The sequence below is a fragment of the Kushneria pakistanensis genome (genome assembly GCF_014652795.1).
GTDB classification, from domain to species: domain Bacteria; phylum Pseudomonadota; class Gammaproteobacteria; order Pseudomonadales; family Halomonadaceae; genus Kushneria; species Kushneria pakistanensis.
In genome coordinates, this window is record NZ_BMZM01000001.1 from 286175 (window position 1) to 516860 (window position 230686).

A 230686-nucleotide genomic window follows, 5' to 3' on the forward strand; every position below is an offset into this window, starting at 1 on the left:
GGGCAGTGACTTTCATTATCCGGGAGGGGCGCTTGCGCCGGGCACCCTGAGCGCTGCCCCGCGCAGTCAGCTCCTGCCCATCTGGCAGCACCCGCGACTGGCGCCCGCCTTTGAACGGCCTTGAGCGCCATTTCTCGTCAGACTCAGGAGATATCCCATGAGCCAGTTTTTTTCCCTGCATCCGGAAACTCCACAAAAGCGCCTGCTCACGCAGACGCGTGAGATCCTTGAAAAGGGTGGGGTCATTGCCTATCCCACCGACTCCGGCTATGCGCTGGGCTGCCTGCCGGGCAACAAGAAAGGGGTAGAGCGGATCAAGCGTCTGCGCGGGCTTGATGACAAGCACAACTTCACCCTGATGTTTCCCGACCTCAACGAGATCGGCACCTACGCCCGCATGGACAGCCCCATCTTTCGGGTGCTCAAGGCCCATACGCCGGGCGCTTATACCTTCATTCTCGATGCCACCAATGAAGTGCCCAGGCTGTTGCTGCATCCCAAGCGACGTACCATCGGCATTCGCGTGCCGGATCATCGCATTACCCGGGACATTCTGGAGACTGTTGGCGCGCCGCTGATGAGTGTGACCTTCATCGCGCCGGATGACACGCTGCCCATGACGGATGCCGAAGAGATTCGCGACCGCTTTGGTTCCCAGCTGGATGCCATCATCGACGGTGGTGCCTGTCCGATGGAGCCGACCACGGTGCTGGACATGCGCACGCTGCCGCCTGAAGTACTTCGACAGGGCCGTGGTGATACCAGCGCCTTTGGCTGACCGAGGGTCGCATCCGGTCGGAGAATATATCGAGCGGCATAAAAAAACCTGCAGGCAGACCTGCAGGTTTTTTTAATTGTCGCGCTGGGCCGGGCTATCGCTGATCCGACGGTGTGTCATTCGGTGGCGAATCCGGACTGTCGCGCTTGTCATGCACGTCCTGACTGTCACTGCCGTCATGGGAGGGCGGGGTGCCGTCGCGCTCCTGCTCCAGTCGCCTGGTTTCCTCGTCCAGAGCTTCGCGCTGCTGCTGTAGCTCCTCGATTTCGGCATCGAGCTCCTTGCGTCTGGGGTCATCGGCTTCTTCGTTGAGCCAGGTGCCACAGCGCCGACAGTATTTGGCATCGCGCTCGTGGCCTTCGTGACCACAGCCCGGGCAGGCCTCATCGGAATAGTGATTGCGGTGAATCGAGCGCATTACCTCGGCCGAAAACACGCCGGTAGGCACCGCCAGGATCGAATAACCCAGAATCATCATCATCGCCGAGATGAACTGCCCCACGGGTGTGATGGGTGAAATATCGCCATAGCCCACCGTGGTCAGTGTCACCACGGCCCAGTAGATGGACTTGGGGATGCTGGTATAACCGGCCTCGACCGGCTCGATCAGATAGACCAGCGCGCCGAACACGATGACCAGTGACATGACGGTCATCAGAAACATCAAAATCTTCTGACGGCTGCGCTCCAGGGCTTCAAGCAGCAGGTTGCCTTCGCCGACAAACTCCATCAGACGCAACACCCGGAAAAGACGCATGATACGCAGCACCCTGATCACCAGCAGCGCCTGGGTGCCGGGGAATATCAGGCTCAGCCAGGAGGGGAGCAGACTGAGCAGGTCGATGATGCCGTAGGTGCTTCGGGCATAACGCAGTGGGCGATCCAGACAGTAAAGACGCAGCGCATACTCGATGGTGAAAATCACCGTAAAGATCCACTCGGCGATCACGAACGCGTCCCCGTAGCGCGCCTTCAGACTGACGACACTGTCGAGCAGAATAATGATCACGCTTACCACGATCATGATGATCAGGGCGATATCAAAGCCCTTGGCGGCCGGGGTATCCGATTCAAAAATGATCTGAAAGATACGATCGCGAAGCGTCATTTTCTTTTCGTGGGATTCGCTGCTCACCTTCGCTCCGACATCCTGGGTGGGTAGATAGGGTCCGGGCCCATCGGGGTAACGCCAAAAAATCATGCCATGGCGCTTCAGCAAACGCAGCCCTCGCCGTTAAACACAGCAATACGCTCGACCGTTATCGCATGTCATGCCCGGGGGCCATTTGTCAAAGGCGCGCACGGATAGTGCACGATACGGTCTGTCGCCAGCCAGCAACAACATTTACGGGGTGCGCCATGAGTCGTACGGTGCAGACATTATGTCACGATATTCGCTATCTGGCCGATGAGCTGGCGGCAGTGTCGGGCTCGCACGACGAGAAAGGACTGGCTCACCTGTCGACGTGTTGCGCCACTCTGCTTGAGCTGCTTCAGGCTGCCCCGGCGTACGATGATCCCCGACCGGCGCCGGACCATATGGCGCTGTCCCGGTATGAGCGCACATTACTGTGTGAGCATGATGTGATCTGGCACTGGCAGACAGGCAGTGACGCCCTGACGCTTTCCTCGCGCTGGAAGACGCTTTATCACAATGATCCCGCACCCTCTCTCACGCAGTGGTGTCAGGCGCTGCATCCTGATGATCGTGAACGGGTACTGGCGCTGTGCCACGAGGCGGCCACCACCTCAGGGGTTTCGCGCATCGAATGCCGCCTTCGCGATGGCAGGGGGCAGTGGCGCTTCGTGCGGCTTCGCAGCGTGGACAATCATGATGCGGACACCCCGGGCCGGACCGGCGTGCTCAGCGATATCACCCATGAGCGCTATCGCGACCCGGTGACCGGACTGGGAAATTCCGATCTGCTCGACCAGCTTCTGGAAGATGCCCTGCAAAAGCCTCATGGCACACGTCATGCGCTGGTCAAGATCACCATGGTCAATGCCACGCTGCTGAGCGAATCCGAGCATTTCAACAATACCCGCGAACTTGAAACCCGCCTTGCCGCTCTGCTGGGCGAGCTGCTGCCTGCCGATCGGCTGATTGCGTTGCCCGGTTTTAGCTATGCCCTGGTGGTGCCCTTTGAAGATCAACAGGCGCTGCAGGGCTTTCTGGCTCCCCTGCAACAAATGCTGGGCATGCCACTGGAAACCCCGACAGGGCGCGTATGGTTGTCGTATGTCGTGGGCGTGGTGCCCTTTGACGCCAGCAGTGACATGCAGGTGGAAACACTGAGAAAGCAGGCGCGCCTGACCGTCAATAACGCGTCCTGCACGGGCGTGGGCGGCATCCACTACTACAGCGATGAACTACAGGAGCGTGCCCGTCGGGCCAGCCGGGGAGAGCAGCTGATTCGCGATGCGCTTGCCTGCAATGGTGTGCTTTGTTATCTGCAACCCATCGTGAGCGTCAGGGAAGGCGGGCGGGTCGTCGCCTTTGAGGCCTTGATGCGCCTGCGTGATGGCGAGGAAGGAATCGCCATGCCGGGGGCGTTCATTGAGGCGGCCGAGTCTACCGGACTGATCCACCAGCTCAGCCAGCAGCTGATCGACAAGGCGCTGTATATTCTGGTTGATCCGGCCTTTACCGCCCGTTTTGGTCAGGAGTTCGTGATCAACATCAACCTGTCGCGTCATCAGCTCAAGGACGCGATGCTGGTCGATGACATGCTGAGACTGATCAACAAGCATGGTGCCGACCCGCGGCGGGTCAATCTGGAGATTACCGAATCGGCCGTGCTGGCAGAGCCGGCCCTGGCGCTGCGCAACCTGGTGCGCCTGCGCGAACACGGTATCTCCATTGCGCTGGACGACTTTGGCAGCGGCTACTCCTCGCTGTCCCAGCTGTGCGAACTGCCGCTGGACTGCATCAAGATCGATCGCCGCTTTGTCATGGATCTGGAGCACGAGCCCCGCAAGCGCCACGTGATGACCTCGGTAATCGATCTGTGTCGGCGCCTGGAGTTTCGCGTGGTCGTGGAAGGTGTCGAGGAGAGCGCCACGCTCAAGACGGTCTGTGACATGGGGGCCGAACAGATTCAGGGCTTCATCTATGCCCGGCCCATGGCGTGTCAGGACGTGCCGGACCGGCTCAATGCCACGCTCCTGCCGTTATCAAAACAGCCTGCCTAGGTCCGGCCCTTGTCCGTCCGGGCCTGCATTGGCGGCCCGGACCTCCTGCGGCGGATCATGAGCGATAAAGGCGCTGCATCAACAGCAGCCACTGCTGACCAAAACGCACGTCCAGCCAGTCAGCGCGTGACAGCGATTCAGCGAGTCGGCCGGCCAGGGTGGCCACTTCCGGGTCGTCATGACGGGTCAGGTTGGTCAGCGCCTTGCGTGAGGCATAAAGAAATTCCTGCTGCCGGCTGTCCTGCCAGGCATCAAGGGCCAGAATCGCCCGCTCCAGGCACTGTTCCGGCAGGTCAAGTGCGCAGGGTGGCAGCTGCCACTGCTGGTGGCGCAGGGACGCGGCACGGGCTGCCTTGCTGGCATTGGCCGGACGCAGGGCACAGTGTTGGGCCAGCTGGTCGGCCAGCGACCAGAGGGTATCCTGCCCGCCACCCTTGAGCTCGAGCTCGACTTCATGAATGGCCACCCGATGCTCGCCCACGATAATCTCACCGATATCAAGCGCCAGCTCGATGTGGCTGCCGTCGTGTTCCAGCAGCCACTGGGTGCGCTGAAAGTCGGTACGATAGACCCCTTGCAGCGCGCGTCGGATCTCGCTGTCTTCAAAGGGCGCAACGCCAAGCCCGGCCAGCCAGTCCATGTCCAGGCTTTCTTCATCGCGTGGCGTTTCCCATTCCCCTCGGGTATGCAGCCCGCCCTGGCCGTTGCCGGCAGTCTTGACCGTCTGGATAAAGCGCTGGCCGTCACCACGCAGGCGCAGGGCGACACGGTGGGCTTCCAGGGCAAGTTCTGGCGTATCGTAATAGACATTGGCCAGACGATGGATGTCGGGCGAGGTGGCCTGCAGCAGTGGATGGGCCATCAGGGCGTCGACGCTGTCCTGGCCCAGAGCCAGCTTGAGCTCCACTTCCTGCGGGGTCCCTGACGTATCAGCGGCCTTGTCGTCGTTGTGTGTGCTCTGATTCATGTGTTGATTCGCTCTAACCAGGTCCAAACGTTAAATTTTCATGACGCAGACAGACCAGATAAATATACTGGTCTCGCCATTTTCATTGCAGTGAAACCACCATGGTGTCATCCAATCCCTTTTCAGCACTGTTCGGCCGCTCGCCGTTTCAGCCGCTGCTTGAACATATCGACAAGACCGTCGAGTGCGCCGATCTGCTGCCGGTTTTCTTTCAGGCAACGCTTGAGCAGGACTGGGAGCGTGCCGGCGAGATCCGCAATCACATCAGCGCAGGCGAGCATGAAGCCGATGAGCTGAAAACCTATATCCGCATGAATCTGCCCAACAGCATTTTCCTGCCGGTATCGCGTTCCGACCTGCTCGAGCTGATCAGTGTACAGGACAAGATAGCCAACAAGATCAAGGATATCGCGGGCATCATGCTTGGGCGTCGCATGCGTATTCCCGAGGCGATGGACGATATCTTCCTGGAATATGTGCGTATTGCGGTGGCCACGGTGCACCAGGCGCGCCAGGCGCTGGCCAAGCTGGATGATCTGCTGGAGTCGGGATTCGGGCGCAATGTTTCCGACCTGCTCGATGATCAGATCCGCACACTCCATGAGCTCGAACACCAGGCCGACGATCAGCAGGTCATGATCCGGCGCCGCCTTTTTGAGCTGGAACGGGAGCTGCCGCCGATCGATGTCATGTTTCTGTATCAGATCATTGACTGGATCGGTGAGGTTTCCGACCGCTCTGAACGCGTAGGCAGCCGCCTGCAAATCCTTTTGGCCCGATAGGTGCACGTCACCATCGGGTGCTGAAGTTCGGATAACGATATTTCCTATGACCATCATCGCACAGCATGGCGAGCTCTTTATTATTCTCGCCTGCGTTTTCGGCTTTTTCATGGCCTGGGGCGTTGGCGCCAATGATGTGGCCAATGCCATGGGCACCTCGGTCGGCTCCAAGGCCATTACCATTCGTCAGGCGATCGTTATCGCCATCATCTTCGAGTTTCTGGGGGCCTGGCTTGCCGGGGGTGAGGTCACCTCTACCATTCGCAATGGCATCATTGATCCCACCCTTTTAAGTGAAACGCCGCAGTATCTGGTCTATGGCATGCTCTCATCGCTGCTGTCGGCGGCCATCTGGCTGATGATTGCCTCGAAAAAGGGCTGGCCGGTATCGACCACCCATTCCATCGTGGGCGCGATTGTCGGTTTTGCCGTAGCAGGTCTGGGGCCCGCCTCCGTGCAGTGGAGCGCCATCGGCCAGATCGTCTCGAGCTGGGTGACGTCGCCCGTGCTTGCCGGCGTCATCGCCTTTTTGCTGTTCCGCTCGATTCAGACCCTTATCTTTGAAAACAGTGATCCGCTGGCAGCGGCGCGTCGCTACGTGCCGGGCTACATGTTTCTGGTCGGTTTTATCGTGTCGATGGTGACGCTGCTCAAGGGTCTGAGCCATGTCGGCCTCAACCTGAGCTTCACCGATGCACTGCTCTGGGCCATGGGCGTTGGTGCGATCATCACGCTGCTGGGCATTCTGCTGGAGCGTCGTATCGGCCATGAACCGCGCAAGGATGATCGCTTCAGCTTCTCGGGCGTGGAACGCATCTTCGGGGTCTTGATGATGTTTACCGCCTGCGCCATGGCATTTGCGCACGGCTCCAACGATGTGGCCAATGCCGTGGGGCCGCTGGCGGCCGTGGTCAGCGTCGTGCAGACTAATGGCCAGATTGGTGGCAATGCGGCGCTGCCCTGGTGGATTCTGATTCTGGGCGGCGGCGGTATCGTCTTTGGCCTTCTGACCTATGGCCATCGCGTGATTGCCACCGTTGGTACCGGGATTACCGAGCTGACGCCTTCGCGTGGCTTTGCCGCCACGCTTGCCGCCGCCACGACCGTGGTCATTGCCTCCGGTACGGGCCTGCCGATCTCGACCACGCACACGCTGGTGGGTGCAGTACTGGGTGTCGGTCTTGCTCGTGGCATGCGCGCGTTGAACCTGCGTGTGCTGGGCACCATCGTGATCTCCTGGCTGGTCACGCTGCCGGCCGGTGCGGCGCTGTCGATCATCTTCTTTTTCATGCTCAAGGGCATGTTCGGCTAGACAGCCCGAGAGGGTTGCGTCATGCCAGGCCGCCGTGATTTACGGCGGCCTTTTCGTATCCGGTATTCGGCAATGTCACCGGAGCCTGCACCCTGGCGCCGGCTGCTTTAAGATGAGAAGCCTTAAGATGGGGGAGCCTTCACACCCGTGAGGCCCTACTGATGCCCGTTTGATCCTGGAGCCGCCTTGGACATCTCATTTCCCTTTGCCGACTGGTTTCGAAACTCATCGACCTATATCGATGCCCACCGGGGACGTACCTTTGTGGTACTGATCGAAGGAGAGGGGCTGACGCCCGAGCGTCGTGCACCGCTGATTCAGGATCTGGCCCTGCTGCATACCCTGGGGGTGCGGCTGGTGCTGGTCTTTGGCGTGCGCGCCCAGGTGCGCGAGGCACTGCAGAAGGCAAAGCTGACGCCGCTGCGTCATCAGGGGCGATTCGTGGTCGATGAAGCCTGCATGACGCTGATTGAACGCGAAGTCTCGACCCTGCGTCTGGCCATTGAAGCCAGGCTCTCACCGGGGCTTTCCAATACGCCGCTGCATGGGGTCGAGATCAATGCCATCAGCGGTAATCTGGTCATGGCCAAGCCGCTGGGCATCCGGGAGGGGGTCGACTTTCAGCGGGCGGGCGAGGTGCGCCGCGTGCGCAGGGACGCCATTCGGACCCTGCTGGACCAGCGTTCGCTGGTGGTGCTGCCGCCGCTGGGGTACTCCAGCACCGGAGAGGTCTTTGATCTGGATGCGGCCGATATCGCTCGTCATGCCGCCATTGCCCTTAATGCCGACAAGCTGATCATCGTGGGGCGTGCCGGCGGGCTGCATAACGCCCAGGGGCGTCTCATGCGCCAGCCGAACCTGCAGGAGGCGCAGTCACTGGTCCGTGAGCATGACGATGCCGAGCTTGCCGAGCATGTGCATATTGCCTGCGATGCGGCGCGTCAGGGCGTGGGCCGTACCCACCTGGTGTCCTGGCAGGACCGCGATGCGTTGCTGGCAGAGCTTTTTACCCGCGACGGGGTTGGCACCATGATTACCCGCGAGCGCTATGAGCAGCTCAGGGGGGCGCGCATTGATGATATCGGCGGCCTGCTGGAGCTGCTGCGGCCGCTGGAAGAGCGCGGCATGCTGGTCGCGCGTTCACGCGAGCGGCTGGAACAGGAAATCGATGACTATGTGGTCATCGAGCGTGACGGCATGGTGATCGGCTGTGCAGCACTTCACCCCTATCCGGAAGCGGGTAGCGGCGAGCTGGCCTGCGTTGCCGTGCATACCAGCTATCGCGGTGGCGAGCGGGGTGATCTGCTGCTTGATGGTATCGAACAGCGTGCCCGTGAGCAGGGGCTGACCACGTTGTTTGCCCTGACCACCCATACCCTGCACTGGTTTCTGGAACGTGGCTTTGAGCAGGCAAGTCCCGAAGCGCTGCCCCAGCGGCGACGCCAGCACTACAACCCGCAACGTAATTCCCGGGTGTTGCTCAAGACGCTGGCCCCTTCTGCCAGGCCGGATGCAGGACGCTGATGCATCCAGGCGCTCCCTGTCGCCCTTTTGAGACATGAAAAGGGTATTTTGTCGTGATGCGGCGACATCAAAAAATTCATAAAAAACAATAGTTTGAAGTTTTATAGAAGTTGTGGTGTCGCCTGGTGGCGACGATTTTGCCCCGTATCGACACCATCCGAGGGCTGAAATGTTCGATGTTTTATCAAAACAAAATGCAGGGTTATGTTTTTAAAGGGAAAAATCTATTTCGGCATGGCTTTGGCTATAGGTTGCGTGCGGTAGAGAAGGTTGTCTCGCGGCCTGATAGTTTCAGAACGCGACCATGACGCACCTTTTCTTGCGCTGAAAAGGAAAAGGCCCGGGTATCGGGCAGTATTTCAAAAACACTGCTGCTGTGGTGTTTTTGATCCGAAAGAAGCCTCTGGCGCTATCGAAAACCTGAATGTCAATCTCGATGGCAGGGCTTCGGGCCTCTCCAGGCCCACGGTGGTGCGGTGCTGCACGGTCAGGCAGGCAGAGCCAAATCACCATGTTACCCTTCAGTTCCCTGCGTATTTGAGAGCCGGCCCTGCCGGCTCTTTTTTTTATTTTGTTCAGGCTAATGAAACTGAATGGATGAAAAGTGTATACGGACGTTATCAGACGGTGAGATTATCGGTTATTCTCTCCAACGTTCCGGACTATTCTTCCCTAACGGCCCGCCTGTCGGAGACTGTCAACCCATGGCTTCTCGAATAAAGCGTCGATGGCGTCCTCGATCCCTTCTTCAGCAGGTGCTGACGGCCTTTTTGCTGGTCATGCTGCCGATCGGCGTGCTGATCCATCTCGCCGGCCAGAGCTTTTCAGAGCTCTCGGCGCTGGCTGACGTCAGTGCCCGCGAGGCAGTGGATGAAACCCGCCGCGCCCGTCAGTTAACCAATCTGTCCACGGACATGGAGCGCAGCGCCCGTCAGTATGCGGTGCTCGATGACCAGAGCCTGCTGGAGATCTACGGCGAGCGACGGGCGCGCTACAGTGATCTGCTCAACGAGCATGCCGCCTTCATGGGCGCCAGTCCCCTGATGCAGTCCCTGCGCCAGCAGCTGACCGTGCTGGAAACCCTGCCCACGCCCGGTGAAGACAGCCTGAGCGCGCAGCTTTCCGAATTCAGCAGATTTACCGCCACGACCGAGGCGCTGGCCCAGGCCACGCGTCAGCAGGTCGATGCGCGCATTGACGACATTCGTGCCAGGGCCGATCGCGTCACCACGCATCTGTGGCAGGCAACGCTTGCGCTGGTGTCGTTCAGTCTCGTGCTGATCCTCTTTTTCACCTGGCGTATCATTCGCCCGATTCGCCAGCTCGAGCAGCGCATTCTGGGCATCGGTGGCGATGGCGATACCCGGGATGCCCGACCGATTCAGGGGCCGCTCGAGCTGGTCAATCTGGAAGAGCGGCTGGAATGGCTGTCGGCCCGCCTTCGGGAGCTCGAGGAACAAAAGCAGCAGTTTCTGCGTCACATGTCCCATGAGCTCAAGACACCGCTGGCCAGTATTCGCGAAGGCTCGGGCCTGCTGGCTGATGGCGTGGTAGGCGAGATGACCCAGCGTCAGCGTGAGATCGTGTTGCTGATCGATGAAAGCGGCCAGGAGCTGCAAACGCTGATCGAGCAGCTGCTGGATTACAATCTGCTGCAGCAGAATCGCCGCCTCAACGTGACACGCTTTGATGTGGCAAGCGTCATTCATGAGGTGCTGTCAAAGCATCGTCTGGCGCTGCAGCAAAAGGGCATGGTGGTCGAGGAGCGCCGCGCGCCGCTTTACTGGCAGGCAGATCGGGCCCGCACCGCGCGCATCCTGGACAATCTGATTTCCAACGCCATTGCCTACGGCGCCGATGAGGGGATGCTGTTTATTTCGGCCAGCGCCGATCAACAGCACCTGACCCTGGATGTCGCCAACAGTGGCCAGCCAATCAATGCGCGTGACCGCGACCACCTGTTCGAGCCGTTTTACCAGGGCAGCTCGCAGCGCAAGGGGCCGCTCAAGGGCTCCGGTATCGGGCTGTCGGTTGCCGCTGAAAGTGCCCGGGCCCAGCATGGCACGCTGAGTCTGGTCGAGGACACCATACATGGCTGTGAAGTCTGCTTTGAGCTGGTACTTCCCTGGATTGTGGAAGAGCCTTCACAGGACAATGCACCGTTACCTCAGGCCGCCAGGGAAAAGGCGGCACTGGCAAGGATATGACAATGAAGCACAATCTGATTGCAGGCAGTCTCCTGCTGTCCACCATGCTGCTGGGAGGCTGCGCCATGCTGGGCGACCGTGTCCCGGGCGCCGCCGAAGAAGGCTGCATCACACGCGGTATTCCCACCATGGTGGATGATGAGTGCCTGCTGCCCACATGGGTGGCGTTTGGTCGCGCTGCGCAGACCGGCACACAGCAATGGCGTGATGAAGTGCTTCAATACATGAACAATGATACGCCTCGGGGCGGTCTGGCACGCGCGGTGGTCTTTTCCCAGGAGGACGCCACCCAATGGCCGAAAGGTGTGGCCCTGTTCAAGCGCTACACGCCACAGGCCCCCGAGAGCATTCAGCCGCTGTTGCAACAGTGGCAAAAGGATCTGGAGCGGCGCAGCGAGCTTCAATCCAGGCTTCAATCCAGACTCGATGCACAGCATAATCGCAGTTATCAGGGTAACAGCCGACAGCGCCAGCAGATTCAGTCGCTGGAGCAGGAAAATATCGAGCTGAAAAAGAAACTGGACGCCCTGACCGCGATAGAGGAGAGCATGAACGCCAGGCAGACCCCCTGAGCCCTCCTCACGCGTCGGGCGTGCAAGGAGAGTCACGTGAAAACTGCCCATCTGCTATTGGTCGACGATGACCCAAGCCTTTTAAAGCTGCTGGGTATGCGTCTTGAAAGCCGTGGCTATCGGGTCAGTACCGTTGAAAGCGGCGCCCAGGCACTGTCACTGGTCGAGCAGCAGCGTCCCGACCTGGTATTGTCGGACCTGCGCATGGATGGCATGGACGGGATGGCGCTGTTCGGCGAAATCCAGTCCCGCCATCCCGGCCTGCCGGTCATCATTCTGACCGCCCATGGTTCCATTCCCGAAGCCGTCAACGCCACCCGTCAGGGGGTGTTCGGCTTTCTGACCAAGCCCATTGATCGCGTCGAACTGTTTTCGCTGGTGGATGAGGCCCTGATGCAGGCCTCACCCGGCAGTAGCGAAGCCGACCTTGAATGGCGCCGCGACATCATTACCCGCAGTACCGTCATGGAACAGGTGCTCGAGCAGGCCGGCAAGGTGGCCGGCAGCGATGTCAGCGTGCTGCTCTCCGGCCCTTCCGGCTCCGGCAAGGAGCTTCTGGCCCGCGCCCTGCACCGTGCCAGCGGGCGCGCCGAACGTCCCTTCATTGCCATCAACTGTGGTGCCCTGCCGGAGCAGCTGCTGGAAAGCGAGCTGTTCGGCCATGCCCGCGGCGCCTTTACCGGCGCCGTCAGTGCGCATGAAGGGCTCTTTCAGGCCGCCCATGGCGGTACGCTCTTTCTCGATGAGATCGGCGACATGCCGATGTCGCTACAGGTCAAGCTGCTGCGGGTGCTTCAGGAGCGCCAGATTCGCCCGCTGGGCAGCACGCAAAGTATCGATGTGGATGTGCGCGTCATTTCGGCCACCCATCGCGATCTGAACGCGGCGATGAATGAGGGCACCTTTCGCGAGGATCTCTTTTACCGCCTCAACGTGGTCAATCTGCGCCTGCCGGCCCTGCGCGAGCGCCCCGAGGACATTCCGATTCTGGCGCGCTATCACCTGGAGCTGGCCGCCGATCGCCACAAGCCCTCGGTCAAGGGCTTCTCGAAGGAGGCCATCAACCTGCTGGCCTCCCACGCCTGGCCGGGCAACGTGCGCCAGCTCGTCAACGTGGTCGAGCAGTGCGTGGCGCTGTCCACCGCGCCGATCATTGCCCATGCGCTGGTGGCCCAGGCGCTGGCGTCGGAGGACAACGCGCTGCCATCCTTCAATGCCGCACGGGCCGGTTTTGAGCATGGCTATCTGGTCAAGGTGCTCAAGATTACCGAAGGCAATGTTACCCAGGCAGCACGCATTGCCGGGCGCAACCGTACCGACTTCTACAAGCTGCTGGCCCGCCACGAACTCGATCCCAACAGCTTCAAGCCTGTCCATGTCGCCGGTTCGCTGTAGCGTTCGCTGACACCGGTGCAGATGACCGGTGTCAACGCCTCCAGCCGGTACCCACCCCGCGTGCCAGCGCCGCTTTGCCAGCTGCCTGCTGCTGGCTTTCCCCTGGGGCCGCGCTGGCCCGGTCGTTCTTATCAGGAATCGATATTCAATAGTCTCGGCCCTGGGAAACTTTGGTGTTACTCGCGGGTAACACCTTGTTGACCAGTGTGCTGTTTTGACGTCTGTTTTTTCCACGGCATAACCAAACGGATATGACTTTATCGGCCAGTGGGTATTAGGTGCCATGACTTCTCGACGGTAGGTTGGTCCGGGTGATCTGCCCCGCCCGCGGATCGCTATTGGTGCCGGGCGCGCCGGGCAGCGGGTGTCGATCTATCGGAGGGGACAGCATGCAGACCACGGACGCAGTACGCAGCGTCGATCAGTCCGACGGCGATATAGGCCCGCCTCATAAGGCAAAACGCCTGACATGGCAGGAAAAGGCCGGCTACGGCATCGGCGACGCCGGCGGTACCATCGTGACGGCACTGATCGGAAACTTTCTGACATTTTTCTATACCGATATCTTCGGCATTTCCCCGGCAATTATCGGCACCATGTTTCTGACCCTGCGCATCATCGATGCCTTCACCGACCCGATGATGGGCATGCTGGCCGACAGAACGCGCTCGCGCTGGGGGCAATACCGTCCCTGGCAGCTCTGGGTCGCCGTGCCCATGGGGATCATTACCTTTCTGGCCTTCTATTCGCCGGCGTTTGATGGCAATGCCCTGATCATTTACGCGGTGGTCACCTATGCGCTGCTCTCGCTGTGTTATACCGCCATCAACGTGCCCTACTGCGCGCTGGTCAACGTTATTACCCAGAGCCCGCGTGAGGTGGTCTCCTGTCAGAGCTATCGATTTGCCTTGAGCGGCGGCGCGGCCTTTTGCGTCATGGTTGGCCTGCCGCTGTTGGCCGAATGGCTGGGGCAGGGCGATATCGCCTTTGGCTATCAGACGGGCGTGGCCGTACTGGCCGTCATGGCGGTGGTGATGTTTCTGATCTGCTTTGCAAGCGTTCGCGAGCGCGTCAATACCGGCGGTCGAAAGTTTCGCATGAAGGAGCTGCTGGCCAATACCGTGAAAAACGATCAGCTGTTGCTGATGTTTTTCATCACCTTTCTGGTCATGAACATCTTCAACGTCAAGGGCGGCTCGGCGATCTATTTCATTCAGTACTATCTGGAAGGCTCACCCGCCTTTACTTCCTTCTTCTTCGGCGTGGCAACGCTTTCCGGCATCGTCGGCAGTATCGTGGTCAACCGTATCTCGCGGCGCATGGACACCAAACGCCTGTTTATTCTGACCAATATTGTGCTGGGGCTGGGCTCGTGTCTGGCCTGGGTGGTTCCGGGAGAGTATCGGGAGGTCTGGGTAGGGCTCAACCTGATTGGCTGTCTGATCCTGGGCTTTCTGTTGCCGCTCAACTTTTCCATGATGGCCTTCAGCGATGACTACGGTGAGTGGAAAACCGGCAAGCGCACCTCCGGGATGACCTTTGCCTTCAATTTGTTTTTCATCAAGCTGGCCTGGGCAACCGGCGGCGCCATTGTCAGCTTTACGCTGTTTTTCGTCAGCTACGAGCCGGGCATGAACAATCAGACCGAGACCTCGCTGGCCGGGATCGTCCTGCTGTCGACGGTCATTCCGGGCCTGATGCACTTTCTTCTGGCCTTTGTGACCGGTTTTTTCAAGGTCAACGAGTCGTTTCTGGACACCATCAAGCAGGACCTGGCGCAGCGCCAATAAGCTGCGCCCCGGGGCATGAGCCGCGCATGACAGGCGGCTCGGCCGGTGCATGACCCCTGTATTCCACTGCATGGAGCGCATATGTCAACGTCTCATTCATCACAGTCGCACGACTCTCCATCTCCTGAAGCGACGCTTCAGGGGCCCGGCCTTCACGGCGCGGGGCGCATCAGCGACCGTTTCTGGTCACCCCGCCTTGAGCTGGTCCGGGATGTGGTGGTGCCCTACCAGTGGGAAGTGCTTAACGATCAGGTACCCGATGCCACGCCCAGCCACGCCATCGAGAACTTTCGCATCGCGGCCGGCGAGCAGCAGGGCACCTTTCACGGCATGGTGTTTCAGGACAGCGACGTTGCCAAATGGCTGGAGGCGGTGGCCTATCTGCTGCAGCACGAGCGTGATGAGACGCTCGAGCAGCGCGCCGATGACACCATCGAGCTGATTGCCCGTGCTCAGCACGAGGACGGCTATCTCAACACCTACTTTACCTGTCAGGCACCGGGCGAGCGCTGGACCAACCTCTGTGAGTGCCACGAGCTCTACTGCGCCGGACACATGATCGAAGCCGCCGTGGCCTATTTCGAAGCCACCGGCAAGCGCCGCCTGCTGGAGGTGATGTGCCGCTTCGTGGATCATGTCGAGACAGTATTTGGTCACGAGTCCGGCCAGATCGCCGGCTACGACGGTCATCCGGAGATCGAGCTGGCGCTGATGCGGCTTTACGACGCCACCGGTGAACCGCGCTATCTGAAGCTGTGCCGTTTCTTTGTCGAGGAGCGTGGGCAGCTGCCGCACTTCTATGACCTCGAATGGGAGCGGCGCGGGCGCACGCATCATGATTTCGGCGCCGGTACCCAGCCGTTCATGCTGCACAAAAAGACCTACAGCCAGGCCCATGCCCCCGTGCACGAGCAGGACCGCGCCGTCGGCCACGCCGTGCGCTTTGCCTACCTGTGTACCGGTATGGCCCAGTTGGCGCAGCGCAGTGATGACAAGGCGCTGCTGGCGACCTGTCGGCGGCTGTGGGACAACATGGCCTCGCGCCAGCTATATGTCACCGGTGGTATCGGCGCCCAGGCACCGGAAGAGTCCTTTACCACCGACTTCGATCTGCCCAACGACACGGTCTACGGTGAAACCTGCGCGGCCATCGGCGTGGTCTTTCTGGCCCGCCAGATGCTGGCCGCCGAGCCTGACCGGCGCTACGCCGACGTCATGGAGCGCGCACTTTACAACAATGTGCTGGCGGGCATGTCGCTGGACGGTCAGCACTTTTTCTACGTCAACCCGCTGGAAGTCGACCCGAAAGTGTTGGCGGATAACCCCATCCTCGAGCACGTCAAACCGGTGCGCCAGCGCTGGTTCACCTGTGCCTGCTGCCCGCCCAATCTGGCGCGATTGATTGCCTCGCTGGACCGCTACGTGGTGGGCTGCGCTGATGACACAGCCTGGGTGCATCTTTATATCGGCGGTGAATTCGAACTGCCGCTGTCAGCCGGTACCCTGAGACTCCATCAGGAGACCGACATGCCCTGGCAGGGCGCGGTGACGCTGACCATCGGTGCCGATGTTCCCGTTCAGGCCCGGCTTGCGCTGCGCATTCCCGCCTGGGCGGAAGGCTTTGAGGTCTCCCTTGACGGCGAGCGACTTGACGCTGAGATGTCCAGCAATGGTTATCTTGAGCTCGAGCGTCAGTGGCAGGACGGCGATCGAATCGCGCTGAGACTCGAGATGCCGGTACGCCGCGTCTATCCGCACCGCGCGCTGCGCCATGATGCCGGCAGGGTCGCGCTACAGCGTGGCCCGCTGGTGTACTGCCTGGAGCAGGCGGACAACGGCGAGCGGCTGCACGATATTGCGCTGCGCGAGGGAGGCATTGTGGATACGCTCGAGGGGACCGATGCCCTGAGCGGCATGACGCTGCTGCGCGCCGAGGCCCTGCGGGAAAACGCGGCGGGCGAGGCGCTGTATCGCTTTGACGACGCCCCTACCTACACCCGGACCGAGGCGGTGTTCGTGCCCTATTTTGCCTGGGCCAATCGGCAGGAAGGGGAGATGCGGGTCTGGACCCGGGAGCTGCCGCGTCGGGCGTAGCGCTGGATATGGTGCCAGGCGGCGGTTTATTGCTTGAACCGCCGCTTCACTTCCACCTTCAGGCGGCCTTCGCCCAGCCGGGCTGTCAGCACTTCACCGGGGGTGGTGTCCTGCGCCCGGTGTACCACGCCGTTTGAGGATTCCAGAATCGCGTAGCCACGCCCGAGCACGGCCAGCGGGCTGACGGCGTTAAGCTCGCGTATCAGGCCTTCGAGCTGCTGGCGCTGCGTGGTGATCTGGCGCTTTGGAGCCGCCATCAGGCGTTGCTCCAGGGCATCAAGCCGTTCGCGGCGCTCGCGCAGTGTGCGGGCAGGCGATGTCTGCTGTAATCGGGCCTGATCGGTTGCCAGACGCTGATGAGATTGATCCAGCCGATGCGTCATGGCGCGTGCCAGCCGTGCCTGGAGATCATCCAGGCGCTGACGCTGCGCGCTTAACCGCTCGCCGGGGTGGCGAAGGCGCGAGGCGGCGTGATCCACGCGCTGGCCAAGCTGCTCGAGCTGGCGCTGCTGGGCGCTTTCCAGACGCTGCGTGAGCGTTGCCAGACGCTCCAGAATGTCCCGGCGGTCCGGCACCAGCCGTTCGGCGGCGGCCGAGGGCGTGGGTGCGCGAACGTCGGCGGCCAGATCACTCAGCGTGGTGTCGATCTCGTGACCCACGGCGCTCATGACCGGAATCGGGCTGGCCTGAATGGCACGCGCCAGGCGCTCATCGTTGAAACACCAGAGATCCTCCAGGCTCCCGCCGCCGCGGGTGATCAACAGCGCATCAAAGCGTGCGTCACGCCCGGCGGCGGCCAGCGCGCGAATCATGGCTGTTGCGGCCTGATCGCCCTGGACCGGCACCGGCAGAACACTGACCTCCAGCAGCGGCCAGCGCGCCTGCAGGACGGCCAGCACATCCTGAAGGGCCGCGCCGCTGGCAGACGTGATGATGCCCAGATGCTGCGGTGGGCAGGGCAGCTCGCGCGCATTGGCAAACACGCCTTCGCCCTCGAGCTTTACCTTCAGCCGTTCCAGCGCGGCCAGCAGGGCACCGCGACCGGCCTCCTGGACCGCCTCGACGATCAGCTGATAATCCCCGCGCGCCTCGAACACCGACACCTTCGCCCGAATGCGCACGCTGTCACCCTCACGCATGGGGGCGGCGACAAAGCGTGCCCGGTTGCGAAAGAGCGCGCAGCTGACCTGGGCGCGGTCATCCTTGAGGGTGAAGTAGAGATGACCCGAGGCCGGGCGGGACACGCGCGACAGTTCCCCTTCGACCCACACCTCGCCAAAGGTGTCTTCAAGCGTTAAGCGGGCGCGCCGATTGAGCTCGAAAACGCTCAGGGTCTCGTGGGGGGAAGACGGGGGCATGGCGGCTCCATGTGAGATGATTCAATTCGATGGCGTCAGTCTGGCATGCGGGCGCGTCGGTGTCTGCCGGTAGCCCTCTGGAAGACAGGCGCCTGGCGTTCAAGGCCCGCAAGAGGCTTTATGCATGGCGGCAATAGCGCGCAGCACGTGGCGTGTACATTGTATGGGCGGGCCGCAGGCGTTAAAATGCGCGATTACTTTTCCCGCCGCCTGTACAACCCACTCAGTGGACGCCAGTTATGCTGCGTATAGCTCAAGAAGCGCTTACGTTTGACGACGTATTACTCGTTCCCGGTTATTCCGATGTTCTACCGAAGAACGTCTCTCTGAAATCCCGCCTGACCCGCAACCTCGTCCTCAATATTCCGCTTGTCTCCTCCGCCATGGATACCGTCACCGAAGCTCGCCTGGCCATTGCCATGGCGCAGGAAGGTGGTATCGGTATCGTGCACAAGAGCATGTCGATCGCCGCTCAGGCGGCTGAAGTACGCAAGGTCAAAAAGCACGAAAGCGTGATCGTGAAGGACCCCGTCACGGTCAGCCCCGATACCAGGCTCACTGATCTTCTCGCCATGGCCGAAGAGTACGGCTACTCCGGCTTCCCGGTGGTGAAGGGTGAAGAGCTGGTCGGTATCGTGACCGGCCGCGACATGCGTTTTCAGCCCAACTACAGCGACAGCGTCGAAGCGATCATGACGCCGCGCGAAAAGCTGATTACCGCGAAGGAAGGCACGCCGCTGGAAGACATCAAGCGTCTGCTGCAGGAACACCGCATCGAGAAGATCCTGATTGTCAGCGAAGACTTCCATCTGCGCGGGCTGGTCACGGTGCGCGACATCGAAAAGGCGCGCACCTACCCGAACGCCGCCAAGGACGAGGATGGTCGCCTGCTGGTGGGCGCGGCAGTCGGCACCGGTGAAGACACCGGCGATCGCGTTCAGGCGCTGTATGATGCCGGCGTTGACGTCATCGTGGTCGACACCGCCCACGGCCATAGTGCCGGCGTGCTGGATCGCGTGCGCTGGGTGAAGGAGCACTTCCCCGCGTTGCAGGTCATCGGTGGCAACATCGCCACGGCCGCGGCAGCCAAGGCACTGGCCGAAGCCGGCGCGGACGCCGTCAAGGTCGGCATCGGCCCGGGCTCGATCTGCACCACGCGTATCGTCGCCGGTGTCGGCGTGCCGCAGATCACCGCGGTGGCTGACGTGGCCGAAGCGCTCAAGCCCTATGACATTCCGCTGATCGCCGATGGCGGCATCCGCTTCTCCGGTGATATCGCCAAGGCGATCGTTGCCGGTGCGCACTGCGTAATGGTCGGCAGCTTGCTGGCGGGTACCGAAGAGTCCCCGGGCGAGATCGAGCTCTATCAGGGCCGGACCTACAAGGCCTACCGCGGCATGGGCTCGATGGGTGCCATGTCCCAGACCCAGGGCTCGTCGGATCGCTACTTCCAGGACAAGAACGAAGGTGTCGAGAAGCTCGTGCCGGAAGGCATCGAAGGCCGCGTGCCCTACAAGGGCCTGATGAGCGCCATCGTTCACCAGATGATGGGCGGTCTGCGTGCCTCGATGGGCTACACCGGCTCGCACGATATCGACACCATGCGTACCGTGCCTGAATTTGTTCGCATCACCAGCGCAGGCTTTGCCGAATCGCACGTGCATGACGTGCAGATCACGAAAGAAGCGCCGAACTACCGGAGCTGATGGCATGCACTGCCCGCGTGGGATCATGACCTTCATTGATCGATACGCGGGCAGGGCACGTCCATCGACTGCCGGGCAGTCCAGTTTGAAGAGCGGGAGGCGAAAGCTTCCCGCTCGCTGTTTATATCCTCGCCGTTCTCGGCCGTAGTAGAGAGATACCATGACCGACATTCACGCCCACAAGATTCTGATTCTCGATTTTGGCTCCCAGTACACCCAGCTGATCGCCCGCCGCGTGCGCGAGATCGGGGTTTACTCGGAAGTGCGCGCCTTCGATATCACCGAAGAAGAGATTCGCGAATACAACCCCAACGGCATCATCCTCTCCGGCGGGCCGGAATCGGTCTCCGAGCTGGATTCCCCGCGCGCGCCCGAGTGCGTGTTCGAGCTGGGCCTGCCGGTATTCGGCATCTGCTACGGCATGCAGACCATGGCCGCCCAGCTGGGTGGCGCCACTGAAGGCTCCGAGAAGCGGGAATTCGGCTACGCCCAGATCAGCGTCTCCGCAGAAGATGACCTGCTGGGCGGCATCAAGGACCACATCGGTGATCGTGGCGATGCGCTGCTGGACGTGTGGATGAGCCATGGCGACAAGGTCGCCCACGTGCCCGAGCAGTTCGAGATCACTGCCTCCACGCCGAGCTGCCCGATCGCCGCCATGAGCTGGGCCGAAAAGCGCCTCTACGCGGTCCAGTTCCACCCGGAAGTGACCCACACCACCCAGGGCCAGCGCATCCTCGAGCGCTTCGTGGTCGACATCTGCGGCTGTGAAAAGCTCTGGACCCCGGCGAAGATCATCGAGGATCTCTCCGAGCGCGTTCGCGAGCAGGTCGGCGACCGTCATGTGCTGCTGGGCCTGTCCGGTGGAGTGGATTCCTCCGTGGTCGCCGCCCTTTTACACAAGGCGATCGGTGATCAGCTCACCTGCGTGTTCGTCGACAACGGCCTGCTGCGCAAGGACGAAGGCGCCCAGGTGATGGACACCTTCGCCCAGCACATGGGCGTGCGCGTGATCCGTGTGGATGCCGAAGACGAGTTCCTTGGCAAGCTCAAGGGCGTGAATGACCCGGAAGCCAAGCGCAAGGCGATCGGCAACACCTTTATCGACGTGTTCGACCGTGAAGCCGCGAAGATCGAGGGCGTCGATTTCCTCGCCCAGGGCACCATCTACCCGGACGTGATCGAATCCGCCGCCTCCAAGACCGGCAAGGCGCACGTCATCAAGTCGCATCACAACGTGGGCGGCCTGCCGGAGACCATGAAGCTCAAGCTGGTCGAACCGCTGCGCGAGCTGTTCAAGGACGAGGTGCGCAAGCTCGGCCTTGAACTCGGCCTGCCGTACGACATGGTCTACCGTCACCCGTTCCCCGGGCCGGGTCTTGGCGTGCGCATCCTCGGTGAAGTCAAAAAGGAATACGCCGACATCCTGCGCGAGGCGGACGCCATCTTCATCGAAGAGCTGCACAACGCGGACTGGTACCACAAGACCAGCCAGGCCTTCGCCGTGTTCCTGCCGGTCAAGTCCGTCGGGGTAGTGGGGGATGGCCGCCGCTACGAGTGGGTGATTGCGCTGCGCGCGGTGGAAACCATCGACTTCATGACCGCCCGCTGGGCGCACCTGCCGTATGAGCTGCTGGAGAAGGTCTCGGGGCGTATCATCAATGAGATCAGCGGCGTGTCGCGCGTGACCTATGATGTGAGCAGCAAGCCGCCCGCGACGATCGAGTGGGAATGAGGTTGTAGCAGTAACTTGATTGAATGACGAAGCCCGCCAATTGGCGGGCTTTTTATTTTGGAATAGTAAAAAGGCGTATCAGCATTTACCCCTGTGTCGAAAACCTCCAGTTTATGCAGCTTTCCAGATAAGCGCGGTTCTCTGCTGAAAGTCGGGAAATGCCTGCATAACGAGAAAGCTCTAGAGTCTGATCATTACTATCCAGCAGCGAGGTTTCATGACGATCATAGAGCTCGGCGATCTCGGTCCGAGAAATATCACGAATCGAGCGATCCAGTCCTGATCGGAACGTAGTCCTCTTCGAGTAGCCTCCTGCTGTCCAAAGAAAATCGACATCGTTTTCGAGGTGTAGCTCGACGCGGCCTAAGGCGTTTGCGACCTGCTCGGAGATGCGTCGGCCGGTTCTTTGCCAGCCATGCATTTCAGAGATGCGCTTGCTCAGCAGGCTCAGGGGCATGGGGCCTTCACGATCGACAACGTCGGCAACAAGAAGCTCTAGAGTTGGAAGATAATCCTGTTGATGGAATAGCTCGGGATCTGGAATAGGCACTTCAGAGTTTTTAGTTGCTGGTTTCATTGGATCTCCCGATGAGATGACTCTTGTAGCTATGAGCCTCTCTCCTGTAGATGCCTCTTCTTTCCGCGCTGATTCAGGGGGTTGGTTCTTCATGGGCGAGTTTGAGGAAACGTCGTTTTCCTGCACAGGGTGTGTAGTGCTGTCATTTGCTTCGGCAATCTCTTTTTGGTCCACCAGCTCACGAGCGGCTTCCTCTGCAGCCCTTCTCACGCGGTCTGCTTCCAAGTGTTCCGTGAGGGCTGCATGAATTCGATCAACGACCATATTGGGGTTGCGAAACCAGTCGGTGGACCAGATCCGGAAAATAGTCCATCCAAGATTTTCAAGAACTGCCTGCCGAATCTTGTCCCGATCCCGCGCTGTGGCAGAGCCGTGATACGTTGCCCCGTCGCACTCGATACCAGCTAGATAGACGCCTGCGTGATCTGGATGAACGACTCCTAGATCGATACGGAACCCTGAAACGCCGATCTGTGGACGAAGTTCCCAACCTCTGGCCTCAATGGCGTTCTTGACCGCGGCTTCGAAAACGTTTTCAACCGGCCCCAAAGATCCCTCGTCCTGCGCTGGCAGAGCAATTGAGCCACGTGCGGCGAAATCAAGGAAGCTTTTGAGGTGCTTCACTCCCGTGGCCTTGGTACGAGTGAGATCGATCTGGTCGGCCCGTATTGAGGCGAAGATGTGTAACTCCTGTCGAGCACGAGTCACGGCGACATTCAGGCGCTTTTCACCACCTTCCAAGTTTAGCGGCCCGAAGACCATCGAGAGCTTGCCTGCGTGATCCGGGCCAAAGGTGATTGAGAACAGCATCACGTCGCGCTCGTCGCCCTGAATGTTTTCAAGGTTCTTGACGATCACGGGTTCCTCTCGAGCGTCCTCGAAAAACCATTCCAGTTCAGGAGCTTGCCGCCGCTCTGCGTCAAGTAGATTGAGAATAAGTTCTTGCTGCTGAGCGTTGAATGTAATAACGCCCAGTGTCAGGCGCTCCTCTTCGGGACGTGTCAGCCATTCCTTCAGGCGACGCACGGTCATACGCACAATAGCGCGCGCCTCGGAGTCGTTGGTGCGCTCTTGGCCTCGGCCGTAAACACCATCTATCTGGTGCAGCTTGACCGCTTCGGACGCAGTGGTCGGGGAGGGGAAGGTTATTAGACGGCCACCGTAATAGTGCCAGTTGGAAAAGGCGATGAGTGACTCATCGCGGCTACGGTAATGCCAGTTAAGCTGTTGGGTCGGAATACCGGCTGAGGCCACTTCATCCAGAATGGAGGCCAGATCGCGCTCTGCTTGAGGAACGTTTTGACCGTCATCATTGCTACGGCCGAAGAAGTCTGTAGGGGGCAACTGCTTGGGGTCGCCGACGATAATCGCCTGTCGTCCCCGTGCGATTGCGCCAATGGCATCCCATGTGGTGATCTGGGATGCCTCATCGAAGATGACAACGTCAAAGGCAGCTTGCCCTGCAGGAAGATACTGTGCCACCGACAGGGGAGACATGAGTACGCAAGGTGCCAGTTTAGTGAAGCTACCCGGCATTTCTGAGATAAGCGTCCGAATTGGCATGCTGGGCCGCTGGAGGGTCAACTGATGTCGGAGCGTGCCGAGCTCGGATCGTCGCGGCACAGTATCCTGTGCCGGCAGGCCGTGTTGGATACGGCTCAGGATCTGGCTCGCCGCCATTTCGGTAGCGCGACTGTCGAGTTCCCGGAAGCGTTTGATCGTGTCTTCATGTGCCCAGTGCGAAAAGCTACGTAACACTGCGTGGGCATCCATTGCGAGTGGCAGCCACCAAGCCGCATAGGCTGCTTTGAAGGCGGCTTCGACATCTCCGTCAAGGCGACCATCTTCGACTACTTCAACAAGGGGAGCCAAACCGGCAGAGTTTGCTTGCAACCGCACATTAACCCAACGCGTCCAGTCGGAGAGATAGTCCTTGCTGTTCAGAATATCTTCGAGGTGATGGGCGAGCTCAGACAGTGGAAGTTGTTTTGGGTCCGATTGTGAGATCTGTGCGAAATCTCTGGCACACTCCTCCCAAGCTGATCGCTTTTGCAAAAATAACGTGATCGCATTGCGCAGATCACCCGGCATACGCTGCGCTAGGCTCTGCCTGGATGCCTCCCAGCGGTTTTGATCCGAGACGGCCGGTGCGAGGGCATTCAGTGTTGCCACCAAGCTGCTTGCCTGCGCTATCCAGTCCATCAGTCGATCGGGATCTGTTTCCACGCCCGTGACCACAGGGCATGGCAGTAATGCATTTTCCTTGATCTCATCCTGGATACGCCTGGCGTCGCTCATTGCGGCAATGTCCTGATCAGGGTTTGCCTGACCACTCTCGGCGTAGGTCTGTAGGAGTTTACGGACCGAAGACTTCGCGAGGATGGAGAACGGCCACATCTTCGTTTGGGCAAGCCGCCAATTCGCGTCCATTTGATCGAGAGGAATCATATCAAGACGGTCCATTGGATAGCGTGCCGAAGCGCGACTTACGGCGTCGTTGTATTTGCCAAGCAGGTCGCACAGGGCCTGTGCCTGGCTCTGCATTTCACCAATGTTGCGTGACAGGGACCAGCTCACGTCTTCGCCGGTTGCGGGTATTTCGGCAACCTGTAGCAAAGTCTCAATTTCTTCCGAGGAACCAGCTCCATCCCAACCCAGCCCAGATTGACGGGCAAGGGTGTTCGCGGCATCGAATAGCTCCCGCGTCACCGAGGCCAGTGCAGTGGTCCGCTTGAGGAGCTCGGCCTGCCAGCCGAAGGACCAGTCACTTGCTTGAATAAGCGGAAACGTTTTCCGCTCCGCGATGATTTCATTGCATCGCCCCAGTGCTTCGGCCAACTTCTTCAATCGCGCATAGCTGTCTGCGTCATGAGCATCCTTGTTGGCGAAAAAGAGGCTGAACGGCTGTGCTTCACCAGATGCTTCTCCAATGGCCTCAAAGACACTGAAACCCTGAGTTCCTTTCTTATGGAGGGCGGCGACATAAGTGTTCAGTTGATCGCGGGTGATGGAAAGATCGTCGGTAACCTTTATCCATTCAGCCTCGGAGCCTCGTGTCGCACGCTCCCAACTGCGCCCGAGTTGCGACAGTACTGATTTGCGATCAGCCTTGTTGGAGTGCAGTTCCAGTACCGCATCCCCTAGTCCGTGTGCTGCTAGGCGACGATGGACCACGTCCAGCGCCGCAGATTTCTCGGCGACAAAAAGAACCGTTTTCTGAACTGCAAGACATTGCGAAATAATGTTCGCAATGGTCTGGCTTTTGCCCGTGCCCGGCGGACCAATCAGTACGAAATCATGCCCTTCCTCGGCCGCCAAAACCGCTGCAAGCTGGGAAGAATCTGCTGGCAGAGGGGTGAAAAGATCACGAGGAGCAAGACGTCGGTCGACATCTGCAGCATCGGGGAGCCCCGGGCTTCCCTCTGCAAGAAAAGGTTCGGACGGATTGTCGACCAGATGCCTTACAAGAGCACTTTCGCGCAAGCTATCGGTGCGTTCGACCAGATCTTTCCACATCAGAAATTTGGAAAATGAAAAGGTTGCAAGTGCAACATCCTCAACAACCTCGAAACCTGCAACATCACGAACCTTTCGTCGCATAATTTCGAAGATTCGAGGCAGATCGAAGCCACTACCATCACGTGGCAATTCATCTTCCAGTTCTGGCACCGTGAGATCGAAGTCTCTCTTGAGAAACTCTAAAAGAGTGGTATTAAAGCGAACATCATCTTCGTGATTTTCAATGATGAACTCGGATTGCGCGGACTTGCGGGAGATTTTTACGGGAACAAGAAGAAGTGGCGCACGATAGCTTTGGGTGTCGCCTTCCGATTTTTTCCAGCGCAGAAACCCGGCGGCGAGGAAAAGAGTATTGGTTCCGCCTTCTTGCATATCGCTTTTGGCACGCCGGTGTAGCTCCAGAAGCCGTAGTTCGGTTTCCTTGCGGGTCAGATTGACTGCCATTTGGCCCTTGGCGAAAGCGTCTTTTGCAACTTCCTCTAAAAGCTTCGGTTCCTCCTTTGTTAGCAGGTCTCTCTTTCCAACCGGATCTTCGTCCTTCAGTGCCAGCGCACGGAACTTCTTGCCGTCCGCAAGCTGATCTTCCAGCGATGACACATCCGAACAAAAGAATGGCAGCGTCTGCTTACTATCCTTGAAATTCAATAATCGGTTGCGCAACGAAAGATCCAGCAACTTTCTTTGCCAACGTGAAATCCGATCTGTAGGCGTTGTCGGTTCTTCTTCGATCAGGTCTTCGGGGAGCAGCCCCCGAGCAAGTGGTTTTGGAAGCGCTGCCGGGCTCGCCGGTATATCTGCTAGTTGCGTTTCTGGTTCGTTACGATGGCTGGCAAGGGGACGTACCCGTGCTGCACGGGCCCGACGAATGTCTACGGCCATGGTGAAACTGTGTTCATTGCGCTCTGAAGTAAGCTCACGCGCGCTATCCACTGCTTCTTCGAATCCAATGCTGGGTCGTTTTGTAAGCAGAGTGGTTTCCATACTTACAAACTCCCGGGCATCAAGCGCTTTGCGAACGGTCATAACGTCCGGTTCGCTTATGGTCCCGAAGTCTCTTTCGGTCAGCCACACCCCTGTCCAAGCATGCCCTTCACAAAACAGAATGGCTGGATTCAGTCCTGCCGCCTCAAAACAGGCCGCCAAAAAGAGCGCACTGTCGAGACAGGTTGCAAGTCCTTCGGAACGGATGCGTCCCGGATCGCGAATCTTCTGTCCGTGCAGCTCGAAACTGGCTGGGGGTACGGCATAGGTTAAACCCAGGCCTGTCGCGGCAGACCAGATGGATCCTGCCAGCATCCACGAGCGCGACGGATCTTTGGACTGGTATCCATCCATGCTGCCGTTCTGCCCCGTCGCCTCAAGAAGCCGTCCCGCTTCCTTTAGTATTCCGGCAACGACCGTATCGTTGGGAGAGACGAAGGCTGCCAAAAGATGTGCCATCTCACCAACGCCGCCCCACTCATCGCGTGCAAGCATCTCTATCTGACGACTCTCGGATATCATCTCGACATCGCCCTGCCGCACTAAAAGCGTTAGCTCACCTCTCTCAGCTTCGTTGAGGCCACCCAGAAGAGCCGTGTCCAGAGGGGTTTCCAGATCATGTAGCTCTTGCTGCTCGCCTGATGGCAGTCGGTCCAGCTTCCATGTTTTGGGGCGTAACAAGCCTGGCTTGCAAGTCAGTTCGACGGTGAGGTTCTCCAGCGGTTTATCCGTCTGGTTCTCCAAAACGATCTTTCTGATTACTGAAACACCATTCTGGGAGGAAGCGAAATTCACTTTTTCCGCAGTGATCAAAGTCAGCAAGAGCGACTTCTGGGCATCCTCATCAACTGTCTTGAAAGGCATGTTTTAACCCTGATTACATTTTAAATTAGTGGTTTCTAGTCTTGCTGCTGTCAGCGGCCAGAAAAGTGACGTTGCTGGAATCTCTGCAAGGAATCAGAACGCGTTTTTAGCTATTCAAAGAAAAATTTTTTTAAATAGTTCCCTGCACTTGGCTTAATGTTGCTTAAGGGTAAATATTTAGGGTACGGATATTGTGCCAAGCGTGGTTTCGCTTTATCTCGAGAGCATGATGTTATGATCGGCAGGTATATAAGCGATATGTAGAAATTTGACAGAAAAAACTCCTGCCTTTTGAGTTTTGAAGCAGAATTAGTAGGCTTTGTTGCTTAGTCGTGTTTCTTATGGCGTATTCGAAGACTGACCAGCATGTTACGCCTGCAAAAGAAACTGTCAGAAAGCGCCTTCGATCCCTTCCAAGCGCTTCTTCATCTGGAAATTATCCAGCGCCTGCCCCCGCCGCTCTACCTGCCTTGCCCGAGTGACCACAAACCCCCGCGTCTCAAAAAAGGGCAGGGCAGTCAGGCTGGCATCGGTGGTCAGGCGCGTCATCCCGCGTTGCCGGGCGGCCTGTTCCACCATGTCCAGTAGCGCACTCGCCACGCCACAGCGTTGATAATCCGGGCTGACAAAGAGCCTGTCGAGATGGCCTTCATTTGTGAGATCAGTAAAACCCGCCGGCACGTCATCCAGCATCGCGATCCACATGCGCCGTTGCGCATTCACCGCCGCCCAGGTCGGTAACGCGATGCCATCGATCCATGCCTCAATTTGTGCTGGGGTGTAGTCCCTTGAGGCTATCTCACGCACGGCGCGCTGAAACAGGGCAAGCGTTATCTCGTCATCATCAAGGGTGCAGGGGCGAATGTTCAGGGCGCTTGTCGACATGCGGTTTTCCGGAGAAGAAGCGGCTGGTGCTGGCCAGCCCGTGAATGATGGGTGTGTGTTCCATCACACCAACATGGCGCCATGGGATCGAAAAAAGGGCGCCTCACTGGGAGGCGCCCTTTTTCCAGAGCAACGAATGGGCGACTCAGCGCCGCGGGCGGCTCAGCTCATACGCACACATGTTGACCGTAGCAGCCAGATTCAATGACTCGATGGCACCGCTCCCGGGGATCGTGAACGGCTGTGCGCCGAGCGCGCCCAGTTGGTCTCGGGGCACACCGCGGGCTTCGTTGCCGAAAAGGTAGCAGTCACAGCCGCCAAAGTCTGGCGAGTGAAGCGGATCGCCCTGCATATCGAGGCAGGCGATGCGCGTGAAGCGATCGGACAGTGATGCAAGCGGTACGTCCAGCTCCAGCGGCGCATGGAAGATCGCGCCCATGCTCGCGCGCACGACCTTGGGATTGTAGGGATCGACGCTGCCCGGGCTCAGCAGGCAGCGAAAGCCGCCGAACCATGAAAGCGTACGCAGGATGGTGCCTAAATTGCCCGGGTCCTGAATTTCATGAAGATAGACCGCACGCCCGGTACCGGACGCCTCCGCTGGGGTGTCCGGTATCGGCACCAGAGCAACGATGCCCTGTGGGGTCTTGGTATCGGCGATCTGCGCCATCTGGCGATCGCTGATGACGTGTGTCCTGAACGGGCTTTCCCACTGTGCATGCGTCTGGGTGACATACAGCGCCGAGCGCTGAAGCTGCGGGTTGTGCGCTGCCGCTTTCTGCAGCTCCAGTACCAGATGTTCACCCTCCACCAGGAAGTGGCCAAACTCGGCGCGATACTTCTTCTGGTGGAGTTTCTTGATGTCGTCGAACTTCATCAGCTAACAACCCGGGCCGGTGCCATGGCGGCGTCCGTGTCAGACAGCAGCGCCTTGGCCAGCGCCTCCGCCACCTTGATGCCATCCACGCCCGCCGACAGGATGCCGCCGGCGTAGCCCGCGCCTTCGCCGGCCGGGTAGAGGCCACGGGTATTGAGGCTCTGGAATGTGTCGTGATGGCGGGTGATCCGCACGGGTGAGGAGGTGCGCGTCTCGATACCCGTCAGAATCGCGCTGTCGCGGTCAAATCCGCGAATCTTCCTGCCGAAGGCCGGCAGCGCTTCGCGAATCGCCTCAATGGCGAACGCTGGCAGGGAAGGGGCAAGATCGCCCAGGCGCACGCCTGGCGTATAGGAAGGCTCCACGTCGCCGAACTCGCTGGACGGCACACCGCGAATGAAGTCGCCCACCAGCTGCGCGGGCGCGCAATAGTCACTGCCCCCCAGTTCATAGGCACGCTCTTCCAGGCGCTCCTGAAGCTCTACCCCCGCCAATACATGGCCCGGGAAGTCCTGCTCGGGATTGATGCCCACGACAATACCGGAGTTGGCGTTGCGTTCATTGCGCGAGTACTGGCTCATGCCGTTGGTCACGACGCGGCCCGGTTCGGACGTGGCCGCGACCACCGTGCCACCGGGGCACATGCAGAAGCTGTAGACCGCGCGACCGTTTTTCGCATGATGGACCAGCTTGTAGTCCGCCGCGCCCAGCGCCGGGTGGCCGGCATACTTGCCCAGGCGGGCCTTGTCGATCATGCCCTGCGGATGCTCGATGCGAAAACCGATGGCGAAGGGCTTGGCCTCGATGTGAACCCCCTGGCGGTGCAGCATGCGAAAGGTATCGCGCGAGCTGTGGCCCAGCGCGAGGATCACATGACGGCTGCGCAGCGTGTCGCCATTGGCCAGCACGGCGCCTTCAACCTGACCGTTGTCGATCACCAGATCCGTCACCCGGCTTTCAAAGCGCACCTCACCCCCGAGCGCAATGATCTCTTCACGCATCTTCGCCACCACACCCGTAAGGCGGAATGTACCGATATGGGGCTTGTTGACGTACATGATTTCTTCGGGCGCGCCGGCACGCACGAACTCGTGCATTACCTTGCGCGCGTAGAACTTCGGATCCTTGATCTGGCTGTACAGCTTGCCGTCTGAAAAGAGGCCGGCGCCGCCCTCGCCGAACTGCACATTGGATTCAGGGCTCAGGACCTTCTTGCGCCACAGTGCCCAGGTGTCCTTCGTGCGGCTGCGCACGTTCTTGCCGCGTTCCAGCACGATGGGTTTGAACCCCATCTGTGCCAGCAACAGGGCAGCAAACAGGCCACAGGGGCCAAAACCAATCACCAATGGACGCGCTTCAAGACCCTCCGGCGCCTCGGCCACGGGGTAATACCGGGTATCCGGCGCAGGGCGCACATGCAGGTCGTTGGCAAAGCGTGCCAGGACCTTGCCTTCATCTCGTACTTCCAGATCGATGATGTAGATGAACAGGATGGCGCTGTTCTTCTTGCGTGCATCGTAGCTGCGTTTGAAGACCGTGAAGTCCAGCAGGTCCGCATCGCGAATCTTCAGGCGCTTGACGATGGCCTGACGCAGTGCGTCGGCAGAATGATCCAGAGGCAAAGAGAGTTCGTTGATACGAATCATGAAGGCATCCTGGCCGGTGACCCCGGCAGAGAAAGGGTAGGGAAGATAATCGATGGGGAAGACAGTCGATGGCGGATTGTACCCGGCGCCGGTGGGCCTGTCAGGAAATGCCGTCGGTGCCCCGTCGGGGCCACGCGCGTTCACTGTCCGTATCCGCTATAATCGCGGCCAGTCTGTACCCCGCAGCGCAGCGTCGCGCTCGGGCCTCACCCGATTCTTGTGGTTGGCTCCAACATGAAACACTCCAAAAGCAGCCGCCGTTGGCTGGATGAACACGTGAATGACCCCTTCGTCAAACGTGCCCAGAAAGATGGCCTGCGCTCGCGCTCCAGCTACAAGCTGATCGAGCTCAACGAGAAGGACAAGCTTATCCGCCCCGGTATGCTCGTCATGGACCTGGGTTCTGCGCCGGGCGGCTGGTCGCAGGTCGCGGGCCGAATCGTGGGCGACAAGGGCCGGGTGATCGCTACCGATATTCTGCCCATGGACGTTCTGGACAACGTTGATTTCATTCAGGGCGACTTCACGGAGGATGACGTCTTTGAGCAGCTTCTTGCTCAGCTCGATGGCCGGCAACCCGATCTTGTCGTGTCTGATATCGCCCCCAATATCAGCGGCGTTGGCGCAGCGGATCAGGCCGCGTCCATGTACCTGGTGGAACTGACGCTCGACATGGTTCGGCGCGTACTCAAGCCGGGCGGACACTATGCGGTCAAGGTGTTCCAGGGTGAGGGCTCGGATGAGTTTCTCAAGGATGTGCGCACCTCCTTCGAGAAGGTATTCATTCGTAAACCCGAGGCGTCGCGGCCTCGGTCCCGGGAAGTGTATCTGGTGGGCAAGGGCTTCAAGGGCTGAGTCACGGCAAAAGGGAACAGGTTTATGTTTCCAGACCCGAACATGACGCCACGGAATTGAAAGATTGAAAGAAGGGCGCCTCCCTGTGAGGCACCCTTTTTTATCAGGGAAACAACCTGTCAGGGCAACAGCGATTACCCGCTGCCCGTTTCCCGCTGGCGCTGCTGTCGCGCCATGCCTTCCACCCCCGGCGGATATCGATGCGACAGCGTGGTCCTGAAGAAATCCACGACGTAGGCAAACACCTCATTCAGTCCCGGGTCAGCCCTTCGATATCCTCGTTTTCATTCTCAAGCTCGCTGCCCTTGAGATCTATCTTAAAAAATAATTAAAGAAGTCCAAAAAATTGTCGTTATTAGACAGGCACTTGCATCGTGGGAGGTGACGCGGTGTTTTCCCCAAGGCCTTCAAGAGCCTGTCTGTACCTCAAGAGATCATTTAATGAACTTCAAACTTCTTGCCGCCCTGATGGGCACCTGTGCCGCGCTTGGTCTGACCGGTTGTGCTTCCATTGTGGGTGATAGTGAGCAGAGCGTGACGATCAACAGCACGCCTTCCAATGCGGCAGTCGTGATTACTGACGAAACGGCCAAACAGGTATTTGCAGGCAACACGCCTGCAACGGTGACGCTCAAGAAGTCCGATGGCAGTTATTTCGGTGGCAAGACCTATCATGTTGAAATCAACAAGCCGGGTTATGCAACGCGCAAGGTAGAGCTGACGACGTCTGCGAACGGCTGGTACATCGGTGGCAATCTCCTGCTGGGCGGGATTATCGGCTGGCTGATCGTTGATCCGTTCAACGGCGGCATGTACACCCTGTCTCCGGACGACATCAATGCTGATCTGGGTGATGAAGTCGCCATGCAGGGCGATCAGCAGTCACTCAATCTGGTCATGATCGAAGATGTTCCGGCTGACATGAAAGACAGGCTGGTCAAGATCGGTCAGATTTGATCCATGCGAGCCGGGCCCGCGCCCGGCTCCTGCTCAGCAATATCATTTCCCTGTTTCTCTTCCGGTACGCTTTTGAGCTTCAGGCCACATTTCAACGTTCTCCGGCCGAATCAATAGCCTTCAAGCGCTTTCTCCATCCAAAAATTCCTCAGCACCTGACCGCGTCGTTTCATTGCCTGCGCCGTCACGACGTCAAACCCACGCGCCTTGAAAAAGGGCAGAGCGGTCACACTGGCCTCGGTGGTTATACGCTTGATCCCGCGTTGTTGCGCAGTCTGTTCCGCCATGGCCAACAGCGTACTCGCCACGCCGCAGCGCTGGTAATCCGGGCGGACAAACAGCATATCGAGATGCCCCTTGTCCGTTAGGCTGGCAAACCCTGCCGGGGTGTCATTCGCCATCGCGATCCATGTGGACTGGCGTTCAAGCATCGCCGCCCAGGTAGTCCGATCCATGCCGTCGGCCCACGCCTCAAGCTGCGCCGGGGTGTAATCCCTGGAAGCCACCTCAAATACGGCGCGCTGAAAAATAGTCAGCGTGCTGTCGACGTCCCGTGGGGTATAGTCGCGTCGTCCTGAAGCGCCGATCGGCACGAGACATCCCTCCTGAACATTATCTTTCCGCCCCCGCGGAGAGGTTTTCATAACCCTCTGATACTGCGACAGCCCGGTAACGGTCGGCCCAGGTTTTCTGGTGTCGGGCCGATAGGGCCTGAATCAGGTTTTGACGCGTCACGTATGCACGATGCTGCCAGCGTACAACGCCCCGGCAGAAACTTTCATGGATGATTCACGCACGCGGTAACACAAAAATGACGACAAAAGGGTGGCGGCGGTGGTGGGTAGTGCTGGCAATGCTGGTGCTATCAAGCCTGTGCATGGCGCAGGACAGCGAGGGCGGGGAAGAGGGCTGGTACAAGGTGGATGCGCTGAATGTCGGGCTTGAAGGCGGGCTTGAAGAGACCAGCCTTCGAACGCCGCGCGAGGCCATGCGGGAATTCAGGCGTTTGACCGAAAGCGGCGACTTCGCGCAGGCAGCGCACATTCTCAATCTTTCCGATCTGGCAGCGAGCGAACAGCGCGCACGCGGCGAGGAACTGGCCCGGCAGCTGTCCGAGGTATTCCGCCGCGGCAAGCAGCTCAATATCGCCGGGCTCTCGGCGCGTCCGGATGCCGTAATCGAGGATGTCTCCGGCAAGGACCCGCGGGCGGGCAAGATGCGTCGGGACATCGAGCTGGCTTCTCTCGAGGCCGGCAGCGATGCCTATGATCTGCGCCTGGGGCGCTATCAGGTGGGCAACGACGAACCGGTCTGGCTGATCACGCCGGAAAGCGTGGCCTCGATTCCGGCGCTCTATGATCGCTACGGCCCTTCACGCTTTGAGGCCTATATCCCCGAGCCGCTAAAGCAGAGTTTCGGGCTTTTGCGGCTATGGGAGTGGATCGCCATTCCGGTGGTTATCCTGGCGATCGCTCTGATCGGCAAGAGTGTGCATCTATTGATGGCGGCCATTACGCGCTGGCTGCCTTCCGGCTCGCCGAGCATCTTTTTTACCCAGATCAAAAGTCCTGTCGCGCTGATCGTGATGGCACTGGTGACGCAGACCCTGCTCGACTTTGTGGTGTCCTTTTCGGCCGTGGTCGCCACCACGCTGCGAGTGACGCTCATCGCCGTCATGGCCTGGGGCGTGGGGGTCATCGCGCTGCGTCTGATCGATACCTTCATGCTGCACATGACCCGCCACATGGCCGGTGAGATCGATGACTCCAAACCCCGTGATGACCGCAAGCTTTTGACCACGCTCTATGCGCTGCGTCGGGTCATCATCCTGATCATGGTCGTGCTGGTGATCATCTATGTGCTCGGGCAGGTGCGCCTTTTCGAGACGCTGGGCATGTCGATTCTCGCCTCGGCAAGCGTTCTGGCGGTACTGGCGGGCATCGCCGGGCAGGCGGTGCTGGGCAACATCCTGTCATCGTTTCAGCTTTCGCTGGCCAAGCCCCTGCGCATCGGTGATCTGGTGATGTTCGAGGGCCAGTGGTGCTACGTCGAGAGTATCTTTTATACCTACATTCTTCTGCGGGTCTGGAACGAGCGGCGCCTGATCGTGCCGGTGACCTACTTTGCCTCCAAACCCTTCGAGAACCTGTCGGCCAAAAGCACCATGGAATATCGAAGCCTTGATCTGGTGCTGCACCTCAATGCCGATGTGGCCTGTCTGCGCGAGAAGTTCATGGAGTTTGCCAGGGAAGAAGAGCACGTCATCGAGCATCACAAGCTGCTGTGCAGTGTCACTGCACAAAGCGCTGCGGCGCAGACCCTTACCTTCTTTTTGATGACGGTGGACCCGCTCTCCGGCTGGGCGGCCGAGGTCAGCATCCGGGAGAAGCTCATGGCGTTCATTCGCGATAACCATCCCGACTGGTGGCCGCGTCAGGTGGTAGTACTGAGCCAGCAGGATATCGCCCGCGGTGAAACGGCCACGGATCACGTCTGACATTGTCAGTCTGGCGAGGGACCAAAAAAATGCCCCGAGGGTGAACCCTCGGGGCAGGTGTTGCAGCCATGACCGGCAACCAGTATCAGGTCTCGGTAGTGGTCTGTGACTCAGAGGCCGTCGGCTGCGTGTCAGGCGTACCAGCATCGTTCTCGGGCGTGGCCGGTTCGCTTTCAGGTCTGGCAGCATCATCGGTGGCCGCGTCAGCAGCAGGTGCTGGCGCGTTATCAGCGGCTGACGGTGCGTCATCAGCAGCCGTGTCCTGCGGCGTGCCGGCATCATCTCGTGTGACGCGCCATACGGCGTTGGTCAGGTCATCGGCAATGATCACGGCGCCGTCAGGGGCGACGGTGACGCCGACCGGGCGACCCAGTGCGCGGCCATCGTCAGTCAGGAAGCCGGAGACGAAGTCCACGGGGTCACCGGTAGGGTGGCCATTTTCAAAGCGTACAAAGCTCACCTTGTAGCCCACCGGGTCCTTGCGGTTCCAGCTGCCGTGCTCGCCCACGAAGACACCTTCTGCGTATTCACCGCCCACCTGCGGGGTAGAGAAGGCAATCCCCAGCGGCGCCACGTGGGAGCCCAGGCTGTAATCCGGTGCGATGGCCGATTCGACCAGTTCAGGGTTTTCCGGCTTCACGCGCGGATCAACATGCTGCCCCCAGTAGCTGTAGGGCCAGCCGTAAAAACCGCCTTCCTGCACCGAGGTCAGGTAGTCCGGCACCAGGTCGGGTCCCAGTTCATCACGCTCGTTGACCACGGCCCATAGGGTGTCGGTGTCAGGCTGAAAGGTCAGTGCGGTGGGGTTACGCAGCCCGGTGGCGTAGGGGCGATGCGCGCCGGTGTCGGCATTGATCTCCCACACCTCGGCCCGGTTGACCTCGGCCTCCATGCCGCGCTCGGTGATGTTGCTGTTGGAGCCGATACCAACATAGAGATACTGCCCATCCGGACTGGCAGTCATCGCCTTGGTCCAGTGGTGATTGATCTCGGCCGGCAGCTGCGTCACGACTTCGGGCGGCCCGCTGGCCCGGGTCTGGCCTTCCTCATAATCAAAGCGCACCAGGGCGTCCTGATTGGCGACATACAGGGCGTTGTCGATCAGGGCCAGACCGTAGGGCGCATTGAGGTTGTCGGCAAAGACCGTCTGCTCCTCATAGGTGCCATCACCGTTGGCATCACGCAGCAGCGTCAGACGATCGCCGCCCTCCACCGAGGACTTGCCCTTTGCCTTGATGATGCCGGCAATGAAGTCCTTGGGCTTGAGCTTCGGTGCGTTGCCGCCGCTGCCCTCGGCCACCAGAATATCGCCGTTGGGCAGCACCAGTGTCTGGCGCGGAATCTTCAGATCCGTGGCAATCGCGGTAATCGAGTAGCCGTCGGGCACGGTGGGCTGTCGGTCGCCCCACTCGGCAGGTTCCAGCACCTCCATGTCGGGCAACAGCCCACGCTGCGGCTCCGGCAGATCAGGGTTGGGGCCGTAGAGCTGCTGTGCTGCCGTGGCACCGGCACTGCCGGCCATCAGCGCGATTGCCAGCGGCGTGGTCAGGTAGCGTCTGGAAAAATTCATTGTTTCTTCACCTTCACGCCAGTGTTTGAAAAACCGATCCAGGTAGCGACAAGGGCCAGCACCGTCAAGATGATCGACAGAATAAGGCCGGTGGGCATCATCGCCCAGGCATCCATGGCATGCATCAACGCGTTGATAAAGCCAAGCACAAAGCTCACCAGCAGCAGGGCGACATGGATGAAAGCGCGACGGCGATCAAAAGCGCCAAACAACCCGATAACGCCACAGGCAAAGGCCAGTCCGTTACACACCAGCGCGCCGGCGATCAGCCAGGAGGCAAAGGTGGCCCACTGGATCTCATAGCTCGACAGATAGGCGTAGTCGCTCAATGTGGCGCCAAGAAAAAGCACGAAGGTGCCGGCAAGCAGCACCCCATGTAGCGGGTTCAACCCGCGTCTTCGATAGGTATGTTCGGCAGTAGTGGTCACGATAGGCTCCCCTTGCTGAGCGGCTGAAGGCCTTGCGCCCGAACGATCAGGCCTTCCAGCGCATTATTGTCATGAGCGTTCAGGTACAGCGTAGTTGGTTTGTGACTGCGTCATTGAAGTACTTTTTATTGGAGTACTTTTTTATTGAAGTACTTTCGACCTAAGCCGAACCTGAACGCGTTCTGAATAAAAGCAATGACGCTCCGCCGCGTGAGTGAGCAGAGTGCCGTGTGTTCAGGCCGGGCGGCTGAATCAGGGCGAGGGCGGCTGTGCCAGCAGATCGACGAAGGCACGCACGCGAGCCGGGCGGTAGCGTGCCGGCGGGAACACGGCGTGAATATCGCCGCGGGGCAGGTGCCAGTCGGGCAGTATTCTGATCAGTCGGCCGGCGTCGATATCAGGGTCGGCGACAAAGTCCGGCAGCACGGCAAGGCCGGCGCCGGCCAGCGTGGCCTCGCGGACGGCCAGCGTGGCGTCGAGCATGATCGGTGCCTTCATGGTCACGCTCTGCTGGGTCAGCGCATCGCGATGGAAATGCCAGCGGGTCGGATCGCGCAGGGCGGTATTGGCCACCATGGGCAGCGCTGCCAGCGCCTGCGGCGAGTCCAGTGATTCGGTGCGCGACTGCCACTGGGGCCCGGCCACCAGCCGCTGCTCGAAGTGACCGATCAGGCGCGCCGGCAGGTGCTGCTCGGTCAGCCAGCCTACGCGAATGGCCAGGTCCAGCCGGCCATCGCCCAGATCCAGCGTCTGGTCGCTGAACTGCGCCTCCACCCGACACTGCGGGTAGCGGCTGGCAAAGGTGGTAATGGCCGGCACGACCACGCCGGTGCCGTAATCAAACGGCGCGGTCAGGCGCAAGATACCGGAAGGCTCCTGGGCCGTTTCGGCCAGCTCGCCGAAGGCGTCCTCGGCCTCCTTGAGGATCAGCGCGCAGCGGTAATAAAACGCCTGTCCCGCCTCGGTGGTGCGTACGCGCCGCGTGCTGCGAATCAAAAGCGTGGTGCGACAGTCCTGCTCCAGGCGGGCGATCTGCTGGCTGACCACTGCGCGGGTAATGCCCAGACGATCCGCTGCGCCGGTAAACGAGCCGGTTTCTACCACGGCCACGAAATAGGTCAGACGATTGAGATTGGCCTGGCTGCTGGACACATCAACACTCCATTGTCAGTTTTTGGCATACAGTCGATTTGTATTGTATGTATTTATCCGCTCAAAGGGCGAGGGCATGATGGCGTCATTCCAACAGGAGGCGATCATGCCGACGACCCTGACCTATCTGTTCGACCCGCTGTGTGGCTGGTGCTACGGCGCCAGTGGTGTCCTGCCGACGCTTTTGACCACCACCGGACTGACGCTGAGCCTGCAGCCGACCGGGCTTTTCTCGGAAGCCGGCGCGCGTGCCATGGACGCCTCATTTGCCGACTACGCCTGGCAAAACGATCAGCGCATCGCGCGTCTGACCAAACAGACGTTCAGCGAGCGCTATCGCCAGCAGGTGCTTGAGGATCGCAGTCAGATTTTTGACAGCGGCCCGGCTACCGTGGCGCTGACCGCCGTGCACCTGACCGCCCCCGAGCGCGAGTTCGACGCGCTCAAGGCCATTCAGCACGCGCGCTATGTCGATGGTGACGACATTACCCGCATGGAAACGCTGGCCCCGCTGCTCAGGACGCTGGGCCTTGATGAAGCCGCTGTCATGCTGGCCTCGCCGCAGGAGCGTCTGCTTCGGGCCAACCGGGAGCGCACCCGCCACGGTCAGGCGCTGATGAGCCAGGTCGGCGCCCGGGGCGTGCCCACGCTGCTGCTGTCGCAGGAAGGCCGGGACATGCGTCTGCTGGATGCCAGTGCGTTGTTCTCAAACCCCGACGCGCTGGCCCGTGAGCTGGCCGAGGTTGCCTGACCTCATTACCTGTCACCCTTGAGTCGAATTTCATTAAAGGAAAACCCTCATGACCTTTCCAAAAATGGCACTGTCTCTTTCCGCCGTGGCGCTGGCGGGTGTACTGAGCGCCTGTCACTCCGACAATGGCGACAACGCTGACGTCTCGAGCGCCGATTCGCAGGCACCTCTGACCACTCAGGTCTTCAATCCGGGCGAGGACGCCATCTTTGCCGTCGCATCGGTACTGGTCGAAGGCGAGCACGATGCCGTACTCATCGATGCCCAGTTCTCCGCCGAGCAGGCGCGCAAGCTGGCCGACCAGATCAAGGACAGTGGCCGAGAGCTGACCACGATCTACATCAGCCACGGTGATCCGGATTACTACTTCGGGCTGGACACCCTGCATGCGGCCTTCCCGGAGGCGAAGATCGTCGCCACCCCGCAGACCATCGCTCATATCCGCAAGACGAAGGATGACAAGCTCAAGGTCTGGGGGCCGCAGCTGGGGGAAAATGCGCCGAAAGAGATCATCATGCCGCAGCCGCTTGAAGGCGACACGATCATGCTCGAGGGTCACAAACTCGAAATCGAAGGGCTTGACGGCCCGACGCCGGATCGCAGCTATGTCTGGATCCCCTCGATCAAGACCGTTGCCGGGGGCATTCCGGTGCTGTGGGGCGAGCATGTCTGGATGGCCGACACTCAGACCGAACAGTCACACACCAACTGGCTGACCACGCTGGATGACATCCGCGCGCTGTCGCCGCAGACCGTCATTCCGGGCCACTTTGCCGGTGACTATCCCGATGGCCTGAAGGCCGTGGACTTTACCGCCGACTACATCCGCGCCTTTGATGAGGAAACCGAAAAGGCGGCAGATTCTGATGATCTGATCGAGGTGATGAAGGCCCGCTACCCGGATCTGGGCGGCGAAAGTTCGCTGGAGCTGAGTGCGAAGGTCGCCAAGGGCGAGATGGAGTGGCACTGAGGTACCGAGCACAAGGTACTGATGCCATTGCGCTGATGTACATCCAGAGGCGGCCCCACAGGGGGCCGCCTTTTTTGTGAACTGCTTTTTAATGGGCTGCTTTCAATAGGCTGATGCCGGGGTTTTGGGTCACGACGCCCGCGTGGGCAGGGTCATCACGACCCGCAGGCCGCCGCTTTCCCGATTGGAAAACCGCAGCCGGCCCTGATGCGCCATCACGATACTGCGCGCAATGCTTAGCCCCAGCCCGTAGCCGAGCGCGCCGGCATTGGTGGGCGTGTCGCCGCGTTGCCAGGGCTGCACGATCTCATTGAGGCGCGCCTCATCGATGCCGGGGCCGTCATCCTGAATGGCCACCTCGACCCGGTCATCAAGGGTCTGCAGGCTCAGGCGGGCATTACCGGCATGGCGCAGCGCGTTATCGATCAGATTGTGCAGCACCCGGCGCAGGCTCGGTGCGTGGCCGCAGACCGTGGCCGGTGAGCTGCCGCTCCAGCGGACATCGCTGCCGGTGTCGACAAATTCGCTGGCCACCTCATTGATCAGCTGGCTCAGATCGAATACGGCGTGACCTTCCAGCGCCGCGCCCTGGCTTGCAGAATCCAGCAGGGAGGCGATCAGCGTCTCCATCTGATCGATATTGGCAATCAGCTTCTCGCGCAGCAAGGCCTCATCAATGCCTTCCACGCGCAGGCGCATGCGGGTCAGCGGAGTGCGCAGATCATGAGAGACCGCCGAGAGCAGCTGGGTACGCTCCCCCATGAGATCGATCAGCTGCTGCTGCATGGCGTTGAACGTCTCCGCGGCCTGGCGCATCTCTTTTGGCCCTTCAACGGGCAGCGGCGGCTGGCGGATGTCCTGTCCCAGTGCCGCGGCGGCACGCACCAGACGCCGCAGCGGTCGGGTACTCAGCCGTGCCACGAGCAGCGCCACGACAATCAGAGCCAGCGCGCGCAGCAGATAGACACGCATGGCGTAGTCGCCCAGCACCTCCCAGGCGGGCCGGTCGTTCCAGCCGTGCGGCTGCACGGCCCTGACATGCAGCCACTGGTTTGGTGCCAGCCGCAGCTGAAAATTGAAATGCCCTACTACAGGGGAAAGGCCAAACAGGCTCGACCAGGTACTGGCCTGGCCGTTCTCGTCGCGGATCTCTACATCCACCAGCGACAGTTGCCGGGCGTCGCCCACTTCACGGTGCAGGGCGTCCTGCAACAGGCGCTCCACGTTTTTCTGAGCGGTGCTCAGCTGTGCAGTCATGGGCAGCGGCGAGGCGCGCCGCTCGACATGGAAGGTGTCGGAGGTCGGCAGCGGCGCTGACGGCGCCTCGTCGAGTTGGCGCATGACGTTGACAGTGCGAAAGATCACCAGCCGCGCCGGCGCCTCCAGTACCTGGCCAAAGCGCACGTCATACCAGATGCTGCTGAACATCAGCTGGATTGCCAGCCCTGCGATGACCAGGATCAGGCTCAGCTGGGTAAACAGCGAGTCGGGCCACAGCCGTCGAAGGCCTGTGAGCATGTGTCTCATTCGACCGCGTCGGGCAGTTCGAGCAGATACCCTTCGTTGCGAATGGTACGAATGAAGCGTGGACGGCGAGCATCATCCTCGAGCATCTGCCGCAGCCGGCTGATGCAGACATCAATGGAGCGGTCGTCGGGGTAGTACTCTCGCCCGAAGGCGCGCTGGCTCAGCGTATTGCGGCTGACGATCCGGTTGGGAACCTCGCTGAGCGCCTTGAGCACCATGAAATCGGAGCGCGGCAGATCAAGCACGCGGTTCCCTGGTGAGTGCAGTCGGCGGGTCTGCAGGTCCAGACGCCAGCCGGCGAAACATCTTTCGCGCGCTTCATCGGCGGTGTCGGGTTCGGGGGCGCGGTGTTCGCGAGTCGGGGGCCTGCGACGCAGCACCGCGCGGATGCGGGCCAGCAGCTCACGCGGATCGAAGGGCTTGCACAGGTAGTCATCGGCGCCAATCTCAAGACCGATGATACGCTCGGCGCAGGCGCCCCGGGCGCTGATCATGATCACCGGCACACTGCCCTGATGGCGCAGGTCGCGGCACAGGCTCAGGCCATCCTCTCCCGGCAGCATGAGATCGAGAATGACCAGATCCACGCTGTCATCCATTTGATGCCACATCTCACGCCCGTTGGCCGCCGCCCGGGTACGAAAGCCCATGCCGGTGAGATAGTCACGGATCAGCTCACGAATCTCGTCATCGTCATCCACCACCAGCACCAGTGGGCCATCATCGTGTTGTTCAGCGCGCAAGGCCTGGTGTGTCGCATCACCAATACAATCCATTACATATGCCCCACAGAGCCAAAGGTTCTCAGCAAGAGGCGTCAATATAATCGTGGCCCCCAGGATGGTAAATGCTAATCATTATTATTTTCGTAAAGGGTCATTCATGAACAATCGTGCCGCAAAGGCATCAGGGAACTTTTACGAGCGGTCAGGCAGGCCGCTTGCCGGTGCCATTGCCGTCACTTTTGGCGGCTGCATGCTCAGTACGGCGGTCCATGCCCAGTCAGCTTCCGACAACAACCAGAACACCACGGAAGTCCAGCTGGCACCCATGACCATCGAGGCCTCGAGCTATCGAAGCGGTTTTGCCAGCAGCTATACCGTCCCTGATACGCGCAGTGCTACCGGGCTCGATCTTTCCCCGCGCGAGACGCCGCAGTCGGTCACGACCATTACCCGTCAGCAGATGGATGACCAGAGGGTGGTCAACGTCGAGGACGCGCTGGCACTCACGCCCGGCATCACTGCCAACAAGTCAGAAGTCGGTGTGCGGACGTCTTTCAGGGCGCGCGGCTATGACATCAACAACTGGCGGGTAGACGGGCTGCAGTTTCCCGGCGGATCAGGGTTCAGCGGCGGCGGCAACGCCCTGAGCATGGACATGTACGAGCGCGTTGATATCGTGCGCGGCGCCAACGGTCTGCTGGGCGGTACGGGGGATCCGTCGGCCACGGTCGACATGGTGCGCAAGCGTCCGCAGAAGGCGTTTGGCGGCAGTGCCTACGCCTCCTACGGTCGCTGGGACAAGTCGCGCGTCGGTGCCGATCTCAATCTGCCGCTCAATGAGGATGGCAGCATCCGCTCGCGGTTTGTGGTTACCGAGCAGGAGGGCGATTCGTTTCGCGATAATGAAACCAATCGCAACCGCGCGGCGCTGGCAAGCTTCGAGTTCGATGCCGACGAGGACACCACCCTGGGGGTGGGGTATCAGTATGAATACCGCAAGACCCGCGGCGCCGGCTGGGGCGCCAATGTGCCGGTCTGGTTTGCCAATGGCGAGGAAACCCATCTGTCGCGCAGCACCAACCCGGCACCGCACTGGAGCTACGCGCAGTCAAAGACCAACACCACGTTCGCCTCGCTGACCCATTCGTTCAACAGCGACTGGCAGCTTGATGTGAGGGTCGCCCAGAGCGACATCGATGCCATCAACCATCTGGCGGTTGCCAAGGTCAATCGCGGTGCCGATGGCAACTACGCCGGCTACTGGGACCAGGACGGCAGCGGCGCGATTCTCAACGGTCTGCATCAGACCAAAGAGACCCGTCAGCGCTCCGCCCGGTTTGATTTAAGCGGCAGGTACGATCTGTTCGGACGCCAGCACGACGTGATGTTTGGCTATAGCGAGAGCCGCATGCGTGAACGCTCGCCCGAAGAAAACTGCGTGATGACCAGCAGCAGTCGGTCTGTTGAGTCCTCAAACTGCATGTTCCGTCTCAACGGGCTGGCCGTGACCGACTGGCGCCGCGGTGTGGACGGTGATTTCAACATGGAAAACTCGAAAACCGGTCGCACCCAGGTCGACAAGACGCGCCTGCGCGGTGTGTATGCCGCCACGCGCTTGAACGTGACCGAGCCGCTGTCGGTGATTCTTGGCGCCCGTGCCAGCTACTACAAGACCGAAAGCCGGGACTACGATGGCGACCGCACCAGCAGCCAGCAGGAAAACGGCGTCTTCACGCCCTATGCCGGTCTGGTGTATGACCTATCAAGCAACTATTCGCTGTACGCCAGCTACACCAACATCTTTACGCCACAGACGCGCGAGACCAGCAGCGGCGACCGGGTCAAGCCGCTTGAGGGCGACAGCTACGAAGCCGGCGTCAAGGGTGAATGGTTCGACGGTCGTCTGAACGCCTCGGCCGCCGTGTTCCGTACCCGTCAGGAAAACGCTGCGGTGCTGGATGGCGCCAACGAAACGCCCACCGGCGGCCAGGCCTACAAGGCAGGCACCGGTAATGAGACCGAAGGGGTGGATCTGGAAGTGGCAGGTGCGATCACGCCGAACTGGAACGTTTACGGCGGCTACACCTATCTGCACTTCCGTAAGGTGGACTCTGACGGCCGCAGCGACCCGTCTCATTTGTTCAAGCTCTCCACGACCTATCAGCCGGCCGGCATGCTCGATCGCTGGACCTTCGGCGGCGGTGTGCGTGCCCAGAGCAACATCGACGCGGTCTCCAGCCCCGCTGGCCGCCCCACCGATGGCGTCAGCACCGGCTCCTCGCGTGCCAATTGGCCGGGCTATGCGATCTGGAACGCCATGGCGGCCTATGACATCACCGACAACACCAGTGTGACGCTCAACCTCGATAACCTGTTCGACAAGCGCTACTACGATAGTTATGGCTTCTATGCCGGCTCCATCTACGGCCAGCCGCGCAGTGCGACCGTAACGCTGAGCACCTCGTTCTAACGCTCGAGCACGATAAGGCCGTTCCTGCCATCATGCCGGCTCGGGTCAGCCCCGGGTCGGCATGATGCTGCCCGGGCCTCAATCACGTCGGCCGTTGCATGGCGCCATGGGCTGCCGGGTCAGGATGGGCGGTCTCCACCTCAGGCACCACCTGCGAGAGATCTTCCTGGTGCTCGTGCTCGATCGCGCCCTGCACCAGCGCCTCAGTGACGACCAGCTCCGCGCCGACGGCGGAGTGGGGCGTGTTGGAAGTAAAGGGTGCCACCGGCATCGGTGCCGGGCGTCGGCTGCGTCGCCACAGCAGAAACACCATCAAAGCGCTTGCCAGGCTGCCGAGTGCGATAAAAAGTCCCGTATCGCCCAGATGGTTCATGACGGGTGTGATCAGCGGCGGACTGAAGGTCGCGCCAAGTTCGTTGATCAGCAAAAGCCCCTGACTCATGCGCACCAGCGCCCCTGCCGGTGCCCGGTCGGAGGCGTGACTGATCGCCACCGGATAGAGCACGAAGGCGCTGCCGCCGATCAAGAACAGCATGCCGGCCATCACAAGGGGGCTGCCTTCCATGAACAGTACGCCAAAGCTGAGTGCGCCCAGCGCGGCACTGGTCAGAATCAGCACCATCTGGCGGTCATGGCGATCCGACCAGCGCCCGATCGGATACTGCAACAGCATCGCGCCCAGAATGACGATCGCCATCATGCGCCCGACATCGGAAAGCTCAAGCCCGATGCGCTGTAGATACAAGGGCAGCAGGCTATAAATCGCCGAGATCACCAGCCCTGCCACAAAGCAGCCCACCACGCCGGTCGGTGTCACCGTGATCAACCGCCAGGGGGAGAGCGGCTCGGCATGTTCCACCAGCGGCGAGACGCGCGGGATCAGGCCCAGCGGCAAGATCGACAGCGCCGCAAGGATGGCGATGATCATGAAGGCCGCCGTGTCATCACCAAAATCGGCCACGCCCAGCAGCAGCTGACCGATCACACCAGCGCCATAGAGCGCGATCATGTAGAGCGCCAGCAGGCGACCGCGCACCTTCGGGTCCGAGGCGCTCAACAGCCAGCTCTCGATGACCAGATAGACGCCCAGCGTGGCCCAGCCGCACAGAAAGCGCATGACAAACCAGAACGGTGCGTTCACCCACAGGCCCTGGGCGAGCACGGTCACCGCCACGAGCGCGCCAAAGCAGGCGTAGGCGCGAATATGGCCGATGCGCAGCAACAGGCGATCACTAAAGAGGGCGCCGATGACCAGGCCGGCGTGAAAGGCAGACGAGATCCAGCCGATGGTGGTGGCGGATTCACCGGCAGCGTCCAGGCGCACCGTGACCAGTGACATCATGAAGGCGTTGCCGATACCAAAGATAAAAAGTCCAAGTAATGGCGCAAGGGCCATCGAGAACAGCTGGCGTGACATGAGGCGTGTTGATCCTGATAGGCGTCGGCGGGCGGGGGAGCCAACGGGTCTTTCGAAAACAGGACATTCGGCCGGGCGGCCGAAGGCGAGCGCACTATACGCTCGAAATCACGGGAAAAGAAGCGAAATCAATACCGCAATAATGCCGTAAGCGTCATGCGCGCTCATGGGGGGCAAGCGCCGCTCGTCGACGCTCGGCCGAGCGGGCCCGCAGTGCCACGATAGCAGCACCAAGCCCCGCAGCAGCGGCGACCATCATCGCCCAGCGCGGGCCGGCGTGATCGGCAATCACCCCCACGATGGGGGCACCGATCGGCGTGCCGCCCATGGTCACTGCAATGCGCAGCGCCATGACGCGTCCGCGCATGGCAGGTGTCGTGGTCAGCTGCATGGTGGCGTTGGAGGCGGTCATGAAGGTCAGCGCAGAAAGCCCGGTCAGCATCAGGGCGATGGCGAAAAGCCACACGCTGGGCGCCAGCGCAGCGAGGGCACAAAACACCCCGAACGACAGCGACGAGACCAGCAAAAGCCCCATGCGCGGCTGCTCGCGCCGGGCGGCCAGCAGGGAGCCGGTCACCGAGCCCACAGCCAGACAGGTGGTCAGAAGCCCATACTGGTTCGAGTCACCCTGAAACACGCCCACTGACATGGTCGAGATAAAGACCGGGAAGTTGAAACCAAAGGTGCCGATCAAAAAGAGCATGAACATCAGGGCGCTCAGGTCAGGACGCCCCTTGACGTAGCGAAAGCCCTCGGTCAGCCCGCCGGGACCGCGCGTGGCGCGTTCACCAACATGGAGATCGTTGACGCGCAGCAGACACAGCGCCCCCAGCACGCCGGCAAAGGAGACCGCGTTAATGATAAAAAGCCAGCCGGTGCCCGTCGCCGCAATCAAAAGCCCGGCAATGGCCGGGCCCACCATACGCGCGGCGTTGAACGAGGTGGAGTTGAGCGCCACCGCATTGGACAGCAGCTTCTCGCCGACCAGATCATTGACGAATACCTGTCGCGCCGGTGCATCGAAGGCCGTCACGCACCCCAGCGCCAGCGCGAATAGATAGACCTGCCAGAGCGTCACCGTATCGGTGAGGGTCAGTATTCCCAGCCCCAGCGCCAAAAGCCCCTGCAATGCCTGGGAGAGCATGATCAGGCGGCGGCGATCAAAATAATCGACGGCAAACCCCGACAGCGGCAGCAACAACAGCTGAGGCCCGAACTGCAGCGCCATGGTAATGCCCATGGCACTGGCGTCATGCGCCGTGAGCACGGTCAGCACCAGCCAGTCCTGGGCGATACGCTGCATCCAGGTGCCGATATTGGACACCAGCGCACCGCCAAACCAGAGTCGATAGTTGTAGACGCTCAGCGAGCGAAAAAGCCGACGATCACTCATGGTGAGCCGTGCACGCAGGGTCGGGATGTACCATCGGGAAGCGGTCGGTCATGAAGCGGTCGTGATCGTTGATCCGGGAACAGGAAGCTGCCAGCTCACCTCCGGCGCGCAGGGCGCGTCAGAGGCGGGCTGGCGAATGGACCAATAGTGTAGGCCTTTTCGGGACCGGGCGCTCTCCGGTGCCCGGCGTCGGATCGGCGCTGGCCGCCCCGGGTATCAGTCGACCGGGAAGGGCGGGGCCGCTTCCACGACAAACCCCACATCATCCGGCAGCATCAGACGCTGCTCTACCAGACGGTCGGCGTGCTGACGCACGGCCTTGATATAGGCGTCGCTACTGTCATAGCGCGCGTTGACCGTTGCCCGGCGTCCTTGAAGCGGCGACCCTCGCACATGGGAGTAGTGGACATCACATCGAAGGCTGTGACCCGGGCACTTGCCGAGGTGGGCAGGAACATGAGCGACACGGCAAGCGTGCTCAGAGACAGGCAGGAAAGGCGTTTCATCAGAACACTCTGGTAAAAAAACGCTCAAGAGTGCGTGATGGCCGGGAGCTAACGCCATACCCCTTTGGACGAGTCCGGCCTCAGGACAGCGGCGAGCGGCTGTCGATGTCATCGGATACCGGGCGGCCGGCAATTCTGGTATCAACGGAAAGAGGCTGAGCGTACGGGCAGTACACCGCCCGGTTGCGGCCGCTGGATTTTGCCTGATACAGCGCTTCATCGGCGCGCTTTAAAAGATGCGCGCCGCCGTATCCATGGGCATCGGACGTCGTGTGCGTGATGCTCGATACGCCAACGCTGATGGTAACGCAGGCTCCTGCACCTAGGGATTCATTGGGTATGTTCAGACGCTCGATGGCAGTACATAACTGCTGTGCCAGCAACCGCGCTCCGGCTTCATCGGTGTCAGGCAACACAACCGCGAATTCTTCCCCGCCGTAGCGCACCAGCAGGTCGGAAGCTCGGGAGATCACATTTTTTGCCGCCGCGGCAATCTGCTGTAGACAACGATCGCCCCCATCATGGCCGTATTGATCGTTGAAAGACTTGAAATGGTCGACATCAAACATGATGACCGAGAGTGCCTGCTGGCGACGCGCAAGGCGCGACCACTCACGCTCCAGGGCAGCATCCAGCGCCCGCCGGTTCGCAAGGCCGGTCAACGGGTCGGTATTGCTGAGCGTTTCCAGGTAGCGGTTGCTCAGCATCAGCTCCCCTTCGGCGTGATCGATCTGCTGGCGAAAGAGATACAGGACAATGCCTGACAGCGTTAGTGCGCCCGCCACACTGCCGGCATACATGATTTCGCTCCACGGTGATGGTACCGGTGTGGCCACGGTCTCGGCCGTAAACAGGAAATGCGTGAGCGCATACTGCACGCCAAACGACGCCATGATGGCGATATAGATCCGCGAGTGAAGGTGTTCGTAAAGAAACACCAGTATGGCGGCCAGGGTGAAATAAAACAGGTTCACGCCGGCTTCGGTACCGATGAAAAACGTCACGACAAAGAGCTGACAGCAGCCATTGATCAGCAATACATTGCTGGCGGTGTTATGCCACCTTTTGTGATTCAGTGGCAGCACTGACAGATACGCTGCCATGAACACCAGGTTGGCGAGAAAGACGCCGCGATACACGGCAAAATCGTAGAGACAGTAAAAAAGCTGATAGGGAATTGTCGCGGTGGCACCGAAAAGCCCCAGTTGGTTGCACAGCGCTATTCGACGGCGCACGCCGCGTGGGTTGCCTGACGTGCCGGGGCGCCAGAGTTGTTTGATCGTATTGATCATCGACTCGCCTTGTACAGTCATTGAGAGGCATGGGAACGCCTGATGGCTGCAGCCGTCAGAGGCTCGGATTGTTGTTGTATGAAGGCCCTTTCATGGGCGCTGTCATGAATAAAGATCAACCTGCGTTGAAAAACCGTGTGTGTGACCCGAAAGATATCGGCAGTAGTCTTTTCATTGTAAAGGATTAATAAAAACGGGAATGATTGTTTAATTCCCGGGGCGGGCATCCGGTGAGGCAGGGCCTGCACGCTTGCGGGGATTTACCCCTGTCAGTGTTTTGTCATGGAGGTATTGTTGCTGGACATCAGTCAGACCGGGCTTTTCCTGTCGGCCTTTCTTTCGGCCACGTTATTGCCGATGGGGTCGGAGGCCGTACTGGCCACGCTGCTGATCAGGGGCGGCTCGCCTGTCACCCTGGTACTCATTGCCACCATTGCCAACGTGCTCGGTTCGCTGGTGAACTACGCGATGGGCTACTGGGCCAATCAGGGCTGGCTCAAGCGCCAGAAGCCGGGGCTCATGATCAGCGCCGAGCGGCGATTTCGCCGCTATGGCCGCTGGTCATTGCTGCTGGCCTGGGTGCCGATTATCGGTGACCCGCTGACGCTGATCGCCGGGGTGCTGCGGGTCAATCTGCTCTGGTTTCTGCTACTGGTCACCCTGGGCAAGGCGCTGCGCTATATCGTCCTGAGTATCGTGATCCTGTAGGCCGAGCGCCTTGGCTGATGCTTGCCAGGCTGTTGTCGGACTTAACAAAAGCGAGAGCGGGCGCAGTGTTTCTTTAGGATGGCGCGCTGAAACCCACAGCCAACATCTCTATCGGTGGTTGAATAATGAACAATCAGAGTCAACGAGTGGGCCTTTTGCAGCGTCTGCTCAATTCCATCGAGCGCACGGGCAACCGCCTTCCTCATCCCGTTACTCTCTTTGCGCTGCTGGCGGCGCTGGTCGCCATCATCTCGGCGCTGCTGTCGCTGTTCGGGCTTGAGGTGGTGCCACCGGGTGGCGGTGAGACCGTAACGGTCAATAATCTGCTGTCCGCAGAGGGCATTCGCTATATCTTTGGTTCCCTGGTCGATAACTTCATCGGCTTTGCACCGCTTGGCGTGGTGCTGGCGACCATGATCGGCATCGGCATGGCCGAGCGCACCGGGCTGATCAGCGTGCTGCTGCGCGGGTTTATTCTCTCCATTCCCAAATCGCTGATCACCTTCGGGCTGGTATTTGCCGGCATCATGTCAAGCGTCGCCTCCGATGCCGGTTATGTGGTGCTGCCGCCGCTGGGGGCCATGATCTTTGCCGCGCTCGGTCGGCATCCCATCGCCGGGCTGGCAGCGGCTTTCGCCGGTGTGTCGGCGGGCTTTAGTGCCAACCTGCTGCTGTCTGCCACCGATGTCATGCTGGGCGAGCTGACCATTCAGGCGGCTGCGACCCTTGATCCGGCCTACGCCGGGTCGATCAATCTGGCGATGAATTACTACTTCATCATCGTCTCGACCTTTTTTCTGGCCGTTATCGGCACCCTGATCAGCCAGTTTGTGGTCGAACCACGGCTGGGGCGCTACGAGGGTGACTACCAGGGGGAGGAGTCCACCACCATTACGGCGCTGGAAAAGCGTGGCATGACATGGGCAGGGATTGCCTTCGTGATCACGCTGGCGCTGCTGGCACTGTTGATCGTGCCGCCGGGAGCCCCGCTGCGGGGTGAGGATGGCGCTATCGTGCAATCGCCCTTCATGAGTGCGCTGGCGGTGGTGCTGCTGATTCTCTTTTTCGTGCCCGGACTGGTCTACGGTATCGTCACCGGGGCAGTCAAAAACGATACCGATGTCGCCAACGAACTCTCCAAAACGATGGCCGGCATGAGCATGTTCATCATGCTGGCCTTTACCGCCGGTCAGTTTGTGGCCTGGTTCTCCGAGTCCAACCTGGGCACCTTCATGGCGGTTTACGGCGCAGAGCTTTTGCAGAGCATCAGCCTGACCGGCATCCCCCTGCTGATTCTGTTTGTGCTCATCGTGGGCTTTATCAATCTCTTTATCGGTAGCGCCTCGGCCAAGTGGGCGATCCTGGCGCCGGTGTTCGTACCCATCATGATGCAGCTGGGCTACTCGCCGGAGCTGACCCAGATGGCCTATCGGGTGGCGGACTCCTCTACCAATATCATCACGCCACTGATGACCTACTTTGCGCTGATCATCGCCTACGCCCAGCAATATGATCGCGACATTCGCATCGGTTCGCTGATCGCGGTGATGCTGCCATATTCGTTTGCCTTCATGATGTTCTGGACGCTGCTGCTGATTGTCTGGATGCTGCTGGGGCTACCGCTGGGGCCTGGTTCCGCGATCCATTACGGGGGCTGACATTTACCTGAGCGTCCGAGCCAGCGCCTGGGTATGGCGGACCAGCGGTGGCCTTGCCTGAGTGCGAGGCGAAAATGAACACAATGAGCGGCCGTCGAGTTCCGGTAATCGATGGTCGTTTTACTTTTTGATCGATCATGACGCTTTATCAACACAGGTCAGGGACTGACGTGACCACAATGGCTACGCTGTACCTCGACCCGTCTCTCGCCCGGGGTCTGGTTGCCGCTGTTGCCTGATCGACAAGGATCCGGCAGGTGGCATACGGGGAGGTTGTTTCATCCAAAGGGATATAGAACACGCATGAAGGCAAAGGGTTTATGGCGACTGTGGCTATCGGCGGCAGTGATACTCCTGTTTTCCAGCCTGTGTATGGCACAGGTGCAGGAAGACGAGGACACGCGCTGGTTTTCAGTCGATGCGCTCAATACCGGCCTGAGCGAGCCGCCCGATGATGTTCGGCAGAAAACGCCACGCGAGGCGATTCGCAGCCTGATGGAGCTGACCGAAAAGGAAGATTTCGCTGCCGCCGTTCATATCCTCAATCTTTCCGAGCTGAGTCCTGCAGAGCAGCAGGAAAAGGGTGAAAGGCTGGTCCGTGAACTGGGCGTAGCGCTTCGACGTGGCGAGTGGTTAAGCATGTCCGGGTTATCCGGGCGTCAGGATGCCGCCATCGAGGATCCTTCGGGGCAAAACCCCCAGGCCGGTGTGCCACGGCGCAATCTCAAGCTGGCCTCCTTTCAGGAGGATGGCGAAACCTATGACGTTCGTCTGGCCCGATATCGGGTCGGTGATGAAGAGCCGGTATGGATGATCATGCCGGAAACCGTGTCATCGATCCCGCTGTTGTATGAGATGTACGGCCCCTCCAGGTTCGAAAGCTATATTCCCGATCGTTTCAAGGGCTCCCTTGGCATGCTCAAGATATGGGAGTGGGTGGTCATTCCCATCATTCTGGCGGTGATCGGCCTGTTGGGATGGGGCGTCTACAGCCTGGCAGGCCTGATATCGCGCTGGTTGCCTGAAGGCTCGCGAAGCCTTTTCACCGGCCGAATCAGGGGGCCCCTGGCGTTTATTGTCATGTCGCTGGCCATCCAGGTACTACTGGATTATGTGGTGTCCTTCTCGGCGGTCATCACGTCGACGCTGCGCGTGGTGTTGATGGTTGTGCTGGGCTGGAGCGCCGGCACGATTGCACTTCGTCTGGTCGATACCATCATGGTACGCATGATGCGGCGGCTGGTGGGTGAAATCGATGACACCAGCCCCAAGGAAGAGCGCCGGCTGCTGACCTCGCTTTATGCGCTGCGCCGGATTGTCATCCTGATCATGGTGACGGGGGTGTCGGTCTATGTGCTGAGCCAGATTCAGATCTTTGAGACGCTGGGGCTGTCCATTCTGGCGTCGGCGAGCGTGCTGGCGGTGCTGGTAGGTATCGCAGGGCAGGCGGTGCTGGGCAATATCCTCTCGTCTTTTCAGCTATCGCTGGCCAAGCCTATCCGCATCGGTGACCTGGTGATGTTTGAAGGTCAATGGTGTTACGTGGAGGGCATCTTTTACACCTTTATCCGGTTAAGGGTCTGGAATGAACGTCGTTTGATCGTGCCGGTCACCTACTTTGCCTCAAAAGCGTTCGAGAACATGTCTGCCCAGAATACCCAGGAGTACAGAAGTCTTGAGATGAAGCTTCACCTGAGTGCCGATATTGCCTGTATTCGTGAGAAGTTCATTGAGTTCGCCAAGGAAGAAGACAGCGTTATCGAGCACGACAGGCTCCTGTGTTATGTGACCGGGCAGACCGATATGGCGCAAACGATTGCCTGCTACCTCATGACCACTGATCCAATGAGTGGCTGGACGGCGGAAATGCTGATCCGGGAACGGCTGATGGCCTTTGTGCGTGACAACCATCCCGAGTGGTGGCCCAGAGAGGTCATGGCGATTGGTCGCCATGATATTGCGCTGGGCAATGCACCGGCCACTCGTGAGGCATCGGCAGGCAGTGACAGCGAGCAGGGCGATAGTGAAGAAGGTTTCAAAAAGGATGCCAGTGAAAGCCCTGAAAGTGGCGAAAAGGACGACCAGGAAAGGAACGACGAGGAGAACGCCGAGAATGGCGGAAAAGGCGCCAATGATGGCGCTGACGAAGACGTTGATGAAAATAATGAAAAGGGTTTTAAAAAGGACGCCAGCGAAAGCCCCGAAAGTGGTGAAAAGGACGACGAAGACGACGAGGATAACGTCGAAAAAGGCGCCAGGGGTAACGCTGATAAAGGCGCTGAAAAGGGCTTTAAAAAGAACGCCAGCGAAAGCACCGAAAGTGATGAAGAGGACGACGAAAAAGGCGCCGAAGAGACCTTCAAAAGGAACGCCAAAAAAGGCGATGCCTGAGAAGGCCGGCCGTCAGGCGCTGGTAAAGGCCAGCGCCTGACGGTCCTTGATGTCCTCGCCCGCGGTGGATTCGCTGCGCTGCCCGCCTCCAGCGCTATTTCCGGTCCGTCGCATAGCGCCTGCGCGCGACGACGATGTCGCGGTGATGGCTATCGGCCCAGGTGATGAGCTGCTGCATGGGTGCCAGAAACGAGTGTCCCAGCTCGGTCAGGGTATATTCCACTCGCGGAGGCACTTCAGGGTAGAGCGTGCGGGTAATGAAACCGTCCTGCTCGAGTTGCTTGAGCGTGCGCGACAGCATTTGCCTGGAAATATCACCAATCTCGCGCATCAGGGCATTAAAGCGCAGGGTGCCCGGTGACAGCGCTTCCAGAATCAACAGACTCCATTGATTACCGATCCGATCGAGCACGTCACGAATGGGGCAGGGCTGGTCGAAAACGATCTCTTCACCATCAGACATCGCTGTCATGATCTCTCCGTCAAGGGTGTTGTTTATTGCTCGCCAGGGTAGCAGCGGTCACATTGATGTGACCGTGTCAGGTGCAGATGACTTCTTGCGCCGTCAGGGGAACTCACATAAGTTTATCTCACGGTCTGTCTTTTAGACCATGGGGACAACATGAACTCAAGGAGGTAGCTCATGGCACATGTAGCATTGATCGGGGCATCGGGTGATGCCGGGTCACGAATTCTGGCCGAACTGTCCGAACGCGGGCATCAGGTGACGGCCATTGCGCGCAATGCGGACAGGATTGCGTCGCTGCCGGGCGTGACGGCAAGGCAGGGTGATGCCGATGATCAGCAGGCGCTGGCCGCACTGCTCAAGGGTCATGATGCTGTCATCAGCGCAATACCCTTCAAGACCAGCAACGTTAAAACGCTGGTGGGTGCGGTGCGGGATGCCGGTGTCACGCGCTATCTCGTCGTCGGCGGTGCCGGCAGTCTCGAGGTGGCTTTTGAGGAGAAGCTCATCGATCAGCCGGACTTCCCCGAGGCCTACAAGCCTGAAGCGCGCGCCGGGGGCGAGTTTCTGGACTTTCTGCGCGGCGTGGAAGATCTCGACTGGACATTCCTGTCACCGTCGGCAGAGTTCGGACCCGGCGAGCGCACCGGCAAATTTCGCCTTGGCCAGGACCAGCTGCTGATCAATGACGAGGGCTCCAGCATTTCCTTTGAAGACTACGCCATCGCGATGGTGGATGAGCTTGAAAAGCCCATGTACATGCGCCAGCGCTTTACCGTCGGCTATTGATTCCCTGACCGTTTTAACCGTTCCAATCGTTACCGGAGTGTTGGCATGTCGTTATTGAAATCCCTGGGCGTCGTCACGACGGCGCTGATGCTGGCTGTCCCTGCCGTATCCTTTGCTCAATCGGAGCGTGATGTTGGGAAGGAAGAGGCGAATCGCGAACTGGTCGTCGATTTTTACAACCAGTTCTTCAACGATCACGAAACCGAGCAGAGCGGCAAGGTGCTGGCCGAGGACTACATCCAGCACAATCCGGAAGTGCCGGACGGCAAGGCGCCCTTCGTGGATTATTTCGCGGGCTACTTCAAGGAAAATCCCGAGTATAAAAGCGAGATCGTGCGCAGTGCCGCCGATGGCGATCTGGTCTGGCTGCATGTTCACTCGACCAACGGCGACCAGGATCAGGGTGAGGCCGTGGTGGATATCTTCCGCGTCGCTGACGGCAAAATCGTCGAGCACTGGGACGTGATCCAGTCGGTCCCGGAAGAGTCCGCCAACGACAACACCATGTTTTAAGACAGATTGGCCTTGCACCAGATGATGTCAGGGAGGTGACATGACCGGTAGTGCATCCGTTGAACATACCCCGCGCCGGGCACTGGTGGTCGGTGCCTCCCGCGGAATCGGGCTGGGACTGGTGCAGGTACTGCTTGCGCGTGGCTGGCAGGTGACTGCCACGGTGCGCGACAGTGCCCGCACGCCGCAGGCGCTGTCAGATTTGCGGGAGCAGCATGACAACGCGCTTGAGATCATGGAGCTTGATCTGGCGCAGTCGCCTGCCGGGCTTGCCGCATCGCTCGGGCCGAGGGCGCTGAATCTGCTGGTGATCTCGGCCGGCATCATGGGGCCGGATCACCAGCGTGCCGAGCAGGCGAGTCGCGATGAGGTCGGTGAGCTGTTCGATCTCAACGCCATGGCACCACTGCGACTGGCCCGTGCGCTGCTACCGGCCATGGCACCCGAGAGTGTGATCGGCTTTCTGAGTTCGCGCATGGGTAGCGTGTCGCTCAACGACTCGGGCGATCGTGAGCTCTATCGGGCCAGCAAGGCTGCGCTCAACAGTCTTACCCGCGGTTTCGCCGTCAACGAGGCGATTCCGGCCGGGGTGGGCGTGCTGAATCTGCACCCGGGCTGGGTGCAGACCGACATGGGGGGGGATGACGCCCCGGTGACGGTCGAGCAGAGCGTGACCGGTCTGGTCAGCGTGCTGGAAGGCGCCCTCGGGCGAGTCGAGCAGCGCTTTGTGGATTTCGAAGGGCAAACGCTGACCTGGTAGAACGTCAAATCGCCGACAGTGTCTGACGATAGAAATGGCCCATCAGGGCCATTTTTTTAAACCATGACAAGCTACCTACCGGTAGGTAGTTTTTAGGGCTAGAATGCACCACCTGACGCCTGTAGCGGTAGGGCAGGTGTTATCGATCCCCTTGTTTTCTGGAGCAGAACATATGACATCCACAACACCGGCGCTCAAGCGGGTGCTTGATGCTGCGGTGGTTCAGTTTGCCCGGCATGGCTATGAGGGCGCTTCCCTGGCTGATATCGCGGCTGACGCCGGGATTCGCAAAGCGTCTCTGTATTCGCACGTCAAAAACAAGGATGCGCTGTTCATGGCGGTCTTCAGGGATGCCCTGCAGATCGAAGAGGCCTTTGCCAGAGCGTGCTTCGCCGGCCCTGATGACGACCTGCCGGGGCAGCGCTACTGCGAATCCCTGCTGGCACGCTACAGCGAATCCGAGCACTTTCGCTTTCTGCTGCGCACCTCCTACATCTCGCCCGAGCCGCTGTTTGACGCGATTCAACAGGGCTATGAAGAGTTCATGCAGCAGCTGCTGGTGGATTTCACCAGCGCACTGCGTCGTCGCCTTGGCGACTTGCTGACCGATCAGGATGCCGAGGTCATGGGTCATGCCTGGATGGGCATGGTCGACAGCCTTCACGTGGCACTGATCTACATCGGCCAGGCGCGTTTTGAAGCGCGTCTCAACGCCCTTGAGCGTCTCATGGGCGACAGCATCGCAAGAATTGAAACAACAGGAGAAACATCATGACGGAGCAGACGGCTCGGGCCGGTGTACAGCAGGGCACCATGGGAATGGCGCTTGTCATTCTGCTGGCACTTTTGACCGCACTGGATGCCATGGCCATCGACATGTATCTGCCCGGCATGCCGATGATCGCCGAGGACTATGGGATTTCGGCCGGCAGCGTACAGCAGACGCTGTCCGTCTTTCTGGCAGGCCTGGCGCTGGGCCAGTGCCTCTACGGCCCGTTGCTGGAGCGCTACGGTCGCCGCCTGCCGCTCATGGTGGGGCTGGTCATCTTTGTGGCCGGTTCGGTAATGGCTGCCCTGGCGCCCACGCTTGAGTGGCTGCTGGTGGCGCGTTTTGCCCAGGCCATCGGCGCGGCTGCCGGACTGGTGGCCCCGCGCGCCATCGTGGCCGATGTCTGCGACGTCAAAAGCTCGGCGAAAATCTTTTCGCTGTTGATGCAGGTGATGATGATCGCCCCGGTGGTAGCCCCCATGATGGGCGGCTTCATGCTGACGCATGGCGGCTGGCGGGGCATTTTCTGGGTGCTGGCGGTGTTTGGTGCCATCGGACTGATCTGGAGTCTGATGGCCATTCCGGAGTCGCTGGCGCCCGAGCGTCGCGTGGCGCTGAGTGTGGGCGGCGTGGTACGTGGCTATCTGAGGCAGTCGCGCCGCCGGGTCTACATGGCCTACACGGCCGCCGGAGGGTTCGTGCTGGGCTCGCTTTTTACCTACATCAGCGCGTCTGCATTCGTCTTCACCGACTACTTCGGCATGACGCCGACCCATTTCAGCTATCTGTTTGCCGCCAACTCGGTCGGGCTGATTCTGGGAGGTACGCTGGCCAACGTGCTGGCCGGGCGCGGCATGACGCCGGCGCAGGTCACCTACATCGGTCTGGGCGTGCACGCCGTGGCCGGCGGGCTTTTGTATCTGGCAGTGACGGCCGGCATGGCGAGTCTTGAGGTCTATGTGGCGCTGCTGGGGCTGGCCATCGGCGCACTCGGCCTGGTGTTTGGTAACCTGACCGCGCTGACCATGAATCACGGCGGGCCACAGGCGGGCGTTGCCTCGGCGCTGATGGGTACGCTGCACTATCTGCTGGCGGCATGCGTGGGCTATGTGGTGAGTTTGGCCACCCAGGGGCCCGGCCTGATGCCGTTGACCATTGCTGTCTGCGCTGTGCTTGCCATCGTCATGTGCGTGCTGGCCGGGCGATTGATTCGCCATGACGCCAGTGAATGAATACGACGGTCGCTGGTTGTTCGTTAAGCCGCTATCTTTTTTGTGACGTCGGGTGCCGGGCACCCACACGCAAGCAACAGGGAAACGACCCATGAGTGATCAGGAATACACACCGCCCACGGTCTGGGAACCGAAAGAGAGTGGCGGCAAGTTTGCCAGCATCAACCGTCCGGTGGCCGGGCCTACCCATGACAAGGCACTGTCAGTGGGCAAGCATCCGTTTCAGCTCTACTCGCTGGCCACGCCCAACGGCGTAAAGGCCTCGATCATGCTCGAGGAGCTGCTGGCACTGGGCCATGAGGGCGCTGAATACGATGCGTGGCTGGTCGATATCGGCGAGGGGGATCAGTTCGGCAGCGGCTTTGTCGAGATCAACCCGAACTCCAAGATCCCGGCGCTGGTGGATCACACCACCGAGACGCCTACGCGGGTATTCGAGTCCGGTTCGATCCTGCTCTATCTGGCGGATAAGTTCGGCGAGCTACTGCCAGGTGAACACAGAGCGCGTACCGAAACCATGAACTGGCTGTTCTGGCAGATGGGCAGCGCACCGTTTCTGGGCGGTGGCTTCGGCCACTTCTACGCCTATGCGCCGGTGAAGCTCGAGTACCCGATCGATCGCTACACCATGGAAGCCAAGCGCCAGCTCGACGTGCTCAACCGTCATCTGGCTGACAACCGGTACATGGCAGGCGATGAGTACACCATTGCCGATATCGCCATCTGGTCCTGGTATGGTCAGCTGGTGCTGGGGCGTTTGTATGAAGCCGCGGCGTTCCTGCAGGTGCACACCTACGATCACGTGGTGCGCTGGGCCAAGGAGATCGACGCTCGCCCGGCCGTACAGCGTGGCCGCATGGTCAATCGCACCTTCGGTGAGCCGGAAACCCAGCTCCATGAGCGCCATGATGCGAGCGACTTCGACACGAAAACGCAGGATAAGGTCGGTCAGAACTGATCGTCCCTGGTGTTGAACGACAAGAAGCCCGGCCCCGTGCCGGGCTTTTTGATGTCTACAGCCTGAATGCGCACGCTGGCGGCAACGTGTCGCGTGTCAGCTGTCGCCCGAAAAGACGTCGCTGCGTATGCTGTGGTGATACAAGGCGCACGGATGAACCACGCAGGGGAAGCAGCAATGGAAGAGGGCAGCGTGAAGGACGAGATCCACGATGTGGTCGTGATTGGCGGCGGGGCGACAGGCCTTGCGGCTGCGCGCACTCTGGCGCGGCGCGGCAGGCGGGTGGTGCTGCTTGAGCGCGAAGCGCGCGTCGGCGGCAATATCAGCACCCGGCAGGATGGAAAGTGGCAGACCGAGATCGGCCCCAACACGCTGATCATGAAACCGCCGCTCTACCATCTGCTTGAGGAGATGGGTTTGCTCAAGGAGGTACAATCGGCCAATGCATCGGCACAGAAGCGTTTTGTGGCGATGGATGGCCATCCGGTGGCGCTGCCCACCCACCCGCTGCGCGCCCTGAATAACCCCCTGATCGGGCGCGAGGGCTGGTCACGGATCGTGCGTGAACCCTTCGTCAAGCGCAGCAGCGCGCCCGAGGAAAGCCTGGCCGGCTTTGTCGAGCGTCGCCTGGGGCGTCGGGTGCTGGAACGCATGGTCGATCCGTTTGTTTCGGGTGTGTATGCCGGTGATCCGCAACGGCTCTCGGCGCAGGCCGCCATGCCGCGTCTGGTCGCCATCGAGCGCGAACACGGCTCGTTGATTCGCGGCGGCCTGACCCGGCTCTGGCAGTCGCGCCGGGCCACTCCCGAGATGCCCGCCGAGTGGCGCGGCAAGCTGGTGAGCTTCCCGGGCGGGCTTGAGCGTCTGGCCGAGCGGCTTGGCGAGGAGATCACGACCCACGGCGGCGAGATCCAGTGTTCGTGCGAGGTGAGCACCATCAGCAAAATGGATGATGGCTGGGAGATCACCGACAGCACCGGGCGTCGCTTTCGCACGCGTGAGCTGGTACTGGCCGTTTCTGCCCCCGTAGCGATCCAGCTTCTGACGCCGCTGGATGAAGCGCTGGCGGCGCCACTTGAAGAGATCGCCTATCCGCCGGTCAACGCCGTCGCACTCGGCTTTCGCCGCGAGGACATCACGCATGCCCTTGATGGTTTCGGCGTGCTGATCCCCAGCATCGAAAAGCGCCGCACGCTGGGAGCGCTGTTCTCCTCGACCATCTTTGAAGGCCGCGCGCCCAGCGGACACTGCCTGATCAATGCCTTTATCGGCGGGCGGCGTCAGCCCGAAGCCGCCGAAGGCAGCGATGCCGATCAGGTCCAGCAGGTGCTCTACGACCTGCGCGACCTGCTGGGTATTCGCGGCGATCCGGTCTGGCAGCAGGTCAGCCGCTGGCCGCGGGCGATTCCGCAGTATGAGCTGGGCCATCTGGAGCGCATTGCACGACTGGATAGTGCGCTTGAACGCCACGCCGGGCTGCATCTGGCCGGCAACTGGCGTGACGGCATTGCGGTGGGGGATTGCCTTGAAAACGGTCGCAAGCTGGGGGAGCGACTGGCCGCGGGGTAGTCATTCAGCCGTCGAGCGCGCTGCGTACTGATCAGACACGTCTGTCGTCTTCCTGTCACATTTGTTGCCCAGGATTGTCATCTGTCAGCCACATCACACTGACCAGCCCTCCACGCTGGTCAGCGACAGAACATTTCAGGGAAACGATCCTCATGCGTATGAAGACCTGCGGTGCGCTCGCCGCATTCCTGCTGGCCCTGCCACTGGCACAGACGGCACAGGCCGAGTTTCAGCTGAGCAGCCGTTACAGCGATAACGACGGTGACATGGTCGCGGATATCCCCACCGATTCGTCTCAATGGCGTGACCCGAGCACCCTGATCTTTGCCTATACCCCGGTCGAGGACCCGGCCATGTACGCCGATGTGTGGTCGGATTTTCTCGACCACATGAGCGAGGTGACCGGCAAACGGGTGCAGTTCTTCCCGGTGCAGTCCAACGCGGCCCAGATCGAGGCGATGCGTGCCGGGCGGCTGCACGTGGCCGGTTTCAGCACCGGCACCACGCCGCTGGCGGTTGCCTGCGCGGGGTTTCGTCCCTTTATCATGATGGCCGCCGACGACGGCTCCTTTGGCTATGAAATGGAGATCATCACCTGGCCGGGCTCCGGCATTGACGATGTTGCAGGTCTCAAGGGCCGCGAAATGGCCTTTACCTCCGAGACCTCCAACTCGGGCTTCAAGGCGCCGTCGGCCATTCTGGACGCCGAGTTTGGTCTCAAGGCCGGGCGCGACTACAAGGCAGTCTTCTCGGGCGCGCATGACAGCTCGATTCTGGGAGTGGCCAATCATGACTATCCGGCTGCAGCGATTGCCAACTCGGTGCGCGATCGCATGCTCGAGCGCGGCGTGGTCAAGGCTGATCAGTTGACCTCGCTTTATACGTCACAGACTTTCCCCACCACCGGCTACGGCGTGGCCCATGACCTGAACCCCGAGCTGCAGGAGAAGATCCAGGAGGCCTTCAGGACCTTCGACTGGCAGGGCTCCGGTCTCGAGAAGGAGTTTGGACCCGGCGGTGAGGCGCAGTTCATCGACATCAACTTCAAGGATGACTGGGCCGTGATTCGCACCATCGATGAAGCCAACGGCGTGAGCTACGAGTGCGGCTGATGTTTTTCATGCGGCTATCCCGGCCGGGCGATGGGCGCCCGGCTGTCACTCACGGAGACTTGTCATGCTGACCATCAAGGGACTCTCCAAGACCTATCGCACCGGCGATAGCGCCCTGAAAAACGTCTCTCTCACCGTGCCCGGCGGTCAGATCATCGGGCTGATCGGACCCTCGGGCGCCGGCAAGTCCACACTGATTCGCTGTATTAACCGGCTGGTCGAGCCCACGTCCGGTCAGGTGCTGCTGGGCGATATCGACCTCACCCGGCTGGGCGGGGCAGGGCTGCGTGTCCAGCGCCGGCGTATCGGGATGATCTTTCAGGAATATGCCCTGGTCGAGCGCCTGACCGTGATGGAAAACGTGCTTTCCGGTCGGCTTGGCTACGTGCCGTTCTGGCGCAGCTGGACGCGGCGCTTTCCGGGCGAGGACATTCAGCGTGCCTGGGCGCTGCTTGATCGCGTGGGTTTGATGGATCACGCCAACAAGCGCGCCGATACGCTTTCCGGCGGTCAGCGCCAGCGGGTCGGTATTGCCCGGGCACTTGCCCAAGCGCCGGAGCTTTTGCTGATCGATGAGCCCACTGCCAGTCTTGATCCGCGCACCAGCCGACAGATCATGCGCCTGCTGACCGAACTCTGCGCCGAGCGACAGCTGCCGGCCATCGTCAACATCCACGATGTACCGCTGGCCAGGCAGTTCGTGCAGCGCCTGATCGGCCTGCGCGCCGGTGAAGTCGTGTTTGACGGGCCGCCCGAGGCCCTTGATGAGGCCATGCTGACGCATATCTATGGCGAGGAAGAGTGGCAGACAAATGCACCGGAAGAGGATGACGCGCCGCCTGCACCCGCCATGCCCGAAGCACGGGCGCTGGCCTCATGAGCGCCTTGAACTATCCGCGTCACTGGAAGCGCCCGCCGCAGATCATTCATCACCCCGGCTGGCGAAGGGCCTTAAGCGTGGCGGCTGTCGTCTATCTGGTACTGGCGATCGGCTCGCTGGAGGTCGACTGGCAGCGGGTCAGCATCGGCCTTGAGCGTGGGCAGCGCTTTGTGATGGGCTTTCTGCAGCCGGATTTTGTCAGCCGTCAGCGCGATATTGTCAGTGGGCTGAGCGAAAGTTTGACCATGACGCTGACCTCGACCGTGGTCGGTATTCTCATCTCGATTCCGATCGGCATCGGCGCGGCGCGCAACCTGACGCCGCGGCCGGTCTATCTGATCTGTCGCTCGATCATCGCCGTCAGCCGCTCGCTGCAGGAGATTATCATCGCCATTTTTCTGGTGGCGATGTTCGGCTTTGGCCCCTTTGCCGGCTTTCTGACGCTGGCCTTTGCCACCATCGGCTTTCTGGCCAAGCTTCTGGCCGATGACATCGAGGAGGCAAGCAGCACACAGCTCGAAGCGATACGCGCCACCGGCGCCTCCTGGTGGCAGATGATCAACTACGCCGTTGAGCCGCAGGTGCTGCCGCGGCTGATCGGGCTGTCGCTCTATCGCCTGGACATCAATTTTCGTGAAAGCGCGGTGATCGGCATTGTCGGTGCCGGCGGCATCGGCGCCACGCTCAATACCGCCATCGATCGCTACGAGTACGACAGCGCCGGCGCGATTTTGCTGATCATCATCGCCATCGTGATGGTCTCGGAGTACGTCTCGGGTCTGGTCAGGAAATGGGTGCAATGAACGAGCCACAACACCACTCGCCACAACACTACTCGCAGCTCTGGCAGTGGCGCACGCCACGCACGAAGCTGCTGCTCTGGGCCGGCTGGCTGGCGCTGGTGGCGCTGTTTGTCTGGTGCTGGCAGGTGATGACCCAGGACACCATCTGGATGTTTGTGCAGGATGCACCGTCCCAGGCCGCCGACATCGGCAGTCGTATGGTGCCGCCGCGCTGGAGTTATCTGCCGGAGCTTTTAAAGCCGCTGTGGGACACGCTCAACATGGCCACCCTGGGCACGCTGGGCGGCGTGATCATGGCCGTGCCGGTCGCCTTTCTGGCCGCGCGCAACACCACGCCGAGTGTGGCGCTGGTGCGCCCGGTGGCGCTTTTCATCATCGTGACCTCGCGCTCGATCAACTCGCTGATCTGGGCGCTGCTGCTGGTGGCCGTCATCGGTCCGGGGCTGCTGGCCGGCATCGTGGCGATTGCGCTGCGCTCGATCGGCTTTGTAGCCAAGCTTTTGTATGAGGCGATCGAGGAGACCGACGCCCGCCAGATCGAGGCCATTACCGCCACCGGTGCCGGGCGCGCTCAGGTCCTCAACTATGGCTACCTGCCGCAGCTGCTGCCGGCCTTCTGCGGCATCTCGGTCTTTCGCTGGGACATCAACATCCGCGAGAGCGCCATCCTCGGGCTGGTCGGCGCCGGCGGTCTTGGCCTCAAACTGCAGGCCTCACTCAATGTACTCGCCTGGCCGCAGGTCACCATGATTCTTTTGTTGATTCTGGGCACGGTGGTGGTGAGTGAGTGGGTCTCGGCGCGAGTGCGGCGGGCGATTATCTAGCGTTAAACCTTATCCGGCAGGCAGGGCAATGATCAGCGCCCCGGTATTTCCCGATACCGGGGCGCTATTGGTTGCAGCCAAGTGGTTGATACCCGGGAATCACGACGCTTTGGTATCAACTATTCTTTTAAGGAATAAATACATGCTTTCGTGTCGTACTTTTTTGCCCGCACGTTAATGGCATAATCCCCGCCCAAAGCAGCGCGGCCGTCTGTCGGACTGCGCCTGGCGCGCTATGGTGTCGCGGTCGAGGCTTGTTTCTCCTCTTCAAGGATGTCTGATGAAAACCCTGTTTCATGCCTATTTAAAGGCTTCCCTGATCCTGCGCGTGACGCTGGCGCTGGTGCTGGGTGTGGTCGCCGGTCTTTTCGGCGGTGAATACGTGACCTGGCTGTCGCCACTTGGCGATCTGCTGCTGCGCCTTCTGCAGTTTCTGATCGTGCCGATCGTGCTCTTTACTCTGATGGTCGGTATCAATCAGGCCGATGTGGGCAGCATGGGGCGGATTGGGCGCAAGGTGCTGCTCTATTACGTGGTGACCACGGCGCTGGCGATCATGGTGGGGCTGGCGGTGGCCACGCTGTTTAATCCGGGGCAGGGCCTGACACTGGACACCGATGCCAGCGTCAGCGTGCCGGAAAACCCGGGGCTGGTGCAGGTGCTTTTGAATATCGTGCCCAGCAACATCGTCTCGGCGTTTGCCGAGCCCAACCTGCTGGGGATTATCTTTACCGCGGTGGTGTTTGGCCTGGCGCTGTTGTTCATGCGCAGCAGTGACGCGCAGCGCGAGCTGGGCGATCACCTCTACCGTCTGCTGGAAGGGCTCAATGCCGTGACCATGAAGGTCATGGCCGGTGTGCTGCATGTAGTGCCGATCGGCGTGTTTGCGATCGTGGCCAATACCGTCAGCCAGCAGGGGCTTGCAACCATCCTGTCGCTGGGTGACATGGTGATGGTGCTCTATATCGCGCTCGGCGTGCACCTGCTGGTCTACTGCGTATTGATGAAGCTTTTCGGCGTACGGCTGCGGGATTTCTTTCGCGAGGCGCGCACGCCCATGGCGACGGCCTTTGCGACCCAGAGCAGCACCGGCGTGCTGCCGTTGAGTCTCAATGCCGCCAATCGCATGGGACTGCCGCAGTCGCTCTACGGCTTCAGTCTGCCGCTGGGCGCGACCATCAACATGGACGGTGCGGCGATTCGTATTGCCATCTCGGCGGTATTTGCTGCCAACGTGATGGGCACGCCGCTGGATATTGCCACCATGGCGCAGATCGTGCTGATCGGCACGCTGATCTCGATCGGCACCGCCGGGGTGCCGGGGGCAGGCATCGTGATGATCGCGACCGTCTTTTCCCAGGTCGGCCTGCCGATCGAAACCGTGGCACTTCTGACCTCGATCGATGCGCTGGTGGGCATGGGCTGCACCGCGCTCAACGTCACCGGTGATCTGGCCGGTACGGCGCTGATCGCGCGCAGCGAGCGCAAGGGCCGGAAGACGTCCGGCAGAAGGAAAAGCGCTCCCGTCGAGTCCAGCAAGATGGAGCCGCGGCTGTGACCGCCACCGCCATCGATTATCTGATCATCGGCGCGGGCAGCATGGGGCTTTCGACCGCGGACTGGCTGGCCCGCCACAGTGGGGCCCGCGTGCAGCTGCTGGATGCCTTTAGTCCGCCTCATGACCAGGGTGCGCATCATGGCGAGACGCGTCTGCTGCGTCAGGCCTACGGTGAGGGCAGCAGCTACGTGCCGCTGGCCCGGCGCGCGCTTGAACTCTGGAAGCAGCTTGAAAGGGAGAGCGGCGAAACGCTCTTTCTGCCCACCGGCGTGCTCAACGTCGGCCCGCCCGAGGCGCCCTTTATTGGCCAGGTCGAGGCCAGCGCGCGCGAGCATGGCCTGGCGCTCGACAGCCTGACCGGTGATCAGGCCGCCCGGCGCTGGCCCGGCTGGGCGCTGGACGCCACCATGCACGGTGGTTTCGAGCGTGATGCTGGCGTTTTGTATGTGGAGCGCATTCTCAAATGCTGGCGCGAACGCGTTGCGCGTAGCCCGAACGTGTCGCTGGCGACCGGTGCTCAGGTGGTTCGGCTCGAGGCCGGCGAGCAGGGCGGCTGGGAAGCGGTCTGCGCCGACGGCCGACGCTTTGCGGCCGAGCGCGTGCTGCTATCGAGTGGTCAGCATCTTGCACCGCTGATGGCGGGGCTGGGGATCGAGCTGCCGCTCACCCGGGTGCGCAAGACCTTTGCCTGGTATGAGAGCGATGCGCGCTACGCGCTGGGTGACTTCCCGGGCTTCAGCCTGACCACACCATCAGGTGCCATCTATTACGGCTTTCCCGATATCGACGGCGCCGGCTTCAAGATCGGCCGCCACGATAGCGGCCAGCCGCTGCCGTCCGGCGAGACGATGGCGGCCTTTGGCGCTTGTGAGGATGATGTGGTCGAGCTTCAGCAGGTCGTGGATCGTTATTTTCCCGGTGTTGGGGCACTTCGATATGGGGCGGTGTGTCAGTACATCCGCACGCCTGATGAGCATTTTTTGATCGATGAGCTGCTGCCCGGACTGCTGGTGGCCGGAGGCTTTTCCGGTCACGGCTTCAAGTTTGCCAGCGCTCTGGGCGAGGCGCTTGGCATCTGGCTGGACCAGAACCGTCGCCTGCCGGAACTGGCCCTGTTCGCAATGACGCGCTTTTCATCGTCAGAAGGTCACCTTTCATGAGCATCATGCCGTTTACCACGCTGACCTGTCCGCTGGAGGGTGAGCCGCTGTCACGCACCGACGGTGGCTGGCGCTGCCCGCAGGGCCACACCTTTGATGTGTCACGTCAGGGCCACGTCAATCTGCTGCCGGTACAGAAAAAGCGCTCGCTGGACCCGGGTGACAGCAAGGCCATGATTGCTGCCCGCCGGCGCTTTCTGGAGGCCGGGCACTATCAGGGCATTGCCGAGGCCGTCAGCCGCCGCGTGCTTTCTCACGGTCTGGCGCATGAGTCGCTTGCCATACTCGATGCCGGCTGCGGTGAGGGCTACTACCTGCGCGCACTGGCCGGCGTCGAGTCTGCTCGCAGGCTGTCACTGCTGGGGCTGGATATCTCCAAGTGGGCGGTGCAGGCCGCCGCCGGACGTGACAAGCGCATGCAGTGGGTGGTCGGCAGCAATGCAGCGCTGCCGGTGCCGGATCAGTCTCTGGATGTGGTGCTGTGCATGTTCGGATTCCCGACGCCTGCCGAGTTTGCCCGTGTGCTGAAACCGGGTGGACTACTGCTGGAAGTCGAGGCCGGGCCCGATCATCTGATTGAGCTGCGCGAAATCATCTATCCAACGCTCAAGGCGCCGCGTGAAACGCGCCAGGCGCCAGCGCCAGGCTTTGCGTTTGATACCTTTGATGCCGTGCGCCATGAACGCTCGCTGGGGAGTGCCGAGCAGATTGCTGACCTGCTGGTCATGACGCCACATCTCTATCGGGCAAGTGCCGAAGGGCGGGCGAAGGCCTCGGCGCTTGCCCGTCTTGATGTCACGGTGGATGTGCAGCTTCGAAGCAGTCGGCGTCTTTAGCGGCGTCTTGACAGAGTCGTATCTCGCAAAACAGCCCGGCCATGGCCGGGCTGTCCTGTATCGAGTGCGCGTTTTACGGCGCTTTCTCAGGGCATCATGCCGGGCAGCATGCGCTGGTAAAGATCAAACAGAATCCACAGCGTCCCGCCACACATGATCACCAGAATCAGCACGGTGAAGAGGATCAGCAGCAGATCCTCGCGCTTGTTTTTGGCCAGCGTGATGTGCATGAAAAAGCGCAGATGCACGATGACCTGGGCCAGTGCGCAGCCCCCGATCGTGATCCACAGCGTCATGCGCTCGATATCAATGAAGGCGACCAGCCCAAAGGGGATCAGCGTCAGCACCAGCGCCAGCCCAAACCCCCACAGATAGTTTCGCTGCTCGGTTTTGCACTCGCGGGCTTCCTGCTCATTGAGCGTGCGTCTGCTCATGACAGCCCTCCCAGATAGACCAGTGAAAAAATGCCGATCCAGACGATATCCAGAAAGTGCCAGAGGATCGCCAGGCGCAGAATGCCGGTCTTGACCGGAGCGTCCAGCCCGTGGACGGCCATCTGACCCAGCAGCGCCACCAGCCAGATGCAGGCCGCGGTCACGTGCAGGCCATGCAGCGGCACCAGCGAGAAAAATGCCGAGAGATAGCCGCTTCGACTGGGCACGCCGCCCTTGTCGAACATGCTGTGAAAGTCCTTGAGCTCAAAAAAGAGAAACGCAAGGCCAAGCGCCAGCGTGACCAGCAGCCAGACCACCAGCCGCACCCTGTCTTCCCGGTACTTGAGTGCCAGGGAGGCCATGCCAAAGGTGAAGCTGCTGACCAGCAGGATCATGGTCTGGATAAAGGCGCTCTTAAGCTCGAAAAGCGCCTGTGGCCCCGGCCCGCCGGCGGTGCCGCCCAGCATGGTGACGTAGGTGGCAAACAGCAGACCAAACAGGATCAGGTCGCTCATCATGAATACCCAGAAACCGAACACCATTTCCTCGCGGGTGTCCTCTTCCTGAGCGTGCGCGGCCCCCAGATTGAGACCGGGATGGCGACTGTTGCCTTCAAGCGCGTGAGTGTCGGTTGAGCTCATTGCACGGCTCCCTCGATGGGTGGCACGGGTCGACCGTGATTGGCGGTGGTCTGCTCCAGTGAGCGGTCGATCGGGTTGGTCCGCCTGACCTGTTCCAGCCAGTGCTCATGGCTGCGCTGCACTTCATGGGCAGGAATGGTGCGGGTCGTGCTGCGCACAAAGCCGCGGGCGATCACGGCGACCAGCGTCACCAGGCCCGCACCAATCACCAGCCACCACATGTACCAGACCAGACCAAACGCCATGGCAAGACCGGTGATGCCAATGATCACGCCCATGGTGCTGTTGGCCGGCATCTCGATATCGACATAGTGGTCAGGCGCCTGCCAGCCCTGGCCGCGGTCCTTCTCGGTCATGAAGGCATCGATGCTGTAGATCTCGGGAAGCACCGGGAAGTTGTACTCCGGCGGTGGCGCGGAAACGGCCCATTCCAGCGTTCGGCCATCCCAGGGATCACCGGCAAAGACGTTGTTGGCGTGGCGGTCGCGGATGCTCACCCACAGTTGCATCAAAAGGCACAGCAGCGCGCACAGGATCACCATTGCCCCGATACCCGCCGTAATCATCCAGGGGAGATATTGCGGTTCAAAATACGCCACCGAACGGCGCGGCATGCCCATCAGCCCCAGCACGTAGAGCGGGAAGAAGGTCAGCATGAAGCCGATGATCCAGCAAAAGGCGGCCCGGTAGCCCCAGCGCTCTTCCAGACGAAAGCCGGTAGCCTTGGGGAACCAGAAGTTGGTGGCGCTGAGCATGCCGAACAAAAGCCCCGGGATCAGCATGTTGTGGAAGTGGGCAATCAGAAACAGCGAGTTGTGCACCTGATAATCCACGCTGGGGGTGGCCAGGATAATGCCGGTCATGCCGCCCAGCACGAACAGCATGATAAAACCGATGGCATAGACCATGGGTACCGACAGCCGGATACGTCCGCGGTACATGGTCAGCATCCAGTCATAGACCTTCACGCCGGTGGGAATGCCGATCAGCATGGTGGCGATACCGAAGGCGGCGTTGATGTGCGCACTCTGGCCCATGGTGAAAAAGTGATGCAGCCAGACGGTAAACGAGAGCACCGCAATGCACATGGTGGCAATGACGAGGATCCTGTAGCCGTAGATGCGCTTGCCCGAGAAGGTGGCAAATATCTCGGAGAAGATACCAAAGGGCGGCAGGATCAGGATGTAGACCTCGGGGTGACCAAAGGCCCAGAGCAGATTGACGTAGTTCATCATGTTGCCCCCCAGATCGGTGGTGAACATGTGAAAGTCGAGATAGCGATCCAGCGCCAGAAGGCCCGTGGCGACCGTCAGCGGCGGCATGCCAAAGATCATCAGGATGGCTGTACACAGCGCCGTCCAGGTAAAGAGCGGCATGCGAAAGAGTTTCATGCCCGGCGCGCGTTTCTTGAAGATGGTGACGGCGAAGTTGATGCCGGTCAGCGTTGAGGAAAGCGTGGAGAGCGTGACCGCCCAGAGCCAGTAGTCGACGCCTGCGCCCGGGTTATAGGCAAGCTCGGTGAAGGGCGGGTAGCCGGTCCAGCCGCCGGTGGAAAAGGGCGCCAGCACCAGGGAGATCATCACCAGCGCTGCCCCTGCTGCCGTCAGGCCAAGGCTTACCTGATTCATGACAGGGAAGGAGAGATCCCGCGCGCCAATCTGCAGCGGCATCACGTAGTTGATGATGCCGGTCAGAAACGGCATCGCCATGAAAAAGATCATGATGGTGCCGTGGGTGGTAAAGAGCTCACCGAAGTGCTCGGCGGTCAAGAAGCCGCCATCAAGTCCGAATGTCTGCTGGACCCGCATGAGCACGGCCTCAATGATGGCGCGTGACAGCATCACCAGGGCAATGACAATGAACATGATGCCGATCTTCTTGTGATCGGGACTGGTCAGCCACTCGGACCACAGGTATTTCCACTTGCCAAGCCAGGTCACCAGCACGATGGCCGCAAGCGCCCCCAGCACCACCATGCCGGCGGCGCCGGTGGCGATCACGCCATTGATGACGGTCATGGGGGAGTGATCGTGCAGCATGCTCCAGAAGGGCAGCGCGTCCCAGCCAAGCCGGCCAAAAATCAGGCTTGTTGCATCACTCATGGCTGCGCCTTCCTGTGCTGATGTGAGGACGATGCCGCCTCGGAAGAGGAGGATGTGTCATCGTTTGAGGGATTTTGAATCACGCTGGTACGGGTAGTGCCCAGCTGTGGCGGTGAGACGTCAAGCGCCGACCAGTCGATGGGTGAGCCGTCCATGATGGTGTGAAAGAGCCCGTTCGGTACCGAGGACAGGCGAATCACCGCGTCACTGTCACGCGTATCAAGCCCGAGGGCGCGCGCGACATCACGATTGTCACCCTTTTGGGCGATGATCTCGTAGGTGTCCTGATCCAGCGGCCGACCCTGCTCGCGGGTACGCTGAACAAACTCGGCAAAGGTATCGTCATCGACGGCGCGGGTGATAAAGCGCTGGCGGTGAAAGCCTTCGCCGTTGTACTGCATGTTCTTGCCTTCAAAGCGGCCCGGGTGATCCGCCTTGAGGTGCAGCCGGGTCACCATGCGGTTCATGACATCGATCTGACTCCCCAGCGCCGGAATAAAAAATGACTGCAGGACAGAGGCCGAGGTCAGTGAAAAGGAGATCGGGCGATCCACCGGGATGACCAGCTGGCCCAGCGTGGCGATCCCCTGGTCGGGGTAGATGAAAAGCCACTTCCAGTCATACCCCACGATCTGTATTTCCAGCGGCGGCTGGTCGCCGGCAATGGGGCGGTAAGGGTCAAGCTCCTGGGTCTGGCGCCAGACATAAACGCTCAGAATGGCCACAATCAGAATGGGTACCGCCCACATGGTGATGTCCAGCCAGCGCGACATGTACCATTTCGGACGATAGACCGCGTGGCCGCGATAGCGATAGCGCCAGAGAATCAGCGGCGTCTGTATGATGACCGGGATGACCACGAGCATCACCAGCGCAATGACGATCCAGAAATGGTAACGCTGTGCCTCGGCGACCTGACCCTGTGGGTTCATGAAGCCGGGCATGTCAGCGCCGCAGCCCGACAGCAATACCAGCAAAACGAGCAGGACATATCGGTTGCCCTGCCGGAAAAAGTATCTTGTGCGTCCTGTCACGGACATATCTCCTCAATCCTTGATGCGAGATAGTTCCCGACACCTCGACGTGTTCCGGGTCGGGCACCACTATAGCCAGGCATTGTCGCTTAAGCATTACTGAAGGTTGCAGTCGGGACGTTTCAGGTCCCGACTGACACGTCTCAATATCAGCGAAGGAAGCGCATCAAATGATCAATGAAGAGGCTTGCAAGCATCTTGAACGCTGTGTGGTGCTGGCGCGCGAGGCCCTTGAGGCCGGCGACGACCCCTTTGGCAGTGTGCTGGTCGATGACAGTGGCAAGGTGCTTTGTGAGGCGCGCAATCGGGTGGTGACAGGAGATGCCACCGAGCACCCGGAGCTGGTGCTCGCACGCTGGGCGGCGGCCAACATGACGCCCCAGGCGCGCGCCCGCGCCACGGTTTACACCTCGGGCGAGCACTGTCCGATGTGCGCTGCCGCCCACGCCTGGGCAGGGCTCGGGCGTATTGTCTTTATCAGCTCATCAAGGCAACTGAGCGAGTGGATTGCGCAGTTCGGGGCGCCGGCATCACCTGTTGCCATGCGTCCGATAGGAGAGATCGCGCCCGGGGTGGCCGTGGAAGGGCCGGTCGAGGCACTGGTGGACGCCGTTCGGGCGCTGCATGAAAGACGTCATCGCACGCCTCACAACACACCCTACAAGAGAGTCCTGCCGTTTACCGGGTCGTTTGAGCGCTAGCCGCGCTGGTCGCGAATCTGCGCCTTGAGCTTGTCGGGTACCTTCTTGATGATCAGCCGATCCTGCGCCTCGTTGTATTCAATGCTGTCGCCGAGCAGGTGGGAGTCAAAGCTGATCGACATGCCACTGGCGCGCCCGGTAAAGCGGCGAAACTGCTGCAGGGTGCGCTTGTCCGGGGGGATCTCGGGCGAAAGGCCGTAGTCCTTGTTGCGGATATAGTCATAAAAGGCGTCGGGTCGCTCCTCATCCACCAGGCTTGAGAACTCCTCAAGGGTAATCGACTCGCCGCGTTTGGACTGATCGCTGGCGTAGTCGATCACCACGTCGGTCTTCTCACGACTTTGTGTTTCATCCATCGATTCGCTTTCGACATAGTCGCTGAAGGCCTTGAGCAGGGTGCGGGTCTCGCTGGAGGCGTCCACGCCCTCGGTACAGCCCAGCAGTGCCTGGAAATCCTCGCTGAGCTTCTTGCCGCCGCGGTCACGAGTAAAGGCGATGTACTGTTTCGACTGGCCTGCCTGCCATTGGGTCAGATCAATGCGTACGGCCAGCGTCATCTGGCTCAGATTGAGCTGACGGCCTGTGGTGACATTGAAATGTTCATCCAGCGTGAAGCCTTCCCGGTAGTGCAGCAGTGCCACGGTCAGAAATTCGGCCTCGCCCTGACGGGCATGCACAAACAGTAGGGGCCCGCCGGTAGAGAGGTGCTCATCAATCAGCGTGCGAAAGCTCTCGGCGGCCTGCTGCGTAAAGGCGACAAAATCACGGTTGCCGGCCAGATAGTCGCTCAGGCCCTGAGCAAACGGGCTTTGCGCCTCGACGCCATTGAAATGGCCCCAGCCCTTGGTCTTGCCATTGAAGGTGGCATTAAAATGATTGAGCAGCGCTTCCATGGCGTCCGAGCCTGCCATGGGGGCCGACGTGCAGCTCAGCGTGGCGCTCTGGTCGTCAGCGGATTTGTCGAGATAATGAACAATGCTTTGAACAATCGGCATGACAGCCATCCGGCAGAAAAGTGTGGGGCGATGATAACGCGCCAGCCGGTTCGGGGGCAGGGCTTCCCGTTGAGTGTCGTGGCTGGACACAACAGGATTACCTCATGATGCATTCTTCTGTTCGCCCTTACCGGTGCGATGATTTTGTCGCGTTTGTCGCGCTGTATCAGCGCAGCAAGGGTGATGAATTCCGCTTTGAAACCAACGGGCCTGATCGATTTGAAGTTATACCGTTACCTTCGGATGAAGCACGTTTAAAATCTTTCAGCATATCCGAAGTACGGGTAATGGAAGATGATCAGGGCATGACCGGTGCCATCTACTGGCAGGGGAGTCACATTGTCGGCCTGCTGGTGGATCCGCGAGCGCGGGGCAGGGGGCTTGGGCGGGCCTTGATGGCAGCGGCCCTTGCGCGGATGGAGAAGACGGTCACTCTCGATGTGGTGGCCTCCAATGCGCCGGCGATCAGGCTGTATGAATCCCTACGCTTTCAGGGAGTGGGTCAGCGCGAGGGATTCTATCAGGGGGTACCTGTCATGCTGCTCAGGATGAAGCGCGAACCGAATGATCACGCCTGACAGCAGCACTGCCTTTTCCATGCACCTTCAGCGCTCATCGCGCCCTTGTGATACTGGCGCTCAGATTCGCGCGTCGTTCTGTCGAGCCGCCTCGTTACGAGGCTGGCCATCCATCAGGGTGGAATGAGATTGCTCGGCTCTGGAGAGCGAAGGATTGCCAGCGAAGACCAGGCCGTAGATCAGCAGGATGGCAACGGCTATCGCAAGGAATTTGTCAGTCAATGTCATGATGGTAAAGCTCCCGATCCCGAGTCATGTGATAAGCCCTGATCACGCTGCAGTGATATCGTGACTGTTTCATGACAACGACGGTCGAAAGAAAAAAGCGTCTTTATATAGGCATTTTTATAAGGGCATTTTTCGGATACGCCGGCCGAGACGACGTTTCTGGTCTATAACTCAAGGCTGGTGCTGCGAGCTTTTAATATCGCCGTAAGGTTTGCACCAGCGCATTTTCCATGGAAGGAGGTCAGTCTATGTCACGTTTTTCTCGCTTTACCCGCACCGGTGCCCTGGTGCTTGCCGCCGTACTGGGCGCCACCACGCTGTCTGCCTGTACCACCACCAGCCCGTCCGATCGCCAGAGTCAGGTTGCCAAGCGCGCCGAGCTTGATCAGGGCGTGCAGGAAACGCTTGATCGTCTTTATCGTACGGCGCCCCAGGCGCGCAGCCTGGTGCAACAGGCCAAAGGCGTGCTGGTCTTCCCGGGTGTGCTCGGAGCAAGCTTTGTATTTGGTGCCAGTCACGGCGATGGCCAGCTGCTGATTGATGGCTCAGATGCCGGCTACTACACCACGACCAGCGGTTCGATCGGGTTTCAGGCCGGTGCCCAGTCCCAGGCCGTGGTCTATCTCCTGATGTCCGACCAGGCACTCAATCGCGTACGCAGCGACAACGGCTGGTCGATTGGCGCCAACGCCGGTGTTGCCGTGGCTGATGTGGGTGCCAACGGTCAAATCACCAACAATACCGCCAATCAGGAAGTCATTGCCTTTGTCATGAACAATCAGGGCATTCAGGGCGGGGTGTCGCTGGAAGGTGCGAAGATCTCCAAGTCCAGTCCGTAACAGTATTTTCTGACACAAAAAAACCCACCGGCTGGTGGGTTTTTTCATGAAAAGATCTGCGGTTACGCGTTTTCCGGCAGCTCGGCGTTGTGGAAGACGTTCTGCACGTCATCCAGGTCGTTGAGCATGCCCAGAAACTTCTCGAGTTGCGCGACATCGTCACCCTCGACCGGGGCCGTGGTCTGCGGCACGAACTGGATTTCATCGGTTTCAAAATCCATCTCGCCGAAGGCATCCAGCAGCGCCTGCTTGGCCCTGGCATACTCGGTGTGCGGCGCAAAGACCGTCAAACGGCCATCCTCGTTTTCGATGTCGGTAACATCGACATCGGCTTCCATCAGGGCTTCGAGAACAGCGTCTTCATCCTCACCCTTGAAAGCGAAGATAGCGCTGTGATCAAACATGTGGCTGACGCTGCCCGGCGTGCCGATCTTGGATTTGGTCTTGGTAAAGCAGCCGCGAACGTCACCGAAGGTACGGTTGGGGTTATCGGTCAGACAATCGACGATCACCATGCAGTTGCCGGGACCAAAGCCTTCATAGCGTGCCGGTGAGAAGTCCTCGCCGCCGGCGCCATTGGCCTTGTCGAGAGCCTTTTCGATCACGTGTGAGGGTACCTGATCCTTCTTGGCCCGCTCGATCAGACCGCGCAGGCTCAGATTGCCCGAGGGGTCCGTGCCGCCTGACTTGGCACATACGTAGATTTCACGCCCATACTTGCTGTAGACCTTGGTCTTGGCGTCGGCCGTTTTGGCCATGGATTCCTTGCGGTTCTGGAAAGCCCTGCCCATATCGAATTCCGTTCCTTGATTACCAGTATGCGACGATTTTACTTTAACCCCGCAGGGGGCGAATAGCGTTATTTAAAACGACCCGGGCCAGGGCATGAAAGACGCAGGTCCACGGATATTGCGCATCTGCTCTGTTATGCTGCGCGCCCTGCACCTATTGCCTGGCATGACGGGCAGTTCCTCATCTACAGCCTACAAGGATTTGTCCTCATGTCGAATGATGCTTCCAGCGCTGCACGTTCTACCGACTTTGCCACGCTGACGCTGCCCCCTGAGCTGGCAGATAACCTGGCAACGCTGGGCTATCACGTCATGACGCCCATTCAGGCCGAAAGCCTGCCGTTGATGCTGGCCGGGCGTGATGTGATCGGGCGCGGGCGCACCGGTTCCGGCAAGACAGCCGCGTTCGGACTGGGCCTGCTGGCCCGTCTGGACGTCAAGCGCTTTTGCGTGCAGACACTGGTGCTGTGCCCCACACGTGAGCTGGCCGATCAGGTTGGCGAAGAGATCCGGCGCCTGGCCCGCGGTCTTCATAACGTCAAGGTGCTGACGCTGTGTGGCGGCGTGCCGATCGGGCCACAGCGCGAATCGCTTTATCACGGTGCCCATATCATTGTAGGCACGCCCGGCCGTATTGATGATCATTTGCGTCGCGGCTCGCTGAGTCTTGACGCTCTTGAAGTGCTGGTACTCGATGAAGCAGACCGCATGCTCGACATGGGGTTTCAGGACGCGCTGGATGCGATCATTGAGGTGATGCCGCGCCGCCGCCAGACGCTGCTGTTCAGTGCGACCTGGAGCGAGGCGCTGGCGCCGGTGGCGGCCCGGGTCATGCAGGACCCGGTCACGATCGAGGTAGACACCGATCACGACGAGCAGAGTATTCGTCAGCATTTTTATGGCGTTGAAAGTGACGGCGCACGCCTTGATGCCCTGAGGCGACTGCTGCTCAAGTTTCGTCCGTCTTCAAGCGTGGTGTTCTGCAATACCCGCCGCGACGTACAAATGGTCAGTGATGCACTCAATGATCACGGTTTTGATGCCGTCGCGCTGCACGGCGATATGGAGCAGCGCGACCGCGACCGTACGCTGATCCTGCTGGCCAATGGCAGCGTTTCGATTCTGGTAGCCACGGACGTGGCCGCCCGCGGGCTGGATATCGAGGCACTCGATGCCGTGTTCAACTACCAGCTGGCCCATGATATGGAAACGCATGTCCACCGTGTCGGGCGCACCGGACGGGCCGGCGGGCAGGGCACGGCCCATAGCCTGGTCGGTGAGCGCGAACGGGGGCGGCTGTCGCTTTATGAAACGCAGCAGGACGAGACGATCACGCTTGAGCCGTTGCCGGCATCGAGCGTGCTTGAGCGCACGCCCTTCAGACCGATGATGGCCACGCTGATGATTGACGCCGGCAAGAAGCAGAAGATTCGCCCGGGCGATATCGTGGGCGCGCTGACCGGCGAGGCCGGTATTGATGCCGCTCAGGTAGGGAAGATCAAGGTACTGGAGCGCAATGCCTGGGTAGCAGTGCATCGTGATGTGGCAGATGTTGCACTGACCCATTTAAACAACGGACGCCTGAAGGGGCGCAGCTTTCGCGCGCGTCGGGTGTCACGCTAATCATCCGGTATCAGACGCAGGGGCATATGCCTTGGGTCTATACGGTCATCATGACAGTTGTGCCAGACTGGTCATGACAGGAGTGGACAAAGAGGTCGCATGAAAATTCCCAAACGATTACAGCCGCTGGTGGATGACGGGCTGATCGATGACATCGTGTTTCAGCTCCAGAGTGGCAAGGAAGCCCAGGTCTACGTGGTGCGCTGCGGCAGCGAGCTTCGCTGTGCCAAGATTTTCAAGGAGGCCAGCAAGCGCAGCTTCAAGCAGGCCGTGCAGTATCAGGAAGGGCGCCAGGTTCGCAACAGTCGACGGGCCAGGGCCATGTCCAAGAAAACGCGCTATGGCCAGCGCGAGCAGGAGTCTGCCTGGCTCAATGCCGAGGTAGAAGCCCTGTATCGGCTTTCGGATGCCGGCGTACGCGTGCCCGAGCCGCACGGCTTTGTTGATGGTGTGCTGCTCATGGAGATGATCGTTGACGGTGAGGGTGACCCGGCCCCGCGCCTTGACGATATCAGGCTCAGCGAGGCTCAGGCGATCGAGTATCATCACCGCATCGTGGTTGATGTGGCGCGCATGCTGTGTGCCGGGCTGGTTCATGGTGATCTGTCGGAGTTCAACGTACTGATCGGGCGTGAAGGGCCGGTCATCATTGATCTGCCCCAGGCCGTTGACGCGGCCGGCAACAACAATGCGCCGCGCATGCTGCTGCGAGACGTGGACAACATGCGTCGCAGCTTTGGCCGCTATGCGCCGTCGCTTTTGAACACCGACTATGGTCTGGAAATCTGGTCACTGTATGAGGCCGGAGAGCTTTATCCCGACTATCCGCTCACCGGCACCTTCGATCGCGACAACGCCAGCGTGGATGTCAGTGATCTGCTGGAAGTCATCGAAGACGTGCGCGAAGAGGAAGAAGAGCGCCGGCGTCGCGAGCAGGAGCAGGATGAGGAGGATCGGGACATCAGTCAGTGAGAGGCTGATGCGGATGTGCCGGTATCGCACTCGAATGCAGCAGTGTTGTCATGTCGGCCTCGCTGATGGGTCGTCCGAAGTGATAACCCTGCAGGCAGTGCGTCCCGAGTTCACACATGATGTGCGCAACCTCGGCGGACTCCACACCTTCTGCTGTCACATCAAGGCCGCAGGCACGGGCGATCTGAATGATCGCCCGCACAATCGTGATATCACGCCCTGAGTGCGCTTCGGCAAGCTTGAGCACAAAGCTCTTGTCGATCTTGAGAATGTCCAGTGGCATCCACTGCAGATAGCCCAGCGCGCTGTAGCCGGTACCAAAGTCGTCAAGGGCCAGCCTGACACCCAGCGCTCGTAGCCGGGCCAGACGCTCAAGCACCGGTTTTTCGTCACTGATATAAAGACTTTCCGTAATTTCGAGAATCAGGCAGTGTGCCGGCAGGCCGCTCTCCTTCAGGGCGGTCGTCACATGCGTGACGAAGGCTTCTTCACGCAGCTGCACCGGTGAGACATTGACCGACAGGCTTTCAAATGCATACCGTTCTCGGCGCCATCGTGCGGCGGTATGGATGACGTCATGCAGCATCTGCCGACCCACCTCGCGGATAAGTCCCTGTTCTTCCAGAAAGGGGATGAATTCGGCGGGTCCGGGGGCATTGGTGGTTTGCCAGCGCAGCAGTGCTTCGGCGCCCACGATCTGGAAGTCGCGAGAGACAATGGGCTGAAAGAATGCCACGAACTCCTGGCGGGTCACTGCCTGGCGCACGCGCAGGGCCAGCTGTTTGCGTCGCTCGATCTGTTCGGCAATCTCACTGTCAAAGCGGCGCAGGCTGTTGCTGCCGTGTTCCCGGGCATGGCTCAGGGCAATGTCGGCGGCATAAAAAAGGGCATGACCATCGCTGGCATCATCAGGATAGACGGCAAAACCCGTACTGAAGGCCGGTACAATGCTGTGGTGATCCAGTACCAGAGGCCGGGCCAGATCGGCCAGCAGTGCCTGGACCACGGGTTCGGCATGCAGGGAATCGGGCAGCGTCAGCAGCAGCACGAATTCATCGCTGCCCAGGCGGGCCACGCTGCGACTCAATGGCTCGTTTTCAAGGCGCCGCGCGATCTCGAACAGATAACGGTCGGCAATGTCATGGCCGTACTCTTCATTGATGTCTCCAAATCCGTCCAGGTCGATGTACAAAAGCGCCAGCGGCTGTGTATCGATGGTAATGGTTTCGAGATCGCGAAAGAATGCGGCCCGATTCAGGGCACCTGTCAGGGCGTCACGCCAGACCATGCGCTCGATGGCATGACGGTCACGTTCGCTCTTGTAGACATGCGCCAGTTCGCGCACCAGTGCCAGTACCAGCTCCTGGCTGAACGTAATGTCTTCATCTTCGGTGTAGGAAAAAAGCTCCAGTGCGCCCATGCACTGCTCGCCAATCCCGATACTGCAGAGAAAACGTCGGGGCATGTTCTCTGGCCAGCGCTTCTCATGAATGAGGCGCTCATCTGTCATGAACTCGAGCGGGCTTGCCTGTTCAAGCCATGCGCGTGCCGACGCGGTCAGACTGTCGCCGGGGCGGGTCAGCGGGTTTTCGCCTTCACACAGGGCGGATACACGCACTGGTGGAATGATGTCATCAAAAGGCTTGTACACCACGCGGCAGTAACGCCAGGCGGTATGTTGCAGGAGCGCCTTCAGGGCTACCTGGGTAGCCTTGCGAAGGCGCATGCCATCATGGGCGTGGGTGGCTACCTGAGAAACGGCCTGAAGTTTTAGCTGCTCACGATAAAGGCGGCGTGTACTGGTCTCGGCAATATGTTCTGCTTCCTGACGTGCCTGACGCTCACGCGAAAGCTGCCTTTCCAGGCGCTCGATGATAGCGGGGAGACTTTCCGAGGGAGATCTTTTCATCAGGTCGTGATATGAAAAAGGCAGCGCTCATCACCGCGGTGACGACACTGTGTATGGTCGATACCCACGGTTTCGTTGAAATAATCGCTGCAACCCTGCATGAGCCCGTGAGCAAAGCTGCAGATACCACGTGCCGAACAATATTCCATCACCATGCTGTCGGTACCAACCTCGTAATAATGAAAGACCGGCACGATGGCGTCGGGGTGAAACCTGACCACCTCGGGATGAATGACATTATTGAGCGCCTTGAGCATGGAAAATGTATTCTGGAAGCGTTCAAGCATGCCCGGATAAATGCCGCCAAGGCGCGGCAGCATTTCCCGCCCCAGCCATTGCAGACATTCCTGCGGCGTCATGCCCATGTGGTGGCCGGCAGCGCCCACCAGCGCGAACATGTCATGATCATCATAGTTGCCAAGCGAGGTATAGGCACCATCGACTCTGGCATGCCCGAGTATCTCCTCCCAGGTCTGTTCATCAAAACGACTGACCACAATGTCGTTGAACATATTAAAAATGATGCCTTTCATGTTCTGAGCCCTTTCATGACCATCCACCTCTGATCATACGCTGTCTGCGTCACCATATCGGCTAAACAACAGGAGTCTGAAGCGCTGTCAAGGCGCTTGTGTTGCAAGGTATTTATTCCGGATCGTGCGGTGCTTCAAGTATCCAGGGCAAGAATAGGGCGAGTATGCGGGATACGAATAACAAAAGGCGGTGTCGTTAACGTCTGCAGGGAAGCCTCTGGCGTGACTACTTAGGATGCCATCAAGGGCAGATTGTGATGTGGGGCAGTCTTTTAGGCTTGACGTTCAGCAGTCGGCACCATGGCGCAAAAGGCATTGGCAGAAAGATGATCACATACAAGGATCATGGTCGACAGCCTTGAGCGTCCTTTAAACAGGCAGGAAGTGAAGTATTGAAGGGGAGTAAATGACGCTGCGCCCGTGAGGGGCGCAGCGAACAAGGCAGGTCAGGTGACGTTTTACTGATCGCCGCTCTGCTGCTGCAGTGCCTTTGCCATGTCAAGATGTTCCTGAAGGCCCGGCAGTGCTTCGGTTGCAAACTGCTTGAGCTCTACATCATCAAGGGTTTCAGAAGCGCGCTTGAAAAACGCGATGGCTTCTTCATGCGCTTCGACCTGAAGGTCGGCAAAGCTTGAGTCAAACGAGCTGCCATCCTGAACCATCAGCTTGGGTGCGCCGGCCAGGGCGGTCATGTTGGCCGTGGAGGAAAGATCGAGATCCTTGCTTTCGGCAATGGACTTCAGCTTTTCCTGAACCTCGGTATGATCCTTTTGAATGCGCTCGGCCAACTGGCGGGTTTCAGGCGAGATATCGTCCTTGTCCAGCGCCATTTCGGCGGCGTCAAGTTCACCGCTGTTGATGGCAGAGGCACCATCAACAAAGTTTTCCGGGGTCATCTCTTCCTGATTCTGTTGCTCGACATGGTCTTGCTGCTGATCCATGTCCTGGCTTTGGGCATCCTGTGCCTGGGCGAGCGGAACAGTGGCGCCAAAAACAAGTGCCAGTGTGCCGGCAAACAAAACGTTGCGCTGGTTGATCATGTCAGTCTCCTTGACGTTGTGACATTCCCTGTAATCGAGGGTCAAAATAAGGCCAGAGATCAAACCGTTGCCTTATGTGACTGCCTTCAGACTTGTTCAATAATGTTCATGTGTCAACGTTGTGAAAGTCGATATCGGGGCGTTACCTGCCAATCTTGATATGGATTAATCGGTTCCGACCCTGTTCCCCTGTTCAAAAAAAGGATTGGCAGGGCAAGCGAGCAGCACAACAATGGCTGGCATATCGTTTTTTGATCAAGAATCTGCAGGCAGGTGGCACCGACTGCCATCCCCCCTTAAAGTGATCGCCATACCCGTTTGCGTGGTTATCACGCCGTATCAATATCCATCCGTTCAAGAGAGCCTGCAGTGAATACACCTGATCTGATTCATACCCGCATGAAGCGACTTCGACTGGTGTCGATACTGGAGGGCACCACGCTTTTACTGTTGCTGGTGGTGGCCGTACCGCTCAAGCATGTGGCGAACATCCCTCTGGCGGTGTCTCTTTTGGGCCCCGTGCATGGCGTTGCCTTTCTGCTTTATCTGTCGGTGGTCTTTCGTGTGGTGTCCATGGGCGGCTGGAACGGACTGGATATTGCTCGCATGATTCTGGCGGCCTTCATTCCCTTTGGTGCCTTCATTAATGCGCCTTTCATGCGCCGTAAGGAGGCTGATCTGGTGCGAATATTCAATGAACGCACGCCCGGTCATCCGGCGCGTTAATTGCCGAGACGCTGATCACCTGCCGGCTGGATGCCGAAGTAACGCTTGTACTCCCGGCTGAACTGAGAGGCGCTCTGATAGCCCACGGCGCTGGCAGCACTGCTGACGTTGTGGGTTCTGGCGGCAATCATGGCGCGGGCCTTTAAAAGGCGAATGCGCTTTTGATACTGCAGTGGGGACAGGCGGGTAAAGCGCTTGAAGTGATGATGAAAGGCCGAGGGGCTCATGTTGACCTTTTCGGCCAGTGTCTCGACAGACAGCGGCTGCGTGTAGTCGCGATGAAGGGTCTCAAGCGCCCGACCGATGCGCCCATACTGGGTCTGTTGTTGTAAAAGCTGACGCAGCGACTCGCCCTGCGGTCCCCTGAGGGCTTCAAACAATACTTCACGGATACGTTGCCGACCCAGGGCGCGGCGCATGACCTCGTCGTGCAGACACTCCAGCAGATGGACCACGCCATGCCCCATGGCGGGGGTCAGCGTCACGGCGGTCATGGGGTCAGGCGGTGTGACATTGTCGGCGGCGGTCGGCATGACCTGGATCAGTTCGCCGAGCATGATCATGTCGATACCGATCAGAACCCCCAGCATTGGAGCCTGTGGTGTGGCGTACGTCTCGCATTCAAAGGGCACCGGCATGGCCTGTACCAGATAGTGTCCGGCGCCGTAATGGATCACCCGTTCTCCCAGATATCCTGTCTTTTCACCCTGAGCAATAATGATCAGCCCCGGTTCGTAGACCAGCGGCGTGCGCGGATGGCTACCATGCAGTGCCATGAGCTGTACGCCATCAAGGGCTGTCGGCATGTAGCCATCCCGATCAATCAGTGGTGTGATCAGATCACACATATGCTCAAGCAGGGCATCCTGGGCAGTGTCGTTGGGAGCATGAAGCAGGACATCAGACATGAGAGGAAAACATCCGTTATTCGTGGCAGTCCGGGCATGGTGCGAGCAATGGCCGGATTGTGCATATAAAAAGCGAAAATAATACCTTGTAACGAGTAATGTTGCAGGAATAGGCAAGGACAAGGCAGGACCGTGTATGGCGTAACAGTGCCCCCGGGGCCAGACTGATGGCACTTGAAGGTACCCGCGCGAATGTGGGTATCCGGTTTTGACGCGTCATGCGCAGGAGAAGTATTCATGTCGACACCCGCAAAGGGTTATGCCGCACATAGCGCTGAAACACCGCTTGAACCCTGGAACTTTGAGCGTCGTGCGCCGCGCGCTGATGATGTTTCCATCGAGATTCTCTACTGTGGTGTCTGCCACAGCGACCTCCACTTCGCCCGTGATGACTGGGGTATGGCCAGTTACCCGGTCGTACCGGGGCATGAAATCGTGGGCCGTGTCACTGCCGTGGGCGATGCGGTCACGAACTACAAGGCCGGCGATATCGTGGGCGTAGGCTGCATGGTGGACTCCTGCCGTCAGTGCAGCTCGTGCAACAGCGGTCTTGAGCAGTACTGCGCCGAAGGCTTTACCATGACCTATGGCAGCCCGGATCGTCACGATAACACCCTGACGCAGGGCGGTTATTCCGACTCTGTCGTGGTCAGCGAACGATTCGTGGTACGTATGCCTGAAGGTATCGACCTCAAGTCGGCTGCACCGCTTCTGTGTGCCGGCATCACGACCTATTCACCGCTCAGGCACTTTGGTGTCAAAAAGGGCCACAAGGTCGGCATCATCGGCATGGGTGGTCTGGGCCATATGGGGGTGAAGCTTGCCAGTGCGCTGGGCGCAGAGGTCACGCTCTTTACCCGCTCCGAGTCCAAGGTCGCCGAGGCGAAAAAGCAGGGCGCCGATCACGTGGTGGTCTCTACCGATGAGTCGCAGATGGCGGCCGTCACCGAGACGTTCGATTTCATGCTCGATACCGTACCGGTACAGCATGACATCAATCCCTATCTCAACGCGCTCAAGCCTGACGGCACGCATATTCTGGTAGGTCTGCTCGAGCCGATCGAGCCGCCTGTCAGCGGTGCCGGTCTGGTGTTTCGCCGCAGGGTGCTGGCCGGCTCGCTCATCGGTGGTATGCCCGAGACCCAGGAAGTACTGGATTTCTGCGCCGAGCATGGCATCACCTGCGATGTCGAGATGATCAATATCGATCAGATCAACGAAGCCTGGGATCGCATGGCAAAGGGTGATGTGCGCTATCGCTTCGTGATTGACATGGCCTCCATCAGGGAAGGCAACAGCGCTGCCTGACCAGGCGGCCTCGCTGCACAACAGCCCGATGTTCATGACCGGCGCCCCAGGGCGCCGGTTTTTTTATATCATCACGCACGGCCCGTTCGGGCGGCAGGCTCATCACTGGTGGAAGCGATTTATGCACAGCGACGAATTCTATATGCACCGGGCACTGGATCAGGCCCACCTTGCGATGGCAGCAGGTGAGGTACCCGTGGGTGCGGTCGTTGTCAGCGGCGAGGGCGAGATTATCGGTGAGGGGTTCAACGCGCCGGTGGGGCGACACGATCCCACGGCACATGCCGAAGTGCAGGCGCTGCGCGATGCAGGTCGACGCACAGGCAACTATCGCCTGACCGGCTGCACGCTGTATGTGACCCTCGAGCCCTGTCTGATGTGTACCGGCGCCATCATTCATGCCCGGATCAGGCGGGTGGTGTATGCCGCGCCGGAGCCCAGAACCGGCATGGCAGAATCAAGGGCCAATCTCTTTGCCCAGCCCTGGCACAATCATGACGTGCAGGTCGTGTCCGGGGTACTGGCGGCGCCTGCCCGACGGCTTATCAAGGCCTTTTTCGCGGCGCGGCGTCAGTCGTCCTGATCCGGAGCGCTTTTTGCATCCAGGGCGCCGGCCACTTCCACGCGATTGCGTCCTGACAGCTTGGCACGATAAAGCGCCTGATCGGCCGCCTGAATCAAATCCGTCAGGGCATCGCTGGCGCGGCGGGTAGTAATCACACCGGCGCTGATGGTGACAAAAGTGCGGGCATCATGTCTTGGCAGGGTCAGCGCCTCAACACCGTGACGCAGCTGCTCGCCAATCTCTGCTGCCTTCTCGGGGGCGATGCCCGGCAGGCAGGCAATAAACTCTTCACCACCAAAGCGGGCCAGCAGCCCGCCGCCTGTAGTTACGATGTCCTGCATGCGGCGTGCCACACGCTGCAGATACTCGTCGCCCGTGGGGTGGCCCAGCTGGTCATTGATCTGCTTGAAGTGGTCGATATCCAGCAGGATGATCGTTCTGGGCTGTGCGGTATCAAGCCTTGTGACCCACTGGCTGAAATAGCGCCGATTGGGCAGTCCTGTCAGTTCATCATGCTGGGCCAGCCATTCCACCTCCTGCTGCAGGGCGATGCGCTTTTCCACCTCGCCACGCAGGCGGTGGTTGGCATGCTTGACCCCGCTGTGGCGCCGACGCAGACGATGATGAAGATACATCAGCAAATAGATCATCCAGGTAAAGATCAGCCCGGTCATTAACACGATGGCCGGCAGCTTGGAACGCTCATCGAACAGCCGGGCGTAGCTTGCCTCGGCGCAGATTGTGAAGTTGCTTTGCCCCAGTCGCAGGATGTTGCAGTGTTCCAGCATGCTCAGCGCTGCACTGGCATCAGAGCTATAAAGGGTGTTGCCGGCCTGTGAGACCCGAATACGAAAGTCGCGGTTGCCCTGTTGATCATCCAGCGTGGCAAAAAGGCGCGCTGGATCGACCACGAAGGCAGCAGCACCGTTGATGGCGCCGCTATCAAGGTCATGAATGGGCTGATAAAAGATCACGCCACGCCCGCCATTGGTCAGATCGACCATGCCGGTTGAGCTGGTCTCACCGCTTAAAGCACTGGCCAGCGCTTCGTGATCATCACTGGAGAGCATGTGATGACCCAACAGCGGCTGATTGCTCTGCAGTGGGTAGGCACGCATGATGCGCGGCCCCTGACGGTGAATATAGGCAATGGTCTGCAGATAATTGAAATGCTCGACATAACGCTGGGCGCGGTGGGTCCACGCACGGCTGGAAGGCGGCCCGACGGTGCTATCCCAGCTGTTGGCAAAGCGCAGCATGGCCTGGTTGTTGACACTGATCTCCTGGCCCAGCTGCTCGCTCAGGGTATCGACACGCGTACGAGCGACCTGGTTGACCTCACGAATGTTCTGACTGTTGTGGTAGTGCCAGAGCACCAGCAGTACCAGCAACACGGCCATTGAGGCGGCCAGCGCAATGCTGATGGCCCCGGGGCGACGCTGGGGCCATTGCGCCGTGGCCTCGGCGGCCAGCAACAGTGCAATGGCCAGCAGGGTGGGTGTCGACAGCGACACTTCATGCAGCCAGATAAAATAGTGCTGCTCTGCCAGGTGCATCAGTGTCAGCATGCCCGCCATGGCGAGCAGGATGGGCGCAACCTCCCCCGGCCGTGAGGGGAAAAGCGGGAGAATGAGCAGAAACAGCAGGGCCAGGGTAATCAGAATGGAAGGGCGCAGAGAGTAAAAGGGCACCTGTCCGGGCCAGTAATCAAAGATCAGCGACCACTGGACATAACTCATCAGATTGTCCGGTACCAGAAACGAACTCAGCAGCGCCAGCAGGGGGATCAGCGTCACCACCGTGACTGCCAGCGCGCATGGCCTCAGAAGGTGAGGATGCCACCGCCTCGTCGCTCCCATCGCCAGTCGTGACAGCGTGACCATGGCGACCATGGCCAGCAGAAGATGCTCCTGGGGACGCGTCAGCCACCATCCGGCCATGACACAGGGCAGGGCAAGCAGGGTCAACAGCAGGTCACCATGGCGGATGAAAAAGGCTTTCATGGAACAGGCGGCACGGTCTCGAAAACGGGTGGGACATTATTGCTGGCGGTGGCACGTGCAAGCGATGAGAACTGACGCTGACTACGCTGTACCCAGGTCAGGATCTCTTCGTAGCGCTTGATGTTGCGCACGTAAAGCGCTGCCACATTACCACGTGCAAAACCATGTTCCACCTGGTTATACCAGCTGCTTTCCTGCAAAAGCGGCAGCATCCTTTTGATCGAGTCCCACTGATCGGGATCATGGCCCTGCAGCCGTGCCAGCCGCCGCGCATCATAAAGGTGGCCCAGCCCCAGGTTATAGGCGGCCAGCGTCATCCAGGTCCTGTCCGGCTCGGCGACTTCCTCAGGAATGCGATCATGCAGGTAGCGCAGGTAGCGGGCGCCGCCCTCGATGCTCTGCTGGGGGTCCCTGCGATCGGCCACGTTCATGTGGCTGGCGGTCGCGCGCGTCAGCATCATCAGTCCCTTGACGCCCGTGGGGGAAACGGCATCCGGCTTCCAGTGCGACTCCTGATAACCCACGGCGGCCAGCAGTTTCCAGTCAAAGCCGGTGTCGCCGGCGGCGCGCTTGAAGTCGGGCAGCCACTGGCCCAGATTCTCTTGCGCCTGCGCGATAAAGCGCCGTGCGCCGACATATTCAAGATAATCGTCGTGGCCAAAATACTGCTGCGTCAGAAGCTCCAGCTCGCCGGAGCGTCGCATCTGATCGATAAAGGTATTGGCACGCTCCACCAGCGAAGGGTCCGTACGTGCCGGGAAGGCCCATGCCAGCGTGACGGGTTCCCCGATGGTCAGCGCACCGGCCACGTTGGGGAAAAACAGGCGGCTTAACTTGAACTCGTGGGCATAGACGACGGCGGCGTCCAGCTCTCCGCTTTCTACCATCCCCAGCAGATCCGTGGTTTCGATCTCGTGGCTTTCCCGCCAGGTCAGTGTCGGGTGCGCTTGTTGAAGTTCGCGCAGCACGCGGCTGGTGCCGGCACCAGCCACTGTCCCGATATCCAGTCCGTCCAGATCCTCGATCTTTTTCGGCGGTGTCATGCCGCGTCGGTATGCCACCATGGGCTGCATCGACATGATCGGATGCGAGTAGGTGACGTCCTGGCGCTGTCGATCCAGCACCAGACCGGCAGCGCCAATATCAGTGCGACCGCTGGCCACCTGGTCAAGGACGCCGCCGATGTGATGGTCATTTTCCACGGCAAGGCTGACACCCAGATCATCGGCAAAACGCCGGAAAAGCTCGAACTCGAACCCGGTCGGCCCCTGGCGGCTTTCATAAAAGGTGGCCGGCGTATTGCGCGTGGCGATTTCCAGAAAATCACGCTGCTGGATGTCTGCCAGCGCGGTATGGGTAGTCAGTGACGTTGGCATCAGCTCGCCAGCCCACGTCGAGATCGCGCGGGCAGGCGTCAGCAGCAGCAAAAGCGCTGTCAGTAGCCCTGCAATCTGTCGGGTTGTGCGTCGGAAATGCCTGTACATGGAGAAAACGGCCGTTTGAAAGAGGCCTCAAGATACCGATGACAGGTAAGCCCGGCTAGTCGATGGCTCTTAACTGCATGATAGTCTCAGACTTTCGACTGAGATTATCCCATAGCTGGTTCGCGCGGTCAGTCTTCGCCACACGAGTCGCTTTCCAGTATGATGGCGCCCTCGCCGCCTGGCGTTGATTCAACACAGGGGCCGCTGCATCCTGGCGATGGCGTTCCCGCATAACACCTCATTTCCTGTCAGTCAGTAGAGGCTTCGTTCGTCATGCTCGAGCTGCACGGCCAGAGTGCCCTTTCTTCCTTCCGTCATGCCCGTCTGCTTGCCCGCCTTCGTGAGGCCATGCCAGGCGTGACAGATGTGCATGCGATGCACCGCTACTTTCTGGATGTCGAGCAGACACCAGAGTCCCGGGTGCTTGAGCGCCTTTGTGCGTTGCTGGAAGCCGATGAGCATACCGAGTCGGTCCCGGCAGGTGCGCTTTATCTGGTCGTGCCGCGTTTTGGCACCGTCTCGCCATGGTCCTCCAAGGCCACCGATATCGCCCACAATTGCGGGCTGCACCAGGTACGCCGCATCGAGGCGGGCGTGGCCTATTTCGTTGAAACCGACACGCTACCCTCGAAAGAAGAGGTCGAGGCGATCCGTCTGGTGCTGGCTGATCGCATGACACAGACGGTGCTGGTGGATGCCAGCGATGCCGCGAAGCTTTTTGAAAGGCATGCCCCGGCACCGGAAAGCCACGTGGATATTCTGGAAGGCGGGCGCGAGGCGCTGGTAGAGGCTAACGTGACGCTGGGCCTGGCACTGGCCGAGGATGAAATCGACTATCTGGTCGAGTCCTTTACCGGTCTGGGGCGCAACCCCAGTGATGTCGAGCTGATGATGTTTGCGCAGGCCAACTCCGAGCACTGCCGCCACAAGATTTTCAATGCCGACTGGCGCATCGACGGCCAGGCGCAGGAACACTCGCTGTTTGGCATGATTCGCAATACCCACAAGTGCTCTCCGGACAACGTGCTGTCGGCCTATAGCGATAACGCCGCCATCATTCGCGGCCATGAGGCCGGGCGCTTTCTGGCGGATACCACAAGCTTTCAGTACGTCATCCATCAGGAACCCATCCATATCCTGATGAAGGTCGAAACGCACAATCATCCGACGGCCATTGCGCCGCATCCGGGTGCCGCGACCGGTGCCGGTGGCGAGATTCGCGATGAGGGTGCCACCGGCCGCGGTGGCAAGCCCAAGGCCGGTCTGACCGGCTTTACCGTATCCAACCTGCGCATTCCCGATTTCGTGCAGCCGTGGGAGGCGTTCGACTACGGCAAGCCCGCGCGCACCAGAAGCGCATTCGACATCATGATCGAGGCCCCCATCGGGGCGGCGGCGTTCAACAACGAATTCGGTCGCCCGGCGCTTAACGGCTATTTCCGTACCTATGAGCATGATGTGGTCGGGCCTGCCGGTGTTGAACGTCGTGGCTATCACAAGCCCATCATGCTGGCCGGTGGCTATGGCAGCGTGCGTGATGAACACGTGCTCAAGGGCGACATTGCCGTGGGGTCGAAGCTGATCGTCATGGGCGGTCCGGCCATGTTGATCGGGCTGGGCGGTGGTGCCGCATCATCTGTCGCTTCCGGCACGACCAGCGACGCGCTGGACTTTGCCTCGGTGCAGCGTGACAACCCCGAGATGGAACGCCGTGCTCAGGAAGTCATCGACCGCTGTATTGCGCTGGGGGATGACAATCCGATCAGCTTTATCCATGACGTGGGCGCCGGCGGGCTCTCCAACGCGCTGCCGGAGCTGGTCAAGGATGGCGGTCGCGGTGGGCTTTTCGATCTGCGTGAGGTGCCCAGCGCCGAGCCCGGCATGACGCCACTGGAAATCTGGTGCAACGAGGCGCAGGAGCGCTATGTGCTGGCCGTGGCGCCGGAATCGATTGCGCTGTTTGAATCCCTGTGTGCCCGCGAGCGCTGTCCGTTTGCGGTGGTCGGTGAGGCCACCGAGGCTCACGAGATTACGGTGGTGGATGAGCACTTTGAAAGCCGTCCCATCGATCTGCCCATGAGTGTGCTCTTTGGCAAGCCACCGAAAATGCAGCGCAGTTTCGAACGCCGCAGTGTCGATCAGCCGTCTCTGATGCTGGACAATCTGAACCTCAACGAGGCCATGGACCGGGTACTGCGACTGCCTGCGGTGGCGTCCAAGAGTTTTTTGATCACCATCGGTGATCGTACCGTGGGTGGCATGAGTGTGCGCGACCAGATGGTTGGCCCCTGGCAGGTGCCGGTGGCGGACTGTGCGGTGACCACGGCTTCCTTTGATACCCGTGCCGGTGAGGCCATGGCCATGGGGGAGCGGACCCCCACCGCACTGATCTCACCGGCCGCGTCCGCGCGGCTGGCCGTGACCGAGGCAATTACCAATATCGCTGCGGCACCCATCGAAAAGCTCGGCGACATCAAGCTGTCGGCCAACTGGATGAGTGCCGCCGATCATGAAGGCGAAAATCAGGCGTTGTATGACGCGGTCCATGCCGTGGGCATGGAACTCTGCCCGGCGCTGGGTATTGCCATTCCGGTGGGCAAGGACTCCATGTCGATGCGCACGGCCTGGCGTGACGGTGAGCGTGACAAGGCCGTCACGGCGCCACTGTCGTTGATCGTATCGGCCTTTGCGCCGGTCAGCGATACGCTGAAAACGCTGACCCCGCAGCTGGACACGGGTGAAGAAACCGAACTTTTGCTGATTGATCTGGGCCGGGGCAGAAACCGTCTGGGCGGCTCGGCGCTGGCGCAGGTCTATGGACAGCTGGGCGCACATGCGCCGGATCTGGATGCTCCCGAGGATCTGGCCGGCTTTTTCAGTGCCATTCAGACGCTCAATCGCGAAGGGCGACTGCTGGCCTACCATGACCGCAGTGATGGCGGGCTGCTGGCAACGCTTGCCGAAATGGCCTTTGCCGGTCACTGTGGCCTGGCCGTTACGCTGGATGGTCTGGTACGCGATGCCCACCAGGCCACGGCGGCACTGTTTGCCGAGGAACCAGGGGCGGTTATCCAGGTGCGTCGTGACGAGATGGATGCTGTTCTCGCTACGCTTGAAGACGCCGGCCTTGGTGAGTGTGTCCATCGCATAGGCACACCCACCGGGGATGATCGCATTTCGGTCACGCTGCATGACGGTGTGTTGATCGACACCACGCGGGTGCACGCCATTCGCACCTGGGCGGAAACCAGCTATCAGCTCCAGGCGCGCCGTGACAATCCCGACTGCGCCCGCCAAGAGTTTGATGGTCTTGATGAAACCCGCAATCCGGGGCTGCATGCCGCCCTGAGCTACGATGTCAACGAGGATGTCGCCGCCCCCTTTATCAACAAGGGCGCAGCACCGCGGGTCGCCATCCTGCGTGAGCAGGGCGTCAACGGGCAGCTGGAGATGGCGTGGAACTTCACCAACGCCGGCTTTGAGGCCATTGACGTTCACATGTCGGACATTCTGGAAGGGCGCGTGGATCTGGCGGACTTTCAGGGGGCTGCGGCCTGTGGCGGTTTCTCCTATGGCGACGTACTGGGGGCCGGCGGTGGCTGGGCGAAATCGATCCTCTTCAACGAGCGTGGGCGTGAACAGTTTGCGCGCTTTTTTGAGCGTGAAGACACCTTTGCCCTTGGCGTCTGCAACGGCTGTCAGATGCTATCCCAGCTCAAGTCGCTGATTCCCGGCGCTGATCACTGGCCGCGCTTTGTACGCAACCTCTCCGAGCAGTACGAGGCCCGCGTCTCGATGGTGCGGGTGGAATCCACACCGTCGCTGTTTCTGGCCGACATGGCCGGCTCACGCATGCCGATTGCCGTGGCGCACGGGGAAGGACAGGCGCAGTTCCGCGATGGTGCCCATCTGCGTCAGGCACAGACCAGCGGCACGGTCGCGCTGCGCTACGTCGACAATTTTGGCGAAGTCACTACCGGTTATCCGGCCAATCCCAACGGCTCGCCTTCAGGCATTACCGGTCTGACCACGCAGGACGGTCGTGTGACCATCATGATGCCGCACCCCGAACGCGTGGCACGCGCCGTGACCAACTCCTGGCGCCCGCAGGAATGGCACGAGGCCGGCGGCTGGATGCGCATGTTCCGCAATGCCAGAAAGTGGGTGGGATAAGCGCACCCGGCGTCAGATATGTCTGAGGCACGCTTGCGATGAAAAAAGGGCCTCCAGAGGAGGCCCTTTCATGTGCGACAGCATCACAATCAGTTCTGTGGACGCTCGGCGGGGCTTAAAAAGCGTACCGTCGGTTCTCCTTCAAGCAGCGGGTCGGTGCCTTCCTTGAAGGGCTTGTAGTGGGGCATTTCCAAGTGCTTGTCGAAGGCGGCGCGGTCGGTATAGACCTCATGAAGAATGACGGTGTTGCCGTCTTCCTCTGGCACCAGTACATCGAACTGATGACAGCCGCTTTCATTGGCCAGCGACTCGTTGGCGTCATTGTGCGCCAGCGCCAGAAAGGCATCGCGCTGGCCTTTCCTGATGTTGAATTCTGCCAGAACGACAAAGCTTGGCTTGTTGACACTCATCATGATTCTCCGTGCAGCGTTTGGTCTTTCGGGTGCAATCGCAAGGGTTGCGGCGTTGGTACTGTTTCACCGTGGGTATGACGCCGAATGCGGCGTCAGTGAATTCTGGGTGCTTCACCCATGCCCATGCGCTCGTGAAATTCCGCCACGGCACTTCGCAGCAGCTCCAGAAGCCCCGGCACCAGGGCCACGCCCTGTTCAGGGCCTGCCACAAACTGCTCCACACTGACATGCACGGCTTCACCGTGAATGACAACCTTGGCCGCCTTGATGGCATTCATGACGTCATTGGCAATGTCGAGCAGCTGGGCACGGTCGGTGCTGGCATCGGCCTGCCAGATACCAGGCAGCATCAGCTGGAAAAAGGCCGGTTCGTCCTCGGCCACGACCAGGACGAACTCGAGGCTTTCAAGCGTGATACGCGCGGCATGGGTATCGATGGCCTCTACCTGGAAATCCATGGCGCCCAGGCCTTCAATGTAGTGCTCGATCTGTGTGTTGGCCTGCATTGTGCGCCTCTTTGGTCATCAGCGGTGACGGGTTTTAAACATTCAGCCAGTCCCGGAATATCAGGATCACAGGATTAGTATAAGGACATGTCGACGTCTTTAACGACACCGCCGCAGCTGCGTCCCTACCAGAAGGAGGCCGTCGAGCGTGTCGTCGGTCATTTTCGCCGGAGCCATGATCCCGCCGTCGTGGTGTTGCCCACCGGCAGCGGCAAGAGCCTGGTCATTGCCGAACTGGCCCGTATCGCCCGCGGGCGAGTGCTGGTGCTGGCCCATGTGCGTGAGCTGGTGGCACAAAACCATGCCAAATATGAGGCCTACGGGCTCAGGGCCGATATCTTCAGTGCCGGCCTTGGAAGACGCGACAGCCAGCGCCAGGTGGTCTTTGGCTCGGTGCAATCTGTCATCAATGCGCTCGATGACTTTGATGACGGCCAGTTCACGCTGCTGGTCATCGATGAGTGCCATCGCGTGGCGCCCATGGTGGATGAAAAGGCCGATGGCACGCGTCGGCATCAGCCCGGCAGCTACCAGCGGGTGATTGATCATCTGCGGGCGAGCCGATCGGATATCAAGGTGCTGGGACTGACAGCTACCCCCTATCGCCTGGGGCAGGGATTCATTTATTACCGCCACTATCATGGCATGGTACGCGGCCCCGAAACGTCCTTTTTCCGCGACTGCGTGTTCGAGCAGCCCCTGCGCGTCATGGTCAAGCAGGGCTATCTGGCCGAGCCCCGCCGCATTGATGCTGCAATAGCACGCTATGATTTTTCGCAGCTCGCGCCCCGCGCCGGCGGGCAGTACGCCGAGTCCGACCTTAATCGGGTGGTCAGGGGCAACCGGGCCACACCCGTGATCATCGAAGACGTGATGGCCCAGGCCCGTGAGCGTCAGGGGGTGATGGTGTTTGCCGCTACGGTGGCGCACGCCGAAGAGATCATGGGCTATCTGCCCGAGGGCCAGGCGGCACTGGTGACCGGCACGACGGCCGGTGGCGAGCGCGAACGACTGATCGAGGCCTTCAAGGCGCGTGAGCTGAAGTATCTGGTCAACGTGGCCGTACTGACCACCGGCTTTGACGCGCCGCATGTGGATCTGATTGCCATCCTGCGCCCGACCGAGTCGGTGGGGCTCTACCAGCAGATCGTCGGGCGCGGTCTGCGCCTTTCACCTGACAAGCAGGACTGCCTGGTACTGGACTATGCCGGCAATCCCTGGGATCTGTATGGCCCCGAAGTGGAGGGCCCGCGACCCGACAGTGACAGCGAGCCGGTACAGGTCGAGTGCCCCGAATGTGGCTTTGCCAACATCTTCTGGGGTAAACGCGACGGTGAGCTGGTGATCGAGCACTTTGGCCGGCGCTGTCAGGGGCTGGTCGAGGACGAGCAGGGTAGACAGGTGCAATGTGACTTTCGCTTTCGCTACAAGGTCTGCGAGCAGTGCGGCACGCAAAATGATATCGCTGCCCGACGCTGTCATCACTGTCAGGAGCTGCTGATCGATGCCGATGACAAGCTGCGCGATGCCCTGAAACTCAAGGATGCCCGGGTACTCAGGGTCAGCGGCATGATGCTGGAAGAAAGTACCAACGGGCGTGGTCTGGCCCGCCTCAAGGTGACCTATGTGGATGAGGACGGCGCCACGCTCTCGGAGTGGTACGCCCTGGAAACGCCTGCGCAGCGCACCGCCTTTTATCATGCCTGGCTGAAGCTGCATCTGCGTGCGCCGGGCAGTGACTGGCAGCCCACCACGATTGATGAGGTGATTGCCTCACGCGAGCGGCTGCGCCACCCGGACTTTGTGGTGGGGCGCAAGGTAGGGCGCTACTGGCAGGTGCGCGAGCGCCTCTTTGATTATGAAGGCCGTTACCGGCGTGCCGACAGTGCCGATGGCGCCTGATGAATGGTACCTGACGAGAGACAGCATCAAACATCGTTATTCTGCTAAGGTAAGGAGCGTTGCCATCTGGCAGCGTTATCACCATTGCGACGCGATCCATTTGCGATCAAGGAGTCTGTCATGAGCTGGTCCGCCCCCGAGGTCAAGGAAATCAGTGCTGGTATGGAAGCCAGTGTCTACCTGCCTGCCGAGATTGAAATCGACATTGAAGAGTAAAACAGCAGGTGCGCAGCGCTTGCGCGTTCGCGTACTGGGGTCGGCCGCCGGTGGCGGCCTGCCTCAATGGAACTGTCGCTGCGCCGTGTGCCGTCTGGCGCGCGCTGAACCGCAGCGCGTTATTCCGCGCACCCAGTCCTCGATTGCCGTATCCAACGATGGTGAACACTGGGCGCTGATCAACTGTGCGCCTGAAGTGCTCAGTCAACTGCAGCGCGAACCGGCGCTTCAGCCAAACCGTGATGACCGCCATACCCCGATTCAGTCAATCCTGGTCACCAATGGTGACGTGGATCATGTTGCCGGGCTTTTGAGCCTGCGCGAACGTTCACCGTTTCGACTGTACGCCACGCCTGAAATACACGGCGTGCTGCGCAGCAACCCGATTTTCAACGTGCTCGCTCCGGACTGTGTCGAGCGACGCGACGTGGCACTCGACAGTCGAATCGAGCTGCTGCCGGGCCTTATGGCGACCGTGTTTGCCGTGCCTGGCAAGACCGCCCTCTATCTGGAAGGTGATGAGGTGGACATCGGCGCCGAAGGGGAGTCGACCGTAGGCGTCGAGTTCGAGCTGGACGGCCAGCGGCTGTACTACATTCCCGGCTGTGCCACCGTCACGCCGCGCCTTGCCGAACGGCTGGAAGGGGCCTCAGCGCTGCTCTTTGACGGCACCCTGTGGCGCGATGACGAGATGATTCATGCCGGCGTCGGACAGAAGACCGGACAGCGCATGGGTCACATGTCGATGTCGGGGCCCCAGGGCAGCATGACGGCACTGGCCGATGTAGCCATCGACCGCCGCATTTTTATTCACATCAACAACACCAACCCCGTGTTGATCGAGGACAGCGCCGAGCGGCGCGAGGCCGAAGACGCCGGTTGGGAAATCGCCTTCGACGGTATGGAGATCACGCCTTGAGTTCATCCGAGACGCACCTGAGTGACGTGACCGAGCCGATGAGCCCCGAGGCGCTGGAGACGCGTCTGCGCGAGATCGGCGAAGCGCGCTATCACCATCGCCATCCGTTTCAGCTGGCGCTTCAGGGTGGCGAACTTGATCGCTGCCAGGTACGGGCCTGGGCGCTCAATCGTTATTATTACCAGGCCATGATCCCCATCAAGGATGCCACCCTGATGGCGCGCCTTGATGATCCGGACTGGCGGCGTGAGTGGCGCACTCGACTGGTTGATCACGACGGCGAAGCGCCCGGCGAGGGCGGCATCGAGCGCTGGCTGAAGCTCACGGACGGCCTGGGGCTTGATCGCGAGATGGTGCGCTCGACCCGCGCCATCCTGCCGACAACGCGCTTTGCAGTGGAAGCCTATACCCACTTCGTGCGTGATCGCACGCTGCTGGAGGCGATCGCGTCCTCGCTGACCGAGCTGTTCTCGCCGAAGGTCATCGGGACGCGCGTCTCTGGCATGCTTGAGCACTACGATTTCGTGTCCGAGGAGACGCTGGATTACTTCCGCCCGCGTCTGACCCAGGCGCCTCATGACGCCGAGCGGGCGCTGGCCTACGTGCGCGAACACGCCCTGCGCGCTGATCAGCAGCAGGCGGTGCTGGAGGCGCTGGTCTTCAAGTGCGACGTGCTCTGGACGATGCTGGATGCCCTGCAGCACGCCTACGTGGAAGGTCACCGCCCACCCGGGGCCTGGGATGGCGAGAGCGGTCTGATTGCGGGAGCCACGCCTTGAGCGCCGGGCTCAATGACAACACCGTGGTGCGCCTGCCGCGCGGCGTACGCATGCGTCATGACGCTGCGCGCGGCGGCTGGGTGCTGCTGGCGCCGGAGCGCATCTTTCAGCTTGATGCGATTGCGCATGCGGTGATGAGCCATGTGGATGGCAGGCAATCCGTGTCACAGATCGTTGATACGCTCACAGCCGATTACAACGCCGAGCGCCGTCGGATTCGCCATGATGTTCTGGCGTTGTTTCATGCCCTGATCGACCGGCGCGTACTGGAGGTGGTGGCATGAGTGACATGGCCCGGTCGCACATCGAGAAGACCATCGCCCCGCCCATGGGTCTGCTTGCCGAGCTGACCCATCGCTGTCCGCTGCAGTGTCCCTACTGCTCCAATCCAGTAGAGCTGGAGCGGCGCGGTGACGAAATGACTACCGCTGACTGGCAGCGCATTCTGCGCGAAGCGGCAGCGCTGGGCGTTCTACAGGTGCATCTCTCCGGAGGTGAGCCGGCGGCAAGGCGCGATCTGGTTGAGCTGGTCGAAACCTGTGCCCACGAAGGACTCTATTCGAACCTGATCACGGCAGGCGTCAACATCACGCCCGAGCGCCTGGCCGCGCTGGAAGCGGCCGGGCTTGATCACGTGCAGCTCTCCTTTCAGGGGGCTGATGATGAGGTCACAGAGCATGTCTCGGGGCTGCGCGGCGCGTTCGATAAAAAGTGTGCCTTCGCCAGTGAGGTTCGAGCGCTGGGATTGCCGCTGACGCTCAACGTGGTGCTTCACCGTGCCAATATCCATCAGGTGGATGATTTCATCGCACTTGCCCTTGAGCTGGGCGCCGAGCGGCTGGAGCTGGCCCACGCCCAGTATTACGGCTGGGCGCTGCGCAATCGCGGTGCCCTGATGCCGCAGCGCCATGAGGTGATGACAGCCCTCAGAGCGGTCGAGGCCGCCCAGACTCGCCTCAAGGGACAACTGGCCATCGATTCAGTGGTGCCGGATTACTACGCCCATTTCCCCAAGCCCTGCATGAACGGCTGGGGCCAGCAAACGATCAACATCACGCCCTCGGGGCTGGGGCTGCCGTGCCATGCAGCGCAGACGATTCCGGGGCTTGAGTTCTGGAGTGCGCGCGAACACGCATTGTTTGATATCTGGCATCACTCGCCGGCCTTTAACGCCTTTCGTGGTACCGACTTTCTGCCCGAGACGTGCCAGAGCTGCGATCGCCGCGATATCGATCATGGTGGCTGTCGCTGTCAGGCGCTGATGATGACCGGTGATGCCCGGCAGATGGATCCGGTATGTCAGCACTCCCCCTGGCACGAGGAGATCCAGACGCTGACACTGGAGGAGGCCAGCCGCGACGAGCCCTTCGCGTATCGCCGTTTCGCACGAGGCGAGCGTCACGCCTGAGCAGTGCTGGCAGAAGAAAACAGGATGCAGATGCTTGAAACGGGGCGGCCTGATAAACTTGCGTCAACGTCCTGTTTCGTTTGAGCCTTCGCTTCGCACCCCATGACCCATTCCGGTGATCCTCACAGCCCGACCCTCGAGGCTGCCCCTGCCGTTATGGTGGGCGGTGAGCCCCTGCATGAAATGCCGGAAGATCTTTATATTCCGCCCGAGGCGCTGCGTGTCTTTCTGGAAACCTTTGAGGGGCCGCTCGATCTGCTGCTGTATCTGATTCGGCGTCAGAATCTCGATATTCTGGCCGTTAATGTAGCGGCCGTGACCCGTCAGTACATCGAGTATGTGGAGCTCATGAAGGTCAGCGGCATTGATCTGGCCGCCGAGTACCTGCTGATGGCAGCGATGCTGGCCGAGATCAAGTCGCGTACGCTGCTGCCTCGTGCGCCACGTTCAAATGATGAGGATGATGAGGAAGACCCGACGGCGGCGCTGGTGCGTCGCCTGCAGGAGTATGAACAGATCAAGCTGGCCGCTCAGGCCATCGACGAAATGCCCCGCCAGGGACGCGACTGGTATACGGCGGAGGCGGGGCTGCCGGTGTTGCAGCCTCGCGTGCAGCATCCGGACGTCGAGCTTTCAGAGCTTCTGGGGGCGCTGACGGCGTTGATGCAGCGCGCCGACTTTCGCAAGGACCATCAGATTACCCGCGAGGTGCTCTCGACCCGCGAGCGAATGATGGCCATTCTTGAGCGCATCAATGATGAGCAGTTCACGCCGTTTGAGGCGCTTTTTGATCCTGAAGAGGGCAAGGCCGGGGTCGTGGTCACTTTCATGGCCATTCTGGAACTGAGCAAGGAGCGATTGATCGAAATCGTACAGAACGCACCGCTGTCACCCATTCACGTGCGTGGGCGGGTGCAGCCGCAGGACGACGGGGAAGAGGCATTCGAGCAGCCCTTTGAAGATAATGAACAGGCAACCGTGTCATGACGCCGCAGCTGGATCATATTCTTGAAGGCGTGCTGCTGGCGGCCGGCGAGCCGCTGACCCTTGAACGGCTGGAAGCGGTTTTTGAGGACGGCGAGCGACCCGGTCGCCGGGCATTGCGTGAGGCACTGCAAACGCTGGACGCACGACTGGCGCACAGTGCCCTGATGCTGGAAGAAACAGCATCCGGGTTTCGACTGCGCGTGCGCGATGCGCTGTCTCCCTGGGTCTCACGACTCTGGGATGAGCGCCCGCAGCGCTATTCAAGAGCGCTGCTGGAAACCCTGGCGCTGATTGCCTACCGTCAGCCGGTCACGCGTGCCGATATTGAAGAGGTGCGCGGCGTGTCGGTCAGTGCCTCGATCATGCGGACCCTGATCGAGCGTGGCTGGGTGCGGGTAGTGGGACATCGTGATGTGCCCGGGCGCCCGGCGGTCTATGCCACCACCAGAGGCTTTCTTGATGACTTCGGACTGCGTACGCTGGATGCACTGCCGCCGATCAGTGCGGTGAAAGAGGGCGAAACAGTGGACTGGCTCAAACAGCTCACGCCCAATGCGCAAGCATCGGGTGAAGTATCGAATGCCCCGGAGACTGCCGAGCCTTCGCTACCCTACGATGAAGATGCTGTCAGCGAAAACGCTGCCAACGAAGACTTTACCAATGAAGATGCTGCCGACAGCGACGGCAGTAAAACAGAGGATGTGCCTGCCGATTCGCCTGCTGGCGAACAGGCACCATCCGAACGCTCGTCGATTGAGACGCCGATGCCTTCCCGTCAGAGCCCGAGTCTTGATGAGATCGGTCAACGACTGGCCGAGCGACTGCGCAGTGAGGCAGATTGCGACGGTCCGGATGCTGGGCCCGATGAGAGATCGACGCACACCAGTTACCCAGAAGATTGAGACTTCACTGATGAATACTGAAAAACTGCAGAAAGTACTGGCCCGTACCGGGCTGGGGTCACGACGCGAAATGGAAGCCGCCATCGCGGCCGGCCGCGTCAATGTCAACGGGGAGACGGCAAAGCTCGGCGATCGTATTGCCGATACGGATCGCGTCACCGTGGATAACCGACCCGTGACCCTGATGTCGAGTGAGGCGTCCTCCCGTCGGGTTATCATGTACAACAAGCCTGAAGGTGAGCTGTGCACACGTCGTGACCCGGAAGGCCGCCGCACGGTCTTTGAACACCTGCCGCGCCTGTCCGGTGAGCGCTGGATCGCCATCGGGCGCCTGGACATCAATACCAGCGGTCTTCTGCTCTTTACGACCGATGGTGAGCTGGCCAATCGCCTGATGCATCCTTCCATGCAGATCGAGCGCGAATACGCTGTTCGGGTCATGGGAGAGGTCACCATCGAGCATGTCCGTGCCATGGTCGAAGGCGTGATGCTGGAAGATGGCCCTGCGCGCTTTACCGATGTGCAGGAGTTTGGTGGCGAAGGTATCAACACCTGGTTTCACGTGGTCATCATGGAAGGGCGCAACCGTGAAGTGCGCAGGCTCTGGGAATCTCAGGGGCTGACGGTAAGCCGACTCAAGCGCGTGCGTTATGGCAGCGTTTTTCTGGACAAGCGCGCGCGTGCCGGGGAGTGGACGGAACTGACCCAGCAGGAAGTGGATGATCTGTCCGAACTGGCCGGGCTCGAAAAGCGCAAGGTACCGGCGCTGACGCCTGATGAAAAAAATCGCTGGAACCGTGACAAGAACAAGCGCCGTCCTGTACGTGGCGTCAAGTCACCGGAAGCCGCACGCAGCGATGCCCAGGAAAGCACGCCTCGCCGCAGTGAGCGCCGTGATGAAGTGCGACCCATGACGCCTCGTGAGAAGCGCAATGAGAAGCGCAGTGATCTGGGTAACTGGAGCTCCACGGCACCGACGAACAATCGCCGCTCATCTGCCAGGGGTGAAAAGGGTCAGGAGCGCCGCGGCAGCAGTGACAGGAAAAGTACAGGCACGCCACAGGGTCGAAAGGGCGGTGGGCGCCGTTAACGCCGTACGTGTGCAATAGGCGCTTGCATCGCGAATGCTTTCAAAGTAGTATTTGCGCCCGTCGAGCGGGTCGTTAGCTCAGTGGTAGAGCAGTTGGCTTTTAACCAATTGGTCGTAGGTTCGAATCCTACACGACCCACCATCTCGACAGAAATAATGGCATGTTTGTGATTGCTGGCAGAATTGTTGGGTCGTTAGCTCAGTGGTAGAGCAGTTGGCTTTTAACCAATTGGTCGTAGGTTCGAATCCTACACGACCCACCACAGGCCTTGTCATTGTTTCGGGGCTGATTAGTCAGTGCCTGAATCCGGGTCGTTAGCTCAGTGGTAGAGCAGTTGGCTTTTAACCAATTGGTCGTAGGTTCGAATCCTACACGACCCACCAGTTTCTGAAGACGCCTCATCCTTACCGGGATGAGGCGTTTTCGTATGTGTCCCTTGCACCTGTGTCGGCACAGACATTCTGAACCGGTTCGCGCCAACCATCGGGGTTAGCGAAACTTCTCCAGCGTCTGCTGATATTGACCAAAATCCCTGCGACGCTCTCGAATGCGACTGGTCAGAGCATAATCACCGCTTTGCTGTGACGCCTTTTCTGCCAGGCGCAGCTGTTCCAGACCGCCTTCGATATCCCCCTTGAGCTGAAGCTGTTCGGCCAGGGCAAGGTGGCCCCAGTCTTCTCGGCCGCTGCGCCCGGCCGCTTCGCTTAACAGGTTCCATAGATCCGGATCCTCGGCGTGAGTATCTGCCAGTACCCTCAGGCTGCGAAAGGCGGTGGTCGGGTTGATGCCAAGCTGTGCCTCACTCTGAATGATTTGTGCCGGATAGTAGTCCGGTGTCAGGCGCAGAATACGTTCACAGCGACGAATGGCCTCTTCACGCCGGCCGGCGTCCAGGGCGGCATCCGCTGCACTGGCCGACAGCATCAGAATATCGGGTGCTTCCCGGGCGAGCTGGTCAAAGGCTGCCAGCGCCTGGTCGGTGCGCTGATTGATGCTGTCATTGAGGGCATCCAGGTAGCGCAGGGCGATAGGGTGGGCCTTGTCCTGCTCAAGGCGGGTGCGTACCGAGGTGGGATCGCTCATGTTCATGGCCAGCATGGCACGGGCACGGATCAGGTCGTACTCGGGACCCGGGTCACTGATGTTGCCGGTCTGGTATTGCTGGGCCAGGCTGGTGGTATTGCTCAGCCGTGAATCGGTCATGGGGTGCGTCAGCAGAAATTCGGGTGGGGTATTGCCCTGCATGCTTGAAAGCCGCTGCATGGTGGCAAACATGCGAGGCATGGCCATGGGATCCATGTTGGAGCGCGCCATGGCTTGAAGGCCTACCCGGTCGGCTTCCTGTTCATAGCGGCGGGAGTAGCTCAATTGACTCTGCATGGCGGCAGCCTGGGTACCGGCCATGGTGGCAACCCCCAGATTGCCACCACCGCTGGCCGCCACCACCAGACCGGCCAGCATGGCGGCCATGGTGGGCAGCTGGGCACGTTCGCTGCGCGCCATCTCGCGGGCAAAGTGATGCTGTGACAGGTGGCCCATTTCGTGGGCCAGTACCGAGGCAAACGCGTCCTGATCGGGGGCGTAGGCAAACAGGCCGGTATTGATGCCGATGACCCCACCGGGGACGGCAAAGGCATTGAGCGTGCGACTCGACACCAGGGTGACAATGGGCGTGACATCACCGAGCTGACTGTTGGGCAACAGTCGGGCGACCAGCGATTCAAGGTAATCCTGTGTGATGGGATCGCGCCATTGACCGACGTGGGCGCGAAACTCGCGAAGCCAGGCGCGTCCGAGGCGAAATTCTTCCTGACCGTTGTAGCTGCCGGTCGAATCGCCCAGCGTGGGAAGCTGACTGGCCGGTGAGGCCATCGGCACGGCTACCGTGCCAAGCAGCAAGGCTGCCGTGATGATGCATCGAAAACGCGTATGCCTTGACATGACATGCTTACCGGATGGCCGTTGAGACATGAAAGGGCAGAAGCGCTACGGTCTGTTGGTAACAGACCGTAGAGGTTGCCGGTGGCATCAAGTTGCCTTTAAATCGTGCCGATTACAACCAGCAGAAGGATCAGTGGCGTTGGAAAATATCGATGAAATCAGGCAAATGGAGCAGCGTGCCGATCAGATGCTGGATGCCACCGGACTGGCCTGTCCGATGCCACTGCTCAAGGCACGTCAGGCGCTGGCTGCGCTGGATATCGGGCAGCGTCTGCATGTCATCTGTACTGACCCCGGTTCATGGCGTGACTTTGAAAGTCTTGCCGTTCATGGCGTGCATCATCTGGCCACACGCCGACAGGATGATGACATCTACCACTACGTACTGATCAAGGGACACTGATCGTCAGTGGCCGCTGGTTTGACCCTTATGGTGACAATAACTTGATGACCTTCAGAACTCTCTGGAACCGTTTCATGGAGCGCTACCTCTCGGATGAGGAAGCGGTCACGCTGGGGGCCCTGCTGGTCGTGGGGTTCGCCATAATCATTTTTTTCGGCGGCATGCTGGCGCCGTTTCTGACCGCGCTGGTCTTTGCCTTTCTGCTCCAGGGCGTGGTGCGCTGGCTGGAGCGTCTGGGACTGCCACGGTTACCGGCCGTGTGTCTGGTGCTTTTGATGTTTGTCGGGGCCATGCTGTTTTTTGCCCTGATCATTTTTCCGATGGTCTGGGACCAGTTCGCCCGCCTGGTGCAGGGGTTGCCGGCGGTACTGTATCGTAGCCAGGCGCTGCTTGATGAGCTGCAGGCCCGTTATCCCAGTATCGTCACGCCCGACCAGGTGCAGCATCTGATCAATACGGCCAGTCAGGAAGCCACCCAGCTGGGGCGGCGTGTGGTAAGCCTGTCCCTGAGTTCGCTGGCCGGTGTGCTAAGTGTCATCATCTATCTGGTACTGGTGCCGATTCTGGTCTTTTTCATGCTCAAGGATCGGGAGCGCCTGATCGGCTTTTTCCTGTCGCTGTTACCCAAAAAGCGCATGTTGATGACGCGGGTATGGTGTGAAATGGACACCCAGATTGCCAACTTCATCCGTGGCAAGTTCATCGAGATCATGATTGTCGGGGTGGTGTCCTTTGTGACCTTCTGGGCGCTTGGACTGCCTTATGCGGTACTGCTGGGAATCGTGGTAGGGCTTTCCGTGCTGGTGCCCTATATCGGTGCAGCAGCGGCCACACTGCCTGTTGCCGCTTCTGCCGGGCTGCACTTCGGATTTGATCAACAGTTCCTCTATGTATTGCTGGCCTACGCCATTATTCAGGCGCTGGATGGCAATGTGCTGGTGACACTCCTGTTTTCAGAAGTGGTTAACCTGCATCCGGTAGCGATCATCCTTGCGGTACTGTTTTTCGGCGGCATCTGGGGCTTCTGGGGCATCTTTTTTGCCATCCCGCTGGCCACGCTGATCAAGTCATTGATGTTTGCCTGGCCTCGCGGGGCAAGCGCGTTGCGCAAGGAAGGCGTTATCGCGGTCGAATAAATGCCCGGGGCCCTGTCGGAAGGCAGGGCCCTGATCCTTTACTGGCCGGCGTCAAGTGCCTGTGCCATGGCCAGCACTTCGTCGGCATGGCCTGCCACCTTCACCTTTCGCCACTGCGCGGCAATATTGCCTTCCCGGTCGATCAGAAACGTGCTGCGCTCGATGCCTTCATGCTCCTTGCCGTAGAGCTTCTTGAGCCTGATGACATCAAAGGCGCGACACAGCGTCTCCTGTGGGTCGCTGACCAGCTCAAAGGGGAAGCCCTGTTTTTCCTTGAAGTTCTCGTGTCGGCGCAGCGTGTCACGCGATACGCCAAAAACATGCGTGCCTGCCTTTTCGAAGGCCTCCATGCGATCGCGGAAATCCTGACCCTCGGTGGTACAGCCAGGCGTTGCATCCTTTGGATAAAAATAAAGCACCACCTGCTTACCCTTGAAGGCGGCAGGGTTGAAGCTTGTGGCGCTGGTCGCTTCCAGCGTGATATCCGGGGCAGGCATGCCGATGGTGATACTCATGAAAATTTCCCCCTGAGGATAAAAAAACGCGTCGCGGCTGTCTGGTCATGATGCGGGTCTGAACGGGCGACGCGATGGCGAACGTGGCCTGCGACAATAACCGAGACAAGCGTTGAAATCAGCCGGCCCGGGCGCATGGGAGCGTTTTCCTTCCCCCCTGCGTCTGTACAGCATGGGGTGCGCCGAGTACCATCGTCAGCCTGATGGCCGACCCTGGGTCACGTTGCTCCGAGGACACACAATGCTGGTGTCAGTCTGTGCTGACGGCCATGACAGGGTCGTTTTCAAATGAATTCAAAGCAAGAGGTTGGCGGGATGATCACTGGCAGCATGGTCGCTCTGGCGACGCCCATGAAAGCCGATGGGGCCATCGACTGGGATGCCCTGAGGCATCTTGTAAGCTGGCATCTCGAGCATGGCACTGATGCCATTGTGGCAGCCGGCACCACCGGTGAACCCACCACCATGAGCGTTGCCGAACACTTCGATGTGATTCGCACGGTCGTGGAAACGGTCAACGGCCGTGTGCCTGTCATTGCAGGTACTGGTGCCAATGCCACGGCAGAGGCGGTAGAGCTTGCCCGTTATGCCAAGGAAGTCGGTGCCGATTATTGCCTGTCGGTCACGCCCTATTACAACCGTCCGACGCAGGAAGGGCTGTATCAGCACTTCAAGGCCGTAGCCAACGCCTGCGATCTGCCCGTCATCCTGTACAACGTCCCCGGCCGTACCGGTGTGGATCTTTACAACGAGACCACGCAGCGCCTGGCGATGATCGACAACATTGTGGGTCTCAAGGACGCCACTGGTAACCTCGAGCGTGCCGAGGAGCTGATTGAGCGTCTCAAGGGCCGCGACTTTGCGCTTTACTCCGGTGATGATCCGACAGCCTGCGAGTTCATGCTGGCCGGCGGCCATGGGGCCATTTCCGTCTCGGCCAACGTGGCGCCGCGTGCCATGCATGAGCTTTGCGCTGCTGCCATGGGGGGTGACTACGACCGTGCCCATCAGATCAATACGCGACTGATGCCGCTGCATTCGGTGCTGGGCATCGAGGCCAATCCAATTCCGGTCAAGTGGGCGCTGCACGAGCTTGGTCTGATGGAAAACGGCATTCGATTGCCGCTGACCTGGCTTTCCGAAAAATATCAATCCACCGTAGCCGAGGCGCTGCAGCTTGCCGGAGTGATGGATCAATGAGCAGGACACGCTGGATGGTGGTCACGCCACTGGTACTCGTACTGGGTGGCTGTGGCAGCGGCTATTATTATGACCGCAACAGCGAGTATGCCGATGCGGAAATGACATCACCGCTGGAGTTGCCGGCGTCACGTAATCAGGCCCGCTATCAGGACGCGATGCCTGTCCCGAAAGCCACCAACGATTTCATAAGAAGTCGTGAGGGTTACGAGCCGCCTCGTCCGCAAACGCTTTCTACCAGTGACCGGGAAACACGCTTTATCGAGCCGCGTGAAGCCGATGGTAATCGCTGGCTGGTCGTGAGTGCCGCCCCCGGCGCTGTCTGGCCGCGGCTGCAGGAATTTGTGCGCACCAATGGCTATCAGGTGCAGAACATCGATGGCAATACGGGTCAGATCGTGACCGACCGTGGGGTGCTGTCGGTGCGCCAGGGCATCCGTAACAACACCACGGATGTCTATTGCCAGCAGGGCGGCGCAAGCGTTGATGCCTGTCTGAGCGAAGTCAGTCAATATCTCTCCTCTGGTGCACCGCAGAGCGGAGTATCAATGGTGGCCCAGAACCTGTCACGCAATGACCGGGTGCGTCTGGAAAGCCGCAATGACAACTGGCGTCTGGCGCTGGCGCTTGATTTCCCGCGGGCCTGGGCAGAGCTTGCCTGGCAGCTGGAAAACAACTACGAAACACCGCAGCGCCGTCTGGTCGATCAGAACCGCAGCGAGCGCGTCTTTACCGTCGAATCCACGGTCAAGGGCGAGAGCAGCTGGATTCCCTTCCGTGGCAGCAGTGATCAGACGCAGCAGTACCTGTTGCACGTTTCACCTGCTGACAACGGCGCCTACGTCAGCGTGACCGACAGCGCCGGTGAGCCGGTCGATCAGCAGAGGGCCCATGATCTGCTCGACGGTGTAGCCTCGATCCTGCGTTGATGCGATTTGCATCGCTGGGCAGCGGCAGTCGTGGCAACGCCACTCTGGTCAGCAGTGCGGGCACCACACTGCTGATCGACTGCGGTTTCGGCATGCGTGAGGCCATAAGGCGCATGCAGACCCTCCATCTGGATCCGGCCACGCTGGCCGGCATTCTTGTGACGCATGAGCATATTGATCATGTGCGCGGCGTATCTGCCCTGGCGCGTCGCTTTGGCCTGACGGTCTACATGACAGTCGGAAGCTGGCTGTCGCTTCAGCCTGACCCTCGTATTGATGTCGTGCTGGTAACGCCCGAGGAAACCTGGAGCATCGGTAATCTTGATATCACACCGGTGACCGTGCCCCATGATGCACGTGAGCCCGTGCAGTATCTGATCGAGGCCGACCGTTACCGACTGGGGATTTTGACCGATCTGGGCATGGTGACACCGCATGTGCTCAAGCGCTATCGTCAATGCGATGCTCTTTTCATCGAATGCAATCATGACGTGCGAATGCTGGACTACGGCCCCTATCCGCCGAGTCTCAAGCGTCGCGTCAGCGGCCGGTTGGGCCATCTTTCCAATCGTCAGGCCGCCGAACTTTTGCAGACGCTGGGGACCGATCGCCTGCAGCGACTGGTTGCGTCTCACCTGTCAGAGAAGAATAATCTGCCCGAGCTTGCCTTTGAGGCGCTAAGCCCTCTGCTGGACGGCGATGAGTCGCGCCTGGTCATTGCACAGCAGGGGCGCACCGTTGACTGGCAGTCGGTCAGCTGATGCACCGACCCGATATATCGGATGCAGCAGGTGTTCGATGTCAGGATACCCCCGTTCCAATAACCCTCTGATTCCCTGCCGGAGACTTTCGTGGAAAAACGCCAGGAACTTTATGCGGGCAAGGCCAAGTCCGTTTTTGAAACCGATGATCCCGATCGTTTGATCCTTGAGTTTCGTGACGATACCAGCGCCTTTGACGGCAAGAAGGTTGAACAGCTCGCCCGCAAGGGACGCGTCAATAACCGCTTCAATGCCTTCATCATGAATGCCCTGAAAGAGGCCGGCATCCCTGTACATTTCGAACGGCTGCGCTCGGATACCGAGTGTGAGGTCAAGCGTCTGACCATGATGCCGGTGGAGTGTGTGGTAAGAAACATTGCCGCCGGCGGGCTGTGTCGTCGGTTGGGAGTGGAAGAGGGCATTGCACTTGAACCACCCACCTTCGAGCTCTTTCTCAAAAACGATGAGAAGGGTGACCCGATGATCAACGAGTCACTGGCCGAGACCTTTGGCTGGGCCAGTCGCGAGCATCTGGCGCGGGCCCGAGAGCTGACCTTCCAGATCAACGACATCCTTCAAAAGCTCTTTCTTGAGGGCAACCTGCTGCTGGTGGATTACAAGCTCGAGTTCGGCCTGTTCCATGGGGAAGTGACGCTGGGCGATGAGTTCTCCCCCGATGGCTGTCGGCTGTGGGATGCCACCACGCGTGAAAAGATGGACAAGGATCGCTTCCGTCAGGGGCTTGGCGGCGTGATCGAGGCCTATGAAGAGGTTGGGCGCCGCATCGGTGTCAATTTCGACCAGGCAACGGACTGACATCTGTCAGCACGGGCCGGTGGCGATGCCTCGTCGCCGGCCTGTCAGGTCCTTTGGACAAGACTGTCGACCATGATCACGCTTTCGTGGTTCTCGCCTGATCCATGGTCGCTGCTCTGGACATGAAAGCGCACATCCAGGTCATGAAGGCGTACGCCGTAGCGACGATCATCCCTTTTGCGTCGGCGATAGGCCGGTCGCGGATCCTGTGACAGGACCTCACGAATCAGTGCGCCAAGGCTTTCGCCGTCAGGGCGCTCATCAAGAACGCGCCGGCAGTCGTCACTCAGCTGTACGGCAAGGCGCGGCGGGGGCTCGGGGGCAAAGCCTGCACGAGCCTCTTCGGCGCTGTCAGCCCAGGGCAGGTAGGGTTTGATGTCCACCACCGGCGTGCCATCCACCAGATCATGACCGCGCAACACCAGCGCCGGCGCCGGGGTATATTCAATGCCGGCAAGTTCGACCAGCGACAGGCCCAGCCGATTGGGGCGATGGGTCGAGCGTGAGGCAAAAACACCGATCCGTGCATTGCCGCCCAGCCGCGGTGGGCGTATCAGGGGCGTCCAGCGTTCAGGACTCTGGTGGAAAATGAAGCTGATCCAGAGGTGGCTGAACTGCTCGAGCCCGCGGACGCTATCGGGGTGGTCAAACGGAGCCTTGAGCCTGAGGATGGCCGTGGCGCTCGGCGCAAGCCCTGGCTGGCGCGGAATGCCGAACTTGTCCGGGTAACAGCTGTCGATGGTGCCGATAATGTCCAGCGCCATCGAGGTGCTTTCAGAGGCAGGCGTATCATGTGTTGTCATGAAAGGATTATGCCATCTGCCAGTGATGAGGGCATCCTGCTCATGGGTCCTGATGACCGCCGCTAATGTTATGTATTGGCGGGCATAAATGGGCGGGGCGGGGATAAATGATGACGCCATGATGTCCAACGGGCATCAAAAAACACCGACCTGATAGCGGTGCGTAACGGCGTTGATGCAAGGATAACGAGTCATGACGGATCACAACGGCGCGGCTTTTGACACGCCGATGCTTTTTACGGAAAAGAAGGTGAATACCACGCTGCTGGGAGTGGCCTTTGCCTTCTCGGTGGCAGGTGGTATTACGCTGCTGGTGCATGCCTGGCAGAGCGGACGGCTATGGCCGGTAGGGGCCATCGGGCTTGCGTTGATTGTCTGGGGGCTGGTGGTCGGCAACAATCTTGCCGTACGTCGGCGTTTGTCACCCGTGTTGAGGCTGGAGGCTCAGCGCTTGAGCTACATTGGTGGCCCGGCCTGGAAGCCGCATATGGTAACGCTGAATTTTCGCGACATTGCACAGGTCGACAAGGTCCGCAGCAGCGGTATCACACTGCGTGTGCAGCATGAACGTCGGCCGCGCCTTGTGCCGATCGGACTTTTGTCAAAACGCGACAGGGAGCAGTTCCTTCACGGCTTTAACGCACGCTGTGATGCCGCCCGGACGTTGCATACCCCGGCGGTGGGGTCCTGACTCCCAGCATGCAGAATGGCTGACAGGATATCGGGTCACATGATTATCAAGCATCAGCTTGCCAATGCCCGGCAGGTCATTTCTCCCAATAGCGATGCGCGCCCGACGGGTGAGATCTCGCTTGTGGTGCTGCATTCGATCAGCCTGCCGCCTGGCCGGTTTGGCGGTGATGACATCGAGGCACTGTTCACCAATAGGCTTGACTGGGATGCCCATCCCTTCTTTCAGACCATCAGGGGGCTTCGGGTCTCGGCACATCTGTTGATTCGTCGCGATGGACGCTGCATACAGTTCGTTCCCTTTGACCGCCGAGCCTGGCATGCCGGACGCTCCCGCTGGCAGGGTCGACAGGCACTCAACGATTTCACGATCGGCATCGAACTTGAAGGGGATGGGCGCGCCTTCACCCATGCCCAGTATCAGTGCCTGGCGGAGTTGTTGCCGACGCTTGAAGCACATTATCCCCGTATCAATGCCCGCGAGACGGTCACCCACGAGCAGGTGGCGCCACTTCGAAAGTCCGATCCGGGGCCGAGCTTTGATCAGCAGTACCTCCTCAGAATCATGACGCGACAATATGACAGTGATGATGTCTCGTCGGGATCTGGCCCGGATACGAGGGCATGACTATTCTGCGAGATACGCAAGGTATGGGTGTCGTTACGTACGAGCAGGTGCCGCTGCAGTTTTCTCAAACCCGCTGATTTTGTTGACTGCGTGCCTGTAGCGTCCTGAGACGTTCATTGGCATGACTTCATGTTTGCGGTATCTTCGTCCTCCAATCAGAGCGCCCATGTTCGAATGTTATCTGTTTCGTTGATGGCTAACGAGTCGGAACCCGTTGCAGTGTCCTCATGGCTATCCGCGCCGACAACTGCACGTCCGATGCCATCGTTTGACGTATCCGGAAACCATGGCCCCTGTAAATATCGGGGGCCTACCCCGCCTTGAAAGCGCCAGAGGCTCCATAAGGGCCCGCTGACAACTTATCTTCATTCGGAGAGACGTCTATGAGTCTGGAGGCAAGAGAAGATCACGATCCGATCGAAACAAGGGAGTGGTTGGAAGCCCTGACATCGGTAGTGGATCGTGAAGGTGAGGAGCGTGCTCAGTACATCCTGAGCCGTCTGGCTGATCGCTTGCGCCGTGATGGCAAGCTGCCGCCGTTCTCCGTGAACACGCCTCATCGCAATACCATCCCCGTTCATCGCGAGGCAAAGCTGCCCGGCGACATGTTCATGGAGCGCAAGATCCGCTCCGCGATCCGCTGGAACAGCGTGGCGCAGGTCATTCGCGCCAACAAGAAGCACAAGGGAGTAGGTGGCCACCTGGCCAGCTACATGTCCTGTGCCGTGCTTTATGAAGTGGGCTTCAACCATTTCTTCCGTGCCGACAGCGATGAGCAAAAGGGCGATCTGGTCTACATACAGGGCCATGTGACCCCCGGCATTTATGCCCGCTCCTTTCTCGAAGGACGTCTGACCGAAGAGCAAATGGACACCTTCCGCCAGGAAGCCGTCTCTGAAGGCCTTTCTTCCTATCCTCACCCCTACCTGATGCCGGACTACTGGCAGTTCCCGACCGTGTCGATGGGACTGGGACCGATCCAGGCCATCTACCAGGCGCATGTCATGAAGTACATGAACGCGCGTGGACTGGCCGACATGGGTGATCGCAAGGTATGGGCCTTCCTGGGTGATGGCGAGTGTGATGAGCCGGAATCCCTGGGGGCATTGCACCTGGCCAGCCGTGAAAAGCTCGGTAACCTGATTTTCGTCATCAACTGCAACCTGCAGCGTCTGGATGGTCCGGTACGTGGTAACGGCCGCATCATGGACGAACTTGAGGGCATGTTCCGCGGCGCTGGCTGGAACGTCCTGAAGGTTGTCTGGGGCGGCCTGTGGGACCCGCTGTTCGAGCAGGACAGCAAGGGCATCATGCAAAAGCGCATGGATGAAGCGGTCGACGGCGAGTATCAGAACTTCAAGGCACGTGGCGGTGCCTATACCCGCGAGAATTTCTTCGGCAAGTACCCCGAGACGGCCGAGATGGTGAAGGACTACTCCGATGAGGACATCTATCACCTCAATCGTGGTGGTCATGATCCGCAGAAGATTTATGCGGCCTACCATGAGGCGGTCAACAACGCCGGTGACCGACCGACTGTTGTACTGGCGCATACCGTCAAGGGTTACGGCATGGGCGGCGGCAGCGGTGAAGCCGACATGGAAGCCCACCAGATCAAGTCGATGGAAACCGATGCCCTCAAGGTCATGCGTGACCGCTTCGGCATCCCGGTATCCGACAAGCAGCTTGAAGAGGGCATGCCCTACTACAAGCCTGATGATGACAGCCCGGAAATGCGCTACCTGCACATGCAGCGCAAGAAACTGGGTGGCTATCTGCCGGCACGCAAGAACGATTTTGAGTCCATCGAGATTCCGGGACTGGATGACAAGATGTTCGCCACCCAGACCAAGGGGTCAGGCGATCGTGAAATCTCCACCACCATGTCGTTTGTCAGGGTGCTCAATGGTCTGGTGAAGAACAAGCAGTTCGGTCAGCAGGTAGTGCCCATCATTCCCGATGAGGCGCGCACCTTCGGCATGGAAGGCATGTTCCGCCAGATTGGTATCTATGCGGCTGAAGGTCAGAAGTACGAGCCGATGGATACCGGCCAGATCATGTATTACCGCGAGGATCAAAAGGGTCAGATTCTCGAGGAAGGCATCAATGAAGCCGGCTCCATGGCGGCCTGGATTGCAGCAGCAACCTCCTATGCCAACCATCACGTGCCGCTGCTGCCGTTTTACATCTATTACTCGATGTTCGGCTATCAGCGCGTGGGTGACCTGGTATGGGCAGCCGGTGACCTGCAGGCCCGCGGTTTCATGGTCGGCGGCACCGCCGGGCGTACCACCATCAACGGTGAAGGTCTGCAGCACCAGGATGGCCACAGCCACATCCTGATGTCCACGGTCCCCAACTGCCGTGCCTACGACCCTTGTTATGCCCATGAGCTGGCGGTCATCGTCCAGGACGGTCTGCGTCGCATGTTCCAGGAGCGCGAAAGCTGCTTCTACTACCTGACCGTCATGAATGAAAACTATGTCCATCCCGAAATGCCCCAGGGCAGCGAGGAAGGCATCATTCGTGGCATGTATCTGCTTCATGAAGGCGAAAGCGACAAGAAGCAGCCGCGTGTTCAGTTGCTTGGGGGTGGCACGATCCTTCGTGAAGTGGAAGCCGCCGCCGAGCTTTTGCGTGACGACTTCAACGTGACTGCCGATGTCTGGAGCGTCACCAGCTTCAACGAGCTGCGTCGTGAAGCGCTGGCCTATGAGCGTCAGCAGTTCCTCAATCCTGAAGGCGATCATGACAAGCCGTGGGTGACCAGCTGCCTGGAAGGGCGTGAAGGGCCGGTCGTTGCTTCCACCGATTACATGAAGCTCTATGCTGATCAGGTGCGTGCGTGGGTACCGTCCGACTACCACGTTCTGGGCACCGATGGCTTCGGTCGCTCCGACACGCGTGAGCATCTGCGTCGTTTCTTTGAGGTCGATCGTTATTTTGTCACCGTACTGGCGCTGCGCGCGCTGGCCAATCGTGGCGAGATCGATGCCAAAACCGTCAGTGATGCGATGAAAAAATATGACATCGACCCCAGCAAACCCAATCCGCTGGTGAGCTGAGGCGCCTGTCTCACAAAAGTGCCGCCGGGTGAGTGACAGGCTCACCCGGCCTGGGCAACGGCCAGGTGATAAGGAGCGCGACCTTGAGTAGTGAAATTATTAAGGTACCCGACATCGGGGGCAGCGAGGGCGTTGAGATCATCGAGATCTCCGTTCAGGCCGGCGATACGATCAATGCTGAAGACACCATGATCGTGCTGGAATCCGACAAGGCCAGTATGGACATTCCCGCGCCAAGGGCGGGCAAGGTCAAAAAGGTGCTGGTCAGCGAAGGCGACAAGGTCTCCGAAGGCGACGATATCCTCGAACTTGAAGCCGAGGACGAAGAAGGCGCCGATAATGCTGAAGACAACGGTGGCGAGGCGGACGAAAGCGACGATGAACAATCGTCGGTCAAGGACAGCCGCGGCGCCGAACATCTTGAGGAAGAAGCCGAAGCCGACGAATCTGACGTTGAAAGCGACGAGAAGCCGAAAAAATCCGCGGGTAAAAAGGGTGGCAAGCGCACGGTTGAAGTGCGTGTACCCGATATCGGTGGCAGCGAGAACGTCGAGATCATTGAAATTGCCGTCAGCGAAGGTGATGACATCAGCGAAGAAGACGCGCTGATTACCCTTGAGTCCGACAAGGCTTCGATGGATGTCCCCAGTCCCTATAGCGGCAAGCTGGTCTCGCTTGAACTCAAGGAAGGCGATACCGTCTCCGAAGGTGATTTGATCGGCACCATGGAGATTGCCGGTGAAGGCGATGACGAGGGTGTCGACCACGAAGATGAAGACACTTCCGATGATGACAGCGGCGATGGCGCAGATCATGAGGAAGAGGCCGACGCTGTCGGTGACGGTGAAGATGATGTCGAGGAAAGCGACAGCGAAGGCGGTCGTCAGGAGCTTCGCGTTCCTGATATCGGTGGCAGCGAGAACGTCGAAATCATTGAGGTAGCCGTCAGCGAAGGCGATGAGATCAACGAGGAAGATGCGCTGATCACGCTGGAGTCTGACAAGGCCTCCATGGATATCCCCAGTCCCTTCAAGGGCAAGGTAGTGGAACTCAGCGTCAAGGAAGGCGATACCGTCTCCGAAGGCGATCTGATCGGCTACATCGAAGTCGCGGGCAGCAAGCCGAAAGGCGGCAAGTCCGACGGTTCATCGACCAAAAAGCCCTCCAGTGACCAGGCCGCTTCGAAGAAAAAGTCCGGGGATTCGGCCAAAAAATCTTCCGAAGACAAGTCCGAATCGAAAAAATCTGGTTCGAAAGACAAGTCTGACAGCGCTTCCAGGGATTCGAAGAAGGATGGCGGCGATTACGGCGGCGAACCCGGCCCCGAGGCGCGTCGCAAGCAGGGCGAAAGCACGTCCGGCAGTAGTGTTCATGCCGGCCCTGCCGTACGTCTGATGGCGCGTGAGCTGGGTGTTGAGCTCTCCGAGGTCAAGGCCAGCGGCCCGAAGGGGCGCGTGCTGAAAGAAGATGTGGACGCTTTCGTCAAGCAGGTCATGACCGATCGCAAGTCAGGTGCCAATACAGCCGCCCCATCGTCGTCGCAGGCGCAGGGTGGTGCCGGTATTCCGCCTATCCCGGCCGTCGATTTCAGCAAGTTCGGTGAGATCGAAGAGAAGCCGATGGGACGCCTGATGAAGGCCGGTGCGACCAACCTGCATCGCAGCTGGCTCAACGTGCCACACGTTACCCAGTTCGATGAAGCTGATATCACCGAGCTTGAGGCCTTCCGCAAGGCGATGAAGGATGAGGCGGCGCAGCAGGGCGCCAAACTGACGCCGTTGCCCTTCATGATCAAGGCAGCAGCGCACGCCCTGGCGAAGTTCCCGCAGTTCAACGTCTCGCTGCATCCTGATGGCGACAGGATCATTCAGAAGAAGTACTTCCACATTGGCGTGGCGGTGGATACGCCCAATGGCCTGATGGTGCCAGTGATTCGGGATGTGGATCAGAAGGGCATTATCGAGCTGGCCAGGGATGTGAATGATCTTGCCAAACGGGCACAGGAAGGCAAGCTCAAGGGCGACGACATGAAGGGCGGATGCTTTACCATTTCGAGCCTTGGCTCGATCGGCGGCACGGCCTTTACGCCTATCGTCAATGCGCCTGAAGTGGCCATTCTGGGTGTTTCAAAATCGCAGATGAAGCCGGTATGGAACGGAAGCGAGTTCAAGCCGCGGTTGATGTGCCCGCTGTCGCTGTCCTATGATCATCGCGCCGTCAATGGCGCCGATGCTGCACGCTTTACGGCGTATCTGGCAGCGATTCTGACCGACATTCGTCGACTGACCATGTAAGGTTGCAAGGCGTCTCAGGGCGGCCCTTCGGGGCCGCCTTTTTTTGTACAGGTGTTGTGTTAAAGCTTCGTCAATATGTCGCATAGGCGTCGACTTCGCTTGTGCCCGGATGGCGCCTGTCGTTATTGTTGCGCTTTATCTTCAGGCGGCCCACCCATGATCATTGTTGTGTGGTGGCGCCGGCCCGGATCATGAGTCATTTATTGAGGAGCGGTTTTTCATGCGTTTGATCCTGTTGGGAGCCCCTGGTGCGGGTAAGGGGACGCAGGCCCGATTCATCTGTGAACGCTTCGATATCGTCCAGATTTCGACCGGCGATATGCTGCGGGCGGCTGTCAAGGAAGGCAATGAACTGGGCCTGAGGGTCAAGGAGATCATGTCTGCCGGTAAACTCGTCTCCGATGATCTGATCATCGAGCTGGTCAGGGAGCGTATCGCGCAGCCTGATTGCGCCAACGGCTTCCTGTTTGACGGCTTCCCCCGCACGATCGTGCAGGCCGATGCGTTAAAGGAGGCCGGAATCGATCTGGACCACGTGCTTGAAATTCATGTGGCTGATGAAGAGATCATCAACCGGCTCTCCGGGCGCCGCGTTCACCCGGGCTCAGGCCGTGTCTATCATGTCGACAACCATCCGCCGAAGCAGGCCGGCATTGATGACGAGACCGGCGAGGAGCTGATTCAGCGTGAAGATGACCGCGAGGAAACCGTGCGCCATCGTCTGGAGGTCTATCATGATCAGACCGAGCCGTTGATTGCCTACTATCAGCAGTGGCAGCAGCAGGCACCGCAACAGGCACCGGCCTTTCATCGGATAGAGGGCGTGGGTGGTGTCGAGGATATTCGCGCCCGAGTGATTGAAGCGCTTTCTTCCTGACATCATGTCATGGCCCATAAAAACCGCGTGCCTTGGGGCATGCGGTTTTTTTATGTCCGAATTTTCCTTTCCAATTGTGCAGTTACGCCCTTATTTGACGTACTTCACGGAATGGTTGGGCGGGCATGGTGTCTCTTTCATGGCAGTGTCATGATGCGCTGCTTCCATGGCCTGGGCTCATGTGGGGCGCCATGGTTGCCTTTTAAACGCAGGTTCTAAAGCGTTTTGGACGGGCGTTGCAATACCTACGTATAATGCCGCCTCATTTCCGATTCTGACGTAGTGAGACCATGACTAGCCTGCTGGCCCTTGATGCTTCCTCTTCTGCCTGCTCCGTGGCCCTTTGGATGGACGGTAATGTGATCGGCAGGGTAGAGCATGCCCCGCGTGGTCATACCCGTCGTCTGATGCCCATGATTGATGCGCTGCTGGATGAAGCCGGCATTGCCCGTGGCTCGCTGGATGCGATCGCCTATGGTCATGGCCCGGGCTCCTTTACCGGCATTCGTATTGCAGCCGGTGTTGCCCAAGGGATCGCCTACGGCCTGGAGCGCCCGCTGCTGGGTATCTCCACGCTCAGGGCGCTGGCACTGAGTGCCTGGTGCGGTGATGGCGCAGGTCTTGTCATGCCGGCACTGGATGCCCGCCTGGGTGAGCTTTATGTCGCCCTTTATCAGGTAGATCAGGGGCGTCCGGAAGTCTTGATGGCCGATAGTGTCATGGCACCCGAGGCGCTGAAACTGCCGTCGTGTCAGCCCTGGTCGATCACCATGATCGGCAGTGGTGTAAGCCTGAAGGACAGGTTGTCCGACGAGGTTCGGGAATGTGTCGGAGCAACGCTTGAACATCGTGAACCAGAGGCTTGCGACATCGTGCAATTGGCCGCCATGGATTTTGCCTCGGGGCTGATCACCAGCCCCCAGGAAGCCCTTCCCATTTATCTGCGTGATCAGGTTGTTTCCAGCAAGCGTTAAGGATGCTTTTTATGGATTGGTTGCATGTGGTGGTGCTCTCCTTTATTCAGGGGATTTCCGAATTTCTGCCGGTATCATCATCGGCGCACCTGATTTTGCCATCACAGCTGTTTGGCTGGCCTGACCAGGGGCTTGCATTCGATGTTGCTGTCCATGTCGGTACCCTACTGGCTGTCGTGATGGCCTTTCGCAAGGACGTTGTGGCCATCCTGAGTGGGTGGTTTGCCCATGTTTTCAAGCGTCGCTCCAGTGAGGAGGCCCGTATTGGCTGGGCGGTGCTTGCAGCAACCCTGCCGGCCGGCATCATGGGCTTTGTAGCGAATGATCTGATCAGTGACTATGCCCGTTCGGGACTGGTAATCGCGACCTCTACCATTGTCTTTGGCCTGTTGCTGTGGTGGGCGGATGTCAAGGGCGTCAGAAAGCTTGTCATGTCACAGATGACGCTTAAAAGTGCGGTACTGATAGGCCTTGCGCAGGCGCTGGCCCTGATTCCCGGCACTTCCCGTTCGGGTATTACCATTACAGCAGCGCTGCTGCTGGGCTATACCCGCCAGGCGGCGGCACGGTTCTCGTTTCTGATGTCGATTCCGCTGATTCTGGCGGCGGGCACCTTCAAGGGCCTCGAGCTTGCCCAGACCGGCGCTGACGCCCACTGGCTGCCCATACTGGGCGGGGTTGTCCTGTCCTTCATATCGGCGCTGGCCTGTATCAAGCTCTTCCTTGCCGCGCTGGACCGTATCGGCATGCTGCCCTTTGTCATCTATCGCATGATCCTGGGCGTGTTCCTGTTCATCTTTCTGGCATGACATTTCCCCACGCTGTTACCCGTCCCGTAGTACTGGGGAATGACGCACGAAGCCATGTCCTGGCGGACCAGCTGGGGCTTGATCTGGTGCAGGCACCGGGCAGCGATGACCTGTGGCTGCGTTACGGCGAGCACGGTCTGGAGCTGGGAGGGGACAGGCGTCATTTCGGGGCGCCGATACGGGCTGATCTGGTCGGTGGTGGCGTAGCGCACCGCCGTCAGTTCGGCGGTGGCCGCGGGCAGCTGATCGCCCGTGCCTGTGGTCTGAAGCAGGGCGTATCACCCGAGATCATTGATGCCACGGCAGGGCTTGGGCGCGACAGTGCGGTGCTGGCGTCACTGGGCTCACGCGTATTGATGATCGAGCGCCATCCAGTGGTGGCCGCGCTGCTGTCCGATGCGCTGATGCGGGCGGGTGCGATCGATGAATTAAAGGCGCTGACACAGCGCCTTCAGTTCGCCCATGGTGACAGCAGCCAGACGTTGGCAGCGCTGGTCGAGGGATCGGATATTGCCCCTCAGGTCATCCATCTGGACCCCATGTATCCGCATCAGGACAAGTCCGCGCTGGTAAAAAAGGAGATGCGCCTTTTTCGCCGGCTGGTCGGAGATGATGCAGACGCTCCGCAACTGCTGGTCCAGGCACTTGATATCGCCACTCACCGGGTTGTGGTCAAGCGACCCAAAGGAGCGCCCCCGATCGAGGGGCCGTCACCCAGTCATGAGCTGGTGTCCAAAAACAGCCGCTACGATCTGTATGTCCATCGCTCGTTGAAGCCTTCACGCTGAGGCTTCGGTGTGCGGCCGGCCTGCGGTCAATTCCGTCAGACGATGCAGCAGCGTCGGATCAAACAGCATGCGGCTTTTCATCAGGGCGTCCGGCAGTCGGGTATCGAAGTTGAGCCGCTCCTGTGACTGCCAGAGCCAGCCATCGCGCTCCAGGGTGTCCAGTAGGCCGGCAAACAGGCGACGATCAAAGAACTCCGGTGCATTGAGTCCCTGAAGACGTGTCAGTCGCTCCGCCAGTAGCTGGCTCTGGGCTTCGAGCATTTCCCGGCTGATGGTGCCGTTGGGGTAGTGCATCAGCGTCGAGAAAAGGATAAAGCCGCGCTCAAGCGTTGGCTGAATGGCACGGCCCAGCAGATAGAGGCGTTCACGGGCCTCATCACCTGTACCGGGTCGCTGCCAGTTGTCGTCATGTTGTGTCAAAAGCCCCTGTGCCACGAACACGTCCAGTACATTTCGCAGGCGCTCGGCGAAGTCCTGCGTATCATCCTCGATAAAGAATTCCTGCTGCAGGGCCGGCCAGATGGGGGCCAGCAGGCTTTCGAGCGTTGCAAAATCAAGGCGCGTATTGTTGCGAAAGGCAAAGGCCACCAGCGCATGAAGGGCAAAAAGATGCAGGACGTTGTTGCGATACCAGGTCAACAACGGCGCGCGTTCGTCACTGACCGTGATCAGATCGCCCAGCGAATGTTCGATACGGCTGACCATGCCCAGATACTCACTGCGCGCAATCCATTCCTGTGGCCCCTGGGCAGGCAGACGAACGCGCTTGCCGCCCGGCAGTTGGTCCTGCAGGGCATAGAGCGTTTTAAGCTGTCGCATGAGCAGGTCAATTTCGATGGTGCGATGCGGCGTGGCCAGAATCGTCAGGGCGACCATCGAAATGGGCGTCAGCGCTGCGGCGTGATTGATGCGCGTGGCGATTTCAAGGCTCAGATCCGGGACCGCCTCGCGCAGCCAGTCGGCGTCGGTGCCGTTCCCTTGCGAGCGCCAGTCAGGGAAGCGCTGGTCCAGATAGTCGCCCAGCACCAGCGGCTCGCCCACGCTGACCTGAACACGGCCGAAGGGCTGGCGCAGGTGGCGCAGCACGCGTAACAGCCCCAGCGGGGTCTCCTTGCGCTTCTCGCCCGTGCGCAGTTCACGAATATAGGCATTGGACTCGAGGACCTTTTCATAGCCGATATAGATCGGCACGAAAGCCATCTCGCGGTTTGGGACACGAGCATGAGAGCGCAGCGTCATCGACAGCATGCCGGGGCGCGGTGCGAGCATGCGACCGGTGCGCGAGCGCCCGCCTTCAATGAAATATTCGACCGGATGGCCCTGAGATAGCAGCTGATGCAGGTACTCGTTGAAAACAGCGCCGTAAAGTCGATTGCCTTTAAAACTGCGACGCATGAAAAAGGCGCCGGCACGTCGCAGCAGCGGGCCGATCAGAGGCATGTCAAGATTGCGCCCGGCAGCAATGTGCGGTGGCATCAGCCCCTGTTGATAGAGAACGTAGGAAAGCAGCAGATAGTCAATATGGCTGCGATGGCAGGGCACATAGACCAGCTCGTGGGTGCCTGCCAGCGCTTCGACATCCTCGATGCCATGCACATCGACGCCATCGTAGAGCCGGTTCCACAGCCGCCCCAGCGCCTGATAGAGAAAGCGCAGCACCGGGGCTGACATGTTGGCGGCAATTTCAAAGCCGTAGCGCTCTGCCCGCGACAGGGCGCGGTCATCGGATTCACCGCGCTCCAGGGCGCTCTGGTGTGCGGCGGCGCGCACGGCGGGCTGGCGCAACACACGCCTGATAAGCGTGCGGCGATGAGAAAGATCCGGCCCGATCGCCTGAAGTCGTACGCGTCGAAAGTAGCGGCGCAGAAAGCGGGTAATCCGGGTGCGATTGAACTGCTGATCAACATCGCCATGCGCCATGAGCGTGCGCAGCGATACCGGCTCTCCCAGACGAATCTCGAGCGAGCGGCCATTGATGATCATGCCGGCCAGACGCTGCAGCCGGCCCACCAGCGACCAGCCATCGGCGGTCAGCAGATGGCGAAGGCCCACGTGCTCGCGCTGCGGGGCACGCCCCCAGAACAGCGTGACCGGGATGAGTGCAACATCGCTGTCAGGATGTTGCTCGAGCGCATTGATCAGGTGATCAAGCGAGGCGGAGCGATCTACATGACCGCGATGGTGGCGGTAATGTGCCGCATCGAAAAGGGCCAGGCGCGCGGGGAAGCGACGGCCGTGAGATAAAAGGATGCTGCCTTCGGGAGAGGGTAATCCGTAGCGCTGGCAGAAGATGGACAGTGCCATGCGATCGGAAAGGGCGGATACCGGTAATATATAGATCACCGGCCGGTCACCCGTATCGACAAGGGCTTGCGGGTGCTCGGGGTCGATGCTGCGAAAGCGCAGCCAGCGACCGAGTAGCCGGCAACCCAGTCGCTGCCAGAATCCTTGCTGGGAGGGCGTTTCAGACATGGCCACGTTTGCTCGCTGAATCGGGAAAGCCGGAGGGTTGTGATGACCTGATATGAAGGTCTGCACCGATCCGATGACATGGCACTATAGTATAGCGCTGGTTGAATCGACATGGCCCAGAGGGCAAGGCAGGGAGAAGTAACATGAGAGAGCAGTGGCATGACGGCAATCATTTTTCCCTGTTGCCGACGGCGGACTGTTTTGTACCTGCCCTGTTTGAGGCTATCGATCAGGCAAAAGAGTCGATTCTCATCGAGCTCTATATTGTCGAGGACGGTGAGATGGGCGAGCGCTTTTTTGCGGCGCTGGCGCGGGCCGTGGCGCGCGGGGTGGACGTGCGGCTTTTGATCGATGCCTGTGGTTCATGGTCGTTGTCTGATGACAGCAAGCAGCGGCTGGTCGATTCAGGCGTTTCCCTGCGTGAATTCAATGTTTTGACACTCAGGCATCTGGGGCGTTTTATCTCGCGCGATCATCGCAAGCTGATCGTCATCGATGGGCACACCGCCTTTACGGGTGGATTCGGCGTTAACGACCAGTTTCTCCGGTCATGGTTTGAAGTGGCCGTGCGCATTACCGGGCCCTGTGTCGATGACTGGGTCAAGCTGTTCAATCGGGTATGGCGCTCACGCAAGACGCAGGACTTTGCTACCGGCGCCCGGCGAAAGGGTAACGCAACCGCGATCCTGCCGAATCCGACGCACAGTGAAGGGCATATGGTTGGGCGTGTGGTCTGGGGGCAGGGGTATCGCTATCAGGCCATACGCCGGTCGTTGCAGCATCAGGTCGGCACCGCTCGTGAACGGATATGGATCTGTACGCCCTATTTTGTCCCCACCCGCACCCTGAGACGACAGCTGCGTCGAGCAGCACGTCGTGGGGTGGATGTCAGGCTGTTGCTGGCCGCTCGCGATCATGATCATCCCAGCGTGCGTTACGCCGGACAGCGCTTTTTTACCCGGCTTTTGCGATCAAACGTGCGCATTTTCGAGTTTCAGCCGCGTTTTATTCATGCCAAGTTCAGCCTGTGTGATGGCTGGTCAAGCATTGGCTCGTGCAACTTCGATCACTGGAGTCTGCAGTGGAATCTGGAGGCCAATCAGGAGATTGATGATCCCGAATTCGCCACCGAGCTCGGGCGTCTCTTTGAGCACTGCTTTGACCAGTGCCATGAGATCAGCGCAGCCCGGTGGGCGTCCCGGTCGCGACGCCAGCGGCTGCGTGAATGGGGCTATGGTGTGATGGATGCTCTGATTACCCGACTGCGCTGAGATCGCGTCTAGCGGCGTTTTCCGGCGTTTCCTCCATTTTTGGATTTGCTCTTGCCAGCGGACCTGCCCTTGGCGCCCTTACTGCCTTTTGAAGGCGCAGGCGTCGGTTTTTCGGCTGGGGCACGCTGTAGCAGATAAAGATCCAGCGTCAGTTCGGCGAGCTGGCCTGCCAGGCGGGTGGCCTCGACCGGCTGTTGCCCAAGCGCTGCCAGCTCGGGGTCTTCTTCATCAAAAAGTCCTGACAGGGTCATGAACGGGAGCAGCAGTTCAGCGGCGGTCTCTTCCTGCGTGCCGAACCAGGCCGCCTCATCAAGGAATACGCCTTCCATGAAGCCGGCACACCACAGGCGTACGGGATGGTCATCGTTGTCTTCTGCACTGTCCTCGAACTCAAGATCAAAGGGCAGATCCGGGACATTGCCGTTTTCAAAAACGTCGACGGCGTTGTCCAGCAGCGCGTCCAGGGCATCAAGCGTCTCCTGACGCTGCTGGTCGTTATCAAATTCGGGTGTCGTATCAAAGATCAGGGCATGGCGCTCATCGCGGTCATGAACCACGGTCGAGATGGCAAGCGCTGTCAAAAGTCCATGAGCGCCAAAAAAATCCAGTGCTTCTTCGCTGACGCGCTCGGAGTCAAAAAAATCGAACAGCGCATCAAGGCGTTCATCGTCCAGCAGCGCTACCGGTTGCGGCGTATCGGCCGTGATATCATTCATTGAGCAGTATCCATGCAGTAAACAGCGCGTTGTGCGGCAGCCAGGCCGCCGGGTTGAGAACCTTCAGTTTATCATTCATGACCGATTTTCCTGCCAGTGACATCAGTGACTTTCCCCCTGGCGATGCCAGCCAGGCACGCCTTGTAGCGCATGTGGAACAGTGCCTGCAGCAGGCCCGTGCTCACTACCCGACGCTGCCTGCGCCCGGCGTCTGGTGCGATCTGCGCGGACGCAGCGCCGGTCAGGCCCATTATGGTCGCGGTGGGTTGCGCTTTAACATGACGCTCTATGCCGAGCAGCCCGAGCCCTTTCTGGCCGAGGTCGTGCCGCATGAAATGGCTCACTGGGTCGTCCATCATGTTTATCCCGGACGCGTTCGCCCGCACGGCGTGCAGTGGCAGCAGGTCATGATCGACATATTTGATCGTGCGCCCCGCGTCACTCATCGTTTTGATACCACGCGTGCCAGTCCTGCACCTTACCGCTATGCCTGTGGCTGTCGTGTCCATCACTTTACCCGTCGGCGCTATCTCAACGAGCGCCGCGGCAGTCAATATCGCTGTCGTCACTGTGGCGAGAGGCTGCATCTTGACGCTGTCTCCTGAAGGCGCTTTCAACAGCGCAGCGACCGGCCAGGAGGCAACGTGATATTGGTCGAACAGTGACCATGGTCTAATGGTCAGTCTGCCCCCGCCTGACGCTAATCTAAGGGTCACACTATCCAGGATGGGTAACCGTGACCCATCAGATCAAGGAGATGCGACATGAGCCAGACTGCCCATGCCATGGCAGGTGCCGCACCAGGCCTGCGTGGCCCGATAAGCGAGCAGGACTATCGTGAGCGCTATCGTTATTCGATCGAATCTCCTGAAGCCTTCTGGCGTGAAGAGATGCAGCGTCTTGACTGGATGCGCACGCCCGAAAAGATCATCAATGGCCATTTTGGCGAGAATCACTCCCGCATCCGCTGGTTCGAGGACGGCGTACTCAACGCCTCGGTCAACTGTCTGGACCGTCATCTTGAAAGCCGCGGCGACAAGCCGGCCATCATCTGGGAAGGTGATAACGCTGATCACCAGCGTGTGATTACCTACCGTGAACTGCACGAAAAAACGGGGCAGTTTGCCAACATGCTCAAGACCCTTGGGGTCAAGCGTGGTGATACTGTCACACTGTACATGCCCATGATTCCTGAAGCTGCCATGGCCATGCTGGCCTGTGCACGCATTGGCGCCGTGCATTCCGTGGTATTTGGCGGCTTTTCACCCGAGGCGCTGGCCGGACGGATATCGGATTGCACGTCACGCGTGGTCATTACGGCAGATATTTCACGTCGCGGTGGAAAGCAGGTCCCACTCAAGAAAAACGTTGATGAGGCGCTGGCCATCAAGGGCACCGAGTGCGTTGAGCATGTGCTGGTTGTTCCCTGTGGCGATGCACCCATCGACTGGCAGTCACGCGATATTGATGCCTGCGCGATGATGAAGGAGCAGTCTGCTCAGTGTGCGCCGGAAGAAATGAATGCCGAGGATCCGCTGTTCATTCTCTATACCTCGGGCTCTACCGGTACGCCCAAGGGGCTGATGCATACCACGGGTGGCTATCTGCTTTATGCTGCCATGACCCATCAGCAGATCTTTGATCTGCGTGAAGATGATGTCTACTGGTGTGCCGCCGATGTGGGCTGGGTCACCGGCCACTCCTATGTGGTTTACGGGCCGCTGGCCAACGGTGCCACAACGGTCATGTTCGAAGGTGTGCCCAGCTATCCGGATTATGGCCGTGTGGGTGAGGTCATCGACCGGCACAATATTACGATCTTCTATACCTCACCTACCGCCATCCGCGCCATGATGGGGCGTGGTGACCATGTCATGGACAGCAGCCGCCGTGATTCACTGCGCCTGATCGGTACGGTGGGTGAGCCCATCAATCCGCAGGCCTGGCATTTCAGCCACCAGATTATCGGAAACGGCCGCTGCCCGATCATGGATACCTGGTGGCAGACCGAAACCGGTGGCCACATGATGGCGCCACTGACCGACGTCGACAAGGTCAAGCCCGGCGCTGCCATGCGCCCCTTCTTTGGCATTCGCCCGGCGCTGATGGACGCTGAAGGCAAGCGCATTGAAGGCGAAGGAGAAGGTGAGGGCAGCCTGGTGATCGAAGGCAGCTGGCCGGGTCAGGCGCGCACCATCTGGGGTAATCACGAGCGTTTTGAAGAAACCTATTTCAGCATGCATCCCGGCGCCTACTTCACGGGTGATGGGGCACATCGTGATGCCGACGGCGATTACTGGATTACCGGTCGCATCGATGATGTGCTCAATGTGTCCGGCCATCGAATGGGAACGGCCGAGATCGAGTCAGCGCTGGTGGCACATCCGGCCGTGGCCGAAGCCGCTATTGTCGGCTTTCCGCACGACATGAAGGGGCAGGGGATCTACGCCTATATCACCCTGATGCAGGACGCAGAGCCCAGTGAGGAATTGGCCCGGGAACTCAATGACGTGGTCCGTCGGGATATCGGGGCGATTGCAAAGCTTGATGCCATTCAGTGGGCGCCCGGTCTGCCCAAGACCCGTTCGGGCAAGATCATGCGCCGCATTCTTCGCAAGATTGCTGCCAATGAGGTCGATGGTCTGGGAGATATCAGCACACTGTCCGACCCCGAGGTTGTGGAAGCCCTGATCAGGGATCGTATTCAGCACTAGCAAGTATGCTCATCTGCGCCTGAATCACGACAAGCGCGTCACGTTGTCGCATAATGAACGTTAGCGCCGGGAAACCGGCGTTAACGTTTTATTTTGGAAATAAAAAAATCATGGGGTAACATGCTGACATTGCTGGTTACATGATCGGCAGGTGGCATGATGACGCTCGGCCTTGCACTGCTGATGACGTGGCTGACCGCGTTTTGACCGGGACTGGGCCGTCCTGAATGATACGGGGAATCCTGGAGGAAACTGCATGGCCTTTGCCCAGAAGTTTATCGTGGCAGACGATCACCCCTTGTTTCGTGCGGCACTGACGCAGTCATTGCGTCAGGTAGCAGCCAATGCCGAGATCGTTGAAGCCGACACCATGGAAGCCACCATCGAGGTCGTTACGCGTCACCCTGATGCTGACCTGATTCTTCTGGATCTGCGTATGCCCGGTGCACACGGTTTTTCAGGCCTGATTCAGCTGCGCGGCCAGATGCCTGACATCCCTGTCGCCGTGATTTCCGGCAGTGAAGAGCCGCAGGTGGTGCGTCGTTCTCTTGATTACGGTGCGTCGGGGTTTATTCCCAAGTCGGCCTCGCTCGATACCATTGCCGGTGGCATCAGCGCCATTCTGGATGGCGAGGTATGGTTGCCGCCTGAAATGGCTGATTATCTGGGAGACGGCGACGAGGAAGAAGCCAAATTTGCCGCCGCCATCGCCTCATTGACGCCGCAGCAGTTTCGCGTGCTCAATATGTTGACCGAAGGGCTTTTGAACAAGCAGATTGCCTATGACCTCAATGTCTCCGAGGCTACTATCAAGGCGCATGTGACCGCCATTCTGCGCAAGCTTGGGGTGCACTCGCGCACCCAGGCCGTGATTGCTGCCCAGAAGCTTGAAGTGGAGCCTTCCCGCGTCGAGAACTAAAGCTGGTTCAGACCTGAAAAAATCCCGGCATGCACCGGGATTTTTTGTGTCTGACGATTTTTCGTGCCTGATGGTTTTTTATATCTGGTGGCTCTTATACCTGCTGACAAGGGTCAGTTCAGACGTCGATGGGCCTGAAGGGTTCGGGTCAAAAGTGCCCGCAGCGCCGCCGGTCGTACCGGCTTGTTAAGCATGTGATAGCCCGCGCGGCGGATCAGATCCGCAACCTCTTCGGTACGATCGGCCGTGATCACGATGCCGGGCACGTCACCGGTAAAGCGTTCTGCCAGCGATTCCAGCGCCATCAATCCGGTAATTTCATTATCAAGATGATAGTCGGCCAGAATGATGTCCGGCTCGCCTGTCATATTGCGTACGACCGAGCGGGCGCCGCCGATCGAGGTGGCCGTAAAGACCTCGCACTCCCAGCCTTCCAGCATCGCTTTCATGCCTTCAAGCGTCATGGTCTCGTTGTCGATACAGATCACCCGTGCGCCGCGAATGCGGTTGCCGGCGCTCTTGTGCGCTGCCTGTGTTTCCTGACGGGTAAGCACCGTTCCCTTCTTGAGGGGCACGCCGAGCGCAAAGACCGTGCCATGACCTTCCCGTGAGCGAATGGTGATGGGGTGATCCAGCACCCGGGCCATGCGATCGGCAATCGACAGCCCCAGTCCCAGCCCCTTTTCGCTTTCACGGTGACGTGATTTCTGATCAAGCCGACGAAATTCCTGAAAGATCTCGGACTGGCGTGCCTCGGGAATCCCGGGCCCGGTATCCCAGACCTCGATCAACAGACGATCGCCCCGACGGCGGCAGCCCAGCAGGACGCGTCCGTGCTGGGTATAACGCAGCGCGTTGGACAGAAAGTTCTGGATGATGCGTCTGAGCATTTGCGGATCACTGTCGATGACAGCCTCTGTCTCGACCATGTCCAGATCCAGACCGCGGTCCTGCGCCATGACCGAGAACTCGGCATACAGGGGGCGCAGGATCTCATTGAGCGCAAAAACCTGACGCCGGGGGGTCAGGGCACCGGCATCCAGCTTGGAGATGTCCAGCAGCGTGCCTAGAAGCTCCTCTGCGGCCTGCAGCGAGTTATCGATATGCACCAGGGTGTCGTGATGCTCGCTTTCTTCCAGACGCTGGGTCAGGGCCGAGGTGAACAGGCGGGCGGCATTGAGTGGCTGAAGCAGGTCATGGCTTGCCGCGGCCAGAAAGCGGGTCTTGGAGGCGTTGGCCGTCTCGGCAACCTGCTTGGCCTGGCGCAGTGCCAGCTCGGCTTCCGAGCGGACCCGGTTTTCCTGACGCAGCGCAATATTGACCTCGGACAGCTCCCGGGTGCGCTCGCGCACACGCTCCTCGAGATGTTCATTGGTTTCCTTGAGCGCAATTTCGGCCAGTCGGCGCTCGGTAATATCCTGATAGAGTGCAAAAAAGCCCAGGACGCGGCCGCCTTCCCCAAAGTGGGGCGTGTAGGTGGCCAGCATATAGCGAGTGCCTCCTTCACGGTCGAGCTGGGAAAGCTCCCATGAGACGCGCTCACCGTTAAGTGCCCGCTTCATCCAGGGGGCGCGGGTTTTCCACACACTGGATGACATGACCTCTTCGGCGCGCTTGCCGATGGCCTGGAGACGATCCACTTCCATGGCCGTCTCATAGGCGCGGTTGGTAAAGAGGTAGTGGCAATCGCGATCAAAATAGGCAATCAGTGCCGGCACGTTGTCGGTATAGATGCGAATGTTGTTTTCCGAGCGAATCAGCGCCTCTTCGGTGCGCTTTTGATCGGTCACATCCTGGTAGGTGTAGACAAAGCCACCCCCCACCATGGGATTGCCGTGAATGTCGAGCACACTGTCATCCTGGCGGTAGCGCTGATAGTGATGCGCCTGACCGCTGCGGATGTTGTCCATCAAAAGGCGGACATGTTCACGGGGATCTCCCGGGCCATATTCACCGTGTTCGGCGTTGTATAAAAAAATACGCTCGATGGGTTCACCGACATGGATCAGGTTGTCGGGAAAGCGGAACAGCTCCAGATAACGCTGGTTCCAGACCACAATGCGCAGCTTGTGATCCACCACCATGACGCCCTGGTTGATGTTCTCGATGGTGGCCTGCAGAAGGGATCGATTGAACTCAAGTACCTGTGAGGCTTCATCCACGATGGAGACCACATCGGAGATGGACACATCACGCCCGGAAAGGGCCGAATTCACGACGATGCGTGCCGATGAGGCGCCAATGGCAGACGCCAGCAGGCGTTCGGTAAACCCGATCAGATCGATCGATGCACGCATGCCCGGGTCCAGACGCTGCTGATGGCGCCAGCCATAGTCGCTGAAGGCGCGCTCTACCTGATCCTCGTTGAGAAAGCGCCGGGACAGGGCCTTGAGATCGCCCACCGAAGTGGTCCCCCCCCATGGGCGGTTGATCAGGGTCTGATGAGACGCCACGCTATCCACGAACAGCGATGCCTGAATCCGCTCAACCACGCGCTGGCGTGTCACCTGAGAGAAAAAGATATAGCAGAAAAGGTTCACGCCCAGGGACAGGAGTACTCCCTGGGTAATGGAGTCGTTCAGCGACAGTCCCAGCAGGTTGGAGGGGCTGAGCAGCTCAATCCCCATCGGCCCTGCTTCGATGGGAAAGGAAAACAGGCCTGCGCGCACCAGTGTCGGCAGCAGCAGGCTATAGCCCCAGATCAGAAAGCCCAGCAGCAGGCCCAGGCTAACACCAAGACGATTGCCACGCTTCCAGTACAGCCCGCCAATCAGCGCCGGTGCCAGCTGGGCCAGCGCGGCCAGCGACAGTACCCCAAGACTTGCCAGCGAGCTTGAAGGGGCGGTGAGCTTGTAAAAGCCGTACGCCAGCGTCAGGGTCAGCACGATGATCAGGCGGCGAATGCGCAGAACCCAGCGGGCATAGTCGCCGTGGCGTGCGTCAAACCCCTTGAAGCGCAGCAGCAGAGGAATGACGACCTCATTGGAAATCATGATCGACAGGGTTACGGCAGCCATGATGACCATGCCGCTGGCGGCTGCAAAGCCACCAATGAACGTGACCATGACAAGCCATGGCTGATCAAGGACCATGGCCAGATGCAATACCCAGGTATCCGGGTCAAGGCCCAGACCTTCAAACAGCGTCAGCGCAGCCACGGCCAGTGGCAGCACGAAAAAACCGGCAGCGAGCAGGTAGAGCGGAAAAAGCCAGCGGGCGCGGGCCGTGTCATCGGTGCTGGTGTTTTCGACCACGGTGACGTGAAACTGCCTTGGAATGCAGAACACGGCTAGCATGGCCAGCAGTGTCTGGGTCCAGAAGCCCTGACCAAAACTGGCACTGCTGAAATGACTGCCGGCGGAAAGGTCCTTCACGGCGCGGCTGGAAAGCTCGCTGAGCCCGTCAAACATTCCCCAGGTGATCAGGGCACCCAGCAGCACGAAGGCGCCCAGCTTGACCACGGATTCAAAGGCAATGGCCTGAATCAGCCCTTCGTGATGTTCGGTGGCATCGGTATGGCGTGTACCAAACAGGATGGCAAAAAGCGCCATGAGGGCGGCGACATAAAATGCTGTATCCCCGAGGATCGGCGAGCGCACAATATCGTTGTTGGCTGTCAGGACCGTAAAGCTTGCCGCCATGGCCTTGAGCTGCAGGGCCAGATAGGGGAGGGTGCCCAGCAGGGCTACCATGCTTGCCAGCGCCGCCAGTGCCTGGGTCTTGCCGTAGCGAGAGGCGATAAAATCGGCGATCGAGGTGATATTTTGTCGCTTGGCAACCCGAATCATCTTGGTCAGGATCGGCCAGAACAGCAGGAAGGCGAGAATGGGGCCCAGAAAAACGCTGAGATACTGAAGACCCGAATCGGCCACCTGGCCCACGCTGCCGTAGAAGGTCCAGGAGGTGCAGTAGACGGCCAGCGCCAGACTGTAGACCAGCGGGCGGCGTTTGGCTGGCCCCAGTCGCCGCGCCCGCCGATCGCCCCGCCAGGCAATGCCAAAGAGTGTGGCGATGTATAAAAGCGAGATGGTGAGCAGTAACCAGCCCTGAAACATCGTGGAAATCCTTGCCTGACCAACGTAATGGCTGCTCTGTGATGACAGCCTCGACAATATCGATAACGCTCTGGCACATGCCAGGCGTTATCACCCCTTCAAGCCCTGCGCGACATACCAGATCTTCGCCTGCGCTTTACGGCGATGATAAAGTAGCGCCAATGTCGCATTAATCTGAAGTCATCTCCATGCAAGAACTTGATCAGTCCGTGAATACCCGTCAGAAGCGGGAATTCGACAAGCTTCAAAAACGCCTTCGCCGCCATGTGGGCAACGCCATTATCGACTACGCCATGATCAATGAAGGCGACAGGGTGATGGTGTGCCTTTCCGGTGGCAAGGACTCCTATACCATGCTCGAGATCCTGCGCAATCTTCAGCGCAACGCACCAGTGAACTTTGAGCTGGTGGCCGTCAACATGGATCAAAAGCAGCCCGGCTTTCCCGAGCACGTGCTGCCGGAGTATCTGGCGGAGCAGGGGGTCGAATATCACATTGTGGAACGTGATACCTATTCGATCGTCAAGGAGAAGGTACCCGAGGGCAAGACGACCTGTGGGCTGTGCTCACGGCTGCGCCGCGGCACGCTTTATGGCTTTGCCGAAGAAATTGGTGCCAACAAGATCGCGCTGGGCCACCACCGTGATGACATGCTCGAGACGCTTTTTCTCAACATGTTCTTTGGCGGCTCGCTCAAGTCGATGCCGCCCAAGCTGCTTTCCGATGATGGCAAAAACATCGTGATTCGTCCGATGGCCTACTGCTCGGAAGCCGATATTGCCCGTTTTGCCGAGGCCATGGCCTTTCCCATCATTCCGTGCAACCTGTGCGGTAGTCAGGAAAACCTGCAGCGCCAGGTCGTCAAGGAAATGCTGGCAGACTGGGAGCGCAAGCATCCGGGGCGTGTCGATACCATGTTCAAGGCCCTGACCAATGTGGCGCCTTCGCAGCTGGCGGATCGTGACCTGTTCGACTTTCATGGGCTTGAAGAGAAGCAGCGCCTGATGAAGCGTGATCGTATCGATACGGTCAATCTGATGGCACATGACGCCGGCACGCCGTTGTCATGAATTTCACCTTATTGCTCAGGAAGTGTTTGACTTTCCAGCAATGATCGGTAGAATGCAGCGCCACATGACCCGGGTGGTTAGCTCAGTTGGAAGAGCACCAGCCTTACAAGCTGGGGGTCACTGGTTCGAGCCCAGTACCACCCACCATCATTATTGATAAGGTCATGTTGCTGTAATCAGGGTTGCGGACCGGTAGTTCAGTTGGTTAGAATGCCGGCCTGTCACGCCGGAGGTCGCGGGTTCAAGTCCCGTCCGGTCCGCCATTTTCCTGGCATCAGTGATATTTCGATACAAGTGGACTGGTAGTTCAGTTGGTTAGAATGCCGGCCTGTCACGCCGGAGGTCGCGGGTTCAAGTCCCGTCCAGTCCGCCATCGAAATCGTTGTGTTGTATTGCCGGGTGGTTAGCTCAGTTGGAAGAGCACCAGCCTTACAAGCTGGGGGTCACTGGTTCGAGCCCAGTACCACCCACCATCATCCTCTCGGGATGATATAATGTTGCAAGCGTATGCGGACTGGTAGTTCAGTTGGTTAGAATGCCGGCCTGTCACGCCGGAGGTCGCGGGTTCAAGTCCCGTCCAGTCCGCCATTTGCTTGAAACATTCGTTGTACTCCTCCCGCAGTATCCTCTCCTGATGTACCAAATACTCTTTCTGCATATTGATCGGCTCTAACCAGGCTTCATTCCGTATACCATGACCTTATGCTGTCGTTGGTCCCGGTTTACAGGATACCCGCTTGCCAGCCTTCTCTGCGCGCTGCATGCTTTATCCGTTATGCCAGTGATCGGGTGATCCTCGATCGGCAAACCGATAATAAGCCGCAGGCTGACCTCAATATGACGACTTCTGGTTTTGGCAATACTGTCGCCAACAGCGATATTTCCATTGCTTCCCCCCGCTTTCTGGCCAGCGACAATACGTCGGGCATTTGCCCCGAGGCCATGCATTATCTGTTGCAGGCCAATGAGCAGGATGATCTGGCCTACGGCAATGATGTCTGGACCGAGCGCGCAGCCAGTCGGTTCAGAACGCTTTTTGAAACGGACTGCGAAATATTTTTTGTCTTCAACGGGACCGCTGCCAACTCATTGGCACTGGCCTCCCTGTGTCAGTCCTATCACGGCGTCATTTGTCATCAGCTGGCCCATATCGAAACCGACGAATGTGGCGGGCCGGAATTCTTTTCCAACGGTTCAAAGCTGCTGCCGGTAGATACCCCCATGGGCAAGCTGACGCCCGAGGGCATTGCACGTGTCGTGACGCGGCGCAACGACATTCACTATCCGCGGCCCAGGGTGGTCTCCATTACCCAGGCTACGGAAGTGGGCACGCTCTACTCACTCGATGAGCTGCAGGCCATTCGCGAGGTGGCCGACCAGCACGATCTCAAGATTCACATGGATGGCGCCCGCTTTGCCAATGCCTGTGCCTCGCTGAATGTGACACCTGCACAAATGACCTGGAAGGCCGGCGTGGATGTGCTTTGCTTTTCAGGCACTAAAAACGGGCTGGCCTTTGGTGAAGCCATCGTCTTTTTCGACCATGAGCTGGCGCGCGATTTCGAGTATCGCTGCAAGCAGGCCGGCCAGCTGGCCTCCAAGATGCGCTTTGTCAGCGCCCCCTGGCTGGGCCTTCTTGAAAACGATACCTGGCTTGTCAATGCGCGCCACGCCAATGCCATGGCACAGCGGCTGGTCGAAGGTATTCATGATATTGAAGGCGTCAATGTCATGTTTCCGGTGCAGGCCAATAGTGTTTTTCTGGAAGTTCCCATCACGGCACAACAGTACTTGCGCGATTGCGGATGGACGTTTTATACCTTCATAGGGGAGGGCGGCGTTCGCTTTGTGTGCAGCTGGAATACTTCAGAAGCATTGATCGATGCGCTGGTGACCGACCTTCGTCAGGCACTGGTACAACGTGACCAACAGTGATATTGATAAGACATCTTTCCTGACATCGGCGCGGCCCTTCCTCATGCCGCGTCTTCTGATTCGATCAACAGTGTCGCCCGGAATGTCTCCGGATTGGCCCAACTGACCATCTTTATTTTAAAGCGTGACAATACCTTCGATGAGTGGGAGTACCGCAGTGGCTGGTTGATTTTTACGGAAATGACGAGCGTGCGCACGGCAGGGCACACCGTCGCAACTCAAGGAGAAGTTCATGAGCATCTTTGATCATGTGCAGCATCGCTTTGAGCGCACCCTGCAGGAAGAAATGAGCCTTCAGGAGTATCTGGAGCTCTGTCGCAACGATCCTGCTGCCTATGCCAGCGCTTCCGAGCGCATGCTCAAGGCCATCGGTGAGCCGGAAGTCATTGATACGGCCAAAAACCCTCGTCTTTCCCGTATTTTCTCCAACAAGCTGATTCGTCGTTATCCCGCCTTTGCCGAATTCCATGGCATGGAAGAGGCCATCGAGCAGATTGTCTCCTATTTCCGCCATGCCTCGCAGGGCTTGGAAGAGCGCAAGCAGATTCTTTATCTGCTCGGGCCGGTCGGGGGCGGGAAGTCCTCGATTGCCGAGCGCCTCAAGGCGCTCATGGAGCAGATTCCCTTTTACGCCATCAAGGACTCGCCGGTTCACGAGTCACCGCTGGGGCTTTTCAGTGCCGAGGAAGACGGCGACACGCTGGAAAGCGAATACAACATTCCCAAACGCTACATGCGCAGCGTCATGTCACCCTGGGCGGCCAAGCGTCTGCGCGAATACGGCGGCGACATTTCCAGATTCCAGGTCGTCAAGGTCTATCCTTCCCGGCTCAATCAGATCGCGATCTCCAAGACCGAGCCGGGCGATGAGAACAATCAGGATATTTCCTCGCTGGTGGGCAAGGTCGATATTCGCAAGCTGGAGCTCTTTTCCCAGGATGACCCGGACGCCTACAGCTTCTCGGGCGGGCTCTGCCGCGCCAATCAGGGGCTGATGGAGTTCGTCGAGATGTTCAAGGCGCCCATCAAGGTGCTGCATCCACTGCTGACCGCCACCCAGGAGGGTAACTACAACCCGACCGAAGGCATGGGCGCCATTCCCTTTGATGGCGTGATTCTGGCGCACTCCAACGAGAGCGAGTGGCAGCAGTTTCGCAATAATCGCAACAATGAGGCCTTCCTGGACCGGGTCTATATCGTCAAGGTGCCTTACTCGCTGCGCGTCTCCGAGGAGATGAAAATCTATGAAAAACTGCTGCAGCACTCCTCGCTGTCACAGGCGCCCTGTGCGCCGGATACCCTGCGGATGCTGGCGCAGTTTTCGGTGCTCTCAAGGCTCAAGGAGCCGGAAAACTCCAGCATCTACTCCAAGATGCGCATCTATGACGGTCAGAATCTGAAGGATACCGACCCCCGCGCCCGCTCGATTCAGGAGTATCGGGACGCCGCCGGCGTGGATGAAGGCATGGAAGGGCTGTCGACCCGTTTTGCCTTCAAGATTCTCTCAAAGGTATTCAATTTCGATTCCAGCGAAGTGGCCGCCAATCCGGTGCATCTGCTGTATGTCCTCGAGCAGCGTCTCGAGCAGGAGCAATTGCCACGTGAAGTGCACGACCGCTACCTGCGCTTTATCAAGGAATATCTGGCCCCGCGCTATGTCGATTTTATCGGCAAGGAGATCCAGACCGCTTATCTGGAATCCTACTCCGAATACGGTCAGAACATTTTTGATCGCTACGTGACCTACGCCGATTTCTGGATTCAGGATCAGGAGTTTCGTGACCCGGAAACAGGAGAGCTGCTCGATCGTCAGGCGCTCAATGAAGAGCTCGAGAAGATCGAAAAGCCGGCCGGTATTTCCAATCCGAAGGATTTCCGTCACGAGGTCGTCAACTTTGTGTTGCGCGCCCGGGCACAAAATGACGGCCTCAACCCCGGTTGGCAGTCCTATGAAAAGCTCAAGGGCGTGATCGAGCACAAGATGTTTGCCAACACCGAAGAGCTTTTGCCGGTCATCTCGTTTAACGCCAAGGCTTCCAACGACGACCGGAGAAAACACGAGGATTTTGTCGATCGCATGGTGGCCCGCGGTTACACCGAAAAGCAGGTGCGCCTGCTCTCGGAGTGGTATCTGCGCGTACGCAAGTCCCAATAAGCGGCTGGCGCCAGTCAGCCGGCGCCCATTCCCACCCTGACAAGGGGCAGCCGGTTCGATCGGTCTGCAGGAGGTGGTGACGTGAGCTATTTCATCGATCGGCGCAGCAACGCCCGACACAAGAGCGCGGTCAATCGACAGCGCTTTTTGAAACGTTATCAAAAGCACATCAAGCGCGCCGTGGAGGAGTCGGTCAATCGACGCTCGATTACCGACATGGAGCGCGGCGAGAAGATCAGCATCCCGGGAAGGGATATATCCGAGCCTGTCTTTCGTCACGGGCAGGGTGGGCGACGCACCGTGGTGAGTCCGGGCAATCGTGAGTTCGCCGAGGGGGACCGGATACGTCGCCCTCACGGCGGCGGTGGGGGCGGGGGGAGCGGTGAAGGTGGTGCTTCCAGCCAGGGGGAAGGCATGGACGAGTTTGCCTTCACACTTTCCCGGGACGAGTTTTTAAGCTTTATCTTCGACGGGCTGGAATTGCCGCACCTGGAGCGAAAGCAGCTGGCCGATATGGAAGAGCGTCGACCCGTGCGTGCCGGGTTGTCCCGTCAGGGGGTGCCTGCCCGCATGAACATCGTGCGCTCGATGCGCGAGGCGCAGGCCCGGCGTATCGCCATGCGTGCGCCCATCAGACGCGCTCTGCTGGAGGCGCAAAAGGCGCTGGAAGAAGAAGAGCGCAAGGACCCGGTGCTGCGTCATCCCGGGCGGGTGCGTGAACTCAGAGATGAGATCGAGCGGCTGGAAAAACGCCTTGAAGCCGTGCCCTTCATCGATACCTATGATCTGCGCTACAACCATCTGACCGATCAGCCTCAGCCCTCCAACAAGGCGGTCATGTTCTGTGTCATGGATGTCTCGGGCTCCATGACCCAGAACCACAAGGACATCGCCAAGCGATTCTTTCTGCTGTTGTATCTTTTTCTTGAGCGCGACTACGAGCGGGTCGAGCTGGTGTTTATCCGCCATCATACGTCGGCGCGGGAAGTGGATGAGGAAGCCTTTTTCTATTCGCGGGAAACAGGCGGCACCATTGTCTCCAGTGCGTTGCATCTGCTCGATGAGATCATCGAGGCGCGCTATTCCCCGGCGCAGTGGAATCTCTATGTGGCGCAGGCCAGCGATGGCGACAACTGGGATGACGACTCCGTGCAGTGCCGGCAGATCCTCTCGGACACGCTGATGCCAAGGCTTCAGTATTACGCCTATGTCGAAATCACCCCGCACGCCCACCAGGCGCTCTGGGACGAGTACATGTGTGTACAGGATCGTTATCCCGAGCGTTTTGCCATGCGACAGATCGTTCAGGCCGGTGATATCTACCCGGTGTTTCGCGAACTCTTCAAAAGCCGCCAGAGCGGTCAGGAGGCTCGCACATGAGCACATCCTACAGGCCAACGCATGATGAGGATTTTCTGGGCCAGGGGTCGGACTGGTCCTTTGACGATCTGGAATATTATGAGCGCGAGATCGCGCGCATTGCCGGCGAATATCGCCTGGAGACCTATCCCAATCAGATCGAGATCATCACCTCCGAGCAGATGATGGATGCCTACTCCAGCATTGGCATGCCGGTGGGGTACAGTCACTGGTCGTTCGGCAAGCAGTTTCTGTCTGTCGAGCAGGCCTACAAGCGAGGGCAAATGGGACTGGCCTATGAGCTGGTAATCAACTCCGACCCCTGCATCGCCTATCTGATGGAAGAAAATACCCTGATGATGCAGATTCTGGTCATGGCGCACGCCTGCCATGGCCACAACTCCTTTTTCAAGGGCAACTACCTCTTCCGCGCCTGGACCGATGCCTCCGCCATTGTCGACTATCTGGTCTTTGCCCGTCGCTATGTCAGCGAGTGTGAAGAGCGCCATGGCGTTGAGGCCGTCGAGCAGCTGCTGGATGCCTGTCATGCACTGCAGAATCAGGGTGTGGATCGCTACAAGCGACCTTCTCCCATTTCGGCCGAAGAGGAGGCGCGTCGTCAGCAGGCACGTGAAAGCTATCTGCAGCAGCAGATCAATACGCTCTGGAGCACCATTCCTCAACTGCGCGCAGTGGATGCCGCCCAGGGCACCGATGATGTGCTGGGATTGCATGAGCGTCCACGCTACCCCTCCGAGCCCCAGGAAAACCTGCTCTATTTCATCGAAAAGAACGCGCCGCTGCTGGCCCCCTGGCAGCGAGAGATCGTGCGCATCGTGCGCAAGCTCGCGCAGTATTTTTATCCGCAGCGTCAGACGCAGGTCATGAATGAAGGCTGGGCCACCTTCTGGCACTACAACATCATGCATCGCCTTTACGATGAGAAGCTGATCAATGAAGGGGTGATGCTGGAGTTTCTGCAGTCGCATACGGCCGTGGTCGCGCAGCCAGGCTTTGACAGTCACTGGTATAACGGCATCAATCCCTACGCGCTGGGATTTGCCATGTTCAGCGATATACAGCGTATCTGTACTGCTCCGACCGAGGAGGATCGAGCATGGTTCCCGGCAATGGCCGGCAGCGACTGGCTCGACACGGTCCATTTTGCCATGCGCAACTTCAAGGATGAATCCTTTATCCAGCAGTTCCTGTCGCCGAAGGTCATCAGGGACATGAAACTTTTTGCCCTGCTTGATGATGATCAGGATGACATGATGGAAATCTCGGCCATTCATGATGATCGTGGCTACAAGCGCATTCGCGAGGCGCTGTCACTCCAGTACTCACTGAGTCACAGGGAGCCCGATATTCAGGTCTGGGCGGCCAGGATTCATGGCGACCGCTCACTGGTGCTGCGTCACGAACGAACACAGCGGCGCGGGCTGGAAGCATCATTTTCATCGGTCATGCATCATCTTTATCAGCTATGGGGGTTTCCCATCGTGCTGGAAGTGGTCGAGGCGGGAGAGGTAGTGGATACGCATCACTGGCCACAGAATTTCGAATAACCGGACCTTCTTGTACGTATTGTACGCTGTCATGCATAACGGGCCTTGTGGCCCGTTTTTTCGTGTTATATCAGCAGCCTGCTATTGACTGAGGTATACTCGCCGCCGCCTGAAGGGGCGACTTTGAGAATACAGTGGTTTTTGAAAATAAAGTGGCAGGGGATGGATATGGCGCGGCGACGCCCAGGGCTTTTAAAGCGTTTCAGGCGCATGAGCGGCGTAGGACTCATGACGACGGCGGTCCTCTATGGGCTCTGGTATTACCAGGAGCGTACGTACTGGGAACAGATGAGCTGGATGGGGACGCCCCAGGCCGAGGTCTGGTATGAGTGGAAAACGCTCAATCGTACGCTGCGAAACGATGGTTTCCTGACGGGGTGGTCGGATCTGCGGGCCAATCCACTCTGGACCGTTTACCGCCTGGATCGGGTGGATCGTCCCTCCATCGGGTCGCGTCCCGGGCATTTCAGCGATGACTGGCGCACGCTCTGGCCGGTAAGCTCTGATGACTATACCGGCAGTGGCTATGACCGCGGTCATCAGGCACCCAATTACGCGATCGCCGCCGTCCATGGTCGTCAGGCACAGCTCGATACCTTTCAGATGAGCAACATATCGCCCCAAAAACCCGATCTCAACCGGCGTGTATGGCAGCGACTGGAAGAGGTGGTCATCGATCATTTTGCCGCGCGGTTTGGCACCATCTGGGTGACCACCGGCCCCATCTTCGATGACCCCATCAAGCGTATGTCATCGTTTATCGAAATTCCGGATGCCTTTTACAAGATCATTGTAGCGCCGGGTAACGCCAGCACGCCGCCAAAAATGCTTGCCTTTATCGTGCCGCAAAATGTGCGTGGTGATGAGCCACTCGATCGTTTTCTAGTCAGCGTCAATGACATCGAGGCCCGCACCGGGTTCAATTTTTTTAGTGAACTGCCCGACGATATTGCCGATCAGCTGGAGTCAGGAATCGATACGCAGGGCTGGGGACTTGAAAGTGTGGCGCGACAGCCTGCCCGCTTTTAATGGGAGCCTGTCATGGCGCTGGCATAAGGCGGTGTCGTGGCAGTATCAGAATTGCAGGCATGCTGAAAACGCCAGAGCACACAGCGAGGCCGATGCGTCATGGGGGAGAAAGTAGCCGGAAATAGCGATCAGGAAAGACCGGCACAACAAATCAATAGGGGGAGAAAGCAGGATAAAACATGGTGCCCGGGAAAGGACTTGAACCTTCACGACCATACGGTCACTAGCACCTGAAGCTAGCGCGTCTACCAATTCCGCCACCCGGGCAGGGTGTCAGCAGTCCTGAGACTGTGATGAAAGCGATGCCTGATCAACTGGTGCCCGGAAGAGGACTTGAACCTCCACGACCATACGGTCACTAGCACCTGAAGCTAGCGCGTCTACCAATTCCGCCATCCGGGCGTTGATCATGCTGTACTGCACTTACCTGAATCAGACAGGGCAATGTCTCTGTCTTTTCACCGTCTCGACTATTTTGAGATGGTGCCCGGAAAAGGACTTGAACCTTCACGACCATACGGTCACTAGCACCTGAAGCTAGCGCGTCTACCAATTCCGCCATCCGGGCAGGTGGGCCGAAATAATACGCAATTTTTTGGGCGATGCAAGAGGTAATGGCCTGCAAAAAGGCATTTTTTTAGATGCCGCAATATTTTCAGGTTAATAAAGGGGTTTGGGTCGTCCTGTCGAGACCGCTATAATCTGGATCATGAAGACAAGACATCACATCATCCCGCGCCCGCTGCTCGCCATCTTGCCCGGTATCACAAGACAACCATTTCAGGGAAGCAATCTATGAGTCAATGGACGCCAGCCGACGATCCGCAGGCGGAACGTGAGGCCAGTCAATATGACAACCCGGTCCCCAGTCGTGAATACCTGCTACAGATTCTGACCGAGCATGGCAAGCCGATCACGCATGAGCATGTCAGTCAGTTGCTGGGCATCGAGGATGAGGATCGCCTGGAGGCGGTTCGCCGTCGCCTGTCTGCCATGGAACGTGACGGACAGATCCTGCGTCATAAAAGCGGGGCCTTCGAAATCATCGATCCCGATCTATTGCTGGATGGCCGCGTGGTAGGCCATCGCGATGGCATTGGTTTTTTTGTGCGTGATGACAAGCAAAAACCGGATCTGGTCATTCCGCCTCGCCAAATGCGGCGTCTTTTTGACGGTGATCGTGTCCGTGTGCGTGTCAGCGGCAAGGACCGTCGCGGCCGGGAAGAGGCCAGCGTCAACGAGATTCTGGAGCGTAATACGCCCAGCCTGATCGGACTGTATCGCAAGCGCGGCAGCGATATTGCCGTGGTGGTGCCCGAGAACAGCCGTATTGCCCATGAAATCATCATCGAGGAAGGGTCAGCCAACGGCGCCGAAGATGGTCAGGTGGTCGAGGTGCGCATCACCACGCAGCCCGGTCTGCGCCAGCAGCCCATCGGTGAGGTCACCGAGGTGCTGGGCGAACGCATGGACCCCGGCATGGAAATCGACATCGCCATTCGCGAGCATGATATCCCTGCCGAATTCCCGGTAGAGGTGCTTGATCAGATTCGCGACATGAGTGAAGAGGTTCGCGAGGAAGACAAGCACCATCGTGTTGATCTGCGTGAACTGCCGCTGGTGACCATTGATGGCGAAGATGCCAGGGATTTTGACGACGCCGTTCATGCCTGGAAGACGAAGTCCGGCGGCTGGAAGCTGATCGTCGCCATTGCCGACGTCTCGCACTATGTCGAGGTGGATTCGCCACTGGATCGCGAGGCTTGGCAGCGCGGCAACTCGGTCTATTTCCCCGGGCAGGTCGTGCCCATGCTGCCGGAAATTTTGTCCAACGGGCTGTGCTCGATCAACCCGGACACCGACAGGCTTTGCATGGTCTGTGAAATGAATATTTCGCAGCGTGGCGAGATCAGCCGATACAAGTTTTATGAAGGTGTCATGCGCTCGCATGCGCGGCTGACCTACAACAAGGTTGGCACCATGCTGGAAGATGCCGACAGCGAGGAAGGTCAGGCCCTGCGCAGCGAATACGCGCATGTGGTCAAGCCGCTGGAAGCGTTGCATGGGCTGTATCAGACGTTGCGTCAGGCACGTACCGTGCGCGGGGCGATCGACTTCGAGACGACAGAAACCCAGATCGTTTTCAATGATCAGCGCAAGATCGAGCGTATCGTGCCGCGTACCCGCAACGACGCGCACAAGCTGATCGAGGAATGCATGCTGGCTGCCAACGTGGCGACCGCGCGCTTTCTGGAAAAGCACAAGCTGCCGGCACTCTATCGTGTCCATGCCTCGCCCTCTGACGAAAAGCTGGCAACGCTGCGTGCTTTCCTTGGAGAGCTGGGTCTGACACTGGGCGCCAGCGGCGAGAAGGGCAAGTCCACTCCACAGGATTTCCAGAATCTGCGTGAAGTGATCAATGATCGCCCGGATGCCGATATTATCCAGACGGTCATGCTGCGCAGCATGAATCAGGCGGTTTATTCGCCGCATAACGAAGGGCACTTCGGGCTGTCGTACGCTGCCTACGCGCACTTTACGTCGCCGATTCGACGCTATCCCGACCTGCTGGTGCATCGCGCCATCCGTTCGGTCATCCGCAGTCAGCGTGATTCGTCCAACGTCCAGCGTGTGGAAGGCGCGCCAGACAACGAGCCGCAGCGCTGGTGTCCGTACAATTTTGAGCAGATGGTCGCCATGGGGGAACACTGTTCAATGACCGAGCGCCGCGCCGATGAAGCCACTCGTGATGTCGAGGACTGGCTCAAGTGCGAGTTCATGGCCGACAAGGTCGGTGACGTCTTTGAAGGCGCGATTGCCTCGGTGACCCAGTTCGGTCTGTTTGTTCGGCTCAATGAGCATTTCGTCGAGGGGCTGGTACACATTACCAACCTGCCTTCTGACTATTACCAGTTTGAACCCGAGCGGCATCAGCTCAGGGGAGACCGCACCGGCGTGACCTACCGTCTGGGTGATGGTGTCACCGTTCAGGTTGCCCGCGTTGATCTTGATGATCGCAAGATCGATTTCATGCTGACCGATGCAAAACCCCAGTCCCGGCGTCGCATACGCAAGCCCGGTACCGATGCCGCAACTGGTGATGGCACGGCACCTGCCGCTGCGGAGACGCCGAGCAAAAAGCGTCGCAAGTCCCGCCCGGGCAAAAAGGAGCGCCTGCGTCGCCGTGAAGAAAAGGTGGCTGAAAGCGGCGCAACAAAGGCAACTGATACGTTAAGGGCTGAAGAAGACGCGGCGGCACGTAAGCCTCGCAAGCGCAGCGACAAGTCAGCCGGTGCCGAGAGTAGTGAGTCTGGCAAGAACAAGCCTGATGCCGGTAAAGGCAAGGGCAGGAGTAAAAGCGGTGCCGGCAAGGGCAAGCGTGATACTGGGAAGGGTCGTCAGAAGTCATGAAGGGTGATCATCAGCGCGGCAGTAAACAGGGCGCCAGCAAATCCCGGGATGCCCGACGACAAAATGAGTCGGGCCGCGGCAAACGTCGAGGTGTTTCGGGTGCAAGAGCCGTGGCTCCTCGGGGGCTGGATGCCGTGCATGGCGTGCACGCCGTTGAAACCCTGCTGGCGCGCCAGCAGGTGCCGGCAGAGCTCTGGGTGCAGGAAGGGCAGGCCGAAAAGCGCTTGGCGGACATTCAGCAGCAGGCGAGCGCTCTGGGGGCTCGCCTGGTACTGCAGCCACGTGAGGTGCTTGACCAGGTTGCCGAAGGGGCCCATCAGGGCGTTATTGCCTTTTGTGAGCCGCTGGTGGCCGACAATGAAGCGTCGCTTTTCTGGCAGCTTGAGGCGAAGGCCGATCAGGCACCGCTGCTTCTGGTGCTCGACGGGGTGACCGATGTGCATAACTTCGGCGCCTGCCTGCGCTCGGCTGATGCGGCCGGCGTCATTGGCGTCATGGTGGCCAAGGACCGTGCGGCACCGCTCAATGCCACGGTGCGAAAGATTGCCTGTGGCGGCGCGGAGAGCGTGCCGGTCTATCAGGTCACCAATCTGGCCAGAGCGCTGGCGCGGTTGAAGGATATTGGCGTGCAGGTACTGGGTGCTGCCGGTGAAGCAGACGCCTTCATTCATGATGTCGACATGCGCGGGCCTACCGCGCTGGTCATGGGGGCCGAAGGCAAGGGGCTGCGACGACTGACGCGCGAGCATTGTGATCAGTTGGTCAAGCTTCCCATGGCCGGGCAGGTATCGAGTCTCAATGTATCGGTGGCCACCGGTATCTGTCTTTTTGAAGCCGTGCGTCAACGACGCATGCATTGATCCTTTTGCTTGCAAGCAGCGGGCCATCTCCCTACAATTGTGCGGTTTCGCGGCGGCTATGGCCGCCGAATGCATTTGCACGAGATCGAAGCGATAGCTTCAGTCCTGCCCTTGTAACGAAAAATACCCTTCTATCAACTCCTTGCTTCCCATGGTGGCTATTGCTGTCATCGAGAAGCTGTCAAACCGAAAGGAGACACCATGCGTCATTATGAAATCGTGGTCATGGTCCATCCGGACCAGAGCGAGCAGGTGCCTGCCATGATCGAGCGCTATACCGGGCTCGTGACTGAAAACGGCGGTACCGTTCATCGTCTTGAAGATTGGGGCCGTCGTCATCTGGCTTACCCGATCAACAAGATCCACAAGGCTCACTACGTTCTGATGAACGTTGAATGCAGTGGCGAAACGCTGGCTGAACTGGAAAATATCTTCCGTTTCAACGATGCCATCATTCGCAACATGGTCGTACGTTGCACTGAAGCCGTCACCGAAGCATCGCCGATGATGAAAGCGGCCGATGAGAAGGGACGCCGTCGTGAGCGCTCCGATGACGAACGTCCGCGCGAACGTTCCGATTCTGAAGAGTCGACCGAAGCTGCCTCCTGAGCTGATGCTCTGGCCTGAATCCACCCATTGGAGAGACTGACATGGCCCGTTTTTTCCGTCGCCGCAAGTTTTGCCGCTTCACCGCTGAAGGCGTGAAGTACATTGATTACAAGGACCTCGACACGCTGAAAGCCTACGTGACCGAGACCGGCAAGATCGTTCCGAGCCGTATCACCGGTACACGTGCGCGCTATCAGCGTCAGCTGGCTACCGCGATCAAGCGCGCTCGCTATCTGGCCCTGCTGCCCTACACCGATAGCCACCAGTAAGCTGCATACGTCATGCAGGGTTTCGCTCGCTGGGTAATGCAGAGCACGCCACGCGCTATTGGCGTGGCGCTGCTGGGCTCACTGATCCCATGGCTTTTCTGGCTGTCTGCTGCCATCAGCGCGCTGGTGACGCTACGCCGCGGTCTTGGGCCGGCATCACCGGTAGTACTGGCAGCAGCGCTGCCGGCAGGCTGGTGGTGGATGCAGGGAGATGCCATCCCGCTGGCCACCATTCTGCTGGTGACGGCCATGGCCATTATCCTGAGAGAGCGATTTCGCTGGGGTGAAACCCTGTTGGCAGGGGCCCTCGTGGTGGCAGTGTTGATCCAGATCGGGATCTTCGCGCCACCTGATGCCTCGCAACTGATTGAGGAAGTACGCGCCCAGGCGCCGGAAATCGATGAACTGCTTCGGCAGTACGCCAGTCAGGGTGTGCCGGTCGAAAGGCTGGCCCTGTTAATGATCTCGGCCGTTACCGGTCTGATGGTCATGATGGCGGCAACCGCCTGTCTTGCGCTGGCGCGCAGCTGGCAGGCGGCCCTGTATAACCCTGGCGGTTTTCGTGAAGAGTTCCATGGCTTTCGGCTGTCGAAACTGGAACTTGCCGGTGTAGTCCTGATGACTGCTGTCGGCATTCTGGGTGCTTTTCCAGGCGCTGTATTGATGGCCTGGGTACCTCTGCTGGTTGCGGGCATTGCCCTGGTGCACGGTGTGGTAGGTGTAAAGTCCATGAGAGGGTTCTGGCTGGTCGGCTTTTATGCATTGCTGCTGACCACCTGGCCCACGTTAGTGATAGTGCTGCTGCTGGCGCTGATAGATACCTTTGCGGATTTCCGCACGCGTCTGATCGGCAGTCAACGTTAAGAGGTCCACGAGATGGAAGTCATTCTGCTCGACAAGCTCGGCAAGCTGGGAGATCTGGGCGACCAGGTTACCGTCAAGCCGGGTTACGGTCGTAACTACCTGGTGCCCTACGGCCTGGCCGTTCCGGCAACCAAAGCCAACGTCGAAGCCTTCGAAACGCGTCGTGCCGAACTCGAAGCCAACGCCGCAGAGCGTCAGGCCGAAGCCGAGCGCCGCGCTGAAGAACTGTCCGAGATCGAGCTTTCACTCGTTGCTCGCGCAGGTGATGAAGGCAAGCTGTTCGGTTCCATCGGTCCGCGTGATCTGGCAGATGCCATCGCTCAGGCAGGCATCGATGTCGCACGCAGCGAAGTGCGCATGCCGACTGGCCCGATTCGCCAGACTGGTGAATATGACATCGAACTGCGTTTGCACTCCGATGTTACCGCCAGCGTTCGCGTGGTCGTTGTTGCTGAATAAGCCATGTTAATGGCGTAGTGCATATCCTCGATATGCACGAGAAGGGGCACCTTGTGTGCCCCTTTTTTTAATGGTCATTGCGCGGGGAAGAGATCATGACATGTTCTTCCTGCGGGCGTAGGCTATGATCCTGCGCTGAATCACTCTCCCTGGTAGTCGTAACATGGTTGATCGTCGTCATGAGTGAAGTGATCGAATTTGATCGGGAAACCGCTGCACTCAAGGTGCCGCCACACTCGCTTGAAGCCGAGCAATCCGTGCTGGGTGGCCTGATGCTGGATAATCAGGCCTGGGACGAGATTGCCGATCGTCTGGTCAGCGATGATTTCTATCGCATCGAGCATCGTGATGTCTTCAAGGCCATGGCGCGTCTGGCAGAAGAAGGCAGACCCCTGGATGTGGTGACACTGTCAGAAGAGCTCGAGTCGCATGACCGACTGGGTCGGGTAGGCGGGCTTTCCTATCTGGCAGAGCTGGCACGCAATACGCCCTCTGCCAGCAACATTCGCGCCTATGCCGATATCGTGCGCGAGCGTGCCACGCTTCGAAAGCTGATTACTGCTGCCAACCAGGTGGCCGAAGGTGCCTTCAACCCACAGGGGCGCACGGCTGATGAACTGGTCAATGAAGCCGAGCGACTGGTCTTTCAGATATCGGAATCCCGTCCCAAGACCGGTGGCGCCATCGGCATGAGCGATCTGCTCAGCAAGGCGGTGGATCGCATCGATGAACTGTTCAATCTCAAGGGACAGATGACGGGGCTTTCGACCGGCTTTCGCGACCTGGATGACATGACCTCCGGCCTTCAGCCCTCTGATCTGGTGATCGTGGCGGGGCGACCCTCGATGGGCAAGACCACCTTTGCCATGAATCTGGTCGAGCATGCCGTGGTCAGCAGTGACAAGGCCGTCGTGGTCTTCTCGATGGAGATGCCGGCGGAATCGCTGATGCTGCGCATGATCTCCTCGCTGGGGCGCATCGACCAGACCCGCGTGCGTAACGGACAGCTTGAAGATGAGGACTGGCCGCGGCTGACCTCGGCGGTCAATCTGCTCAAGGACAAACAGCTCTACGTGGATGATACTGCCGCACTCTCACCCAATGAGATGCGCTCGCGAAGTCGGCGTATTGCACGTGATGCCGGTGGCATCGGCCTGATCATGATCGATTACCTGCAGCTGATGCAGGTGCCGGGCATGTCGGAAAACCGTACCGCAGAAATTTCGGAAATTTCACGATCGCTCAAGGGGCTGGCCAAGGAATTCAACTGTCCGGTCGTGGCACTGTCGCAGCTCAACCGCTCGCTTGAGCAGCGCCCCAACAAGCGCCCAGTCATGTCGGATCTGCGTGAGTCCGGTGCCATCGAGCAGGACGCCGATGTGATCGCCTTCGTTTATCGTGACGAGGTTTATAACAAGGACAACCCTGATAACAAGGGGCTGGCCGAGCTGATTATCGGCAAGCAGCGTAACGGGCCCATTGGCACCGTGCATATGGCCTTTATCGGCAAGTACACCCGATTTGAGGATCTCGCACCGGGCAGTTACGGCCAGTACGAAGAGTAGGGCACGCTCCGGGCGTGCTCTGATAGAGACAAGCTACGGCGCCTTGCGCGCCATTTCCCTTTTGCCTGATAAGCCTGACAGGAGTCAACATGCCGGCTGGATACCGTCGCGGCGGACGTCGTCAACCCAAACTGGAAGCGCGTGGTACGCTTGAAAGCGTCGAAACCGAGGGCCCCTTCAAGGAGTGGCTGGGAATGCCGGATCTTTACCGACATACCCTGACCGTGAACGGCGAGGTCTACTCCTATCAGGTCGAGGAAGCGACGCTTGATGTCTCGGTTGGCGATTATGTGGTGTTTCGCTACAAGGAGACGAAGGCCGGCCGCTGGATTGACCGTCGTTCGCTGGGTGTTGCCATTGACCCGGCCACCTTCAATCGCGAGTAATGCTCGGGAAGCTTCAAGCAAGGCCCTGGCGCATGATCAACGGGACCGGATGGCAACATCCGGTCCCGTTGGCATTTGGAGAAGGGCATTTGGAAGAAATAGCGAACACTTCATTTGAAATGAGAAGCATTATTATTTAAATTCAAATGTCTATCCGTTCAGATAGTGCCGCCCGGCAATGCGCGATCCGTTTGGGCCGGCACACTGTCATAAAGACCCGAGCAGGGGTGGTATTGCAGAAGATGGTGATCTCATGAGTCAGGCCGATTTTCTTCCCGTCAGTGGCGCTCAGGCCGGCATCTGGTATGGCCAGCAGAGCAGCGCCGTTCAGGGAGGATACTCCACCGCCCAGTGCCTTGAGTTCACGGGTGCCATCGATGTTGACAGGCTGGCGTTGGCGGCCTCAATGGCCGTCAGTGAGGCCGATGGTCTCTTTGAGGGTTTTGTGGCCACCGACAATGGCCCGGCCAGATGCCCAGCGGATGCTGCCAGCCGAGCGACGGTACCCGAGATCATTGATCTGCGCGGTAGCACGCATGCTCGCGAACTGGCCTGGCATCAGATGGCCACACGCCGCGAGGTGCCCTTTGCACTGCCACAGGGGCCGCTTTTTCGACAGGCCATCTGGCGTCTTGCGGATGATCACGTGCTCTGGTGGCTCAACATGCACCATGTGGCTGCCGATGCCTGGGCCTACGGACTGATTCAACAGCGGGCCGCCGAACATTATGTTGCCCTTGGCAAGGGAGAGAACGCCAGGGCCGTCTGGTATGGCAGTATTGATCGGGTCATCGAGGAAGAGCAGCGTTATCTGGCAGGCCCGGCCCTTGAGCAGGACCGTGCACACTGGCATGCGCTGTTTGCCGATGATCCCGAACCCATCTCGCCCGCCGGACGATTTGCTCCGGCACAGCCCCATGCCCTGCGCTGTGAGATGACGCTGAATGCCGAGCAGTCCCAGCGCTTTTACACGCAGTGCAAGGCGCAGCAGCAGGGGATCGCCGAGGCCATTCTGGCGGCCAGTGGCGCCTGGTATGCACGCATGTGTCAGCGCACTGACGTTACTCTCGGCGTGCCCATGATGGGGCGCATGCAGGGCGCGGCGCTACGCGCGCCCATGACGCAGGTCAATATGCTGCCATTGCGTCTGCGCGATGACTTCAGTGCCACACCAATGCAGTGGTGTCAGTCCGCGGCGCAGTCGCTGGGCACGCTACGCCGTCATCAGCGCTATCGACACGAATGGCTGTTACGTGATCTGGGCCGTCGTCCCGGCAGACGCCCGCTGTTGGGTATGCATGTCAACGTGCTGCCGTTTGATTCAAGCAGTCAATGGCCGCAGAGCCGGGTGTACAAGCACCATCTGGTGGCCGGGCCGGTCGATGACCTGGTCTTTTCGGTCTATCTTGGCGGCGACAGCGATGCCATGCGTCTGGCGCTTGATGGCAATCCAGCACTTTATAGCGAGAAGGAGCTTGGTTGGCATCTTTCGCGCCTGGCGCAGTGGCTGGTGAACTTCATGGCCTCTCCTGATACGCCAGTGAATGAGCTTAAGCTGACTACTCCGGAGGATCATCAGGCGTTGACGCAGTTCAACGCCACGGATCATCCGGTAGAAGATACGCACATGGCGACACTTCTCGAGCGCCAGATCGGTAGAACGCCCAAAGCGACAGCACTGGTGTCTGAAGGGCAGGCGCTGGATTACCGCGCACTGGGGGCTCAGGTACAGGCGCTGTCTGATACCCTGATCGCGAAGGGTGTGCTCCCAGGTGATGCTGTGGGTGTGGCTTTGCCGCGTTCGCTGGAGATGCAGGTAGCGCTGCTGGCCATCCATCATGTGGGCGCCGCCTGGCTGCCGCTGCCGCTGGAGTATCCGGACGCGCGTCTGACTGACATCGTCACGCGCGCTGCGCCGCGTCTGATTTTGAGCAGTGAAGCGCAGCGTGAACGCTTTTCAGGAGTGCACGTCCTGGACGTCAACCTGATAGAGGCCGACAACCGCCGTTCACTGGCGCCCGGTAATGCAGCCCAGCGTGACCCTGGTCTTGGGGCTTATATCCTTTTCACTTCTGGTTCGACCGGCAAGCCCAAGGGGGTTCTGGTCGAGCATCGTGCCATCGTCAACCGCATTCTCTGGATGCAGGGATGCTATGCGCTCAAGGCAGGCGACAGGGTGCTGCAGAAAACACCCAACGGTTTTGATGTGTCGGTATGGGAGTTTCTCTGGCCCATGATCAGCGGGGCAACGCTGGTCATGGCGCGTGAAGGCGGCCACCGCGATCCACGCTATCTGATCAACACCATCATCGATGAAGCCATCACCACGCTGCACTTTGTGCCCTCGATGCTCGATATCCTGCTGGATGAGCTGAGCACGCAGGATATCGAGCGTATGCGCGCCCTGCGTCAGGTCTTCGTCAGCGGCGAAGCGCTCTCCCGCGAGCTGGAACAGCGCTTTTTGACGCGTCTGCCCTGGGTGGCCCTGCACAATCTATATGGCCCTACCGAGGCAGCTGTCGATGTCAGTGCCTGGCAGTGTGATGCAGAGGATGGCGGCAGCAGCGTGCCCATCGGTGCACCGATCTGGAATACGCATCTGCATGTACTTGATGCCAGTTTTCAGCCGGTGCCGGTGGGGATGCCCGGGGAACTTTATATTGCCGGGCGCAACCTGGCACGGGGCTATCTGGGCCAGCCCGAATTGACTCTTGAACGCTTTATCGATTGCCCGGCGCTGGAAGCCGACTCGAAGCTCTATCGTACCGGGGATCTGGCACGCTGGCGTTTTGATGGCGTGCTCGAGTATCTGGGTCGCATCGATCACCAGGTCAAGCTGCGTGGACAGCGCCTTGAGCTGGGAGAAATCGAATCCGTCATGCTCTCTCATGCCGGGGTGGCGCACGCCGTGGTCAGCGTGCACGGCAGCGGCAGCAGCGCTCGTCTGGTCGGCTATGTCGTGCCCGAAGATGGCGATACCCTGGCACTGGATGCGCTCAAGCGCCATCTGGCCCGAACCCTGCCTGATTACATGGTGCCCGGGCTGATCATGGTATTAAAGGCGTTTCCGTTGAGTCCCAACGGCAAGCTCGATCGTCGGGCGTTGCCGGTTCCCGAGGCCGGTGAAGAAGGGGTGGCGCCTGCAACGCCTCGGCAACAGATCATGGCCGACCTTTTTGCCGAAGTGCTTGGCCTTGAGCGCGTTGGCATTCGGGACAACTTTTTCGATCTTGGCGGCAACTCGCTGAATGCATTGCAGTTGATGCGTCGGCTTAATGAGGCACTGGGGTCGAATCTGACCATCGCCACGCTGTTTGAAGCCCCCACCATCGAGGCGCTTGATGCCCTCGATGTGCAGGGCGTTGCGGCCGGTGGGCTGGATGTCGTGCTGGCGTTGCGTAAGGGCGACGACGCGTCTCCCATTTTTTGTGTGCATCCGGCGGGCGGTCTGGCCTGGTGCTATGCAGGCATGGCGCGGACTCTGCCGTCCCGCTATTCCCTGTATGGTCTACAGGCGCGCGGGTTGCTGCCGGAAAGCCGGCTGCCCGATACCATGGAAGAGATGGCGCGCGACTACATTGCGCAGATGCGTCGTATCCAGCCTCACGGGCCCTATCATCTGCTGGGCTGGTCGGTGGGCGGAATGATCGCGCATACCATGGCGGCGCTTCTGGAGCGCGAAGGGGAATCGGTCGGCATGCTGGCCCTGCTGGATGCCTATCCGGCAGATCTCTGGCGTGACATGACGCCACCGGATGAGGGCATGGCGCTGGAGGCGCTCTTGCGCATCGCTGGAATTGCTGACCCGGCACCTGCAACAGAGACTGGATCACGCCGGGCACAGGTCATCGCATTGCTGCAGCGTGAGGGCAGTGCGCTGGGGCAACTGTCGTCACAAACGCTGGACGCCCTGGTGGATGTAGTCATCAATAACAGCCGTCTGGTGCGTGAAACCCGCCATCCGGTGTATAGCGGCGACATGCACTTCTTTACGGCCGCCACGCCGCGGGAGGAAGACTGGCTGGATCAGCGCGCCTGGCAGCCCTATGTGGGTGGGCGCATCATCAATCTTGATCTGCCGGCCACGCATCCGGAGCTGATGCATCAAGCCCATCTAACAACCATTGTGCAGCGTCTGATGACCGTGCTCGAGTCGCAGATGGCCTGCTCCGACGCCGCGATATGATGGCAAGCCAGCCCGAGACGCTTATCGCCGAGATACTCAAGCGCCGCCCTCTGGTGGGGCTTGGGGAGATCCACTGGTGCCCACAGGTAATGTCTGCCATTACCACGCTGATGGAAAGTCCGGCACTGGAGGGAACGTTTGACGATATCGTTGTCGAATTTGGGAGCGTACGTCATCAGGCATGGCTTGATCGCTATATCAGCGGTGAAGACATGGACGAGACAGGGCTGGCCGCCGTCTGGCAGGACACGCTTTATTTCCTGCTGTGGAGCCCGCCCGTTTATGCAGATTTTTTCAGGCGGCTTCGTGCCGTCAATCTGCAGCGTCCCGTTGAGCGCCGTATTCGCGTCGTGCTGGCTGAGCCGGCCATTGACTGGGAAACGCTGGATAATGAAGCGTTTATGCGCTGGCATGAGCAGCGTGAAATGGCCTACGCTGAGCGCATCGAGCAGGAAGTACTTGTTCATGAGCGTCGCGCGATACTGATTTTCGGTTTGCGTCATCTGACCTATCAGGCACTTCCCGGAGCGCGTCATGCGCCCCTGGGAAAACACCTGATTAAGCGTCATCCAGGGATCATTGAGCTAATTCATCCCTATCATGAGGAAAAGGGCGTCTTTTCAAACGATAAGCGCCCGGTAGATGCAGGGCATAATGGTCTGATGATACCCGCCGCTTCCGAGTCCTCGGACGGCCCTGCCATGATCGACCATATCTGGCACCTCGGTGTATTGACGCGCCGAATTGCGCTACCTGATGCACTCTTTGCCGATACGACCTGGCTTGCCACGGTGGTTGCTCGATTGCAGCAGCTTGGTGAAGAGCACCTCATGCGAGCCCGACGAATGATGTCAGCGCCCCAGCACGCCATTCTTGATGCATGGCTTGCACATCATGAGCGCAGCATTCGTGCGGGTTCAAAAATGTAGTATTGAGATATCAACGTTTGAAAAACAGCGCTGGCGCTGACACGGAACAGTCATCCGGCGATGTTAATCTTTCAAAAATCGACAGAAAAGACATAGAAATATCCATCGCCAAGAGCGCGATGAGTGATAGCCCAGGGAGGGTTAAATGGAATTACATCAACTCAGACATGCTGCGTCACATCAGCATGAAATGGAAGTTCGCGTTGTACGTAACACGCTGAGCCACATCTACCAGATTGAGTGCGAAACGGGCAGCGGTGATCGACAAAAGCTCAGTCGTCGCGGCAAGCCCTGCCTGTTTCGTTCGATCGATGAAGCCATCGATCAGCTGCTGGGTGCTGGCATCAGCCACGCCTGGATCGTTCGTCAGAGTGAAGAGGATGGCAGTGACAGTTCACGCCGTCTGGTACAGCTGGGCAATGTGCCCCAGCTGGCCATTGCGATCTGATCATCGCTGATTCGACATGGGCGCATGCCGTTAAAAATACCAAGACATGACAGACTGATTTGATCACCCCGCGCCGGCTTCTGCCGGCGTTTTTTATGGCAGCCTGACCCGGTGATCGGTTTTCACCGGCAGATATCACCTGATCCTGTCCTGCCCGATACGCATGCTGTCCATGGGACTCATTTTCAGGCGTATCCAGTAAGCGAATGGCGCGTTTACGCCAAGCCTGATCGACCGATGGCATTGTAATGATCACCCCAAAAAGGCCAGGGGGTATCTGATAAAGTGCGCCAGATTATTGAATGTTTGATGCTACGGGCTGCCTGACTCCTTACGGCAAGCCAGGGGCACAGGGCCAATGGATGCCTCGACTGGCGCCATAACGCCCGCAGTGCGAGCATCTGTCACCATGGGAAAATCATGGGTCCATGGATCACCGGGATTACGATCCCTAGATGGGACATTTACACTTTCTGCATCAGCGAATAGGGACATTTCATCAGCACTGCCCGGTCTGCGCTGATAGAATAATTTCATCAAAATCGATTTTTTTGAGGGTCTGGTTAATTGAAGCCCTCTTGTCACAGCAAGGAGTATAGACATGGCACAGGCCCCTTTCGGCGTACTGCTGGCCAACCTTGGCACCCCGGATGAACCGACGCCCGCCGCTGTACGGCGCTACCTGGGCGAATTCCTGTGGGATCGTCGAGTCATTGATGTATCCCGTCCGGTCTGGTGGTTCATTCTCAATGCCTTTGTATTGCGGACACGTCCCAAAAGAGTGGCCGAGGCCTATGCCAGCGTGTGGGAAGCGGAAGGGTCGCCTTTGCTGGCCATTGGTCGGCGCCAGCAGCGTGCGCTCAAGGCGCATCTGGATGCGCAGTATGGCTGCGATATACCGGTCGAGCTTGGCATGACCTATGGCAAACCGACCATGGAAAGCGCGGGCCTGGCTTTCCGCCGTGCAGGTGTCAATCGCATTCTGGTACTGCCGCTCTACCCACAGTTTTCGCGTACTACCACGGCGGCCGTCTTTGACCGTCTGGCCGATGCGCTCAAGCCATGTCCGGATATTCCCGAGCTGCACTTCATTCGCGACTACCATGACGACAGCGCCTATATTGCAGCGCTTGCCGAAAGCGTTCGGGAGCACTGGGCCACACGCGGCCGCCAGAATCACCTGCTGATTTCCTGGCACGGTATCCCCAAACGCTATGCCGATGAAGGCGACCCCTATCCCAAGCACTGCAAGGCTACCAGTGAAGCACTGGCAAGGGCGCTGGAGCTTGAGCCGGACCAGTGGACCATGACCTTCCAGTCACGCTTTGGACGAGAAGAGTGGCTGCAGCCCTATACCGATGAAACGCTCAAGAACTGGGACGTGAAGGCCACCCCCGGTATTGACGTGATCTGCCCGGGGTTTGCAGCCGACTGTCTGGAAACGCTGGAAGAGATTCAGGAGGAGAACCGCGGCTACTTCATGGAAGCCGGCGGGGAAGACTACAGCTATGTGCCAGCGCTCAATGATCGCGAAAGTCACATTGAAATGCTGGCGGGACTGGTCGAAAGAAATACACGCAACTGGTGCTGAGTCACTGCTCGGTCAGCGCCTCACGGGCTGTGGCGCTGACCGCTGCCGGGAACCTCAGGGTGGGGGGTATCCGGTTCCTGGGCGACATCCTCTTCGCGAAGCTCGCTGGGTGCTCCGGTGGTGGTGGTGTCGCTGGGCAGCTTCTGATGCAACGCCACCTTGGCCAGCAGATGCGCGCTGATGGGCGCGGTAATCAGCAGGAAAATGGTGACCAGCAGCAGCTGAATGTGAAAGGTGCGCTCAATCAACACAAAATACAGCATACAGGCGATCAGTATCAGCCCGACGCCCAGGGTTGTGGCCTTGGCCGGGCCATGCATGCGTAGATAAAAGTCACGCAGATGCACCATCCCGAAAGAGCTGATGAAGGTGATCAGGGCGCCTGCTACCAGAAAAAAGGCCGTCATTGCCTCAAGCGCCGTATCGATCCATGCCTTGTCCAACCACGCCATGATGGCCTCCTATTCGATGATGTCGCCGCGCAATAGATACTTGCATACGGCAACGGTACTGATGAATCCCAGCATGGCGATCAACAGGGCGCCTTCAAAATAGACCCGTGTACTGAGCCAGATCGTGTACAGGATGATCAGTGCAATGCTGTTCACGTACATGGTATCGAGCGCAATGATGCGATCCGGCAGGGAGGGCCCCACCAGCAGCCGATAGGCGTTGAGCACGATGGCCATGGCGACCAGAAAAAAGCTGATCCACAGCGCAATACCGATCATTCGTAGATCTCCATGAGCGGTCGCTCGTAGCGGTTGTATATCTCGTCGATGACGGCCTGCTCATCATCGGTATCCAGCACGTGGATCAGCAGGCTGCGCCCGTCGAGTCTCAGATTGGCTGAAATGGTGCCCGGCGTGAGGCTGATGGTGCTGGCCAGAAGTGTAATGCTGAAATCACGCTTTAATGTCAGCGGATACTCGATGAACGCCGGGCGAGGGCGACGCCAGGGTCTGGCAATCAGCCAGGCCACTTCCAGATTGGCCAAAAGGATATCCACCATGACGCGCAGGGTGTAGCGCAGCAGCCGCAGCGGTTTTTTGACCACGGGTTGTGCATCCCAGAAACGCTGGGTCATCAGCGGAATGGCAATGCCCAGGATGGCCCCCATGATCACGGAGCCATAGGTGATGACATCGGACAACATGATCCAGACCAGCATCAGAATCATCGACAGGATGGGTCGGGGGAGACAGCGTTCAATCAGCATCGGCAGACGCTCCTGGCGCAACTGAGGTGACATTGCCCAATACGGCACTGCGGTACTGCTCGGTGGCAGCAACCTGCTCCGCCGTGGCCTGGGTATAGCCGCCGATGGGGCCTGCCAGAATGACCAGCAGCGGTGCCGCCGATAACAGCAGCACCGCGCCCACCAGCTTGCTGCGGGAAAGACGCTCGCTCACACGTTCGCCGTTACTGTGACGCCAGAATACCGTAGAGCCGGCGCGTGATGCGGCTACTACGCCTGCAAGGCCCGAAAGCAGCAGGAGCGGCCACAGCCAGAGTCCTTCCGAGAGCGTGGCAGTCGACATCAACCACGCCTTGGCCAGGGCCCCTGACAGCGGCGGAAGCCCGGCAGAACTGACGGTGCCCATCATGTAAAGGGCACTGAGCAGTGTGGTGTATTTAAAGGCTCTGCTGCGCACAATACGGGTGCCCACCTTGCCGCGCTGATCGGCAATCAGGTCGGCCAGCAGGAAAAGCCCGCCATTGATCAGCGTGGTATGCACCAGGTAGAAGAGCATGGCACCACGTGAGTCCGTACTCTCCATGCCAAGTCCGCACAGCAGGGTACCGATCGAGATCAGCGTGAAATAGGAAATCTGCATACGCAGATCGCGCGCTGACAGCACGGCAAGCGTTGCCATGGCAAGCGTCGCCAGCCCGCCCCACCAGAGCCACGGCTGCGCCAGATGGGCAAGTCCGCCGGCCTGCTCGCCAAAGATCAGGGTGAAAACGCGCAGGATGGCGTAGATCCCCACCTTGGTCATGATGGAGAAAAGGGCCGCGATCGGCGCGGGCGCCGAGCTGTAGGCGCGGGGCAGCCAGAAATAAAGCGGCAGGATGGCGGCCTTGAGTCCGAACACTACCAGCAGCAGCAGAGCGCCCGCACGCACCAGCCCCTGCCGGTCTGCCGGCAACTGACTGACGCGTTCGGCCATGTCGGCCATGTTGAGTGTGCCAATGGTGCCGTACAACACGCCCAGCGCGATCAGAAACAGGGACGAGCCGGCCAGGTTAAGCACCACATAGTGCACGCCTGCCTGCACGCGCGCCTTGCCACCGCCATGCATCAAAAGTGCATAGGAAGCCAGCAGCAGCACTTCAAAGAAGACAAACAGGTTGAAAAGATCGCCGGTCAGAAAGGCACCATTGATTCCCATGAGCTGTAGATGAAAAAGCCCGTGAAAATTTGACCCCTGATTGTCCTCGCCACCACTGGCATGAATGATGCTTCCCAGCGCCAGCAGCGCTGTCAGAAATACCATCATGGCCGACAAACGATCGGCCACCAGCACGATGCCATAGGGTGCCTGCCAGTTGCCCAGTCGATAGACCAGCGTCTCGCCACCGGCGACCTGCGTCACCAGCCAGAAGCCAACGACGGCCAGCAGTGCCGTCGCCGTAATGGAAATGGTACGCCTGACCGGATCAGCCCCTTCACGCTTTCGCAGCAGGATAATGGCCACCACAAGAGGCAGCAGAACCGGGAAGATGGGCAGATGCTGCATCACGCCTTGTTCTCCCGCGGGTCTTCACGATCGGTGCGGTTGCCATCAACACTATCGCTGCCCAGATCGCCTCTTGAGCGCATGGCCAGAATGATGGCAAAGGCCGTCATGGCAAAGCCGATGACAATGGCCGTCAGTACCAGTGCCTGGGGCAGCGGGTCGGCATACTGATCATTGGTGCCTACCAGTGCTGCACCGTGTGTGGTCAGCCCGCCCATGGAAAACAGGAACAGATTGACGGCATAGGAGAGCAGCGTCAGCCCGACGACTACCGGAAAGGTACGCCCGCGCAGGGTCAGATAGACCCCGCTGGCCGTCAGGATACCAGTGGTGATGGCGTAAAGTGCTTCCATCAGGGCATGTCCTTGTTGGGTCGATGAGCGGTGGTGAGCTTGCCCAGGTTGGCCAGAATCATCAGCGTGGCGCCGACAACCGCCAGATAGATGCCGCCATCAAAGATCAGGGCACTGGCAAGTTCGATATCACCGATCAGGGGCAGGTGGAAATGATCGAAGGTTGATGTCAAAAACGGGTAGCCAAACAGCCAGCTGCAAAGCCCGGTAAAGGTCGACAGGGCAACACCTGCAATGGCAATGGGCTGGAACTGGAAGTCCAGACGCTGCTGCGCCCATTCAACGCCGCGTGACATGTACAGAAGAATCAGGGCCACGGCCGTGATCAGACCGGCAATGAAGCCGCCGCCGGGCTGGTTATGACCACGCAGGAAAATAAAGAACGACACCAGCAGGGCCAGCGGCAGCAGTGTCTGGGACACCACCATCAAAAGCGTCGGATGACGGTCATCGGACCACAGGCGACCTTCCATGTCAGTGGCCGGCATGAACAGGCGAAGCCGGTTCAGCAGCTTGAAGATCGCAAGACCGGCAATGGCCAGTACCGTGATTTCACCCAGCGTATCAAAGCCGCGGAAATCCACCAGGATGACGTTGACCACGTTGTGGCCACCACCGCCTGGCACACTCTGATCGATAAAAAAGTCCGAAATGCTGTTGAGATCCCGTGTCAGCACGGCGAAGTTGAGGCTGGCCACCGCGCCACCAAAGCCTGTGGCGATCAGGACATCGCGTACCACACGGGCTCCGCCGGACTCCTTGGGCGTCTTCTGAGGCAAAAAGAAAAGCGCCAGCATCAACAGGATCATGGTCACCACTTCCACCGACAGCTGCGTCAGCGCCAGGTCGGGCGCCGAGAAGCGGGCAAAGGTCAGCGCTACCACCAGTCCCACAACAGACAGCATCAGCAGTGAAATCAGGCGATAGCGATGCAGCGCTGCGGTCAACACGCCGCCCATGATCAAAAGCGCGGCGCCCAGCACCACGACCGGGTCCAGCGGTTGCTGGCCCAGGCTGCCGGTCAGCATGTCCAGATCCGCCAGCCCAAGCCCCATGGCCAATACGGAGACGGCCATCAAAAAGAACATGTAGCGCTGCAGCGAGCCGTTTTCGAGTCGATCGATCACGCGTTGACACAGGCCTACGAGTCGCTGAACCAGTGCCTCGAAGATGTAGCGGGCATCCTGTGATCTGAACTGGCGGTTGAACCGTATCATGTGGCGATGAAGCAGATGCAGCACAATACCACCGGCAATCACGGCCAGACTCAACAGCAGGGCAGGGTTGATGCCGTGCCAGAGCGCCAGATGGAATTCAGGCATCTCACCGGACACCGTGGCACGGACGGCATCTTCCAGGATGGGTGACTGGGGCAGGGTAGGCACCAGACCCACGATGATGCACAGCGCCACCAGCAGCTCGACCGGAAAACGCATGGGCCATGGTGGCTCATGAGGCGTTTTGGGCGGCTCCTGGCGTGGCCGGCGGAAAAAGGTCGCATAGCCCAGACGCAGTGAGTAGGCCACCGAGAGCAGGCCACCAAGGCCTGCCAGCAGGGGGACAATCCATGCCAGCCCACCGAACTGCTGCGATGCCAGTGCCTCGGTAAAGAACATCTCCTTGGAGATGAAGCCGTTGAGCGGCGGAATACCTGCCATCGAGACAGTGGCAATACAGGTCAGCACCGTCGTGATCGGCATCAGGCGGTAGAGGCCGCCAAGCTTTCGAACGTCGCGGGTGCCGGTTTCGTGATCCACAATGCCGGCGGCCATGAACAGGGCAGCCTTGAACAGGGCGTGATTGATGATGTGGAACAGGGCAGCAAGCAGGGCCTGTGAATTGCCAAGCCCCAGAAGCGAGGTGATCAGACCCAGATGACTGATGGTCGAAAAGGCCAGAATTCCCTTGAGATCGGTTTTCAAAAAGGCAAACCAGGCACCGTACACCATGGTTACCAGACCGGTCAGCGTCACGATGACCGTCCAGAGCTCGGTGCCCGAAAGCGCAGGATGCAGGCGCAGCATCAAAAAGATACCGGCCTTGACCATGGTGGCCGAATGCAGATAGGCCGATACCGGCGTCGGGGCGGCCATGGCATGGGGTAGCCAGAAATGAAACGGGAACTGCGCCGATTTGGTAAAGGCACCCAGCAGCACCAGTACGACAATGGCCGGATAGAGCGGGCTTGCAGTAATCAGATCATGACTTTCAAGCACCGTGCCCATGTCATAGGTGCCGGTCACATTGCCGATCAAAATGATGCCTGCCAGCAGTGCCAGACCGCCGGCGCCGGTGATCGTCATTGCCATGCGCGCGCCCTTGCGCGCCGCCGTTTCGTGTGACCAGAAGCCGATCAACAAAAAGGAAGAAATGCTGGTCAGCTCCCAGAACCCCCAGAGCAGCAACAGATTATCTGACATGACAATGCCGACCATGGCCGTCATGAACAGCAGCAAAAAGGCGTAAAACCGCGACATCGAGTCCTTTTCGGACAGGTAGTAGCGGGTATAGAGAATGATCAGCAGCCCGATGCCAAGGATCAGCAGCAAAAAGAGCAGCGATAACCCATCCAGGCGAAAGGCCAGTTCGAGGCCCAGCGCTGGCAGCCATTGTAATGAAGTGCGAATGACCTCTTCGCCGTCATGCCCGAGATAGGTAAACAATACCAGGCCAAGCGCGATGGCCGGTGCAATGGCCGTGGTCAGCGCACAAACGGTTCTGCCGCCGCGTATGGCAAGTGCGGGGACAAATACGCCTAGAAATGTCAGTAGAGGGATCCAGGGCAGGGTCATGAATGCTTGTTTCCTGATGAATGGCTTCCAGTGTACTGACTATTCGACATGCCACGATGGCCGGTGACCAGCAGCGCAGGCGCTGAAGCGAGCCGGATGACGGGCATCATGAATAGACGACACAGCGAGCAAATCCCGCAGTGCAGTATGCGTCAGTTGATTCCTTGCAGGGCCGGTCAGAGGTCTTGAACAGGAACCCGCAACGTGCGGGAAGCCGTCTCCCAAAAAGGGGCGGCCCTTGTTATTAATTACTTGCAGAATGTTGCGCTATGCAACGACATCAAGCAGTTAGGCGATTCTCCCTTGCAGATGACGTACTGGCAATACCCCTTGTTGTGTCCAGCGGCCCTTATAAGGTGTCAAACCTGAATCTTAAGGTTAAATGATTGAAAAAAGTAGGTCATTGCCGCTGTAATGCGACATCACAATAGCATATCGAGCCCGATTTGCTGTCTTCTTCCATGAACAGGCAAGGATGTCGAACGGCCATTACAGCGCGGTCCAAGACGATCAGGTCGTAGCAAGAGGAGAGATAACGCACCATGCAGATCGCCGTGTTGTCCGGATTTGTGCTGGCCATCCTTGTTCCTCTGATATCCCGCTGGTGCGGTAGCCGCACCGGGCTGATACTGGCACTTTACCCTGCCGCTATCGCCTTCTGGCTGGTCTCACTGATGCCTGAAGTGCTGCAGTCAGGCGGCATCTATTTCGAACAGGCGTGGGCGCCAAGTCTTGGGCTGAGCTTAAGTTTCTGGCTGGATGGCCTGTCGCTGCTGTTCGGACTTCTGATCAGCGGCATCGGTACGCTGATCATCATTTATGCCAGCGGTTATCTGCACGGGCACCCACAGCTTGCCCGTTTTTATGTGCTGATCCTGTCATTCATGTCCTCCATGCTTGGCGTCGTCATGGCAGACGGGCTGATGACACTGTTCGTGTTCTGGGAGCTGACCAGCATCACCTCCTACATGCTGATCGGCTTCAATCATGAGGATGCTGCTGCCCGCAAGTCAGCCCTTCAAGGGTTGCTGGTGACCTTTACCGGCGGTCTGGCGCTCATGAGCGGCCTGATCATGCTCAACGTGGCAGGGGGCAGCTGGTCGCTTCAAACATTGCTCAATGATGGCGACGCCCTTCGTGAGCACGCGCTTTATCTACCGATGCTGCTGTGTCTGCTGGGCGGTGCCTTTACCAAATCGGCGCAGTTCCCGTTTCATTTCTGGCTGCCCAATGCCATGGCGGCACCGACGCCGGTATCGGCCTATCTGCACTCGGCCACCATGGTCAAGGCCGGTATCTATCTGATGGCGCGTCTGCAGCCCGGGCTGGGCGGCACCGAGACCTGGATGACCATTCTCTGCATTGTGGGTGCGATCACCATGGTCGTGGGGGCCTTCCTGGCCATTCGTTTTTCGGGCATCAAAAAGGTACTTGCCTATTCCACTGTCATGGCACTGGGGACGTTGACCATGCTGCTGGGCATCGGCGGAGAGGCGGCCATGATTGCCTTTGTCACCTTCCTGGCGGCCCACTCCCTCTACAAGGGGGCGCTGTTCATGGTGGCAGGCGCACTTGATCACGAGACAGGTACCAAGGACATTGACGAGATGGGTGGCCTGCGTCGCGCCATGCCGGTGACGGCCCTGTGTGCCTTCGTGGCGGCCATGTCGCTGGGCGGGGTAATTCCGCTCTTTGGTTTCGTGGCCAAGGAGCTGATGTTTGAAGCCGTCCTCGATGCACCGCGCTATACCGGTTTCCTGATCGGCATGAGCCTGCTGGCCTCCGTACTGGTGGTAGCAGCGGCCGGTATCGTGGCACTGCGTCCCTTCTTCGGGGCACTCAAGGCCACACCGAAAGATCCTCATGAAGCACCGCTGTCCATGCTGGCCGGGCCCTGTGTGCTGGCAGGCCTGTCACTGGTGTTGGGCTTTATGCCCTGGCTGGCGGGCGACGGTCTTTTGAATGCCGCGGCCAGTGCAGTCATGGGCACCGAGGTGGCGACCGATCTGTATCTCTGGCACGGCATCAATACGGCGCTGATGATGTCGATGTTCAGTTTGTGTGTGGGTCTTCTGGTGTGCTGGCGCTGGTCGGGGGTACGAGGCGCCATCCATCGTTTCAGTCCGATACTCGATCGCGGCCCGGAAGCCGTGTACTGGAAGCTGATGGATCTGCTGGTGCGTGTGGCCGAATGGCAGACACGTCTGCTGCAAAGCGGTTACATGCGCAACTATCTGATTCTGACCCTGCTCACCTTTGTGGGCCTGACCGGCTACACGCTTTTGGTACGTCACGGCCCGGTATTTGATCTTGAACTGGATGTGCGTCTGCAGGAAGTCGTGGTGGCATTTGTCACCGCAGCCAGCGCGATCATGGCCTGCATGATGCGCTCACGTCTGGCGGCGGTGGCCACCGCGGGGGTCATGGGCTTTGGGATCGCGCTGATATTTTTGCTCTTCAGCGCCCCGGACCTTGCCATTACGCAGCTTCTGATCGAAACCCTGACAGTGATACTGCTCATTCTGGTGCTCTTTCGCATGCCACGCTTTTCGAGCTTTTCAACCCCCATGGAGCGTGTGCGTGACATGTTTGTTGCCGTCAGCACGGGGGTGCTCATGACGCTTTTGATTCTGACCGTGCTCGGACAGGATCTTTTCACCTCCATCTCTGAATACATGATCGAAAACAGTGAGCCCCTGGGTCACGGCCATAACATCGTCAATGTCATCCTGGTCGACTTCCGCGCCTTGGATACGCTGGGTGAGATCTTTGTATTGTCCCTGGCAGCCATCGGTGTGCTGGCCATGCTCAGACTGCAGGCAAAAGAGAAGAAGGCATCATGAAAACAGGCACTCTGATTCTATCGGTAGCCGCCCAGATGCTGGTGCCGCTACAGATTCTGTTCTCTCTTTTTCTGTTGCTGCGTGGCCATGATGAGCCCGGCGGCGGCTTCATTGCAGGTCTGGTCGTGGCGGGCGCCTTTGCCATGCATCAGTTTGTCAACGGTCCGGAAGCCACGCGGCGTCTGCTGCGTGTCGATCCGCGTGACTGCATTGGCTTTGGTCTGTTGCTGGGCGTGGGTTCTGCCTTTCCGGCCTGGTGGCAGGGAGAGGCGTTTCTGACCGCGCAGTGGTGGGAGGTACCCATGCTGGGGCTCAAGCTTTCCACACCGTTGATTTTTGATATTGGTGTGTATCTGGTCGTACTGGGGTCGGTATTGACGGCCGTGATCACGCTGACGGAGGTCGACAAGGATGAGGCATGACACGCGCGCACCATCAAGGGAGGGGACTGTATGGAACCCATAATGGCGGTTGTCATCGGCGTGATTTATGCCGCTGCCATTTACATGATGCTGCGACGGTCGATCGTCAAGCTGGTGATCGGACTGATCCTGATTTCAAACGCGGCCAACCTGTTGATCTTTACGGTTGCCGGCATGACGCGCGATGCGCCGCCGCTGATCCCCATGAACGGAGATCCGCTGGGTGATGTGATTGCCGATCCGTTGCCGCAGGCACTGGTGCTTACCGCCATCGTCATCGCCTTCGGGGTGCTGTCGTTTGCCGTGGTACTGATTCGCCGCGCCTACCAGATCGTCAGGGTCGATGATATGGACCAGATGAAGGATACCGACACGTGAGCCCGGAAGTAGCTCTCCCCATATTGATTCCCCTTACGGCCGGCGCGCTGTCGATGGCGTTCTGGCGCTCGCGCATGATGCAGCGTCTGATTGGCGTCGCCGGTACGGCTGCATTGCTGGCGGTCAGCATCTGGCTTTTTGCCAGCGTGCAGGATCAGGGCCATGTGATCATGAATGCCGGTGGCTGGGCGGCGCCCTTCGGGATTACGCTGGTCGCGGACCTTCTGAGTGCCATCATGGTGGTGTTGACCGGGATTATCGGCTTTGCCGTGGCGGTGTACTCCCTGCCGACCATCGGGCGTGGCCATGAAACCTTTGGCTACTATCCGCTGCTGCATCTGCTGCTGGCGGGCGTGGCAGGGGCCTTTCTGACCGGTGACATCTTCAACCTGTATGTCTGGTTTGAAGTAATGCTGCTGGCCTCCTTTGCGTTGTTGATTCTGGGCGGCGAGCGGGCGCAGATGGAAGGGGCCATCAAGTATGTGACGCTTAATCTGCTCTCATCAGTGATTTTTCTCAGCGCCATTGGGCTTCTTTACGGCATGCTCGGTACGCTCAACATGGCCGATATTGCCCGGCGTGTGGCCCTGGTCGAGGACAACACGCTGATCGATATCGTCGCGGTCATGTTCATGATCTCGTTTGGCATCAAGGCGGCGGCCTTTCCGCTGTTCTTCTGGCTGCCGGCGGCCTATCACACGCCCCCGGTGGCGGTGTCGGCACTGTTTGCGGGCCTCTTGACCAAGGTGGGGGTGTACGCCCTGTTTCGTGTCTTCACCCTGATTTTCAATCAGTCGGTGGATTTTACTCACGAAATTCTGCTGTGGGGCGCGGCACTGACCATGCTGACCGGCGTGCTGGGGGCGGCGGCCCAGTTCGAGTTTCGCCGGATACTGTCCTTCCACATCGTCAGTCAGATTGGTTACATGTTGATGGGACTGGCGCTTTTCACGCCACTGGCGCTGGTTGGCGGGGTGTTTTATATCCTTCACCACATCATCGTGAAGACCAATCTGTTTCTGATCAGTGGAGTCGTGCATCGATTGAAGGGCACGCATGACCTCAAGCGGCTGGGGGGCGTTTACAAGGCCTGGCCATTGCTGGGTGTGCTATTTCTGATTCCGGCGCTGTCACTGGCTGGTGTGCCACCCCTGTCCGGCTTTTTTGCCAAGTTCGTACTGATTCGCGCCAGCATTGAAGCCGGCGAGATCACTATTACGGTGATTGCACTGCTGGTTGGTCTGCTGACACTTTATTCGATGACCAAGATCTGGGCCGAGGTGTTCTGGAAAAAGGCACCCGATGATGACGGCGCCGCGATAAAGGTCAGCCCGCTGTCCCAGCGCCATCTCTGGCTGATGATTGCGCCGATCCTAGGGCTGGCGGCCTGTACGGTTTTCATCGGGCTCAACGGTCAGCTTCTTTATGACGTGGCCGAAGCCGCTGCAGCGCAGTTGCTCGATCCGCAGGGCTATATCGATGCTGTACTGGGAGAGCAGCCATGACAGGGCTTTTATCCAATCTATTGCTGGCGGTAGCCTGGATCGCGCTCAGTGGTGATTTCAGCATGGGGGGCATGCTGACGGGGCTGGCATTCGGTTATCTGGTCATCTGGCTGCTGCAAAATCATATTCCGGGTCTTCGTGGCTATGGCAGCCGCCTGCCAAGAATCGTGTCCTTCGTGTTTTATTTCCTGCGTGAACTCTTCATGGCCAATTTCAAGGTCGCCTTTGATGTCATTACGCCACCATGGCACATGAAACCAGGGGTTATTGCCTTTGAACTGGAGGCGAAGACCGATCTTGAAATCGCCTTTGTGGCCAACCTGATTTCACTGACGCCGGGCACGCTGAGTCTGGATATTTCCGATGATCGCCGTGTGCTCTTTATTCATGCCATGTTCCTGGATGACGAGCAGGCATTGAGAGGGGATATGCGGGAGATGGAGCGTCGAGCGCTGGCGGTGCTGCGATGAGTCACATGAGCGTGAACATGACGGGGGACGCATGCAGATACTGATCCATTTGAGCTTTGCCATTCTGGCCATCTCCCTGGTGCTGTGCTTCGTACGCCTGGTGATCGGGCCCAGCCTGCCGGATCGGGTCGTCGCGCTGGAGCTTTTATCTATGATCATTGTGGGCATCATCGGTGTGCATGCTCTCCAAAGCGATGAGACCAGCTTTCTCGACGTCGCCATTGTGGTGGCGCTGATGTCCTTTCTGGCAACCGTCGGGTTTGCCCGGTTTCTGGAACGAGGAGGGCGTCGCGATGATTGAGTTACTCCAGGGGCTTTTGCTGGTTACAGGGTCTCTTTTCATGTTGATTGCCGCGCTGGGTATTGTGCGGCTGCCGGATCTACTGACTCGAATGCATGCCTCTACCAAGGGGGCGTCGCTGGGGGTCATGCTGCTGATGGCGGCGGTAGCACTGCATTTTCTGGAAGAGGTCGTGTTTGCTCGAACGATCGCCATTACCTTCTTCGTATTGCTGACGGCGCCGGTCGCAGCACATGTCATCGGCCGTGCCGGCTATTTTGTGGGGATCGAGCTGTGGAAGGGGACACTCAAGGATGAGCTGCGGCCCAATTACAATCCCTTGAGTCATCGCCTGCACAGTGGCCTGAAAAAGCCAGCGAAAGAATCAGAGACTGATGCTCTGCGTGACGGGCGCAGTGAGGGTGGGAAGGGCGATTCCGACACCAGAGCCTGACATATCGTCAGGCGTCGGGCATTGCTATGCTGTTGTCCCCACTTCTTGGATGTTGATCCTGCCATGCTGTCTGGAAAAAAGGTTGCAACACTGCCCTGGCTTTTGGGTATCGCGGGGTTAATCCCCTTTGTAGGCCTTGCCGCTATTGTCGTGCTGTCAGTACCCGGCTGGCAGGGCGTCGCGCTTCAGGCATTTCTTTACTATAGCGCTGTAATCCTGTCGTTTCTGGGTGGCATACACTGGGGTGTAGCCATGAGTCTCGATCATGAGGGCAGCCATCACTTCAGCTCACGCATGGTCGTGGCCATGGCGCCGTCGCTGCTGGCCTGGCCGGCGCTCATGCTCAGCCCGCAGTTTTCCCTGCTGGCACTGATGACCGGCTTTCTTTTGATCCGTCTTTATGAAGCGCAGGCCGATAGCGTGGAGCGCCTGCCGGCCTGGTATACCTCGCTGCGCACGCTGCTCACGGTTGTTGTGGTTGTGGCGCACCTGTCCATTCTGCTGTTACTCATGTTGGCATAATGGTTTAAGCAGCGGTTTATTACCATTTGTTTGAGTTTGATGAATATAAAGTTACCTGGGTGATTCTTAACCTGAGTTGACTTATATATAGTACTTGTCATGTATTGAATGACATGACATCTAAAAAAGCGCGCGCTTCATTTAGAAGGGCGCGCTTTTTGTATGACCATTCCTACAACCTTTCATTCTTTTATTGTTATTTGATGAGACTCTTTATCAGTCCTTCCAAAGTACAATAAATCACGGCTATTTCAGCACAACAAAAAAGTGTTTTATTTGTCTATTCTCGGTTGCATAACGCAATAAATACGACCTGTATGTCTGTTGGTTAATATTATGTCACGTTAATAATTTCGACATTTAAACAGACTGCGACGCACGACCACGCCCTCTATTCGCGACCCCTGAAGCGCCGGGTCGGGAAAATGGGCTCAAGGGATCGAGAATCATGCAGACAGTTATGGTCACCGGAGGCGCCGGATTTATCGGCTCGGCGCTGATACGTCATCTGATCACCCATGATACGTGTCGTATCATCAACGTTGACTGCCTTACCTACGCAGGTCATACCGCCACACTGCAGGACATCGATCAGGATCCCCGTTACCAGCTGGAACAGGTCGACATTCGCGATCGGCCGGCGCTGGATCGTCTGTTTTCGACCTGGCAGCCGGATATCGTGGTCCATCTGGCAGCCGAGTCTCATGTAGACCGCTCCATCGATGGCCCGGCTGTTTTCATCGATACCAATATCGTGGGTGTCTTCAATCTGCTGGAAGCCGCACGCCACTGGTATGAGGGGCTCGAGGGCGAAAGTCGCGAGCGCTTTCGCTTTCACCATGTGTCAACCGATGAGGTGTTCGGCGATCTGTCACCGGACGCCGCTCCCTTCAGTGAAACCTCATCCTATGCGCCCAGCTCGCCCTATGCCGCCAGCAAGGCCAGCGCCGATCATCTGGTACGCGCCTGGCAGCGCACCTATGGGCTGCCGACCCTGATCACGAACTGCTCTAACAATTATGGCCCGTGGCATTTTCCGGAAAAGCTGATCCCGCTGGTCATTCTCAACGCCATCCAGGGGCGTGCAATTCCGGTTTACGGTGAGGGGCATCAGATTCGCGACTGGCTTTTCGTCGAGGACCACGCCCGCGCGCTTCATCGGGTCATGCATGAAGGCGTGATCGGCAGCAGCTATAACATCGGTGGCCATGAGGAGCGCCGCAATATCGATGTGGTGACCACCATCTGCGATGTGCTTGAACGTCTTGAAGTGCCGCATCCTGAGGGGGTTACCCGCTTTCACGATCTCATCACCCATGTGGCGGACCGCCCCGGGCATGACCGGCGCTACGCCATCGATGCCTCGCATATCGAGCGTGAACTGGGCTGGCGTCCGCAGGAGAGCTTTGAAAGCGGCATCGAAAAGACCGTGCGGTGGTTTTTAAACCATGGCGACTGGTGTCAGGGCGTCGAGAATGCCGATACCCGCCAGCGTCAGGGACTGGGAGCCACGGCATGAAAGGTATCATTCTGGCCGGCGGCAGCGGCACACGACTGTATCCGCTGACGCTTGGCGTCTCGAAGCAGCTTCTGCCCATCCACGACAAGCCGATGATCTACTACCCGCTGTCGATACTGATGCTGGCCGGTATTCGGGAAGTACTGATCATTACCACGCCGGTCGAACAGTCCCTGTTCCAGCGTCTGCTGGGGGATGGCGAGCGTTTCGGGCTGTCGATCGAATACGCCGCACAGCCCAGCCCCGATGGACTGGCGCAGGCGTTTTTGATCGGTGAGTCGTTTATCGGCAATGACAATGTCTGCCTGATTCTGGGCGACAACATCTTCTATGGTCATGGCTTCGTACCACGCTTGAGGCGTGCAGTGAACCGCGACGCTGGTGCCACGATATTCGGTTATCAGGTACGCGACCCCGAGCGCTTCGGCGTGGTGGAGTTCGACAGCGATCAGCGCGTGCTGTCGCTGGAGGAGAAACCGAAACAGCCGAAATCGCGCTACGCCGTCACAGGGCTCTATTTCTATGACAATGATGTTGTGGATATTGCCCGTGAGGTGCGGCCTTCCGATCGGGGAGAGCTCGAGATTACCAGCGTCAACCAGGCCTATCTGGAGCGGGGCAAGCTTAACGTCGAACTGCTGGGCCGCGGGTTTGCCTGGCTTGATACCGGCACTCACGAAAGCCTGCTGGAAGCCGCACAGTTTGTGGAAACCATCGAGAAGCGACAGGGCTACAAGGTGGCCTGCCTTGAGGAGATCGCCTGGCGCAACGGCTGGATCGATAGCGAGGCGCTGATGATACAGGGGCGTGCGCTGGAGAAAAACGGTTATGGACAGTATCTGATCTCGCTGCTGGAGTCGGCATGATTCCCTTTACGCGTCCTTTTCTGCCGCCCGAGGCGGACTATCAGCGCTATATCAACGACATGTTCAAGCGCCAGTGGCTGACCAATCACGGGCCGCTGGTGCAGTCCTTTGAACAGCATCTAAAGACGTTTCTGGAGATCGAGCACTGCCATTTTGTGGCCAACGGCACGCTGGCCCTGCAGCTGGCATTCAAGGCGCTGGCGCTGGAAGGCGAGGTCATCACGACGCCGTTTTCCTTTGTGGCCACGCTCAACGCGCTGCTATGGGAAGATCTGTCGCCGGTGTTTGTCGATATCGATCCACAGACGCTGACGCTTGATCCAGCGCGTATTGAGGCAGCGATCACGCCGGCCACCTCCGCCATTCTGGCCACACACATCTACGGCCATCCCTGTGATGTCGAGGCCATCGAGGCCATTGCTCGCCGTCATGACCTGAAGGTCATCTACGACGGCGCGCACGCCTTTGGTTCAAATCATCTGGGGCGCAGCCTGCTGGATTATGGCGACATCAGCATTACCAGCTTTCATGCGACCAAGCTTTTTCACACCATCGAGGGCGGGGCGCTCTTTACCCGCAGTGCCGAACTCGGTGAACGTATCGCCTCGCTGCGGGCCTTCGGGCAGACCGGTGGAGCAGGCATCAACGCCAAGGGCTCCGAGGCACATGCGGCGATGGGCCTGGCGCTCTGGCCCTGGCTGGAGCACATCCTTGCCAGTCGGGCCGATATCGCCGGAATCTACGATCGATGGATCGACCGCAGGGGATTGCCTGTATCCCGGCCTGGCCTGGTGTCCGGGGCCGATGTCAATCATGCCTATTACCCCATACTGCTGCGCAGCGAGGCGCAGCTGGAAAGTGTCATGCACTATCTGGCCGAGCGCGATATCCACCCGCGCCGCTATTTTTATCCAGCACTCAGCCGCGTCGAGGCCGTAAGCGGTATCGCGCCTGCCATGCCCGTGGCAGAAGACATCGCCTCGCGGGTGCTTTGTCTGCCCAATTTTGTGGCCATGACCGGTGAGGATGCCGAGCAGGTCATGCGCCACCTTGAAGATGCCCTGTTACTGGAGACTGCATGAGCCACGATGCCCCCGAGCTTGCCTTTCATCGTCATCGCGACCGTGCCCTGTTGCCTGAAGCCTTCCTGCGCTTTATCGAGCAGGTCGAAAAGGAGTTCACGCCGCCCCTGTCAGAGCAGCATCACCTGCCTGATTATGTCGACAAGCTGCTGCGTCTGGCCGAGGTAGATTACGTACTGGACGGCGATGAGGTGGTGGCCGCCATTGCCTGCTATGCCAACGACCAGGAGCATCATCAGGCCTATGCCACGTTCTTTGGCGTTTTGCCAAATTATCGTGGCAGCGGTATCGCGCGACCGCTGCTGTCGATGGGCATCGAGTCCTGTCGGCAAGCCGGCATGTTTGATCTGCGTGCCAGAACGTGGCATCGCGGCAGGATTCTGGCCTTCTACGAAGAAATGGGTTTTGTGGTCGAACGGGTGGAAACCAACGAGTGGGGCGTTGAGTCGCTGCAGCTGACCATGCCGCTTGTGGATCGATCCGACCATGCCCGCTAGCGTCTCATACCGTCATGGCGGCGACCTGCCCGGGGAGGGTTCATGAACGTACTGCTGTCCTGCGTCGGTCGACGCGGTTATCTCGTGGATTACTTTCGTGATGCGCTTGCCGGTCAGGGGCGGGTCATCGCGGCCAACAGTGACCCCATGACCGATGGCATGTGGCGTGCCGACCGCGCTCATGAAGTGCCCGCGGTCAATGATCCCGGCTATATCGATGCGCTGCTCGATATTGCAGAAAAGGAAAATGTCGAGCTGGTGGTGTCACTTTTTGACATCGATCTGCCTTTTCTCAGTGCCGCCCGGGCACGGTTTGCCGAGCACGGTATTCGAGTGGCTGTCTCCGATGAGGCGGTGGTGGATATCGCCAACGACAAGTGGCGTACCCAGATATTTCTGCAGGAGCACGGGTTTGACGGGCCGCGCACCTGGGCATCACTCCCGGCAGCACTGGAAGCCGTGAATGCTGGAGAAGTACGCTGGCCGCTGTTTGTAAAACCCCGCTGGGGAATGGGCTCCATCGGTGTACAGATCGCTCGTGACATTGAGGAGCTGCGTTTTTTTTATGAACATACCCGCCGTGCCATTGCTCGCAGCTATCTCACGTTGATGGAAGATCGTGTCATCGAAAAGGATGGTCGAGGCGATGTGCTGATTCAGGAGGGCATTGCCGGTCAGGAGTACGGACTTGATATCTTCAATGATTTTGAACGCCATCATGTGATTACTACCGTCAAGCGCAAGGTGCGCATGCGCTCGGGCGAAACCGATGTGGCCGAGATCGTGGACATGCCGGCCCTGGCACGCCTCGGCGAGCGCCTTGGGCGTCAGTTGGGGCATGTAGGCAATCTTGATGTCGATGTCATGGTCAGTGGCGATCGCCTGGCCGTGATCGAGTTTAATGCCCGGTTTGGCGGCGGCTATCCCTTCTCGCATCTGGCCGGCGCCAACTATCCTGAAATGCTGTTGCGCCTTGCAAAAGGGCTGCCACCGGCGCCTGAAGTGGCACGCGTTGGGACCTTCGGGCTCAAGGCACTTGTTCCCATGCAGGCACCTGATGCAGGCCAGGGCGACCGATCATCATGACCCACGGGTTTGTTTGACAGGAGTATGTCGTGTCGGTCAAGGCCAATGCGCTTGCCAACTATGCCGGTCAGCTTTACACCACGCTGATCGGTATTGTCGTTTATCCCTTTTATCTGGCCTGGATGGGAGAGGAAGCCTACGGTCTGGTAGGCTTTTTCATTGTATTGCAGGCCTGGCTTAACCTGCTGGATATGGGCATGTCGCCCACGCTTGCCCGCGAAACGGCCAGGGCCGCCACGCATCAGGGCGATCAGTGGCAGCAGCTGCGCGGGCTGGTGCGAAGCCTTGAAGTCGTGTTTCTGGGGCTAGCGGTCGTGGTAATGCTGCTGATCACGCTGGGCAGTGACTGGATTGCCACGCAGTGGCTCGAAGTCGATACGTTGTCACGTGATGAGGTGGCCTGGTGCATCGTGCTCATGGGCATCATGATCGGCATGCGCTGGCTGGCGTCGCTGTACCGCAGCGGCATTCAGGGACTTGAGCGCCAGGTCTCGTTGAACGTGGTCAACGTCTTGATCGCCACGTTCAAGTTCTTGGGTGTACTGCTGATCCTGCAGTTTGTCAGCACACAGCCCAGTGCCTATTTCGAATACCAGATTGCGATTGCGTTGCTGGAGCTTCTGGTGCTGGGCGTCATGTTCTATCGCCTGCTGGGCGGGCGAGAGATGTGGCAGGGATTTTCCTGGGCGGTGCTGCGCCCGGTGCTGCCCTTTGCCGGCGGTGTGGCCTATACGGCCGGTATCTGGATATTGATGACGCAGCTGGACAAGCTGTTGCTCTCATCATTTTTGCCGCTATCGGAATATGGCTATTTCACTCTTGTGGTGGTGGTGGCCAATGCGATCATGACCCTGACCATGCCGATCAGTCGTGCCCTGATGCCGCGCATGACAGCACTGCTTGCCAGCCAGGAGGAGGCGCAGATGCTGCGCCTTTACCGTCGTGCCTCCCAGTTCATCGCGGCCACGCTCCTGCCGGTGGCCGGCATGGTGGCCCTTTATGGCGGTCAGCTGCTGTATGCCTGGACCGGTAACATGGAGGCCGCACAGTGGGGGGCGCCTATCCTGCTCTGGTACGCGCTGGGCAACGGTCTGCTTGCCATTGGCGCCTTTCAATATTATCTCCAGTACGCGCACGGCCAACTGCGCCTGCATGTCATCTATAACACGGTGTCGGTACTGATCGTGGTGCCGGTGGTGGTGGTCGCAGCCTGGCAGTGGCAGGCGATTGGCGTGGCCATCGCCTGGTGTGGCTTTCGCCTGCTGTCGTTTCTGCTCTGGACGCCGTTTGTACATGCAAGGTTTGCACCCAACATCCACCGCCAATGGATGACCCGGGATATTCTGCCCTGTGCCGTCGCCACGGCCCTGATGCTGTTGTTTTATCAGTGGCTTGGATTGTCTCTCTGGGCGCTGCCCAGGCCCTGGATATTTGCCAGTCTGATGGCCATGGGTGTCGCCATTTTGCTGGTCAATGCGGTGGTTTCCTCGGTGGGACGCGACATGATCATTCGCCGTTTGCAGGAGAGAAAACATGCCCGCGCCAGCCACTGACGTACTGAACGCAGACGCACTGCCCTCTGAAGAGGCGCTTGTTCGGCACTGGCCGGCGGACGCGGACAGGCCCGAGGTCAGCATCCTGTGCACGACCTTCAATCAGGCAGGCTATATCCGGGATGCCATCGAAGGCTTTCTGCGTCAGAAGACGGATTTCTGTTTTGAAATCATCATCCATGATGATGCCTCAACCGATGGTACGGCAGAGATCGTTGATGAATATGCTCAGCGCTATCCTCGCGTCATCCGGGCTGTATTGCGTCATGAAAATCAGTATCAGAAAGGACATCGCATCATGCCGCTGGCGGCAGGCTTTGCCCGGGCCGAGTATCTCGCCCTGTGTGAGGGGGATGACTTCTGGTGCGACGAGCAAAAGCTCGCCCGACAGTACCGAGCCATGCAGGCGCGCCCGGAGATCGCGATCAGCTATCACAACGTGATGCGTCGTGGTCCCGATCAGGAGCATCTGCATATTGAAGCACACGACAAGCGCAACCATGAGCGTGTGGTCCATCTCGATGAACTGCTGGTACATACCGGGGACTACTGTCCCTCGCCATCGCTGATGCTGCATCGAGATGTCATGGAGCGCCTTCCCGAGTGGTTTTACACCACGGCCCCTGTCGGGGACTTTTATCTTCAGGTCATCGCAGCCTGGCCGGCAGGTGCCCTGTATCTGCCCGATGTCATGGCGGTCTATCGTACGCAGGCGCAGGGGTCGTGGTCACAGCAGCAGCGCAGGCTGGAAGATGACCAGCGCCATGCGCGCCATCAGGACTTCATGACACGCCACGCCGAGTGCATGACCCATCTGTCGGAACTGCTGGGCGCCTCTCATACACCGGCCATCACGCTCGCCATGGCGCGGCGCTGGTATTACGCCTCCGTTGAATATCTTCAGGCAGGCCGCTATCGCGCCTTTCGTGAGGCGATTGCCGCCAGCATGCATCTGCAGGCCATCTCGGCACCGCAGCGGCTTTTGTTTCTGCTGCGACGAACACCCCGGCTGGCCGCCAGGATAATGGCGCTGCGTCAGTGGTATCAGCGCTGTCGTTCCTCCAGCGGTACCTGACGGGAAGTCTGTTCTGGCAAGAGCTCTCGCCTCTCAGGAGCAGTGGTCTGACAGGGCCCTGAGCGCACCAGTACTCAGGGGCCTGTCAGGATGGGCTCAGGCCGGGGCCATCATCGTTTTCTGTTGCTCACGCAACGCGTATTTCTGGAGCTTCCCGGTTGAGGTTCTCGGGAGCGATGTCTGAAACGTGACATGGCGCGGCACCTTGAAGTGCGCCATATGCTCACGACACCAGTGCAACAGCTCGGTCTCATCCGGTCTGTCAGCCTCGGAGACCGGCACCACAAAGGCATGCGGCGTCTCGCCCCAGAAATCATGCGGTCTGGCAATCACGGCAACCTCACGAATGGCGGGATGGCTCATCATGATCTCCTCGATTTCAATGGAAGAAATCGATTCGCCACCCGAGATGATGATGTCCTTGGCACGATCGCGAATCTCGATATAGCCATCCTCGTGCATGACGGCGATATCACCGGTATCCAGCCAGCCTCGGCCCATGGCCTCGCGAGTGGCTTCAGGATTTTTGATGTATCCCTGCATGATCGTATTGCCGCGCAGCATGAGATGGCCCAGTGACTGGCCATCGGCGGGCACGTCCTCGTGGGTCACTGGGTCCTTGAGGGCGACACGTTCAATGGCAAAGGTGCCCACGCCCTGGCGAATCTGCAGCCGAGCACGCGCTTCATGGGTCAGCGTTGCCCACTCGGGCTGAAACTGGCAGACCAGCGAGGGCCCGTAGGTTTCGGTCATGCCATAAAGATGCAGCACGTTAAACCCCAGCGCACTCATGCGGGCAATGATGGCGGAATTGGGGGAGGCGCCTCCCGTGGCCAGCAGCACTGGATGGGGCAGGGGTGTGGAAGCCTCGGGACGGTCCAGCATCATGGTCATGATGATCGGCGCAGCGGCCATGTGGGTGATGCCCCGGGCATGAATCATTTCAAGCACCTGCGCCGGTTCAACCCGACGCATGCAGACATGTGTACCACCAGCAGCCGTGACGGCCCACGTATGGGTCCAGCCATTGCAGTGGAACATGGGCAGCGTCCAGAGATAGACCGTCTGGTCATCCATCTTCAGCGTCAGCGTATTGGACAGTGCATTGAGATAGGCGCCCCGGTGGCTGTAGATCACGCCCTTGGGGTTGCCCGTGGTGCCGGACGTATAGTTGAGCGCGATACAGTCACGCTCGTCAGCGGGAACCCTTGGCTGGCAGGGGCTCGACGCTGCCAGCAGTGACTCGTAGTCATGAGGCGCCAGCCCGTCATGCGCCGAAGTATCGTCATTGCCGGCGTTGTCATCGATCTCCACCAGCACGGGCGCCGGTGATGCCAGCAGTGACAGTGCTGTCGCCACCATATGGCGCAGACTCCTGTCAAAGAGCAGTACGCGCGTCTCGGCATGCGACATGATGAAGGCGATGGATGCACCATCCAGCCGTGCGTTGATGGCATTAAGGACACCACCTGCCATCGGTACACCATAATGCGCCTCCAGCATGGCCCTTGAATTCATGCCCAGGGTGGAGACCACCTCGCCCGGTGCAAGGCCCATGGCCTCCAGGGCGCCTGCCAGCTGTCGACTGCGCTGATAAAACGCCCGATAGGAGAGCGTGATATCGCCATCGATGACCGCAGGCCGTTCCGGGTGTACCCGCACGGCACGCTCCAGAAAACTGACGGGCGAAAGGGGGGCATGATTGCTTTCACCATGTGAAAGACATGACGACGTTTGTGATGCACAAGAACTATCCAATGCCATTCTCCATGATATTTCAGCTAATACTTATTGTTTTTGTATTGAGCCCTGGTTTACGTATATAAATAAAATCATGACAGTCTTGCGAGTGCTGGCGGTTATTAACAATAACAGCGCACAATGATCAGTCATGAATAAATAAAGAATATGAATTAAAAGATCGTTTATGTCAGATAATATAACCGTGCCAGAGCAGGTTTTTCCCTTATATAAAACCCATGGTCAAAGCGGCACATTCTGATAGGTAAATACGTCGTAGTTTGAGTGTTATTCATCCATTTTAAATATTGCGACAACAGGCATTGTTTATGCTTAATGTCGCATATAAGAGTGACCGCTTTTTTTGGATAACCTGTTTAACTCGATGCTGGAGTGGTAATGACGGCGGATATTGAAAAGCGTCTGCGCCTTGACGGTCAGGTGGCGCTGATTACAGGCGCCGCCAGCGGCCTGGGGGCACATTTCAGTCACGTGCTGGGCAGTGCAGGGGCATCACTGATGCTCACGGGACGGCGCCTTGGGCCGCTTGAAACCCAGGCTGACGCTTTGCGTGCCCGCGGCGTCAGGGTCTGGGTATCGGCCATGGATATTCGCGATGAGCACGACGTGAACCGTGCGTTCGAGGCGCTTGCGGCCGAGGCCGGACGCAGCCCCGATATCGTGATCAACAATGCCGGCATTACCGATACCACCTCGGCCCTGTCGCGCGACATGGACGCATGGACTGACATCGTTGATACCAATCTCAATGGTGCCATGCGTGTATCCCGCGCTGCCGCGCAGGCCATGCAGGCGCAGGGCACGGGCGGGGCGATCGTCAATGTGGCCTCGATTCTCGGGCTGCGGGTGGCCGGTCATGTGGCGGCCTACAGTGCCAGCAAGGCCGGATTGATCCAGCTCACCAAAAGTCTGGCGCTTGAATGGGCGCGCCATGACATTCGAGTGAATGCACTGGCACCGGGCTATATCGAGACACCGCTCAACCAGGCATTTTTTCAGAGCGAACAGGGACAAAAGCTGATCAAGCGTATTCCCCAGCGCCGTCTGGGTGCGCCCGAATCCCTTGATGGCCCACTGCTGCTGCTGTGCAGCGAGGCTGGCCGCTACATGACCGGCAGCGTTCTTACGGTCGATGGCGGGCATATGGTCAGCTCGCTCTGACGTTCATCTCTTCCCCAATCGGATATCACATGGACTTCTCACTACCGCGGGAAATCGAACAGTACCGTAAGCGCATCAGCACGTTTGTCGATGAGCGCATCAAGCCGCTGGAGCTGGATCGGGCCAATTACGATGAGCATGAAAATATCGTTGACCATCATCTGCAGCGTCTGCGCGGTGAGGTAAAGGAAGCCGGGCTCTGGTCGCCACAGATGCCTCGGGAGCGTGGGGGCATGGGGCTTTCGATGGTGGGAATGGCCGCCTGTTATGAGGCGATGAACCGCTCCATCTTCGGCCCGGTCTGCTTCAACGCCGTGGCGCCCGATGACGGCAACATGATGGTGTTGGAAAAGGTAGCTACCGAGGAACAGAAAACGCGCTGGCTGCAGCCGATTGTCGATGGCCGTGTCCGCAGTGCGTTTGCCCTGACCGAGCCACATCCCGGTGCCGGCTCCGACATGGCCGGCATGATGCAGACGCGTGCCGAGCGTCGCGGCGATCGCTGGGTCATCAACGGTCACAAGTGGTTCATTACCGGTGCCGGGCTTGCCGAGCATTTCATGCTGGTGGCCCGCACCAGTGATGACGCGCGCAAGGGTCTGACCGTTTTCCTGTTTCATCGTGACCAGCCTGGCTGGGAGATCAAGCGTCGCATTCCGATCATGGGGCCCGAGGAGCACGGCGGCCACTGTGAGCTGATTTTTGACGGACTGGAAATCCCCGACGATCAGGTCGTGCTGGGTGTGGGCGAAGGCATGAAGGTGGCCCAGATCCGCCTTGCGCCGGCGCGATTGACCCACTGCATGCGCTGGCTGGGGCTGGCGCGGCGCGCGATGGAAGAGGCGCTGAGCCATGTCGAGATGCGTCAGGCCTTTGGCGCCGCGCTGGCGGACAATCAGAGTATTCAGACCTCGCTGGGCGAGGTGGCCATGGAAATTGAGGTAGGCCGCACGCTGGTCATGAAGGCAGCCTGGGCGCTCGATCAGGGCAGCTTTGCCCGCAAGGAGGTCAGCATGGCCAAGGTGGCGGTCTCCAACGTGCTCAACAAGGCAGTGGATGTGGCCATTCAGGTTCACGGGGCCAAGGGGTACTCCCAGGACACGGTGCTGGAATGGATCTACCGCTATGCGCGTCAGGCCCGCATCGTGGATGGGGCCACCGAAGTCCATCAGATGCTGCTGGCGCGCATGCTGCGCAGCGAAGGCAATGACTTCTGGCACTGGGAGATGGCCGACAGATGAGTGGTACCGATTCGGATCCGGCACTGAGCACCTGGCTGGCACAGCAAAGCAGCGCCGAAAGCGTGACGCTCAGGGCGCAGCGACGGCTGGGTGGGGGCGCCGTACAGGACAATCGTCTTTTGGATGTCACGGTAACCGGCGGCCCCATGGCAGGGGAGCAGCGCTGGGTACTGCGAAGCGATGCCCGCGCGCCGCTGGCCATCAGTGCCAGCCGCAGGGAGGAGTTCGCCCTGCTTGAGCGTGCCTGGCATCATGGTGTGCGCGTGCCTGAACCCCTGTGGATGTGTGAGGACGACAGCGTGCTGGGTCGTCCTTTCATGATCATGCGTCATGTGGGGGGCGAGGCGTCCCCCCGATCACTGGTCGGTCAGGCCGGTGACGGCGCGCTCGAGGCACTGGTGGAAGCGCTGGGGGCGGAGCTTGCCCGTATTCACGCACTGCCACTGATTGATGATGACCAGCCTGCGCTCGACAGTGGTGAGGTGATTTCTGCGCAACTGGCTGATTATCAGGCCCGACTTGCGCAACTGACACAGCCCCAGCCTGTCCTGGCGTGGGCGTTGCGCTGGCTGGAGCGTCATCCACCGGCGCCATCGCGGGTCGTGTTTTCCCACAATGATTTTCGCACCGGCAATCTGTTGATCGACGGTGGACACCTTGAGGCCGTACTCGACTGGGAGTTTGCCGGGCCCAACGCTGCCCCTGCTGATATTGCCTGGTTCTGTGCCCCTTGCTGGCGCTTTGGTGGCTCAAATGATGCCGGCGGGCTGGGCTCGATCGAGGCATTCCTGCGGGGCTATGAGCATGCCGGCGGTGAGCGCCCTGATCGCGAACAGCTCGACTGGTGGATCATTCTGGCCACACTGCGCTGGGCCGTGATCGCCCTGGAGCAGGGGGCCCGACATGACAGCGGTGCACAGCCGGATCTGGAACTTGCACTGACGGCGCATCTGTTGCCCGGCCTTGAGCTCGATCTGCTGCGCCTGATTCCCATCGACGACGGCGTCGATCCGGCAAGGCTGCCCCGGTCTACCGACATGGTGGGTAGCGATACGGACAGGGCGTCCCCGTCCAGAGCGTGGGAGGCTCTTTCGACGCTCAGTGAGGATGCGCGCGACCTGATGGACATTACGCGTCAGACGCTCAAGTCGGAGATCATCCCGGCGCTGTCGGGCGATGCCCGGCATTCGGCCCTGATGGTGGCCAATGCGCTGTCGATCATTGCTCGCCAGCAGCATCGCGGTATTTCCATCTGGGATCAGGTTCGGGAGACACTGTCGCAGCAGCTCTCGCAACCGTTGGACAGCGACGATTCATGCGCCGGTGCACAGGCGTTGGTCGAGGAAATTTACAACGGCCAGCGTGACGCCCCCGAGTCGTTTGAAGCACTGCGTCATTTGCTTCGGGAAGATGCGCTGGCACGCGCGCGCATCAGCCAGCCCCGGGCGGTGCAGCAGTAGTAGCGTTGTCGGAGTCGGGGTACGTCATGTCATGGGGCGGTGGTCAGAAAAGCCTTGAAAGCAGTGATACCACGGCCGTCTCGACGCGCAGAATGCGCTCGCCCAGATGGATGCCTTCAAAGCCCATCGCCTGCAGCATTTCCACCTCAAAGGGAATGAAACCGCCCTCGGGGCCGATGGCCAGGGTCACGGGCTGATCCATGGGCAGGCCGCGGGGGCAGCTTTCACCAATGCCCGGGTGGGCCAGCAGTGCCCGCTGGCCTGCCAGTGCTGCAGGCAGCTGATCTTCGACAAAGGGTTTGAAGCGCGGCTGCAGGTCCACGGTGGGCAATACCGTGTCACGCGCCTGCTCAAGGCCCAGGCGCAGATGCGCCTCAATGCGCTCGGGTTGAAGCTCGGGCGACTGCCAATAGCTTTTCTCGACGCGAGCGGTATGCAAAAGCGTCAGCCGCTTGACTCCCATGGTGGCAATGTTCTCCAGCGAGCGGGCCAGCATGCGCGGGCGTGGCAGGGCGAGCAGCACATGAACCGGCAGCGCCGGCGGCGGTGCGTCATCCAGATGCAGGATTTCGAACACGGCCTGGTCCTTCTCCAGTGTCAGCAAACGTGCCCGCCCAATACCAGCATTGGTCATCCCGACAATCAGCGTCTCACCGCATGCCGCTCGATGGACTTCATGAAGATGTTTCAGGCGTCGACTATCGTGGATGCAGGCCCGGTCGGGGGCCACAAGATCGTCCGGGGCAAGCAGCAGCAGGTTCATGGCGGTGACGTTTCCAGAAGGCGCGAGCGTGTGAAAGGAGGGCGATGATAGCGCAGCTTTCCCGGGCGGACGACCCGTGCGCTTTCTGACATAATGCGCCAGACACGCACCCGGGCAGCCGGGTAACAGGCTTGAACCATGACGCAGGAAAGCTTCGGCATGAAGGTACTGATGATTGGCGGCGGTGGCCGCGAACACGCGCTGGCGTGGAAACTGGCACAGTCACCCAGGGTGGATGAGGTGCTGCTGGCCCCCGGCAACGCCGGTACTGCGCGCGAGCCCGGTCTTCGCAACGTCGATGTCGCCGGCGGCGATATTGAAGGGCTGCTGGCGGTGGCGCTCAATGAGCAGGTGGCGCTCACGATCGTGGGTCCCGAGGCGCCGCTGGTGGCAGGCGTGGTGGATCGCTTTCAGGCCGAAGGGCTCAAAATCTTTGGCCCGAGTGCGGCCGCCGCGAGGCTTGAGGGTTCCAAGGCTTTCAGCAAGGACTTCTTGGCGCGTCATGGTATTCCTACCGCCCACTATCAAAGCTTTACGGAAGTCGCGCCGGCACTAGCCTATCTTGAGTCGCAGGGCGCACCGATCGTGATCAAGGCCGATGGTCTGGCCGCCGGCAAGGGCGTAATTGTCGCCATAGACATGGCGCAGGCACGCGCTGCCATCCATGACATGCTCGAAGACAATGCCTTTGGCGATGCCGGCGCCCGGGTGGTCATCGAGGAGTATCTCGATGGTGAAGAGGCCAGCTTTATCGTCATGGCCGACGGCGATCACGTGCTGGAAATGGCGACCAGCCAGGACCACAAGCGTGTGGGCGACAATGACAGCGGTGCCAATACCGGCGGCATGGGCGCCTATTCGCCGGCCCCGGTGGTCACCGAAAGCGTGCGCGAGCGCGTCATGCGCGAGATCATCATGCCGACCATTCAGGGCATGAAGGCCGACGGACATGCCTATACGGGCTTTCTTTATGCGGGGCTGATGATTGATGATCAGGGCGCGCCACGGGTGATCGAGTTCAACTGTCGCTTTGGGGATCCCGAAACCCAGCCGATCATGCTGCGCCTTCAGTCCGATCTGGTTACGCTGTGTGAGGCGGCCATCGATGGGCAGCTCGATCAGTATCACTGCCAGTGGGACGCACGCTCGGCGGTGGGTGTGGTCATGGCTGCGCAGGGCTACCCGGGCAGCTATCGCAAGGGCGATGTCATTACGGGGTTTGAGGCGGCACAAAAACTGGGCTGTCACGTGTTCCATGCCGGCACCCGCGAGAGTGAAAGCGGCGCCATCGAGACAGCTGGTGGACGTGTACTGTGCGTCACGGCGCTGGGCGATGACGTAAAACAGGCGCGCGATCTTGCCTATGAAGGCGTGGCGGCCATGCAGTTTGAAGGCGGTTTTTATCGCCGCGATATTGCCGCTCGCGCCATCAACCGATAACGCTTCACGAACGGATAGCGCTCCACGCCGGCTCCTTGGCGGGACGGGCCGGCGTTGATAACAATACCCGTATCGGGTCTGCAGTTCAGGAGGCGCCATGTCACGCGAGTATCCCGTGATTGCCATTACCGGCTCGTCCGGCGCAGGAACCACTACCGTACGGCGCGCCTTTGAGCGCATGTTTTCCCGCAAGGGCATCAAGGCCGCCTTTGTGGATGGTGACGCCTTTCACCGCTATAGCCGGGAAGACCTGGCGCGCATCTTTCGTGATGAACCCGAGCGCAAGAACGAGCTTTCGCACTTCGCCGTCGAGGCGAACCTGCTTGATCGTCTGGAGCGTCTTTTTGCCGAATATGGCGAACACGGCGCCGGCACCTATCGCCATTACATCCATGCCGAAGACAAGCGCATGCTGGAAGCCGGCTATCGGGTCGGCACCTTTACCGAATGGCAGCCACTGCCTGGTGGTACGGATCTTTTATTCTATGAGGGGCTGCATGGCGGGCTGGTGTCTTCCCATCATGACCTGGCCCAGCATGTGGATCTACTCATCGGGGTGACGCCAACCGTCAATCTGGAGTGGATTCAAAAGATTGATCGCGATATCAACATGCGTGGCCACTCTCATGACGCCGTCGTCGATACGATTCTGGGGCGAATGCAGGATTATGTGCGCTATATCGTGCCGCAGTTTTCCCGCACGCATATCAATTTCCAGCGTGTACCCACAGTGGATACCTCCAACCCCTTCGAGCCGCAGGCGATTCCATCGGACGCCGAATCCTTCGTGGTGATTCGCTTTCGCGACCGCGACAGTGCTGATTTCCCCTATCTGCTGACCATGCTGTCGGGAGCCTTCATGACGCGGCCCAATACGCTTGTGGTGCCCGGGGCGCAAATGCCACTGGCCATCGAGCTGATTCTGGAACCGCAGATAGAAGCACTGCTGGCGCAGCGGCGCTTTCGATAGACGCCCGGCGTCGATGATAATGATCCATTTCCGACAAGGGAGTTTTCATGTCCACGATCTTTACCAAAATCATCAATCGTGAAATCAAGGCCGAGATTGTTTTTGAGGACGATGACGTGCTGGCGTTCAACGACGTCAATCCGCAGGCCCCGGTGCATGTGCTGATCATCCCCAAAAAGGAGATCGCAACGATGAATGATCTGACCGAGGCCGACGCTGAAGTGGTGGGCAAGCTACACCTTGCAGCGGCAAAAATTGCGCGCGACAAGGGGATTGCCGAGGAGGGCTATCGCGTGGTGATGAACTGCAACGAACAGGGCGGTCAGAGCGTCTACCATATCCATCTTCACTTGATGGGCGGTCGCCGGATGAGCTGGCCCGCGGGCTGAGCCGTCGGGATCTTCATGACACCGCGCCTGCAGATTGTGATCTGCAGGCGTTTTTTTTATGCCTGACGCTCAAGGGCGCGCCAGTTGATCGGCGGCGTGATCATGATGTTGCGCTGTCCTGGTGCACGGCGCTGGCAGGTTGTCTCAATAGCGATCATCGTCATGGGCGTCGGTTGCGGGCGGGCAGGGTAAGGACACGTTATCTGCCTGCGTGCTGTCCGGTTTTGCGTACCTGGCACATGTCTTGCTGATGTGATGCTGTCACGACGCTACCGGTGCCTGCCTGGCACTTGTCAGGCCGTGCTCTGGTCAGCGTGTGACAAGGCCCTTTTCTGTCTTCTCGACCCCGAGCAGGCAGATGTCATCGAGCATCCTACCGAGGCAGCGTCATGGAGATCAAAAACAAGGCCACACGCATTCGGCTTTTCGACTTTACGACGCCGCAAATGCGCGCGTTTCATCTGTCCTGGTTTGCCTTTCATGTCTGCTTTTTTGGCTGGTTCGGCATCGCCCCGATGATGGCCATCGTGCGTGATGATCTGAATCTGACCAAAACCCAGATCGGCAACACGATGATTGCCTCGGTTGCCGTAACCGTCGTGGTACGGCTGTTCATCGGGCTTTTGTGTGATCGTATTGGTCCGCGGCGTACCTATACCTGGCTTTTGTGCCTGGGGGCCTTGCCGGTCATGTCGATCGGTCTGGCCGATAGCTTCGAAACCTTTCTGCTGGCGCGACTGGCCATCGGCGCCATCGGGGCGTCATTCGTGATTACCCAGTATCACGCCTCGATCATGTTTGCGCCCAACGTGGTGGGGACGGCCAATGCGGCCACGGCCGGCTGGGGCAATCTGGGGGGCGGGACGACGCAGATTCTGATGCCGCTGGTGCTGTCGGCCATTTTGATGCTGGGCGTGAGTGAAACGCTGGGCTGGCGGCTGGCCATGGTGGTGCCGGGCGTGGTGCTCTTTTTGACCGGTATTGCCTACTGGCATTTCACTCAGGATGCCCCGGATGGCAATTTCACTGAGCTGCGCCGCCGCGGGGAGCTTGTCGAGGCCAGAAATGAATACGGTGCGCAGGCAAGCTTCGGTTCGGCCATCAGGGATGTGCGCGTCTGGGCACTCTTTCTGGTGTACGGTGCCTGTTTTGGTGTTGAGCTGACCATCAACAACATTGCAGCGTTATATTACTTTGACAACTTTGAGCTCTCCCTGGGCACGGCAGGCCTGATTGCGGGACTCTTCGGGCTGATGAACCTTTTCGCCCGCGCGCTGGGCGGTTTTTTCTCCGATCGCTTTGCGCGTCTGGGTGGGCTCAGGGGGCGTGTGCGCTGGCTTTTTTTGACGCTGTTGTGTGAGGGGATCGCCCTGATGATGTTTTCCCAGATGCAGGTACTGGGCATCGCCATTGTCACGATGGTGGTGTTCAGTCTGTTCGTACAGATGGCGGAAGGCGCAACCTATGGCGTGGTGCCCTTTATCAATCAGCGTGCGCTGGGCGCTGTGGCAGGCATTGTCGGTGCCGGTGGCAACGTGGGGGCTGTTGCCGCTGGTTTTCTGTTCCGTTCGGAGTCGCTGAGCTACCAGCAGGGGCTTTTTTTCCTGGGGATCACGGTCACCCTGATCGCCTTTGTGGCGCTGGCCGTGCGATTTCCGAAAAACGCGCCAGCCAGGGGGCGTGATTCGAATGCCTCTGATCCAGTCCTGGCACCGACAGGCGGCTACCACCCCGGTGAACAGATGGGCTGACAAGCGTCTTGCAAACAGGGCGCATGGGAAAACCGGTCAATGACAGGCCACGGTGCGTGACATGACACATCGCATCCTTTTTTCAGGTCCCTGCCTCGGGACCTTGTGTCAGGTATCGCCAGCCTTGAGGATGACCACTATAGTCAGGGCATCTATTGTCATTCCTTTATTGTGAGCGGCCCTCAGGAGTAACGCCATGTCCCGTCAATTCACGCGCAGTGACCGCCTTGTAGATCAGCTCGATACCATGCTGCGCACCCTGGTGCCGGGGGCCACGCGTGCCAGTCGCGCCCAGCCCGGCCTGGGGGTGCGGGATCAGCCCATGACGGCCGGGGAAACCCGACATTCCATCGAGGTGCTGCGCCATCATCATCGAGGTCGGGTCATTGGGCAGGGGATCTATCAGGGACAGCGCTTTGCCACGGGCATCAGCAGCCGCTACCAGCCGGTGGATGATCTGTCGGTTCGAGGCATTGATCATCTGGACTGGTGTGATGCGCGCTTGCGTGAGCTGCACGCCCGACCATCACGGTTGACGCCCTTTTATTACGTGGCGTCACTGGGGGCGGGAATGCTCTTGAGTCAGCGTGACCGGGCGCGCGGGCTCGGCCTGGTCAGTCTGGGAGAAAACCTGCAGGCAGAGTCGCTGGAGCGCCAGCTGATGGCGCTGCCTGCAGGTGATGAGAGATCACGTGCCGTCATCCGGCAGATGCTGGATGACAGCACGCGCCATACCCGTAACGCGCTTGAGGCAGGCGGCCAGCGCTGGCCCGGCGTCTGGCGCTGGGCCATGTCGCTGGGCGCCCGTGTCTGCGAGTGGCGACGTCTGCGTCACCACTCGTCCGGTGACATGATCAACTGATCAGTTGCTGTCGCGCTGCTCGTTGTCCTGCGTTGTTGTCTGAGATGGATGCTGAACAGCTTCTGTCGAGATCGGAGAAAGCTCGGTAATCGTGCCGGCTTCGTCCTCTTCCTTTTCATGAGAGAACAGATCCCAGGCGGCAATGAAGAGTGCTGCAATCAGCGGACCGATCACAAAGCCGTTGATGCCAAAGAGCGCCATGCCACCAAGGGTTGAAATCAGCACGACATAGTCGGGCAGCTTGGTGTCCTTGCCCACCAGAATGGGACGCAGGAAATTGTCGGCAAGACCGATGATGACGACGCCCACAAAGGTCAGAATGATGCCGTCGACAATGTTGCCGGTTATCAGGTAGTAGATGGCGACAGGCCCCCAGACCAGTGCGGCGCCAATGGCCGGCAGCAGGGACAGGAAGGCCATGATGACGCCCCACAGCAGCGGCGCCTCAATGCCCAGACCCCAGAAGGCCAGGCCGCCGATGCCGCCCTGTGTGGCAGCAACAATGATGTTGCCCTTGACCGTGGCACGCGTGACCGTAATGAACTTGTTGAGCAACTGATACTTGTAGCGTGCGCTCAGCGGAATGGCCTGACGGATACGTCGACCCAGCGGCACGCCGTCGCGGAACAAAAAGAACAGCAGATAGAGCATGATCCCCAGGCTGATGAAAAACTGCAGGGTGTTCTGACCAATGCTCAAGGCCTTCGATGCCAGCATCTGACTGCCCTGCGAGGCGCCCTCGGAAACGCGGTCGCGCAGCTGGGACAGGTCCCCCATGCCGGTACTTTCAAGCCAGTCATCCACGCTCGGAGGCAGTGCCTGACGGGCCTGCTCCACATAGGCACCCACATCCAGATCGCCCGAGCGAATGCGCTGATAGACGCTGGTGCCTTCCTGCACCAGCGAGCCGGCAATCAGCGTGACCGGAATAATGACGATAAAAATACAGATCAGGACATTGGTAATCGCCGCCAGATTGCGTCGTCCGCCGTAGAGACTCAACAGGCGTCGCTGCAGGGGCATGAAAACCAGCGCCAGAATGACACCCCAGAAAATGGCGCTGAAAAAGGGCAGCAGTATCCATATAAAGGCGACCGAGACACCTACCAGCAGCAGCTCAAACGCCCTTTTTTCGATCGGTTTTTCCATACCTTCTCCTGCCCGGCCGTCGTATCAAAAGGCTGGCCGGCAAATGTGGGACAACAGTCGCAAAAAGCCCGGCATAATGCCGGGCATGTCACCACCAGTGTAGTCCGGCTGTGCCAAACGATAGCCGTTCGTCGACAGCCAGGCGCTGCTGATGCCTTCAGGCTTCGGCGATTTCCCACGAATGGGTGATCTCGACACCGCCCTGAGCCAGCATCAGTGAGGCGCTACAGTATTTTTCGGCCGAGAGTTCCACCGCACGCTTGACCTGTGCTTCCTTGAGCGCCACGCCGGTGACCACGAAGTGTAGATGGATGCTGGTAAACACGGCCGGTGTGGTATCGGCGCGCTCGGCCTTGAGCTGTGCAACGCAGTCGCTCACCTTCGCACGCGCCTTCTCAAGAATGTTGATGACATCGTAGGCACTGCACCCACCCAGCCCCATCAATACCATTTCCATCGGCCGTGGTCCGGTATTGCGACCGCCGTTGTCCGGATTGCCATCGAGAATGATGGCGTGACCGCTGCCGGATTCGGCAACGAACTGTCGACCATCGGTCCATTTGATGCTGGCTTCCATGAGTACTGCTCCGTACGAATAAAGAGGTGAATCCTCTCATAGGGTGATTGAAACAGGGATGGTTGACACAGGGACGATGATCAATCCATGTCCTGATGCGAAAGTTTCTGCTCCAGGGCGGTTAGCCGCTCGGGCGTGCCGATGTCTGACCATTGTCCCCTGTGGTGGTAACCGCCCAGTCGGCCCTTCTTGATGGCATTGATCAGGCAGGGTTTCAGCGGACAGGGCGTATTGTCCGGCACATCGGCCACCAGTGATGGGTGCATGAGGGCAATGCCGGCATAGACCAGACGTGCTTCTCCCTGTTCGTACAGGCGGCCGGTATCGTCAAGATGGAAATCTCCCTGACGATGATGATCGGGCGGGTCGACCATCACCAGTCGTGCCATGTCACCTTCGAGAGTGCCCAGGCTATCGGGTGTGATGTCGCACCAGACATCGGCATTGACCAGCCAGAAGGGGGCGTCGCCCAGCAGGGGCAGGGCGTGGCGAATGCCGCCGGCCGTCTCGAGAGCGACAGGTTCGACGCTATAGCGCAGCTGAACCCCGTAGCGTTCGCCATCACCCAGCGTGGTCATGATCTGCTCGCCCAGATAGCTCACATTGATGACGATATCGGTGATACCCGCTGTGCGCAGACGCTCGATATGGTGCTCTATCAGGGCGCGCCCGCCCACCCTGAGTAACGGCTTGGGGCAGTGATCGGTCAGCGTGCGCATGCGCGAGCCGCGCCCGGCGGCAAGGATCATCGCTTTCATGTCAGCTCTCGTGACGGTCAGTGCGGTACTGGATCAGCCGGGCATCCAGCTCTGGAACGAAACAGGTATCAAACCACTGCATGAACGCTTCAAAGCCTGGCTGGGCTGTCAGCCCCTGGCGTACGTGTTCGACAAACAGCGGCAGCAGGGTGAGATAGCGGGGCTTGTCATCGCGCAGGGCCAGACGGCAGAAAAGCCCCAGTACCTTGAGACTGCGCTGTGCCCCGGTCAGATCGACCATGCGTCGAAACGCTTCCAGCCCCACGGACGTGATAATACCCGCGGCCTGCGCCTTTTGCCGCCATGCCTCGATCCAGCGTGCCTGATCGCTCTCAAACCAGGCGTTGTTGCGATCGCGCAGCAGCGAGACCAGGTCGTAGGCCAGCGGGCCATGAACTGCGCCCTGAAAATCGATGACCCAGAGTTGCTCGTCATGACACATGAGGTTCTGGGCGTGGAAATCACGATGGACGCACACCTGAGGCTGGGCGGTCAGCGCGGCAACCAGCTGGTCTCGCACCTGCGGCCAGCTTTCGGGCGTGGCGATATCAAGCCATCGGGTCAGACACCACTGGGGAAAAAGTTCGAGTTCATCGGTGAGCCAACGGTCATCATAGGCCGGCAGGGTATCGACAGGCAGTGCCGCAATGGTGACCGAGGTCGAGATGGCCTGCATCATGAGCGTTTCGCGCTGATCCTCCCGGGCAAGATGCTGGCGCAGCATGTCATCGCCCAGGTCCTGCATCTCGATAAACCCCTGATCCAGATCGACGTGATACAACTCGGGCACCTGGATGCCATGTGAGCGCCACTGGCGGGCGATGTCCACAAAGGCCTGACTGTTTTCACGCTCGGGCGGCGCATCCATCAGAATGCGCGAGTTTGCGTTACCGAGATGAAGGCGAAAATAGCGCCGAAAGCTGGCATCATCTGTCACGATCTCGAGTTCGGGCGGCCTGGCTTCAAGGCCATGATGAGATGCCGCCCAGTGGCGCAGGGCGTCAAGGCGCGCTGTCATGGGAACTCCTGGTTGACGGTACGGTTACGGCACCGCATGCTGAGCGCTCAAGGGCCGCAACAGAACACTTTTGTCGCTGTTTTCAGGCTGCTGCGGTGTCTGATGCCGCGTACCATACCGATTTTTAAAAGCAATCACATCGCTTCATTGCAAGGAAGAACAAGGATCATGGGCCAGCGTATCTTCTGGACCGCCGCCTCGCTGACCGGTCTTCTCTCGACCATGGCACAGGCGGCGCCCCAGCCACTGCCTGCAAGCGAACTTGACTGGCAGGCCTGGGGTGATGACCGCCCCGCCAATGCGCTGTGTCGGGGCCGCTATATCATGCCGGACTATCGTATCGATGCCGGCAGCAACCCGTCACAGGTGCGCACCGAATCCGATGACGCCGGCTACGGCAGCAACGGGGAAACCCTGCTTGATGGCGAGGTGGTCCTGCGTCGCGGTGATCAACAGCTGGAAGCACAGCGCGCCACGCTCAATGAAGCGCGTACCAACGTATCGCTGCAGGGTCCGGTGGCCTATCGTCAGCCCGGTTTTCTGGTGCGTGGGGATCAGGGCCAGGTGGCGCTCAACAGCGACGCCGCCGAGATCGATCAGGCCCACTACGTTGCCCATCAGCAGCGTCTGCGCGGTGATGCAGGCCAGCTGGCGAGGCTGGAAGACGGCCGCTACCGCCTAAGGGACGCTTCCTTTACCACCTGCGAGCCGCAGTCGAGCCTCTGGAAACTGGTCAGCAGCGACATTACCCTTGATCAGGAGCGGGGTTACGGTACGGCGACCCATGCACGCATGGAAATCGAGGACGTTCCGGTCTTTTACTGGCCCTGGGTACGCTTTCCGATTGATGATCGCCGTCTGACCGGCTTTTTGTGGCCTTCGATCAGCTACGGCAGCGAAGCGGGACTTGATTACGCTCAGCCGTTTTATCTCAATCTCTCGCCCAATTACGATGCCACCATTACGCCGCGCTATATCTCCGGGCGAGGCGAGGCACTGGGTGGGCAGCTGCGCTATCTCTTTGATGAGGATGCCGGCACGCTGGAAGGCAACTATCTTGGCCACGACAATGGCGGAGATGACAATGACTTCAAGGGCGAAGATCGCTGGTTCGTACGCTATGCCCATGATGGACGCTTCTCGCCGCGGACCACGTACAACCTGCGCTATGGCGGGGCCAGCGATGGCGACTATTTCGACGATTTCGGCCAGACCTTTGAAGAACAGGACACCGATAACCTCGAACGTCTGGCACGTTTGAATTATCAGGGGACTACCTGGAACCTGCAGGCACGCGCCCGTGGCTATCAAAAGCTCGATGAGCCGTTGCGCGATGATGACAAGCCGTTTTATGAGTTGCCGGCACTATTGGCCAGCGCACGCTGGGATCAGGCCGGTGGCTTCTATGAAGAGTTCAACTCCAGCGCGACCTACTTCTGGCGTGACGTCAATTACAGTGATTCGTCAATTATTCCACAGGAGTCCGCGACCGGTGCCCGCGTTCACATGGCGCCTGCCGTCGGCTTTCGTCGCTCGCCCTCCTGGGGCTTTTTCGAGCCACGCGCGCAGCTCATGGCCACCCAGTATGATCTGGACTGGCATGGTCGCAACGACACCTCGGGTTTTGATGATTCGCCCAATCGAGTGCTGCCGGTACTGTCGGTAGACTCGGGGCTGATATTCGAGCGTGACACCAGCATGTTCGGGCGTGACTGGCGCCAGACGCTGGAGCCGCGGCTGTACTATGCCTATGCGCCCTATCGGGATCAGTCCGAGCTGCCGCAGTTTGATAGCCGTGAACAGCCGCTGTCCTATTCACAGCTCTGGTCGCCCTATCGCTTCAGTGGTTCTGACCGTATCGGTGATACCAACAAGGTGTCCTACGGGGTCAGCACGCGTTTCCTGGAAGATGACACCGGGCGTGAGCGGCTGGGGCTGTCGGTCGGACAGAGTCATTATTTTGAGGATCGTCGCGTCGTTGATGCCCGCTTTGAAGATCGCATCATCAACGAGCAGAGCGATCTTTTTTACCGTAATACCCGTGATCGCTCCCCGATTGTGGCCGAGGCCGACTGGCAGATCAGTGACCGCTGGTCGGCACGTCAGTCGTTTTTCTATGACGATCATCGCAACCGCACCGAGAAGACCTCGTCGTACCTGACCTATCAGGATACGGACAACCTGATCCTCAACCTGGGCTATCGCTGGACCGTACAGGACTTTGATCCCTTCGGCGATCAGGATGATCGTCTGACCTACAATCGCGAAGAGTACGACGTGTCGGCGGCGTATCGTCTGACGCCGGCAATTTCACTGCTCGGACGCTATCTGTATGATCAAACCAACAATCGTACGCTCGAAACGCTGGCAGGGGTTCGCTTCGACGACTGCTGCTATGGCGTTCAGCTCGCCTGGCGCGAGTATATCGACGATAACAGTACGGCCCGCATCGACGATGACGATCGCAAGCACGGTCTCTTTTTGTCCTTTATCTTCAAGGGGCTCGGCGGCGTGGGCCAGGGCAGCAGTGATGGCTACTTCTCCCAGGCCATTCCCGGCGTCCGCGAAAATGACTTCGGCGCCTATACCGGCGTGAGCAATTAGGCCACACGACAGTTCGTGACTGGGCCATAACCCGTAGCGAAGGCATGACCTTGCTGCACTACTGACGTAACGTCGGTTTTATGGATGAGAAGAGAGATGTCATGAAAGTACGCAACGCAAACACGCTAGCCGCTCTGGGCCTTGCGCTGAGTCTTTCCATTTCGCCGCTGGCGGGGGCTGCCGTGCAGCCTCTGGATCGCGTCGTCGCAGTGGTCAACGATGAAGCCATCATGTCCAGTGATCTGGATCAGCGCGTAGAGCAGGTGCGCCAGCAGATGCAGTCACGCGACATCGGCATGCCGGACCAGGGCGAACTGCGCGAGCAGGTGCTCTCGCGCATGATTACCGAGCAGATCGAGCTGCAGATGGCCAAACGCGCCAATCTGAGCGTCAGCGACAGCGACCTCAACCAGGCGATGCGAGGCGTTGCACAGCGCAACAACATGACGCTTGAGCAGTTCGCCGACCGGGTCGAGCAGGAGGGCATGAGCTATGCCCAGGTCAGGGAGCAGATTCGCCGTGAGCTTCTGATTACCCAGGTACAGCAGCGCAGCGTGGCCAGCCAGGTCAATATTTCCGATCGTGAGGTGGATCAATACCTCAAGCAGGCCGGCAGCAATGCCAATGTTCAGTATCATCTGGCGCATATTCTGGTCGCCGTGCCGCAGGCACCCACGCCCCAGCAGGCCGAAGCGGCCCGCGAAAAGGCCAATCAGCTGCGTCAGGCGATCACCTCGGGGCAGGCGAGATTTCAGGAAATTGCCGCGGCGCAGTCCGATGGGCCTCAGGCGCTGGACGGGGGTGATCTGGGCTGGCGCAGCGGCGCCGAGATGCCCAGCATCTTTGATGATGTTGTCCCCGGTCTGAACGTGGGGGATGTCAGCGAGCCCATCCGCAGTCCCAGCGGCTATCATCTGATTACCCTGCTGGACAAGCGTGGCGGCGGCAACGCCGAGCAGCAGCGTGAGCAGATTCGACGCACGCTCTTTCAGCGCAAGGTCAATGAGGAGCTTGAGGCATGGACGCAGGAAATTCGCGCTTCAGCCTACGTCGACAATCGCCTGGAGCAGGGTGACGCCGCCAGCGCTACACCGTAACAGGCCATGCGCCTTTTCGGGTGCCTACGCTGATGACAGGCCGCGAGTAACCCTCGCGGCCTTTCGTTGATGAAGGCAGCTCTCTTTTACGCAAGGAACTTTCATGTCACGACAACCGGCCCCCATGCGTGCGCGCAAGCGCTTTGGGCAAAATTTCCTCCAGGATCACGGCGTCATCGAGCGTATTGTTGGCTCGGTACGCCCGCAAAAGGGTGACCGACTGGTCGAAATCGGGCCGGGGCAGGGTGCCCTGACCGAGGTGCTGCTCCAGACACACGGTGCCCTTGATGCCATTGAACTGGACCGGGATCTGATTCCGGGACTGCGCACGCGTTTTTTTAACTACCCCGATTTTCATATCACCGAAGGTGATGCGCTGGCCTTTGACTTCAGGGAGTTTCGTGGAGATGGCCCGGCGCTGCGGGTAGTGGGCAATCTCCCCTATAACATTTCCACGCCGCTGATCTTCCATCTGCTGGGCGCAGGCGATGCCGTGCGTGACATGCACTTCATGCTGCAAAAGGAGGTCGTGGCACGCCTGGCGGCAGAGCCAGGTACCAGCCAGTGGGGGCGGCTGTCGGTCATGACCCGCTACTATTGTCAGGTAGAAGCGCTGTTTGACGTGCCACCTGAAGCCTTTGTGCCTCAGCCCAAGGTGGATTCCAGCATTGTCCGACTGGTGCCATGGCAGACAAGGCCCCACGTGGCACACGATGAAGCGCTGCTGTCGGATCTGGTACGACGTTCCTTTTCCCAGCGACGCAAGACGCTGCGCAACAATCTGCGCGATGTCATGAGTGCCGAAACACTGGAGTCGCTCGGGATTGCGCCCACCCGTCGTCCGGAAACGCTGAGCGTCGGGGAGTTTGTGACGATGGCCAATCATCTGGCCGAGAACGCCTCATGAGTGAGCCTGCCCGGGACATCGTGATCGAGGTTGAAAGCTTCTATCTGCCGGCGGAATCGAATCCTTCGCAGCAGCGCTTTGTGTTTGGCTACCGGGTTGCCATTCGTAATCATTGGGACTATTCCATACAGCTTCTGGCCCGCTACTGGCGTATTTCCCAGGGCAGCGGTGAGGTGAGGGAAGTGCGCGGCGAAGGTGTCGTGGGCAGACAGCCCATGATCGCGCCAGGTCTGCCCTTCAACTACAGCAGTCGCGCCATTCTCGATAGTCAGGTCGGCGTGATGGAGGGCAGCTATACCTTCATGGCGCCGGCGCTGGGAGATACCTTCGATGTGACGATCGCGCCCTTTCGTCTGGCCTGTCCGTTGCACCTGCATTGATGTTCCAGGTGCCGTGCTCTGGAAGGATCAATGTCACCTTCATTCAACGGTTTCGGAGTAGATAATGACCATCTGGGCCATTGGTGATTTACATGGCTGCGGCCATGAGTTTGATGAACTGCTCAAGGCCATCGATTTTGTGCCCGGGCGCGATCACCTGTGGATTACCGGCGATCTGATCAATCGCGGCCCACAATCGCTGGAAACGCTTCGCCGTGTCCATGGCCTGCGTGAGCATGCCAGCGTGGTGCTGGGCAATCATGACCTGCATCTGCTGGCCGTCGCCTTTGGTCATGGACGTCTCAAGCCCTCGGATACCCTTGCGGATATCCTTGAGGCGCCAGATCGTGATGTGCTGCTGGAGTGGCTGCGCTGTCAGCCCCTCATGGTCGAATCCCAGACACACCAGTGTGTCATGACCCATGCCGGCCTGCTGCCACAGTGGTCCATCGAACGGGCCCGGCAATATGCGCGTGAAGGTGAGGCCATGCTCTCTTCGCGTCAGTTCTTCGAGTTTCTTCCTCATATGTATGGCAATGAACCGGCGCGTTTTGAGCCGGCACTGCGCGGCAATGATCGTCTGCGCGCCATCATCAATGTGTTTACCCGCATGCGTTTTATCGACGAGCGCGGCACGCTTGATTTCAGTGCCAAGGAGGGCCTTGATAGTGCCCCCGAGGGCTTCAGGCCCTGGTTCTGCTTCGAGCGGGGTGACACCGAACGCCTGATTTTCGGGCACTGGGCGGCCCTTGAAGGCCGCGCACCAGGCGCGCAGGCCAACGTTCGATCGCTTGATGCCGGCTGTGTCTGGGGCGGTGCCCTGATGGCCATGAATCTTGAAACCGATCAGGTCGTCACGATCGCGGCGCAAAAGCCGCGTCAATAGCCTCGAGACGCCGTTCAAAGTACGTCAAAGGAGAATCCATGTCCTTCAGTCATCTTGATCACGACAGCCTGAAGCAATGGCAGGACAACGGCACTGCTCATGCAGTGGTGGATATTCGCGACCCGCTCAGCTTCAGTCAGGGCCATATCCCGGGCAGCCGGCATCTGGACAACACCAGTGTGGGCGATTTTATCGAGCAAACGCCGCAGGAGAGTACTGTGGTGGTGGTCTGCTATCACGGCCATTCCAGTCAGCAGGCGGCACTCTGGCTGGCCGGGCAGGGCTATGAAAGGGTGTATAGTCTCGACGGCGGCTTTACTCACTGGCAGCACCATCACCCCGAGCAGGTGGTGCGTGATGAGGGTATGGAGCCACAGTGATCTGTTTTGAACTCGACGAGGCATTAAAGGGGCTTGAGGTCTACTGCGTTGGTGGCGCCGTTCGCGATGACCTTTTGGGTATCGCGCATGATGATCGCGACTGGGTGGTGGTAGGGGCCACCAGCGAAGATATGCTGGCCCGGGGATTTCGACCGGTCGGGCGTGACTTCCCGGTCTTTTTGCATCCTCATACCCACGAGGAGTACGCCCTGGCGCGGACCGAGCGCAAGTCCGGCCATGGTTATACCGGTTTTGTGGTCCATGCCGCACCCGATGTCACGCTGGAGGAGGATCTGGCACGCCGCGATCTGACCATCAATGCCATGGCCCAGGATAGCGCAGGCCGCCTGGTGGACCCCTTTCAGGGTGCGGATGACTGTCGGGCCGGTACACTGCGTCATGTCTCACAGGCCTTTGTTGAGGATCCGCTGCGCATTCTGCGGACCGGGCGCTTTCTGGCGCGCTTTCGCCCACGTGGTTTCACGGTAGCCGATGAGACGATGGCGCTGATGAAGACCATGGTGGCAGAGGGCGAAGTCGCCCATCTGGTCGCCGAGCGGGTATGGCAGGAAATCGAGCGAACGCTGGGTGAGCAGGATCCGGCCGCCTTTTTTGAACTGCTGCAGCAATGTGGTGCGCTGAATGTATTGATGCCGGCACTGGATGATGTGCTGGCGGCAGGGCTAACGCGAATGAGCGCAGCAGGCACTCCCATGGCGCGCTGGGCCCTGTTGACCGCCGACCTGTCACATGAGGCGCTGATGGCGCTTTGCGAGCGTTATCGTGTGCCCGGTGAGTGGCGTGACCGGGCGCTGATGGTGGTGCGCAGTCGTGAGTTACTGTCGGACTCACCTGATGCCGAGCAGGTGCTGGCCTGGGCGCAGGCCATGGATGCCTGGCGGCGGCAGGCGCGAATGAATGAAGTGCTCGATATACTTGCCATTGGCGACCTTGGCTTGCCGGTGGCAGTGCTTGAACATGCCGTTGGTCAGGCGCGGCAGATTTCGCCGCAGTCACTCATGGCGCAGGGGTATCAGGGCGCAGAACTGGGGCGCATGATCGATGTCGAGCGTCGCCGCGCTATTGAATATGCGCTGGCGCAAGCGTGATGGCCTCCAGGGGCGCTGACGCTGAAATTTCTATTCCCTGCCATTCAAAGGATACCGGCCAGAGTCCCTGCGAGTCGGCATCAAAGTCCTGCCACATGTCCCGGTAACGCATGCCGGTGCGGGGGTGACGATAGTCACCAAAGCTTTCGGCCAGTGGGCGCAGTACAAAGGCGTTATAGGTGATCTCTTCACGTGGCAGGGTCACCCCGTCAATGCAGCCGTTCAGATCGTCAACGCAGAGAATATCGATATCCAGCGCTCGTGAGCTGAATTTCGGGGCGCTGTGGTCACGGCCGTTGTCGCGCTCCACCTGCTTGCACCATTGATTGAGCTTGGCCACCGGCCAGGGGCATGACGCGCCGACCACTAGGTTGTAGAAGTTGCACGGGCTGTCAAAGCCGACCGGATGGCTTTCAAAGACCCGCGAAATCAACAGTTCACCAAAAGCACCATGCAGGGCTGAAAGTGCGGCATCAATGCGTCGATGACGCTGGGCATTGCTGCCCAGGCTGAACAGTACGAACGCCATGTCAGCTGCGGTACTCGCCGCGCTCAATGCGCACACCGACAAAAGCGGCATCGGCGACGGCGCCGGGCTTTTTCAGCGTCAGGCGCAGCCAGGCGATACCGAACTCCTCGCGAAGAAGTGTGGCAATGCGCTCGGCAAAGGTTTCCACCAGCTCGAACTGATGCTCGCTGCAGTACTGCTGAAGGCGCTGGCTGATGGCGGCATAATCCAGCGTAGCGCTCAGGTCGTCATCACGGGCTGCCTGGGCAATGTCACAGCCCAGCTCCAGCGTCAGTAAAAGACGCTGATGAATGCGTTTTTCCCATTCATAGACGCCAATCACGGCTTCCAGCGCCAGTTCTTCAATCAGTACCATATCCATGGCGACACTCCTGTCATGGGTTATTGATTCAATCCTGGCGCCGAGCAGGCGGGGTCAGCTCGGAAAGTGGCCAGCGGGGCGTTGCGATCATGGCCTGGTCGTCGCGCTCCCCGGCAACCAGGCGCTGAGCGCCGACATAGGCAATCATGGCGCCATTGTCGGTACAAAAACGGCCTCTGGGGTAGAAGGCGCGAGCGCCCATCCTTTCCAGCGCCGTATCAAGGCGCTGGCGCAGGCGTTGATTGGCGCTGACACCGCCGGCCACGACCAGTCGCTTGAGGCCGGTTTGCTCCAGCGCGCGTCGACACTTGATGACCAGTGTATCGGCAACGGCTTCTTCAAAGGCACGCGCCACATCGGCACGAGCCTGATCGTTGAGCTCTCCCTCGGCTTCCAATGCCTTGACAGTGGTGAGCGTATGGGTCTTCAGGCCCGAAAAGCTGAAGTCCAGCCCGGGGCGGTCCGTCATGGGTCTTGGGAAACGAAAGCGAGTGGGGTCGCCCTGCTCGGCCAGCCGGGCAATATGAGGGCCACCGGGGTAGGGCAGCGAGAGCATGCGGGCGGCCTTGTCAAAGGCTTCTCCGGCCGCATCATCCACGGACTCGCCCAGCAGTTCATAGTTGCCCAGCGCATGTACTGCCACCAGCTGTGTGTGTCCGCCAGACACCAGCAGGGCAACGAAGGGAAATTCGGGGCGCTCTTCTTCCAGCATGGGGGCCAGCAGGTGTCCTTCCATGTGATGAACGCCTAGTACCGGCACCTGCCAGGCCCACGCCAGACCATGTGCAGTCGCTGCACCCACCATCAGGGCACCGACCAGCCCGGGGCCGGCCGTGTAGGCGATGGCATCGACATCGTGACTGCCCAGCCCTGCCTCGGCCAGCACCTGATCAATAAGGGGGAGCAGGCGGCGCACATGATCACGCGAGGCCAGTTCGGGTACGACCCCGCCGTGTTCGACATGCATGTCGATCTGGCTGAACAGGGCATCGGCCAGCAGCCCGTGCTCGCTGTCAAACAGGGCAATTCCCGTTTCATCACAGGAGGTTTCGATCCCCAGTACGCGCATGATGTGTCCTGATTCCAGTAAGGGCGTCTTTCAAAGGCGGGTGTCAGCCGACAATCAGTATTGTCTGCCGCTGACAGGGCGCCAAGTTTACCCGTTTGTACTTCTCGCGTCAGGCGCTTTGCAAACCGAAGGCGCGACGTTTATAATGCATGGCCCTGTAATACCGGGCTGTGCTTCTGGCCGCTGATCGCGGCGCCTCCACTGATTCGTGATAAACATGTCATGACCGGTTAAGTGCCGCATCGACGGCATTGAGCACATTCAAACCTCATTGATCTCCTTAAGGTGGTGATTGCTTAATGCCTTCCGTCAAAGTACGTGACAACGAACCGTTCGACGTTGCTCTGCGTCGCTTCAAGCGCTCCTGTGAAAAGGCTGGTGTGCTTTCTGAAGTCCGTCGTCGTGAGAACTACGAAAAGCCCACAGCCGAGCGCAAGCGCAAGGCAGCAGCAGCTGTCAAGCGCCATGCCAAGAAGCTGCAGCGCGAGCGCAAGCGCTTCGAGCGGTTGTATTGATCCGTACCTGAGCGTATGCCCAACGCTTCAGCGGGATGCCGAACGGCCGCCAATGGCGGCCGTTCGTTTTTGTAAACGGTGATGGTCTGAGCGTTGCAGGTAGTGCGCTTGCAACGGTTGCCATCACTGACATCGCAACACGAGACACCTGATACACCGAACACCCTGATGAAAAGGGTGGTCGCGATGTGACGGGCATGATCACTGACCCTTGAGGTAGTGCAGGACATTATGGCCGGCAGAATTCCTCAACGATTCATCGACGATCTACTGGCGCGAACGGATATCGTTGATGTCATTGGCTCTCGTGTACAGCTCAAGAAGGCAGGGCGCAATCATGCTGCGCTTTGTCCGTTTCATCAGGAAAAGTCTCCTTCCTTTACCGTTAGTGCCGATAAGCAGTTTTATCACTGCTTCGGGTGTGGCGCGAGCGGCAATGCCCTGCGCTTTATCATGGAGTTTGATCGTCTGAACTTTCCCGAGGCGATCGAGGCACTGGCCAGTCGCGCCGGCATGGAAGTGCCGCGTGAGGGTGAAAGTGACGAGCAGCGCCAGCAGGCTCGCGTGCAGGCGAAGCGTCAGGAAGAAGCGGTCAATCTACTGGAGCTGGGGACGCGCTTTTACCAGCAGCAGCTGGCCTCGTCAGCAGCGCAACAGGCACATGCGTATCTGGCGCGTCGCGGTCTGAGTAACGACATCGTCAGCCGCTATGCCATTGGTTACGCACCTGCCGGCTGGGATGCGCTCAAGCGTCATCTGGGCGAAAAGGGCGTGGATGAAAATGTTCAGGTCGAATACGGTCTGCTGGTCAGAAAGGAAGAGACCGGGCGCAGCTGGGACCGTTTTCGTGATCGGGTCATTTTCCCCATTCGGGACTGGAAGGGGCGTACCATCGGCTTTGGTGGGCGAGTGCTGGGAGATGAAAAGCCCAAGTATCTCAATTCACCCGAGTCTCCGGTATTCCACAAGGGACGCGAGCTCTATGGTCTTTATGAGACCCGAGTGCAGGCAAAGCGTCCCGAGCGCATGCTCATCGTGGAAGGTTACATGGATGTGGTGGCGCTGGCCCAGCATGGTGTTGATTACGCTGTGGCTACGCTGGGTACGGCCACCACGGAAGAACATCTTCGGCGCCTGTTTCGTCTGGTGGATGAAGTGGTGTTCTGCTTTGATGGTGACGCCGCCGGCCGACAGGCGGCGCATCGTGCGTTGAATACCGTGCTGCCGCTAATGATTGACGGACGTCAGGCGCGGTTTCTGTTCCTGCCGGAAGGCGAAGACCCGGACTCCCTGATTCGTCAGGAAGGCGGGGAGGCCTTTGAACAGCGTGTCGTGCGTGCGGGTTCTCTGACCGAGTACCTGTTCGATCATGCTTCACAGGGGCGTGATCTGCGTCGCATCGAGGATCGAGAACGTTTTGCCAGTGCCGTGCTGGAAGGCATTGGCCGTCTGCCGCAGGGGCTTTTGAAATCGCTTTTGATGCGCGAGCTCAGCGAGCGCACGGGCCTTGAACGCGACACGCTCGAGGCGATTTCCGAAGGCAATGCCAGACCTGCTGCCGCTGCGGCGCATGCGCCACAGGAACAGGCCAGAGGGCATGAGGCCGGACATCGGGAGCCGCCGCCGGCGAAAGCATCGCCTCGTCGTGCGCAGGGGGAAGCGACCCTCAGCACGAGTGGGCGAATCCTGCACCTGATCGTGCATTCCCCATCTCTGGTGGACGCACTGCCGGAAGGTGAGGCGTGGTGCCCTGAGGATGATGATGGGCAGCTCTTGCAGGAAGTGGTACGGCTGGTTCGCGCCGGTGGGTATCGTTCTTCGCAGGTGCTTTTGGCGCACTTTCATGGCAGCAGCCACGGTAGTCGGCTGCTTGCCCTGCTGCGGCGTGAGCCATTGATTCCCGGGCCGCTGCGCCATCGGGAAATCGAGGTGCTGGTGGCGCATTTTGAGCAGCAGCGCCAGCGTTTGAGTCCTGAGCGCGAGCTGGAAGCGCTGCAGGATCGAGAGCGCAATGGTGAAAAACTTACGCGTGAGGAAGCGGGTCGGCTCTGGCAGCTGATCTGCGAGATCAGGCGTTAAACCCCTGTCATGGGGTTGAAACAGGCGTTTGTCCCCCTTATTTAGAGGGGTATTACGACAGGCCGCTGCATCGCTTGTGGCGCCCGAATCAATACACAGGATTGGTGAGAAGCGTCAGCCTTCTGCTGTCGGCTCCCTGCTGGTCTATACTGGATTGCCTGGTGTGCTCTTTGGCACGTTCCAGGCGCTTCACTCTTCTTCGAGATAGGTTTCTATGGCTGGAAATACACCGCAGTCACGTCTGAAGGAGTTGATCGCGCGAGGCAAGGAACAGGGGTTTCTTACCTACGCCGAGGTCAACGACCATCTGCCTGAGGATATTGCAGATCCCGATCAGGTAGAAGACATCATCGGCATGATCAACGACATGGGTATCAATGTCGTTGAAGAAGCACCCGATGAAGATACGCTGATGATGTCGGATCAGTCTGCTGACGAATCTGCCGCCGAAGAAGCTGTCGCAGCGTTGGCGGCCGTTGAAAGTGACGTTGGCCGTACGACTGATCCGGTACGCATGTACATGCGTGAAATGGGGACCGTGGAGCTTCTGACCCGTGAAGGCGAGATCGAAATCGCCAAGCGCATCGAAGAAGGCACTCGTGAGGTCATGTCGGCGCTGTCCAGTCTGCCGGGCGCCGTTGACTCCATTCTCGAAGCCTATGATGCCACTCAGGATGAAGAGGCTCCGGGTCGTCTGTCGGATCTTTTCTCTGGCTTTATTGATCCCGACGAAGGTGTTCCGGGTGTGGCTGAAGTGGAAGAGCCACTGCCCGAGATGGTTGCTGATGACACCGATGACAGTGACAGCGATGACGACAGCGACGATGATGACAGCGGCGATGAGGATGATACGGCCTCTGAAGGCGGCCCGGACCCCGAGCTGGCACGCGTTCGTTTCGAACAGATTCGTGAGCAGAACGAACAGGCCAAGGCTGCTATAGAAAAGCACGGTCTCCATTCTGCCGAGGCCCGCGCCGAGCAGGCACGTCTGGCTGAGCTGTTTTCGCCGATCAAGCTGGTGCCGCGTCATTTTGAGCGACTGGTGGGTCAGCTGCGTCTGAGCGTTGGTCAGATCCGCGAGCAGGAAAAGACCATCATGCAGCTGTGCGTCAAGCGCGGCAAGGTACCTCGCAAGTCCTTTATTGCCTCCTTCCCGGGTCGTGAATCCGATACAGGCTGGCTTGATGATTTCGTGGCGCGTAACAGCAAGCATGCTGACAATATCGAGCCGCTGCGCCCCGATATCGAGCGTGCTCAGCGCAAGATTGCCTTTGAGGAAGAGCTGGCGCTTTTGCCGGTAGGCGAGCTCAAGGACATCAATCGCCGTTTGTCGATCGGTGAAGCCAAGGCCCGTCGCGCCAAGAAGGAGATGGTGGAAGCCAACCTTCGTCTGGTGATCTCGATTGCCAAGAAGTATACCAATCGTGGCCTGCAGTTCCTGGATCTGATTCAGGAAGGCAACATCGGTCTGATGAAAGCGGTCGACAAGTTCGAATATCGTCGTGGCTACAAGTTCTCGACCTATGCGACCTGGTGGATTCGTCAGGCCATTACGCGCTCGATTGCTGACCAGGCGCGTACCATTCGTATCCCGGTGCACATGATCGAAACGATCAACAAGCTCAATCGTGTGTCGCGCCAGATGCTTCAGGAAATGGGTCGTGAACCCACACCGGAAGAGCTGGGTGAGCGCCTTGAAATGCCGGAAGACAAGGTGCGCAAGGTGCTCAAGATTGCCAAGGAGCCGATCTCGATGGAGACGCCCATTGGTGATGATGACGACTCGCATTTGGGTGATTTCATTGAGGATTCCACCATGGTCTCTCCGATTGATTCGGCCACCGGCGAAGGGCTTATCGAGGCCACGCGTAACGTGCTGGGTGGATTGACGGCGCGGGAGGCCAAGGTGCTGCGCATGCGCTTCGGGATCGACATGAACACGGACCACACGCTTGAAGAAGTGGGCAAGCAGTTCGATGTTACCCGCGAGCGTATCCGTCAGATCGAGGCCAAGGCGCTGCGCAAGCTGCGTCATCCGTCGCGTTCCGAGTCGCTGCGCTCCTTTATCGACGAATAAATATTACCGTTGTTCGTATCAACGCCCGCTCCGGCTACGGAGCGGGCGTTTTTGTATCTGTAGACAGCAGCTTTACCACTCAGGGAAGCGGTGCGCGTCTGGCCTCGGCACAGATCCAGTCATGAACGGCACGTATTCGCGGATCGTCCAGCGCACCGAAAGCATGCACGATCGCGTAATGGCGCCCGGTATTGACCCGCTGGGCCAGGGGGGCCACCAGCTCGCCGCTGCTGAGCTCATCGCGCAGCAGCGTCTGGCGTGCAATGGCAATCCCCATGCCCGCACGTGCTGCTTCCATGGTGAGGTCATGACGATTGAAGCTGTAGCCCCGCTGGATGCCGGTAGTGTCAGCACCGATGGCATCGAGATAGTGATGCCATTCTCCATGTGCGCTGCTGCCGCGCCATGCCGTCACGTCGTGTAGCAGCGGATAGTGTGCCAGCCGGTCAGGATGATTCAGCGCCGGGCGGTGGCTGAAAAGGGCCGGCGCGCACACCGGAAAGATCACCTCTTCCATGAGCAGCGTGGAGGCCATGCCCGGGTAATGGTCGTCGCCCAGATCAATGGCCAGATCGAAGTTTTCCTCCGTCAGGGCGCGATCGCTGTCTTCGGCATGGAGATAAATATCCAGCGCCGGCAGCTGTGCCTGCAGGCGCGGAAGGCGCGGCATCAACCAGCGCGTCAGGAAAGAAGGCACGCAGCGCAATATCAGTTCACCGCTCATCAGGCCGCGCGAGAGACGCTTGAGCTCCTGATCAATGCGTCCGTGCGCGCTTAAAACAGCCTCGGCTAGGCGCTCTCCTTCGGCTGTCAGTGATAGCCGGCGCGGGTGACGATGGAAAAGCCGAAAGCCAAGCCGCTCTTCAAGCAGGCGAATCTGCTGGCTGACAGCGCCGGTGGTCACATTGAGTTCACCGGCTGCACGCGTAAAGGAAAGATGGCGTGCCGCGCAGGCAAAGATGTGAAGACCTGCGTGCATGGCAGTATTGGCTGAAGGCATGGGAAGCTCGACGTCAGCGATCACCCTGAATCAGGGTTTATGTGTGATGGTTTAGCAGAGCTAAACCCTGGTTGCCTATTTATGCTTTGAAAGGCGATTCAAGGCAATACATGCTGAGGCCATCGCGCATAAATCCGACGATGGTTTAGCGCTCCTTACACCGATCATGGGGTGGCAGCATGCCTATCAGCGTCTTCGAATTGTTCAATATCGGCATTGGCCCGTCGAGCTCTCACACGGTAGGTCCCATGCGTGCCGCCAGATTCTTTCTGGACGCGCTGGATGAGCGTCAGGCGACGTCGCGGGTAACCGGCATCGAGATCCATCTTCATGGTTCACTGTCAGCTACCGGCGTGGGGCACGGTACCGACCGGGCCGTCATCATGGGACTGATGGGGGAACTGCCTGCCACGATCGATCCCGATATCATTGCACCCGCCATTGATGAATTGCTCGAGTCGCAGGTGCTGCGCCTGGGTGGCCGGGTCAGCGTGCCCTTTCTATGGGAGCGTGACTTCTACTGGTCCAACGAACCGCTGCCGCGACATCCCAACGCCATGACGCTGGTGGCCACGCTCAGGGATGGCAGCAACGTGACCCAGACCTGGTATTCGGTGGGCGGCGGTTTTGTCATCAATGGTGCCGATGAGGAAACCCCTGATACCGCGCCTGGCGTCACGCTGCCGTTTGATTTCGATAGCGCCGATGCGCTGCTTGCGATCTGCAAGCGCGAAAACATGAGCATTGCGCAGGTCATGATGGCCAATGAGCGTGTCTGGCGCAGTGAAGAAGAAATCCGTCAGGAGCTATTCACTATCTGGCAGGCGATGCAGGCCTGCATTGCCAAGGGGCTTGAACAAAACGGCGTATTGCCCGGCGGATTGAACGTCAAGCGCCGTGCTGCAGGGCTGCTGGCACGTCTGGAGCGTGCCGAGCAGAATCTGATCGCTACGACCTTCTCGGCCATGGACTGGGTCAACCTGTTCGCCCTGGCGGTGAATGAGGAGAACGCCGCTGGTGGGCGTATGGTCACCGCACCGACCAACGGCGCCGCCGGCATCATTCCTGCTGTACTGGGATACTGGATGAAGTTCGAGGAGACAGCCTGCGAGCGCGGTGTGGTGGACTTCCTGCTGACGGCAGGTGCCATTGGCATCCTGTGCAAGAAAAATGCCTCGATCTCGGGTGCCGAAGTGGGCTGTCAGGGGGAAGTGGGCTCGGCCTGCGCCATGGCCGCCGCCGGTCTGTGCCAGGTCATGGGCGGTACGCCCGAGCAGGTGGAAAACGCCGCCGAAATCGGTCTGGAGCACAACCTGGGGCTGACCTGTGACCCGGTAGGCGGACTGGTGCAGGTACCTTGCATCGAGCGCAACGCCATCGCGTCGGTCAAGGCGATCAACGCAGCGCAGTTTGCGCTTAACGGTGACGGTACCCACTTTATTTCGCTGGACCATGCCATCCGTACCATGCGTGATACCGGTCGTGATATGCAGAGCAAGTACAAGGAAACCTCGCTGGGTGGTCTGGCCGTCAACTACGGTCTGGCCGTCAACGCCATCGAGTGTTGAGCCTTAAAGGGTCATGAGTTCAGGCTCATGACCCGATCAGGAACACCAGTGCGTAAACAGCTATCCCGGCCGCTACCGGCAGGCCGAGCGTTCGCATTTTGCACCAGACCAAAAGCGTCACGATGCTCCCCATCATCGTGGCGCCCCACCCCGCTGCACTGACATCGTGCGGCACCAGCGACAGACCCAGCAGCGCGGCAATCATCAGCGGTGCCAGTACCCTGGGCCATATCGGCATGGCCGTCTCTGGCCCCGTCGTGACAGCACGCCGCCGTCGCCGCCGCTGCATCCAGAACAGTGGCAACATTCGAATCAGCAGCGTGCCTACTGTCGTGGCGCCTGCAGCCAGCCAGACTGCCTCATTCATGAGTGCTTCCTGTTTATTGTCCTGGGCAAGAGATAAAAGCACAGTGCACCGAGCGCCGCCGCCAGCGGAATGGCAATATTGGCCAGGTCGTACAGCCCCAGCAGCAGGGCGGAGAGGGTGCTTGCCATCAGGGCCGTGAACCAGCGCAGGGAAGTGCATCGCGGTGCCAGCAGCACCAGAAAAAGTGCCGGCAGGGCAAAAGCCATTGCCTCGACCAGCAGTGGCCACTGCATGATCAGTCGTTCACCGGCAAGACTGCCCAGAAGCGTGCCACCTGCCCAGCTACCCCATGCCACAAGGGCTGCGCTGGAATACCAGCCTAGACGATCCTTCTCGTCCAGCAGGGGCAAACGATAATGCGCCAGCGCAAAGACCTGATCCGTCAGGCCATGCATCAGCCATGGCCAGCGGCGGCTATTGGAAAGCCAGGGGGCGAGCGAGGCTGAATAAACGATATGGCGTGCATTGATCAAAAGTGTCATTGCCACCGTCAGCCATAGCGGCGCGCCCCCGGCAATCATGCCCACGAACAGAAACTGCGAAGCGCCGGCGTAGATCAGAAGTGACAGTACCGTGGCTTCAAAGGCGCTAAACCCTGCCTGACTGGCGACTAGACCGAAAGAGAGCGCCACCGGCAGATAGCCACTCAGCAACGGCAGGGCTTCACGCGCGCCCATTTTCCAGGCCGGGATATTCATGCCGGTCCCTCGTCAGCATAAAAAATAGTGACCAGTACCGTCGCGTTCTGGCTGCCGGTCCTGTAGACATGGGGCTGATCCGCTAGAAACTGATGCACATCCCCCGGCATCAGCATGACAGGTGCCTCTTCGACCCCAGCCTGCAGGCTGCCACCAAGTACCTGAAGCGTCTCTCGCGTACCCGTGGCATGGGGCGCTGCGTGGCGCAGGGCGTGGGGTGCCAGCGTCATCAGGTAGATATCCACGGGCATGTCACCCTGAAGGCGATCCATCAGGGACACCGAGATATCGTCATCGGTGACGGTAGCCTGGGCCGAGGCGATCAGGGCACTGAAAGGAATTTCCAGCTGCAGTGCCAGACGCCACAGGGTATCCAGGGTCGGATTACCCTTGCCCTGTTCAAGGCGTGAGAGGCTTGATTTGGCAATGCCTGCCTCGTCGGCCAGAAAGGTCAGGGACCACGCCTTGTGCTGGCGCAGTGTTGTCACACGTTGCCCCAGTCGCGCCAGTGCAGTGTCGTCCATGGTTACTTCCGGTTGTTCGATATATGGAACGTTCTATATATCGAACAGCACAATGTCAATTCTGGTTTTCCATGACGATCTTCAAGGAGAGGACCCGGGTAGGGCAGGGAAGACTTATGCAGGGCTTGTCACAACACTGACATGGTGGTGTAGGATCGTAGCTATCGTCTCGACTCGTGGGGAGTTTCGTGTTATGCGCCAACCCATGGTGTTACGTCTTCATGCCTCCGGTATTCCGATCGACTGGTTGACGCTTGAAGAAGCAGCGGTTCTGATGTCGCGCGCTTTTGAAGGTGGCGTGGTCTGGGCTGATGGCGAGGGTGCCTATCGGCTGCATGGCGGGACCAGTTCATTGACCGGGCAACAGTCCTTTATTGATATTCCTGAAGTGATCGGCGTATCGCCGCCCGCCAATGCCATGCTGGCGTTTGAGCATACCGGCTTCAATCGAGTGCTATGCAAGTATCGCGAAGGGCTTTGCTGCGCTTACTGTGGTGTAACGGTGACACGACAGGCCCTGACGATCGATCATATTCTGCCGCGCTCACGCGGTGGGCGGCTTTCGATGCTCAATGCCGTGGCCTGCTGTCAGCGCTGCAACAGTCTCAAGGGCAATCGGACACCGGAAGAGGCAGGCATGGCACTGTTATTGAAACCCTTTGTACCCACCATGGCGGAAGTGCTTTATATGATGCGGCCCAGGGCCATGACGGCCAGACAGCTCTGGTATCTGAAGTGTCAGTTCAAAAACGCGCCGCTTCGTGCCTATCTGGCACAGGCGCTGGCGGCATGACAGCGCCTTGATGCTTAGTAATGCATCAGGTTCGCCATGCGCTCGCTGAGCAGTGTGCCCCCCAGCGTGATTCGTGAGGGAGACACCGGCACGAAGCGCTGATTCTTCCATAGCGCACTGCGCTGTTCGTCAAAGGCCACGATGGGGGCAAGATCGGTACGCTGCGTCTGAGGCAGTATCAGCGTGGTCAGATTGTCGAGTATCAGGTAGCTGCCATCATCCATCCGGTAACGTAAAACGGCGTGATAGGTCGGAGTCAGGGCATCCCTTGCAGCCAGAAAGTCGAGCCTTTGCGCCGGCATGCCGGCGTCTCGCAATATCTGGTATTTGGCGATGGCAAAGTCTTCGCAGTCGCCGTAGCCCTCACGTGTCAGGCGATCAAATCCTTTCCAGATATCCGTGTCTTCTTCCTGCTGACGTGCTGCATTGTTGATCACCCGATTAACGTATTGCAGCTGCGCCAGCCCTTCATATTGACGCACCTGTTTGACCAGCTCTGCCCTTGACTGGGTGATGGCCATTTCAGCGGTATCGTCCCACCAGGTAAAGGCCTGCGCCGATACCGTCAGCGGTGTGGCAAGGCAGCAGACCAGCAGGGTAGCAGCGAGGGCGCGGGAAGTGTGCATGGCAGATGTCCGGCAATGTCATGGGGCCGTCAACAGGACGGCCTGGCCCATGATGCCGCCTGTCAGAAGCGGGCCATGGCATGATCAGACCCCACAATGAGGGCCATTTTGCCCTTAACGCTTTGAAAGACCTTCTACGCCTTCCAGCGCCGAGTCATGTTCTCCGGCGTTGCCAATGACGCTGAAGGCGCCGTCGGTTTCCAGCACGACAGCATATACCTGTTCGACATCTGCCATGCCCTTTTCACGGATGGCGGCCAGAATTTCCGCTTTCACCACACGCTCGCGCTGCATGGCATCATCACAGTACTGTCCCTTGAAAAGCAGCAGTGTGGGCTGAGACTTGATCAGTTTGAGGATGCCGCGTGAGCGTACCGAGGTGAAGGTGATGGCAAACTGCAATAACGCGATCACGATAAAGGCCGTCGCGCTCTGAGCCAGGGAGACCTGCGTAGAGGTCAACGCCGTGGCCAGAATGGAACCCAGCGCGATGGTCGTGACGAAATCGAACGCGTTCCATTTTGACAGGGTGCGCTTGCCCGACACTCGCAAAACGATGATCAGTACCAGGTAGCTGAGGATACCAACCACGATCGTGTGCATGATGGGATGCATGAACTGTACCTTTTAAGCAGGGGAAAGAGTAAGCCTTCAGGGTAGATGCACAAATGGCCTGATGTCAGACAAATGCAGAAACATGCTGGCGCCGCAGAGGTAATCAATACGAACCCGGAGGTATTGCATGATGGATATGGCCGCACCGATACGTTGTCAGTGGGCTCAGGGGCACCCCTTGCTGGCGCACTATCATGATGATGAATGGGGCGTGCCTGAGTCAGACAGCCGTGCATTGTGGGAAAAACTGATACTTGATGGCTTTCAGGCGGGCCTGTCATGGCTGACCGTGCTGAAAAAGCGCGATGCCTTTCGTGACGCCTTCGAGGGTTTTGATCCCGAGCGCGTGGCGCGTTTTAACGCACATGATGTCGAGCGGTTGCTCAACAATACCGCCATCATTCGCTCGCGCGCCAAGATCGAGGCGACCATCGGTAATGCCCGGGCGTTTTTGCGCATGCAGGAGCAGGGGGAGGCGTTTGCGACATTCTGTTGGTCGATGGTGGATGACCGGCCGCTTCAGAACTTGCCACCGGTCCCTGCGCATACGCCACTTTCGGTCTCGTTTTCGAAGGCACTCAAGGCACGAGGTTTCAAATTTGTTGGCCCGACCATCGTGTATGCCTGGATGCAGGCCACCGGCATGGTCAACGATCATGCGCCTGACTGCCATCGGCGTCAGGTAGTCGCCGCCATGGGCAAGGGCGCGATGACACATCGATCATGACGGGCATCAATGCAGGGTGCCGGCCGACACGCGTCGACCGGCGGCTCCCTTTATGGTTGAAGATGCATCATCGAAAGAACTGTCTTGCCCGAAAAATCAGGCAATGTGTTCGTGAATGACGGCCTCGGGGAAATGGCGACGCAGCATACGGTTTTGAAAGCCATCCACGAAGCTTGAGTTAATGATGATGATGAAGCGTTCATAAGGCTGGGCAGGGTCTTCCTGACGCAGCGCCTTCGCACCGTGGAAAAGACGGTCATCACGCAGATGCAGCACGTCCCCGGGCACCATCACTTGATCGGCCAGCAGATTTTGCCCCTTACGATCAGCATAAAGGACACTTTCAGCACCGCTGACGTTATGACGGTCCAGTACCATGATGCTCAGGTAGCGGCAGCCATCGGCATGAATGCCCTGGCCCTGCAGAGGGTCAAGTTCGCCCGAGCCCCTGACGCCGGTAATCTGCATCAGGATCGGTTCATTGGCACCCAGTCCCCAGAGTCCTGCCCAGGCTTCTACAAAGGCGCGCACATCGGGGCGGGCAAGAAAGTCCTGCTCCAGTGCCGGGTACCAACGCAACTTGTCCGCCATGCTTTCGGCGTCGTTATACTGGCCGCCCTGTGCCATGGGGCACTCCCCCAGGCTTTTCATCCGGCCCTGCTCGTCAAGGGCAAGCCATGACATGCGCTTCCAGCGCCGTTCGACGTAAGGGTCGCGGGGAAGATCACGGGTAAAGGCCTGCCATGCCCCCAGGTCAATACGATCGCGAACATGGGTAAAGCACCAGTCATGTTCGGCAAGCGCTGTCGGGACGTTTTGCTGCCACCAGGATTGTGCATTGGTAGTGGTCATTCTGTTTCTCCTGAAAGAATAATGGTTTGCGCTGACTGTCTGCGTTTGCAGACAGTCAGCAAACAAATGTTATGGGCTTTCAGGAAGTAATTGATGATCATGAGCAATACCTGGCGGGAAAAGCGAGGCCGATATCAGAGCACTGGTAACGGCTCAATTATCTCTTGTGACATGGAGTAAGCTGTTATGCTGATGAAAGACGACATCATTTTTGACCAGCTGACCCTTTAAACAGCCAGACCAGGATTAATCGGAGATGCGTATTTCACCCAGGTGCCTGCGTTATGGCCTTGTCTTTTGGATCATGGGCCTGATGTCGGTGCTGGTGATCACGTTTTTCATGGGGGCGCAAAATCTGGCAGTCATGCTGTTGGGAGGAGCACTGCTTGTCGTCGGACTGGCCTGGCACCGTACCCGGCAGCGCAATCATCAGCTCTATCAGCAGCTTCATCACCCTGCCAATCATCTCAGTAGCCATGAGCGCCTGCGCTACGATCGAAGTGAACAACGCTTTCGAGCATTGCTTGAAAGTCTGCCGCGTGTCGCCGTTCAGGGTTATGACCGCAAAAGACGCGTCATTTACTGGAATGCCGCCAGCACACAACTTTATGGCTATATGCCGGATGAAGTGATGGGCTGCCGGTTTGAAGAGCTGATTGTTCCGCAGGAAATGCGCGAATCGGTCATACGCGCTCATCAGAGCTGGATCAATGAAGGGGTAGAAATCCCGGCCAGTGAAATGGATCTGGTACACAAGTCAGGGCGCAGTGTGGCGGTGTTTTCTCATCACGTCATGCTTGGCCAGCATACCGACAATCCGCTGATGTTCTGTGTGGATGTGGATCTTTCAGTACAAAAGCAGGCACATCGCGATCTGGAGTTCATTCGACGCTACGACCCGCTGACACTGCTACCCAACCGGGGGGCATTTGTCACCGAGCTCAATCGACTGATCAACGACAGTGATCGTCACCGGGCACCGCTGGCGGTCTTTTTTATCGATATTGAAAATTTTTCCGAGATCAATGATTCACTGGGCTATGAGCAGGGAAATCAGCTGTTGACCCAGGTCGCCGAGCGGCTTTCACAGCACTGCTATACCTCTGATCTGCTGGCCCGTTTTGGCAACGACGAGTTTGTCATGGCCTGTACACAGCTCGATTCCAGACGCCATGCGTTACAGCTGATCGACCGTGTCAGCAGCATGTTTGAACTGCCCTTTACGCTGGATGACAAGCCTCACCGTGTCACGGTCAGTCAGGGCATCAGTATCTTTCCCGACAATGGCGAGGATGCCCAGTCACTGATTTATGCCGCCAACGTGGCAAGAAACAGGGCCAGAATGCCCGGGGAAAGCCGGTTTCAGATATTCAGTCAGGAATTTCATCAGGACCTGATTTACCAGCATGAGCTGCTCAAGCGGCTGGAAAATGCTATCGACCAGCAGGAGCTGACGCTGCATTTTCAGCCGCAGATTTCCCGCAGCGGGCGCATTGAAAGCATGGAGGCTTTACTGCGCTGGTTTCCGGCCAGTGGCGGCATGATCTCCCCGGGAGAATTCATTCCGCTGGCGGAACGTTTTGGGCTGATGGAGCGGTTGGGAAGCTGGGCCATTCATGCGCTGTGTCGCCAGCAGGCCAGTTGGAAGGCCCAGGGGCTTCATGGCTATCGGGTGGATATCAACCTCTCGGGGGAGCATCTGCGATCAACGGCCATGCTTGAGCTGCTGGAAAACACCATGCGTCACCATCAGCTTTCCATGCGCGATATCGGTATCGAGATTACCGAAAACGTATTGGTGCAGGCCGACGACAAGGTAAAAGCCTTCCTTCAGGCGCTTTATCACCGGGGCATGAAGATTGCCATTGATGACTTCGGCACCGGGTATTCATCACTGGCCTATCTAAAGCAGTTTCCCGTCACTTCACTCAAGATCGACCGTACCTTTGTCATGGATGCGCCCGAGGATTTGCAGGACCGCGCCATTCTGGCAGGCATCGTGTTTATCGGCCATCGATTGGGCCTTGAAGTCATTGCAGAAGGCGTAGAAACCAGTGAGCAGCTGGAGCTTGTGCATGAGCTCAATGTCGATCTGGTACAGGGGTTTTATTACTTTCGTTCCATGAATGCCGAGCGCATTACACCTTTGCTTGAAACACAGCCTCTGTTCCAGGGCCATCAAGGGCCCTTTCTGAAAACATGAGGGTAACCCACGATGAAGCATTACATATCAATGGTATCGTCTGCCCATCATGTGCCCGGTCGTGAAAGGCAGGGCGTAGAACGTGGGTTTGCCAGAGTGCCGGCCAGATCCGCGGTATGCCGGAAAAGCCATTTCCAATTGGCACGGCAGGGCCACAAAGGGGTAGCCTGATCGTCTTGCAGGCTCGGGGGATCTGGTCCTTTTGACTTCTAAATGATTGATTTTTTGCTATTTACATAATCCAGGTTAGCGGCATTCAAGGCCGATTCGTCCAACAATAGCGCCTATCTTTGGACGGTAATGCATCAATTATTACTATAATACTGAGTGGCTTTCTCAAGGCTGTTCAGAGGTGCATGCCATGTTGGACAGGGATAGCTGCCTGGTGCGTAACTTCAAATATTATTGTGCGCTTGATGAGACAGAAGCCGAGCTTCTTTCAGCGCTGGAAAAGACGCCTCAGACCGTGTCGAATGCCCAGATGCTATGGGAGGAGAACCATCCTGCTGAGACCATCTGCGTGCTCAGCGAGGGGTGGGCATACTCATACCGGTCAATGGATGATGGTACCCGGCAGATCCTGAATATCTTTTTGCCGGGTGACCTTATAGGTTTGAGTGACTTTTCACCTCGACGTCATCTGACATCGGTGGCCATGCTGACAGAGGGCGTTATCTGCCGTTTTCCGCTCAAGAATCTGACGGATATTTTTGCAACATCACCCAGATTGACCACTGTGCTGTTTTCGCTGGCAGGGCATCAACAGGCCATTATGGCGGAGCGATTGGTCAATATGGGGCGGCGCACGGCACGTGAGAAGGTTGCCCACTTTATCTGTGAAATGCATCTGCGTTTAAGCAGAACCTGCCCAAATACCACGCATCGATTCAATCTGCCGCTTTCACAGCAGGTATTGGCAGACGTTCTGGGCCTTTCAGCCGTGCATATCAGCCGTACCTTCTCCGAGTTGCGCGAAGAAGGGCTTTTGTACCGTGAGCGTAATCGAATTGAAATTCCGGATCTGAAGGCCTTTTATGAAGTGGCCAATTTTTCGGATATCTATCTCAGCGACAGCATCAATGAGCTGTTGAAGTGTTCTGAAAAGGACCATCATTTGCGTTGAACTGACTGTTGCAGGAGCCATCAGTTGATCCCTTGTCTGATAGGCTCCTGAGCAGGGATGCGCTCTGCTTTTTTAGCGGTTTCGCAATATCTGTCGATGCAGGCGTCGAAAGTGGTGCCCGGCGGCATCGATCGCTTTCCGCCTGCCTTTCCCTTCGGCTGACGCTCATGTCAGATTGTTTCCTGATCGCTTCCTGTCTCGTTTTCGAGCGGCTCGCTATACTGCGCCAGCCGTTGAATATTCAAGGCTTGTGAGCGGCACGGCGCCACGTCCCTTAAAAGGGATCGCTCATGAGGACAATACGCGCTGGAAGCGCTACGTTGCATCAGTGATTAACCCCCTACAGTGGAGACAACCATGACGCAGTCCATCGAACAGTTGAGCGCCACCCGAAGTCATGGCGGATGGGTCAAGCGCTTCAGCCACCGCTCGCAGGTACTCGATTGCGACATGACCTTTGGCATCTTCCTGCCACCCCAGGCAGAGGCTGGTCCTGTGCCGGTGCTCTGGTGGCTCTCCGGGTTGACCTGTACCGATGAAAACTTCATGCAAAAGGCCGGTGCCCAGAAAATGGCAGCCAAACTCGGGTTGGCCATTGTCTGCCCGGACACCAGCCCACGAGGCACCGATCTGCCAGGTGAGCATGAAAGCTACGACTTTGGCTCGGGGGCCGGCTTCTATCTCAATGCCAAAAGATCGCCCTGGAGCCAGCACTATCACATGTATGACTATGTGACGAGCGAGCTGCCGGCACTGGTTCGTGAACATTTCCCCATCAGTGAAAAAGAGGCCATCAGCGGTCATTCCATGGGCGGCCATGGCGCGCTGATCTGCGCTCTGAAACAGCCCGGACGTTATGCCAGCGTGTCGGCCTTTTCACCAATTGTGAATCCAATGGACTGCCCCTGGGGTGAGAAGGCCTTCAGTCGCTACCTGGGTGATGAGCGCGGTGAATGGTCCGATTGGGATGCCTGTGAGCTGATACTGGCCAAGGCTTCCAAACAGCCCATGCTGGTCGATCAGGGAGAGGATGATCAGTTCCTCGAAGAGCAGCTCAAGCCCGATCATCTGGAAAAGGCGTGTCATATTCAGGGCGTATCACTGAAGCTGCGTCGTCATGCAGGCTATGACCATAGCTATTTCTTCGTGGCCAGCTTCATTGATGATCACCTTGAGTATCATGCCAGGCATCTGTTTGCAGATCAGGCCTGACGCACGTCAGGGGTAAACGTTTTCCGGGGCTCCTGTGTGAGCCCCGGTTGCGTATGGAAAGACTGTATATTGCAAGGGTATCCATGCGCCACGGCGTGTAATCTGTGGCCTTCGACAACAAGTGGGCGGGTGAACCGAAACGGTAAGCCAGCGCCCTGGCAAGGAGAGGGGATGAGGGCGTTGATCGGACAGTTGCTGCGATGGTGCTTCAGGATCGTGTTGGGGGCCGTCGTGCTTTCCATACTACTGGTCACCCTGTTTCGTTTCGTGCCGCTGCCCGGTTCGATGGTCATGCTGGAGCGCAAGATCAGTGCCATGACAGCGGGTGAATCCATGACGATCCAGTATCAGTGGACGCCGTGGCGCTCCCTGTCCGATCAGGCGAAGCTCGCCGTGATCGCCGCCGAGGATCAGAAATTTCCCTATCACTACGGTTTTGATCTTGATCAGGTACATGCTGCCATTGAAGCCTGGAAGGATGGGAGAACCCTGCGTGGTGCCAGTACCATCAGTCAGCAAACGGCCAAGAATGTCTTTTTATGGTCGGATCGCAGCTGGCTGCGCAAGGGCCTTGAGGTCTGGTTTACGCTGCTGATCGAAGTGATCTGGCCCAAGGAACGTATCCTTGAGGTTTACCTTAATATCGTGGAATGGGATCAGGGCGTGTTCGGGCTGGAAGCCGCAGCGCAACACTATTATGGCATTGGCGCCAGCCAGGTCACCGCTGACCAGGCGGCCCGACTGGCCGCCATCTTGCCCAACCCGCTTGGCTGGAGCCCGACAGCGCCCAGCGCACGCGTCTTGCAGCGCAGTGCCTGGGTGAGACAGCAAATGAGACAAATGGGGGGCACGCGTTATCTACAGCGTCTACAGTAGTCATGGCCCCCGGGCAGTGACGCCTTTTTATAGGCAGGGTAATAAAGCCTTTAAAATTAATTACATGAAGTAACAAGGTCAGTTGAACTTAATGCCTCATGGCGCGTCATAATGACAGTACGCAAGCATTGAAAAGCAAAGGTAAGTCAGGAGGATGTTCATGAAACGTTTTGCCGCAGTTGTTTCCGCATCGCTGGTCGCGACCGGCCTTGCTGCCACCCCGGCCCTTGCCGCTCAGGAGCAGCCGGCTCAGGGCGCCCAGAGCCAGCAGCAGACACAGAATTTCAGCGATGATCAGCTGCAGAACTTTGCCTCTGCTTCTCAGGAAATCGCAGGCATTTCTCAGGATTATACCCAGCAGCTGCAGGGTGCCGATGGTGCTGATGCCCAGCAGAGCATCCGTGAAGAAGCCAACCAGAAAATGGTTCAGGCCGTGCAGGACAACAATCTGGAAGTAGAGCAGTTCAACCAGATTGGTCAGGCTGTCCAGAATGATCCGCAGATGATGCAAAAGGTTCAGCAGATGGCGCAGCAGCAGCAGTAAGCCGTCTCAGGGATCCATCAAGGCCGCTTCTCTGGAAGCGGCCTTTTTTGTGTCTGATGAAGACATGACGACAAGCGCCATTATGCTTTTGATTCGAGCAAAAACGGATTTTCTACTAAAGTCTTGCCCTTGATAGCTTAAGCCCAGCGAAAGGCTGGTGACATTCAGGGAAGACGGATATATATGACGGATCAAAAGGCCTCCAGCGGAATAGGCTACATACTCTCTATCTGCCTCGTTGCAGCACTTGGTGGCATCCTTTTCGGCTATGACACAGCCGTTATTTCAGGTGCCATAGATTCCATCACTACTTATTTTGATCTGTCACCTACCATGAAGGGATGGGCAGTATCGAGTGTTGTCATTGGCAGTATCTTTGGGGCACTGGGAGCGGGCTATCTGGCCAACATTCTCGGGCGTCGCATGACCATGATGACCGCGGCTGTTCTATTTCTGATTTCAGCGCTGGGCTCGGCACTGGCCCCTGCCTTCTGGTTTTACATCATCCTGCGACTGGTTGGCGGTGTGGCAGTGGGTATTGCCAGTGTGGTATCGCCCATGTACATGGGCGAGCTGGCGCCTCAACACTGGCGTGGCAGAACGCTGAGCATGTTTCAGCAATCCTTGGTGGTCGGCCAGACCATCGTTTTTTTCGTGAACTATTTTATTGCCCGGGATGTGGCCCAGACATGGCTGGATAACTACGGCTGGCGCTGGATGCTGGGCTCCGAGGCCATTCCGGCCATCCTCTTTGGCATGCTGCTTTTGCTGGTTCCCGAGTCACCGCGCTGGTGCATCATGCATGGCCAGCCAGACCGCGCCCGACGCATCCTTGCAAGGTTCACGCCCAAAAAGGATATCGAGCCGATGATCGAAGAAGTGCGCAACTCGCTTGATGAGGGCAAATCATCCGGACGTCGCGCGATGAATCGTCAGCTTCGCCAGGAAAAGCGCAGCTCGCGCAGCGCGCTCAGAAAGCCGGTCATGATGGGCATTGCGCTGGTCGGTATATTTCTATCCGCCGCGCAGCAGCTTTCCGGCATCAATGTGGTGATGTACTACGCCCCGACCGTGCTCTCGGGTGTGACCGACAGCACCGGCAGCGCCTTGTTGCAAACAGGTTATATTGGACTGATCTTCATCGTGGGCAATCTGGCCGGGATGTATTTGATCGACCGCGTCGGGCGTGTACGTCTTTTGACCATCGGTTCGCTGGCCTGCATTGTGAGCATGGCGGTGCTGGGTACTATCTTCTGGTTCGACGTCCAGGGGTATACCGCCATGATTGCCATCATGGTGTATGTCACGGGCTATGCCATCTCCTGGGGGTGCTGCAGCTGGGCATTGCTGTCGGAAATCTTCCCCAATGCCATTCGCGAATCCGGCATGGCACTTGCCATGGGGGCGCAGTGGGGTGCAGGGTTCATCGTGGCGCAGACCTTCCCGATGATGCGTGGCAGTGAATGGCTCAATGACGTCTTTAATGGCGCTTTCCCGTTCTGGCTCTTTGGCGCCATTACGCTTGCCAGTCTGTTCATTGTCTGGCGCTTCGTGCCGGAAACGAAGGGCGTGCCGCTGGAATCCATGGAAACGCTCATGGGCGAGAAATTCCGTCGTGGGCGAATCGAAAACTTCTCGCAATATCGTGAGGGGCAGGCACAAACGGCCTGATCGGTCACGACGAGTAATAAAAAGGCCCCACTTCGGTGGGGCCTTTTGCATGTCTGAACGGTGCCGGACAGGGTTCTAGATGACCCACATCAGCATCAGCGGCAGATAGATAAAGGACGTTAGCGTCGAGCACATGACCAGGCTGGCCACGAACTCGGGCGAGCGGCCTGCCTTCTGGGCAAAGAGATAGTTGTAGACGGCAATCGGCATGCACATCATGACCATCAGGATGCCACGTGTTTCTTCATTCAGTCCCAGCACAAGCCCCACGCCCTGAGCAATCAGGCCCGCAATGACCACCCGACCCAGTGCAAAGGCAAGGCCTGCGGAAAGATTGCGGGCACGAATGCTGGCCAGCGCGACCCCGAGCGTAATCAGCATGATGGGGATGGTCATGCCGGCCAGCAGCTCAATGCTGTTGGAAAGCCATGCCGGTAGCGTGATCTGCCAGGCCATCAGCACGATGGCGATCACGCTGGCATGAATGGTGGGATTGGTCAGCATGCTTTTTACCGGACGCGAACTGCTGGTAATGCTGCCCACCACAAACTGAGCAATGGAGACGATGACAAAAACAGCAATGGCCAACGAGAATCCCTGTCCTTCGCCAAAGGCATACATCGCCAGCGGCAGCCCCATGTTGCCGGTATTGGGAAACAGTACCGGAGGGAGGATGACCTTCCAGTGAATGTTGGAAACACGCGCTACGATGATGCCCACAACCAGCAGTGCCAGCAGACACAGCAGTGTGGCGCCCGCCATGCGAGAAAAGGCAGAGAGCGCCACGTGCGTACCTGACAGGGCATTGATAATCAGGCACGGGGTGCCCACGTTAAAGACCAGTTTGGTGACAAAGCCTGTCGGGTAGGGCTGGCGAAAGCGCACCCAAAAATAGCCGACGCCGGCACCAATCATGATGGGCATCATGACCGCCAGAAGTTGAGCAAACATGAGAAACCTTGAGGGCAGGGAGATCGTGAGACGATAGTCTATATATTCTCCCGGGATTCTATCGCTGCTTGCAAGTCGTCCTGAGTATGGAAAGTCTGGTATCAGGACTTGCCGGGCAATGTGATGGTTCGGCCGCGCCGTGTGGCAAGTCGACTGTCCTGCCCGAGTTGCTGAGCGCCATGGCGAGCGTGACTGATCAATCCGGTCATCAGGACACGTTCGGGCATATGGCGCCAAAAGCGTGAGGGCATACTGCGCACCATCGTTTTTTCATTGAGACGAGCCGGATTGAAGGTACTGGCATAGTAGGCAAGCCAGAGATCCTCGGCGTCATCTTTCATCTCTACCAACGCCTGATAGTCCTGCACGTTAAAGATATCGGCTTCGGGACGCTCGATATGCCACTGTCGGCCATCACAGATGATGGCGCCTCCGGGTGTCATGATCAGCCAGCGATGCTGCCCCATTCGATCAATGAAATGCCTTGCCGCGGCCTCCAGCACATCGTGACGCGGTTCAAACCAGGCAATGAACTCGGGCGCATGCTGATCGTCAGCCTTGATGGGTTGTTGATGAAAACGCAAAAAGGCGTGGATATGATGCACTTCATGGTTGACGGCCTTGACGCGTTGCTCGATGACGGCACCATCGGTATCGCCCGCCAGCAGCGCCTCGCCTTCCCCCAGCGCCAGCCGCCAGACTACCCGATACAGCAGCGCCCAGCGACACTCCTGATGAGGCGTGGGCCAGTAGTGAGAAGCACATTCAAGCCGGCGCAGGTCCTGCCTTGAGAGTTTCAGCGCCAGCGGCGTCTCGCTGGGCGGCGGCAGGTCAGTATCGCTGCTGACGAAAAGATCACCTGCCGAGTCTTCGCCCTGCCAGAGCACATCCCCGGGCGGGACTCTCGCTGCCAGTAGCCTGCGGGCATGATCACGCCAGCAGGCAAAGTCAGCACGTGTCATGTGCAGGGTATACATCGTCATGGTGGCTCCCCAAAAAATTAAAGCAGTGCCATCTGTGCCGGGGTGGACGTTTGCATCTGCGCCAGCAGTGCCTGTCGTTCCAGGCCGGCCTGGCGAGGACGATAATCCTGGGTCGTGATGAACGGCGAGAGCTTTTTCATGGAGCAGCCCAGCCGGGTGAGATCGCTGTAGCGAATGCGGCGTTCACGTCGCAGCATGTCGATGCGCCGTGCGCTGGTGATCCCGATCCCCGGGACCCGGGCAATCATGTACATGTCGGCGCGATCGAGATCAATGGGAAAGAGTTCACGATGGTTGAGCGCCCAGGCAAGCTTGGGGTCGATGTCCAGTGAAAGGTTACCAGGGCCGGTTAAAAGCTCATCGGCGCGAAAGCCATAGCCGCGGATCAAAAAGTCGGCCTGATAAAGGCGATGCTCACGCAGCAGCGGCGGGGCAATCAGCGGTACCGATGACGGGCTTTCAGGAATGGGTGAAAAGGCAGAGTAGTACACCCGCTTGAGTCGGTAATCGCCGTACAGCGACTGAACATTGCCCAGAATGGTGTGATCATCGGTATCATCGGCACCCACGATCATCTGGGTGCTTTGTCCGCCAGGCGAGAAGCGCGGTGCACGAGGTTCGGCGGTAGCTTCTTCCAGCCCATCACGAATGGTCGACATGGCGTGGCGAATGGTGGTGTCGCTTTTTTCCGGCGCCAGCCGGGTCAGGCTCTGGCTGGTGGGCAGCTCGATGTTGACGCTGAGCCGATCAGCATACAGTCCGGCCTGACGAATCAGGTCCGGGGAGGCATCGGGAATGGTCTTGAGATGGATATAGCCACGAAACTGATGCTCGACGCGCAGGGTTCTGGCCACCCTGACCAGCGCTTCCATGGTGTAGTCGTTGGAGCGAATGATACCCGAGCTGAGGAAAAGCCCGCTGATCAGATTGCGACGGTAGAAATCAAGCGTCAGCCGTACGATCTCATCCACGCTAAAGCGTGCTCTGGGCACGTTGCTTGAGCGTCGGTTGATGCAGTACTGGCAGTCGTACAGGCAGAAGTTGGTCATCAGGATCTTGAGCAGCGCCACGCAGCGGCCATCCGGTGTGAAGCTGTGGCAGATGCCGTTGCCATTGGTGGCGCCCAGTCCCTTTTGCCCTTTGGATGAGCGTTTTGGGGCGCCGCTGCTGGCACATGAGGCGTCGTATTTGGCGGCATCTGCCAGAACGATCAGCTTGTCGGTGAGCTCCATGAGCACTCCTGTTTACTGTATTTGTATACAGTAAACGTGATGTGCATCAACAACAACTGAATTGCATTCATCATTTCAGAGAGGCATTTGAATGACGCAGGTTTATCCGCGAATGACGCCCGTATTGGGGGTGGCATCGGTCAGTACGGCTGTCAGCGCATGATCATTCATGTCGGCGAAATCGCCTGTTAAACGCATGCCTGGCTGCCATGCTTCACTGAGCACGCAGTTCAGTATTAGCGTGCATTGACCTGAAGAAACAGTCGGGTCGATCCCTTCCAGATAAGCGTCATGAAAATAAAAGCGCGTACCGGTCAGGGGATAGAGCGCCTTGAAAAGGCTTTCCTTGAGCGAGAAGGTCAGGGTGATCGCACGTGCGCGCTGCTCAAACGTGAAGTCCTTGACAGCTTTCTGCTCGTACGGTGTGAGAATCGAGGTGGCGAGATAGTCGGCGCGCTCTGGCGTCAGCCAGCGTTCGGCATCCACTCCGAGACCCTGATGGATCGGCGTGGTACTGACCAGCGCGGCGGCCAGGTCACGAGCATGGGTGATGGAGCCACGCGCCGACGTCGGCCAGTCCACCTGGCGGTCGGCAAGGCTGGGCAGCGCATCGACATGAATATCAAGCGCGGCCAGGGCGTGCCTGGCACAGATCCTGCCGGCCAGATATTCAGCGCGGCGCTTGGTGACGGCGCGAGAAAGACTTTCTGGCAGCGCCATGCCATGCGCGGCGAAGGCGCTGTCCTCAAAGCGGTGGACATCAAAGGAGGTCATGCTCAATCGCGCCCCGCCGGCCGGGGAGACAAAGGGCCAGCAAAAATGCGGGGGCGCGATGGCATCAGACATGGAAGGCAGCCATTACAGTGACAGCAGGCCAACAATGATCCCGCCGAAGATCAGCCACTTGATCACGTAGTACAGCGTCTTGTTCTTCTTTTTAAGCCGCTTGCCGGCTTCACGTACCTTATAGATGTATTTGAAGGCGCGGTTGAGCCCACCGGTGTGGTCACTGTCATCGTTGGGAGAGGCGGCCGCGGCCATGACGGTCCGACTGAACCAGCGATTGACTGCCGCAGCCCAGCGATACTTCATGGGGCGCTCAATATCGCAGAACAGGATCAGACGGTTCTGCTCGGTATCGTTCTGGGCGTAGTGAATGAAGGTCTCGTCAAAAAGTACCGCTTCACCGTCGCGCCAGCTGTAGTCGATACCATCAACATTGATACGGCAGCGGTCATCGTTGGGCGTGCGCAGGCCAAGATGGTAACGGATCGATCCGGCGTAGGGATCGCGGTGTTTCATCAGCTTGCTGCCGGCCGGCAGCTCGGCAAACATCGCGGCCTTGACGCTGGGGATGCCGGCCAGAATCTCGGTGGTACGCGGGCAAAGCTGTTGTGCTGACTCGTGACTGTCGCCATACCATTTGAGATAAAAGCGCTTCCAGCCACGGCGGAAAAACGAATTGAATCCGGCGTCATCCTTTTTGGCCGACCCCTTGATATGGTCTTCCAGCGTCAGCGCTTCATCACGAATTTCTTCCCAGCGCGAAGTAAGGGCAGCAAGTTCCGGAAAATCCTCGGCGCGGTGGTAGGGGCGGTCCGGCACTTTCGAAAACAGGTACATGAAGGCATTGATGGGCGCCATGAAGCTGGAGTGATCCGATAGCTGGCGGAAGGGCTTGTGACGCACCCGGCCACGAAAATGCACATAAAGAATGCTGGCCACGATCAGGGCCACGATTGTCCATTTGATCATAGCGATCTCTTTTCCAGGGTGATCGCCGGTACCTGCGGCGATGGTGTTGGCTTGTAAACTGGCGGCGCAGTCTCGCATGTCCGCGCAGGAGTGTCATTATGGAAGTCTGAGTCGGGTTCCAAAAGCGTTTTGAGAGTGCAGAAGGCAAATCGGTTTGCCGTCTAACGGGTTGAAAGTCGTCCCGGCCTGCCTCATGTCAGGATCAGTGCTGCGATTTACGCCAGCGGCTTTGATGCCATTTTCCGGCGCCGTTACTGCGCGCCATCTGACAGGAGGTCACATGATTCCCGATATTGGTCTGGGCACTTATCGACTCAAGGGGCAGGACGTCATCGATTCGGTGACCACGGCGCTCGAGCTGGGCTATCGGCATATTGACACCGCACAGGTGTACGGCAATGAAGCCGAGGTCGGGCGTGCCATCGCCGACAGCAATGTCCCGCGTGAAGAGATCTTTCTGACGACCAAGGTCTGGACGGATCGTTTTCATCACGATGATCTGATCAAGAGCCTTGAAGAGAGCCTCGAAAGGCTTGGCACCGACTACGTGGATCTGGTGCTGCTGCACTGGCCCTCTCCGAATAATGAAGTACCGGTCGCCGAGTCCATCAGTGCACTGGCCGAGGCAAAATCGCGCGGGCTGACGCGTAACATTGGTGTCTCCAACTTCACGATGGCCCAGCTTGATGAGGCGTTGGGTGTTGAAGGGGGAGAACAGATCATTACCAATCAGATCGAGGTGCATCCCTTCCTGGCCAACAAGGCACTGGTGAATCACTGCCAGGAAAAGGGCGTCAGGGTCACCGGCTACATGCCACTGGCGGTGGGCAAGGTCATGGAAGATGACACGCTCCAACAGATTGCCGACGATCATGGCGTAACATCTGCTCAGGTCGCGCTGGCCTGGGTAGCCGCAAGGGATATTGTGGTGATTCCTTCCTCGACGAAGCGCGCGCACCAGCAATCCAATCTGGATGCCATGGCATTGTCACTGAGCAGTGATGAGGTTGAACGCATCAACGCGCTTGATCGTGGTGAGCGTATTGCAAACCCCTCCTTTGCACCGGCATGGGATGAGTGATCGTTCCGATATCTGCAAGTCTCAAGCCGGAAAATGGTTTGACGACAAACAAAAGGGGCGCCCGATGGGCGCCCCTTTTAGCTGTTGATGGAACAGGATATTGCAGTGATGAGATCAGGACGTCAGCACGGAAGGGTTGAGCGTCAGCATCTGCATCGAAAAGGCCGTCGGTGTTTTGGGTTTACCGTTGGCATCTACAAAGTAGAGCTCAAACCCTGTGCACTGGCGCCGCGTCTTGCTGGCGTTGACATAACTGCCAAGATGTTTGAGGCCATCAAAGTGAATACCCCGGTCTTCTACGGTGACCTGAATGATCGGATTATCCAGCAGGTACTCGGTGACCAGCTTGATGGTACCTTCGGTGGTGACCTGATTGGTCGTGAAACAGGCCAGACCCCGACTGAGCGCATCCTGGCGCCACAGGAAGTGCTGCGGCATACCGGTGGTCAATTTGACAAGCTTGCCACCAATCATCATCTCACTGACCCCCGTCAGACCCACCGTGGGAACACCGGCGGCGTTGCGGGTCAGGCTATAGCGCTCGTAAAGGCCATCGCCCTTGCCAATGGTAATGGCATCTGAAAACGCAACGTTTTCATTATCTTCCAGCGTCAGTGGTCCGCCTTTGGTGCGCATTACAATGCCCTTGGCTGACCCCGCGCTGTTTTTACAGGCTTCAATCACAAGCGGTGGCAGATAGGCCCACTTGTCCGCCTGTTGAACAATGCTGTCCGGTGTAATACGTACAGCACGACCTGATGCACTTCTCACCACCATGGCGCCGCCGTGGGCAGAAACGCCCCCCATACGCGCATCGTGTAAAAGCGAGCTGAACACGTTACGCCAGCCCCAGGTCACCTTATTACCCGCGGCGAAGCAGTTCATGATCTGCTGATAGCTGGTGCTGCGGATGGCGGGATAGCCACTTTCATCATCGGTTTCATCGGCGGGTGCTACCAGCGGCACCTCAGGAGCCGCACCGGTAGTACGACGCTTTTCCCACCAGTTGCCCGTAAAGTTGCAGTCATAGATATGAGAAGCCAACAGGGCGTCACCGCTCAGGAACTCAAAAATGTTGTCCTGGAAGGTACTGCCGTTGATCTGACGACGGAAAACAA

At 59.1% G+C, this 230686-nt stretch carries 199 protein-coding genes, 11 tRNA genes and 1 pseudogene (2 of these 211 cut by a window edge); 141 read left to right on the top strand and 70 right to left on the bottom strand.

What is annotated here, in order from left to right:
* Positions 1-124, top strand: the final stretch of a protein-coding gene (locus IE123_RS01230) for a PHP domain-containing protein (RefSeq protein ID WP_308430177.1). The gene continues 812 nt to the left of window position 1, outside the view; 124 of the gene's 936 nt are visible here — the last part of the coding sequence; its start codon lies off the left edge, out of view; it ends in the stop codon at positions 122-124.
* A 33-nt stretch (positions 125-157) separates the two neighbouring features.
* Complete coding sequence (locus tag IE123_RS01235) at positions 158-778, top strand: L-threonylcarbamoyladenylate synthase (protein WP_189514310.1); 621 nt, start codon at positions 158-160, stop codon at positions 776-778.
* Between the two features lie 94 nt (positions 779-872).
* On the opposite strand, the gene IE123_RS01240 is transcribed toward IE123_RS01235, so the two are convergent.
* A complete protein-coding gene (locus IE123_RS01240; RefSeq protein ID WP_308430178.1) occupies positions 873-1913 on the bottom strand; it encodes an ion transporter in 1041 nt (346 codons plus the stop codon).
* A gap of 224 nt (positions 1914-2137) precedes the next feature.
* Here IE123_RS01240 and IE123_RS01245 point away from each other — a divergent pair, with 224 nt between their 5' ends.
* Entirely contained in the window at positions 2138-3970 is a 1833-nt protein-coding gene (locus IE123_RS01245; protein ID WP_189514312.1) for an EAL domain-containing protein, read from the top strand.
* Positions 3971-4025: 55 nt separating this feature from the next.
* On the opposite strand, the gene IE123_RS01250 is transcribed toward IE123_RS01245, so the two are convergent.
* On the bottom strand, positions 4026-4937 hold the full coding sequence (locus IE123_RS01250) for a CYTH domain-containing protein (RefSeq protein ID WP_189514314.1): 912 nt from the start codon (positions 4935-4937) through the stop codon (positions 4026-4028).
* A 101-nt stretch (positions 4938-5038) separates the two neighbouring features.
* Between IE123_RS01250 and IE123_RS01255 the strand changes: the two genes are divergently transcribed.
* The 8 genes from IE123_RS01255 to IE123_RS01290 all read left to right on the top strand — a co-directional run bounded on the left by IE123_RS01255 (position 5039) and on the right by IE123_RS01290 (position 16613).
* Positions 5039-5719 (top strand): TIGR00153 family protein, encoded by a 681-nt coding sequence (locus IE123_RS01255; protein ID WP_189514316.1) that lies wholly within the window; start codon positions 5039-5041, stop codon positions 5717-5719.
* Between the two features lie 46 nt (positions 5720-5765).
* Positions 5766-7031 (top strand): inorganic phosphate transporter, encoded by a 1266-nt coding sequence (locus IE123_RS01260; RefSeq protein ID WP_189514318.1) that lies wholly within the window; start codon positions 5766-5768, stop codon positions 7029-7031.
* Positions 7032-7217: 186 nt separating this feature from the next.
* Entirely contained in the window at positions 7218-8555 is a 1338-nt protein-coding gene (argA, locus tag IE123_RS01265) for an amino-acid N-acetyltransferase (RefSeq protein ID WP_189514320.1), read from the top strand.
* 704 nt (positions 8556-9259) lie between these two features.
* The gene (locus tag IE123_RS01270) at positions 9260-10762 is read left to right on the top strand and encodes a sensor histidine kinase (RefSeq protein WP_189514322.1); all 1503 of its coding nucleotides are present in this window, start codon (positions 9260-9262) and stop codon (positions 10760-10762) included.
* Positions 10763-10764: 2 nt separating this feature from the next.
* The gene (locus IE123_RS01275; RefSeq protein WP_189514324.1) at positions 10765-11334 is read left to right on the top strand and encodes a hypothetical protein; all 570 of its coding nucleotides are present in this window, start codon (positions 10765-10767) and stop codon (positions 11332-11334) included.
* Between the two features lie 36 nt (positions 11335-11370).
* Positions 11371-12729 (top strand): two-component system response regulator GlrR, encoded by a 1359-nt coding sequence (gene glrR / locus IE123_RS01280; RefSeq protein ID WP_189514327.1) that lies wholly within the window; start codon positions 11371-11373, stop codon positions 12727-12729.
* Between the two features lie 389 nt (positions 12730-13118).
* The gene (locus tag IE123_RS01285; protein ID WP_189514329.1) at positions 13119-14519 is read left to right on the top strand and encodes an MFS transporter; all 1401 of its coding nucleotides are present in this window, start codon (positions 13119-13121) and stop codon (positions 14517-14519) included.
* A gap of 81 nt (positions 14520-14600) precedes the next feature.
* Positions 14601-16613, top strand: coding sequence for a glycoside hydrolase family 127 protein (locus IE123_RS01290; protein ID WP_189514331.1), 2013 nt, complete (start codon positions 14601-14603; stop codon positions 16611-16613).
* A 26-nt stretch (positions 16614-16639) separates the two neighbouring features.
* On the opposite strand, the gene xseA is transcribed toward IE123_RS01290, so the two are convergent.
* Entirely contained in the window at positions 16640-17971 is a 1332-nt protein-coding gene (gene xseA, locus IE123_RS01295) for an exodeoxyribonuclease VII large subunit (RefSeq protein WP_189514333.1), read from the bottom strand.
* A 239-nt stretch (positions 17972-18210) separates the two neighbouring features.
* Here xseA and guaB point away from each other — a divergent pair, with 239 nt between their 5' ends.
* On the top strand, positions 18211-19677 hold the full coding sequence (guaB, locus tag IE123_RS01300; RefSeq protein ID WP_189514335.1) for an IMP dehydrogenase: 1467 nt from the start codon (positions 18211-18213) through the stop codon (positions 19675-19677).
* A gap of 160 nt (positions 19678-19837) precedes the next feature.
* A complete protein-coding gene (gene guaA / locus IE123_RS01305) occupies positions 19838-21412 on the top strand; it encodes a glutamine-hydrolyzing GMP synthase (RefSeq protein ID WP_189514337.1) in 1575 nt (524 codons plus the stop codon).
* Between the two features lie 85 nt (positions 21413-21497).
* Here the strand turns inward: guaA and proA are convergent, their stop codons facing one another.
* The 4 genes from proA to IE123_RS01325 form a co-directional block, all read right to left on the bottom strand.
* Positions 21498-27353, bottom strand: coding sequence for an anti-phage protein ProA (proA, locus tag IE123_RS01310; protein WP_189514339.1), 5856 nt, complete (start codon positions 27351-27353; stop codon positions 21498-21500).
* Positions 27354-27743: 390 nt separating this feature from the next.
* The gene (locus tag IE123_RS01315; RefSeq protein ID WP_189514341.1) at positions 27744-28238 is read right to left on the bottom strand and encodes a GNAT family N-acetyltransferase; all 495 of its coding nucleotides are present in this window, start codon (positions 28236-28238) and stop codon (positions 27744-27746) included.
* 145 nt (positions 28239-28383) lie between these two features.
* The gene (locus IE123_RS01320) at positions 28384-29115 is read right to left on the bottom strand and encodes a TrmH family RNA methyltransferase (RefSeq protein ID WP_189514343.1); all 732 of its coding nucleotides are present in this window, start codon (positions 29113-29115) and stop codon (positions 28384-28386) included.
* The gene (locus IE123_RS01325) at positions 29115-30761 is read right to left on the bottom strand and encodes an NAD(P)/FAD-dependent oxidoreductase (RefSeq protein WP_189514345.1); all 1647 of its coding nucleotides are present in this window, start codon (positions 30759-30761) and stop codon (positions 29115-29117) included. The genes IE123_RS01320 and IE123_RS01325 overlap by 1 nt, the downstream gene beginning before the upstream one ends.
* Before the next feature lie 234 nt (positions 30762-30995).
* Here IE123_RS01325 and rlmE point away from each other — a divergent pair, with 234 nt between their 5' ends.
* Both rlmE and IE123_RS01335 read left to right on the top strand, forming a co-directional pair.
* Entirely contained in the window at positions 30996-31616 is a 621-nt protein-coding gene (gene rlmE, locus IE123_RS01330) for a 23S rRNA (uridine(2552)-2'-O)-methyltransferase RlmE (RefSeq protein WP_189514347.1), read from the top strand.
* A 441-nt stretch (positions 31617-32057) separates the two neighbouring features.
* Entirely contained in the window at positions 32058-32573 is a 516-nt protein-coding gene (locus tag IE123_RS01335) for a peptidase associated/transthyretin-like domain-containing protein (protein WP_229819514.1), read from the top strand.
* 110 nt (positions 32574-32683) lie between these two features.
* On the opposite strand, the gene IE123_RS01340 is transcribed toward IE123_RS01335, so the two are convergent.
* Entirely contained in the window at positions 32684-33166 is a 483-nt protein-coding gene (locus IE123_RS01340; protein WP_229819516.1) for a GNAT family N-acetyltransferase, read from the bottom strand.
* Positions 33167-33384: 218 nt separating this feature from the next.
* On the opposite strand from IE123_RS01340, the gene IE123_RS01345 reads away from it, so the two are divergent.
* A complete protein-coding gene (locus IE123_RS01345; protein WP_189514351.1) occupies positions 33385-35070 on the top strand; it encodes a mechanosensitive ion channel family protein in 1686 nt (561 codons plus the stop codon).
* An 85-nt stretch (positions 35071-35155) separates the two neighbouring features.
* Here the strand turns inward: IE123_RS01345 and IE123_RS01350 are convergent, their stop codons facing one another.
* The 3 genes from IE123_RS01350 to IE123_RS01360 form a co-directional block, all read right to left on the bottom strand.
* A complete protein-coding gene (locus IE123_RS01350) occupies positions 35156-36592 on the bottom strand; it encodes a PQQ-dependent sugar dehydrogenase (protein WP_444542881.1) in 1437 nt (478 codons plus the stop codon).
* A 44-nt stretch (positions 36593-36636) separates the two neighbouring features.
* Positions 36637-37068: a DUF2231 domain-containing protein gene (locus IE123_RS01355; protein ID WP_189514354.1), complete on the bottom strand. Its 432-nt coding sequence runs from the start codon at positions 37066-37068 to the stop codon at positions 36637-36639.
* A gap of 252 nt (positions 37069-37320) precedes the next feature.
* Complete coding sequence (locus IE123_RS01360) at positions 37321-38220, bottom strand: LysR family transcriptional regulator (RefSeq protein ID WP_189514356.1); 900 nt, start codon at positions 38218-38220, stop codon at positions 37321-37323.
* 106 nt (positions 38221-38326) lie between these two features.
* On the opposite strand from IE123_RS01360, the gene IE123_RS01365 reads away from it, so the two are divergent.
* Positions 38327-38971, top strand: coding sequence for a DsbA family protein (locus tag IE123_RS01365; protein ID WP_189514358.1), 645 nt, complete (start codon positions 38327-38329; stop codon positions 38969-38971).
* A 49-nt stretch (positions 38972-39020) separates the two neighbouring features.
* On the top strand, positions 39021-39941 hold the full coding sequence (locus tag IE123_RS01370; protein ID WP_189514360.1) for an MBL fold metallo-hydrolase: 921 nt from the start codon (positions 39021-39023) through the stop codon (positions 39939-39941).
* A 129-nt stretch (positions 39942-40070) separates the two neighbouring features.
* On the opposite strand, the gene IE123_RS01375 is transcribed toward IE123_RS01370, so the two are convergent.
* Together IE123_RS01375 and IE123_RS01380 are read right to left on the bottom strand one after the other, a co-directional pair.
* Complete coding sequence (locus IE123_RS01375; RefSeq protein WP_189514362.1) at positions 40071-41459, bottom strand: ATP-binding protein; 1389 nt, start codon at positions 41457-41459, stop codon at positions 40071-40073.
* 5 nt (positions 41460-41464) lie between these two features.
* The gene (locus tag IE123_RS01380) at positions 41465-42211 is read right to left on the bottom strand and encodes a response regulator (RefSeq protein ID WP_229819519.1); all 747 of its coding nucleotides are present in this window, start codon (positions 42209-42211) and stop codon (positions 41465-41467) included.
* A 139-nt stretch (positions 42212-42350) separates the two neighbouring features.
* Between IE123_RS01380 and IE123_RS01385 the strand changes: the two genes are divergently transcribed.
* A complete protein-coding gene (locus IE123_RS01385; protein WP_229819522.1) occupies positions 42351-44663 on the top strand; it encodes a TonB-dependent siderophore receptor in 2313 nt (770 codons plus the stop codon).
* A gap of 82 nt (positions 44664-44745) precedes the next feature.
* Here IE123_RS01385 and IE123_RS01390 read toward each other — a convergent pair whose 3' ends face one another.
* The 4 genes from IE123_RS01390 to IE123_RS01405 form a co-directional block, all read right to left on the bottom strand.
* Positions 44746-46080: an MFS transporter gene (locus tag IE123_RS01390; RefSeq protein ID WP_189514366.1), complete on the bottom strand. Its 1335-nt coding sequence runs from the start codon at positions 46078-46080 to the stop codon at positions 44746-44748.
* A 154-nt stretch (positions 46081-46234) separates the two neighbouring features.
* Entirely contained in the window at positions 46235-47473 is a 1239-nt protein-coding gene (locus tag IE123_RS01395) for an MFS transporter (protein ID WP_189514368.1), read from the bottom strand.
* A gap of 216 nt (positions 47474-47689) precedes the next feature.
* A complete protein-coding gene (locus IE123_RS01400; protein WP_189514370.1) occupies positions 47690-47866 on the bottom strand; it encodes an alpha/beta hydrolase domain-containing protein in 177 nt (58 codons plus the stop codon).
* Between the two features lie 193 nt (positions 47867-48059).
* On the bottom strand, positions 48060-49271 hold the full coding sequence (locus IE123_RS01405) for a GGDEF domain-containing protein (protein ID WP_189514372.1): 1212 nt from the start codon (positions 49269-49271) through the stop codon (positions 48060-48062).
* A 294-nt stretch (positions 49272-49565) separates the two neighbouring features.
* Here IE123_RS01405 and IE123_RS01410 point away from each other — a divergent pair, with 294 nt between their 5' ends.
* The 3 genes from IE123_RS01410 to IE123_RS01420 all read left to right on the top strand — a co-directional run bounded on the left by IE123_RS01410 (position 49566) and on the right by IE123_RS01420 (position 54028).
* Positions 49566-49979 carry a YqaA family protein gene (locus IE123_RS01410; protein ID WP_229819524.1) on the top strand — a complete coding sequence of 138 codons (414 nt, stop codon included), beginning with the start codon at positions 49566-49568 and terminating at the stop codon, positions 49977-49979.
* A gap of 125 nt (positions 49980-50104) precedes the next feature.
* The gene (locus IE123_RS01415; protein WP_189514376.1) at positions 50105-51637 is read left to right on the top strand and encodes an AbgT family transporter; all 1533 of its coding nucleotides are present in this window, start codon (positions 50105-50107) and stop codon (positions 51635-51637) included.
* Positions 51638-51940: 303 nt separating this feature from the next.
* A complete protein-coding gene (locus IE123_RS01420) occupies positions 51941-54028 on the top strand; it encodes a mechanosensitive ion channel family protein (protein ID WP_189514378.1) in 2088 nt (695 codons plus the stop codon).
* 94 nt (positions 54029-54122) lie between these two features.
* On the opposite strand, the gene IE123_RS01425 is transcribed toward IE123_RS01420, so the two are convergent.
* Complete coding sequence (locus tag IE123_RS01425; protein ID WP_189514380.1) at positions 54123-54500, bottom strand: winged helix-turn-helix transcriptional regulator; 378 nt, start codon at positions 54498-54500, stop codon at positions 54123-54125.
* A gap of 171 nt (positions 54501-54671) precedes the next feature.
* Between IE123_RS01425 and IE123_RS01430 the strand changes: the two genes are divergently transcribed.
* The 14 genes from IE123_RS01430 (at position 54672) to IE123_RS01495 (ending at position 68257) form a co-directional block, all read left to right on the top strand.
* Complete coding sequence (locus IE123_RS01430; RefSeq protein WP_189514382.1) at positions 54672-55283, top strand: NAD(P)-dependent oxidoreductase; 612 nt, start codon at positions 54672-54674, stop codon at positions 55281-55283.
* Positions 55284-55328: 45 nt separating this feature from the next.
* On the top strand, positions 55329-55796 hold the full coding sequence (locus IE123_RS01435) for a nuclear transport factor 2 family protein (RefSeq protein ID WP_189514384.1): 468 nt from the start codon (positions 55329-55331) through the stop codon (positions 55794-55796).
* Positions 55797-55836: 40 nt separating this feature from the next.
* Positions 55837-56556, top strand: a complete 720-nt coding sequence (locus IE123_RS01440) for an SDR family oxidoreductase (protein ID WP_189514386.1) — start codon at positions 55837-55839, stop codon at positions 56554-56556.
* Between the two features lie 172 nt (positions 56557-56728).
* Positions 56729-57331 carry a TetR/AcrR family transcriptional regulator gene (locus tag IE123_RS01445; protein ID WP_189514388.1) on the top strand — a complete coding sequence of 201 codons (603 nt, stop codon included), beginning with the start codon at positions 56729-56731 and terminating at the stop codon, positions 57329-57331.
* Complete coding sequence (locus IE123_RS01450) at positions 57328-58557, top strand: multidrug effflux MFS transporter (RefSeq protein ID WP_189514390.1); 1230 nt, start codon at positions 57328-57330, stop codon at positions 58555-58557. Before IE123_RS01445 ends, IE123_RS01450 begins: the two co-directional genes overlap by 4 nt.
* A gap of 91 nt (positions 58558-58648) precedes the next feature.
* Positions 58649-59515, top strand: a complete 867-nt coding sequence (yghU, locus tag IE123_RS01455; protein WP_189514392.1) for a glutathione-dependent disulfide-bond oxidoreductase — start codon at positions 58649-58651, stop codon at positions 59513-59515.
* Between the two features lie 153 nt (positions 59516-59668).
* Positions 59669-61084 (top strand): protoporphyrinogen oxidase, encoded by a 1416-nt coding sequence (gene hemG, locus IE123_RS01460; protein ID WP_229819527.1) that lies wholly within the window; start codon positions 59669-59671, stop codon positions 61082-61084.
* 152 nt (positions 61085-61236) lie between these two features.
* Complete coding sequence (phnD, locus tag IE123_RS01465) at positions 61237-62196, top strand: phosphate/phosphite/phosphonate ABC transporter substrate-binding protein (RefSeq protein ID WP_373295791.1); 960 nt, start codon at positions 61237-61239, stop codon at positions 62194-62196.
* A gap of 64 nt (positions 62197-62260) precedes the next feature.
* Positions 62261-63076: a phosphonate ABC transporter ATP-binding protein gene (phnC, locus tag IE123_RS01470; protein WP_189514394.1), complete on the top strand. Its 816-nt coding sequence runs from the start codon at positions 62261-62263 to the stop codon at positions 63074-63076.
* Positions 63073-63879 (top strand): phosphonate ABC transporter, permease protein PhnE, encoded by an 807-nt coding sequence (gene phnE, locus IE123_RS01475; RefSeq protein WP_189514396.1) that lies wholly within the window; start codon positions 63073-63075, stop codon positions 63877-63879. Before phnC ends, phnE (IE123_RS01475) begins: the two co-directional genes overlap by 4 nt.
* Positions 63876-64703, top strand: a complete 828-nt coding sequence (phnE, locus tag IE123_RS01480) for a phosphonate ABC transporter, permease protein PhnE (protein WP_189514398.1) — start codon at positions 63876-63878, stop codon at positions 64701-64703. Before phnE (IE123_RS01475) ends, phnE (IE123_RS01480) begins: the two co-directional genes overlap by 4 nt.
* Positions 64704-64983: 280 nt before the next feature.
* Entirely contained in the window at positions 64984-66261 is a 1278-nt protein-coding gene (locus IE123_RS01485) for a dicarboxylate/amino acid:cation symporter (protein ID WP_189514400.1), read from the top strand.
* Positions 66258-67421, top strand: coding sequence for an N-methyl-L-tryptophan oxidase (gene solA, locus IE123_RS01490; RefSeq protein WP_189514402.1), 1164 nt, complete (start codon positions 66258-66260; stop codon positions 67419-67421). The genes IE123_RS01485 and solA overlap by 4 nt, the downstream gene beginning before the upstream one ends.
* On the top strand, positions 67418-68257 hold the full coding sequence (locus IE123_RS01495; RefSeq protein ID WP_189514404.1) for a putative RNA methyltransferase: 840 nt from the start codon (positions 67418-67420) through the stop codon (positions 68255-68257). The genes solA and IE123_RS01495 overlap by 4 nt, the downstream gene beginning before the upstream one ends.
* Before the next feature lie 86 nt (positions 68258-68343).
* Here the strand turns inward: IE123_RS01495 and cyoD are convergent, their stop codons facing one another.
* From cyoD to IE123_RS01515, 4 genes are read right to left on the bottom strand one after another with little or no spacing between them, the layout of a single operon-like run.
* Positions 68344-68691, bottom strand: a complete 348-nt coding sequence (gene cyoD / locus IE123_RS01500; RefSeq protein ID WP_189514406.1) for a cytochrome o ubiquinol oxidase subunit IV — start codon at positions 68689-68691, stop codon at positions 68344-68346.
* Positions 68688-69332, bottom strand: coding sequence for a cytochrome c oxidase subunit 3 (locus IE123_RS01505; RefSeq protein WP_189514408.1), 645 nt, complete (start codon positions 69330-69332; stop codon positions 68688-68690). Before IE123_RS01505 ends, cyoD begins: the two co-directional genes overlap by 4 nt.
* A complete protein-coding gene (locus tag IE123_RS01510) occupies positions 69329-71434 on the bottom strand; it encodes a cbb3-type cytochrome c oxidase subunit I (protein WP_189514410.1) in 2106 nt (701 codons plus the stop codon). Before IE123_RS01510 ends, IE123_RS01505 begins: the two co-directional genes overlap by 4 nt.
* Entirely contained in the window at positions 71431-72468 is a 1038-nt protein-coding gene (locus tag IE123_RS01515; protein ID WP_189514412.1) for a cytochrome ubiquinol oxidase subunit II family protein, read from the bottom strand. The genes IE123_RS01510 and IE123_RS01515 overlap by 4 nt, the downstream gene beginning before the upstream one ends.
* Before the next feature lie 170 nt (positions 72469-72638).
* On the opposite strand from IE123_RS01515, the gene IE123_RS01520 reads away from it, so the two are divergent.
* Complete coding sequence (locus tag IE123_RS01520; protein WP_189514414.1) at positions 72639-73169, top strand: nucleoside deaminase; 531 nt, start codon at positions 72639-72641, stop codon at positions 73167-73169.
* Here IE123_RS01520 and yejK read toward each other — a convergent pair.
* The gene (yejK, locus tag IE123_RS01525; RefSeq protein WP_189514416.1) at positions 73166-74164 is read right to left on the bottom strand and encodes a nucleoid-associated protein YejK; all 999 of its coding nucleotides are present in this window, start codon (positions 74162-74164) and stop codon (positions 73166-73168) included. The genes IE123_RS01520 and yejK overlap by 4 nt on opposite strands.
* A gap of 287 nt (positions 74165-74451) precedes the next feature.
* Here yejK and IE123_RS01530 point away from each other — a divergent pair, with 287 nt between their 5' ends.
* Positions 74452-74742, top strand: coding sequence for a GNAT family N-acetyltransferase (locus tag IE123_RS01530; RefSeq protein WP_189514418.1), 291 nt, complete (start codon positions 74452-74454; stop codon positions 74740-74742).
* 60 nt (positions 74743-74802) lie between these two features.
* Here the strand turns inward: IE123_RS01530 and IE123_RS01535 are convergent, their stop codons facing one another.
* Positions 74803-74970, bottom strand: a complete 168-nt coding sequence (locus IE123_RS01535; RefSeq protein WP_189514420.1) for a hypothetical protein — start codon at positions 74968-74970, stop codon at positions 74803-74805.
* A 248-nt stretch (positions 74971-75218) separates the two neighbouring features.
* On the opposite strand from IE123_RS01535, the gene IE123_RS01540 reads away from it, so the two are divergent.
* Positions 75219-75809 (top strand): BPSL1445 family SYLF domain-containing lipoprotein, encoded by a 591-nt coding sequence (locus IE123_RS01540; RefSeq protein WP_189514422.1) that lies wholly within the window; start codon positions 75219-75221, stop codon positions 75807-75809.
* A 62-nt stretch (positions 75810-75871) separates the two neighbouring features.
* Here the strand turns inward: IE123_RS01540 and IE123_RS01545 are convergent, their stop codons facing one another.
* Positions 75872-76600, bottom strand: coding sequence for a YebC/PmpR family DNA-binding transcriptional regulator (locus IE123_RS01545; RefSeq protein WP_189514424.1), 729 nt, complete (start codon positions 76598-76600; stop codon positions 75872-75874).
* Positions 76601-76810: 210 nt separating this feature from the next.
* Between IE123_RS01545 and dbpA the strand changes: the two genes are divergently transcribed.
* Both dbpA and IE123_RS01555 read left to right on the top strand, forming a co-directional pair.
* Positions 76811-78223 (top strand): ATP-dependent RNA helicase DbpA, encoded by a 1413-nt coding sequence (gene dbpA / locus IE123_RS01550; protein WP_189514426.1) that lies wholly within the window; start codon positions 76811-76813, stop codon positions 78221-78223.
* A 99-nt stretch (positions 78224-78322) separates the two neighbouring features.
* On the top strand, positions 78323-79195 hold the full coding sequence (locus IE123_RS01555) for a PA4780 family RIO1-like protein kinase (protein WP_189514428.1): 873 nt from the start codon (positions 78323-78325) through the stop codon (positions 79193-79195).
* On the opposite strand, the gene IE123_RS01560 is transcribed toward IE123_RS01555, so the two are convergent.
* From IE123_RS01560 to IE123_RS01570, 3 genes are all read right to left on the bottom strand, one after another.
* Positions 79185-81104 carry a putative bifunctional diguanylate cyclase/phosphodiesterase gene (locus IE123_RS01560; RefSeq protein ID WP_189514430.1) on the bottom strand — a complete coding sequence of 640 codons (1920 nt, stop codon included), beginning with the start codon at positions 81102-81104 and terminating at the stop codon, positions 79185-79187. The genes IE123_RS01555 and IE123_RS01560 overlap by 11 nt on opposite strands.
* Positions 81104-81637 (bottom strand): heme NO-binding domain-containing protein, encoded by a 534-nt coding sequence (locus IE123_RS01565; protein WP_189514432.1) that lies wholly within the window; start codon positions 81635-81637, stop codon positions 81104-81106. The genes IE123_RS01560 and IE123_RS01565 overlap by 1 nt, the downstream gene beginning before the upstream one ends.
* Positions 81638-82095: 458 nt before the next feature.
* Positions 82096-82677 (bottom strand): DUF4142 domain-containing protein, encoded by a 582-nt coding sequence (locus IE123_RS01570; protein WP_189514434.1) that lies wholly within the window; start codon positions 82675-82677, stop codon positions 82096-82098.
* A gap of 369 nt (positions 82678-83046) precedes the next feature.
* Between IE123_RS01570 and IE123_RS01575 the strand changes: the two genes are divergently transcribed.
* Positions 83047-83403: a DUF3817 domain-containing protein gene (locus IE123_RS01575; RefSeq protein ID WP_229819531.1), complete on the top strand. Its 357-nt coding sequence runs from the start codon at positions 83047-83049 to the stop codon at positions 83401-83403.
* Here IE123_RS01575 and IE123_RS01580 read toward each other — a convergent pair.
* Entirely contained in the window at positions 83400-84311 is a 912-nt protein-coding gene (locus tag IE123_RS01580; RefSeq protein ID WP_189514435.1) for an AraC family transcriptional regulator, read from the bottom strand. The genes IE123_RS01575 and IE123_RS01580 overlap by 4 nt on opposite strands.
* Positions 84312-84548: 237 nt before the next feature.
* On the opposite strand from IE123_RS01580, the gene IE123_RS01585 reads away from it, so the two are divergent.
* Together IE123_RS01585 and tadA are read left to right on the top strand one after the other, a co-directional pair.
* Positions 84549-85619 carry an NAD(P)-dependent alcohol dehydrogenase gene (locus IE123_RS01585; RefSeq protein WP_189514437.1) on the top strand — a complete coding sequence of 357 codons (1071 nt, stop codon included), beginning with the start codon at positions 84549-84551 and terminating at the stop codon, positions 85617-85619.
* A 121-nt stretch (positions 85620-85740) separates the two neighbouring features.
* A complete protein-coding gene (gene tadA, locus IE123_RS01590; protein ID WP_189514439.1) occupies positions 85741-86202 on the top strand; it encodes a tRNA adenosine(34) deaminase TadA in 462 nt (153 codons plus the stop codon).
* Here the strand turns inward: tadA and IE123_RS01595 are convergent.
* Positions 86190-88187, bottom strand: a complete 1998-nt coding sequence (locus IE123_RS01595; RefSeq protein WP_189514441.1) for a sensor domain-containing diguanylate cyclase — start codon at positions 88185-88187, stop codon at positions 86190-86192. The two genes, tadA and IE123_RS01595, sit on opposite strands and share 13 nt — an antisense overlap.
* On the bottom strand, positions 88184-89671 hold the full coding sequence (gene mltF, locus IE123_RS01600) for a membrane-bound lytic murein transglycosylase MltF (RefSeq protein ID WP_189514443.1): 1488 nt from the start codon (positions 89669-89671) through the stop codon (positions 88184-88186). The genes IE123_RS01595 and mltF overlap by 4 nt, the downstream gene beginning before the upstream one ends.
* A gap of 273 nt (positions 89672-89944) precedes the next feature.
* Between mltF and purL the strand changes: the two genes are divergently transcribed.
* Positions 89945-93844, top strand: coding sequence for a phosphoribosylformylglycinamidine synthase (gene purL, locus IE123_RS01605; protein ID WP_189514445.1), 3900 nt, complete (start codon positions 89945-89947; stop codon positions 93842-93844).
* Positions 93845-93933: 89 nt separating this feature from the next.
* On the opposite strand, the gene IE123_RS01610 is transcribed toward purL, so the two are convergent.
* Together IE123_RS01610 and IE123_RS01615 are read right to left on the bottom strand one after the other, a co-directional pair.
* Positions 93934-94254, bottom strand: a complete 321-nt coding sequence (locus tag IE123_RS01610; protein ID WP_189514447.1) for a putative quinol monooxygenase — start codon at positions 94252-94254, stop codon at positions 93934-93936.
* A gap of 95 nt (positions 94255-94349) precedes the next feature.
* Positions 94350-94763 (bottom strand): hypothetical protein, encoded by a 414-nt coding sequence (locus IE123_RS01615; protein ID WP_189514449.1) that lies wholly within the window; start codon positions 94761-94763, stop codon positions 94350-94352.
* 87 nt (positions 94764-94850) lie between these two features.
* Between IE123_RS01615 and radD the strand changes: the two genes are divergently transcribed.
* From radD to IE123_RS01675, 11 genes and pseudogenes are all read left to right on the top strand, one after another.
* Positions 94851-96665, top strand: a complete 1815-nt coding sequence (gene radD / locus IE123_RS01620) for a DNA repair helicase RadD (protein WP_189514451.1) — start codon at positions 94851-94853, stop codon at positions 96663-96665.
* A 235-nt stretch (positions 96666-96900) separates the two neighbouring features.
* Positions 96901-97800, top strand: coding sequence for a pyrroloquinoline quinone biosynthesis protein PqqB (gene pqqB, locus IE123_RS01630; protein ID WP_189514453.1), 900 nt, complete (start codon positions 96901-96903; stop codon positions 97798-97800).
* The gene (gene pqqC, locus IE123_RS01635; RefSeq protein WP_229819533.1) at positions 97797-98579 is read left to right on the top strand and encodes a pyrroloquinoline-quinone synthase PqqC; all 783 of its coding nucleotides are present in this window, start codon (positions 97797-97799) and stop codon (positions 98577-98579) included. Before pqqB ends, pqqC begins: the two co-directional genes overlap by 4 nt.
* On the top strand, positions 98576-98863 hold the full coding sequence (pqqD, locus tag IE123_RS01640; protein ID WP_189514455.1) for a pyrroloquinoline quinone biosynthesis peptide chaperone PqqD: 288 nt from the start codon (positions 98576-98578) through the stop codon (positions 98861-98863). The genes pqqC and pqqD overlap by 4 nt, the downstream gene beginning before the upstream one ends.
* Positions 98860-99987, top strand: coding sequence for a pyrroloquinoline quinone biosynthesis protein PqqE (pqqE, locus tag IE123_RS01645; RefSeq protein ID WP_189514457.1), 1128 nt, complete (start codon positions 98860-98862; stop codon positions 99985-99987). The genes pqqD and pqqE overlap by 4 nt, the downstream gene beginning before the upstream one ends.
* Positions 99988-100089: 102 nt before the next feature.
* Positions 100090-100974 carry a segregation and condensation protein A gene (locus tag IE123_RS01650; protein WP_189514459.1) on the top strand — a complete coding sequence of 295 codons (885 nt, stop codon included), beginning with the start codon at positions 100090-100092 and terminating at the stop codon, positions 100972-100974.
* A complete protein-coding gene (gene scpB / locus IE123_RS01655; RefSeq protein ID WP_189514461.1) occupies positions 100971-101876 on the top strand; it encodes an SMC-Scp complex subunit ScpB in 906 nt (301 codons plus the stop codon). Before IE123_RS01650 ends, scpB begins: the two co-directional genes overlap by 4 nt.
* Positions 101877-101886: 10 nt before the next feature.
* Positions 101887-102723 (top strand): annotated as a pseudogene (gene rluB / locus IE123_RS01660) (23S rRNA pseudouridine(2605) synthase RluB); the annotation flags it as partial.
* A gap of 310 nt (positions 102724-103033) precedes the next feature.
* Positions 103034-103108, top strand: a tRNA-Lys gene (locus IE123_RS01665).
* Between the two features lie 46 nt (positions 103109-103154).
* A tRNA-Lys gene (locus IE123_RS01670) sits at positions 103155-103229 on the top strand.
* A 46-nt stretch (positions 103230-103275) separates the two neighbouring features.
* Positions 103276-103350 (top strand) — tRNA-Lys (locus IE123_RS01675).
* A gap of 106 nt (positions 103351-103456) precedes the next feature.
* On the opposite strand, the gene IE123_RS01680 is transcribed toward IE123_RS01675, so the two are convergent.
* Entirely contained in the window at positions 103457-104908 is a 1452-nt protein-coding gene (locus tag IE123_RS01680) for a M48 family metalloprotease (protein ID WP_189514465.1), read from the bottom strand.
* Positions 104909-105047: 139 nt separating this feature from the next.
* Between IE123_RS01680 and IE123_RS01685 the strand changes: the two genes are divergently transcribed.
* Complete coding sequence (locus IE123_RS01685; RefSeq protein ID WP_308430179.1) at positions 105048-105311, top strand: sulfurtransferase TusA family protein; 264 nt, start codon at positions 105048-105050, stop codon at positions 105309-105311.
* A 44-nt stretch (positions 105312-105355) separates the two neighbouring features.
* On the top strand, positions 105356-106447 hold the full coding sequence (locus tag IE123_RS01690; protein ID WP_189514467.1) for an AI-2E family transporter: 1092 nt from the start codon (positions 105356-105358) through the stop codon (positions 106445-106447).
* Positions 106448-106485: 38 nt separating this feature from the next.
* On the opposite strand, the gene IE123_RS01695 is transcribed toward IE123_RS01690, so the two are convergent.
* Positions 106486-106962: a peroxiredoxin gene (locus IE123_RS01695; protein WP_189514469.1), complete on the bottom strand. Its 477-nt coding sequence runs from the start codon at positions 106960-106962 to the stop codon at positions 106486-106488.
* Between the two features lie 315 nt (positions 106963-107277).
* Between IE123_RS01695 and dapA the strand changes: the two genes are divergently transcribed.
* The 4 genes from dapA (at position 107278) to purC (ending at position 110668) form a co-directional block, all read left to right on the top strand.
* Complete coding sequence (dapA, locus tag IE123_RS01700) at positions 107278-108162, top strand: 4-hydroxy-tetrahydrodipicolinate synthase (RefSeq protein WP_189514471.1); 885 nt, start codon at positions 107278-107280, stop codon at positions 108160-108162.
* A complete protein-coding gene (locus tag IE123_RS01705; RefSeq protein ID WP_189514473.1) occupies positions 108159-109091 on the top strand; it encodes an outer membrane protein assembly factor BamC in 933 nt (310 codons plus the stop codon). The genes dapA and IE123_RS01705 overlap by 4 nt, the downstream gene beginning before the upstream one ends.
* Positions 109091-109852 carry an MBL fold metallo-hydrolase gene (locus IE123_RS01710; protein ID WP_189514475.1) on the top strand — a complete coding sequence of 254 codons (762 nt, stop codon included), beginning with the start codon at positions 109091-109093 and terminating at the stop codon, positions 109850-109852. Before IE123_RS01705 ends, IE123_RS01710 begins: the two co-directional genes overlap by 1 nt.
* 90 nt (positions 109853-109942) lie before the next feature.
* Complete coding sequence (gene purC, locus IE123_RS01715; protein WP_189514476.1) at positions 109943-110668, top strand: phosphoribosylaminoimidazolesuccinocarboxamide synthase; 726 nt, start codon at positions 109943-109945, stop codon at positions 110666-110668.
* A 44-nt stretch (positions 110669-110712) separates the two neighbouring features.
* On the opposite strand, the gene tsaA is transcribed toward purC, so the two are convergent.
* Positions 110713-111471 carry a tRNA (N6-threonylcarbamoyladenosine(37)-N6)-methyltransferase TrmO gene (tsaA, locus tag IE123_RS01720; RefSeq protein ID WP_189514479.1) on the bottom strand — a complete coding sequence of 253 codons (759 nt, stop codon included), beginning with the start codon at positions 111469-111471 and terminating at the stop codon, positions 110713-110715.
* A 193-nt stretch (positions 111472-111664) separates the two neighbouring features.
* Here tsaA and IE123_RS01725 point away from each other — a divergent pair, with 193 nt between their 5' ends.
* The 8 genes from IE123_RS01725 (at position 111665) to IE123_RS01760 (ending at position 121596) form a co-directional block, all read left to right on the top strand.
* Positions 111665-112162: a hypothetical protein gene (locus tag IE123_RS01725; RefSeq protein ID WP_189514481.1), complete on the top strand. Its 498-nt coding sequence runs from the start codon at positions 111665-111667 to the stop codon at positions 112160-112162.
* A gap of 39 nt (positions 112163-112201) precedes the next feature.
* Entirely contained in the window at positions 112202-112789 is a 588-nt protein-coding gene (gene ampD, locus IE123_RS01730) for a 1,6-anhydro-N-acetylmuramyl-L-alanine amidase AmpD (protein ID WP_189514483.1), read from the top strand.
* Between the two features lie 383 nt (positions 112790-113172).
* The gene (gene aceE, locus IE123_RS01735; RefSeq protein ID WP_189514485.1) at positions 113173-115854 is read left to right on the top strand and encodes a pyruvate dehydrogenase (acetyl-transferring), homodimeric type; all 2682 of its coding nucleotides are present in this window, start codon (positions 113173-113175) and stop codon (positions 115852-115854) included.
* Between the two features lie 83 nt (positions 115855-115937).
* Positions 115938-118148 (top strand): dihydrolipoyllysine-residue acetyltransferase, encoded by a 2211-nt coding sequence (gene aceF, locus IE123_RS01740; RefSeq protein WP_189514487.1) that lies wholly within the window; start codon positions 115938-115940, stop codon positions 118146-118148.
* Positions 118149-118368: 220 nt separating this feature from the next.
* Positions 118369-119025 (top strand): adenylate kinase, encoded by a 657-nt coding sequence (gene adk / locus IE123_RS01745; protein ID WP_189514489.1) that lies wholly within the window; start codon positions 118369-118371, stop codon positions 119023-119025.
* 290 nt (positions 119026-119315) lie between these two features.
* A complete protein-coding gene (gene tsaB / locus IE123_RS01750) occupies positions 119316-119999 on the top strand; it encodes a tRNA (adenosine(37)-N6)-threonylcarbamoyltransferase complex dimerization subunit type 1 TsaB (RefSeq protein ID WP_189514491.1) in 684 nt (227 codons plus the stop codon).
* An 11-nt stretch (positions 120000-120010) separates the two neighbouring features.
* A complete protein-coding gene (locus IE123_RS01755; protein WP_189514493.1) occupies positions 120011-120808 on the top strand; it encodes an undecaprenyl-diphosphate phosphatase in 798 nt (265 codons plus the stop codon).
* The gene (locus IE123_RS01760) at positions 120805-121596 is read left to right on the top strand and encodes a class I SAM-dependent methyltransferase (RefSeq protein ID WP_189514495.1); all 792 of its coding nucleotides are present in this window, start codon (positions 120805-120807) and stop codon (positions 121594-121596) included. The genes IE123_RS01755 and IE123_RS01760 overlap by 4 nt, the downstream gene beginning before the upstream one ends.
* Here the strand turns inward: IE123_RS01760 and plsB are convergent.
* Positions 121588-124068 (bottom strand): glycerol-3-phosphate 1-O-acyltransferase PlsB, encoded by a 2481-nt coding sequence (gene plsB / locus IE123_RS01765; protein ID WP_189514497.1) that lies wholly within the window; start codon positions 124066-124068, stop codon positions 121588-121590. The genes IE123_RS01760 and plsB overlap by 9 nt on opposite strands.
* Positions 124069-124211: 143 nt before the next feature.
* Between plsB and IE123_RS01770 the strand changes: the two genes are divergently transcribed.
* The gene (locus IE123_RS01770) at positions 124212-125339 is read left to right on the top strand and encodes a phospholipase D-like domain-containing protein (protein ID WP_189514499.1); all 1128 of its coding nucleotides are present in this window, start codon (positions 124212-124214) and stop codon (positions 125337-125339) included.
* Positions 125340-125347: 8 nt separating this feature from the next.
* On the opposite strand, the gene IE123_RS01775 is transcribed toward IE123_RS01770, so the two are convergent.
* Entirely contained in the window at positions 125348-126055 is a 708-nt protein-coding gene (locus IE123_RS01775; RefSeq protein ID WP_189514501.1) for a YecA/YgfB family protein, read from the bottom strand.
* Between the two features lie 77 nt (positions 126056-126132).
* On the opposite strand from IE123_RS01775, the gene IE123_RS01780 reads away from it, so the two are divergent.
* From IE123_RS01780 to IE123_RS01790, 3 genes are all read left to right on the top strand, one after another.
* A complete protein-coding gene (locus IE123_RS01780) occupies positions 126133-126660 on the top strand; it encodes a SprT family zinc-dependent metalloprotease (RefSeq protein ID WP_189514503.1) in 528 nt (175 codons plus the stop codon).
* A 180-nt stretch (positions 126661-126840) separates the two neighbouring features.
* Positions 126841-128769, top strand: coding sequence for an acetate--CoA ligase (acs, locus tag IE123_RS01785; RefSeq protein ID WP_229819616.1), 1929 nt, complete (start codon positions 126841-126843; stop codon positions 128767-128769).
* Between the two features lie 256 nt (positions 128770-129025).
* Positions 129026-129688 carry a response regulator gene (locus IE123_RS01790; protein ID WP_189514507.1) on the top strand — a complete coding sequence of 221 codons (663 nt, stop codon included), beginning with the start codon at positions 129026-129028 and terminating at the stop codon, positions 129686-129688.
* A gap of 113 nt (positions 129689-129801) precedes the next feature.
* On the opposite strand, the gene IE123_RS01795 is transcribed toward IE123_RS01790, so the two are convergent.
* Positions 129802-133743 (bottom strand): hybrid sensor histidine kinase/response regulator, encoded by a 3942-nt coding sequence (locus IE123_RS01795; protein WP_189514509.1) that lies wholly within the window; start codon positions 133741-133743, stop codon positions 129802-129804.
* A gap of 188 nt (positions 133744-133931) precedes the next feature.
* Between IE123_RS01795 and ttcA the strand changes: the two genes are divergently transcribed.
* The 12 genes from ttcA to IE123_RS01855 all read left to right on the top strand — a co-directional run bounded on the left by ttcA (position 133932) and on the right by IE123_RS01855 (position 142859).
* Positions 133932-134813, top strand: a complete 882-nt coding sequence (gene ttcA / locus IE123_RS01800) for a tRNA 2-thiocytidine(32) synthetase TtcA (protein WP_189514512.1) — start codon at positions 133932-133934, stop codon at positions 134811-134813.
* A gap of 71 nt (positions 134814-134884) precedes the next feature.
* Positions 134885-134960: transfer RNA gene (locus IE123_RS01805), tRNA-Val, on the top strand.
* Positions 134961-134999: 39 nt separating this feature from the next.
* Positions 135000-135076, top strand: a tRNA-Asp gene (locus tag IE123_RS01810).
* A gap of 33 nt (positions 135077-135109) precedes the next feature.
* Positions 135110-135186, top strand: a tRNA-Asp gene (locus IE123_RS01815).
* A gap of 24 nt (positions 135187-135210) precedes the next feature.
* Positions 135211-135286: transfer RNA gene (locus IE123_RS01820), tRNA-Val, on the top strand.
* 38 nt (positions 135287-135324) lie between these two features.
* Positions 135325-135401, top strand: a tRNA-Asp gene (locus tag IE123_RS01825).
* Between the two features lie 249 nt (positions 135402-135650).
* A complete protein-coding gene (locus IE123_RS01830; protein WP_189514513.1) occupies positions 135651-136748 on the top strand; it encodes a threonine aldolase family protein in 1098 nt (365 codons plus the stop codon).
* Between the two features lie 93 nt (positions 136749-136841).
* Positions 136842-136994 (top strand): hypothetical protein, encoded by a 153-nt coding sequence (locus IE123_RS01835; protein WP_189514515.1) that lies wholly within the window; start codon positions 136842-136844, stop codon positions 136992-136994.
* Positions 136981-138903, top strand: a complete 1923-nt coding sequence (locus tag IE123_RS01840) for a PrkA family serine protein kinase (protein ID WP_189514517.1) — start codon at positions 136981-136983, stop codon at positions 138901-138903. The genes IE123_RS01835 and IE123_RS01840 overlap by 14 nt, the downstream gene beginning before the upstream one ends.
* Positions 138904-138984: 81 nt before the next feature.
* Positions 138985-140283, top strand: coding sequence for a YeaH/YhbH family protein (locus tag IE123_RS01845; protein ID WP_189514519.1), 1299 nt, complete (start codon positions 138985-138987; stop codon positions 140281-140283).
* Positions 140280-141830 (top strand): SpoVR family protein, encoded by a 1551-nt coding sequence (locus tag IE123_RS01850; protein WP_189514521.1) that lies wholly within the window; start codon positions 140280-140282, stop codon positions 141828-141830. The genes IE123_RS01845 and IE123_RS01850 overlap by 4 nt, the downstream gene beginning before the upstream one ends.
* Positions 141831-142058: 228 nt before the next feature.
* On the top strand, positions 142059-142859 hold the full coding sequence (locus tag IE123_RS01855) for a DNA/RNA non-specific endonuclease (protein ID WP_229819536.1): 801 nt from the start codon (positions 142059-142061) through the stop codon (positions 142857-142859).
* 180 nt (positions 142860-143039) lie between these two features.
* Here the strand turns inward: IE123_RS01855 and IE123_RS01860 are convergent.
* The 3 genes from IE123_RS01860 to IE123_RS01870 all read right to left on the bottom strand — a co-directional run bounded on the left by IE123_RS01860 (position 143040) and on the right by IE123_RS01870 (position 143427).
* A tRNA-Leu gene (locus IE123_RS01860) sits at positions 143040-143126 on the bottom strand.
* A gap of 48 nt (positions 143127-143174) precedes the next feature.
* Positions 143175-143261: transfer RNA gene (locus tag IE123_RS01865), tRNA-Leu, on the bottom strand.
* Positions 143262-143340: 79 nt separating this feature from the next.
* A tRNA-Leu gene (locus IE123_RS01870) sits at positions 143341-143427 on the bottom strand.
* A 227-nt stretch (positions 143428-143654) separates the two neighbouring features.
* Here IE123_RS01870 and rnr point away from each other — a divergent pair.
* The 12 genes from rnr to hemH all read left to right on the top strand — a co-directional run bounded on the left by rnr (position 143655) and on the right by hemH (position 158436).
* Positions 143655-146270: a ribonuclease R gene (rnr, locus tag IE123_RS01875; protein ID WP_189514525.1), complete on the top strand. Its 2616-nt coding sequence runs from the start codon at positions 143655-143657 to the stop codon at positions 146268-146270.
* On the top strand, positions 146267-147130 hold the full coding sequence (gene rlmB / locus IE123_RS01880; protein WP_189514527.1) for a 23S rRNA (guanosine(2251)-2'-O)-methyltransferase RlmB: 864 nt from the start codon (positions 146267-146269) through the stop codon (positions 147128-147130). The genes rnr and rlmB overlap by 4 nt, the downstream gene beginning before the upstream one ends.
* Positions 147131-147331: 201 nt before the next feature.
* A complete protein-coding gene (rpsF, locus tag IE123_RS01885) occupies positions 147332-147739 on the top strand; it encodes a 30S ribosomal protein S6 (RefSeq protein ID WP_086622312.1) in 408 nt (135 codons plus the stop codon).
* 41 nt (positions 147740-147780) lie between these two features.
* Positions 147781-148008, top strand: a complete 228-nt coding sequence (gene rpsR / locus IE123_RS01890; RefSeq protein ID WP_086622313.1) for a 30S ribosomal protein S18 — start codon at positions 147781-147783, stop codon at positions 148006-148008.
* Between the two features lie 12 nt (positions 148009-148020).
* Positions 148021-148872 (top strand): hypothetical protein, encoded by an 852-nt coding sequence (locus IE123_RS01895; protein WP_189514529.1) that lies wholly within the window; start codon positions 148021-148023, stop codon positions 148870-148872.
* 12 nt (positions 148873-148884) lie between these two features.
* A complete protein-coding gene (gene rplI, locus IE123_RS01900) occupies positions 148885-149331 on the top strand; it encodes a 50S ribosomal protein L9 (protein ID WP_189514531.1) in 447 nt (148 codons plus the stop codon).
* Positions 149332-149510: 179 nt separating this feature from the next.
* Complete coding sequence (gene dnaB / locus IE123_RS01905; RefSeq protein WP_189514533.1) at positions 149511-150896, top strand: replicative DNA helicase; 1386 nt, start codon at positions 149511-149513, stop codon at positions 150894-150896.
* Between the two features lie 89 nt (positions 150897-150985).
* Positions 150986-151282: a hypothetical protein gene (locus tag IE123_RS01910; protein ID WP_189514535.1), complete on the top strand. Its 297-nt coding sequence runs from the start codon at positions 150986-150988 to the stop codon at positions 151280-151282.
* A 253-nt stretch (positions 151283-151535) separates the two neighbouring features.
* On the top strand, positions 151536-155468 hold the full coding sequence (locus tag IE123_RS01915; protein ID WP_189514537.1) for a non-ribosomal peptide synthetase: 3933 nt from the start codon (positions 151536-151538) through the stop codon (positions 155466-155468).
* Positions 155465-156397 (top strand): hypothetical protein, encoded by a 933-nt coding sequence (locus IE123_RS01920; protein WP_189514539.1) that lies wholly within the window; start codon positions 155465-155467, stop codon positions 156395-156397. Before IE123_RS01915 ends, IE123_RS01920 begins: the two co-directional genes overlap by 4 nt.
* A gap of 145 nt (positions 156398-156542) precedes the next feature.
* Positions 156543-156845, top strand: a complete 303-nt coding sequence (locus IE123_RS01925) for a hypothetical protein (protein WP_189514542.1) — start codon at positions 156543-156545, stop codon at positions 156843-156845.
* Positions 156846-157446: 601 nt separating this feature from the next.
* On the top strand, positions 157447-158436 hold the full coding sequence (gene hemH / locus IE123_RS01930) for a ferrochelatase (RefSeq protein WP_189514544.1): 990 nt from the start codon (positions 157447-157449) through the stop codon (positions 158434-158436).
* 20 nt (positions 158437-158456) lie between these two features.
* On the opposite strand, the gene IE123_RS01935 is transcribed toward hemH, so the two are convergent.
* Genes IE123_RS01935 through IE123_RS01960 form a run of 6 tightly spaced genes read right to left on the bottom strand, consistent with a single transcriptional unit; the run spans position 158457 to position 164322 of the window.
* Positions 158457-158888: a Na+/H+ antiporter subunit G gene (locus IE123_RS01935; protein ID WP_189514546.1), complete on the bottom strand. Its 432-nt coding sequence runs from the start codon at positions 158886-158888 to the stop codon at positions 158457-158459.
* A 9-nt stretch (positions 158889-158897) separates the two neighbouring features.
* On the bottom strand, positions 158898-159167 hold the full coding sequence (locus tag IE123_RS01940) for a K+/H+ antiporter subunit F (protein WP_090133492.1): 270 nt from the start codon (positions 159165-159167) through the stop codon (positions 158898-158900).
* The gene (locus IE123_RS01945) at positions 159164-159655 is read right to left on the bottom strand and encodes a Na+/H+ antiporter subunit E (protein ID WP_189514548.1); all 492 of its coding nucleotides are present in this window, start codon (positions 159653-159655) and stop codon (positions 159164-159166) included. The genes IE123_RS01940 and IE123_RS01945 overlap by 4 nt, the downstream gene beginning before the upstream one ends.
* Positions 159645-161180 carry a monovalent cation/H+ antiporter subunit D gene (locus tag IE123_RS01950; protein ID WP_189514550.1) on the bottom strand — a complete coding sequence of 512 codons (1536 nt, stop codon included), beginning with the start codon at positions 161178-161180 and terminating at the stop codon, positions 159645-159647. The genes IE123_RS01945 and IE123_RS01950 overlap by 11 nt, the downstream gene beginning before the upstream one ends.
* Positions 161177-161530, bottom strand: coding sequence for a Na+/H+ antiporter subunit C (locus tag IE123_RS01955; RefSeq protein WP_189514552.1), 354 nt, complete (start codon positions 161528-161530; stop codon positions 161177-161179). Before IE123_RS01955 ends, IE123_RS01950 begins: the two co-directional genes overlap by 4 nt.
* Positions 161530-164322 carry a monovalent cation/H+ antiporter subunit A gene (locus IE123_RS01960; RefSeq protein ID WP_189514554.1) on the bottom strand — a complete coding sequence of 931 codons (2793 nt, stop codon included), beginning with the start codon at positions 164320-164322 and terminating at the stop codon, positions 161530-161532. The genes IE123_RS01955 and IE123_RS01960 overlap by 1 nt, the downstream gene beginning before the upstream one ends.
* A 542-nt stretch (positions 164323-164864) precedes the next feature.
* On the opposite strand from IE123_RS01960, the gene IE123_RS01965 reads away from it, so the two are divergent.
* The 15 genes from IE123_RS01965 (at position 164865) to IE123_RS02035 (ending at position 178874) form a co-directional block, all read left to right on the top strand.
* The gene (locus IE123_RS01965) at positions 164865-167165 is read left to right on the top strand and encodes a putative monovalent cation/H+ antiporter subunit A (RefSeq protein ID WP_189514556.1); all 2301 of its coding nucleotides are present in this window, start codon (positions 164865-164867) and stop codon (positions 167163-167165) included.
* Positions 167159-167587 (top strand): Na+/H+ antiporter subunit B, encoded by a 429-nt coding sequence (locus IE123_RS01970; protein WP_308430191.1) that lies wholly within the window; start codon positions 167159-167161, stop codon positions 167585-167587. Before IE123_RS01965 ends, IE123_RS01970 begins: the two co-directional genes overlap by 7 nt.
* 30 nt (positions 167588-167617) lie before the next feature.
* Entirely contained in the window at positions 167618-167965 is a 348-nt protein-coding gene (locus tag IE123_RS01975) for a Na+/H+ antiporter subunit C (protein ID WP_189514560.1), read from the top strand.
* Positions 167962-169470, top strand: coding sequence for a Na+/H+ antiporter subunit D (locus IE123_RS01980; protein ID WP_189514562.1), 1509 nt, complete (start codon positions 167962-167964; stop codon positions 169468-169470). Before IE123_RS01975 ends, IE123_RS01980 begins: the two co-directional genes overlap by 4 nt.
* On the top strand, positions 169467-169940 hold the full coding sequence (locus IE123_RS01985; RefSeq protein WP_189514564.1) for a Na+/H+ antiporter subunit E: 474 nt from the start codon (positions 169467-169469) through the stop codon (positions 169938-169940). Before IE123_RS01980 ends, IE123_RS01985 begins: the two co-directional genes overlap by 4 nt.
* Before the next feature lie 31 nt (positions 169941-169971).
* Complete coding sequence (locus tag IE123_RS01990) at positions 169972-170241, top strand: MrpF/PhaF family protein (RefSeq protein WP_189514566.1); 270 nt, start codon at positions 169972-169974, stop codon at positions 170239-170241.
* Positions 170234-170674: a monovalent cation/H(+) antiporter subunit G gene (mnhG, locus tag IE123_RS01995; RefSeq protein ID WP_189514568.1), complete on the top strand. Its 441-nt coding sequence runs from the start codon at positions 170234-170236 to the stop codon at positions 170672-170674. The genes IE123_RS01990 and mnhG overlap by 8 nt, the downstream gene beginning before the upstream one ends.
* A 63-nt stretch (positions 170675-170737) precedes the next feature.
* Positions 170738-171196 (top strand): DUF3429 domain-containing protein, encoded by a 459-nt coding sequence (locus IE123_RS02000; RefSeq protein ID WP_189514570.1) that lies wholly within the window; start codon positions 170738-170740, stop codon positions 171194-171196.
* Positions 171197-171644: 448 nt separating this feature from the next.
* Positions 171645-172715 (top strand): dTDP-glucose 4,6-dehydratase, encoded by a 1071-nt coding sequence (gene rfbB, locus IE123_RS02005; RefSeq protein WP_189514572.1) that lies wholly within the window; start codon positions 171645-171647, stop codon positions 172713-172715.
* Positions 172712-173581: a glucose-1-phosphate thymidylyltransferase RfbA gene (rfbA, locus tag IE123_RS02010; protein WP_189514574.1), complete on the top strand. Its 870-nt coding sequence runs from the start codon at positions 172712-172714 to the stop codon at positions 173579-173581. Before rfbB ends, rfbA begins: the two co-directional genes overlap by 4 nt.
* Entirely contained in the window at positions 173578-174663 is a 1086-nt protein-coding gene (locus tag IE123_RS02015) for a DegT/DnrJ/EryC1/StrS family aminotransferase (protein ID WP_189514576.1), read from the top strand. The genes rfbA and IE123_RS02015 overlap by 4 nt, the downstream gene beginning before the upstream one ends.
* Positions 174660-175160 (top strand): GNAT family N-acetyltransferase, encoded by a 501-nt coding sequence (locus IE123_RS02020; protein WP_189514579.1) that lies wholly within the window; start codon positions 174660-174662, stop codon positions 175158-175160. The genes IE123_RS02015 and IE123_RS02020 overlap by 4 nt, the downstream gene beginning before the upstream one ends.
* A 42-nt stretch (positions 175161-175202) precedes the next feature.
* Positions 175203-176246, top strand: coding sequence for an ATP-grasp domain-containing protein (locus IE123_RS02025; RefSeq protein ID WP_189514581.1), 1044 nt, complete (start codon positions 175203-175205; stop codon positions 176244-176246).
* A 29-nt stretch (positions 176247-176275) separates the two neighbouring features.
* A complete protein-coding gene (locus IE123_RS02030; RefSeq protein ID WP_189514583.1) occupies positions 176276-177799 on the top strand; it encodes an oligosaccharide flippase family protein in 1524 nt (507 codons plus the stop codon).
* On the top strand, positions 177780-178874 hold the full coding sequence (locus IE123_RS02035) for a glycosyltransferase family 2 protein (RefSeq protein WP_189514585.1): 1095 nt from the start codon (positions 177780-177782) through the stop codon (positions 178872-178874). Before IE123_RS02030 ends, IE123_RS02035 begins: the two co-directional genes overlap by 20 nt.
* A 96-nt stretch (positions 178875-178970) precedes the next feature.
* Here the strand turns inward: IE123_RS02035 and IE123_RS02040 are convergent, their stop codons facing one another.
* The gene (locus IE123_RS02040; protein ID WP_189514587.1) at positions 178971-180638 is read right to left on the bottom strand and encodes an AMP-binding protein; all 1668 of its coding nucleotides are present in this window, start codon (positions 180636-180638) and stop codon (positions 178971-178973) included.
* A 375-nt stretch (positions 180639-181013) separates the two neighbouring features.
* Here IE123_RS02040 and IE123_RS02045 point away from each other — a divergent pair, with 375 nt between their 5' ends.
* From IE123_RS02045 to IE123_RS02055, 3 genes are read left to right on the top strand one after another with little or no spacing between them, the layout of a single operon-like run.
* Positions 181014-181796 carry an SDR family NAD(P)-dependent oxidoreductase gene (locus tag IE123_RS02045; protein ID WP_189514589.1) on the top strand — a complete coding sequence of 261 codons (783 nt, stop codon included), beginning with the start codon at positions 181014-181016 and terminating at the stop codon, positions 181794-181796.
* Positions 181797-181825: 29 nt separating this feature from the next.
* Complete coding sequence (locus IE123_RS02050) at positions 181826-183037, top strand: acyl-CoA dehydrogenase family protein (protein ID WP_189514590.1); 1212 nt, start codon at positions 181826-181828, stop codon at positions 183035-183037.
* Positions 183034-184497 (top strand): phosphotransferase, encoded by a 1464-nt coding sequence (locus IE123_RS02055; RefSeq protein ID WP_189514592.1) that lies wholly within the window; start codon positions 183034-183036, stop codon positions 184495-184497. Before IE123_RS02050 ends, IE123_RS02055 begins: the two co-directional genes overlap by 4 nt.
* A gap of 43 nt (positions 184498-184540) precedes the next feature.
* Here IE123_RS02055 and IE123_RS02060 read toward each other — a convergent pair whose 3' ends face one another.
* Entirely contained in the window at positions 184541-185260 is a 720-nt protein-coding gene (locus IE123_RS02060) for a 16S rRNA (uracil(1498)-N(3))-methyltransferase (protein WP_189514594.1), read from the bottom strand.
* A gap of 159 nt (positions 185261-185419) precedes the next feature.
* Here IE123_RS02060 and purD point away from each other — a divergent pair, with 159 nt between their 5' ends.
* The 5 genes from purD to IE123_RS02085 all read left to right on the top strand — a co-directional run bounded on the left by purD (position 185420) and on the right by IE123_RS02085 (position 190672).
* Entirely contained in the window at positions 185420-186700 is a 1281-nt protein-coding gene (purD, locus tag IE123_RS02065) for a phosphoribosylamine--glycine ligase (protein ID WP_189515841.1), read from the top strand.
* A 97-nt stretch (positions 186701-186797) separates the two neighbouring features.
* Entirely contained in the window at positions 186798-187670 is an 873-nt protein-coding gene (locus IE123_RS02070; protein WP_189514596.1) for a phosphoribulokinase, read from the top strand.
* Positions 187671-187717: 47 nt separating this feature from the next.
* The gene (locus IE123_RS02075) at positions 187718-188059 is read left to right on the top strand and encodes a histidine triad nucleotide-binding protein (protein WP_189514598.1); all 342 of its coding nucleotides are present in this window, start codon (positions 187718-187720) and stop codon (positions 188057-188059) included.
* Between the two features lie 389 nt (positions 188060-188448).
* Positions 188449-189810 (top strand): MFS transporter, encoded by a 1362-nt coding sequence (locus tag IE123_RS02080; protein ID WP_189514600.1) that lies wholly within the window; start codon positions 188449-188451, stop codon positions 189808-189810.
* 196 nt (positions 189811-190006) lie between these two features.
* Entirely contained in the window at positions 190007-190672 is a 666-nt protein-coding gene (locus IE123_RS02085; RefSeq protein WP_189514602.1) for a 3-demethoxyubiquinol 3-hydroxylase, read from the top strand.
* Here the strand turns inward: IE123_RS02085 and IE123_RS02090 are convergent, their stop codons facing one another.
* From IE123_RS02090 to IE123_RS02105, 4 genes are all read right to left on the bottom strand, one after another.
* Positions 190673-191821: an AI-2E family transporter gene (locus IE123_RS02090; protein ID WP_189514604.1), complete on the bottom strand. Its 1149-nt coding sequence runs from the start codon at positions 191819-191821 to the stop codon at positions 190673-190675.
* 157 nt (positions 191822-191978) lie between these two features.
* Positions 191979-192398, bottom strand: coding sequence for an OsmC family protein (locus tag IE123_RS02095; RefSeq protein ID WP_189514606.1), 420 nt, complete (start codon positions 192396-192398; stop codon positions 191979-191981).
* 80 nt (positions 192399-192478) lie between these two features.
* Positions 192479-193156, bottom strand: coding sequence for an N-acetylmuramate alpha-1-phosphate uridylyltransferase MurU (gene murU, locus IE123_RS02100; RefSeq protein ID WP_189514608.1), 678 nt, complete (start codon positions 193154-193156; stop codon positions 192479-192481).
* A gap of 1 nt (position 193157) precedes the next feature.
* Positions 193158-194174 carry an aminoglycoside phosphotransferase family protein gene (locus IE123_RS02105; RefSeq protein WP_189514611.1) on the bottom strand — a complete coding sequence of 339 codons (1017 nt, stop codon included), beginning with the start codon at positions 194172-194174 and terminating at the stop codon, positions 193158-193160.
* 168 nt (positions 194175-194342) lie between these two features.
* On the opposite strand from IE123_RS02105, the gene IE123_RS02110 reads away from it, so the two are divergent.
* The 7 genes from IE123_RS02110 (at position 194343) to IE123_RS02140 (ending at position 201537) form a co-directional block, all read left to right on the top strand.
* Complete coding sequence (locus IE123_RS02110; RefSeq protein ID WP_189514613.1) at positions 194343-196778, top strand: LPS-assembly protein LptD; 2436 nt, start codon at positions 194343-194345, stop codon at positions 196776-196778.
* Positions 196779-196879: 101 nt separating this feature from the next.
* On the top strand, positions 196880-197875 hold the full coding sequence (locus IE123_RS02115) for a peptidylprolyl isomerase (protein ID WP_189514615.1): 996 nt from the start codon (positions 196880-196882) through the stop codon (positions 197873-197875).
* Between the two features lie 103 nt (positions 197876-197978).
* Positions 197979-198782, top strand: a complete 804-nt coding sequence (rsmA, locus tag IE123_RS02120; protein WP_189514617.1) for a 16S rRNA (adenine(1518)-N(6)/adenine(1519)-N(6))-dimethyltransferase RsmA — start codon at positions 197979-197981, stop codon at positions 198780-198782.
* Positions 198779-199162, top strand: a complete 384-nt coding sequence (apaG, locus tag IE123_RS02125) for a Co2+/Mg2+ efflux facilitator ApaG/CorD (protein ID WP_189514619.1) — start codon at positions 198779-198781, stop codon at positions 199160-199162. Before rsmA ends, apaG begins: the two co-directional genes overlap by 4 nt.
* 64 nt (positions 199163-199226) lie before the next feature.
* Positions 199227-200048, top strand: a complete 822-nt coding sequence (locus IE123_RS02130; protein WP_189514621.1) for a symmetrical bis(5'-nucleosyl)-tetraphosphatase — start codon at positions 199227-199229, stop codon at positions 200046-200048.
* A 38-nt stretch (positions 200049-200086) separates the two neighbouring features.
* Positions 200087-200428 (top strand): thiosulfate sulfurtransferase GlpE, encoded by a 342-nt coding sequence (gene glpE / locus IE123_RS02135; RefSeq protein WP_189514623.1) that lies wholly within the window; start codon positions 200087-200089, stop codon positions 200426-200428.
* Positions 200425-201537 (top strand): tRNA nucleotidyltransferase/poly(A) polymerase-related protein, encoded by a 1113-nt coding sequence (locus IE123_RS02140; RefSeq protein ID WP_308430180.1) that lies wholly within the window; start codon positions 200425-200427, stop codon positions 201535-201537. Before glpE ends, IE123_RS02140 begins: the two co-directional genes overlap by 4 nt.
* On the opposite strand, the gene folK is transcribed toward IE123_RS02140, so the two are convergent.
* Genes folK through tsaD form a run of 3 tightly spaced genes read right to left on the bottom strand, consistent with a single transcriptional unit; the run spans position 201509 to position 203496 of the window.
* On the bottom strand, positions 201509-202066 hold the full coding sequence (gene folK, locus IE123_RS02145) for a 2-amino-4-hydroxy-6-hydroxymethyldihydropteridine diphosphokinase (RefSeq protein WP_189514625.1): 558 nt from the start codon (positions 202064-202066) through the stop codon (positions 201509-201511). The two genes, IE123_RS02140 and folK, sit on opposite strands and share 29 nt — an antisense overlap.
* Before the next feature lies 1 nt (position 202067).
* The gene (gene folB / locus IE123_RS02150; protein WP_189514627.1) at positions 202068-202427 is read right to left on the bottom strand and encodes a dihydroneopterin aldolase; all 360 of its coding nucleotides are present in this window, start codon (positions 202425-202427) and stop codon (positions 202068-202070) included.
* A gap of 28 nt (positions 202428-202455) precedes the next feature.
* On the bottom strand, positions 202456-203496 hold the full coding sequence (gene tsaD / locus IE123_RS02155; protein WP_189514630.1) for a tRNA (adenosine(37)-N6)-threonylcarbamoyltransferase complex transferase subunit TsaD: 1041 nt from the start codon (positions 203494-203496) through the stop codon (positions 202456-202458).
* 299 nt (positions 203497-203795) lie between these two features.
* On the opposite strand from tsaD, the gene rpsU reads away from it, so the two are divergent.
* From rpsU to rpoD, 3 genes are all read left to right on the top strand, one after another.
* The gene (gene rpsU / locus IE123_RS02160; protein WP_086622362.1) at positions 203796-204011 is read left to right on the top strand and encodes a 30S ribosomal protein S21; all 216 of its coding nucleotides are present in this window, start codon (positions 203796-203798) and stop codon (positions 204009-204011) included.
* Positions 204012-204242: 231 nt separating this feature from the next.
* On the top strand, positions 204243-206090 hold the full coding sequence (dnaG, locus tag IE123_RS02165) for a DNA primase (RefSeq protein ID WP_189514632.1): 1848 nt from the start codon (positions 204243-204245) through the stop codon (positions 206088-206090).
* 214 nt (positions 206091-206304) lie between these two features.
* Positions 206305-208167, top strand: a complete 1863-nt coding sequence (gene rpoD, locus IE123_RS02170) for an RNA polymerase sigma factor RpoD (protein ID WP_189514634.1) — start codon at positions 206305-206307, stop codon at positions 208165-208167.
* 79 nt (positions 208168-208246) lie between these two features.
* Here rpoD and IE123_RS02175 read toward each other — a convergent pair whose 3' ends face one another.
* Positions 208247-209167, bottom strand: coding sequence for a LysR substrate-binding domain-containing protein (locus tag IE123_RS02175; RefSeq protein ID WP_189514636.1), 921 nt, complete (start codon positions 209165-209167; stop codon positions 208247-208249).
* Between the two features lie 179 nt (positions 209168-209346).
* Between IE123_RS02175 and IE123_RS02180 the strand changes: the two genes are divergently transcribed.
* Complete coding sequence (locus tag IE123_RS02180; protein ID WP_189514638.1) at positions 209347-210735, top strand: L-serine ammonia-lyase; 1389 nt, start codon at positions 209347-209349, stop codon at positions 210733-210735.
* Positions 210736-210760: 25 nt separating this feature from the next.
* Here IE123_RS02180 and IE123_RS02185 read toward each other — a convergent pair whose 3' ends face one another.
* From IE123_RS02185 to IE123_RS02195, 3 genes are read right to left on the bottom strand one after another with little or no spacing between them, the layout of a single operon-like run.
* On the bottom strand, positions 210761-211102 hold the full coding sequence (locus IE123_RS02185; protein ID WP_189514641.1) for an AzlD domain-containing protein: 342 nt from the start codon (positions 211100-211102) through the stop codon (positions 210761-210763).
* Positions 211099-211800, bottom strand: a complete 702-nt coding sequence (locus tag IE123_RS02190) for an AzlC family ABC transporter permease (protein ID WP_189514643.1) — start codon at positions 211798-211800, stop codon at positions 211099-211101. The genes IE123_RS02185 and IE123_RS02190 overlap by 4 nt, the downstream gene beginning before the upstream one ends.
* On the bottom strand, positions 211797-212324 hold the full coding sequence (locus IE123_RS02195) for a helix-turn-helix domain-containing protein (RefSeq protein ID WP_189514645.1): 528 nt from the start codon (positions 212322-212324) through the stop codon (positions 211797-211799). Before IE123_RS02195 ends, IE123_RS02190 begins: the two co-directional genes overlap by 4 nt.
* Before the next feature lie 193 nt (positions 212325-212517).
* Here IE123_RS02195 and IE123_RS02200 point away from each other — a divergent pair, with 193 nt between their 5' ends.
* On the top strand, positions 212518-213117 hold the full coding sequence (locus IE123_RS02200; protein WP_189514647.1) for an HNH endonuclease: 600 nt from the start codon (positions 212518-212520) through the stop codon (positions 213115-213117).
* A gap of 14 nt (positions 213118-213131) precedes the next feature.
* Here the strand turns inward: IE123_RS02200 and IE123_RS02205 are convergent, their stop codons facing one another.
* Both IE123_RS02205 and IE123_RS02210 read right to left on the bottom strand, forming a co-directional pair.
* Positions 213132-213743: a transglutaminase-like cysteine peptidase gene (locus IE123_RS02205; RefSeq protein ID WP_189514649.1), complete on the bottom strand. Its 612-nt coding sequence runs from the start codon at positions 213741-213743 to the stop codon at positions 213132-213134.
* A gap of 114 nt (positions 213744-213857) precedes the next feature.
* A complete protein-coding gene (locus IE123_RS02210) occupies positions 213858-214358 on the bottom strand; it encodes a DUF421 domain-containing protein (RefSeq protein WP_189514650.1) in 501 nt (166 codons plus the stop codon).
* 127 nt (positions 214359-214485) lie between these two features.
* Between IE123_RS02210 and IE123_RS02215 the strand changes: the two genes are divergently transcribed.
* A complete protein-coding gene (locus IE123_RS02215) occupies positions 214486-215085 on the top strand; it encodes a DNA-3-methyladenine glycosylase I (protein WP_308430181.1) in 600 nt (199 codons plus the stop codon).
* A gap of 96 nt (positions 215086-215181) precedes the next feature.
* Here IE123_RS02215 and IE123_RS02220 read toward each other — a convergent pair whose 3' ends face one another.
* A complete protein-coding gene (locus IE123_RS02220; protein ID WP_189514652.1) occupies positions 215182-215937 on the bottom strand; it encodes a 2OG-Fe dioxygenase family protein in 756 nt (251 codons plus the stop codon).
* A gap of 256 nt (positions 215938-216193) precedes the next feature.
* Here IE123_RS02220 and IE123_RS02225 point away from each other — a divergent pair, with 256 nt between their 5' ends.
* The 6 genes from IE123_RS02225 to IE123_RS02250 all read left to right on the top strand — a co-directional run bounded on the left by IE123_RS02225 (position 216194) and on the right by IE123_RS02250 (position 223566).
* Positions 216194-218140 (top strand): putative bifunctional diguanylate cyclase/phosphodiesterase, encoded by a 1947-nt coding sequence (locus IE123_RS02225; protein ID WP_229819537.1) that lies wholly within the window; start codon positions 216194-216196, stop codon positions 218138-218140.
* A 361-nt stretch (positions 218141-218501) separates the two neighbouring features.
* On the top strand, positions 218502-219263 hold the full coding sequence (locus tag IE123_RS02230) for a Crp/Fnr family transcriptional regulator (RefSeq protein WP_189514655.1): 762 nt from the start codon (positions 218502-218504) through the stop codon (positions 219261-219263).
* 357 nt (positions 219264-219620) lie between these two features.
* Complete coding sequence (fghA, locus tag IE123_RS02235) at positions 219621-220475, top strand: S-formylglutathione hydrolase (protein WP_189514656.1); 855 nt, start codon at positions 219621-219623, stop codon at positions 220473-220475.
* 171 nt (positions 220476-220646) lie between these two features.
* Positions 220647-221351 (top strand): monofunctional biosynthetic peptidoglycan transglycosylase, encoded by a 705-nt coding sequence (gene mtgA, locus IE123_RS02240; protein ID WP_189514658.1) that lies wholly within the window; start codon positions 220647-220649, stop codon positions 221349-221351.
* Positions 221352-221511: 160 nt separating this feature from the next.
* Positions 221512-221895, top strand: a complete 384-nt coding sequence (locus tag IE123_RS02245; protein WP_189514660.1) for a DUF4168 domain-containing protein — start codon at positions 221512-221514, stop codon at positions 221893-221895.
* A gap of 183 nt (positions 221896-222078) precedes the next feature.
* Entirely contained in the window at positions 222079-223566 is a 1488-nt protein-coding gene (locus IE123_RS02250; protein WP_189514662.1) for a sugar porter family MFS transporter, read from the top strand.
* 75 nt (positions 223567-223641) lie between these two features.
* Here IE123_RS02250 and IE123_RS02255 read toward each other — a convergent pair whose 3' ends face one another.
* The 5 genes from IE123_RS02255 to lpxO form a co-directional block, all read right to left on the bottom strand.
* The gene (locus IE123_RS02255; RefSeq protein WP_189514664.1) at positions 223642-224517 is read right to left on the bottom strand and encodes an AEC family transporter; all 876 of its coding nucleotides are present in this window, start codon (positions 224515-224517) and stop codon (positions 223642-223644) included.
* Between the two features lie 101 nt (positions 224518-224618).
* The gene (locus IE123_RS02260) at positions 224619-225500 is read right to left on the bottom strand and encodes a TIGR03915 family putative DNA repair protein (RefSeq protein ID WP_189514666.1); all 882 of its coding nucleotides are present in this window, start codon (positions 225498-225500) and stop codon (positions 224619-224621) included.
* Positions 225501-225517: 17 nt separating this feature from the next.
* The gene (locus IE123_RS02265; RefSeq protein ID WP_189514668.1) at positions 225518-226732 is read right to left on the bottom strand and encodes a putative DNA modification/repair radical SAM protein; all 1215 of its coding nucleotides are present in this window, start codon (positions 226730-226732) and stop codon (positions 225518-225520) included.
* Positions 226733-226834: 102 nt separating this feature from the next.
* Positions 226835-227578, bottom strand: a complete 744-nt coding sequence (locus IE123_RS02270) for a 4'-phosphopantetheinyl transferase family protein (protein WP_189514670.1) — start codon at positions 227576-227578, stop codon at positions 226835-226837.
* 12 nt (positions 227579-227590) lie between these two features.
* The gene (gene lpxO, locus IE123_RS02275; protein ID WP_229819538.1) at positions 227591-228487 is read right to left on the bottom strand and encodes a lipid A hydroxylase LpxO; all 897 of its coding nucleotides are present in this window, start codon (positions 228485-228487) and stop codon (positions 227591-227593) included.
* 280 nt (positions 228488-228767) lie between these two features.
* On the opposite strand from lpxO, the gene dkgB reads away from it, so the two are divergent.
* A complete protein-coding gene (dkgB, locus tag IE123_RS02280) occupies positions 228768-229568 on the top strand; it encodes a 2,5-didehydrogluconate reductase DkgB (protein WP_189514672.1) in 801 nt (266 codons plus the stop codon).
* 114 nt (positions 229569-229682) lie between these two features.
* Here dkgB and IE123_RS02285 read toward each other — a convergent pair whose 3' ends face one another.
* Positions 229683-230686 carry the 3' portion of a right-handed parallel beta-helix repeat-containing protein gene (locus tag IE123_RS02285; RefSeq protein WP_189514674.1) on the bottom strand. The gene runs 550 nt beyond the window's last position, so the window shows 1004 of its 1554 coding nt (coding positions 551-1554); its start codon lies off the right edge, out of view; the stop codon is at positions 229683-229685.

What these genes read in the sequence shown, in the direction of transcription:
- tsaD (WP_189514630.1), bottom strand. Translation starts at nt 203,496, where the DNA reads ATGCGCGTACTGGGGATCGAAACCTCCTGTGATGAAACGGGAATTGCC.
- IE123_RS01990 (WP_189514566.1), top strand. Translation starts at nt 169,972, where the DNA reads ATGCAGATACTGATCCATTTGAGCTTTGCCATTCTGGCCATCTCCCTG.
- lpxO (WP_229819538.1), bottom strand. Translation starts at nt 228,487, where the DNA reads ATGATCAAATGGACAATCGTGGCCCTGATCGTGGCCAGCATTCTTTAT.
- IE123_RS01920 (WP_189514539.1), top strand. Translation starts at nt 155,465, where the DNA reads ATGATGGCAAGCCAGCCCGAGACGCTTATCGCCGAGATACTCAAGCGC.
- IE123_RS01795 (WP_189514509.1), bottom strand. Translation starts at nt 133,743, where the DNA reads ATGTTTCAGGGCTGGTTACTGCTCACCATCTCGCTTTTATACATCGCC.
- fghA (WP_189514656.1), top strand. Translation starts at nt 219,621, where the DNA reads ATGACGCAGTCCATCGAACAGTTGAGCGCCACCCGAAGTCATGGCGGA.
- IE123_RS01855 (WP_229819536.1), top strand. Translation starts at nt 142,059, where the DNA reads ATGACGACGGCGGTCCTCTATGGGCTCTGGTATTACCAGGAGCGTACG.
- tsaB (WP_189514491.1), top strand. Translation starts at nt 119,316, where the DNA reads ATGACTAGCCTGCTGGCCCTTGATGCTTCCTCTTCTGCCTGCTCCGTG.
- IE123_RS02045 (WP_189514589.1), top strand. Translation starts at nt 181,014, where the DNA reads ATGACGGCGGATATTGAAAAGCGTCTGCGCCTTGACGGTCAGGTGGCG.
- IE123_RS02020 (WP_189514579.1), top strand. Translation starts at nt 174,660, where the DNA reads ATGAGCCACGATGCCCCCGAGCTTGCCTTTCATCGTCATCGCGACCGT.
- IE123_RS01350 (WP_444542881.1), bottom strand. Translation starts at nt 36,592, where the DNA reads ATGGCCGGCAGTGCCGGTGCCACGGCAGCACAGCAGCTCTACGGCCCC.
- IE123_RS02115 (WP_189514615.1), top strand. Translation starts at nt 196,880, where the DNA reads ATGAAAGTACGCAACGCAAACACGCTAGCCGCTCTGGGCCTTGCGCTG.
- IE123_RS02260 (WP_189514666.1), bottom strand. Translation starts at nt 225,500, where the DNA reads ATGACGATGTATACCCTGCACATGACACGTGCTGACTTTGCCTGCTGG.
- IE123_RS01965 (WP_189514556.1), top strand. Translation starts at nt 164,865, where the DNA reads ATGCAGATCGCCGTGTTGTCCGGATTTGTGCTGGCCATCCTTGTTCCT.
- IE123_RS01610 (WP_189514447.1), bottom strand. Translation starts at nt 94,254, where the DNA reads ATGAGTGTCAACAAGCCAAGCTTTGTCGTTCTGGCAGAATTCAACATC.
- IE123_RS01830 (WP_189514513.1), top strand. Translation starts at nt 135,651, where the DNA reads ATGACGACTTCTGGTTTTGGCAATACTGTCGCCAACAGCGATATTTCC.
- IE123_RS01495 (WP_189514404.1), top strand. Translation starts at nt 67,418, where the DNA reads ATGAGCATCATGCCGTTTACCACGCTGACCTGTCCGCTGGAGGGTGAG.
- hemH (WP_189514544.1), top strand. Translation starts at nt 157,447, where the DNA reads ATGGCACAGGCCCCTTTCGGCGTACTGCTGGCCAACCTTGGCACCCCG.
- phnE (WP_189514398.1), top strand. Translation starts at nt 63,876, where the DNA reads ATGAACGAGCCACAACACCACTCGCCACAACACTACTCGCAGCTCTGG.
- rlmB (WP_189514527.1), top strand. Translation starts at nt 146,267, where the DNA reads ATGAAGGGTGATCATCAGCGCGGCAGTAAACAGGGCGCCAGCAAATCC.
- tsaA (WP_189514479.1), bottom strand. Translation starts at nt 111,471, where the DNA reads ATGACAACACATGATACGCCTGCCTCTGAAAGCACCTCGATGGCGCTG.
- IE123_RS01790 (WP_189514507.1), top strand. Translation starts at nt 129,026, where the DNA reads ATGGCCTTTGCCCAGAAGTTTATCGTGGCAGACGATCACCCCTTGTTT.
- IE123_RS01725 (WP_189514481.1), top strand. Translation starts at nt 111,665, where the DNA reads ATGACGGATCACAACGGCGCGGCTTTTGACACGCCGATGCTTTTTACG.
- IE123_RS02215 (WP_308430181.1), top strand. Translation starts at nt 214,486, where the DNA reads ATGATGGATATGGCCGCACCGATACGTTGTCAGTGGGCTCAGGGGCAC.
- dnaG (WP_189514632.1), top strand. Translation starts at nt 204,243, where the DNA reads ATGGCCGGCAGAATTCCTCAACGATTCATCGACGATCTACTGGCGCGA.
- IE123_RS01535 (WP_189514420.1), bottom strand. Translation starts at nt 74,970, where the DNA reads ATGACATTGACTGACAAATTCCTTGCGATAGCCGTTGCCATCCTGCTG.
- IE123_RS01710 (WP_189514475.1), top strand. Translation starts at nt 109,091, where the DNA reads ATGCGATTTGCATCGCTGGGCAGCGGCAGTCGTGGCAACGCCACTCTG.
- purD (WP_189515841.1), top strand. Translation starts at nt 185,420, where the DNA reads ATGAAGGTACTGATGATTGGCGGCGGTGGCCGCGAACACGCGCTGGCG.
- IE123_RS01680 (WP_189514465.1), bottom strand. Translation starts at nt 104,908, where the DNA reads ATGTCAAGGCATACGCGTTTTCGATGCATCATCACGGCAGCCTTGCTG.
- xseA (WP_189514333.1), bottom strand. Translation starts at nt 17,971, where the DNA reads ATGCCCCCGTCTTCCCCCCACGAGACCCTGAGCGTTTTCGAGCTCAAT.
- IE123_RS01955 (WP_189514552.1), bottom strand. Translation starts at nt 161,530, where the DNA reads ATGGAAGCACTTTACGCCATCACCACTGGTATCCTGACGGCCAGCGGG.
- IE123_RS02060 (WP_189514594.1), bottom strand. Translation starts at nt 185,260, where the DNA reads ATGAACCTGCTGCTGCTTGCCCCGGACGATCTTGTGGCCCCCGACCGG.
- yghU (WP_189514392.1), top strand. Translation starts at nt 58,649, where the DNA reads ATGAGTGATCAGGAATACACACCGCCCACGGTCTGGGAACCGAAAGAG.
- IE123_RS01505 (WP_189514408.1), bottom strand. Translation starts at nt 69,332, where the DNA reads ATGAGCTCAACCGACACTCACGCGCTTGAAGGCAACAGTCGCCATCCC.
- IE123_RS01595 (WP_189514441.1), bottom strand. Translation starts at nt 88,187, where the DNA reads ATGAAAGCCTTTTTCATCCGCCATGGTGACCTGCTGTTGACCCTGCTT.
- IE123_RS01775 (WP_189514501.1), bottom strand. Translation starts at nt 126,055, where the DNA reads ATGAATGATATCACGGCCGATACGCCGCAACCGGTAGCGCTGCTGGAC.
- IE123_RS02230 (WP_189514655.1), top strand. Translation starts at nt 218,502, where the DNA reads ATGTTGGACAGGGATAGCTGCCTGGTGCGTAACTTCAAATATTATTGT.
- IE123_RS02035 (WP_189514585.1), top strand. Translation starts at nt 177,780, where the DNA reads ATGCCCGCGCCAGCCACTGACGTACTGAACGCAGACGCACTGCCCTCT.
- apaG (WP_189514619.1), top strand. Translation starts at nt 198,779, where the DNA reads ATGAGTGAGCCTGCCCGGGACATCGTGATCGAGGTTGAAAGCTTCTAT.
- IE123_RS02200 (WP_189514647.1), top strand. Translation starts at nt 212,518, where the DNA reads ATGCGCCAACCCATGGTGTTACGTCTTCATGCCTCCGGTATTCCGATC.
- IE123_RS01260 (WP_189514318.1), top strand. Translation starts at nt 5,766, where the DNA reads ATGACCATCATCGCACAGCATGGCGAGCTCTTTATTATTCTCGCCTGC.
- IE123_RS01390 (WP_189514366.1), bottom strand. Translation starts at nt 46,080, where the DNA reads ATGTCACGCCAGCTGTTCTCGATGGCCCTTGCGCCATTACTTGGACTT.
- IE123_RS01915 (WP_189514537.1), top strand. Translation starts at nt 151,536, where the DNA reads ATGAGTCAGGCCGATTTTCTTCCCGTCAGTGGCGCTCAGGCCGGCATC.
- rplI (WP_189514531.1), top strand. Translation starts at nt 148,885, where the DNA reads ATGGAAGTCATTCTGCTCGACAAGCTCGGCAAGCTGGGAGATCTGGGC.
- purL (WP_189514445.1), top strand. Translation starts at nt 89,945, where the DNA reads ATGCTCGAGCTGCACGGCCAGAGTGCCCTTTCTTCCTTCCGTCATGCC.
- rnr (WP_189514525.1), top strand. Translation starts at nt 143,655, where the DNA reads ATGAGTCAATGGACGCCAGCCGACGATCCGCAGGCGGAACGTGAGGCC.
- IE123_RS02270 (WP_189514670.1), bottom strand. Translation starts at nt 227,578, where the DNA reads ATGTCTGATGCCATCGCGCCCCCGCATTTTTGCTGGCCCTTTGTCTCC.
- IE123_RS01375 (WP_189514362.1), bottom strand. Translation starts at nt 41,459, where the DNA reads ATGCTCACAGGCCTTCGACGGCTGTGGCCCGACTCGCTGTTTACCCAG.
- IE123_RS02025 (WP_189514581.1), top strand. Translation starts at nt 175,203, where the DNA reads ATGAACGTACTGCTGTCCTGCGTCGGTCGACGCGGTTATCTCGTGGAT.
- IE123_RS01235 (WP_189514310.1), top strand. Translation starts at nt 158, where the DNA reads ATGAGCCAGTTTTTTTCCCTGCATCCGGAAACTCCACAAAAGCGCCTG.
- IE123_RS02000 (WP_189514570.1), top strand. Translation starts at nt 170,738, where the DNA reads ATGCTGTCTGGAAAAAAGGTTGCAACACTGCCCTGGCTTTTGGGTATC.
- IE123_RS01395 (WP_189514368.1), bottom strand. Translation starts at nt 47,473, where the DNA reads ATGAGTGATCGTCGGCTTTTTCGCTCGCTGAGCGTCTACAACTATCGA.
- IE123_RS02180 (WP_189514638.1), top strand. Translation starts at nt 209,347, where the DNA reads ATGCCTATCAGCGTCTTCGAATTGTTCAATATCGGCATTGGCCCGTCG.
- tadA (WP_189514439.1), top strand. Translation starts at nt 85,741, where the DNA reads ATGCACAGCGACGAATTCTATATGCACCGGGCACTGGATCAGGCCCAC.
- folB (WP_189514627.1), bottom strand. Translation starts at nt 202,427, where the DNA reads ATGGATATGGTACTGATTGAAGAACTGGCGCTGGAAGCCGTGATTGGC.
- IE123_RS01650 (WP_189514459.1), top strand. Translation starts at nt 100,090, where the DNA reads ATGACCCATTCCGGTGATCCTCACAGCCCGACCCTCGAGGCTGCCCCT.
- IE123_RS02085 (WP_189514602.1), top strand. Translation starts at nt 190,007, where the DNA reads ATGTCCCGTCAATTCACGCGCAGTGACCGCCTTGTAGATCAGCTCGAT.
- IE123_RS02245 (WP_189514660.1), top strand. Translation starts at nt 221,512, where the DNA reads ATGAAACGTTTTGCCGCAGTTGTTTCCGCATCGCTGGTCGCGACCGGC.
- IE123_RS01530 (WP_189514418.1), top strand. Translation starts at nt 74,452, where the DNA reads ATGGAAGATGATCAGGGCATGACCGGTGCCATCTACTGGCAGGGGAGT.
- IE123_RS01580 (WP_189514435.1), bottom strand. Translation starts at nt 84,311, where the DNA reads ATGTCTGATGTCCTGCTTCATGCTCCCAACGACACTGCCCAGGATGCC.
- rpsR (WP_086622313.1), top strand. Translation starts at nt 147,781, where the DNA reads ATGGCCCGTTTTTTCCGTCGCCGCAAGTTTTGCCGCTTCACCGCTGAA.
- IE123_RS02225 (WP_229819537.1), top strand. Translation starts at nt 216,194, where the DNA reads ATGCGTATTTCACCCAGGTGCCTGCGTTATGGCCTTGTCTTTTGGATC.
- IE123_RS02015 (WP_189514576.1), top strand. Translation starts at nt 173,578, where the DNA reads ATGATTCCCTTTACGCGTCCTTTTCTGCCGCCCGAGGCGGACTATCAG.
- IE123_RS01430 (WP_189514382.1), top strand. Translation starts at nt 54,672, where the DNA reads ATGGCACATGTAGCATTGATCGGGGCATCGGGTGATGCCGGGTCACGA.
- rlmE (WP_189514347.1), top strand. Translation starts at nt 30,996, where the DNA reads ATGAAACACTCCAAAAGCAGCCGCCGTTGGCTGGATGAACACGTGAAT.
- IE123_RS02070 (WP_189514596.1), top strand. Translation starts at nt 186,798, where the DNA reads ATGTCACGCGAGTATCCCGTGATTGCCATTACCGGCTCGTCCGGCGCA.
- rsmA (WP_189514617.1), top strand. Translation starts at nt 197,979, where the DNA reads ATGTCACGACAACCGGCCCCCATGCGTGCGCGCAAGCGCTTTGGGCAA.
- IE123_RS02175 (WP_189514636.1), bottom strand. Translation starts at nt 209,167, where the DNA reads ATGCCTTCAGCCAATACTGCCATGCACGCAGGTCTTCACATCTTTGCC.
- IE123_RS01420 (WP_189514378.1), top strand. Translation starts at nt 51,941, where the DNA reads ATGAAGGCAAAGGGTTTATGGCGACTGTGGCTATCGGCGGCAGTGATA.
- IE123_RS01385 (WP_229819522.1), top strand. Translation starts at nt 42,351, where the DNA reads ATGAACAATCGTGCCGCAAAGGCATCAGGGAACTTTTACGAGCGGTCA.
- proA (WP_189514339.1), bottom strand. Translation starts at nt 27,353, where the DNA reads ATGCCTTTCAAGACAGTTGATGAGGATGCCCAGAAGTCGCTCTTGCTG.
- IE123_RS01705 (WP_189514473.1), top strand. Translation starts at nt 108,159, where the DNA reads ATGAGCAGGACACGCTGGATGGTGGTCACGCCACTGGTACTCGTACTG.
- IE123_RS01485 (WP_189514400.1), top strand. Translation starts at nt 64,984, where the DNA reads ATGAAAACCCTGTTTCATGCCTATTTAAAGGCTTCCCTGATCCTGCGC.
- rpsU (WP_086622362.1), top strand. Translation starts at nt 203,796, where the DNA reads ATGCCTTCCGTCAAAGTACGTGACAACGAACCGTTCGACGTTGCTCTG.
- acs (WP_229819616.1), top strand. Translation starts at nt 126,841, where the DNA reads ATGGCAGGTGCCGCACCAGGCCTGCGTGGCCCGATAAGCGAGCAGGAC.
- yejK (WP_189514416.1), bottom strand. Translation starts at nt 74,164, where the DNA reads ATGCCGATTGTTCAAAGCATTGTTCATTATCTCGACAAATCCGCTGAC.
- IE123_RS01615 (WP_189514449.1), bottom strand. Translation starts at nt 94,763, where the DNA reads ATGCAGGCCAACACACAGATCGAGCACTACATTGAAGGCCTGGGCGCC.
- mltF (WP_189514443.1), bottom strand. Translation starts at nt 89,671, where the DNA reads ATGTACAGGCATTTCCGACGCACAACCCGACAGATTGCAGGGCTACTG.
- IE123_RS01935 (WP_189514546.1), bottom strand. Translation starts at nt 158,888, where the DNA reads ATGGCGTGGTTGGACAAGGCATGGATCGATACGGCGCTTGAGGCAATG.
- IE123_RS01895 (WP_189514529.1), top strand. Translation starts at nt 148,021, where the DNA reads ATGCAGGGTTTCGCTCGCTGGGTAATGCAGAGCACGCCACGCGCTATT.
- IE123_RS02210 (WP_189514650.1), bottom strand. Translation starts at nt 214,358, where the DNA reads ATGCATCCCATCATGCACACGATCGTGGTTGGTATCCTCAGCTACCTG.
- mtgA (WP_189514658.1), top strand. Translation starts at nt 220,647, where the DNA reads ATGAGGGCGTTGATCGGACAGTTGCTGCGATGGTGCTTCAGGATCGTG.
- IE123_RS01425 (WP_189514380.1), bottom strand. Translation starts at nt 54,500, where the DNA reads ATGACAGCGATGTCTGATGGTGAAGAGATCGTTTTCGACCAGCCCTGC.
- rpoD (WP_189514634.1), top strand. Translation starts at nt 206,305, where the DNA reads ATGGCTGGAAATACACCGCAGTCACGTCTGAAGGAGTTGATCGCGCGA.
- IE123_RS01585 (WP_189514437.1), top strand. Translation starts at nt 84,549, where the DNA reads ATGTCGACACCCGCAAAGGGTTATGCCGCACATAGCGCTGAAACACCG.
- IE123_RS02255 (WP_189514664.1), bottom strand. Translation starts at nt 224,517, where the DNA reads ATGTTTGCTCAACTTCTGGCGGTCATGATGCCCATCATGATTGGTGCC.
- IE123_RS02075 (WP_189514598.1), top strand. Translation starts at nt 187,718, where the DNA reads ATGTCCACGATCTTTACCAAAATCATCAATCGTGAAATCAAGGCCGAG.
- IE123_RS01405 (WP_189514372.1), bottom strand. Translation starts at nt 49,271, where the DNA reads ATGATCAATACGATCAAACAACTCTGGCGCCCCGGCACGTCAGGCAAC.
- radD (WP_189514451.1), top strand. Translation starts at nt 94,851, where the DNA reads ATGTCGACGTCTTTAACGACACCGCCGCAGCTGCGTCCCTACCAGAAG.
- IE123_RS01560 (WP_189514430.1), bottom strand. Translation starts at nt 81,104, where the DNA reads ATGAAAAGATCTCCCTCGGAAAGTCTCCCCGCTATCATCGAGCGCCTG.
- IE123_RS01925 (WP_189514542.1), top strand. Translation starts at nt 156,543, where the DNA reads ATGGAATTACATCAACTCAGACATGCTGCGTCACATCAGCATGAAATG.
- IE123_RS01435 (WP_189514384.1), top strand. Translation starts at nt 55,329, where the DNA reads ATGTCGTTATTGAAATCCCTGGGCGTCGTCACGACGGCGCTGATGCTG.
- aceE (WP_189514485.1), top strand. Translation starts at nt 113,173, where the DNA reads ATGAGTCTGGAGGCAAGAGAAGATCACGATCCGATCGAAACAAGGGAG.
- rfbB (WP_189514572.1), top strand. Translation starts at nt 171,645, where the DNA reads ATGCAGACAGTTATGGTCACCGGAGGCGCCGGATTTATCGGCTCGGCG.
- phnC (WP_189514394.1), top strand. Translation starts at nt 62,261, where the DNA reads ATGCTGACCATCAAGGGACTCTCCAAGACCTATCGCACCGGCGATAGC.
- plsB (WP_189514497.1), bottom strand. Translation starts at nt 124,068, where the DNA reads ATGTCTGAAACGCCCTCCCAGCAAGGATTCTGGCAGCGACTGGGTTGC.
- IE123_RS01760 (WP_189514495.1), top strand. Translation starts at nt 120,805, where the DNA reads ATGACATTTCCCCACGCTGTTACCCGTCCCGTAGTACTGGGGAATGAC.
- dapA (WP_189514471.1), top strand. Translation starts at nt 107,278, where the DNA reads ATGATCACTGGCAGCATGGTCGCTCTGGCGACGCCCATGAAAGCCGAT.
- IE123_RS01770 (WP_189514499.1), top strand. Translation starts at nt 124,212, where the DNA reads ATGAGAGAGCAGTGGCATGACGGCAATCATTTTTCCCTGTTGCCGACG.
- IE123_RS01445 (WP_189514388.1), top strand. Translation starts at nt 56,729, where the DNA reads ATGACATCCACAACACCGGCGCTCAAGCGGGTGCTTGATGCTGCGGTG.
- IE123_RS02095 (WP_189514606.1), bottom strand. Translation starts at nt 192,398, where the DNA reads ATGGAAGCCAGCATCAAATGGACCGATGGTCGACAGTTCGTTGCCGAA.
- guaA (WP_189514337.1), top strand. Translation starts at nt 19,838, where the DNA reads ATGACCGACATTCACGCCCACAAGATTCTGATTCTCGATTTTGGCTCC.
- IE123_RS01440 (WP_189514386.1), top strand. Translation starts at nt 55,837, where the DNA reads ATGACCGGTAGTGCATCCGTTGAACATACCCCGCGCCGGGCACTGGTG.
- IE123_RS01320 (WP_189514343.1), bottom strand. Translation starts at nt 29,115, where the DNA reads ATGAAGTTCGACGACATCAAGAAACTCCACCAGAAGAAGTATCGCGCC.
- IE123_RS01540 (WP_189514422.1), top strand. Translation starts at nt 75,219, where the DNA reads ATGTCACGTTTTTCTCGCTTTACCCGCACCGGTGCCCTGGTGCTTGCC.
- IE123_RS02110 (WP_189514613.1), top strand. Translation starts at nt 194,343, where the DNA reads ATGGGCCAGCGTATCTTCTGGACCGCCGCCTCGCTGACCGGTCTTCTC.
- rfbA (WP_189514574.1), top strand. Translation starts at nt 172,712, where the DNA reads ATGAAAGGTATCATTCTGGCCGGCGGCAGCGGCACACGACTGTATCCG.
- IE123_RS01850 (WP_189514521.1), top strand. Translation starts at nt 140,280, where the DNA reads ATGAGCACATCCTACAGGCCAACGCATGATGAGGATTTTCTGGGCCAG.
- hemG (WP_229819527.1), top strand. Translation starts at nt 59,669, where the DNA reads ATGAACCACGCAGGGGAAGCAGCAATGGAAGAGGGCAGCGTGAAGGAC.
- IE123_RS01545 (WP_189514424.1), bottom strand. Translation starts at nt 76,600, where the DNA reads ATGGGCAGGGCTTTCCAGAACCGCAAGGAATCCATGGCCAAAACGGCC.
- IE123_RS02130 (WP_189514621.1), top strand. Translation starts at nt 199,227, where the DNA reads ATGACCATCTGGGCCATTGGTGATTTACATGGCTGCGGCCATGAGTTT.
- dnaB (WP_189514533.1), top strand. Translation starts at nt 149,511, where the DNA reads ATGAGTGAAGTGATCGAATTTGATCGGGAAACCGCTGCACTCAAGGTG.
- phnE (WP_189514396.1), top strand. Translation starts at nt 63,073, where the DNA reads ATGAGCGCCTTGAACTATCCGCGTCACTGGAAGCGCCCGCCGCAGATC.
- ttcA (WP_189514512.1), top strand. Translation starts at nt 133,932, where the DNA reads ATGCAAGAACTTGATCAGTCCGTGAATACCCGTCAGAAGCGGGAATTC.
- IE123_RS02185 (WP_189514641.1), bottom strand. Translation starts at nt 211,102, where the DNA reads ATGAATGAGGCAGTCTGGCTGGCTGCAGGCGCCACGACAGTAGGCACG.
- IE123_RS01290 (WP_189514331.1), top strand. Translation starts at nt 14,601, where the DNA reads ATGTCAACGTCTCATTCATCACAGTCGCACGACTCTCCATCTCCTGAA.
- IE123_RS01335 (WP_229819514.1), top strand. Translation starts at nt 32,058, where the DNA reads ATGAACTTCAAACTTCTTGCCGCCCTGATGGGCACCTGTGCCGCGCTT.
- IE123_RS01940 (WP_090133492.1), bottom strand. Translation starts at nt 159,167, where the DNA reads ATGATCGGTATTGCGCTGTGGATCAGCTTTTTTCTGGTCGCCATGGCC.
- IE123_RS02265 (WP_189514668.1), bottom strand. Translation starts at nt 226,732, where the DNA reads ATGGAGCTCACCGACAAGCTGATCGTTCTGGCAGATGCCGCCAAATAC.
- adk (WP_189514489.1), top strand. Translation starts at nt 118,369, where the DNA reads ATGCGTTTGATCCTGTTGGGAGCCCCTGGTGCGGGTAAGGGGACGCAG.
- IE123_RS01370 (WP_189514360.1), top strand. Translation starts at nt 39,021, where the DNA reads ATGACCTTTCCAAAAATGGCACTGTCTCTTTCCGCCGTGGCGCTGGCG.
- IE123_RS02195 (WP_189514645.1), bottom strand. Translation starts at nt 212,324, where the DNA reads ATGGACGACACTGCACTGGCGCGACTGGGGCAACGTGTGACAACACTG.
- IE123_RS01345 (WP_189514351.1), top strand. Translation starts at nt 33,385, where the DNA reads ATGACGACAAAAGGGTGGCGGCGGTGGTGGGTAGTGCTGGCAATGCTG.
- glpE (WP_189514623.1), top strand. Translation starts at nt 200,087, where the DNA reads ATGTCCTTCAGTCATCTTGATCACGACAGCCTGAAGCAATGGCAGGAC.
- guaB (WP_189514335.1), top strand. Translation starts at nt 18,211, where the DNA reads ATGCTGCGTATAGCTCAAGAAGCGCTTACGTTTGACGACGTATTACTC.
- IE123_RS01255 (WP_189514316.1), top strand. Translation starts at nt 5,039, where the DNA reads ATGGTGTCATCCAATCCCTTTTCAGCACTGTTCGGCCGCTCGCCGTTT.
- IE123_RS01285 (WP_189514329.1), top strand. Translation starts at nt 13,119, where the DNA reads ATGCAGACCACGGACGCAGTACGCAGCGTCGATCAGTCCGACGGCGAT.
- pqqE (WP_189514457.1), top strand. Translation starts at nt 98,860, where the DNA reads ATGAGTGACATGGCCCGGTCGCACATCGAGAAGACCATCGCCCCGCCC.
- IE123_RS02205 (WP_189514649.1), bottom strand. Translation starts at nt 213,743, where the DNA reads ATGCACACTTCCCGCGCCCTCGCTGCTACCCTGCTGGTCTGCTGCCTT.
- IE123_RS01245 (WP_189514312.1), top strand. Translation starts at nt 2,138, where the DNA reads ATGAGTCGTACGGTGCAGACATTATGTCACGATATTCGCTATCTGGCC.
- IE123_RS01450 (WP_189514390.1), top strand. Translation starts at nt 57,328, where the DNA reads ATGACGGAGCAGACGGCTCGGGCCGGTGTACAGCAGGGCACCATGGGA.
- IE123_RS01695 (WP_189514469.1), bottom strand. Translation starts at nt 106,962, where the DNA reads ATGAGTATCACCATCGGCATGCCTGCCCCGGATATCACGCTGGAAGCG.
- scpB (WP_189514461.1), top strand. Translation starts at nt 100,971, where the DNA reads ATGACGCCGCAGCTGGATCATATTCTTGAAGGCGTGCTGCTGGCGGCC.
- IE123_RS01250 (WP_189514314.1), bottom strand. Translation starts at nt 4,937, where the DNA reads ATGAATCAGAGCACACACAACGACGACAAGGCCGCTGATACGTCAGGG.
- phnD (WP_373295791.1), top strand. Translation starts at nt 61,237, where the DNA reads ATGCGTATGAAGACCTGCGGTGCGCTCGCCGCATTCCTGCTGGCCCTG.
- IE123_RS01275 (WP_189514324.1), top strand. Translation starts at nt 10,765, where the DNA reads ATGAAGCACAATCTGATTGCAGGCAGTCTCCTGCTGTCCACCATGCTG.
- IE123_RS02080 (WP_189514600.1), top strand. Translation starts at nt 188,449, where the DNA reads ATGGAGATCAAAAACAAGGCCACACGCATTCGGCTTTTCGACTTTACG.
- dkgB (WP_189514672.1), top strand. Translation starts at nt 228,768, where the DNA reads ATGATTCCCGATATTGGTCTGGGCACTTATCGACTCAAGGGGCAGGAC.
- ampD (WP_189514483.1), top strand. Translation starts at nt 112,202, where the DNA reads ATGATTATCAAGCATCAGCTTGCCAATGCCCGGCAGGTCATTTCTCCC.
- IE123_RS01415 (WP_189514376.1), top strand. Translation starts at nt 50,105, where the DNA reads ATGAACAATCAGAGTCAACGAGTGGGCCTTTTGCAGCGTCTGCTCAAT.
- IE123_RS01690 (WP_189514467.1), top strand. Translation starts at nt 105,356, where the DNA reads ATGACCTTCAGAACTCTCTGGAACCGTTTCATGGAGCGCTACCTCTCG.
- IE123_RS02050 (WP_189514590.1), top strand. Translation starts at nt 181,826, where the DNA reads ATGGACTTCTCACTACCGCGGGAAATCGAACAGTACCGTAAGCGCATC.
- IE123_RS01325 (WP_189514345.1), bottom strand. Translation starts at nt 30,761, where the DNA reads ATGATTCGTATCAACGAACTCTCTTTGCCTCTGGATCATTCTGCCGAC.
- IE123_RS01555 (WP_189514428.1), top strand. Translation starts at nt 78,323, where the DNA reads ATGAAAATTCCCAAACGATTACAGCCGCTGGTGGATGACGGGCTGATC.
- IE123_RS02250 (WP_189514662.1), top strand. Translation starts at nt 222,079, where the DNA reads ATGACGGATCAAAAGGCCTCCAGCGGAATAGGCTACATACTCTCTATC.
- IE123_RS02090 (WP_189514604.1), bottom strand. Translation starts at nt 191,821, where the DNA reads ATGGAAAAACCGATCGAAAAAAGGGCGTTTGAGCTGCTGCTGGTAGGT.
- IE123_RS02055 (WP_189514592.1), top strand. Translation starts at nt 183,034, where the DNA reads ATGAGTGGTACCGATTCGGATCCGGCACTGAGCACCTGGCTGGCACAG.
- IE123_RS01510 (WP_189514410.1), bottom strand. Translation starts at nt 71,434, where the DNA reads ATGAGTGATGCAACAAGCCTGATTTTTGGCCGGCTTGGCTGGGACGCG.
- IE123_RS02105 (WP_189514611.1), bottom strand. Translation starts at nt 194,174, where the DNA reads ATGACAGCGCGCCTTGACGCCCTGCGCCACTGGGCGGCATCTCATCAT.
- IE123_RS02190 (WP_189514643.1), bottom strand. Translation starts at nt 211,800, where the DNA reads ATGAATATCCCGGCCTGGAAAATGGGCGCGCGTGAAGCCCTGCCGTTG.
- IE123_RS01945 (WP_189514548.1), bottom strand. Translation starts at nt 159,655, where the DNA reads ATGCTGATTGAACGCTGTCTCCCCCGACCCATCCTGTCGATGATTCTG.
- IE123_RS02220 (WP_189514652.1), bottom strand. Translation starts at nt 215,937, where the DNA reads ATGACCACTACCAATGCACAATCCTGGTGGCAGCAAAACGTCCCGACA.
- IE123_RS01755 (WP_189514493.1), top strand. Translation starts at nt 120,011, where the DNA reads ATGGATTGGTTGCATGTGGTGGTGCTCTCCTTTATTCAGGGGATTTCC.
- IE123_RS02040 (WP_189514587.1), bottom strand. Translation starts at nt 180,638, where the DNA reads ATGGCATTGGATAGTTCTTGTGCATCACAAACGTCGTCATGTCTTTCA.
- IE123_RS01780 (WP_189514503.1), top strand. Translation starts at nt 126,133, where the DNA reads ATGACCGATTTTCCTGCCAGTGACATCAGTGACTTTCCCCCTGGCGAT.
- cyoD (WP_189514406.1), bottom strand. Translation starts at nt 68,691, where the DNA reads ATGAGCAGACGCACGCTCAATGAGCAGGAAGCCCGCGAGTGCAAAACC.
- folK (WP_189514625.1), bottom strand. Translation starts at nt 202,066, where the DNA reads ATGGCGTTCGTACTGTTCAGCCTGGGCAGCAATGCCCAGCGTCATCGA.
- dbpA (WP_189514426.1), top strand. Translation starts at nt 76,811, where the DNA reads ATGTCGAATGATGCTTCCAGCGCTGCACGTTCTACCGACTTTGCCACG.
- IE123_RS01565 (WP_189514432.1), bottom strand. Translation starts at nt 81,637, where the DNA reads ATGAAAGGCATCATTTTTAATATGTTCAACGACATTGTGGTCAGTCGT.
- IE123_RS01270 (WP_189514322.1), top strand. Translation starts at nt 9,260, where the DNA reads ATGGCTTCTCGAATAAAGCGTCGATGGCGTCCTCGATCCCTTCTTCAG.
- mnhG (WP_189514568.1), top strand. Translation starts at nt 170,234, where the DNA reads ATGATTGAGTTACTCCAGGGGCTTTTGCTGGTTACAGGGTCTCTTTTC.
- IE123_RS01365 (WP_189514358.1), top strand. Translation starts at nt 38,327, where the DNA reads ATGCCGACGACCCTGACCTATCTGTTCGACCCGCTGTGTGGCTGGTGC.
- IE123_RS01910 (WP_189514535.1), top strand. Translation starts at nt 150,986, where the DNA reads ATGCCGGCTGGATACCGTCGCGGCGGACGTCGTCAACCCAAACTGGAA.
- rpsF (WP_086622312.1), top strand. Translation starts at nt 147,332, where the DNA reads ATGCGTCATTATGAAATCGTGGTCATGGTCCATCCGGACCAGAGCGAG.
- murU (WP_189514608.1), bottom strand. Translation starts at nt 193,156, where the DNA reads ATGAAAGCGATGATCCTTGCCGCCGGGCGCGGCTCGCGCATGCGCACG.
- IE123_RS01985 (WP_189514564.1), top strand. Translation starts at nt 169,467, where the DNA reads ATGACAGGGCTTTTATCCAATCTATTGCTGGCGGTAGCCTGGATCGCG.
- IE123_RS01840 (WP_189514517.1), top strand. Translation starts at nt 136,981, where the DNA reads ATGAGCATCTTTGATCATGTGCAGCATCGCTTTGAGCGCACCCTGCAG.
- IE123_RS01315 (WP_189514341.1), bottom strand. Translation starts at nt 28,238, where the DNA reads ATGTCGACAAGCGCCCTGAACATTCGCCCCTGCACCCTTGATGATGAC.
- IE123_RS01960 (WP_189514554.1), bottom strand. Translation starts at nt 164,322, where the DNA reads ATGACCCTGCCCTGGATCCCTCTACTGACATTTCTAGGCGTATTTGTC.
- IE123_RS01520 (WP_189514414.1), top strand. Translation starts at nt 72,639, where the DNA reads ATGATCAATGAAGAGGCTTGCAAGCATCTTGAACGCTGTGTGGTGCTG.
- IE123_RS01570 (WP_189514434.1), bottom strand. Translation starts at nt 82,677, where the DNA reads ATGATCAACCAGCGCAACGTTTTGTTTGCCGGCACACTGGCACTTGTT.
- IE123_RS01975 (WP_189514560.1), top strand. Translation starts at nt 167,618, where the DNA reads ATGGAACCCATAATGGCGGTTGTCATCGGCGTGATTTATGCCGCTGCC.